Below are 225464 nucleotides of genomic sequence, written 5' to 3'. Positions count from 1 at the left end.
TCGTGGCTCTCGTGCGAACTTAAGCCGAAGATATCCTGCGCGAGGATGTCGCCGGTGTCGAAGCCGTCGGCAAGGACATGGGCGGTGACGCCCCAGCTCTCGTAGCGGTCGAGGACGGCGCGGAACAGCGGGTAGGGGCCGCGGCCCGTCGGAAGCGGGGAGGGGTGGATGTTGAGGCCGTAGGCGGCGCGGCCCTTCCAGCCCTTGATGAGCCAGGGATATCCCGCGACCACGAGCGCCCAATCCCGGCCGTGCTCGGCCTGAAGCGCCTCGATATCCCGTTCGCGGATCCGCGACAGCTGGATCGGCAGCCGCAGCGCCCGGGCGCGGGCGACGATGACTTCGTTGTGGTCGTAGATCCCGTCACAGGGGCGGGTGAACAGCTTCACCGGCGTCCAGCCGGCATCCAGCAGTCCCTCGAAGACTCCGCCGAGGAAGTCGATGCCGGCGAACGCGAACTTCATCCTTGCCGCCTGCGACCTTGTGCACGTGGAGGGCGCGGATCCGCCGTCTGCCCGGGAGCGTCCCTCGCCTTACCTTGATCGTGCCAATGCGGGTAGCAAGGGGTTCGGCGTGCGTCGGGTGATCATCTACGGCGGAACCGGAGGCATCGGTCTTGCCACGGCGCGTGCCCTCCGCGCCCGAGGCTACGCCCTGCATCTCGCGGCCCGCGACGCGGATCGCCTGTCTAAGGTCGCCGAGGATCTGGGGGAGACGCGCATCACCGCGGGCGACGTCACCGATCCGGACTTCGCGTCCGCCGTGACCGAGGCGGCGGGCCCGGACCTCGCGGGGCTGGTCTACGCGGTCGGCACCATCAATCTGCGGCCGCTGAATCGGTTGACGCGGGCCGATGTCGAGGGCGACTTCGCCATCAATGCGCTCGGCGCCTTCTCGGCGGTGCAGGCCGCCGCGGGCGCGCTGAAGGCCGGTGCCGGCGCGGCGGGGGCCGGGATCGTCCTGTTCTCGACGGTGGCGGTGGCGCAGGGTTTTGCCGCGCATGCCTCCGTCGCCATGGCGAAAGGCGCCATCGAGGGCATGGCACTGTCCCTGGCGGCCGAACTCGCGCCCCAGATCCGCATCAACGTCGTGGCGCCCTCGCTGACGCGCACGCCGCTCGCTGCGGGGATCACCGGCAACGAGACCCTCGCGCAGGGGATTGCGGCCATGCATGCCCTCCAACGGCTCGGGCGTCCGGAGGATGTCGGCGCCCTGGCCGCCTTCCTGGTCTCCGATGAGGCGGCCTGGATCACCGGCCAAGTCATCGGCGTGGATGGCGGCCGCTCCGCCCTCCGGACCAAGGGCTGAGACGATGGCCGGAAAACGCCGCGGCGCCGCCGCACCGCGCGGCACGCTGCGTTTCGTCCTCGGCGATCAGCTGACGCGCCGGGTCTCGAGCCTCGTCGACCTCGACCCCGAATGCGACGTGGTGCTGATGGTCGAGGTCCGGGACGAGGCGACCTATGTCCGCCACCACAAGCAGAAGATCGCCTTCCTGTTCGCCGCCATGCGCCACTTCGCGGCCGAATTGGAGGCGGAGGGGATCACCGTCGACTACGTGCGCCTCACCGAGGCGGGCAATACCGGTAGTTTCACCGGCGAACTGGAGCGCGCCGTCGCGCGGCACCGGCCGGAGCGGATCGTCGTCACCGAACCGGGCGAGTGGCGCGTCTGGGAAATGATGCAGGATTGGCGCGAGAGCCTGCCGATGCCGCTCGAGATCCGCGCCGACAACCGCTTCCTGTGTCCGCGTGAGGATTTCGCGAAATGGGCAGACGGCCGGCATCACCTGCGGATGGAGACCTTCTACCGGGGCATGCGGCGTCGGACCGGCCTTCTGATGGATGGCGGCGAGCCCGCCGGCGGCCGCTGGAATTACGATCCCGAGAACCGCAAGCGCCTGCCCAAGGGGCATCGTCCGCCGGACCGGATCGGCTTCCAGCCCGATTCCGTGACGCGCGAGGCCATCGCCCTCGTCGAGGCGGAATTCGGCGACCATTTCGGCGATCTCTCCGGCTTCTCCTGGCCGGTGACCCGGGCCGACGCCCTCGCGGCGCTCCGGCACTTCCTGGCCGAGGCCCTTCCGACCTTCGGCGACTATCAGGACGCAATGAAGACCGGCGCGCCGTTCCTGTACCACGCCCTCCTGTCGCCCGCCCTCAACGCCGGCCTGCTTACCGCCGAGGAGGTCTGCTGGGCGGCCGAGCGCGCCTACCGCGACGGTGCGGCGCCGCTCCACTGCGTCGAGGGCTTCATCCGGCAGATCCTCGGCTGGCGGGAATACGTGCGCGGCCTCTACTGGGCGCGGATGCCCGCCTACCGGGACACCAATGCCCTCGGCGCGCGCCGCGACCTGCCGTGGTTCTACTGGTCGGGGGAAACGGCGCTGAACTGCGTCGCGCAGGTGGTCGCCGAGACGCGCGCCCACGCCTACGCCCACCACATCCAGCGCCTGATGGTGACCGGCAACTTCGCCCTCATCGCCGGCCTCGACCCGGCGCAGGTGGAGGAATGGTACCTGATCGTCTTCGCCGACGCCTACGAATGGGTCGAGTTGCCCAACGTTCACGGCATGGTTCTGTGGGCCGATGGCGGCGTGATGGGCTCCAAGCCCTATGCGGCCTCGGGCGCCTATATCGACCGGATGTCCGATTACTGCGCGTCCTGCGCCTACGACGTGAAGGTCAAGTCCGGGCCCGAGGCCTGTCCGTTCAACTATCTCTACTGGAACTTCCTGATCGAGAACGAGGAGCGGCTGGCCGGCAATCAGCGCTTGGCGATGCCGTACCGGACCCTGCGCGGATTCGGCGACAAGCGCCGCGCCGAGATCCGCCGCGACGCGGCCGCCTTCCTCGATGCCCTCGAGGCCCGGCCGAGCGCCGATCAGAGGGGCGACCAGACCGACAGCGTCACGTAGGGACAAGCCCGGGCCCGGCGCGACTCGGTCTGAAGGCCCACCGATGCGCGGAGGCTGTACCGGCCGAGGGCGAAGTCTGTCCCGTGCAGGCCGAGGCTCCACTTCGCGTAGCCGGTCGCGTCGGTGTAGAGCGCCGCCTCTGGGCCGAGATAGGTCTCCCAGAGGCGATAGCCCCAGGCGAGGCGCGCCCAGAGGCTGTCCCGGGCCGATCCCGCGACGGCGGTCGCCTGAAGCAGCGTCGCAGCGGTCGGACGTGCCCAGACCTCGCCGTGCAGGCGCAGGCCGAAGCGGGTCGGCAGGGCGTCGCGCGTCGGCCCTGCGATCAGCATCTCGCTCGTGGTCTCGAGGCCGGCATAGGCCGCGACTACGCCCCAGTCGAAAAACCACTGATGCCCGGCGAGTGCGGCGGCGGCGACGGTGTACCGTGCGCGGGGACCGTCCGCGCCGCTTTCCGTGCGCCGTCCGCCGCCGACGGTCGCCAGCGCGACGAAACCCTCCTGCGCGAGAGAGGTAAGGCCGACCTTCGCGCCGAGGGTCAGGAACGTGTCGCCGCCCGCGTCGAGGCTGCCGAACAGCAGCGTGTCGATCTCGCTGGCGTGCGCCGTTGAAGAAAAACCCACGATGCCTGCCAGAAGAATCAGGGTCGTTCGCCTTCGCGCATGGATCTTTGAGGCTGTGCGCTGGCTTTGCACGGTCAATCCTCCAGACTCGAAGGATCGTTTTAAGATAAAATTAACCTTTTTGCATCGATTGGCGCGATGGCATCCCCGGATTTGTTGGCGCCATCATCCGGAAGCCCGGCAAAAGCGCGCCGCATGTCCGCCGGCATGCGCTGTGACTTTGGGAATGCTTGGCCGGGCTGCCGGGCGCGGCGCGGTGCGCGGCCACCTGCCGGCCGCCATCGCGCTGTCGCGAATCCGCCGTGCTTGGCGTGCCAGATGTTCTCGGCTAGAGCCCCCGCGGGTTAGCGAAGGTTGGCAGATCCTTGACCTCCGGTGCACGAACGTCGGACGTCCTCACCGTGCTGGCGAGCCAGGAGGGCGAGCGCCTCACCGTGGGCGACATCGTCGCGGTCCTACGGGATCGCGCCTTCGCGCTGCTCGTGGTCCTGCTGGGGCTGCCGAACTGCCTGCCGATGCCGCCGCCGATCCCACTGATCTGCGGCCTGCTCCTGCTGCTCGTGGCGATCCAGATCGCCGCCGGCATGTCGGCACCGTGGCTGCCGCGGATGCTGCTGGGCCGCTCCATCGCCTTGACGGATGTCCGGCGCGCTGTGACCCGCGCGGTGCCGATCCTGCGCCGCCTGGAGCGCTGGTCGCGCCCCCGCGTCAGCGTCTTCGAGACCGCGCTCGGCATGCGCGGCATGGGGATCGTCCTGCTGGCCCTGGCGCTGGCGCTGATCGTGGCCGCGCCCATCGTCGGGCAGATCCCGCTCGGTCTCGCCGTCTGCCTGGTCGGGCTCGGCCTCGTCGAGCGCGACGGTCTCGTCGTGCTGGGCGGCCTCGTCATCGGCGTGTTCGGCGTCGCCATCAATGCCGGCTTCGCCTATGCGGTGATCGCCGGGGTTGCCGGGCTCCTCAACCTCTGAGCCTCAGAGGCGGTAGCGGATCTGGTCGGTCCAGAAGCGCTCCAGGCGGCCGAGCGCCTGATTCAGGCGGGCGAAATCGTCCTCGGAGATCCCACCGATCGGCGTGATCGTCCGGGCATGCTTGTCGTACAGCCCCTGGATGATCTCGTGGACCTGACGGCCCTTGTCGGTCAGGCTGATCCGCACGGAGCGCCGGTCCGTCTTCGAGCGGGCATGGTGGAGGTAGCCCGCCTCGACCAGCTTCTTCACGTTGTAGGAGACGTTGGAGCCGAGATAGTACCCCTTGGTCCGCAGCTCGCTCGCGGTCAGTTCCTTGTCGCCGATGTTGTACAGCAGCAGCGCCTGGACGCTGTTGACGTCCTCGCGGCCGCGGCGCTCGAACTCGTCCTTGATCACGTCGAGCAGGCGGCGGTGCAGCCGTTCCACGAGGTGGAGCGCCTCCAGGTAGGAGCCCTTCGCGCCCAAGCCTTCCTCGGGAGCTTCGATCTGCGCGACTCGGGCGTTCTGGGTCTTCATCTCTGCCTCGCCATCCGATGATCCGGCACCCGTTCGATGCGGCGCCGTTGATGATGGCTAAGCTAGGGCTCGGGAATGAAAGGCGATTTAAGCGACAGGATGAATTCGCGATTTACTCTTCGCGGTAAAGACAAACTGAATGAAGATAAGAACGGTTCGTTCACCGTGCTTCCTGCGCCGCCAGCCAGGACAGCAGGAAGTACAACGTCACGACGCAGCCCCCGAATACGAGCAGCGGCACCGATAACGGCAAGAGTTGCGGTGTCAGAACCGCCAGCGTCATCGCCGACGTGACGGCGAGCAGCCAGATGACGCCGCCCCAGGCGCTCGTCAGCCACAGGCCGATCGCCGCGGCGGCATCGATCACCGCGAAGTAGACGATGGCGGATTGGCGGCCGAAGGGCTCGGCCTCGAAGGGGCGGACCCCCGGCACGATGTCGAGGATGGTCGCCCAGGCGAAGACGCTCTTGAGCAGCCAGACGAGGGCCGTGAGCCGCATGAACCAGATCAGCACCGTATCCCACGTGCCGGGTGCCGGCCCCTGGACGCGCTCGATCCGGTCGCTGGGGATCCCCCCGGGCCGGGGCGTCCTGCGCCGGATCGGAAAATAGCCGGGCACTATCGGTGACTCGCGGAGATGATGGGCCGGCTCATGGACAGGGAACAAGATCCTGGTCTTCGGGAACGCAACGCGCCGGGTTGAAGCCGTTCCGCCGTCCTGCGTCAACGGTCGGGTTTCGCCGCACAGGTCCGGTGTGGTAGTCGAACGCCTCCGGCGCAGGGGCGCCGCGCGATCCGCGGCGTGGTCCGCGCGAACGGTAGCGAAGCCGCATGTCAGACACCCTGCCAGAGCCGCGCCCTCTCGCCGTGGAGGCCGCCCGCGAGGGCGCCCGCGTGGAGGGTCTCAAGATCACCCAGCGCCCGCGCCGCAACCGAAAATCGGAATGGTCGCGCCGGCTGGTCCGCGAGCATACCCTGACGGTCGACGATCTGATCTGGCCGATGTTCGTGATCGAGGGCGAGGGCCGGCGCGAGCCGATCGCCTCCATGCCCGGCGTCGAGCGGCTCTCGGTGGACGAGGTCGTCCGCGACGCGGAGCGCGCGGCGCGCCTCGGCATTCCGGCCATCTCGTTCTTCCCCTACACGGATGTGGCGCTGCGCGACCCGACCGGCTCGGAGGCGCTCAACGCCAACAATCTCGTCTGCCGGGCGGTGCGGGCCGTGAAGCGGGCCGTGCCCGAGGTCGGGATCATGACCGACGTGGCGCTCGATCCCTACACCAGCCACGGCCATGACGGCCTGATGAAGGACGGCGCGGTCCTCAACGACGAGACCGTCGCGGTCCTCGTCGAGCAGAGCCTGATTCAGGCCGAGGCCGGCACCGACATCATCGCCCCCTCCGACATGATGGACGGGCGCGTGGGCGCGATCCGCGCCGGCCTCGACAAGGCGGGGTTCCTCGACGTGCAGATCATGGCCTACGCGGCCAAGTATGCCAGTGCGTTCTACGGGCCGTTCCGCGACGCGATCGGCACCAAGGCCGCCCTCGTGGGCGACAAGCGCACCTACCAGATGGATCCGGGCAACTCGTCCGAGGCCCTGCGCGAGGTCCGCCTCGACCTCGACGAGGGCGCCGATTCGGTGATGGTCAAGCCGGGCCTGCCCTATCTCGACATCATCCGCCGGGTCCGCGACGAGTTCCAGGTCCCGACCTTCGCCTACCAGGTGTCCGGCGAGTACGCGATGATCGAGGCGGCCGCCCGGAATGGCTGGCTCGACGGCGACCGCGCGATGGTCGAGGCGCTCCTCGCCTTCAAGCGGGCCGGAGCCGACGGCGTCCTCACCTATCATGCGCCGCGGGTCGCGGAGCGCCTGCGCAGCCATCCGTGACACGCGGGCACCGCTGGCTCCTCGGGGCCGCGGTCGTCGCCGGCTTTCTCGGCGGGCTCGCCGCCTGCCAGGATACCCTGCGCCGGGATCGCGTCGCCACCTGCCGACGGGCGTTGCCGGCCGTGGCGCCGCAACCTGGGATCCGGCTTCTGCGGGCGGCGCCGGGACCGGCGGCGAATTCGGTCCGGGTCGATTATTCCGACGGGACCCGGCCGCACTGGCTGACCTGCCGGTTCGATGCCGGGACGACCCTCGTGGCCCTCGCCACCGAGGGGACGACCCTGTCGGGGCCCGCGCTCTATATGCTGAGGCGATTCTATCTCGACACGCCGGACGCCGCGGCCGGCGACCCGGCCGGACGGTAAGGCAGTCCTGCAGCAGCGCGAAGCCGAGGCCGGGCAAACGCATCCTCTTGCGGCCTGAGCGGCGCGCACCCACCTTCTCGCCCGCAGCCTCGCTGGCAGGACGCGACATCATGCAGAACCCCCAACCCGGATACGCGCAGCGCTTCGACACGGCACCCGGCTATGCGGCGTCGCTGCCGGTTCCATTCGTGCGGGCGAGTCTCGGCGGCCGGACGGTCGCCTATCTCCTCGATATCCTGTTCATCTTCGGCTTCACGGCCCTGCTGACTTTGCTGATCACCGTGATCGGCGTGGTCACGTTCGGCCTCGGCTGGACCCTGTTCGCGGTGCTGCCGGCGAGCGGCATCATCTATAGCGCGATCACGGTGGGCGGGTCGAAGCAGAGCACGATCGGCCAGCGGTTGATGGGCCTGCGCACCATCGCACCCGAGAGCGGCGCGCGGGTCGACGTGATCACGGCCGCGGTCCACGCCCTGTTGTTTTACGTGGCGATCTCGACCTTCCTGCTCTGGTGCGTCGACATCGCGTTCGGCCTGATGCGGTCGGACCGGCGTCTCGGTCACGACCTGCTGCTCGGCCTCGCCGTCGTCCACGCCCGCTGAGCGTCGAACCCGGCGATGAAAATCTGACGGTGCGACCGGTCGGGCCATTGAGCCTCGGCCGGTCGCCTGTACATTGACATGCCGGCGCCGAGAGGACGAACCCGGCGCAGGGCCTGTGAGAAGCGTGACCAGCCATCCGCGCGACACACCGCAATTCTACCTCACGGCCCCCTCGCCGTGCCCGTACCTGCCGGGACAGGAGGAGCGGAAGGTCTTCACCCACTTGGTCGGGCGGCGCGCCCGCGACCTCAACGAGATCCTGACCCAGGGCGGCTTCCGTCGCTCGCAGACGATCGCCTACCGTCCCGCCTGCGAGACCTGCCGCGCGTGCATCTCGGTGCGTGTCGTGGTCGATGAATTCGTGCCGAGCGCCAGCCAGAGACGCATCCTGGCGCGGAGCGCCGACTGGATCGGCACGCCGGAGCCGAACCGGCCCGCCTCGGAGCAGTACGCCCTGTTCCGCCGCTACCTCGACGCCCGCCACGGCGACGGCGGCATGGTCGACATGACCGTGCTCGACTACGCCATGATGGTCGAGGACAGCCACGTCGACACGCATCTGGTGTCGTACCGGCGGCACGGGCCGGACACGGCGGTCACCGGCCGCGGCTCCGGGCCGCCGCTCGCTTTCTGCCTGACGGACGTCCTCTCCGACGGGCTGTCGATGGTGTACTCGTTCTACGATCCCGCCGAAGCCGCGCGCTCTCCCGGGACTTTCATGATCCTCGACCATATCCGCCGGGCCCAACGGCTCGGCCTGCCGTATCTCTATCTCGGCTATTGGGTCGAGGGGTCGCGGAAGATGGACTACAAGTCCCGTTTCCGCCCGCAGGAGCGCCTGATGGGCCAGGGCTGGGTGCGGATCGACTGATCCCGCTGCCGCCGACGGTCCACATCCGTTGCCGTCCCGTCATGGCCGATGCGCATTGAGCGGCCGGGCCGGCGCATGCTACCGGCCTCGCACGCAATACGGACCGTGCCGAGGCCCCCATGATCCCCCGCTACAGCCGCCCCGCGATGACGGCGATCTGGTCGCCCGAGAGCCGATTCCGGATCTGGTTCGAAATCGAGGCCCACGCCACCACGGCGCTCGCCGAGATCGGCGTCGTCCCGAAGGAGGCGGCCGAGACGATCTGGGCCAAGGGTAAGGACGCGGTCTTCGACGTCGCCCGCATCGACGCGATCGAGGCGGTGACGAAGCACGATGTCATCGCCTTCCTCACCCATCTCGCCGAGATCGTCGGTCCCGAGGCGCGCTTCGTCCACCAGGGCATGACCTCGTCGGACGTGCTCGACACCTGCCTCAACGTCCAGTTGGTGCGCGCCGCCGACATCCTGATCGCCGACGTCGATTCGCTCCTCGCCGCCCTCAAGGCCAGGGCCTTCGAGCACAAGCTGACCCCCACCATCGGCCGATCGCACGGCATCCATGCCGAGCCGGTCACCTTCGGGCTGAAGCTGGCCCAGGCCTATGCCGAGTTCGAGCGCAACCGCCGCCGCCTCGTCGCGGCCCGCGAGGAGGTCGCCACCTGCGCCATCTCCGGGGCGGTCGGCACCTTCGCCAATATCGACCCGCGGGTGGAGCAGTACGTTGCCGAGAAGATGGGCCTGACCGCCGAGCCGGTCTCCACCCAGGTGATCCCGCGCGACCGGCACGCGATGTTCTTTGCCACCCTCGGCGTCGTCGCCTCGTCCCTGGAGCGCCTGGCGATCGAGATCCGGCACCTGCAGCGCACCGAGGTTCTGGAGGCGGAAGAGTTCTTCTCCGAGGGGCAGAAGGGCTCCTCGGCCATGCCGCACAAGCGCAACCCGGTCCTCACCGAGAACATCACCGGCCTCGCCCGGATGGTGCGCGGCTACGTCACCCCGGCGCTGGAGAACGTCGCCCTCTGGCATGAGCGCGACATCTCGCACTCCTCCGTCGAGCGGATGATCGGCCCCGACGCCACCGTGACCCTCGACTTCGCTCTGGCCCGCATGACCGGGGTCATGGAGAAGCTGCTGGTCTACCCGGCCAACATGCAGAAGAACCTCGACCGGCTCGGCGGCCTGATCCACTCGCAGCGCGTGCTTCTCGCGCTCACCCAGGCCGGCGTGTCCCGCGAGGATTCCTACCGGCTGGTCCAGCGCAACGCGATGCCGGTCTGGCGCGGCGAGGGCGATTTCCTGGCCCTGCTCAAGGCGGACCCGGAGGTCGCCGCAGCGCTCGCGCCCGAACAGATCGAGGCGTGCTTCGATCTCGACTACCACTTCAAGCACGTGGACACGATTTTCGGGCGGGTGTTCGGCGACCGCTGAGCATCCCGCACGATTCCTGCTTGGGCCCGCGACGAACACAGGACAGCTCTCCGTGACCGCTCCCCGCATCGTCTACCTCAACGGCCAGTTCCTCCCCTTCGAGGAGGCGCGCGTGCCGATCATGGATCGCGGCTTCCTGTTCGCGGACGGCATCTACGAGGTCTCGGCGATCATCGACGGCAAGCTCGTCGACAACGCCGCGCATCTCGCCCGCCTCGACCGCTCCCTCGGTGAGATCGGCATCCGCAATCCGCACGATGCGGCAAGCTGGGAGCGCCTGCAGACCGAACTCGTCGCCCGCAACGGCGTCACCGAGGGGCTGGTCTACATGCAGGTGACCCGGGGCGTGGCCGAGCGCGACTTCGCCTTCCCGAAGGCCGGCACCGAGCCCACCGTGATGATGTTCACGCAGGCCAAGACCGTGCTCGCCAACCCGCTTGTCGAGAGCGGCGCCCGGGTGATCACCGTCGAGGATCTGCGCTGGAAGCGACGGGACATCAAATCGGTGGCCCTGCTGGCGCAGGTGCTCGCCAAGCAGCAGGCGGCCGAGGCCGGCGTCGCCGAGGCGTGGATGGTCGAGGATGGCGCGGTGACCGAAGGCTCGTCCTCGACCGCGTTCATCGTCAGCCGCGACCGCGTGCTCGTCACCCGGCCGCTCTCCACGGCGCTCCTGCCGGGCATCACCCGGGCGTCGGTCCTGCGCCTCGCCCAGGAGGCGGATCTGCGGATCGAGGAGCGGCTGATTCCGGTCGAGGAGGCCTACGCGGCACAGGAGGCCTTCTACACCAGCGCCTCGGCCTTCGTGATGCCGGTCATCGAGATCGACGGCCGCGCCATCGGCGAGGGGCGTCCGGGGCCGCTGACCCGGCGCCTGCGGGACCTGTACATCGAGGCCGCGCGTCGGGGCTGAAGCCCATCGGTTGCCCGGATACCGTCCACAGGTGGACCCTCCGGCCTTCCAGGCCCGCAGGAACGGATTCCGTCTCCGACTGTTCCTCCCCGAATTCGTATCCCGAACCGGGGAGGCTCTCATGCCGAAGAAGATCCTGATCGCCGCCTTCGCGGCGACCCTGGCGGCGGTGCCCGCCTTTGCTCAGACCCCCAGCCCGTCTCCGACGCCGCCCGAGCGCGTGCGCCCGAACGCGGATGCGCCGCCGCAGGATCAGTCGCTCAGCGACAAGCTCCAGAAGAACGACGGGGTCATCAAGCCACCGGATTCCGGGACGACCGGGACCGTGGTGAAGCCCGATCAGTCCGGTACCATGCCGGTCATCAAGCCGCACGAACTCCCGGGCCGGACGCCCGGAACCGAGGCCAAGTAGCCGCGCCGGGCCTATCGCCGGACCGCAGAACGGGTCGCCCGTGCGGTGTCTTGCTTGATTTCGCTGGCTGGATCGCGGAAACGGCACACGACGTGCGCCGCCTGCACCCGTGGGCGGCGCCGTCCCGGTTTCCGTCGCGGGTAAGCAGGCAGGCATGGCCAACGTCGTCGTTGTGGGCGCCCAGTGGGGCGACGAAGGCAAGGGCAAGATCGTCGACTGGCTCTCCGAGCAGGCCGACATCGTCGTCCGGTTTCAGGGCGGGCATAATGCCGGCCATACGCTCGTCATCGACGGCGTCACCTACAAGCTGGCGCTGCTGCCGTCGGGCGTGGTCCGCGGCGGCAAGCTCTCGGTCATCGGCAACGGCGTCGTGGTCGATCCCTGGCATCTCGTGGACGAGATCGACCGGATCAAGGCCCAGGGTGTGGAGGTCTCCCCCGCGTCCCTGCGGATCGCCGACAACGCCACGCTGATCCTGCCGCTCCACCGGGAGCTGGATCATTTCCGCGAGACCGCCAATGCCGGCCTGAAGATCGGCACCACCAAGCGCGGTATCGGGCCGGCCTACGAGGACAAGGTCGGGCGCCGGGCGATCCGGGTCGTCGATCTTGCCGATCCCGAAGCCTTGCCGGCCAAGATCGAGCGCGTGCTGACCCATCACAACGCCCTGCGGCGCGGCCTCGGGATCGACGAGGTCAATGCCGAGGCGCTGCTGTCGGAGCTGAAGGCCATTGCGCCGAAGATCCTGCCTTTCGCCGACACCGTCTGGGCGCTGCTCGACGAGGAGCGGCGGGCCGGTAAGCGCATCCTGTTCGAGGGCGCGCAGGGCGCGCTGCTCGACGTCGATCACGGCACCTATCCGTTCGTCACCTCCTCCAACATCGTGGCCGCGCAGGCGGCGACGGGCTCGGGCCTCGGCCCGGGTGCGATCGGCTACGTGCTGGGCATCGCCAAGGCCTACACGACCCGGGTCGGCGAGGGGCCGTTCCCAACCGAGCTGTTCGACGAGATCGGCGAGACCATCGGCAGCCGCGGCCGCGAGTTCGGCGTCAACACCGGGCGCAAGCGCCGCTGCGGCTGGTTCGACGCCGTGCTGGTGCGCCAGACGGTCCGGACCTCCGGCATTCACGGGATCGCGCTGACCAAGCTCGACATCCTCGACGGCTTCGAGGAGATCCACGTCTGCACGGGCTACATGCTGGACGGGCAGCCGATCGACCATCTGCCGGCGAGCCAAGCCGCTCAGGCGCGGGTCGAACCGGTCTATGAGGTGATCCCGGGCTGGTCGGAGACGACCGCAGGCGCTCGATCCTGGGCGGACCTGCCGGCGCAGGCGATCAAGTATGTTCGCCGGATCGAGGAGTTGATCGGGGCGCCGGTCGCCCTGCTGTCCACCTCCCCCGAGCGGGACGACACGATCCTCATGCACAACCCGTTCGAGGACTGACGCGTCGCGCGCTATCCCGTTGACGACGCGTGATTCCGGCTGCGCTGCCTGTATCCAGTCCGCGCAGGCTTGATCTAGAACGGGCTGGCGGTCGGGCCTTCATTCTCGCGAATGATCCGCCGTATGCGGCGCAACCGGCGTGCGGGCACCGATCCGTGCGGCGGAATACGACAAACCGGCCGACGGCCGCGACCGGACCTGTCCGGCGGGAGCGGCCATCGGTCCCCGGCCTTCGACCGGCGTTGCCGGACGGCGGCCGAAGGGGCGGACCAGGGTATTATGGCCGATTACTATCCGCTTCTGGCGCGCGCGCTCGATGCGCTACCGGATCGAACGCCCGCTCTGCGCAAGGCGGTCTACGACCGTGCGCGCAACGCGCTGATCAGCCAGTTGCGCTCCCTCGACCCGCCGCTCTCCGAGGCGGATATCGATCTCGAGCGGCGCGCCCTCGACGCCGCGATCGAACGGCTCGAGGTCGACCATGGCGGTCTGCCTGCGCCGGCCAACGATGCGGTTCAGGCCTCTCCGGTGCAGGCGCCTGCACCGGTCGTCTCCGAGCCCATCGCGGTCGCGCCGGCGGTGCAGCCGGAGCCGGAGATCCCCGAACCGTCTCCCCCTGAGCCGAGCGTCGCGTCGAAGCCCGATCCGGTGCTTCCTGCCGCCAAGGCGCCGTTCGCGATCCCGGGTCGGGATAGCGATTCCGCATCCGAGTCCGGACCGCGCGAGGCACCGATCCCGATCACCTCGAGGCGCCCGGGCGCCTCCGCCGCTGCTGCGCCCGAAGGGCTACCCCCTGAGGCGGCGGCTTCGGCTCGCCCCTCGGTCGAGGAGCAGGACGCCGGCGAGGCCGCCGCAGACGTCGGATCGGGCCGCCAGCGCCCGCGCATCGAGGTGGTGCCGCTCCGAGCCGGGCGCTCCCGCGTGCTGCGCAACGTCTTTGTCGGAAGCGTCCTTGCGGTCGTGATCGGCTTGATCGCCGTCGCGGCCTTCCTGCTGCGCGACCGCCCACAGAATCTGCCATCCAGCGGGGCGGAGACTGCGGATTCTCAGCAGTCCGAGGCCGAGTCCAAGTTCGGCGATCGGGTCGGTGGCGATGCGGCGCCGGTGTCGAAGGCGCCTGCGCGCGCGGACGGTGCTGTACCGTCTCGGACCAACGCGCCATCCGCCGAGGCGGGCGTCTCGGTCGCCCAGAGGGCTGAACTCGTCGAGGAAGGGGCCGGCGCAGAAAGCAGCCAGCCGACCGTCACGCAGGGGCGGGTGACGTGGCGCCTGGAGACGGTGAACGGGGAGCAGGGGCAGCCGGTTCAGAACGCGGTCGTCGCGACCGTGACCGTTCCGGAGGCCGGGCTGACGCTGGTGATGACCATCCAGCGCAACCTCGACACGACGTTGCCGGCCTCCCACACGGTGAGCCTTGCGTTCAGCCAGACCGGCAGCAGCGGCACCGCGCGGACGGTCCAGGATGTCGGATTGCTGCAAGCGAAGGATGAGCAGAGCGCCCGCGGTTCGCCAGTCTCGGGCCTGCCGGTCCGTGTCCGCGACAACCTCTTCCTGATCGGCCTGTCGTCGCTGCAGAACGACGTCGAGCGCAACACCGACCTGCTCCTGCATCGGAACTGGTTCGACATCGCGCTGCGCTACACCTCCGGTCGCCGGGCGGTGCTGACCTTCGAGAAAGGGACCGCCGGCGCCCAGGTCATGCAGAGCGCCTTCGACGCCTGGCAGTGATGAACGGGATCGTCCCCGGCGCTCAGTTACGCCGGGGACCTGCTGTCAGCGGGCTTCAATGCCGGTCCGCGGCAGCTCGCGACTGGCAATGTTGCGCTTGACCGCTTCCTGCACCTTTTCGAAGGCCCGCACCTCGATCTGACGAACGCGTTCGCGGGAGACGCCGAACTCGCCCGAAAGATCTTCCAGCGTGATCGGATCCTCGGCGAGACGTCGCGCCTCGAAGATGCGCCGCTCGCGGGCGTTGAGGACACCGAGGGCGTCCTTCAGCGCGGAAAGGCGGTTCTGGCCCTCCTGTTCGCGCGCGAGCACGGTCTCCTGGCTCGGGCTGTTGTCCACGAGCCAGTCCTGCCACTCACCTTCGCCCTCCTCGCGCAGGGGCGCATTGAGCGACGTGTCACCGGACAGACGCCGGTTCATGTCGATCACGTCCTGCTCGGGCACGCCGAGGCGCGTGGCGATCTGCGACACCTGGTCGGGTTTCAGATCGCCCTCATCGAGGGCGGAGATCCGTCCCTTCGCCTTGCGGAGGTTGAAGAACAGCTTCTTCTGGTTGGCCGTCGTGCCCATCTTCACCAGAGACCACGACCGCAGGATGTATTCCTGGATCGCTGCCTTGATCCACCACATGGCATAGGTGGCGAGACGGAACCCCTTGTCGGGATCGAAGCGCTTGACCGCCTGCATCAGGCCGACATTGCCTTCCGACACGACCTCGCCGATCGGCAGGCCGTAGCCGCGATAGCCCATGGCGATCTTGGCGACGAGGCGCAGGTGCGACGTCACCAGGCGATGCGCCGCTTCGCGGTCACCGGCGTCGCGCCAGGCCTTGGCGAGGGTGAATTCCTCCGACGGCTCCAGCATCGGAAACTTGCGAATCTCGTCGAGGTAGCGCGAAAGGCCACCTTCGTTGGCGAGCACGGGAAGCGTACCGGCCATGGCTTTCTCCTGAACCTGTGTCCCCCTGCCGGGCGGACGCGACGGACAACAGTGCCGTCTACTCGGGCCGCTCTTGAGCCGACCCTGCCGGCCACCCATCTCATGCAGGTCGCCGGGGAGCCGGTCACGGTCGATGACACCCACGTCGCCAACAACGCGCCACCGGCGATTTTGATCGTACCATGTCACGATGTGACGCGGTACGGGGTGTTCTTTCGCACGCCGCAAGGGGCGGTTACAGGCGCGCCGGGTCGCCTGCGTCGGCCCGGAGTGCCTGGATCAGGGCAGTCATGTCGGTCGGCAGCGCACTCTCGAAGCGCAGCGTCTCACCCGTGCGCGGGTGACTGAAGCCGAGCAGTTCCGCGTGGAGCGCCTGCCGTCCCAGGGCCGTTAGAGCGGCACGCGCCTCCAGACTCAGGCGGGCCGCCTTGGTGCGGAAGGCACCTCCGTAGACCGTGTCCCCGAGCAGGGGATGTCCGCGATGGGCGAGATGCACGCGGATCTGATGCGTGCGACCCGTCTCCAGGCGACACCGCACGAGGGTAGCCTCGCGATAGGACTCGGCGACGGCATAATGCGTGACCGCATGGCGGCCGCTGTCGTCGGAGACGACGGCGATCTTCTCCCGATGGAACCGGGACCGGGCAAGGCTGGCCCGGATCGTCCCCGCCCGCGGCTGGGGCAGGCCCCAGACCAATGCGGCGTAGGCGCGTTCCAGCGGCCCGGTCCGGCCGTGATCGGCGAATTGCGCGGTGAGGCCCTGATGCGCCGCGTCGTTCTTGGCGACGACGATCAGGCCGCTCGTGTCCTTGTCGAGGCGATGGACGATGCCGGGGCGGCGCACTCCGCCGATCCCGGACAGGCTGGCCCCGCAATGGGCGATGAGGGCGTTGACCAGCGTCCCGCTCTCGTGGCCCGGCGCCGGGTGGACCACCAGGCCGGCCGGCTTGTCGATGACGATCAGATCGTCATCCTCGTAGACGATCGGCAGGTCTGCGGCTTCGGCCACCGGCTCGGCCGGTGCCGGAGGCGGCACGGTGAGGATGATGGACGCGCCGGCGGCAACTTTGGCGGCCGGATCGCGCGCCGGGAGACCGTCCCGCTTCACATGGCCTGCGCGGATCAGGTCCTGCAATCGGGCCCGGGACAGATCCGGGAACAGCGTGACCAGCGCTCGATCGAGCCGCACGCCTCCCTCGGCCACGATCCCGGCCTTTTCGACGTCACCGTTGTCCACCACGATCCTTGTCCGCACCCGATCTGACCCGCCGAGGCGGATTTCCTGACGAAGGCTCTTGCTCCGCCGCCGGGTCGTGGCTATAGCACCCCCGCGCCGCCGGAAAGCTCCCATCGTCTAGCGGTCTAGGACGTCGCCCTCTCACGGCGAAAACAGGGGTTCGATTCCCCTTGGGAGCGCCACCGGCGCATTTTTTATAAATGTTGGCGGCATTTCACCCCTGGGGGGTGGATGCCCGAGCCCTTAACCCCATAGGGCCGCGCTGCGCCGAAGCCTTTCCAAGCGCTGTCAACAAGCCGTGCTCGCTGCGCCTCGCGCGTGTGGCCGCGCTCGGCGAGGGGGGGGCGGTCGCCTGTTCAAGGCCTAGCGGCCGTGCCGACCTTTCGCCGCTGAAAGACGCAGTTCGTCGTCAGGGATATGCCGGAAATCCGGCGAGTCGGGCGGCTGGTCGCCGACCTGACGCGCGATCGCTCCATGTTGCAGGACGTGCGCAAGCGGGAGGGGTGAAGGCCCGCCGCTCGCCGCGCGATCGCTGGCTCCCTGCAGGTGGCCTGCGGCATCAGCAAGCGCGTGGCCGCATTAGCCAGCGGCTTCGGCCATTCGTCCCAGTGCGAGCGTAAGCGTTCGGGTCCACAGGCGGCGCTGCGCATGCGGCTGGGCGGTGCAAACGCTTCCGGGTGAACACTCCCGTGCCAGACCACCGTGGACCCCGCGGTGAATGGCTGTGCAGGGCTTTCGCTCGGTCGCAGCTTGCGTTTGATCAGGACGTGCTCGTCCGACCCGTCATCCTCGAATGAAAGCTCGAAAACGGAACCGTGCCCTGTCTGCACGGCACAGACGGTTCCGTTCCTCGCGCGTGCTCCCCTGATCAGCGGCAGCGATGGCGCCGTCCATCCCGGCCGAGATAGGTCCCGGTCTGCGGATCGTAGGACCGGAAACGACGCGCGCAGTAGCGGTCATCACCGATGGTGCGATCCGAATCGACGTCGTCGTATCCATAGGTGACCGGAGCGTAGCCGCCGCCATATCCGACGTCATAGCCGTAGCCGTATCCCGGATAACCGTATCCGCCGTAGAGGCCTCCCACGGCCACTCCAAGACCGAGCCCGCCGAGCCCATATCCGCGTCGTCCGTAGCCGTAGCCGTATCCGTAGGGACGTCCGTAGAAGCCTCGGTTCACGCCGTAATGCCGATACAGGCCGTAACCGCGGTGGGCGCTGAGGTCATGGGCGAGCCCGCGATTGGGGAACCCGTGGCCGACGCCTGGCCTGCCGATATGAGGGTTGCCGAAGCCCCGGTGGGCAAACCCACCACCACCGGCCGCCGCGGCTCCGAAATTGTGATTGCCGAAGCCCTGGTTGACGAAGCCTCCGCCGCCCGCCGCAGCTCCGAAATTGTGGTTCCCAAAGCCCCGATTGGCGAAGCCGCCGCCACCCGCTGCAGCTCCGAAGTTGTGATTGCCGAAGCCCTGATTGCTGAAGCCGCCGCCACCGGCGGCTGCGGCCCCGAAGTTGTGGCTGCCGAAGCCTTGGTTGGCGAAACTGCCGCCGGCCTGTGCCCGGGCACCGGTGGGTGCCGCCAAGAGGGCGCCGGCGAGGATTGCCGATGCAATCGCTGTGACCGTCTGGTTCATGGTCGCCACGCTCGCTGTGTTGAGTCTATCTGGATCAACGTCGCGCCAGCGGCGGCCAATCCCGCTTCCTTTTGTCCTGCGACCAGATCGCTGGTCGATCCGACCGATGATCGGGGGCGTGCGATTGTCCCGGCCCGGATACCCTTCGCCACTTAAGCCCTGCAGGCCTGGCCGCGCCGGGCATTCTCTTGCGCTGTATCGTGATAGCTTTGATCGCGGATCCGCGTGTTCTCGACACCTGAGCTTCGGGTCTGGAAAGACCCACCCGGTTCACCGGCGCGGGCCTCTCACGCACGTCGGCAGTCTTTTCACCGAGACCCGTTCCCTCAGTACCGGACGGTGCGGATACCGCCGCCACCGCCACCCACGACGCTCCGGATCACCTCCTTGGTCGACGGGCTGATCCCACCATCGCCACGCAGACGACGCCCATCCGCTCGTTCGAGGCGCGCGACATCGTCGGAGCATCGATCTAACGCATCCCTCACCTTCGACGCGAGGGGACCGCCGCGGTGCGCGCCGGCGCCGCTCATCTCGAACCGCAGGCAGGATGCCAGGTAGCCTTTCAGGTCGTCGAAGGCGGCGGCTTGCGCGCCCGTCGTCATGACGATGAAGAGCAGTGCGGATCGGGCGAGCATGGGGCAATCCGGGATACGGCGGTTGTCCCGGACAACGCGTGAGCCGGCCATTGGTCGCTTCAAGGCTCACCCGGCGGAGGCTGGTGTGCGTGTGTGCTGCCGGTTCGGGACGCCCGTGCGTCCGAGTCCGGCGCCCCGGCGTAACCACCCCCTGCGATCCCATCCCGAGCCGCGTTGCTGTCGGCTCACCGCTTGTGGGTTCAAGTATCCTGACCCAAGCAAGCCATCAGACGCGCACTTAATTCATGTGCCGGCGCCGAGCCTGAACCTCCTGCTGAGCGAGCTTGCGTCCGACCTCCAACAGCAGCGCATCGGCGCGTGCTTTCAGATTCGGATCCTGCAACTGCACGAGAGACTGCTGCGCGGCCAAAAGGAGTTCGGCTGCTCGTTCTAAAGGTGGCATGCAGAGTGGGTGCAACTCACCGCCCGTCGCCGCTCTCGTGCCGGTGCGCGACCGCGTCAGATCGATGATGATGCCCCGTCCCCGGATCGGACGCCCCGATGCGTCGCGAACGGTGTAGCCACGGTCGAGAACCCATCGCGTAACACCGTCAGCCGAAAGCACCCTGTACTCGGCAACGAAAGGGGTGTCTTCGTCGATGCTGCGGCGGATCAAGGCGTGGACATGCTCCTGATCATCCGGATGCATGCCGTCCACAAACGCCGATAGCGGAACGCCTGTGGCTGCGGCGTCCGGATCGACGTTGAACATCAATGCCACGAACGTGTCTGCACGCACCGAGTCCGAGACGATGTCCCAGTCCCAGGTGCCGGCCACCTCGACGGCGTCCAATGCCTGCTGCAATGCAGTGGGGCGAGTCTGGATGTCAACGAGCTTGAGCTTCGGCACCGAGACGCTCACGATTGCTGCGGGACCAACCTTCAGTTGCGAATGTATAAAAGCACTCACTCCGGCTTCAAGAGATATCGAGAACAATATCAACCGGAGCGTGTAATTGGTGCCGGATACGGCACGGATTGTGGTAAGAAGCAGCCGAACTGGCGTTTTTCGCGCCAGCGCGGAGCGAGCGATGGGACAGAAGATGCCGCTTCAAGCGAAGGCCGGGTCGGATGGTTCCTGGGAAAATCGCAGCGACAGCCGCTCCGCAGCCTCGGCCGGCGATGACGCAAGGCGTCTCGTGACCCGCATCGCGGGGGCGCTTCAGGTTCAACCGGACGTCCTTTACGCTCCCGACGCAGCCAATGTGCGAACTCACAGCGCCACGGATGGCGCCGACCTTGATCAGCAGTGCGAGGCGCTGCTGCACGCCTACAGGCGTATCCGAGATCCCGAGGAACGCCTTCGGCTCCTGCTGCTCGTCCAGGATGCGGCTGAGGAGACCGAGGCTCTGATCGGACGCTCTTCCGCCTCGTGAGCAGTCTCGCGCGGGGCCGAGCGGCCGGTTTTCGCTCATGAATAGGTTGAACTGACGGCACGCGCCGAGAGATGCGAGGCGTGTCCCGGTCTCGAGACCGGACCACTCAGATACAAGCCTCGCGCAATGATCGCCCTAGTTGTCCGGTGTGGGGAAGGCGACAGGAAGGACGAGGACGAGAGGCCGCGTAACCTATCTCGACGCATCGCTAGAACGTATTGCGGACTGTCATGCGATTCGACTCCGCAGTATAGGGCCAATTAATCCCATCTTTGTGGTCGCAAAGCAGTTTTAGGCGTAAAATCAATGACTTTGTAGTCGTATGAATATCGATTGCCTGCGGTGATGGGTTTCGTGGCGACCATAATGTCTTGGCGGTCGTATTGGAGGATTCCAGGAGGTGCCGGATGCATGGCGGCGCTGTTTCAGAGAATACAGTGCCGCACCTCTGTCGCCCGGTCATTCGGGATTAGAGATCGGTTTTCAAAATTTTGCGTTAGGCTCATATCGATCATGTGGGCGCCACAGGTTTCAGCAACCTTTCGGATACTCCGAAGACCTGCATGACGGATCGATTCATCGGGTAACAGGAGGACGGTGGCAGCTTTGTTGGACTCGGCGTGTCCGTTGTTGGGCGTCGTGAGGAGCCAAGAGTTCCCTCCGACCCCCCTTCAGGCCAACGCCAGCCGCCCTACGATCCGTCGGCCGATGTCGCGCGCGCCAGCTTTGGTCGGAAGGCCTCGAACTCAGTCAGAGACGCCCGCATCAGCAATGGATCAACTGCCTCGGAAAAGCGATGATCGCGATCATCCGGATCGAGGAACCCGGGCTGACCCAGCAAGGGGCTCACCAGGCCGCCGTTCAAGGAAGGCGTCGTTCGAGGTATCCGATTGACTGGCCGATCCGAGCCAGCCGCGCCGCATCTTCAAACGGCATCACGGAATTTGCGGCGCTGGAGAAGGCGATCCGGTTATCGCTGCCCTGTTCCGAATGGGCGGGCGACCATGGACGTCCGGCTCCAAGGCGGCGCCGTTACCAAAACCAGATGACGCGGCCGGATACCGCGTAGATGACGAACCAGAGCCCGACAGCCAGAGCAATCGACGCGACGACGAGAGCCGGATGAGGCTTCTTGCGGGTGCGAGAGGACGCGACGGGAGCGATCTGGTCCATGGGTATGGCGTGTTCGGGCCTCGTACCGATCGCATGCATCGAGGTTCCTCGCGCGGAAGACGGAATGTCCGGTGGATGCGGTCAGCAACAAAGGCGCCTTACCAGCAAAACCAAACCCCCGCGTCCTCATCAAAAGATGGATTGACGCCGCGGTGGCCGGTGTCGGATTGCGCACGGCGCACGCATCCGCGATCACCGCCGGGTCTTCCGTCTGCGATTGGCGGGAATATCGGGGACGTTCCGGGACGACGGTGGCGGAGTTTGGCCCCGCATTCCCTGCGCAGGCTTAGCCTTAGGCCGCCGCGCCGGCCATTGCGCAGCGCGCCGCCCGGGCCAGTCGGTCCCCTGTCGGCGGATCGTCGGGCGGCCTCCTGTCGCTTGTTGCACTCCTCAAATGATCGCCACGCCTCGCGGACAGGCGTCCGCGCGACCGTCGAGCGACGTCATTGCATGCGGCACGGCTGTTCCGGAACGTTGGCCTTTCCCGCGGCCCAAGGTCCCGGCTTTGGAAGAATGAGCCAGGTCCGACACGTCGCTGGGCAAGGGCAGCGCGCCCCGATCACGCTTCTCCGAGATCCCGCAGGAGTCTGTCGCGCGCGCGGCTGACGCGGCTCTTCACCGTGCCAGCGGGGCACCCGATCACCGCGGCGGCGGCCTCGTAGGGGAGGCCGTCGATGGCGACGAGGAGGAGCGCTTCGCGATAGGCCGGCTCGAGGCGGTCGATGGCGGCCTGAACCTCCTTCAGTCCGAGGGCGTGATCCTGCGCGGCCGGTTCGGAAACGGTGGCAGCGTGGAGGCCGTCAGGATCCGCGATCTCGAGGCGCCTCTTGCGCCGCCCGTTGATGAAGCCGTTGCGCAGGATGGTGAATAACCAAGCGACCAATCGAGTGCCTGGCTCGTATCGCTCGCGATGCTCCCAGGCCTTGAGCAGCGTGAACTGTACGAGATCATCCGCTTCGGCTCCATCGAAGGTCAGCGACAGGGCGTACCGCCTGAGACGCGGCACCAGCGCGATCAGGTCGTCCTTGAATGCATCGGGAACCTGCCCGCCGGCTTCGGCTGCATCGAGGGCCGCGGACAATCGATCCAGCACGGCGGCGAGCCGCGAGCCGACATCAACCGCCACGACCTCTGAGTAGTATTGCCGCAGCCGATGACCGAGCTGCGCATGGACATACGAGATGACGGGATCGGACGCGTCGGCCAGATCCCGCTTTTCGTCGGCGGGCTGCACGGGAAGCTCTCGTGTCGATAGGATGGAAACATTGTCGCAGCGGACGACACGTCCGGCGGAAGGGCGCGGACTTATCTCTGGTCGATAACGACAGCGTCAATGATGCAGGTATACCAGTGTAAAACGCGAGCGCAGTGGAACCTGCTTGTGCGCAACCCGTTTGTGCCCGGCTGCCGGAGGGGCGGCGCGCGCGGCATGGGGTGCGAGAGCGGTGACGGCGGGCGTCGACAGGCATGAACTCCGGCAGATCATCGCCGGCCTGAGCGAGGGCGTGATCCTGGTCGAGCCCGACCAGACCATCGCGTACGCCAACGCCGCCGCCCTGGCGATGCACGGCGCCGAGAGCCTCGACGAGCTCGGGCCGACCGTGGACGCGTACCGGGACCGGTTCTGCCTGCGCTACCGCAACAACGTCGCGCCCAACCAGTATCCGATCGAGCGCGTCGTCGCCGGCGAGCGCTTCCACGATGTCGTGGTCGAGGTGCGCCGGGCCGACAAGCCGAGATGGATTTCGTCCACTCGCTGCGCAGCCTCGTGGCCACGGACCGCGACGGCAAGCCGAGCTGCCTCGCGCTGATCCTCAAGGACGTCTCCGACCAGTTCGAGGCCGAGGAGCGGTTCGAGCGGACCTTCAACGCCAACCCGGCCCCGGCGGTGATCACCCGGCTGTCCGACCTGCGCCACGTCAAGGTCAACACCGGCTTCCTGGAGATGACCGGCTTCACCCGCGACGCCGTGATCGGCCGCAGCGTCTACGAGGTCGACGTCCTGGCCGGCGCCCGCAACCGCGACCTCGCCGTCGCGCGCCTCGAGTCCGGCGGCACGATCCCCCAGATGGAGGCCTGCCTCGACCTGCCCGACGGCGGCAGCCGCTTCGTGATCGTCGCCGGCCAGCCGATCGCGATGGGCGACGAGCCGTGCATGCTGTTCACCTTCGCCGACCTCGAACTGCGCCGGAAGGCCGAGACGGCCCTGCGCCAGAGCGAGGAGCGCTTCGCCAAGGCGTTCCGGATGACGCCGGTGCCGACCGTGCTGGTGCGGGCGGACACGTTCCAGGTCACCGGCATCAACGAGGCGTTCAGCCGGGTCTTCGGCCACGGCGAGGACCGGATCGTCGGGCGCAGCCTCGACGAGGCCGGGCTGTGGGTCGCCGACAAGCAGCGCCTGCAGGTCGAGGCCGCCCTCGACCGGCACGGCTACGTCCTCGGGTCGAGGTGTGCCTGCGCCACGAGAGCGGGACGAATCTCGACTGCCTGGTCTCGGCCGAGCGCGTGACCATCAACGATGCCGAGTTCGCCCTGCTGGTCCTGCAGGACATCACCGAGCGCAAGCACACCGAGCGGGAGCTGTTCGACGCGATCGAGACCGTGATGGCCGACACGTCGTGGTTCAGCCGCGGGCTGATCGAGAAGCTCGCGACCCTGCGCCGCCCCGGCCGGGAGGCCGCCGAGGGGGCGGCGCCGAACCTGACGGTGCGCGAGCGCCAGATCCTCAACCTGATCTGCTCGGGCCTCGGCGACGACGCGATCGCGCGCAAGCTCGGCCTGTCGCGCAACACGGTGCGCAATCACGGCGCCGCCTTGTACCGCAAGATCGGCATCCACAAGCGCAGCGAGGCGGTGGTGTGGGGGCGCGAGAACGGCTTTCCGCTGAGCAGGCCTGACGGATGAATACCGCCGTACCGGTATGGACGGACCATTGATCGGGCGATGTCCGCCCTCATCTTCCGCGCGGCCAGGGCTCTTCCGCGCAGGATGAGGCGCCCGCGACTGAGCCCCCTCGCCGGCGCCGCCCCACCGCGACGCCCCCTGGCGACGCCCCCCGGCGACGCCCCGTCGCGATCCCCCCTCGCGACGAACCACGACGACCACCACCACCGGAGTGACAGCGTGACCACCATCCAGACCGTAGCAACGCCCCTCGCGCCGGACGCGCACGCCGACACGCGCGCCGTCCTGCTCAACCAAGTGTCCTGGGGGGCGATCTTCGCCGGCGCCGTCACCGCCCTGGTGACCCAGGTGATCGTCAACCTCGTCGGCGTCGGGGTGGGCCTGGCCTCGGTGGGCACGACGGCGGCCGACAATCCCTCCGCCTCGACCGCCTCGATGGGCGCCGGCATCTGGTTCGTGGCCTCGGGCATCGTCGCCTCGCTGGCCGGCGGCCTGATCGCCGGCCGGCTCTCGGGCAAGCCCCTGCCGGGCGCGGCCGCCCTGCACGGTCTCGTGTCCTGGGCGGTGACGACGCTGGTCGTGCTCTACCTGCTGACCTCGGCCGCCAGCGGCCTGGTCGGCGGCACGCTGAGCACGGTCTCGGGGGCGCTCGGCGGCGCCGGCACCCTCGTGGGCGGCACCGTGCAGACGGCGGCCCAGGCGGCGGCGCCGTCGCTGGCGAAGATCTCGAACCCGCTGGACGGCATCGAGCAGAAGGTCCGCCAGCAGACCGCCGGCCAGGACCCGCAGGCGGCCCGCGACGCGGCGGTGGCGGCGATCAAGGCGCTGTTCACGGGTGACGCGTCGCAGAAGCAGCAGGCCGAGGCCCGCGCGGCCGACGCCCTGGCCAAGGCGCAGAACATCCCGGTCGATCAGGCCCGCCAGCAGATCCAGGACTACGAGACGCAGTACGACCAGGCGGTGGCCACCGCCAAGCAGAAGGCCGAGGCCGCGGCCGTGACGGCCAAGTCGGCGGCCACGCAGGGCGCCTTCTACGCGGCGCTGGCGCTGATCCTCGGGCCCTGGCGGCCTTCCTCGGCGGCCGCCTGGGCGCGCCGAAGCCCGCGACCCTGCTCGGCGCCTACGAGACCCGGCGCGTCTGACCGCCCTCGGCGCCCGCGCCTCCATGCGGGCGCCGCCCATCCCCGACGGGCGGAACGCGCCCGGCCGGGATCCCCGACCCCCCTCCAACCGCACGGAGCACACGCGATGAGCAGCACCACCGACAAGATCAAGGGCCTGGCCAACGAGGCGATCGGCAACGTCAAGCAGGCGGCCGGCAAGGCCACGGGCAACGACAAGCTGGTGGCCGAGGGCAAGGCGCAGGAGCTGAAGGGCGAGGCCCAGAAGACCGTCGGCGACGTCAAGGACGGCGCCAAGACCCTCGCCGACAAGATCACCGGCAAGCACTGATCCTCATCCCGCGGCGCCGGGCCACCGGCGCCGCCCCTCGGCCCATGTCCGGTACGGTGCCGGGCCGAACCGCTCAACGCGCGGGAGCAGAGCCGATGCGGCACTTCGCCAGCCTCTTCCTGCGTCAGGAATTCGTCTTCCTGGTGCTCGCCATCCTGCTGAGCGTCGGCGCCGGCGTGGCCTACTGGGTGTCGCGCGCCACCGTCCTGACCATCGCGGTCGCTCCCAAGGACGGGACGGAGCCGGCGCTGATCCAGGCCTACGCGGATGCCCTGGCCAAGCGCCACAAGGAGATTCGACTCAAGATCATACCCTTCGACGACGTGCGCGACAGTGCCGAGGCGCTGCGTGACGGGCGGGTCGATCTGGCGATCGTACGCCCGGACGTCGAACTCCCCGACAACGGCCTGACGTTGGCGATCCTACGCGACCAAGCGATGATCATCGCCTCGCCGGAAGCCGCCGGGATCGACCGCTTCCCCGATCTCGATCGCAAGCGCCTCGCGATCCTGGCCCATCGGGACGCCGACGAGGCGCTCATCCGCGCCATGCTGGATCACTATGGTTTGACGCTGGTCACCACCGAGCCGGAAGGCGGTCTGCCGCCGCGCCACGTCGCCCTGGTCGAGATGGCCGAGAGCGACCTGGGAGCGGCCTTCGCCCGCAAGCGGGTCGACGCAGTGATCTCGGTCATCGCGCCGACCGCGCCGACGGCCCAGCGGATCGTCGGCCTCGTCCAGGCGGCCAGCCGCAACCGCAAGATCTCCTTCGTGGATGTCGAGAATGCCGAGGCGATCGTCGCGCGGCTGCCGCGTCTGCAGGTGGTCACCATGCCGGCCGAGACCTTCGGCGGCAGCCCCAAGGTGCCGGCCGACGACGTTCACACGGTCGGCGCTTCGTACCGGCTGATGGCGCGGTCGAGCCTCGCACGCTCCGTGGCGGCCGACGTCACGCAGCACCTGTTCGAGCTGCGCAGCGCGATGGCGAACGTCACGCCGGCCGCCGACTACGTTCAGGCCCCCGCCTATGACGGCACCGTCGGCGCGACCAGCGCGAGGCTGCCCATCCATCCCGGCGCCGTCGACTATTACGAGCGCGAGCAGCAGAGCTTCATCGAGCGCTATGAGACTTGGATCTACCTGCTCGCCTTCCTGGGCGGCGGCATCGGCTCGGCGCTCGCGTGGATCGGCCAGCGCCTGTCGCGCCTCCGCCGCGAGCGCGTCGAGGAGGCGACCGACCGCCTGCTGCAGATCCGTCAGGAGGCGCAGGAGACACCGGATTCCGGACGTCTCGAGATCCTGGCCCGGGAGATCGACGATCTCGCGGGCGACATCGCCAAGCATGCCCTGGAGCGCCCGACCGAGGCCCGGACGATGTCGGCGGCGACCATCGCCATCGACGCGGCCCGTTCGACGGTGAAGCGCGCCATCACGGCTGGCCGGAGCGCGGATGACGGCTTGGGCCTGGCCGGCAGAGCCGTCGCGGCAGACGCGGCCCAGACGCCGGCATGACCCGATGCGGCGGCCCACCGCCGTACCACCCGGGCTTCGGCCCGCACTAAGGAAGGACGACGCCATGAGTAAGGGATATCCCTCGATGACCGCCCTGCTGGGACTGCTGGCGGTGGCCGGCTACCAGAACCGCGACCGGATCGCCGAGTGGCTTGGCGGCCACGCCAAGGATCCGGCGCGGTCGCCGGCACCGCAGGTCCCGCCCGCGACGGGGTCGACGATCCCGGCGAACCTGGATCGCCTCCTCGGCGGCGCCAGCGCGGGGGGCGTCGGCGGCCTCATCGCCGGCGGCCTGACCGAGCTGGTCGATCATTTCACCAAGGGCGGCCATGCCGAGACGGCGCAATCCTGGATCAATCACGGCCCGAACCGCGACATCCCGGCCGCGGATCTGGAGCGCGCCATCGGGCCGGACACGTTGGCGGCCCTGGAGCAGCGCACGGGCCTGAGCAAGAGCGAGCTGTTGGAGCGCCTCTCGCGCGACCTGCCCTCGGCCATCGATCGCTACTCGCCCGAAGGACGACTGCCGGCCTTCAGCTGATCCGCTTCGCGGAGGTCGTCGCGGCGACGCCGCGACGACCTCCGCCGACGATTCCGGCAGCCGCTACTCGACCAACTCGTCCACCTTCGCCATCAGCGAGGCCGAGATGGTCAGACCCAGGGTGGCGGCCGTCTTCAGGTTGAGCAGGGTGATGAAGCGCTCGCTCGCCTGCACCGGCAGGTCGCCGACCACCGCGCCGCGCAGGATCCGGTCGAGGTAGCCCGCCGCCCGCTGCACATCCTGCTCGACGCTGGTCGTGTAGGCGGCGAGGCCACCGAGGCGGACCGGCGCCGCATAGGCGTAGACGGCCGGGAGACGGTAGGCGGCCGCCAGATCGACGATCCGCTGGCTGTACACGCCGGTCACCGCGTCCGGCAGCGCGATGAGGCCGCCCTTCGGCTGGGCGGCGAAGCCCGTGATCGCCGCCTCGATCTCGGCGGCGTCGTGCACGCCGGCGATCCGGGCGTCGATCCCGAGTTCGGGGCCAATCCGGGCCATCTCGGCCGTGTAGCCCGCGAGGCGCGCCCGGTAATCCGGGTTGATCAGGGCGAGGGCCCGCGTGACGCCGGGACTGAGTTCCTTCAGGAGTTGCAGCCACTTGCCGACGAGAATGAAGTCGAAGTTGGTGAAGCCGGTGAGATTGCCGCCGGGCCGCGACAGGTTGGATACGAAGCCGCCGCCGACCGGATCCTGCAGCATCATGAAGACGACCGGAACCGTCGTGGTCGCCCGCTGGAGCGCCGTCGCGCCGACGACGCCCTGCGCGAGCACCACGTCGGGCTTGCGCGCCAGAATCTCCTCGGCCTGACCGCGCATCCGCTCGGCTTCGCCGTTGCCGTACTGCAGGTCGACGGCGAGGTTCTGGCCCCAGATCCAGCCGGCCCGATTGAGGCTTTCCTTGAGCGTGTCGACGATGACGGGACTGTCGGGATGCGCTTCGCCGTAGACCAGCAGGATCCCCAGGCGACGCTGACCCTTCGCCGGCCCGGCGGCGAGGGCCGGCCACGCGGCCGCGCCGCCGAGGCCCGCGATGACGTCGCGCCGTCTCATGCGCCGGTCTCCCGCCTTCACCCGTTCCGAGCCGCGCCGATCGGGAGGGGGTCCGATCGCGCGCCCGGGGATGGTAATAGGCGCTGCCTTAAGGCGGGGCTATCGCGGGTACCGATGGGGATCCCGGCGGGGCGCGGAACTCAGCGGACCTCGACCCGGCTGCCGCTGCCGCCGTTCAGGAGGCGCTTCAGGTGGAAGGCCGCGACCCCGTCGTCGGGACGCAGCCCGACCAGGGCCGCGAAGGCCGCGAGGGCGCCGGCCTCCCCGGCATCGAGCTTCGCGTAGGCGTCCTGATACTGGGCGAGCGGCGCGTCGCCGTAGACCGCCTCCGTCAGGGGTTCGTAGGCGCGCAGAGCCGTCTGCTTGCCGCGCAGGAGGAGGTCGCCGAGGGGCCGGCCGCGGAACTGCCCGGCCCGGATCACCACCGCCTCGCTGACGCAGATCCGCGTTCCGAACGCCTTGTTGGCGTTCTCCAGGCGTGCCGCCGTGTTGATGGTGTCGCCGTAGGCCGTGTAGTCGAAGTATCGGCCGCCGCCGAAATTGCCCACGATCGCCGGCCCGGCATGGACGCCGATCCGCGTCACGCCGATCTCGATCCCCCGCTCCCGCCAGCGCGCGCGGAACCCCTCGGCCACCTGGTCGAGGGCCAGCGCGCAATCCACCGCCCGGGCCGCGTGGTCCGGTTGGTCCCCCGGCGCCCCGAACAGCACGTGCAGGGCGTCGCCGACGATCTTGGCCACCGTCCCCTCGTGGGCGAAGACCACGTCGGTCATCTCGGCGAAGTAGCCGTTGAGGATCTCGGCGAGCTGCGCCGGGTCGAGACTCTCCACCAGGCTGGTGAAGCCGGCGATGTCGGTGAACAGGGAGGCCACGTCGCGCCGGTGGCCGCCGAGTTCCAGGCCCGATGCATCCCCCGCGAGCCGCTCGGCGAGGTTGGGCGAGAAGTACCGGGCCAGAGAGGCATGCGCCCGCTCGGCCAGCGATTGCCGCCGCCGGCCCTCGCGCAGAGCCTCGACATGCCTCAGCGTCCGCTCGATCGTCGTCTCGAGATCCACGAAGTCGATCGGCTTCGTCAGGAAGTCGAAGGCACCCCGGTTCATCGCCGTGCGGATGTTTGCCATGTCGCCATAGGCCGAGACGATGATGGTCGAGGGGCGCTCGGCAAGGTCCTGCAGCTTGGCGAGCAGCGTCAGCCCGTCCATGCGCGGCATGTTGATGTCGGACACGACCAGATCGACGTCGCGGTTGTCCGAGAGGCGGTCCAGGGCCTCCTGTCCGTCATGGGCGAACAGGAACGTGACGAGGCCCTGGCGGATCTGGCGGCGGAACTTCTGGGTGATCAGCGCCTCGAGATCCGGCTCGTCATCGACGACGAGGATCTTGGCGCTCGGCATGCCGGGCGTCATTCGGCCCCCGAGAGCGCGGAGAGGCGGCGGTCGATCTCGGCCTTCAGGACGGGGAAATCGATCGGCTTGGTGATCAGGCCCACCGCGCCGGCGGCGATGACCTTCTCGCGCGTCTCGGCATCGCCGTAGGCCGTGATCATGATCACCGGCACGTCGGGCCGGGCGGCGCGCACCCGCGGCAGCAATTCGAGGCCGGTCATCCCGGGCATGTTGATGTCGGAGAGCATCAGAATCAGGCTCGGATCGTTGGACCCGTTGATCCGGTCCAGGGCCTCCGCCGCCGAATGCGCGAAGCCCATCGCGAACCGTCCGGCGCGCAGCTCGCGGCGGAACTGCTGCCGAAACAGGTCGGTCACGTCGGGTTCGTCATCGACGACGAGGATCAGGACGTTCATGGCTGGCTCTCGGTCTCGCTCGCCGGCTGTGGAGGCGCAGCGGGCGCGGTCGTCGTGACGCTCTGGCGCGGCAGGGTGATGGTGAACTCGGTGAAGGCGCCCGGCTCCGTGGCGACGTCCACCGTCCCGCCGTGTTGCTTGACGAGGATGTCGTGGCTCAACGAGAGCCCGAGCCCCGTTCCCTCGCCGGCCGGCTTCGTGGTGAAGAACGGATCGAACATCTTGGCCTTGACGCTGTCGGGGATACCGGTGCCGTTGTCGCGCACGCGGATCTCGATGCTGTCGCCCCGATCCCGGGTGGCGATCGACAGCGTCGGTTCGTAGCCCGGCTCCGCGCCGTTGGCCTTCTTCTCGGTGGCGTAGAATCCGTTCGACATCAGGTTGAGGAGGACCCGGGTGATCTCCTGGGGAAAGAGGTCGGCCGTGCCGGCGGCCGGATCGTAATCGCGCACGAGGGTCACGTTGAAGCTGGGTTTCGCCGCACGGGCTCCGTGATAGGCAAGATTCAGGCTCTCCTCGACCAGAGCGTTGACGTCCACCGGGCGATGCTCCCCGGACCCAGTGCGCGAGTGCAGCAGCATATTCTTGACGATCGAATCGGCACGCTTGCCGTGCTGGACGACCTTTTCGAGATTGCCCTTGAGAAGGCCGGTGATCTCCTCGACCTCCTCCCGCGTGCTCGGATCGAGCGAGGCGGGTTCGAGCGTGTCCCGCAACTCGTCCACCAGCTCGTTCGAGAGCGATGCGAAGTTGTTGACGAAGTTCAGCGGATTCTTGATCTCGTGGGCGATGCCGGCGGTGAGTTGGCCCAAAGACGCGAGCTTCTCCGATTGCACGAGACGGCTCTGGGCTCTCTGAAGGTCATCGAGTGATTGATTGAGGTCGCGGGTTCGCTCCTCGACCTTGGCTTCCAGGGTCTCGTAGGATTCCTGGACGCGGCCTGCCATCGTGTTGAACCGGTGCGCAAGGGTCTCGATCTCGTCGCCGGTGCGGATCACGATGCGTTCCGAGAGGTCTCCGGATCCGAAGCGTTCTGCGCCATCCTCCAGCTGTCGGATGGGAACGACCATGCGCCGCGCCAGAAAGGTCCCCGCCACGGCCGCCAGCAGCACGCCGAGGCCCATCAGGGAGGTGGTCTGGATGACGGATTCCAGAGCCGGCCCCATCGCGTCGCGCAGCGATTCCTGCACGAACACGATCCAGTCGACCCGCGGGATGGTGGCATGGGCCGCCAGCACCCAGCCGCCGTCGAGGCCGGTGGTGATCTCGTAATCCTGTCCCGCCATCCGGGATCCGGGCAGCGCCGCCGCGACCTCCGACAGACCGGACAGGTCGGTGTCACGCAGGACCAGACTCAGATCCGGGTGCGCGATCAGGCGTCCGGTCGCGGTCGTCACGAAGGCGTAGCCGTGCTCGCCGACGTTGATCGCGCTGACCACATCCCAGATCAGCTTCAGATTGACTTCCGCGACGGTCACGCCCGGGTCGCGGCCGGCATGGGCGACCGAGACCGTCATGTAAGGCTCGGAACCGCGCCGGAAATAGACCGGGCCGAACCAGGTCTTCTGGGCGAGGGCCTGGGTGAACCGCGGAGAGGTCGAGAAATCCTTGCCGCTGCCTACGGCGTCGGGTTCGAGCCGCGACACCCGCAGCTGTTCCTTTCCGGCCGGATCGAGATAGGCGACCTCCGTTATCGCCGGCGCCTGGCGCAGCAGGCGAATGAAGTCGTAACGCTGCTGCTCGGGGGGGATCCGCCGCCACTCGGCGCGGGTCGTCCAGCCGATCTGGCTCTCGATTCCGGACAGGAAGGCATCGACGCGTTCCGCGGCCGCCCGCGCCTTGGTGCGCTGCGTCTCGATCGCCGTCCGCTTGGCGTCCTGATAGTTTAGGGTCAGGTCGACGGCCCCGTTGATGAGCAGGACCAAGCTGACGAGGCCCACGAAGGCCACCGCGAACTTGACCGACAGCGGCACGCGGAGCCACCGCGGGACCGTATTTCCGGTCGGTGGGGGAAGCGCCGTCACTCGACGATCTCATCGGCTTGGGCGAGGAGCGCCGACGAGATGTCCACGCCCATGCCGCGCGCGGATTTGAGATTCACGATGAAGTCGAACTTCGTGGGCGCCTGGACCGGCAGGGTTGCCGGGTTCTCGCCGCGGAGAATGCGACCGACATAGGCCGCCGCCCGACGGACCGCCTCGGTCGGATCGGGACCGTACGACATCAGGCCGCCGCGATAGGCGAAGCGCCGGATGGCGAAGACCGTCGGGATCGTGTTGCGCGTCGTCAGCGCGACGATGCGATCGCCGTTGGCCTCGCTGAATGTCCCGGGCGCGACGATCAGCCCCCCGTGCCCCTGTCGCGCGAGATCTGCGATGACAGGATCGATGTCGGCAGTCTTCTCGACCTTCACGACCGTAGGTTCGATTCCCAGCGCGGCCGCGGTGCTGCGGAACGGCTCGGCGTAGAGGTTCTTGCCCCGGATCTCGGTGCTCGGATTCGACAGGAGCGTGACGCGTCGGATGCTCGGCACGGCTTCCTTGAGGGCCGCCACCCATTTTCCACCCAGGGGCGCCTCGTAGAGCGTGAAGCCCGTGATGTTGCCCCCCGGGCGTTGGAGGCTCTCCACGTACCCGAACCCGACCGGATCGGAGGCGCCGACGAACACGATCGGAATCGTTCGGGTCGCCGTCGCGACGGCCGAGAGTTGCGCATTCAGATAAGCGAAGATGACCGGCGGCCTTGCGGCGACGAGTTCGGTCGCCAGGATCCGCGTCCGCTCGGGGTCGGCACCGCCCCAGCGGTGATCGACGGGCTGATCCGGATGCCCCTGGTCGCGCAGGGCGGCATTGAACGCCTCCGCGAGCGCGCGACCTTCGTCATCGCTTTCCGTGAACGGCCAGAGCGCCGCCACGTGGGCCTGCGTCTGCGCTCCGGCGATGCGTGGCCATCCGGCCAGCGCCAATCCAGCGATTACGGTGCGCCGCCTCATCCGACCATCGCGCCAAGTCTCCGCCCACGGCCCGCGCCGCGCGGCCCGGACCGCGCGCATCGGCCCGGCCCCCGCGATCGATCGCCGGAGCATAGTGCAAGCTCGGCATTGACACCACGCGCCGGCCCGCCGGCAACGCTCAAAATGCCAGCCGCATCCCGCCGACGATGTTCCGTGGAGCCCCCGCGAAGATCGAGCCGGTCGTCGTCGCCAGCACCGCCGCCCCGTTCTGGAGGCCGGTCGTGGCGCTGATCCCATTGGCGAGATTCTGCGCGGAGGCCACGTAGGTCGTATCGAACAGGTTGCGCACTTCGAGATAGACGCTGAGCCGCTTGGCGTATCCGCCGGTCAGGTCTGTGGCGTAGTGCAGGTTGGCGTTGACGATCGCATAGCCCGGCGCCTTCAGCGAATTGGCATTGTCGAGGTAGAAGTCGCCCTGAACCACCGTTTCCACGAAGGCTCCGAGACCGGCGAGCGGCCCGCTCGGCACGTCGTAGCCCAGGCGGGCCAGCAGCTGGTGGGCCGGAACGCCGGGGATCCGGTTCCCCGCCCGGTCGAACCGACGGCTCAGGCTGCCCGCGCTGAGCTGCTCGGTGTAGCGGGTGTAGATCTGGTCGTCGAACGTGTAGGCTAGGGTTCCGCGCCAGCCGGGCGCGAAGGCCCAGTCGGCGCCGACCTCGATCCCCCGATGCTCCGAGGCGGGCGCGTTGAACGTGTAGGCGAGGAGGCCCGCCCCTGGCGATTGCGTGACCAGCTCGTTGCGGAAGAACTCGTAGAAGCCGGTGACGCTGAAGCGAAGATCCGTCACCGGACTCCACTCTGCGCCGAGATCGAAGCCCAGATTTTCCTGCGTCTGGAGCTGGGTGTTGTTGCCCGGAAGTCCGGCGGGGGTGATGAACAGGTTGCTCGCGGCCGGCGTCGTATAGCCGGTGGCGACCCGGCCGCGCAGCGCCCAGGCCGGATCCGGCCGGTAGACTAGCGCCAGTTCCGGGGCGACGTTGAGAAAGGAGCGGTTCGCGTCCGCCACTGTCCGCGTCGCGCCGCTCGCCGCGTAGCTGTAGGCCAGGTTGCGGCCGGTGATGGACGTGCTCTCGGCGCTGAGGCCGAGAACGCCGGTCCATTGGTCCGACAGGGCGAGTTCGAGCCGCGCCCGGCCGCCGAGATTCGACTGCACCGCCGTCTGATCGCCGATCAGCGCCCCCAGGCGCGGGCCATCATAGGGCGCCCGGTTGAACGTCGTGATGTGGTTGTCGATCGTGTTGTAGGCCAGCGCGACGTAGCCGGTCGCCGGCAGACCGAACAGATCCCCCCGCCGGGTCAGGTCCGTCAGGAAATTCCAGGACGGATACGAGCCACGCGACGATGTCTGGTAGAAGGGCTGATCGAAGTTGCGCTCGTCGAAGCCGAGCTGCGTGCGCCACGTGGTGAAGGCGTCGATGTCGTGCTCCCAGCGGGCCGCCACGATGGTCCGGCGGTCGTTGCGCCCGAAGCCGCCTTCATCCGCCGTCACCGGCACGGTCGCGCCGAAGGCTCCGTTCCGGAACAGGTTGAAGGTGGTGCAGCCGGCCGCCGCGCTTGCGGCGGCGGCGCAGCCGCGCTGGTACGGGTTGATCCGGTACTGGGCCAGGGACGAGCGGGCGGGAAGGTTTGCGTCGAGGGTGTTGTTGATCACCTTGAGGGTGAAGCGGTTGTCCGGGGTCGGGGTGTAGCTCGCGAGCAGATTGATGGTCTGCGTGTCATAGCTCGCATGGTCCTGATAGCCGTTGGCGCGGACGTCGCTCGCGAACAGGCTGATCTCGAACGGGCCGCTGACGCCTCCGACGGTAAAGTAATTGCTGAGGTAGCCGAAGCTGCCGGCATCCACCCCGATCTCGTAGCCGTCGATCTCCCGCCCGGTCCTCGTCCGGAACGCGAGCGCGCCCCCGGTGGCGTAATTGCCGAAGAGGGGCGATTGCGGCCCGCGGAACACGTCGATCCGGCTGTAGGCCCGCGGGTCCGTGAGGTCGAAGCGCGACGCCCCGTCCGGTTGGGTCAGGATGAAGCCGTCCTCCAGAACGACGGTGTTCTTGATCACGCCGGTGGAGCGGGCGTTGTTGCCGCGGATCGAGATCACCACGTCCCGGCCGCCATTGCCCTGCCGGACCGTGACGCCCGGGCTGTTCACCAGGACCGATCCGATGCTGGTCGCCGGCCGGTTCGCGATGGTGCCGTCCCGGCCGATGCCGGTGACGATCTCGCCCACCGGATGCTCGATGACCGAGGGGGCCGCGCCGGGGGGGGCGGCCACGCCGAAAGGCGGGGCCGTGGTCCGGCCCGCAGACGGCGCCGCTTCGCCCTCCACGGAGAGTTCGTCCAGCGTCACCGCGGTCTGGCCGAGGGCGGGGAGGGGGGTACCGGCAAGCAGAAGCGCGAGGGCGCGGCCGCGCAGGGCGGTCTGGTCGGGGGGCATCGGAGGACTCGTCTGATCGGTGGGGCAAGCGGCGGGGCCGCGGGCATGGGCAGGCGATCAGGCGGAACGGGGCGGCCCTCGCGGTTGGCCGGGGATGCGGTGGACCGAGACGATGGGCTTTGGGGGCGGGATCGGCCACGTCACCGCATGCCAGCGCAGGCGACGGGCGAGACCGACCACCGTCGGAAGAAGCGGCGGGACGGCGCCGGCCCGACACAGCCCGCAGAGGCCGCAGCCCGTCAGTGCCGGCGCGTGCGGACCGATGGCGACTTCCGTCGCCTGATCCGGCCCATGCCCGCACAGGATCTGGCCGGGCAGCGCCCACGGCGCCTGCGCCATCCGGAGAGCCACGGCCGGCGCCAGCGCCTGGATCCAGAGCGCGCACACGATCAGCCCCGCGCCCAGAAGGCCCGGGCGCCGGCGCGTCAGACGAGAATGAGTCCGCACGGGCATGGCGCCCGTCCGCTCCGGATCAGCTCATCCCGCGCCTTCGGAGCCGATCCACGCCGAAGTCGAGACCGAGCATCCCGGCGATCGCGAGGCCGGTCAGCGGGAAGAGGATCCCGAGCCCGAGAATCATCAAGGTCGCGGTGACCCGCACCCGCCGGTTGTGCGGCCACGGCGGCACCCCGAGGCTGCCGGCCGGGCGCCGCTTCCACCACATCGTTCCGGCCGTCACGGCGAGCAGGATGGTGGCGAGGCAGAAGGCCAGCATCGCGAACTGGTTCGCGCGGCCCCAATGCTCACCCTTGTGGATCCCGATGCCGTATTGGATCGCCCGGCCGACCGGGCCGAGATCGGCGAAGCGGACGTCGACCAGCGGCCGCCCGGAATACTGGTCGAGGGTGATCACCCGCTGCCGGGTGACGTCGCGCGGGTAGATGGCGGCGGCGTAGACCCCGTCGGCGCCGACGGGCAGCGCCAGCTCGAAGCCGTGGGGCATCCCCATGCGTCCGAGACTCGCGACGGCCTCGTCGATTCCAATGCCCGCGCCCGCTGCGGCAGGCGGTGCAGAGCGCGGTATGGGCGCGTCCTGCAGGGTCCAGCCCGCATCCTCGAGCCTGTCGCGCAGGGGTATCGTGGAGACCGGCCGGTTCGCCCAGAGCGCGGCCGGTTGGCCGAGGCCGGCGGCATTCGACCACGCGCGGAGCTGCTGCCCCCACCAGATCGACCAGGGCAACCCGGTGAGCGCGAGGAAGAGCAGACCGCCGCCGGCCACGAATCCGGTGACGGCGTGGAGATCGCGCCACCACACGCGCCGGCGGGGCGTGGCGCGAACGGTGACGACGCCGCCGCTCCGACCGCGGGGCCACCAGAGATACGTGCCCGTCACCACCAGGATGACCGCGAAGCCCGCGACGATCTCGATCACGGCATTCGCCAGCGGGCCGAGCAGGGCGAGGCTGTGCAGCCCCCGAACCACCGCCATGAACTCGCGATCGGAGTCGACGCGGTCGAGCACGTCACCGGTGTAGGGGTTCAGGTAGACTTGGATGCGGCGATCGCCCACCGCGACCGTTACGCGCGCGGCGGCGTCCGGGGCGGCGGGATCGACGTAGGTGACGGGCGCGCCGTCCGGCACCGTCTGCAGCGCATTGAAGATCAGGCGATCCGGGCCGAGCGGCGCCATCGCCTGGGGGGCGACCTTGGTCCGGTACGCGAACAGGCTGCCGTTGATCTCATCCTTGAACAGGTATAGCGCGCCGGTCGCCGACAGGCTGATCAGGAAGGGCAGGCACAGAAGGCCCGCGTAGAAGTGCCAGCGCCAGACGGCCCGGTAGAAGGCGTCGCTGGACAGTCGTCCAGTAGCAGTCGCCCCGTACGCGGGGGCGCTGCCGTGCAGAACAATCGACATGAGGAGAGGTCCGGGCCTGAGCGATCGGGATCGGGATCGTCAGGCCGCGGGCGGACCTCGCGCGGTTCCGTTATAGGCCGGAGGTCCCGTCGTCGGGATCTCGGCTTCCGGGCGCCACGCACACAGCGAGGTCGGCGCGGAGGGCCAGGCCGCCGCCTCCGGATCGATGGGGGGCAGCGTCAGCGTCCCGGCCTGCACGACCGTGCAGCACGCATGGACATGCACACTCTTGCTCGCCGGCTCGCCCGACGAATGCCCGGCGCAGAGCACCTCGCCCGGACCGTCCAGGGCGCGGCTCGGTGTGGCGAGCCCCAGAAAGGCTTGAAGCAGCAGCGCGTAGAGCGCGACCAAGCCAATGATCGCGCGCCCTCCACCCGTTCGAGGCTGCCGCCGGCGCATGGGGCGATCTATGCGGCCGGACTGCGGCGCGTCAATGCGCGGGTCCCATACGGCGCTGGACGCCCTGTGCATCGGCGACGACCGGGAGGGGCGCGCCCCGATGAGACCGCGCCGCATCCGCCCTGACGGCGTTGGGCTCGAGGCCCTGCGGACGCCGCAGAGCGCGCCGTGCCGGATGTCGGCGCACTACGAGTCCGGTCGCCCTTTAATCCGCTCGCCCGGTCGGCAGGGCTGGATTCTTCTCCTGTGTTGCTCATCCTGCGGAGAGATCGGTACAATCTTTATTATTCGTTCTGGATTCATCAGAGCATCAGCTTGACGGCCCGACCTGACTCAATGAGACGTCGTCGGCAGAGTGCCACGGTGAAGGGCATGCCGCGCGAGCGGGAGCTTGGAGAGGGAACGATGGTCTTCGCAGGTCGCGCAGCAGCTGCGGTGCTGTTCTTATCGATGTTGTCGGCCCCCGCATGGGCTGCGGATCCGATCAAGATCGGGCTGAGCGGTCCCTATACCGGGGGGTCGTCTTCGATGGGCGTCTCAATGCGCGACGGCGCCAAGCTCGCCGCTGCCGAGATCAACAAGGCCGGCGGTGTCCTCGGTCGGCCGATCCAGCTCGTCGAGCGCGACGACGAGGCCAAGAACGAGGTCGGTGCGCAAGTCGCGCAAGAGCTGATCAATAAGGAGAAGGTGGTCGCGACGGTCGGGTTCATCAACACCGGCGTCGCGCTCGCGGCCCAACGCTTCTACCAAGAAGCCGAGATCCCGGTGTTCAACAACGTTGCCACCGGGACGATCATCACCAATCAGTTCAAAGAGCCGGATTACGACGCGAACTACGTCTTCCGGAACTCGGCCTACGACGTGCTGCAGGCGGGCCTGATGGTCGACGAGGCCCTCGCGCAGGGCCATAAGAAGATCGCGATCCTTGCAGACTCGACCAATTACGGCCAGCTCGGCCGTGAGGATATCGAGAAGTATCTCGGCACGAAGGGCGTGAAGCCGGTCGCGGTCGAGAAGTTCAACATCAAGGACGTCGATATGACGGCCCAGCTGCTCAAGGCGCAGCAGGCCGGTGCCGAGGTGATCCTCGCCTACGGGATCGGGCCGGAGCTGGCCCAGATCGCCAACGGCATGGCCAAGCTCGGCTGGAAGGTGCCGATGATCACCAGCTGGCCGTCCTCGATGCAGAGCTTCATCGACATCGCCGGCGCGAACGGCAACGGCGTGGTCATGCCCCAGACGTTCATCGAGGACCAGACGCTGCCGAAGCGGAAGGCTTTCCTTGAGAATTACTACAAGACCTACGGCGTCACGAAGATCCCGACCCCCGTGGCCGGCGCCCAGGGCTACGATTCGATCTACCTCCTCGCCGCGGCGATCAAGCAGGCGGGCAGCACCGACGGCGCGAAGATCCGCACCGCCCTTGAGAACCTGAACGAGAAGGTCGAGGGCGTCGTCACCACTTACGACAAGCCCTTCACCGCCAAGGACCACAACGCCATCTCGCGCAACATGGTCGTGTTCGGGAAGGTGCAGGACGGCAAGATCGTCTACGCCAAGGATGAGGACGCCAAGAACGCCGGTGTCGTCCGCGTCAAGGAGAAGTCCTCGAACTGAGGTCCCGACGCCCGCGTCCACCCGGGCGCGGGTGCCCCAGAGTCCGGCGGCACTCCAGCCTGCCGGCACGTCGCATATCGGTCCCGCGGCGCGCGCCGCGCGGCCGGACGACCCTCCGGTGACAACGCATCCATGGCCATCCTGCTCCAGCTCATCGCCTCAGGCGTCGCGGTCGGCATGATCTACGCCGCCATCGCGTTCGGCTATCAGCTCACCTTCGCGACCTCGAAGACGCTCAATTTCGGCCAGGGCGAGGCGCTGGCGCTCGGGGCCCTGTTCGGCCTGACCCTGGTGCCCTTCGTCGGCTACTGGCTGATGATCCCCCTGGTCCTCGTCTTCGGCTTCGCCCTCGGGGCCGTGGTCGAGCGCCTGGGCGTACGCCCGGCCGTGAAGATCAAGTCCGAATACGGATGGATCATGGCGACCATCGCCCTCGGCATCATCTTCAAGAACGTCGCCGAGAATGTCTGGGGCCGCGACGACCTGAAATTTCCCTCGCCGCTCCCCGAGACTGCCCTCGAAGTGGGCGGCGTCCGCATCCTGCCGATGGAACTGCTGATCGTCGCGGGGGCGCTGCTGATGATGCTCGCGGTCGAGATCTTCAATCGCAAGTCGATCTGGGGGAAGGCGGTCGTCGCCACCTCCAACGACATCGACGCCGCCGGCCTGATGGGCATCAACACCCAGAAGGTGATCACCCTGTCCTATTCGATCAGCGCCATGACGGCGGCCTTCGCGGGCGTGCTCGTGGCGCCCGTCACGCTGACCGGGGCCACGATGGGCTCCGTGCTGGCGCTGAAGGCCTTCGCGGTGGCGATCATCGGCGGCCTCGAATCCGGGCTCGGCGTCATCGTCGGCGGCCTGATCCTCGGTGTCGCGGAGACGCTGACCGGCTTCTACATCTCGACCGGCTACAAGGATGTGCCGGGCCTGATCCTGCTCCTCGTCGTCCTCTCCATTCGCCCCGTCGGCCTGTTCGGCAAGGCGGTCATCAAGAAGGTCTGACCGTGACCGCCCGCGCATCTCTCCCGGCAGCCTGAGCCATGGCGCAGACCCTCGCCCCCGCCGACGCGCCCGTCCCGACCGCCGCGCCGAGCCTGTCCCGCCACGTGGGCGCCCTCGGCGCCGTGCTGCTGGTGGTCTGTCTCGCCGCCTTCCCGCACGTGGTGACGAGTTCGTATTACATCCACCTCGTGGTGGTGATCGCCATCTACGCGATCCTGATTCTCGGGCTCGACATCGTGGTCGGCTATACCGGACAAGTCAGTCTCGGGCATGCCGGCCTGTTCGGGGTCGGCGCCTACGCGGCCGCGGTGCTGTTCCTGCACTTCAAGCTCGGCGTGTGGTGGGGCATCCTCGCCGGGATCGGCGTGACCTCGGCCTTCGGCGTGCTGCTGGCCGTCCCGGCGCTGCGGGTCACCGGTCCCTACCTCGCCATGGTGACGCTGGCCTTCGGCACCATCATTCAGATCTTCATCAACGAGCTGACGCCCCTGACCAACGGCCCCCTCGGCATCACCCTGCCGCCGGCCCGCGTCCTCGACTTCTCGCTCCTCGGTCTCCAGGCCCCGTGGGGCGCAGCCGGGCGCAAGCTCGAATTCTACTACCTCGTCTGCGTCGCGCTGCTGGCCACAATCCTGGTCGTCAACCGGGTGGTGCGCTCTCCCTACGGCCGCGCCTTCGAGGCGCTGCGGGACTCGCCGATCGCCTGCGACTGCATGGGCGTCAGCGTCTACCGCTACAAGGTCTATGCCTTCGTGATCTCGGCAGCCCTTGCCGGTCTCGCCGGTGCGCTGTTCGCGTGGTCGGAGCGCTACGTGGCTCCGAACTCCTACGGCTTCGAGCTGACCGTGCTGTTCCTGCTTGCCGTCACGATGGGCGGGCGCAAATCCCGGGCGGGGCCGATCATCGGGGCCGCGATCGTCGTGATGATGCCCAACGTGCTGGCCGATATCGAGCTGGTGCGGATCATGGCGGGGCTCATCGCCCTTGCCGCCTTGATCGTGGGCGTCCTCGCTTTCCTCCGGCGCCGGGAGGACCGCTTCGCCCTGCTGGTGCCGGTCGGGCTCTGCCTCGCCTTCTTCCCGGCGACCCTGGCGCTCGAATCCGTGACCGACTTCCGCCTGACGGTCTTCGGTCTGATGATCCTGTTCGTGGTGTACTACCTGCCGGACGGGATCGTCGGCTTCGTCCGCGAGAAGATCCCGGCGCTCCGGCCGGCCCACACCGCCGAGGGCAAGAGCCTCCACGCCGAGGGGGCGGCGCTCAGCGTCCAGAGCGGCGGCCGGGGTGCCGACCCGCTGCTCACCGTCGAGCAGGCCCTGATGCAGTTCGGCGGCCTCAAGGCCCTCGCCGGCGTCGACCTCACGGTCCGGCCCGGCACGATCCACGGCCTGATCGGGCCGAACGGTTCCGGCAAGAGCACGATGATGAACGTGCTGACCGGTATCTACCGGCCGACCGGCGGCAGCGTGACCCTGGCCCGCGGCCAGGGCTCGAAGCGCCTCGACGGGCGCACGCCCTCCGAGATCGCGGCGGCCGGCGTGGCGCGCACCTTCCAGAACGTGCAGCTCTTCCGGGAGATGACGGCGCTGGAGAACGTGCTGGTCGGGCTCCACCACAGGTTCCGCGGCACCCTGTTCGACGCGATCCTCGGCACGCCGCGCCGTCGTCGGGAAGAGCGCGAGCAGCGCGCCCGCGCCATGGCGATCCTCGACTTCGTCGGCCTGGGCGCCCTGGCGCAGGTGGAGGCCCGCAACCTGCCCTACGGCAAGCAGCGCCTCCTCGAGATCGGCCGCGCGCTCGCCCTCGATCCTGTCCTGCTCCTCCTCGACGAGCCCGCCGCCGGCCTCACCGCCCCCGACATCGCCGAGCTGACGGCGATCATCCGCAAGATCCGAGACGCCGGCATCACGGTGATCCTCATCGAACACCACATGGACGTGGTCATGGGCCTGTGCGACCGCGTCAGCGTCCTCGATTTCGGCCACAAGATTGCCGAGGGCAGCGCCCGCGAGGTCCAGGCGGACCCGAAGGTGATCGAGGCCTATCTCGGCAGCCCGGTCGCCGACGAGGAGTTGACCCATGCTTGAGGTCACGGGTCTGTCGGCCGGCTACGGCCAGGTCGAGGTGCTGCACGGCCTCGATTTCGCGGTCCCGAAGGGGCAGGTCGTGGCGTTGATCGGCTCGAACGGCGCCGGCAAGACCACCACGATACGCGCCCTGTCGGGCATGATCCGCCCGCGGGCGGGTTCGATCCGCCTCAACGGGCGCGAGATCGGCGGCCTCGAAAGCCACGACGTCGCCCGGTTCGGCCTCGCGCACTCGCCGGAGGGGCGCCGCGTCTTCCCGACGCTCTCGGTGGAGGACAACCTGACCCTGGGCGCGTTTCCCCGGTTGACGGGGGCGCGGCCGAAGGGCGACGTCGCGGCCGACCGCGAACGCGCCTTCGAGATGTTCCCCCGTCTCAAGGAGCGGCGCACGCAGCTTGCCGGCACCCTCTCGGGCGGCGAGCAGCAGATGCTCGCGATGGGCCGGGCCCTGATGCTGCGGCCGGAGATCCTCCTGCTGGACGAGCCCTCGATGGGCCTCGCCCCGAAGCTCGTGGAGGAGGTGTTCCGGATCATCCGCCTGCTCAAGGCCGAGCAGGTCACCATGTTGCTCGTTGAGCAGTTCGCCATGGCGGCGCTCGGCGTCGCCGACCACGCCTATGTGCTCGAGAACGGTCGGATCCGCTACCAGGGCCCGGCGCAGCAGATGCGCAATGATCCGGCCGTCCGGGCGGCCTATCTCGGCGGCAGCCACTGAGGCCGCCGCGAGACCCCCGGTCGCGGAGACCGATCCGTTCCGGGGGCTGACGCTTCGGGCGGGGCGCGATGCCGTTAATCTGGACCGTCGCGTCCTGCGGGCGTCGCCCTCGTGAAGGCCGGCGTGTCCTGCACAGGGCTATGCGGAGCCTGCCCAACGACGACATCCGTGCTCCAGCAGCCCGGCCACGCCTCGCTGTGGGGAATCGGACGCATGTACCGCCGGAGGGCCCCGCCGCTCCGGCTCGCGCCGGCCGACGCGAGCACGAATCAAGCATTGCCGGCCAGGAGATGCATCATGGCTGCCCCTGCGCAGAGCCGGATGAAATGAATTGTCATTGATCATCCCTGCATTCGCGATGTCCGAACGCCGGTAACCTCCTCTGTCGCCCTGTCGTGGGGCTCCGGCAGCCTAGGGTGGCTGCCGATCGGGGAGGGCGGTCTGATGAGACGTCGCGTGTCGGCCCTCCTGATCCTTCCGGCATTCGCCTTTGCCGGCTCCGTGCAGCCAAGTGCGGGGTCGCCGGACGCGCCGGCCACCTTCGTCGAACCGAGGGATGGGCCGCACCGTCATTGCTCCGGCTCCTGTATGAAGACGGGGGCCTTGCAATGGATCTGCCGACGCGATCAGACCTGTTCCATCGATTGTGCGACGGCACCGCCGAAGATGCATTGTCACGACCCCGAGCTGCCGCGCCGGGCGCGCTGAGGCGAGACAGCGCGGCCTGGTACGACTCAGCCGATGAGGCCTCCGAGGCCGCCGGTGACCAGGCGGGCGTGGCCTGCAGGGATGAGAAGGGGGTCATCCCGATGCCGCCGGGAAACGCGTGGCGACCCGGCATCCGCGTCCTCGCGCAGAGGTCTGAAGCTCGGCTGATTCCCAGGATTGTGGAAGCGCCGGTCGGAGCGGCTTGGTCACGCAGGGCGGCGTTCCCCTGGCGCATCGGGAAGGACGATCTTCGCTGGCGCCCGCGACCTGGCGGGGGCGGCAGGATCGGGAGATGGAGCGGGCGCACCACGCCGAACGGCATCGCCAGATCTCCGGCGCGCGACGACTCTCAAAGGTTGGCGATTGCGCCGCCGGCCAGGCGTCCATGGCTTTGACAACCTCGGCTCGCCATGAGACCGCTCTAGGGTGTTGGATGCACGCGCCTGTCGCGTGCCACGGCCAACACGGTGAACGGGCCTGCCTTCTCTCAGGGCGGCAACTGAAGGGTCGTTCGGCGCGCCGTCATGGCGGCGCATACGCGCGATCGTTCGGGCTCAACCGCGGAAGCAGTCCGCTCGGTCAATCCCTGAGGCCCCGTGAAACAGCGCCACGCCGTGATGCACAGAAGTTCGAACGTGACGATGTGCATCCCAGCCTGCCTGATGGACGGTGGCGCGATGGGCGCGCTCATGCGCGCGCACGACTGGGACGCCTCACCGCTCGGCGATCCCGCGACCTGGCCGCCATCCTTGACGACGCTGACAGGCGTCATGCTCGGTTCGAGGCAGCCGACCTTCGTCATCTGGGGGCCCGAGCGCAGGCTCCTCTACAACGATTCCTTTGTCGGGCTTCTCGGCGCCGCGCATCCGTCCGCGCTCGGTCGCGACTATCTCCAGGTCTGGCACGACCTCGGCGCCGAGCTTGGATCCTTCGTGGACGAGGCCTGCTCCGGTCGCTCCGTTGACACGGCCGCGTTCGAACACGTCGTGAGGTCGCCCGACGGGGGCCGGTTCTCGTTGTCCTACGTGCCCATTCGCGATCCGGCCGGGCGCGTGGATGGCCTGTGGGGCACCTGCACTGAGATCGCGGACCAACGGTTCGTCGAGGGGGAGCGGCAGGAGGCGGATGCGACGCTCCGCGAGAACGAGGAGCGACAATCGTTCCTGCTGGATCTGAGCGACGCGCTTCGGCCGCTGAACACGCCCACCGACATCGTCGAAGTGGCCGCCCGGCGTCTGGGCGAGCGGGTCGGTGCGAGCCGCGTATTCTACGCCGAGATCGCCGGCAGCCTGATGACGGTCGAACGTGAGTACGTCCACGGCGTCGGCTCGATCATCGGCGAGCACTCGCTGGCGGCGTTCGGCCCGGACCTGCTGGCAGCCTACCGCGACGGCGTGGTCGTCGCGGTCGACGACGTGCCCTCGGATCCCCGGTTCACTGTCGAAGCCCGGGCGGGCTTACGGTCACGCCAGGTCGGCGCCTTCGTCGATGTCGTTCTGTTTCGGGGTGACGAATGGGTCGGCCTGCTCGCGGTGCAGAGCGCGACCCCGCGCGCCTGGACGCCAGCGGAAGGCAACCTGATCCGGGAGGTCGGCGAGCGCGTCAAGGCTGCCACCGAGCGGGCCCGTGCCGAAGTGGCGCTGCGCGAGAGCGAGGAGCGTCTGGCGGCGATCTTCTCGGCTGCGTCCGTCGGCCTGTCCGAAGTGGATGCGAGCGGCCGCTATCTTCGGGTCAACACGGAGATGTGCCGCATTCTCGGACGGTCCGCAGACGAGGTTCTCTCGATCGGCGTCGCTGATGTGACCGATCCAGCCTATATCCCGCAGAGCTTGGCGACGATCGCGCAGGCGTTCGAGACCGGGCACAGTTCTGCCCTCGACAAGCTCTATCGTCGTCCCGACGGCACGTCCATCTGGGCGAGCAGCAGCGTCAGACGTCTCGACGATGGGCAGGGCAGGTTCAAGGACCTGCTGGTCGTCACGGCGGATCTCAGCCATCGCCGGGAGGCAGAGCAACGGCTGGCCGAAAGCGAGCGCCGCCTACAGCTTCTCAACGAGACGCTCGAACTTCAGGTCTCGGAGCGCACGGCCGAGCGCAATCTATTGGCCACGATCGTCGAAAGAACCGACATCATGGTGATGGCGTCGGATCTCAACTACAACATCCTGGCCATCAATAAGGCGAATGCGGACGAGTTCGAGCGCATCTATGGCGTACGGCCGAAGGTCGGCGACAACATGCTCGACCTTCTGGCCGATCAGCCTGAACACCAGGCCCAGGTCAAAGCGGGTTGGGGACGCGGGCTGGCCGGCGAGGAGATCACCCTCGTCCAGGAGTTCGGCGATCCCGGACGCGTCCGCCCCGCCTATGAGATCAGTTTCCGCACCCTGCGCGGAGCGGATGGCGAGCGCACGGGCTGCTATCAGTTCGTCATGGACGTGACAAAGCGGTTGCGCGATCAGGCCGAGCTGGTCCTGGCCCAGGAAGCCCTCCGCCAATCCCAAAAGCTGGAGGCGGTCGGCCAGCTTACGGGCGGAGTGGCGCACGACTTCAACAACCTTCTGACCATCATTCGCTCATCCGTCGATTTTTTGCGTCGGCCCGATCTGCCGGAGGTCCGCAAGCGCCGCTACCTCGACGCGGTCTCCGAGACGGTCGACCGGGCCGCCAAGCTGACCGGCCAGCTCCTCGCCTTCGCGCGCCGTCAAGCGCTGAAGCCGGAGGTGTTCAGCGCCGGGCAGCGGGTGAGTGCGATCGCCGACATGCTCGACACGCTGACCGGCGCACGCGTGCAGGTTCTGATCGAGGTGCCGGACACCGCCTGTCATGTACGGGCGGATGTGAGCCAGTTCGAAACGGCCCTGGTCAACATGGCCGTCAACGCCCGCGATGCCATGGACGGTGAAGGCACGCTCATCCTCCGGGTCACCGGGGGGGCGGCGCTGCCGGCTGTTCGCGGCCATGCAGGGTGCGAGAAGCCGTTCGTGGCGGTCTCCCTGACCGACACGGGGACCGGCATTTTGCCGGACCGGATCGAGCGGATCTTCGAGCCCTTCTTCACCACGAAGGAGGTTGGTCGAGGCACGGGTCTCGGGTTGAGCCAAGTCTTCGGTTTCGCCAAGCAGTCGGGCGGCGACGTGGATGTCCGGAGCGTCGTCGGCCGGGGCACCACATTCACGCTCTATCTACCCGAGGTGGCTGCGTCCGATCTGTCGTCCGGTGAGCGCATCCAGGAAATGGGGCTGGCCCCGCTGGGCTCGGGTCAACGCATCCTGGTCGTCGAGGACAATATCGGAGTCGGCCAGTTCGCGACCCAGATCCTGGAGGATCTGGGCTACCGGACGGCATGGGCCGGCAATGCCGAGGAAGCGTTGGACCGGCTGGGTCGCGACGGTGACGGGTTCGATCTGATCTTCTCCGACGTGGTCATGCCGGGCATGGGCGGCGTCGCGCTGGCGCGTGAGCTGCAGCAGCGGTGGCCGGATCTGCCGGTGGTCCTCACGTCGGGGTACAGCCACGTGCTCGCCCAGGAAAGCGACCACGGATTCGCGTTGCTGCACAAACCCTATTCGGCCGAGCAACTCGGGCGCATCCTGCACCAAGTCCTCGGCGTGCGGTCCAAGCTCACGGCCCCGGCGGCCTGACGGCAAACGCGGTCAGGGAGTACGCGCGGTTTTGCGGGGGACCCTCGATGCGCTGCTGGTTGGTCGCTCGCAGGTGGGCCCCACTGAATCCGTAAAGCGGAGGCCAAGCGCCGACGATCATCTTCCCGGCCGGGGCCGCCGCTCAACGCAACGGGGTCACTCTGCGCCGAGAGGAGGAATGCGGGGTGGATGCAGGGCACCGTCCCAGGTCGGCATAGGTCTCACGGCCGCGCGGGCTGCGGCCGAGGGGCCCCGCGGTGTCAGGCCGAGCTTGGTCGGCATTGCTTGTTCTACCGGGCTTCCGCTCCTCAGAGCGCAGGGCTTTTGCGCGGCCGGGACCGGCGATCTGACCATTTGATGAGTGTGCCTGAGAGCGCCGTCACGGATACGGTGTCTATTGGCTGCTCAGAAGGGGCGTTTGCCGGGGAGACCCGACTGCGCCTGCGATTGGCCACGCTCGATTGGCGATGCGTGTTCCCGAGGCGAGAAACAGCTCAGCTTGAGACCATCACCGGGACGCGCAAACACGACTCCATGCGTCCGGTCGGTCCGGCCAACGGGCCAGTCCAATCTCAGTCAAAAGCGGAAACTACGGAGCGGTGACAGGTGGCTGGGGGACCTGGATTCGAACCAGGACTAGAGGAGTCAGAGTCCACCGTTCTACCGTTAAACTATCCCCCAAAGCCTGCAGCCGAGCGCATCCTACCGGATGGGGCTGGGTGAAACCCGTTCCGTATCGAGCGGCGCCGGGCGTGGGCGGTGAGATAGGCGGAATGCTTCGGAAGGTCAACCGGTTGTTCTCCTGTTGACGCAGCCTCCGCCGCGGCCGTAACCGTAACGCCGCAGACCCGTCCGGAAGGGTGGCCGAGTGGTTTAAGGCAGCGGTCTTGAAAACCGCCGTGGGGGCAACTCCACCGTGGGTTCGAATCCCACCCCTTCCGCCAGCGGGTTTCGGTTGTGGCGGCCAACGCATTCCCCGGGGAGGGGCGGTACCGTCATCGGATCGAGGCGCAGACCGGGATCGAGGGCGTACGAAAAAGCCGCTTCCGGTTGGAATGCGGTCGTCTCCGATCGAGGCGCTGGTTCCGGGGGGCGGCACCGCGCGCGTCGATCTGGCGACAGAGGGCGATGCGTCCGCGCAGGGTCGAGACTTCGACCACGTCCAGACGAGTCGCGCCGGCAAGCTGCAGAAAGGCGGGCGATGATCGGCCTCTTGGCCCCTGTGTGCTTGCCCAGATCGGATGGCTTGGTGCTGCTGCTTTGTGTCAGCAGCAAAATGATCTCGGGAAACGGATTTCGAGCACCGAGCCCGTTGAATTCAAAAATCTATGCGTCGGCCGATCATAGTCTGCGCTGAAACTCAGGCATTGAGACGTCTGTAGACCTCAATCGCGTCGTTGATGTCTTCGTAGACGATTGCCCGCCCGTTCAGCAGCACGATGCCTTGGGTGCACCACTCGCGGAGCTGCTCCATCGAGTGGGAAATCATGATGATGTCGGCATTCTTGCGACGGGCGGAGAAGACTTCGTCACACCGCTTGGAGAAGCGCGCGTCGCCGACCGAGGTGAGCTCGTCGATCAGGTAGGTCTCGAACGGAATTGCCATACTCATGCCGAAGGCGAGCCGTGCGCCCATGCCCGATGAGTAGGTGTAGATCGGCTGCTCCAGATAGCTCCCGAGTTCCGAGAAATCCTCCACGAAATCAAGCACTTTCCGCGGATCCTCGCCGTAGATCCGGGCTACGAACATGACGTTGTCGCGGCCGGTCATCTTGGGATGGAATCCGCCCGCGAAGCCGAGCGGCCACGACACACGCCGGCCTCTATAGACCTTGCCCTTGGTCGGTTCCTCGGTGCCCGCCAGGATCCGCATCGTCGTCGACTTGCCGGCACCGTTGATGCCGAGGATGCCGTAACAGATACCTTGCTTCAGGGTGAAGGATGCCCGGTCCAGGACGATTCGCGGCGCGCCGTTGGCGCGGTAGATTTTCGTGACGTTCTCGAATCGGATCACGGGACTGCTCGTACGGCACAGCGGCCTGATGGTCTTTGGGTCGGAGGTAGAGCACCTGAAGGTGGCCAAAACTGGGAATGACAGCGGTCGGGTCAAGCCGTTGGCGTTCCCCCTGGGGCCGCCCCGATCGACACCGGTCATTCGGATCTGCGCCCGGTGTCTGGGCCGCCCGCTTGGGGACCGCGTGCGGCAGCGTGGGCCGTTCGGATGCCTCCAGAGGACAAAAGGCCCTGGCTCGGCCGGCGCCGAGGCCAGTGCGCCGGAACCTAGCGCGCAGGCCGCCTCAGCCTGCTTCAGCGACTACCCTGCGACGCGGCCCATGGGGGTAGCCGGGGACAGGCGATCGTAATCGCCGCTGGGCCAGGTGGCGATGCGCCGGAATCCGTCTCGCGGCGGAGTCGCGTCCTCCCAGTCTGTCCCGGCAGCGTTCGGCCACGGGGAGAGGATGGCTTTCGCGGCCTGTGGCCCTTTACGCCCGCCGCAGCAGGCTGGGCATCCGCAACTCCGAGGCGCGGCTGCGCGGTGAAGGATGGCGTGATCCGGACAGGCGCGGCTCCACCTGACCGATCTGATCGAGCAGGAGCGGGCGAGCGAAGTAATAGCCCTGCGCGCAGCGGATCTGCGTCGCCCCGAGAAGGTAGGCGACCTCCTCGTAGGTCTCGACGCCTTCGGCCACCACCGACATGCCGAGCGCCGCGCCGAGCGACTCGATCGCCTTCAGGACGATCTGGCTGCGCGGTCGCTTGTCGATGTCGGTGATGAAGGAGCGATCGATTTTCAACTCGTCAGCGGTGATGTCCGCCAAGGCCGACAGGGACGAGTAGCCGACGCCGAAATCGTCGATCGAGACCCGCGCTCCGATCGCCCGGATCCGCGGGAGCACGTCTCGCTGAAAGCGGCCCGCCGTGAAGAAGGCCTCCTCGGTCAGCTCCAGGACGAAACGCTCCGCGAGCCCGGTCTCGCCGAGGGAGGCACAGAAGGCGGTCATGAAGGGCACATCGCAGGCTTGCTTCGCGGCGATGTTGAGGCTCACGGTGACGTCCGGGCCAAACACCTCATCGATATCGGGCATCGACCGAACGGTCTCGGCCAGGACCTGGAGCGTGATCTCGTTGATCAGGCCGAGCTCGATGGCGAGGGCGATGAAATCGCCCGGCGCCTGGATCATGCCGAGTTCGTCCCGCCAGCGCAGAAGCACCTCGACGCCGGTGACGGCATGGGTGCGCATGTCGACTTTCGGCTGAAAGGCGCAGCAGAAGCAGCGGTCGCGGATCGCCAGCCGGAGCCGCTGCTCCACAGCCATCCGGGCCGTCGCCGCCTGGCTCATCGCGTCGTCGAACAGGCTGACGCCGCCCTTCAACTCGCCCTTCACCCGGTACATGGCGTTGTCGGCCTGCCGGGCGAGGACCTCATAGGTGTCGCCGTGGTCCGGGAACAGGCTCACGCCGATGGAGGCGGAGGCGAAGATCTCGTGCCCGTCGATGAAGAACGGCTGCTTGAGCCGCTCCGAGATGGCGCGCACGGCTGCCAGCGCGTCGTCCCGATCGAGGACGGGATCGAGCAAGAGCACGAACTCGTCGCCGCCGATGCGGGCCAGCAGGTCGCTCGGGCGCAACGTCGCGCGGATCCGGTCGGACATCTTGCGCAGCAGGGCGTCGCCCGCGGCGTGACTGTAATAGTCGTTGATGTGCTTGAAGTTATCGAGGTCGATGAAGGCCAGGGCGAAACGGTCCCCGGGTCGTGATCCGGCCAGGACTTCGGCGATGCTTTGCTCGAACATCGTCCGGTTGGGAAGCCCGGTCAGGGCGTCGATGAAGGCCTTGGTGATCAGCTCCCGCTGAATCCTGTGATGACGCGTGACATCGGTGACCGTGGTGAGCGTGAAGCTGCCGTGATCCTCCGCGATCGGGTGGGTGCGCACCTCGACGACACGATCGCCGATGGCCTCGACATGCGCGGCCTCCCGAGACGAGCCCGCCGCGGCGGCGAGCGCGTGGACGGCCCTGTCGCCGAGAGCGCGCGCGGCGGCATTGGCCAGGGTGCACCCTCCCTGCTCGTCGAAGACCACGACGCCCACGGGGAGCGTCTGGATCACGGCTTCGAGCAGGGTCTGAGGCGTCGGGGAAGTCGGGGCGCTCATACTCCGCCCTGCTGCCAGAGCGGCGTGGCAGCGTGTGGTCCGGCCTGCGAGACGGTGTCGCCGGCCTCGAGGGGGCGGCGGAGCAGCCGACGATGCACGTGATCGAGCGCTGCGCCCTGAGCCCCCTCCGGACCCGTCTCGCGTCCGAGGCGCACGGCGCCGATCGGATCGTGGTCTTGGCCGCCGACCTTGTTCATGGTCGCGCCCCGCCACCGCTCCACGACGGCACCGATGAAGCCGGCGCCGGCGACCGCCGCGCCGTCCCCCGCCGCGGCGCCGCTCGTGTCGTTGCGCGGCTGGCGGATCGACGGGAGGCGCCGGAACGTCATCCGGACCGGGATCGGAACGCCTTCACCGAAGGCAATGACCTCGCCCGTCCCGAGCGACGGGATGAAGGTGAGCAGGTTGCTGGCGTCCGATACCGCTGCGGCCAGGAAGGCCTGATCGCGCGCGTTCGTCATCCGCATGGCGAACAGGGTGCTGCATTGCGACATGATGGTCGCGTCGAGTTCGGCCGGACGCTGCGTGACCAAGCCGAGATGGACGCCATGTTTCCGGCCCTCGCGGGCGATGCGCGACAGGGCGCGGCGGGTCGGCGTGAAGCCGACGGAGCGATCGGCCGAGGCGAAGCGATGCGCCTCCTCGCACACGAACAGCAGCGGGATCGCGCCCTCGCTCCAGATGCCGAACTCGAACGCCAGCCGGGACAGGACGCAGACGACGGCGTCCACCACCTCGCTCGGCAGGCCGGCGAGCTGCATGATCGTCATCGGCCGCCCATCCGGATCGAGGCGGAACAGGTGCGCCAGGATCTCGCCCATCATGTCGCCGCCGACATTGGCGTTGTCGAACATGAAGCCGTGCCGCGGATCGTTCCGGATCGCCTCGATCCGCGTGATCAGACGGTGATAGTGCATCCGGGAGACGCGATTCTCCAGCCGGCCCATCCGCTCGTCAATGAGGGCAATCAGGTCCTGGAGCACGTAGGGCACGGGCGTGTCGATCGTGTAGCCGCCGGCCTTGCCCAGTGTCCGCTTCACGATCTGCCGGTCGCTCGCCTCCTTGTACTGGGCGTACTTGCTCTTCGCGAGCGGGATGACTTCGGCGAGGATCTCGATCTCCTCGTCCACGGCTGGACGCCCGCCGTAGATCACGTCGGCGATCTCTTCGAGGTTGAACAGCCAGAACGGCAGCTTGAGCGTCCGCGGATTGATCACGCTCGCGCGGTCGCCGAAGCTGGCGGCGTATTCATTGTGTACGTCCAGCAGGAAGATGCGCACTGCCGGCTTGGCGCGCATCACCTCGTCCAAGATGATGGTCACGCCGCTCGACTTGCCGACCCCCGTGGCGCCGAGAACGGCGAAGTGCTTGGAGAGAAGGTCGTCGAGTTTGATGCAGGCGGGGGTTTCGGGGTCTTGGTAGAGCGCCCCGACGGCCGCCGTGTTGGCCACAGACACTTGGTGGACGATTCGCAGTTCGGAGGGGGACAGCAGCTCGACCGTGTCGCCGATCGCCGGGTAGCAGGTCACGCCCCGGCAGAATCCAGGCACCCCGTTCGTCTCGATGATCTGGCCGAGCAGGTCGAGGCTCGCAAAGGCCCCGGGTTCTCGCCCGCGCTCGTGGGCCGAGGCCAACGTCGTGACGATGCCCACGAGGATGGCCCCGCCCGCACGGATCCGGACCAGATTGCCGACCGTGACCCGCACGCTCGGTCGCCCGTTCCGGAGCCCGAGCTCAAGATGAACTTTCGACCCCTCGATGGAAGTCACAGACCCCATCTGCGACGCGGACTCGTCGTCCCGGAACGTCCCGTCGCCGCTCAGCATCATCCGCGCCCTGCTCTGAAACAGAATCGACACGATACTGCAGGGTGGTCATTAAAGTTCTGACAAAGGAATTCGCGCAAAAGCGTAATGCTTAACCGATGCTTTTTGTCTCAGTATTATCGCCCAGGTTGCGTGCGTCCTGTGCATCGGCTCGGGATACGGGCGGCCGCCACCCTTCGCGATCTCGGTGTCTCAGGGATTCCGGGTATTGGACGCAGCCTGAAAGCGGGCCACCTCACCGAGAGTACAGAATCGGACGGTGCGGTCGATCGCGGATGTCGGGCGCGCAGCTAGGCGGCCTGCCCGTCGCCGAAATGCTCACGCATCCAGCACTCGCCGGAAATGCGGGCTCCGTTCCGCGTTACGAAGGCGTAGGGCGACTTTTCGACGACCGTGCCGCCGTGGCTGCGGATGATCCATCGGAAGCACCGGGGATCGTCCCTGCACGGGACGATTTCGACCGTATGGGAGTGCATTGTTTCGATCGACATAGAGCAGTAACGCCGCAGCGCAGCAATCCGCTCCATGCGACGATCGCGGAGGGTTACTGAACCGTGCGGGCCCGCACGCGATTTGCGCCGTCTTGCCGCGTCAGACCATATCGCGCCGCGATCCGGGCCGAACCCGTCGACCGGATGCTACACCGGCACCGAGCAACAGGAAGTCTGCATGCCGATCAAGGCCATCAATGACCGCAAGAAGCTGTCCAGCGATTTCAACGAGGCCAATGACGCCTTCATCGACGAGGTGCTGAACGCGCTCCAGGGCGGACGCATTCCCCTCGATCTCGCCCGCGCCTATCTCGCGCATCCCGTGGCAATGATGCACACCGACGGGGCGCAGGCCGTCGCCAACTACTTCGAGCGCATGCTGGCCCAGCGACCGAATATCGACTGGACGCCGGGGAGTTGATGACGGTGTCGCTGAGTCGAGGAGAGGATGCGCGGATGACCATCGAAGAGATCGAGGAGCTGAACCGGGCCCGCGCCGCGCTGGCGCGTCAGCGGAATGCCATCGCCCGGCGCCTGGGCGGTCTCGACGTGGCGCCGATCTCTATGGCGGAGGATCTGACCCGGACGCTGCTGGCCATCGAAGCCGTGGATCGAGCCCTGGTCGATGCGGGCCAGCCCCATATGGACATCGGCCCCAGGCCGGAGGCCTAACCGACTCCGGCGCGTCAGCCCTCGCGGAGCCTTGCGCCGAACTCCCGGGCGGGCGTACAGGCTCGGGTGCTCTGAGGAGACCTGACGATGTCCGACCGCCTGCCCGGCTTCAACACGCTGGCGATCCATGCGGGCGCCGCCCCCGACGCCGCCACGGGCGCGCGCGCCACGCCGATCTACCAGACCACCAGCTTCGTGTTCGACGATGTCGATCACGCCGCGTCGCTGTTCGGGCTCCAGGCCTTCGGCAACATCTACACGCGGATCACCAACCCGACGAACGCGGTGCTGGAGGAGCGCATCGCGGCCCTGGAAGGCGGGACCGCCGCCCTGGCGGTCGCCTCCGGCCACGCGGCCGAGTTCCTGACCATGCACGCCCTGATGCAGCCGGGCGACGAGTTCGTGGCCTCGAACAAGCTCTACGGCGGGTCGATCAACCAGTTCAATCACTCGTACAAGAACTTCGGCTGGTCGGTGGCCTGGGCCGACAACGACGATCCCGCCTCCTTCGAGGCGGCGATCACGCCGCGCACCAAGGCGATCTTCTGCGAATCCATCGCCAATCCCGGCGGCGTCATCACCGACATCGCGGCGCTGTCGCAGATCGCCAAGAAGCACAACATCCCGCTCGTCGTCGACAACACCATGGCGACGCCGTACCTGATCCGGCCCTTCGAGCACGGCGCCGACATCGTCGTCCATTCGGCGACGAAGTTCCTCGGCGGCCACGGCAATTCGATCGGCGGCCTGATCGTCGACGGCGGCTCGTTCCAATGGGCGGGCGACGCGCGCTACCCGATGATGAGCCAGCCGCGGCCGGAATATTCCGGCATGGTGCTGGCCGAGACCTTCGGCAATTTCGGCTTCGCCATCGCCTGCCGGGTGCTGGGCCTGCGCGACCTCGGTCCGGCGCTCTCGCCGTTCAACGCCTTCCTGATCCTCAACGGCATCGAGACCCTGCCGCTGCGCATGCAGCGCCATTCCGACAACGCGCTGACGGTGGCCACCCATTTGTCCAAGCACGAGGCCGTGTCCTGGGTGAGCTACCCTGGGCTGGAGACCGATCGTTACCATGCGCTGGCCAAGCGCTACACGCCGAAGGGCGCCGGTGCCGTGTTCACCTTCGGTCTGAAGGGCGGCTACGAGGCGGGCGTGAAGCTGGTCTCGAACCTCCAGCTGTTCTCGCACCTCGCCAATATCGGCGACACCCGGTCGCTGATCATCCATCCGGCCTCGACCACGCACCGCCAGCTCACCGACGCGCAGAAGACCGCCGCCGGGGCGGGGCCGGAAGTGGTGCGCCTGTCGATCGGCTTGGAAGATCCGGCGGACCTGATCGACGATCTCGACGCCGCGCTCGAGGGCTGACACGGTCCCGCGCCACGAGCCGGCTCCGCCGTCGTCGCGCGCGCGGCGCGGCGACCGAGGGCAGCGGGCACTGGGTCAGCGTCGCACGGCTGGTTTGCTTCGCGACGCTCGCAAAGGCGGGGACGCCACGTTGCCGGCCGCCGCGCTCTGGCGCGACGGCCCGTGGGACGCTCAGAACGCGTCCGTCGCCAGCGCCATCGTGCTGTCCGCACCGGCCTTGATGCGGGCCAGGCGCAGGGCAGTCTCCGGCAGCATCCGCTCCATGTAGAACCGGCCGCTCGTCAGCTTCGACTCCCAGCGCGGGGAGGGCGCCTCGGCATGCTTGGCCTGGGCGGCCTTGGCGATCCGCGCCCACATGTAGCCCAGGGCCACGAGGCCGAAGAGGTGCATGAAGTCGGTTGCGCCGGCCCCGGCATTGTCGGGCTTGGCGAAGGCGTTCTGCATCAGCCACATCACCGCGCCCTGGAGATCGTTCAGCCCGGCCTGGAGCGGCTGGGTGAACGGCGCCATCGCGGGATCCTCGCCGTGGTCCTTCAGGAAGGTCTGGACCTCGCCCAGGAAGGTCATCATCGCCCGGCCGCCATCCTTCGGCAGCTTGCGGCCGATCAGGTCCATCGCCTGGATGCCGTTGGCGCCCTCGTAGATCATGGCGATGCGGGCATCGCGCACGAACTGCGACATGCCCCATTCCTCGATGTAGCCGTGGCCGCCGAGCAGCTGCTGCGCCTCGACCGCATTGGCGAAGCCGCGATCGGTGAACACGCCCTTCACCACCGGCGTCATGAGGCCGAGATAATCGTCGGCCGCCTGCCGCTCCCGGGCATCCTCGGAACGGTGCAGGATGTCGGCCTGGAGCGCCGTCCAGAGCATGAGGGCGCGGGCCGCTTCATTGAACGCGCGGATCTGCATCAGCGTGCGGCGCACGTCCGGATGGACGATGATCGGGTCGGCGGCTTTGTCGGGCGCCTTCGCGCCGGTCAGCGCCCGGCCCTGGAGGCGATCCTTCGCGTAGGCGGCGGCGTTCTGGTAGGCGACCTCGGACTGCCCGAGCCCCTGGACGCCCACGGCGAGCCGCGCCTCGTTCATCATCACGAACATGGCGTTGAGGCCGCGGTTCTCCTGGCCCACGAGCCAGCCGGTCGCGCCGTCGTAGTTCATCACGCAGGTGGCGTTGCCGTGGATGCCCATCTTGTGCTCGAGGGAGCCGCAGGACACGCCGTTGCGCGCGCCGAGGGAGCCGTCGGCGTTCACCAGAACCTTCGGCACCACGAAGAGCGAGATGCCCTTGGTGCCGGCGGGGGCCCCCTCGATCCGGGCGAGGACGAGGTGGACGATGTTCTCGGCGAGGTCGTGCTCGCCGGCCGAGATGAAGATCTTGGTGCCGGTGATGCTGTAGGCGCCGTCGCCGTTCGGCACGGCCTTGGTCTTGAGCAGCCCGAGATCCGTGCCGCAATGCGGCTCGGTCAGGTTCATGGTGCCGGTCCAGGCCCCTTCGACCATCCTCGGCAGGTACAGCGCCTTCTGCTCCTCCGTGCCGTGGACCAGCAGCGCCGCCATCGCGCCCTGCGTCAGACCGGGATACATGCCGAAGGCGAGGTTCGCGCCCGAGGCGAATTCCTGGATCGCGGTGTTCAGCGTGTGCGGCAGGCCCTGGCCGCCATAGGCTTCGGGCACCGAAAGTCCCATCCAGCCGCCGCTCGCGTAGGTGTCGTAAGCGGCCTTGAAGCCCGTCGGCGTGCGTACCGTGCCGTCGGCGTCCCGGCGACAGCCCTCCAGATCGCCTGTCCGGTTGATCGGGGCCAGGACCTCCTCCGCGAGCTTCGCGCCCTCGCGCAGGACGGCCTCGATCACATCGGGTGAGGCATCGGCGAAGCCGGCCAGGTTGTCCCGGGCATGAAAGCCGAGCACATCGGTGAGCAGGAACAGCGTGTCCTCAACCGGAGCGCGATACTGCGGCATCTCTGGCTTCCCCCGTCTGGTGCAGGCCCCTCGACATGGCCCGCTGCCTTGGCCGCATGTAACCGCCCCGCCGCCTCCGGAGCAACGGCTCGACCCCGTCGCCGCCGGACCGGCGCACCCGTCCCACGCCGCCGGTCGCTCGCGACGATTACCGGGGCCCGGTGAACCTTAACCTCGTGTTTACCAAGAAAGTTAATGGTCGCCTCGAACGATCCGACGCGTGTGTTCGTGGATACCGAATTCCGGTCCGCCCTGCGCAGAGGAAACGGACGCCGACCGCTGCCGACGACAGGCCACCGATGACCCGCAACGCGATGCCGCAGCTCGACAGTTTCGATCCCGAGGTGCTCGACGCGGCGCGCGACGTGGCGGCGCGGGCGGGCGTGCCGCTCGAGACCTGGATCGCCTCGGTGGTGCCGCAGCAGCAATCGGCCGCTCCGGGAAACCGGCGGCACCGGCGCCGCCACCGCGCCGAGCAGGTCGGTTCCGGTGCCGTCCGGCCCGATGCGGCGCCGGATCGATCCGCCCCGGCCGCTCCGGACGGCGAGAACCCGGAGCCCCGCGCCGACGCCTACGGCCAGGGCATCGCCGCCTTGATGGATCGCCTGGACGGGCTCGACCGGGCCCTCGACCATGAGCGGCGTGCCGCCCAGGAAGCAGAGGCGCGGCGCCTCGCGGAGATCGAAGCCCGCATCGAGCGGGCCCTCAAGGCGGCCCCCGTCCAGCAGGTGACCGAACGGCTCGGCGATATCGAGCGGCGCATGTCCCAGCTCGGCGAGCAGGTCGCCACCACGCGCCAGCCCGGCCGTCGCGCGCGCCCCGCCGCCGCGGACATCCGCAATGCGGTCCAGGACATCCGGCAACGGCAGCGCGAGCTCGCCGAGACCGCCGGGCCGGGGGCCGCGATGTCCGCGACCGATGGCGGCGTCGTCGCCAGCATGCGCATGGACCTCGCGCGCCGGCTGGAAGCCCGGATCGAGGAAGGTGTCGCCCCGTCGACCGCCCTGATCGAGCTTCAGGAGGAGACCACACGCCTGCGCGAGGCGATCAACCAGCTGGCGACGAGCCGGGATATCGGCGCCCTGGAGCAGGCTGTCATCACCCTGGCCAGCGGCATCGAGCGGGCCCAGGCCGGAACCGATCTCACCGCCATCGCGGTGCCGATCGAGCAGGTCCGGGCGCAGGTCGAGCGCCTCGCCGAAGAGGTGGCCGAGAACGTCCACAGCCGCGTCGCGGAGGATGTCCGCCGCCTGGCCGAGCGCCTCGATTCCGCGGCGGCGACCGGCGCGGCCGATCCGGATGGTCGCACCCTCGCCGGCCTGTTTGCCGAGCTTGAGGAGATTCGCCGGCAGATCGGTGCCCTGGCGGGTCCGGAGCGGATACAGGGTCTCGCGCAGAGCCTTCAGGCGCTGAGCGCGCAGATTGCGCAGTTGCAAAGCCTGAGCGCCGGTCCGGACCTGCGCCCGATCCTGGAGGAGATCCGCAGCGACGTGAAGATCGCCGCGCCGGCCGCGTTGGCGGAGCAAATCCAGGCGCTTGCGGAGAAGGTCGACCTCCTCTGCGCCCGGGACGATTGGTCCGAGCGGACCGGTGAAACCGCCGCCAGTCCGGACGGGATGGCGTCGATCCACGCCATGCTGCGCAGCCTCGCCGACAAGGTCGATCAGGTCGGCGCCCGGGCTGAGCACGAAGGGCTCGACGCCCTGGAGCGGCAGGTCGTCTCTCTGGCGGGGCGCCTCGACGCGCCGCTGAGCGTCGATCCGGCGCTGGCCGGCCTCGAGCGCACCATGGGCGACCTGCTCCGGCAGGTGACGGCACTCCGGGACTCCGCCCCGACCGAGGCCGTGGTGGAGCGCGCCGCGCGCAACGCCGTGGCCCAGACCCTCCAGGGTTCCGGTCTCGGCACGGCCGAGTCCGGGGAGATTGGCCTCCTCCGCGCCAGCTTGGCCGATATGCAGGCCCGACAGGTCGCGTCCGATCAGCGGCTCGGCGCCACCCTCGATGGCGTCCAATCGGCCCTTGAGCGCCTTCTCGTCCGGCTCGGCCCGGCCGAGTCCGTCCCGCCGCGGGTCCCGTCCCTCGACGAGCGCCTGATGTCGTCGACGAGCGCGGAGGCGACCCTCGCGCCCGTCGAGGCGCGCGCGAAGCCCCGGCGGGACGGCATCGAGGCTTCCCGCCTCGCCGACGACCTGCTCGAGCCCGGCAGCGGCCGTCCGCCGCGCGAGCCGCGCTCGCCCAGAGAGCCGTCGGCCCGCCGGCCGATGCAGGAGCGGATCGGCGACGCGGCCGCCGCGCGGATCGCGGCCGACGCCACCTCTGAGACCGACATCAAGACCAGCTTCATCGCCGCGGCGCGACGGGCCGCCCAGGCCGCGCAAGCGGAGCTGGTCGCGGAAGCGCCCGTGGAGCGCCGGGAGACCCGGGGCGAGCGGGCCGCGCTGCTGCCCAGCGCGACGACGGGGCGGCTTGCGCGGCTCCGCGCCGAGATCGATCGCCGCCGCCGCCCGCTCCTGCTCGGGCTCGCCGCCATCGTGCTGGCGCTGGGCGCGCTCCAGGCGATCACCATGCGCAGCGCGGATGAGCCGCAAACGCCCGCCCCGGCGAGCCAGATCGCGCCGTCACGCGGGGATGCCGCCGACATCCAGAAAAAGGCTCCGGACGCCGCCAAGGAGACGCCGGACGCGAAGCCGGCCGTGCCCGATCCGACCACGACCCAGTCGCTGCCGAATCCCGCTCCCGCGGAGACGCACTCCACCGCCAAGCCGGCGGTGCCGCAGGTCTCCGGCATGAACGCCCTGCAGGCCGATCTCGGGAACCTGCCGCCGGCGCTGGCCAAGGTGAAGCTCGCCGCCCTCGAGGGTGACGGCACGGCCATCTGGGACCTCGCCACCCGGGAGGCCGACGGCCGCGGCATGCCGCGCGATCTGTCGGTCGCGGCAAAGCTCTACGAGAAGTTGGCCTCGGCCGGCTACGCCCCCGCCCAGTACAAGCTCGCCGGCCATTACGAGAAGGGGTCCGGCGTCGTCCGCGATCTCGACAAGGCGAAGCTCTGGTACGGCCGTGCCGCCGAGCAGGGTCATGCCCGCTCCATGCACAATCTGGCGGTGCTCTATGCGGAGAACCCGGTCGCCAACGGGAAGCCGGACTTCGCATCCGCGGCCTCGTGGTTCCGCCAGGGAGCCGAATTCGGCGTCCGCGACAGCCAGTACAATCTCGGCGTTCTCTATGCCCGCGGCCTCGGCCTGACGCAGGATCTTATCCAATCCTACGCGTGGTTCTCGGCCGCGGCGAGCCAGGGCGACGACGATGCCGGCAAGAAGCGCGACGACGTGGCCAACAAGCTGAGTCCCTCCGATCTCGCCAGCGCGAAGAGCCTCGCGGCCAACTTCAAGCCGCGAAAGATTGACGCGGCGGTGAACGAGCCGCCGGCGTCGAAGGCCACCGCCAGCCCGCCGATGTCGCTGCTCGGGGCGCCTTTGCCCAGCGCGGTGCCGTCCACGGCCTCGCCCCGCCGGGGCTGACGGCTTTCCTGAAGCCGGCGCCGCAGCCGCGCCGACCTTGACCGCCGTGCCGCGATGCGGGAACGCTCCGGCGGGGCGGCATCGACCGCGGTCGGATCGCGCGGGTCGCCAACCCTTGCCGATGCCCGGAGGATGGATGGCGCACCGGAACTCTGTCCCGCTGAGCGCCATCGTCCTCGGCATTGCCGGCCTCATTCCCTTCCTGGGATTTGCGGCCCTCGCGGTCTCCGGTACCGATGGCGGCCTGAGCAGCATCGGCCTGTCGCCGCGCACCATCCTCTCCGCCTACGGTGCGGTGATCGCCTCGTTCCTGGGCGGGATCCGCTGGGGCGCGGCCGCGGCGCGCAATGCCGGCAACGGCGACTATCTCGTGGCCATCGTGCCGTCCCTGGTGGCCTGGGCGGCAATGGCGGCGCCTGCACCCTGGGATCTGCGCATCCTCGGCGCCCTGGTTCTCGCCTGGGGGCTGATCGATCAGGATCTGCCCCGCCGCGGCCTCGTTCCGCTCTGGCTCGGCCGGATGCGCCTCGTCCTCTCGGGGGTGGCCGGGGCCGCGCTCCTCGTGGCGGCATGAGGCCGGCGCGGAGACCGGGAGACGAGCGCCGCGCGCCGTCAGGTCTCGCGTGTCATCTCGCGCAGGAGCTTCAGGACCGCGTCGCGGCGTGCCGGTGACTTGATCGCCCGGAACAAGGCGGCGGCCTCGGCGGATTGCTCGTCAATCTGATCCTGCTCTGTCGCTGCGAGCCGATCGTTCTGCAGGAAATAGGTCGGGCAGACGTTCAGCGTGACTGCGATCCGTTCCAGAAGCCAGCGCGTCGTCGGCGGGGTCACGTCGTCTGTCATCCCGTTGAAACTCGCGTTCTGCGCGCTGGACCGATTCAAACGGCAGAGCTTTCCGCCGCCACCCTAGCCTTTCAGCGTCGGCGATGCCATCCTCAGGTTGCGCTCGATGTATCATTTGTCGCAATGCGTGCACCAACGTTGAGATCGGGCATGCCGCATTCGAAGCACCTGGACAGGACCTTCAGCGTGTTGCGCGATCTGGAGCGGGCTGCGGCGCCCGACGAGATCGCGCGATTGCTGGTCGACGCCTTCACCCGCTACGGGGTGTCGTACGTGATGGCCGGGATCGTTCCGACGCCCGGCCTGCCGACGCGGCGGCATGCCGGATTCGTCCTCACGAGCACCATGCCGGAGGGGTGGGCACGCCGGTACGTGACGCGGGGCTACGCGCTCCATGATCCCACGGTCCGGCGGCTCTGCACCAGCGCGACGCCCTTCGACTGGAGCACCGTGCCGCCGGACACGCCGATGGCGAGCCGCATCATGAACGAGGCCGGCGATTTCGGTATCCGCGCCGGCATCACGATCCCGTTCGTGACCCTCGATGGCGAGCCGGGCGGGATCAGCGTGTCCGGGGATCGGATCGAGATCGATCCGGCCGAGCGCGTCGCGGTCAATCTGGTGGCGACCTACGCGGTCGGCCAGCTCCTGCTGATGAACAGCCGCCCCTCCGCGCAGGCGCCGGCGCGCCTCTCGCCGCGGGAGCGCGAGACCCTCCAATGGGCGGCCGAGGGCAAGACCGATGTCGAGATCGGTATGGTCATGGGCATCACGGCAGCCGGGGTCGACTACCATCTGCGCTCGGCGCGGGCGAAGCTCGATACCGTCAACCGCGCCCACACCGTGGCGCAGGCGCTGCGTGCCGGCCTGATCACGTAGGGCCGGCACGGTCGGCTCCGGAGCGCGCGCGAGCGCGGCCCGCTCGGGCCCGGCAAGGTCTGGACCGGTGGGCCCTCACGCACGCAAACCCTACGGTTTCTCGTAGTACCCAGGTCTTCGCGAAACGAAGAAAACCCACGTCAATCCAACGTGAGGTTACTTCGTGATCCATATCGTCACCCCCGCCAACGCGCATCGCTACGCCGATGCGATGGAGCAGGCCTGGCGCCTGCGCCACGACATCTTCGTGGCAGAGAAAGGCTGGACCGAACTCGCCCGCCCGGATGGCCGGGAGATCGACCAGTTCGACACGCCGCATGCGGTCCACTTCCTCGCCATGGAGGGCGACGCCGTCATCGGCTACAGCCGGCTGCTGCCGACAACGCGCCCGCATCTTCTGTCCGATGTCCTGCCTCAGCTCTGCGAGGTCGAGCGGCCGGTCGGCCCGCAGATCTGGGAATGGACCCGCCAGGGCGTGGCGCGCTCGCACCGCGCGAAGGGCCGTGTGGTCAACCCGGTCTCGATCGCGCTGCTCACCGGCATCGTCGAATGGGGGCTCGCCCACGGGGTCAACAGCCTGCTGCTGCAGATGCCGACCCTCTACATGATCCACGTGATCCAGCTGCATTTCCGCCCGCAGCCCCTTGGCCTGCCGGTTCAGATCGCCGGCGAGGAGATCATGGCGGCCACAGCCCGGTTCGATGCCCGAACCCTCGCCAAGCTGCGCGCGGTCCGCGGCGACAGCAACTCGGTCCTGGTCTCCGAACCCGCTTACCTGGTGGCTTGAGGATGATGTTCGACAGCAAGGATGTGGCCCTGGACGCGCTCGCCGCACAGTGCCTGCGGGTGCGCGAACTCGTCGATACGGTCGGAGACCCGCTGATGCGGGCCGTCATCGACCTCCTGCTTCTCGAGGTCGCCCGGGCCCTGGCCGAGACCAGCCCGCAGGAGCGCGCAGGCGGGGCGTGAAGCGGTCGCCGGCGGACCGCCCACACGAAACGGCGGGCGTCCCTGAGGACGCCCGCCGCTCTTCGTCCGGAGTTTAGGCGCCCATCGCCGTCTTCAGGTTCTGGTCGACCTTGTCGAGGAAGCCCGTGGTCGAGAGCCACTTCTGATCGGGGCCGACCAGGAGCGCGAGGTCCTTGGTCATGTGACCCGCCTCGACCGTGTCGACGCAGACCTTCTCCAGGGTCGCGGAGAACTTAGCGAGATCGTCGTTGCCGTCGAGCTTGGCCCGGTGCGACAGGCCCCGGGTCCAGGCGAAGATCGACGCGATCGAGTTGGTCGAGGTCTCGCGGCCCTTCTGGTGCTCGCGATAGTGGCGGGTGACGGTGCCGTGGGCGGCCTCGGCCTCCACGGTCTGGCCGTCCGGCGTCATCAGCACCGAGGTCATCAGGCCGAGGGAGCCGAAGCCCTGCGCGGCCGTATCGGACTGCACGTCGCCGTCGTAGTTCTTGCAGGCCCAGACGTAGCCGCCCGACCACTTGAGGCAGGAGGCGACCATGTCGTCGATCAGGCGGTGCTCGTAGGTGAGGCCGAGCGCCTTGAACTTCGCCTCGAACTCCTCCTCGTAGACCTTCTGGAACAGGTCCTTGAACCGGCCGTCATAGACCTTGAGAATGGTGTTCTTGGTCGAGAGGTAGACCGGGTACTTGCGCGCCAGGCCGTAGTTCATCGAAGCGCGGGCGAAGTCGATGATCGACTGGTCGAGGTTGTACATCGACATGGCGACGCCGGCGTCGGGGAACTTGAACACCTCCTTCTCGATGACCGTGCCGTCATCGCCCTCGAACTTGATGGTCAGGCGGCCCTTGCCGGGCACCTTGAAGTCGGTGGCACGGTACTGGTCGCCGTAGGCGTGGCGGCCGATCACGAAGGGCTGGGTCCAGCCGGGGACGAGGCGCGGCACGTTCTTGCAGATGATCGGCTCGCGGAAGATCACGCCGCCGAGGATGTTGCGGATCGTGCCGTTGGGCGACCGCCACATCTCCTTGAGGTTGAACTCCTTCACGCGGGCCTCGTCCGGCGTGATGGTGGCGCATTTCACGCCGACGCCGTGGCGCTTGATCGCCTCGGCGGCGTCGACCGTGACCTTGTCGTTGGTGGCGTCGCGGTGCTCGACGCCGAGGTCGTAGTATTCGAGATCGACATCGAGATAGGGGTGGATCAGCTTGTTCTTGATCTCGGCCCAGATGATCCGGGTCATCTCGTCGCCGTCGAGCTCGACGACGGGGTTCGCTACCTTGATCTTCGCCATGGACCGATGCCTTCCCGCGTTGTCCCCGCGCACGGCATGCAAGGGCCGTGCGGTCGTCGACCCGAGTGCCCTGTGGGGCGCCCCAGGCCGGAATCGCCCCGCGACATAGCGCGGGCCACCCGGCGACGGAAGGCGCGCACTGTCATCCGGCCGGCTTCGTCACCCGACCCTCGACGGCGCGGGGCTGCCCGTGTCAGACGGCCCGCATGACGAGCCGAGACGTGCCGGGCGACGCCCCGAGGAAGGTCACCGAACTCCCGCCGGGGATCGCCCCGGCCGTGATCCTGGTGGAGCCGCAGCTCGCCGAGAATATCGGCATGACGGCGCGCGCCATGGCGAATTTCGGCCTGTCGGAGCTGCGCCTCGTCAATCCGAAGAACGGCTGGCCCAAGAAGGGGGTGCGCGAGGCGGCCTCCGGTGCGACGCACGTCCTGGACCGGGCGACGATCTTCGGCAGCGTCGCCGAAGCCATCGCCGATTGCCGGTACGTGCTGGCGACCACGGCGCGGGAGCGCGGGCAGATGAAGCGGGTCTTCGCCCCCGAGGAGGCCATGGGCGAACTCGTGGCGCGGGAAGGGCAGCGCACCGCGGTGATGTTCGGCCGCGAGCGGGTCGGGCTCACAAACGACGAGGTGTCGCTCGCCGACGCGATCATCACCTTCCCGGTCTCACCGGATTTTCCGTCGCTCAACCTCGCGCAGGCGGTGCTGCTGGTCGGCTACACGTGGCGGCAGGCGAGCGGCCGGGCCCGGCTGCCCTTCTCGGGCGAGCTTCTCTCGCCGCCGGCGACCCGCGAGGCGCTGGTCGCGCTGTTCGGAAGCCTCGAGGCCGCGCTCGACGCGGCGGGCTTCTATCCGCCGGAGAAGAAGGAGATCATCGCCCGCAACATGCGCGACATGCTCCACCGCATGAGCCTGACCGAGCAGGATGTGCGGACGTTTCGCGGTGCCCTGCGGGCCCTGACCCGCAAGGGAGTCTGATCAGCCGGAGGCCGACTTCATCTCTGGAGGCTTGCCGCCGCCGAAGCATCGGCCGACCGCCTCCCAGAACGCCGCCTGCTCCTCGGGGGTGCATTGCGCCATGCGCGCCTCGACCTTGGCGCGGCCGGCCACCGCATCGGGCGTCGCGGCCACCTCGGACTCGCTCGGGTTTCTCGCCTCGGCCATGGGCAATCCTCCGTTGCAGAACGAAAGCTCAGCTGGGCCGTGCGGTTCCGTTCCGCGGCGCAATCGGGCATGGAGTCGGCGGTTCGCGGAGCGGCTGCGCGGCAGCGGGACGAGGGCGGGGTATCGGGTGCGGCTCAGCGTGGACAATCTGGCCTGCCGCCGCTCCGGCCGCCGCATCTTCTCCAACCTGTCCTTCGCCCTCGGACCCGGCGATGCCCTGGCGATCACCGGGCGGAACGGTGCGGGCAAATCGAGCCTGCTCGCCATCCTGTCGGGCCGGTTGCGGGCCGATGCCGGGCGGATCGCCGTCGCCGAGGTCGGGGAAGCGAGCCTGCCCGAATGCCTGCATGCCGTCGGCCATCGCGACGGATTGAAGAGTGCCCTCACGGCGGGCGAGAACCTCCTGTTCGCGCAACGGCTCCTGGGTGCGCCGCGCCTGGATCCGCGCGACGCGCTGGAGCGGCTCGGCCTCGGTCACGCCCACGATCTGCCGGTGGCCTATCTCTCCGCGGGACAGCGGCGGCGTGTGGCCCTGGCGCGGCTCCTCGTCTGCGCCCGGCCGCTCTGGCTCCTGGACGAGCCCACCGCAGCCCTCGATACGGCCTCGCAGGCGGTGCTCGCCGAACTGATGGAAGGACATCGGGCCGGGGGTGGCCTCGTGATCGCCGCCACCCACCAATCCCTCGGCCTCGCCGGCGCGGCGGAACTGCGCATCGAGGCTTCCGCCGCGGCGCCCTTGGCCGACGTCCCCGAGGATTGGGCATGATCCGCGCGGTCCTCGCCCTCATCGCCCGCGACCTGCGCCTCGCCGGCCGGGTCGGCGGCTCCGGTGCCCTGTCGCTGGTCTTCTTCCTGATGATCGTCGCCCTGGTGCCCTTCGCGCTCGGGCCGGACCTGAACCTACTGTCGCGGATCGGTCCCGCGATCCTGTGGCTGGCCGCGGTGCTGTCGACCCTGATCGGCCTCGACCGCCTGTTCCAGGCCGACGAGGAGGACGGTTCCCTCGACCTGATGACCGCCGCGCCGGTGCCCCTCGAACTGGTGGTGCTCGCCAAGGTGACGGCCCATTGGCTGACCACCGGCCTGCCGCTCGCGCTCGCCGCGCCGCTGTTCGGTCTGCTGGTGGCCCTCGACGGTACCGCCATGAGCGCTTCCGCGCTGACGCTGCTCGCCGGCACGCCGGCTCTCAGCTTCATCGGCGCGGTGGGCGCCGCGCTTACGGCCTCGATCCGGCGGGGCGGACTGATCCTCGCCGTGCTGGTTCTGCCGCTGATGATCCCGACGCTGATCTTCGGCGTCTCGGCCGCGCAGGCGGCGAGCGGGGGGACGGTGCCGTTCCTCGTGCCGCTGGCCGTGCTCGGAGCACTGACGTTGATCGCTGCCGTGGTCGGAACGCTGGCGGCGGCGGCGGCGCTGCGTTGGCCGGAATAGCCGAAGCTCTCTTGCGCAACGCGGCCAGCACTCATCGTTGCGCAAGCAGTGCCGGCTTCTTCGTTCCGATGTCTTCGGTCGGGCCGGTCGAATGCTGTCCGGGTCCTCGGCTGTGGCCGAAGCCGGCGACCGGATTTGGCTCCGGGCGCGTTGACGCGCGGCGCCCCCCTCACTATAGAAGCCGCTTCGCCGAGAGGCCGCGCTTTCGCGCGCGCTGCGTCTCGGCCATCGCCAGACAACCTGACGCGACGACCGATTTCCGGCCAAGCCGGCCCGTCGGCATCGCCCGACGAGAAACACGAGGACTTACATGGCCAACACAGCTTCGGCCAAGAAGATGACCCGCAAGATCGCCAAGCGCACGGCGATCAACCGCTCGCGCCGCTCGCGCATGCGGACCTTCGTCCGCAAGGTCGAGGAGGCCATCGCCACCGGCAACCAGCAGGACGCGCTCGCCGCCCTCCGCGCTGCCGAGCCCGAGATGATGCGCGCCGCCCAGCACGGCATCGTTCACAAGAACAACGCCTCGCGGAAGGTCTCGCGCCTCGCCGCCCGCGTGAAGGCGCTGGCCGCCTAACACCCACGCACCACCGAGACGGTTTCAAGCCCGGCCTTCGTGCCGGGCTTTTTCGTGCGCGCTGTCCGGGCGCGATGGCTCGATGCCGGCTGCGTGCGCCCGCCGAAACCGTTAACCCTATCCAAGAATCAACGCGATTGCAGAGTCCGGAAACGGCGTGTAGCTTAACAGAAACTGACACCGGGCAAGCAAAACACGACGATTTCGGGACTCAAGCGAATCAATCTGATTCGCCAAGACTCTAGCGCCCGTGTTCAGCCGTGCCGGGAACACTTCCGAATGGGAATCCACGCCGTCCCCACAAGTCCCACTGTTAAAGGAACCGTAGGTAATTGTTGATAGGCTCTCCCAATCGGCAAAAGTTCCTCGCGGTGGGGTTGACTCCGTCCAGGGGACTCTGTCCCGCCGGTTCTTGCGGGACGCTGAGGGCGTAAATCGTGCGTACGCGCGGACTGCGGACTTCCGCGGGCCGCGTCGGGAGAGCCAGTGATGCGTGTCGACGGAACGGTGGCGAGTGACGACGACGGGGGCCGCAGCGGCGGCGGCACTGTGGATTACGGGTCTGCCTGGGCCCGGGTGAAGCGTCGGCTGCGGGCCGAACTCGGCGAGGATGTGTTCGCGAGCTGGTTCGCCCGCCTCGAGCTGGAGGCCGTCGCCGGCGGAACGGCCCGGCTGACCGTCCCGACCCGCTTCCTCAAGAGCTGGATCGAGTCGCATTACCTCGACCGCGTCCTGAACACGTTCAAGGCCGAGGTCGAGGAGATCGCGCGGATCGAGGTCGGCGTCCGCGGCACCGGGGCCCCGGCCCGTCCTGTCGCCGCCGGCGTCGCCAAGCCGGGCCCGGCCAGCGGTCCGCTCGCCCGCCTTCACGCCACGAGCGCGCCGATCCCGATCGCCGCCGTTGCGCCCGCAGCCGAGGCGCGCAATGCCGACGCCGGAGGCGACCTCAGCGGCACGCCCCTCGACGCGCGGCTGACCTTCGCGAGCTTCGTCATCGGGCGCTCCAATGCCCTGGCGCATGCCGCCGCCGAGCGGGTCGCCAACCACCAGGGGGAGGGCGCCCTCTACAATCCGCTCTATCTTCATGCCGGCGTCGGGCTGGGCAAGACCCACTTGCTGCACGGCATCGGCCACGCCGCCCGCGAGGCCGGCCGCCGGGTGATCTACCTGACCGCCGACCGGTTCATGTACGGCTTCGTCAATGCCCTGAAGACCCAGTCGGCGCTCGCCTACAAGGAGCGCCTGCGGGGCATCGACCTTCTGATCCTCGACGACGTCCAGTTCATCCAGGGCAAGTCGATCCAGGCCGAGTTCGGCCACACGATCAACGCGCTCATCGATGCCGGCCGCCAGGTCGTGGTCGCGTCCGACCGGCCGCCGACCGAGCTTGAGGCTCTGGACGAGCGCGTGCGCTCGCGCCTGGGCGGCGGCCTCGTCGTCGAGATCACCGCCCTCGACGAAGCCCTGCGGGTCTCGATCCTGTCGGCGCGGCTTTCCGCGGTCCGGGCCGCACATCCGGGCTTCGACGTCTCGCCCCAGGTGGCAACCTACGTGGCGCGGGCAATCACCGCCAACGGCCGCGACCTCGAAGGTGCGGTGAACCGCCTGCTGGCCCACGCGACGCTCACGGGCACCGCCGTGACGATGGAGACCGCCGAGAGCGCGATCCGCGACCTCGTGAAGAATCGCGAGCCGAAGCGCATCAAGATCGAGGACATCCAGAAGCTGGTCGCCTCGCGCTACAACGTCTCACGGTCCGACATCCTGTCGGAACGGCGCACCGCCGCGGTGGTGAAGCCGCGTCAAATCGCCATGTATCTGTCGAAGGTCCTGACCCTGCGCTCCCTGCCGGAGATCGGCCGCCGCTTCGGTGGCCGCGACCACACCACGGTGCTGCACGCCGTGCGCAAGATCGAGAAGCAGATCGGCGAAGACGCGGTGCTCGGCGATGAAGTCGAGCTCCTGAAGCGGATGCTTCAGGACTAGTCGAACCTGCATGACGTCCCGGACGAACCTGCTCTCGACCGAGCAGATTCGCTCCGGATCGGCCGCGGGACCGTCCCCCGTGGCCTGATCGGGAAGGCGTCCGGACCAGCAGCGCCCCATCAGACCCCGATGCCACGCGCCCTCTGCCGGTCCCTCCCTCCAGGACTGGCCGGGGGCGCGCGCCCCGTGGCAGACTGGCGCGAATGGAGACGGCCCTGTAAGGCCGCGTCGTCGACCGGCGACAATCAACGCCCCGGGGAGTGCTGATGACGGACGCCTTCATCTACGACCACGTTCGCACGCCGCGCGGTCGCGGCAAGGCGGACGGCGCCCTCCACGAAGTGACCGCGCTCCGGCTGGCCGAGACGGCGCTGCGCGCCCTCAAGGTCCGCAACGGGCTCGACATGGCCCTCGTCGACGACGTGATCCTGGGCTGCGTCGATCCGGTCGGGGAGGCGGGCGGCGACATCGCCCGGGCCGCGGCCCTGGTGGCCGATTACGGCGCGCATGTTCCGGGTGTGCAGATCAACCGTTTCTGCGCCTCGGGCCTCGACGCGGTGAACTTCGCCGCCGCACAGGTCATGAGCGGTCAGCACGAGATGGCGGTGGGCGGCGGCGTGGAATCGATGAGCCGCATCGGCATCGGCGCCTCGGGCGGCGCCTGGCCGGTGGATCCGGCGATCGCCATCAAGTCCTATTTCATGCCGCAGGGAATCTCGGCCGACCTGATCGCGACCAAGTACGGCTTCACCCGCGACGCGTGCGACGCCTACGCGGTCCGCTCGCAGGCGCGCGCGGCGAAGTCCTGGGAAGACGGCCTGTTCGACCGGTCCGTCGTTCCGGTCCGCGACGTGAACGGCATCACCCTGCTCGACCGCGACGAACACATGCGCCCGGGCACCGACATGCAGTCGCTGGCCGCCCTGAAGGCATCGTTCGTGCAGATGGGCCAGATGGGCGGCTTCGACGCCGTGGCGACGGACGCGCATCCGGACGTGGAGAGCGTGGATCACGTCCATCATGCCGGCAACTCCTCCGGCATCGTCGACGGTGCGGCCGCCGTGCTGATCGGCTCCCGGGCGGCCGGCGAGGCCGCGGGCCTGCGCCCGCGCGGCCGGATCCGGGCCTTCGCCAATATCGGCTCGGACCCGGCCCTGATGCTCACCGGGCCGGTGGACGTCACCCGCAAGATCCTGGCGAAGACTGGCCTGAGCCTGTCGGATATCGACCTGTTCGAGGTCAACGAGGCTTTCGCGGCGGTGGTCCTGCGCTTCTGCCAAGCCTTCGACCTCGATCCGGAGGCCGTCAACGTGAACGGCGGCGCCATCGCCCTCGGCCACCCTCTGGGCGCCACCGGAGCGATGATCCTCGGCACGGCCCTCGACGAGCTGGAGCGGACCGGCAAGGAGCGGGCGCTGATCACCCTGTGCATCGGCGCCGGCATGGGAACCGCCACCATCATCGAGCGGGTGTGAGCCATCGCGTGCACGGGAGCGGCGTGCCGCCGCTCCCCAAAGTCCGGTAACGCTGCTAGAGGCGCGGTCGACGCTCGGCCCGTCTCTGGGCCGGACGATAAAACAACGGGAGACAAGCCCTTGAACCGCCTGTTTGCGACGCTCTGTCTGGGCGTCACCCTGAGCCTGCCGGTCGCTGCGCGCGCCGATGATGCGGCGGACCGCGTGGCCGCGGCCACCACCCTCGTCAACAAGACCCTGATCAAGAACCTTCAGACCGGGTTCAACGTCGCCCTCGAGAAGACCGTGGCGGCAATGCCGGAGGCGCGCGCCGAGGCCGTGCGCAAGGAACTCCTGACCGAGTTCGACAAGCAGCGCGCCCTCATGGTCGAGGGGCTGTCGAAGGACTACGCCGAGAAATTCAGCCTCACCGAACTGAAGCATCTCGATGAGATCTACTCGGACCCGACATACCTCAAGTTCCAGACAATGAACGCCGATCCGAACTCCTCGGTGACCGCGATCTCGCAGAACTCCGTCACCAAGCTGCTGAATATGCTGGCGGTGGCCGCGGCGACCGACAACACACCCAAGCCCGGCGCGGCGCCGATGCCGCCCGTGCCGCCGGCCGCGGCGCCCGCTCCGGCTCCGAAATAGCCGATGGGAGGCCGCGCGCGTGAGGCCGATCTCAGGCGGCGCGCGCGGCTGTCACGGGCGCGAAGCCCGCGACCGGGGGGAGCGCTTTCAGAAGGGGCTTGGCGAAGTGGTAGCCTTGCACGAGCGTGATCCCGATACTGCGCAGGGCGGAGAGTTCGGCAGCGGTCTCGACGCCCTCGGCGAGCACCGTCACGCCGAGGGCGCGGGCGATGCCGACCACACCCGACACGATGGCGTACCGTCCGGCGTCGCCGTCGAGGCCGCGCAGAACGTCCATGTCGATCTTGATCAGATCGGGACGGAAGTTGGCGAGCAGGCTCAGCCCCGCGAAGCCGGCGCCGAAATCGTCGAGGGCCGTCAGAAATCCCTGCTTCCGATAGGCGGCGACGATGTCCTTCACGTGCCCGATGTCCCGGAAGCGTTCCTGCTCGGTGAACTCGAACATGATGCGTTGATGGGCGAAATCGATGCGTCGCGCGGCCTCCAGCGAGGCGCGGATGCAGGCATTCGGCTCATAGACCGCGTTCGGCATGAAGTTGATCGAGAGACGCGTGGTGCTGTCGCGGGGAAACAGCGCCCCGGCGAGCTCGATCGCCTTGACGCGGGCGGCCTGATCGAACTGGTATCGCGTTTCGTCGGTCACCTGGTCGAGGATCGTATAGGCGGATTCCCCGTTCGGGCCGCGCACCAGCGCCTCGTAGGCCCAGACGGAGTCGTCTGCGAGATCGAGGATCGGCTGGAACGCCATCGTGAAATCGAAGTCGAGCGTGGTGCCGGCGCGACAGGCGCGGCAGCCGGAGTCCTTCGTCATGTGCAGCTTTCGGTTCTTCTCGCCGACGCCGCCACCATGAGCGTCGGCGCTCAACACAACCTTAATGCAAGCTCGCCGGTGGATCATTGGCGCAACCCAGGGAGGACGGCACCGTGACGCTGACCGATTTCCGCTTCGAGACCGATGCCGACGGCATCGCCCTGGCGACCTGGGATATGCCCGGCCGCTCGATGAACGTGATCACCGAGGGGGTGATGGACCAGCTCGAGCAGATCATCGAGCGGGTTGCCTCCGATCCGGCCCTGAAGGGCTGCGTCATCGCCACCGGCAAGGACAATTTTTCCGGCGGTGCCGACCTCACCATGCTCCAGGGACTCGGTCGGGCCTACGAGCAGCTCAAGGCCGAGCAGGGCGAAGAGGTGGCGATGCGCCACTTCTTCGAGGCGTCCCGGCGCCTGTCGCTGCTGTTCCGGCGGCTGGAGACCTGCGGGAAGCCCTTCGCGGCGGCGATCCAGGGCCTGTGCCTGGGCGGCGCCTTCGAGCTGGCTTTGTCCTGCCACCACCGGATCGCCTCCGACGACGGGAAGACCCGGGTCGGCCTGCCGGAGATCAAGGTCGGCCTGTTCCCGGGCGGCGGCGGCACGCAGCGCGTCGCCCGCCTGATGCAGACCGGCGACGCCCTCCAGATGCTGTTCAAGGGCGAGCAGATCCGCGCGCCCATGGCCAAGGGCATGGGGCTGATCCACGCGGTGGCGCCCCAGGCCGAGATCGTCGAGCGCGCCAAGGCCTGGATCCGTGAGGGCGGCTCGGCGGTGGCGCCCTGGGATGTGCCGAAGTTCAAGGCCCCGTCCGGAAAGGTCTACTCCCCCGCCGGCATGATGATCTGGCCGCCGGCCAACGCCATCTACCGCCGCGAGACCCACGACAATTACCCGGCCGCCAAGGCGATCCTGACCTCCGTCTACGAGGGTCTGCAGCTGCCGATGGACCTCGCCCTGCGGGTCGAGAGCCGATACTTCGCCCACATCCTGCGCTCCACCGAGGCGGCGGCGATGATCCGCACGCTGTTCATCTCCATGGGCGAGCTGAACAAGGGCGCGCGGCGACCGAAGGACGTGCCGGCCGCCAACCTGCGCCGGGTCGGCGTGATCGGAGCCGGCTTCATGGGCGCGGGCGTGGCCTACGTCACCGCGCAGGCGGGCCTCGAGGTGGTGCTCGTCGACCAGTCGGTCGAGGCCGCCGAGAAGGGCAAGGCCTACGCCCACACCCTCATCACCGGCCAGATCAACAAGGGCCGCGCCAAGACCGCCGATCGCGACGCGCTTCTCGGCCGCATCCAGGCTACGGCCGATTACGGCGCGCTCGCCGATTGCGACCTCGTGATCGAGGCGGTGTTCGAGGATCCGCAGGTGAAGGCCGAGGTGATCCAGAAGGTCGAGGCGGTGATCCGCCCCGACGCGATCTTCGCCTCCAACACCTCGACCCTGCCGATCACCGGGCTGGCCAGGACCTCGCAGCGGCCGGCGCAATTCGTCGGCATCCACTTCTTCTCCCCCGTGGAGAAGATGATGCTCGTCGAGATCATCAAGGGCGAGGCGACCGGGGATGCGGCGCTCGCCGCGGCCCTCGATTACGTGCGCCTGATCAAGAAGACCCCGATCGTCGTGAACGATGCCCGCGGCTTCTTCGCCAACCGCTGCGTCGGCGCCTACATCCTCGAAGGGCACAAGATGCTCGCCGAGGGCGTTCCGCCGGCCATGATCGAGAGCGCCGGCCGGCAGGCGGGCATGCCGGTCGGGCCGCTGTCGCTCAACGACGAGGTCGCCCTCGACCTCGTGCTCAAGATCGCCAAGGCCACCGAGGCGCAGGTGGGGCAGGGCGCCGTGGACCCGGCGCAGAAGGCGATCCTGTCCGAGATGGTCGAGAAGCAGGGCCGGCTCGGTCGCAAGAACCGCAAGGGCTTCTACGACTACCCCGAAGGCGCGCCCAAGCGTCTCTGGCCCGGCCTGAAGGACCTGCAGCCGAACCGCCTCGACCCGGACGCCGTCGACTTCACCGAGCTGAAGCAGCGGCTTCTGGTGGTGCAGGCGCTGGAGGCCGCACGCACCGTCGGCGAGGGCGTGGTCACCGACCCGCGCGAGGCCGATGTCGGCTCGATCCTCGGGTTCGGCTTCGCGCCGTTCACCGGAGGGGCCTTGTCGTACATCGACTTCATGGGTGCGGCGGCCTTTGTCGACCTCGCGCGGACGCTCGAGGCCAAGCACGGCCCCCGGTTCCGGGCACCCGATAACCTGACAGCGATGGCCGCGCGCGGCGGCACCTTCTACGCGGGCGCCGAGAAGCGCGCCGCCTAAGACGGAGGTGCCGGACGCCCGATCGCGGCGTCCGGCAGCTGAGCGAGTTCCTCAAGCAGCACCGCCCGCGCGCAGGCGCCGAAAGCCCGCATCAGCCGTCCACGGGCATGGTCGGGCGGGAACAGCAGGGCGAAATGCACCGGGAGGGCGGGGGCGAAGGGACGGATCGCGATCGGCGAGATCTTCGCCTCCTCGTAGGCGGCCAGCGGGTTCATCACGCTGACCCCGAGCCCGGCCGAGACGAGGGTGCAGATCGATGCACCGAGGCCGGCCTCGGCGGTGATGGTCAGGGTAATCCCGGCCGCTGCGAAGATCGCCTCGGTCCGGTTGCGCAGGGCGCTCCCGAGCGAGGAGGCGACGAAGGGTACGCCGAAAAAATCCGCAGGGGTTAGAAGAGCCTGCGCGGCAAGGGGATGGTCCTGCGGCAGGACGGCGACGCAGGCACGCGTCTCGACATGTTCGCGATGCGCGTCCGGGCCGTCGCCGTACAGCATCGTCAGCGCGGCGTCGCAGAAGCCGGTGGCGAGCCAGTGGTTCACGGTCTCGTCGTCGCCGGAATGGATCGCCACGATCACGTCCGGATGCGCGGCGCGGAAGCGCACGACCGCCCGCGCCAGGAGCCCGCCCGCCAGCCGCGGCATCGCGGCCACCCGCAACCGCTCCGCCCCGAAGGCGCGGATCCGTGCGGCCGCGGATTCGAGGCTGGTCAGCCCCACGAAGGCGCGCTCGACCTCCGCGTGGAACCGCGTGCCGTCGAGGGACGGCACGACCCGGCTCCCGCTCCGATCGAACAGGGGCAGGCCGGTGATCGCCTCCAGCTGGGCGATCAGCCGGCTCACCTGCGGCTGCGAGGTGTGGAGCCGGCGGCTCGCCTCGGTCATGGACCCGGTGGCCACAACGGCCCGGAAGGCCTCGATGTGCCGGAAGGTCATGCGCCGCTCGGCCATATCAGATCCGTATGCTCGGCAGGTGAATCGGCATTGGACGCCCGCGCGCGGCCGCTCCTAGGATCGCACGGCAAAGCTTCGAGCCGACTCCCTGGCGGACGGCCCGGCGCTGAACCGGTTCAGACATAGCGAGGGGGTTCGGATCGTGTCGAGGACGCTGCCGCTTCTGTTGGCCACTCTGTGCTGGGCCGGGCTCGCCGCGCCGTCGGCCGCGGAGGGGCGCCTCGACAAGATCCGCACGACTGGACAGATCAGCCTCGGCTTCCCGGACGCGTCGCCGCCCTTCGGCTTCCTCGACCAGAACGCCAAGCCGGTGGGCTATTCGCTGGAGATATGCGAGCACGTCGCGCAGAAGCTCAAGGCCGCCCTCGGCCTGCCGAAGCTCGAGGTGCGCCACGTGCCGGTGATGTCGGCGACCCGGATCCCGCTCATCAACAACGGCACGATCGACCTGGAATGCGGCACCGCCAGCAACCTGCCCGAGCGGCACAAGCTGGTCTCCTTCGCGCCGACCACCTTCGTCGCGCAGGTGGTGCTGGTGGCCAAGAAGGATACGCCGGTGGATGTGGACGACATCGCCTCGTTCCGCGGCAAGGCCATCTCGGCGCAGGCCGGCGGCGAGACCCAGCGCGTCGCCACCCGGATCAACGTCCGCGACAAGCTCGACATCCAGGTGATGCCGGCCAAGGACACCGCGGAGGTGTTCCTGCTCCTCGAGACCGGCCGCGCGGCGGGCGCCATCAACGACGACGCCCTGGCCCACGCCACGGTGGCCGGCGCCAAGCGGCCGGCGGATTACAAGATCGGCACCAAGGGCCTGGAATTCGCGCCCTACGGGATCCTGGAGCCGAAGGACGACCCAGCCTTCAAGGCAGCGGTCGACAAGGCGGTGATCGAGCTGATTCAGGACGGCACCGTTGCCCGCCTCTACGGCAGGTATTTCGAGCAGCCGATCCCGCCGAAGGGTATAAACCTGGAGTTGCCGATGAGCGACGTGCTCAAGCGGGCCCTGGCTCACCCGACCGATTCCGGCGACGAGGCCGCGTACCGATAGGGTGGCCGGCGAGTCCGAGATGCGAGACGATCTGACCCATACGGCGGACGCACCGTCCGTCGTCGACCTGCGAAGCGACACCGTCACGCGGCCGACCGAGGCGATGTACGCGCGGATGCGGACGGCACCGCTGGGCGATGACGGGCTCGATGCCGACCCGACCGCCCGCGCGCTGGAGGAGACCGCCGCCGCCATGCTCGGCAAGGCGGCCGGCCTGTTCGTGCCGAGCTGCACGATGGGCAATCTGCTGGCGATCCTCGCCCAGGTCCAGCGCAGCGAGCAGATCCTGCTCGAAGCCCAGGCCCACATGCTCAACACCGAGCGCGGCGCCGCGACCCTGACCGGTGCCTTCCTGTACGGGGTCGCCGGCACGGACGGCGCCATGGACCTCGACCGGCTGGAGGACGCCCTCAGCCCGAATGCCAGCCCGCTCCGGACGGCCATGATCGCGCTGGAGACCTCCCACAACGCCGCCGGGGGCACCGTGCTGCCGCCGGCCCATATGGCGGCGGTGGCGGATCTCGCCCGGGCGCGCGGCATCCCGGTCCATCTCGATGGGGCGCGCCTGTTCAATGCGGCGACGCATCTCGGCGTCGCGCCGGCGGATCTCGCCGTGCATGTCGACACGGTGTCGCTGTGCCTGTCCAAGGGCCTGAGCGCCCCGGTGGGCGCCGTGCTGGCGGGCGACGGGCCGGTCATCGCGGCGGCGCGGCGCCTGCGGAAGATGATCGGCGGGACGCAGCGGCAGGTGGGGATCATGGCCGCGGCCGGCCTCGAGGCGATCACCGTCATGGGGGCGCGCCTCGCCGAGGATCACGACCGAGCCCGACAGCTGAGCGAGGGGCTGAACGCCCTGCGGCCGCGCCTCTCGGCGACCATGCCGCAGACCAACATCGTGCAGGTCGATCTCGGCCGGACCGGGCGGGATAGCGCGCGCTGGATCACGGATCTCGACGCGCTCGGGATTCGCACGCGTCCCCTCGGCGGGCAGCGGCTTCGGCTCGTCACGCACCGCCACATCGCGGCGGTCGATATCGACCGCGCCGTGGCGGCCTTCCGCACCTGCCTCGACGCGGCTTGAGCGGACTCAGGCCGCGCCCGCGACCCGCGTCTTCGCGCCGAGCATCCGGGCGAGGAGGACGACGTCGCCGGCATTGTCCGAGAGCAGGTCGGTGACGTCGCCGACCTCCAGCGCTTTCACGTGGCGGCAGCGCATGCCGTAGCGGCCGGCGGTGCAGGTGCAGCGCAGCTCCGGGCCGCCCGGCCGCTCCTCCAGGCTGACGTGGTAGCGGTTGCCGGTCGAGCCCCGCATGGCGAATCGCAAAGCCGCCGGCTCGTTGGGGAACGCCGCCAGGGCCCGGCCGCTGATCGTCCCCGGGCTGCGACGCGGTCCTGCCGGGCCGCCGACCGCCCGCGTGACCGGCAGGCCGAGCGCGGCCGCGAGGGCATGCACGTCCGCGACCGCCCGCTCGCGCATCGCGGCCAGGGCGATCTCCGCGCAGGCATAGGCGTCCTCGCCGGCATCGTGATGCTCGAAGCGGATACCGAGGCGCCGCGCCACCTTGCCGAGCCCGCATCCCTCCGGCGCCGGGAAGACCCGGCGCGCCACCTGGACCGTGCAGAGATACGCGAGATCGGGAACCGCCAGGCCCGCCCGCGTCAGGCCGGCCCGCAGGACGCCGATATCGAAGCTCGCATTGTGCGCCAGGATCAGCCCGCGCCCGAGATCGCCGAGATAGGGCGCCATCACGGTGGCGAAATCCGGCTTGTCGGCGACGTCGGCCGGCAGGATCCCGTGAACCCGGATGTTGCCCGGCGCGAAGCGCATCTCGGGGGGCCGGATCAGATGGCTCTCCCGGCGGACGACCCGACCCTGCGCGATCCAGGCGAGCCCCACCGCGCAGGCGCTGTCACGCCGCTCGTTGGCCGTCTCGAAGTCGAGGGCCAGGACCGTCATCCAGGGTCAACCATGCCGGGTGGGAGTTCTCGGGGTGTTCCGCGCGAGGTCTAGGCCGCCCGGATCCGGGCTTCAACCCTGCGCCACCATCGCCAGCCAATCGTCCTCCGACACGACCTGGACGCCGTGCTTCTGGGCGTCCTTCAGCTTCGAGCCGGCTCCCGGGCCGGCCACGACGAGGTCGGTCTTGGCCGAGACCGAGCCGGACACCTTGGCGCCGAGGCGCTCGGCCACCGCCTTGGCCTCGTTGCGGGTCATCTTCTCCAGGCTGCCGGTGAAGACCACGGTCTTCCCCGCGAAGGCGGAGGCCGAGGCGGGCCGCTCCATCGGCTCGACCGCGACCGCGTCGAGCAGAGCCGCGACGGCATCGGCGTTGTGCGGCTCGGAGAAGAACAGGAGCAGGGCATCGGTCGCTACCGGGCCGATCTCCCCGTCATCGGCGAAGACCCGGTAGGCATCCCCGGGACGCTGCGCCGCCGCGCGCGCGATCGCCGCACGCACCGCGTCGACGTCGCCGTAATGGGCAAGGAGGTTCTCGCGCTGGACCGCGCTCAGGCGCGCCCGCTCCTTGGCCGGCGCGGCGTCGTCCTCCGGGAAGCCAAGATCGAGCAGCCGGTCGCGGGTGGTGCCTCCGACGCGCGGGACGGCGGTGAGTTCGACCCAATCCGGTCCGGGCTGCGCCGCCGAGGCCTCCTGGATCGCCGCGATGAGCGTCGGCATGTCGGTGAAACGCTTGGCCAGCGCCTTGGCGGTCGCCTCGCCGATCTGCGGAATGCCGAGGGCGAAGAGCAGGCGATTCATCGGCACGGCCCGTCGTGCCTCGACGGCGGCGAGCAGGTTCTTGATCGCCTTGTCGTCGTCCTCGCCCTTCTTCTTGGCGGCTTTCTTGGGTGGCTCGGCCGTTGCCGAGTCCGCGCGCCGCTCGGCCGAGAGCGCCTCCCGTCGCGCCACGATGGCGGCCTTGAGTTCCTCGAAATCGAGGCGGAACAGGTCGGCGGGCTGGCGCACGAGCCCGGCCTCGAACAGGACCTCGATATAGGTCTCGCCGAACCCCTCGATGTCGAAGCCGTTGCGCGACACGAAGTGCTTCATGCGCTCGACGCCCTGCGCCGGGCAGATCAGGCCGCCGGTGCAGCGGCGCACCGCGTCGGGGCGGCCGGTGCGCGGATTGATGGCGCGGACGGCGCGGCTGCCGCAGGCCGGACAGGTCTCGGGAAACGCATAGGGCTGCGACCCGGCCGGACGCTTGGTGAGGTCGACATCCATGACCTTGGGGATCACGTCCCCGGCCCGCACCACCGTCACGGTGTCGCCGACGCGGATGTCGCGGGGCACGAGGATCGGCTGACCGTCGGCGCCGATTCCCTCCGCGATAGGCTCACGGATAAATTCGCCGTCCGCCCCGACGCCCCTCACATAGCCCTCGTTGTGGAGGGTGGCGTTGGAGACGACGACGCCGCCGACCGTCACGGGGCGCAGCTTCGCCAGCGGGTTCAGGGAGCCGGTGCGGCCGACATTGATGACGATGTCCTCCATTACCGTCGTGGCTTCCTGCGCGGCGAATTTGTGGGCGAGGGCCCAGCGCGGCGAGCGCGAGACGAAGCCGAGACGCTTCTGCAAGCCGAGGTCGTCGACCTTGTAGACGACGCCGTCGATGTCGTAGCCGAGCCCGGCCCGGTCCGCCTCGATGCGGCGGTAATGGGCGAGCATCGCCTCCGTGTCCGTGAAGGTCTCGGTGCGGGGATTCACCGGCAAGCCCCAGTCCGCGAAGCGCTGGAGGCTGCCGGATTGCGTCTCCGCGATGGGCGCCGACAGCTCGCCCCAGGCATAGGCGAAGAACCGGAGCGGACGGGACGCGGTGATCGCGGGATCGAGCTGGCGCAGGCTCCCGGCCGCGGCGTTGCGCGGATTGGCGAAGAGCGGCTTGCCGGCCGCTTCCTGCCGGGCGTTGATGGCGGCGAAATCGGCGTGGGACAGGTAGACCTCCCCGCGCACCTCGCAGATCTCCGGCCAGCCGGACCCCGCGAGCACCGCCGGGATGTCCTGCACCGTGCGGGCATTGGCCGTGACATTCTCCCCGACCTCGCCGTCGCCGCGGGTGGCCGCGGTGTCGAGCCGCCCGTTCACGTAGCGCAGCGACAGGGACAGGCCGTCGATCTTGGGCTCGGCCGTGAAGGCGAGGGGTGTCTCGTCGGGCCAGCCCAGGAAGCGGCGCACGCGCGCGACGAACTCGGCCACCTCCCCATCGTCGAAGGCATTTCCCAGCGAGAGCATGGGTACGGCGTGCCGCACCTTGGCGAACTTTTCCGAGGGCTTTGCGCCGACCGACGTGCTGGCCGCGCCGGTGCCGGCGAGATCCGGAAAGCGCGCCTCGATCTCCTCGAGGCGGCGGCGCAGCCGGTCGTACTCGGCGTCCGAGATCTCGGGCGCGTCCTCCTGGTAGTACAGCCGGTCGGCCTCCAGGAGCGCGTCCGACAGCCGCGCGTACTCGGCGCGCGCATCCTCGGCGGTGAGGTCGAGATCGAGCGGATCGGATTTCGTAACGGCCATGGCGGGGTTCTAACGCATCGGCGGCCAACGGGGAGTCGGCTGTGGCGCGCAGTCCCCTGTTCCCTCAAGCATGGGACTTGAGCAGGCCGCCGTCTCCCGCCATCCGGAACGCCGCCAGGAATGTTGCGGCGACGAGGACGGCGACCCCGTGCAGCGGCAGCAGGGGCGCCAGCCAGCCCGCGACGGCGGTGCCGGCGACCGAGCCCAGATTCATGGCGGCCATGTAGACTTCGAACTGCGTGGCCGCGCCCGGTCGGCCCCGGCTCGACTCGAGCAGGGCCGGCATCAGGGCGACGATCAGCAGGCCGGGCAGCACGCTGGTGAGCGCCAGGATCACCGGTCCCGCCGCCCCGATGAGGCCGGCGCCGATCAGGCTGCCGGCGAGCGCGAAGGTGACGGCGCTTCCCAGGAGCAGCACGCGCAAGGGCGCTGCTGCCCCCGCCCGATCCGACCAGAGACCCACCGCGACGGCGCCGGCCGTGCCGCTCGCCAGGGTCAGGATCGCCTGAAGGCGCGACAGGCCGGCGGCATCCCAGCCCTGACGCTGGAGCAGATCGATCGAGAAGGGCAGCTCGAACAGACCCAGGGCGGCGTCCAGGCCGAAGCACAAGGCGAGCAGACGCAGGGCACGCGGCCGCTGGAGCGCGACGACGGTCCGGCGCAGGAAGCGCCGGATCGGGACGCGGCGCGGTGCCGGTCCGCGGCGCTCGAGGGACAGGAACGCGTCGGTCGGCGCCTCGCGGATCAGCAGCATCGGCAGGCTCGCGAGGATCGCGGCGACGAGCAGCCAGCGGCTGCTCGCGGCGAATCCCCAGGTCGCCAGCATCCAGCCGAAGAGCCCGGCGCTGAGGCTGGTTCCCGCCACGAAGCCCGCGCGCGTGCAGGCGCTGACCCGGCCGAGCTCGTGCGCCGGGACATGGTCCATGATCATCCGGTCGCAGGCGGTGTCGAGCAGCGACGCGAACACGCTGTGAACGAGGAAGACCAGTCCCAAGGCACCGATGGCGTTGCTTCCGACGACGAGGAGGAGCGCGAGACTCGCGAGGCATCCGACGAGCGCTGCGACCGCGAAGGGCCGACGCCGGCCCATCCGCGTGTCGCCGGCCCGGTCCACCCAGGGTCCCCAGAGCAGGGGTTGCAACGTCCAGGGCAGTCCCGCCAGGGCGAAGTGAACGCCGACCTCGGCCGACGAAACGCCCTGCGCCGCCAGATGGTTGGCGAGGGCGGTGAGCGAGAAGCCCGCGATGAGGCCCTGGTAGAGATAGGTGGCGAAGAACACCCCGTAGCGGACCCTTCGCCGGTGCAGGCTCGGCTTATCCGAGGGGGCGCTGCCGAAACCCGCGGCAATCGGGGTCATCGCGCACGCCGCTCCTTGCGGGAGGCGGGCTTGTTTCCGATGCTGCTCATACCGCCCTCACCGGATCCCCGCCCGTGCCGTTTCGCCCTGCCGACGCTAGCGCCAGCTCTCCGCCCCTGCGAGGCGTCGCGTGAGCGCGGCTCGGGTCTGGATCGTCGATCTCGGGCTTTCTCCGGACCGGCTCCATCGCTGCGACGCCGTACTCGACGGCGCGGAGCGCCTGCGCGCGGACCGGTTCCTGCGGCCGGCGGATCGGGCGCGCTTCGTCGCCAGCCATGCGGCGCTCCGAACGGTGCTCGCCGACGTGCTCGGTCTCCCGCCGGCCGAAGTGGAGATCACGGCCGGCCCCGGCGGCAAGCCGGAGCTCGCGAGTGCGGCGCGAGGCGCCTGGCAGTTCAACCTGTCGCATTCCGGAGCGCGGGCGGTGATCGGCATCGCGCGCGACATGCCCATCGGTGTCGATGTCGAGGCCGTCCGGCCGATCGTGGACGCGCTGCGGATCGCGCGGGCGCATTTCGCCGCCGACGAGGTGTCAGCCCTGTCCCGAGCATCCCGGAGCACGGTCGAGCGTGCCTTCTTCGGTCTGTGGACCCGCAAGGAAGCCGTGGTGAAGGCGCTCGGCAGCGGCCTGTCGCTGCCCCTCGACCGGTTCAGCGTCACCGTTCCGCCTGAAGCCCCGCGTCTCCTCCGGGCGGTCGGCGACGGATCCTGGACACTGGACGGCCCGTGGAGTCTCGCGGATCTCGATTGCGGCGCGGACCATCTCGCCACGGTTGCGGTGCGCTCGGCCGCGGTGGCGATCACGAGCCACCGGCTCTCCGACGATTGGCCCGAACATCTCGGCTGAAAAGGCGCAACACCGCGCTTGCGGTGGGGGAAAGGCGCGGCTATACACCCGCTCGCCGGCCTTGGCGGAGACGCGGGACGGCCTTCGGAGTGTAGCGCAGTCTGGTAGCGCACCACGTTCGGGACGTGGGGGTCGCAGGTTCAAATCCTGCCACTCCGACCAAAACTTAGCAGAGACCGGAATGGCTGCCCCGACAGCTATCCCGACAGAAACCCTCTCTGCGGATGCCCTTAGAACCCTCCGCACCTCTCCGCGTCCGACAGCTCGCCGCGGTCCGTGCTTGCCTGCTCTACCCGCAAGGGCTGCGGCACGAGGCTTACCCGTCGGCGATGCCGGTCCTGCTCAAGCTGGGGCTGGTGGTGTCACAATCCGCCCAGGGCCAGGGCCGTGAAATCTCAGCATGGTTCATCACTGAGGCTGGGCGTGCGCACCCCGCGGAGATCGACGGCGCGCTGACAGGGCGCCGTAGGTTGTAGCGATACTGCCACAGACGCTTACCGTAGGTTGTGGTACCTCCGTTTTCGGAGGAAGCCATGACAAACGGCGCAGAAGCAATAATCAGCGCGGTCGCGGCTCTAAAAGAGCTGTTAAAGATAAATGGGCTTAGCGACAAATTCTATATAGAGTTCGATGACAATCTGTCCGGCCGCTCGCTGCATTCGTTCATCGTCAATGGCCTCGGCATAGCCAGCGATCCCAGCGTTTGGCCGCAGGGCGCCCCAGAGTACAAATTCCTGTGCCGCGATCAGATTGATGTCCTGGGTGCGCGGATTCGATGGCCGATTCAAAGCACGCCGGGCGGGTAGCAGCAGAGGAACCCGGACGGAGCGCGTATCACTCCTGCCTATCGCACGGGACCTCAAACGGCGTTAGGGCGTCGCGCGCGTGCTGCCGCCAGATATGGCGCTGGACCCAGTTACAGGCCGCCAACGGCTTGATCGTCATGGCTCGTTTTGATCTCGGCCCGCACCGGGGTCGAGACCCGCCTCGTCGGGCTCGGGCCCGTGACGTGGAAACGGCGCCATGGGCACGCTCGCCACCAAGAGCGCGATCATCTCGGAATACGAGCTCAAGAGAATCGCGGGCGGCTCACCCGTGATTTGCTGCCACCGCGTAACGAAGACATTCGTCGGAAGATCGGCGACCGCTTCCGCCGCCGTCGCGAGGGGGTCTTTCTCAGGCGGCGCGGAGGAGACCATGCGCCTCCAACGGCCTCGATCAGGATTTGGCCTTCGCCTCCGTCCAGGATGGTGAATCGAAGGTTTTTCGATCTGAGACGGGTCTGGGTGCCGCGACGAAGCGGTCAGTCGCGGTGGAGGCGGCGTGATGGCTCCGCGCATGCCCGTGTCCCTGGTCGAGCAAACCCACGGGGATGCGCCGTCGCCCGGTGTCGCCGGCTGCGACGCGGGCGGCGGAATGGCGTATGGAGCCCGCCGATGGACGCGCCGTCTCACCGCCCGATCGACCACTCTTCAGCATGGAGCGGCTTCGCCGGCACCTTCGTCGTGGCCGCCGCAATCATGGGCCTGACGGCGATCGGCCTCGTGGCCGCAATCGACCCCTACGGATTGCGGGCCGCGCCCGGTCGTCCGCCGGGACCGATCATGGACACCAATCAGCGGCTCTCCTACCCGCAGATCGCCCGCGGCGGTCCGTTCGACGCGGCGGTCTTCGGGACCTCGACCGCACGTCTGCTCGACCCGGTCGCGCTGGACGCGGCCTTCGGCGTGCGGTTCGCCAATCTGGCTATGAATGCCGCCACCCCCGATGAGCAGACCCGCCTCGCCGGATTGTTCCTGGCACGCAGGCCGATCCGCGCGGTCCTGTTCGGCCTCGACGCCACGTGGTGCGCCGCCGATCCGCCGGCCCGAACCGCGAACGCCTTTCCGGACTGGCTCTACGCGGACGGAGCGCCGGGGGACGTGTTGCGGCAGATGAGCTTGCGCTCGGTCACGACGGCCGTCGGAGCCGGGTTCGCAGATCTCGGGCTGGCACGGGCGAGGATCCGCGGCGACGGCTATGCGGTGTTCACGCCATCGGATGTGCGCTACGACCTCGACCGCGCGCGGGCGCATATCCGAGCGGGGGCCGTCGAGTCATCCGCCGCCGACGCACCGGGCGCCCCGATGCCGGCCCTCGCCCATCTCGACGATCTGCTCGGCCGCGTACCGGGGGAGGCGCTGAAGATCGTGGCGTTCATGCCGGTCCATGCGGCAGCGCAGGGAGCGCCGGATTCGGCAGCGGGCCGGCGCGAGGCGGCTTGCAAGGCGCGCACCGCGATGATCGGGAAACGCCGCGGCGCCGTCGTGGTGGATTTCCGCCGGATCTCGCCGCTCACGACCGAGGACGCGAATTACTGGGACGCGCTCCATTACCGTTTGCCCGTGGCGGCGCGCCTCGTCTCGGATCTGAAGGCCGCCGTCGCGACGGGCCAAGACGATCCGGACGGAGTCTACCGCGTGCTGGCACATCCCTGAGATATGCGGTCAGGCGGCGGCGCGCTCGGACCGAGCCCAACCCGCGCGGGTGCTGGTGCAGTAATCCGCGTAGCGGCCGTCCCGGATCGCCGCGCGGGCGCCGGCCATCAGGTCCTGGTAATAGGCGAGGTTGTTCCAGGTCAGGAGCATCATCCCGAGGATCTCGTTCGACCGAACGAGGTGATGCAGATAGGCGCGGGAGTAATCCCGGGCCGCCGGACAGGTCGAAGCCTCGTCGAGCGGCGCGGTGTCCTCGGCGTGGCGGGCATTGCGCAGGTTGACCCGTCCGTGGCGCGTATAGGCGAGGCCGTGCCGGCCGGCGCGGGTCGGCATCACGCAGTCGAACATGTCGATGCCGCGGGCGACCGCGCCCAGGATGTCGTCCGGCGTACCGACGCCCATCAGGTACCGGGGCTTCGCCGCCGGCAGATGCGGCTCCACGGTCTCGATCATGGCGAACATGACCTCCTGGGGCTCGCCCACGGCGAGGCCGCCCACCGCGTAGCCCTTGAGATCGAGATCCGTCAGCGCGCGCGCGCTCTCGACGCGCAGGGCCGGCACGTCGCCGCCCTGGACGATGCCGAACATGGCCCGCCCGGGCTGCTCGCCGAACGCGACGCGGCAGCGCTCGGCCCAGCGCAGGGACAGACGCATGGCCTTCTCGATGGCCGCATGGTCGGCCGGCAGGCGCACGCATTCATCGAGCTGCATCTGGATGTCCGAGCCGAGCAGACCCTGGATCTCGATGGAGCGCTCCGGGCTCATGTGGTGGGCGGTGCCGTCGATATGCGAGCGGAAGGTCACGCCCTGCTCGTCGATCTTCCGCAGGGCGGAGAGGGACATCACCTGGAAGCCGCCGGAATCCGTCAGGATCGGCCGATCCCAGTTCATGAAGCGGTGCAGGCCGCCGAGCCGGGCCATGCGCTCCGGGCCGGGCCGCAGCATCAGGTGATAGGTGTTGCCCAGCACCACGTCGGCGCCGAGGTCGCGGACCTGATCGGGATACATCGCCTTGACGGTCGCTGCGGTGCCCACCGGCATGAAGGCCGGTGTGCGGATCGTGCCGCGCGGCGTCGTGATGACGCCGGTTCGGGCGGTGTCGTCCTGCGCCAGCAGGTTGAATCCGAAGGGAACGCTGTCGGTCATGGGATGTCCGCGCGCGGGCCCGGGAAGAGCAGGCTGGCGTCGCCGTAGGAGTAGAACCGGTATCCCGCCTCGATCGCGTGCGCGTAGGCCGCGCGCATCGTCTCCAGTCCGGAGAAGGCCGAGACCAGCATGAACAGCGTCGAGCGCGGCAAGTGGAAGTTGGTCACGAGCGCGTCGACCGCGCGGAACCGATAGCCCGGCGTGATGAAGATCTCGGTCGGCCCCGAGAAGGGCGCGAGCGTTCCGTCCGGGCCGGCGGCGCTCTCCAGAAGGCGCAGCGCCGTGGTGCCCACCGCGACGATCCGGCCCCCCGCGGCCCGCGCCGCGTTCAGGGCGTCGGCCGTGGCTGCGTCGAGGATGCCGATCTCCGCATGCATGCGGTGTGCGTCGGTATCCTCGGCCTTGACCGGCAGGAAGGTCCCGGCGCCAACATGCAGCGTGACGTGGTGGCGCCGTAGACCGGCGGCATCGAGATCGGACAGCAGCGCCTCGGAGAAGTGCAGGCCCGCCGTCGGCGCCGCGACCGCTCCCGGATGCCGGGCGTAGACCGTCTGGTAGTCGGTGGTGTCCCGGGTATCCGTGGCGCGCTTGCCCGCGATGTAGGGCGGCAGCGGCAGGGCGCCCTCGGCGGCGATGGCGGCGTCGAGCTCGGGCCCGGACCGGTCGAAGGCCAGGACGATCTCGCCGGCCTCGGCCTTCTCGATGACGTTGGCGCCCAGTGCGCCGAAGCGCAGTGCATCGCCCGGAGCGAGTCGTTTCGCCGGCCGGGCGAAGGCGCGCCAGCGATCCGGGGCTTCGCGCAGGTGAAGCAACACCTCCGTGCGCTGGCCCGGGGCGCCGGGACGCGTGCGGACACCGTTCAGCCGCGCGGGGATCACCTTCGTGTCGTTGAAGACCAGGGCATCGCCCGCCCTGAGGGCGCCGGGAAGGTCGCGCACGGTCCGGTCGGCCGGCGGCAGGCCGGGATGCACCACGAGCAATCGCCCGGCATCGCGCGGCTCGGCCGGGCGCAGGGCGATGCTGGTTTCCGGCAGGTCGAAATCGAAGAGGTCTACGCGCATCGCCGGCTGCCTGCACCGAACGGCACGCGGTTTCAACCGCGGAACCGCCGGGGAGTGCGCCCGTTTCCGCGTCACCGAGACGCGAGGTCCTCGATCCATGCCCTGGTACGCCGTTCGCCCCCGTGATGACGCCGACCCCCGCTGGCCGCTGCCCGGCACAGCCGAGATCGTGCTGAAGGCCGAGGATCCCGAAGCCGCGCGCGCGAAGTTCGAATCGGCCTATCCGAGCCAGCCCTTCGGCAGCCCCGGCGTCCCCGTTCCGGATACCGGTGCCGGCAGCTTCCGCGGCGATCCGGACGCGCTGGTCGTCGCCGAGACGGGCGAGCCGTCGGCGTCGCGGGATCGCCCCGCGTGACGACCCGCGTGCCCCCCCGGTCCATCACCCTGGACGGCCAGCTCCTCGGCTATTGGGAGCGTGAGGCCGCCCGGCTGGAGACCCTGGCCGCCGCGACGCGCTTCGCTTGGCAGCGTCGGCGCTATCTCCGCAAGGCCGAGGTCGCCCACGCCAAGGCGGAGCTGAGCCGACGGCGCGAGGTTGCCCGGGGCCGCGAGACCCCGTCGGAGACATAGCCGCGGCTAACACGTTTTCGACGGTCTCGAACCTTTGCCGTGGCCTTGGCCGCGGCGGGTGCCGTATGGGCGCGGCGTCACCCCAACGGCGCAATCCATGGACCGCACCCAGAAAGCCGCCCTCTTCAGCGCGGGCATCGGCCTCGCCGTTACGGCGCTGAAATTCTACGCCGCGTGGCTCACGGGCAGCCTTGCCCTGTACTCCGACGCGCTGGAGAGCATCATCAACGTGGTCGCGGCCGTGGGCGCCTTCGTGGCCCTGCGGGTCGCCGCGCGTCCGGCCGACGAGGACCATCCCTACGGACACCACAAGGCCGAGTTCTTTTCCGCGGTGATCGAGGGCGCGCTGATCGTGGTGGCTGCGCTGCTGATCCTGCGCGAATCCTATTCCGGGCTGCTCGCTCCGGAGCCCCTCGACGCGCCCCTGATCGGCCTCGCGATCAACTTCGGGGCCGGAATCATCAACGCCGCCTGGGCGGTGGCACTCATGCGGTGGGGCAAGCGCTGGCGTTCGCCAGCTCTGATCGCCGATGCGCGTCACGTCTTCGCCGACGTGGTCACGTCCTGCGGCGTCCTTGCCGGTGTCGGCGCCGTCATCCTGACCGGGTACCCGGTCCTCGACCCCGTCGTGGCCGGGCTCGTGGCGCTCAACATCCTCTGGTCCGGCTTCCGCATGGTCCGGGAATCGGTGGACGGCCTGATGGATCGGGCCGCCCCGGCCGAGATGGTGAGCCAGATCCGGTCGCTCATCTCGCAGCACGGTGAAGGCGCGCTGGAGGCGCACGACGTGCGCACCCGCTCCGCCGGTCAGGCCACCTTCATCGATTTCCACCTCGTCGTCCCCGGGGCCATGACCGTCGAGGATTCCCACGCCATCTGCGACCGGCTGGAGTCCGCCTTGGAGACGACGATTCCCGGCGCCGTGGTGACCATCCATGTCGAGCCCGGCGAGGAGGCCAAGGCCCGGGGATTGCCCGTGCTGTAGGACCGTCAGCTCCAGGCGTGGAGCGGCGGATTCACGCCGTTCAGGGCGTGGTTGCCCACGATCGCGTATTTCCAGCGGACCGGATCGTGCAGCGTGTGCGTGCGGGCGTTCCGCCAGTGCCGGTCGAGGTTCTCCGCCGCCAGGGTCGAGCGGGTGCCCGACAGCTCGAAGAGCTTGTTTGACGCCGCCAAGGCCACCTCGGTGGTGAGCACCTTTGCCTCGGCCACGGCGATCTGTGCCGCGGCGACCGCCTCGGCATCGGGTCGCGCTACGGCCGCGTCGAGGACGAGCCCGGCCCGGTCGAGCAGCGCTTCGGCGGCGTGCTGCCGGATGGTCAGATCGCCGATCGCGTGGATCGTGTAGGGATCGTCCGAGGCCCGTTCCAGCCCGCTATCGATCCAGGGGCGGGCCTTGTCGCGAACGAAGCGAATCGTGTCGTCCAGGGCCTCGCGGCCGATCCCGGCATCGACGGCCGCCTGGATAATCTGGAACACCGCGCCGTCGGCGGTGGGCGCCTCGTAGCCCTTCCAGGCGGGGACGAGATGGCTCTTGGGAACCCGCACGTCCTCGATCAGCACGGTTCCGCTGGCCGTACCGCGCTGGCCGAAGCTCGACCAGTCGTCGATTACCGTCAGGCCGGGCGCGTCCCGCTCGGCGATGGCGTACCAAGCACGCCCGTCTCCATCGAGCGCCACGATCGGCACGAGATGCGCGAGAAGGGCGCCCGTGGCGTAGGATTTCTGGCCCCGCACGACGACGTGGTCGCCGTCATCGGTGAAGCGTGTGTCGAAATCGGCCGCCCGCTTGGTGCCGCGCTCCGAGAAGGCGTTGCCGAACCGCGTTCCGCGCAACACCTCCGAGAAGAGCAGGTGCTTCTGCGCTTCGTCCGACACAGTCCGGATGGCAGCCAGGATGCCGAGATGGTTCTGGGCGATCTGCGCGATCGATGGATCGGCAGCCGCAAGGATGGCGATCACCTGGGCCAGGGTCCGGTACGAGACCTCCGGGCCGCCATACGCCCGCGGCACGTTGATCGACCAGAGGCCGCTCTGAGAGAAGGCGTCGAGTTCCGCCAGCGGTCGTGCGGCGTGGCGGTCCCGCTCCGAGGCGCCGCCCCGGAACGCGGCAGCCAGCCGCTGGGCGACGGCCAGCGCCTCGGCATCGTCACGGATCACATGGGCGGGGGAGGGCGGTCGCGCGGGGCCGGGAGCGCCCTGACGGCGCTCCGGCGCGAGCGTGCGCGCATCGACGGCGATGTTCATGGCTCACTCCAGTCAGGCAGGATACGGATCGGCGTGCGACGCTCAGGCTGCCTCGGCATGCCGGTTCCGGGCGGCCTCAAGGGCGCGGACCCGGGGGATCACGTGCGCGCCGAAATACGCGACGTCTTCCTGGAAGTGCAGGAAGGCCAGCAGCGCGAGGTCCGCACCGGCATCCTTCAGCGCCAGGATCCGCTCGGCGATCTGGTCGGGCGTGCCGATCAGGTTGGTCTTGAAGCCGTCGTTGTACTGAACAAGATCCTCGAAGCTCGACTTCGCCCAGTTGCCTTCGCCTTCGGGCGAGGCCTTGCCGGCATTCTTCACCTCGTGGCCGAAAGCCCTCACGGCCTCGGGATCGGCATTGTCGATGATCTCCTGAAGGACGGCGCGGGCTTCCTCCTCCGTGTCGCGGGCGATCACGAAGGCGTTCACGCCGATCCGGGGATAATTGCCGGTCTCGGCCGACTTGGCGCGGATGTCGTCCACCTGGGCCCGGATCGTCTCCGGCGTGCCGCCATTGGTGAAGTACCAGTCGGAGACGCGGGTCGCCATGTCGCGCGCCGCCCGGGACGAACCGCCCTGGAAGATCTCAGGCAGCGGCTGGGCGGGCTTCGGCTTCAACGTGTAGTCGCTGTAGCGATAGAAATCGCCGCGGAAGGTGAAGTTGTCCTGCGTCCAGATCCCGCGCAGGCTCCGGATGAATTCCTCGGACCGGCGGTAACGCTCGTCATGATCGAGCCAGGGCTCGCCGATGGCCCGGAACTCTCCCGAGAACCAGCCGGACACGATGTTCACCGCGATGCGCCCCTCGGTGAGCTGCGAGATCGTGGCGATCTGCTTGGCGGCGAGGGTCGGATGCCACGGTCCGGGCAGAAGGGCGGCGATGACCTTGAGCTTGCTCGTCGCGGCAAGCAGGGCGTGGCTGAAGGCCACCGATTCGTGCTGGTACTCAGCCCCGTAGCCGGCGGTGAACCGGATCTGCGTCAGCCCGTACTCGAACCCCGCCGCCTCGGCGATCTGGGCCAGCTTTCGATTGTACTCCGCATCCCAGCTCGTCCGCTGCGGGATCTTGCTGATCACGAGCCCACCGGAAACGTTGGGCACCCAGTAGGCGAAGCGGATCGGCTCGCGCCGCGGGTCATCGGCGAAATGGCTTGTCATCCGGCGCTACCTCAGTTGCACGGCGGCCACGCGCCGTGTCGTCTTTGGAAGATCGCCGCGAACTGAATACACTATGCACTGCGCGGCCGATCGATCCAGAACACAGAAAGTATTCTGGAGCGACGGCGCGCGGTCAAAGGAACGGGTTGCTGTTTTTCAGCCGGACCCCGCGAGACTTTTCCTCGCCGGGAGCCAAAGAGTTCGATTTTGTCCTAGGCCGCCCGGGGCTCGGCCGAATCGCGCAGGCGCCGCCACGCGAAGACCGAGAAGACGCCGATCAGACAGGCGGCGAGGCCGAACCACGTGAACGCGTATTGCAGATGGTTGTTGGGGAGGTCGACGCGCAGCTGACCGCCCCGCGGCCAGGTCGTCTGTCCCGGGACGGCATCGGCCTCGATCAGGTAGGGCGCCACCGTGCCGAGGCCGCGGGCCGCGGCGATGCCGGCGATATCCCGATTGAACCACTCGCCACGGGCCGGGTCGGGCGCCGGCACGAACATCCCCCGGGCCTCGCTGGACCGGAGGATTCCAGTGACCGTCGTCGGCCCCTCGATCAGGCCATCCCGGCGATCACCCTGCGCCTTCAGTTCCGTGGGCACGAAGCCCCGGTTGATCAACACGATGCTGTCGTCGTCGCGGCGCAGGGGCGTGAGAACATAGAAGCCTTGCAGGGCGCGTCCCGGCGTCTCGCCGGCTGCCAGGCCGTGGACGAGGGTCTCCCGGTCGTTGAGGAAGCGCCCGGAGACCCGGACATGCCGAAACTCGTCACGCTCCGGAGTCCAGGCCTCCGGCGCCGGGGGCGCCACGGGCTCGGCCCGGCTTTGCCGAACGATCCGCGCGATCAGGTCTTCCTTCCAGGCCTTGCGTTCGAGCTGCCATGTCCCGAGGCCGAGCAGGATGGCCAGAGCGATCAAGGACGCGATTCCCGGCGCGACGAGATCGCGCCAGGCGGCCCGCTTCGTTTCGGCAGCGGTCACGGCTCGAAGCGCCCTTCCTCGGCCCGATTGCTGAACTGAAGGGCGACCAGAAGGCCCTTGAGCGGTCGAACCAGGATCAAGCTGAGACCGACGGAGAGTGTCAGTGCCACCGTGGCGTGAACCCAGATCGGCGGCTCGTAGGTGATCTCCAGCCACAGGGCGAGGCCCACGACGATGAGGCCGACGATCGACATCACGAAGAAGGCCGGCCCATCCGCCGAGTCGAAATGCGTGTAGTCGAGGCCGCAGGCCTCGCAGGAGGGACGCAGGGTGAGAAACCCCTTGAACAGATGTCCCTCGCCGCAACGCGGGCACCGGCCGCGCAGGCCGGTGGGGATCGGGGGCGGCGGCGAATAGGTTCGGTTGTCCACGGGCATACTCCAGAACAGCTCCGCGCGGACCCCGGTCGTCCCGCGCCCGGGCCGTCCTATCCGATATGGGGATCACGAAGCGTCGGAAATGCAAAAGGGCGGCCTGAGCCGCCCTTCGCAGGTCCGCCATGCATCGGCGGGATGCTTCGCTCTCAGTGAGCGCCGCCGCCGTGGAAGACGCCCGAGCCCCACACGTAGATGGCGGCGAACAGGAACAGCCATACGACGTCGACGAAGTGCCAGTACCATGCGGCGAACTCGAAGCCGAGATGCTGGCGCGGGGTGAACTGGCCCGCATAGACGCGGAACAGGCAGACCGCGAGGAAGATCGTGCCGATGATGACGTGGGCGCCATGGAAGCCCGTCGCCATGAAGAATGTCGACGCGTAGATGCTTCCTGAGAAGCCGAATTCGGCGTGGCTGTACTCGTAGGCCTGGCAGGCTGTGAACAGAACGCCGAGGATGATCGTCAGCCACAGGCCGTATTTCAGGCCCTTGCGGTCGCCCTCGATCAGCGCGTGGTGGGCCCAGGTCACCGTGGTGCCGGATGTCAGCAGGATCAGCGTGTTGAGGAGCGGCAGATGCCAGGGATCGAAGGCCTCGATACCCTTCGGCGGCCAGACGCCGCCGGTAAATTCCACACGCGAGACCTGGATGGGATCGGCGGTGTAGAGCGCGGCCTCGAAGTAGGCCCAGAACCACGCGACGAAGAACATCACCTCGGAGGCGATGAACATCATCATGCCGTAGCGGTGGTGCAGCTGGACGACGCGGGTGTGATCGCCGGAATTGGCCTCGTGGGCGACGTCCCGCCACCACGAGAACATCGTGTAGAGGACGCCGATCGTGCCGGCCCCGAAGATGTAGGGGCCTGGGCTCAGGGTGCCGATCTGGAGGCTCTTCATCCAGAACACGGCGCCGAACGCCATCAGGAAGCCTGAAAAGGCCCCGATCAACGGCCACGGGCTCGGACTCAGGATGTGATAGTCGTGATTCTTGGCGTGCGCCTCGGCCATCGTCCCGTCGCTCCTCACCCTCATGCCCCGCGCCGTTCCCGGCATCCGGCCTTACGCTGTTCGTTGCTTGCTCTTGGCCGGGCGCGGCCGACACCACACCCAAGCTTGCCCGAACGTTTAGTCGGTGCAGCCCCGTCTTGTCACGGGTCCGCGATCAGAAATCGCCCTTCGTCTCCGAAGAACCGGATTTCGCCACCGTCGCCTTGACCGGCTGGCCGTTCTTGGAGGCGAAGTACGTGTAGGACAGCGTCATCTCCGAGAGATGCGCGGTGTTCGAATCGTCCCGGACGGCCGGATCGACATAGAACACCACGGGCACGTCCAGTGTCTCGCCGGGCTGAAGCGTCTGCTCGTTGAAGCAGAAACAGGCGATCTTGACGAAATAGCCGCCCATCAGGCCGGGCTGGACGTTGAAGGTGGCCACACCCGCCGACGGTGCGCTGCCGACATTCTGCACCCGGAAGAAGACGGTCTTCGTCTCGCCGAGCTTCGCTTCGACGCGGCTCACTTCCGGGACGAACTTCCAGGACAGCCCCGGCGCGACGTTGGTGTCGAAATGCACGACCATGCTGTCGTCGGTGCGTGCCGCGGAGGCGGCGAGCGCCGGTCCCTGGCGGGGCGTTCCGTCGTAGCCGGTCGCCTTGCAGAACGCGTTGTAGAGAGGGACCGACGCGAAGGCGAGGCCGACCATACCGACGGCGAGACCGGCGCAGGCGATGGCGGTACGCTTGGCGCCGCGACCCGGTCCGGAAGGGGCAGCTGTCATCGCGAACTCCTCAGAGCGGCCGGCTCAGGATCTGCGGTCCGAGCTTGACGATCGTCAGCACGAAGAACAGCAAAACCCAGGCGCCGAGGGCCAGCGCGATGGCCACGGAGCGCTTCCGGCGGCGCGCCTCCTCCTCGGGGGTGAGTGGCCGGTACTGGATCTCGGGATCCGCCATGGCGCTCAGCCCAGGACCGGGCGGAACAGGCCGAAGCTCTGCTCGGCCAGGAGCGCCGAGAACAGCGCGAACAGGTAGAGGATCGAGAAGCCGAACATGCCCATGGCGGCACGCTTTTCGGCATCGCCCTCGCGGTTCCGGAGAACCCGGATGCTGAAGGCCACCATACCGAGGCCGCCCACAAGGCCGACCACCGCGTAGACGAGGCCGCCGAAGCCGAGCGCGACCGGCACGAGGCCGAGGGGCGCGAGAAGCAGCGAGTACCACACGATCTGGCGGCGGGTGGAGGCCGGGCCGGCGACGTTTGGCATCATCGGGATGCCGGCGCGGGCGTACTCGTCGGCCTTGATTAGGGCGAGCGCCCAGAAGTGGGGCGGGGTCCAGATGAAGATGATGGCGAACAGGATCAGGGACTCGATGCCCACCGAGCCGGTCACCACCGCCTGACCGATGACCGGCGGCAGGGCGCCCGCGGCGCCGCCGATGACGATGTTCTGCGCCGTCGCCCGCTTCAGCCACATGGAATAGACCACCGCGTAGAACACGATGGTGAAGGCCAGGAGCGCCGCGGCCAGCCAGTTGGCGGTGAGGCCCAGCACCAGCACGGACGCCACCGAGAGGAACAGGCCGAAGCCGAGGGCCTCCTCCGACGTGATCTTGCCCGCAGGGATCGGCCGCGTCGCCGTGCGGCTCATCACGGCGTCGATATCCGCGTCCCACCACATGTTGAGGCAGCCGGAGGCACCGGCGCCGACCGCGATGGCGAGCAGCGAGATCGCGCCGATCGCCGGCTGCACGTGCCCGTGGGAGACCACCATGCCGACCAGGGCGGTGAAGATGACGAGGACCATCACCCGCGGCTTCAGCAGGGCGAAATAGTCCGGAACGTCGCCGCCGGCGCTCGTGAGGGCCGGGGCGGGGACCTCCGGTCCGATCGTGTTCGTCAGGCTCGTCATCGCGTCTGCCGCTGCTGTGTCGGCGCCCGGCCGCGCGCGTCACGGCCGAGTCGGTTCTCGAATTCGACGTGTTCCAAGAGTCGGCGTGAGCGGGGCCCAGGACGTCGTCCTCGGCCCGTGCGGATCGCCCTCAACGCTCGCCCTTGCCGGGAGGTCGGCCGACCGGCCTCCGGGGAAGGGCGAGGGCCGCAGATGCGGCCCTCGCGAGATCTCTATCAGTGCGCGCCCGGCTCGTCGACGATGCGGGGCAGCGTCTCGAACTGGTGGAAGGGCGGCGGGGAGGAAAGCGTCCACTCGAGGGTGGTGGCGCCTTCGCCCCACGGGTTGTCCGCGGCCCGCTCCTTGGAGCGGAAGGCCAGGACCACGCCGATCACGAACACGAACATGCCGAGGCCGAAGATGTGGCCGCCGTAGGTCGACACCTTGTGCCACTGGGCGAAGGCATCCGGATAGTCGGCGTAGCGACGCGGCATGCCGGCGAGGCCGAGGAAGTGCATCGGGAAGAACAGGACGTTCGCGCCGATGAAGGCCAGCCAGAAGTGCAGCTTGCCGGCCCACTCGGGGATGATGTGGCCGGTCATCTTCGGGAACCAGTAGTAGACACCGGCGAAGATGATGAACACGGCACCCAGGGACAGCACGTAGTGGAAGTGCGCGACCACGTAGTAGGTGTCGTGCAGGTACTTATCGACCGCCGAGTTGGCGAGCACGACGCCGGTGACGCCGCCGACGGTGAAGAGGAAGATGAAGCCCACCGCCCAGTGCATCGCGGCGGTGAAGCGGATGGAGCCGCCCCACATGGTGGCGATCCACGAGAAGATCTTCACGCCGGTCGGGACCGCGATCACCATGGTGGCGAACACGAAGTAGGACTGCGTCTGCAGCGACAGGCCGACCGTGTACATGTGGTGGGCCCACACGACGAAGCCGACGACGCCGATCGCCACCATGGCGTAGGCCATCGCGAGGTAGCCGAACACGGGCTTGCGCGAGAACGTGGCGATGATGTGCGACACGATGCCGAAGGCCGGCAGGATCATGATGTACACTTCGGGGTGACCGAAGAACCAGAACAGGTGCTGGTACAGGATCGGGTCACCGCCGCCGGCCGGATCGAAGAAGGTCGTGCCGAAGTTGCGGTCCGTCAGCAGCATCGTGATGGCGCCCGCCAGCACCGGCAGCGAGAGCAGCAGCAGGAAGGCGGTGACCAGCTCGGCCCAGGCGAAGAGCGGCATCTTGTGCAGCGTCATGCCCGGGGCGCGCATGTTCAGGATGGTGGTGATGAAGTTGATCGCGCCGAGGATCGAGCCCGCGCCCGAGAGGTGCAGGGCGAAGATCGCGAAGTCGACGGCCGGGCCGGGATGGCCGGCGGTCGAGAGCGGCGGGTAGACGGTCCAGCCGGTGCCGGCGCCGGACGCGCCGGGCGCGCCCTCGACGAACAGCGAGCAGAGCAGGGAGCAGAAGCCCGCCACCGTCAGCCAGAACGAGATGTTATTCATGCGCGGGAACGCCATGTCGGGCGCGCCGATCATGAGGGGCACGAACCAGTTGCCGAAGCCACCGATCAGCGCCGGCATCACCATGAAGAACACCATGATGAGGCCGTGTCCCGTGACGAACACGTTGTAGGTCGCGGGGTTCGAGAAATACTGCAGGCCGGGCGCCTCCATCTCCATCCGGATGCCGAAGGAGAGGAACGCGCCGATCATGCCGGCGCAGAAGGCGAACAGCAGGTAGAGGGTGCCGATGTCCTTGTGGTTCGTCGACAGGAACCAGCGGGCGAAGAACGATGGCTTATGGTCGTGGACCTCGTGGGCCCCGGCATGGGCTGCGGCTGTAGCCATGGATTCGAATGCCTTGTGAATCTGATGGGTTCGGTTCGGTCAGCCGGGGCTCAGCGGGCCTCGGCGAAGCTCGTGCCGTTGTCGATGCGGGCGTACTTGGTCTTCGCCTCCTTCAGCCATTCGGCATAGGCCTGCTCGCTGACCACGCGGACCACGATCGGCATGTAGGCATGGCGCTGGCCGCACAGCTCGGAGCACTGACCGTGGAAGGTGCCTTCCTTGTCGGCCTTGAACCACATCTGGTTCAGGCGGCCGGGAACGGCGTCGATCTTGAAGCCGAAGGCCGGCATGGCCCAGGAATGCAGCACATCGGCAGCGGTGACCTGGATCTTCACGATCTTGTTGACCGGAACGACCATCTCGTTGTCGGTCTGGAGCAGGCGCGGCTGCTTGTCCTCGTCGATGTTGGCGTCGAAGGTGAAGCCGCCGCCGGCCTCGGTCTGCGGGTACTCGTAGGACCAGTACCACGCGTGGCCGATGACCTTGACGATCATGTCGGCCTTCGGATCCGAGAGCTGCGTGCGCAGCAGGCGGAAGGACGGGATCGCGACGGCGACCAGGATCAGCACCGGCACGATCGTCCAGGCGATCTCGATGGCGGTGTTGTGCGTGGTGCGCGACGGCGTCGGGTTCCGCTTCTCGCTGAAGCGGTAGATGCACCAGAGGATCAGCCCCAGGACGAAGACGGAAATCCCGAGGGACAGCCAGTGCAGGCCGATTTCGAAGTTCAGGATGTCGCGCGCGTTGTCGGTGACCGGAATCTGCCGGTCCATCTCCCACGGCACGGGCTGACCGAAGCCCGCAGCCTGCGCGCCTGATATCGGGAAGAGCAGGGCGCCGAGAGCGGCGAGGCTCCAGAGTGACCGGTTGATCGTCCGCACCGTCCGCATCTGCCTCTCGTGGCTCCCTTGAACTATCTGGCTGCCGCCGAACCGTCCCGTCTTGACTGCGTGCGGGATTGTACCGACGTGACGGAGTACCGGTTGTGTCACCCGGCATTATCCGACCGGGGCTTCAGACCACAAGGGCCGGCGAGGTGCAACCGCACAAGCGTCGCATCGCGCGCTTTCCAGCCAGTTGGCGGTGTCTCGTGGCGTCGGCGCACTAGGGAACGGCGAAATCATTCACGGTCGCATGGCGCGGGGGATGAGCCATCGCCGGCCGTTCGTATCACCCCATCGGAGTTCGAGATGTCGACGGAAACCGGAAGCCGAACGTCCGGTCTGCCGCCCTGCGCGGTGCCGGTGTCCATGCAGGTGATGGCCTATCACGGTTCGGCGCCGAAGCCGGACACGCGGGCGCTCGCAGCGGAGGCGCCGGTCAACCTCGTCTACGGCAGCGTGCCGCACGCGGTGATGATGGCGACGCCCGCCGATCTGGAGGATTTCGCCTACGGGTTCAGCCTCACGGAAGGGATCGTGGACAGCGTGGACGAGATCCGCGCGACCCGGGTCGAGATGGCCGAGGACGGCCTGCGCCTTCACGTCGATCTGGCGCCCGGTCGGCTTCGCGAGCACTTGGCGCGCAAGCGCGCCATCAGCGGCCGGACCGGTTGCGGCGTCTGTGGCATCGAGGATCTGGCGCAACTGCCGCGGGCCGGGGGGCGGGCCGCGTCCGAAGTCCGGATCGCTCTACCGGCCATCGCCCGCGCGCTCTCCGAGCTGGATCGGGCGCAGGTGCTCGGCGCGCAGACGCGCGCCGTTCACGCGGCGGCCTGGGCTCGCCGCGACGGCAGCCTCGCGGCGGTCCGTGAGGATGTCGGCCGCCACAACGCCCTCGACAAGCTGATCGGCGCCCTGATGCGGGCGGGCACGCCCGCGGACGAGGGTTTTCTCGTCATCACCAGCCGCTGCTCGTTCGAGATGGTTGAAAAGGCCGCACGGCTCGGCGCGGCTGTGATCGTCGCCATCTCGGCACCGACGTCGCTGGCCCTCGAACGTGCCCGATCCTATGGCCTGACGCTCTGCGCCATCGCGCGGGCCGATACCGTCACGGTCTTCACGGGCGCAGAGAGGCTGACCGCCGGCGGCTGACCACCGGCGGGTGACGCCGAGGCCAGAGCCGGCGCGCCTATTCGGACGGGCCCGGGACGATGGTGGCACCGCCGATCACCCGCACCGGCTTCTTGTCCGACGGCGGGTCCTTCCAGTCCTTCGCGGCCGGCTTGGCCGCGTCCGCGACGGGGGCTCCGGCCGGCTTCGAGGGTCCTGCAGCAGGCGTCGTCGGGGCCGGCGAGGGGGATTTCTCGATCGATGCCGCCTTGGTCTCGGGCGCTGAGGGCGGATTCGGATCGCTCTTGGCCGTGTCGGCGGGAGCGATCTTGGGGGCCGGCGCCTCGGGTGAGGTGCGGTGGGGCGTCTTCAGCTCCGGCGTGCGCGCGGGCGTCGCCCGTGCGACCTTTCTGGACGGAGCGCTGCGGACGACGCCGTCGGGGTTGAGCCCGTCGGGATTGACGTCCGGTCGGAAGGCTTCGCCACCCGGTCGGCGCTGCGGTCGCGCCATCGGGTCCTCGGCGGGCGGGGCCGGGCGGATCGCGCGACGGGGGAGGGCCTCGTCCTCGGTCCAACCGAATCCGGGTGTGGGCCGCTCAAGCCGCGCGTAGGTTTCCGGCGCGCCCGTCCGCTGGCGGCCCACGATCGCCCCTGTCATCGGATCGACGAAGAGCCGCACCGGCACGCCGGCGGGGCCGACGGCCTCGACGACGTAGACCCGCCCGTCGAAGCGCGGGCGGCTGAGGCCGCTGAAGCCGCGGTCTGCGAGGCGCCAAGCCACGACGCGCGGGGGGAGGACCTCATCCTCGAAAGCGAATTGCGCGTGGGCGCCGCTGGATGCACCCAGGCAGGTCGCGGCCGATAGGACGACCGCGCCCAGCGTCAGGATCGTCGGTCGTCGGAGGCGTGCAACTCTGCTCTTCATCGTCACTCTTGTGCGTTCTCGGTTTGGAGACCCGGCAGAGTGTCCGGTTCCGGCATGGTCCGGGCCGGTGGACCCGGACCTCGACCATGCCGGCGAGGTCGTTGCCCCGCATGCCGCTTGTGCTCGGCCTGCCCGGTAGAACCCGCGATTCGGGCGAGATTGCGGAGGCCGGGAGCCGGGTCCGCCCCCTCATCCAGAGCGGCGACGCCGCAGCCGCCAGCAGTCTCTTGCTGAAAACATTTCAATCTGGCAGTTTTGCGACTTAGGACAGCACAACTGTCCCATCGGCCGTGCACCCCGGCCGTCGCCGTCTCGCGCGCGGGCGAGTTCTTCGGCTGACGGATACGGGCGCGCCAGCGCACCGCTCCCTGAGCGGTCTGGGTCCTCGATGAACGCAAGCCGACGGACGTGTCCACCCGGACCGGCCGGATGGCCTGCGGCAAGAGGCCGAAGCGCCGGGCGCCGACGGCTTGCGGGCATGAAACATGCTCGCGGGTTCTTGGCTGCGGACGGGTTCGAGGGAAGGACGAGACGAAGCATGTCACAACGCAGGGCTGCCGAAGAGTTTGCTGCGTCCACGGCCCAGGCTGCCGCCCCGCGCGGCGGCGCGATGCCGCTCATCGTGCGCGATCCCGCCCTTCCGAAAGCCCAGGGTTCCTACGATCCCGCGAACGAGCGCGATGCCTGCGGCGTCGGCTTCATCGCCGACATGCACGACCGCCGGACCCACGCGATCGTCGCGCAGGGTCTGAAGATCCTGGAGAACCTCGACCATCGCGGTGCGGTGGGCGCCGATCCCAAGATGGGCGACGGCTGCGGCATCCTCACGCAGATTCCGCACGGCTTCTTCGCCGAGGAATGCTCGCGGCTCGGATTCGAGCTGCCGCCGGCGGGTTCGTACGCGATCGGCCAGTTCTTCATGCCGAAGGCGGACGAGCCGCGGGCGATCATTCAGGAGATCGTCGAATCGGCGCTCGCCGCCGAGGGCCTGCCGCTGCTCGGCTGGCGCGACGTGCCGGTCGATCCGGAGGATCTCGGAGAGGCCGTGAAGGCGACCGAGCCGCATCACCGTCAGGTCTTCATCGGCCGGCCGGCCTCGGTCACCGACCAGGACGCGTTCGAGCGCCGGGTCTATGTCGCCCGCAAGGTGATCTCCAACAAGGTCTACGCCCTCGAAGACCCGCGGGTGAAGGAGTTCTACCCGGTCTCGGTGTCGTCCCGGACCATCGTCTACAAGGGCATGGTGCTGGTCACGCAGCTCGGCGGCTACTTCCTCGACCTGAAGGACAAGCGCTTCGTCTCGGCGATCGCCCTCGTCCACCAGCGTTTCGCCACCAATACGTTCCCGACCTGGCGGCTGTCGCACCCGTACCGGATGGTCGCCCATAACGGCGAGATCAACACGCTGCGGGGCAACGTCAACTGGATGGCCGCCCGTCAGGCGAGCGTCGATTCCGACCTGTTCGGCAACGACATCTCGAAGCTGTGGCCGATCTCGTACGAAGGGCAGTCGGATACCGCCTGCTTCGACAACGCCCTCGAGTTCCTCGTGCAGGGCGGATACCCGCTCGCCCACGCGATGATGATGCTCATCCCGGAGGCCTGGGCCGGCAACCCGCTGATGACCGAGGAGCGGCGCGCCTTCTACGAGTATCACGCCGCGCTGATGGAGCCGTGGGACGGCCCCGCCGCCGTGGCCTTCACGGACGGCCGCCAGATCGGCGCGACCCTCGACCGGAATGGTCTGCGCCCGGCCCGCTACATCGTCACCGATGACGGCCTCGTGGTGCTCGCCTCCGAGATGGGTACCCTGCCGATCCCGGACGAGAAGATCGTGCAATCCTGGCGCCTCCAGCCGGGCCGGATGCTGCTGATCGACCTGCAGAAGGGTCGCATCGTCTCGGACGAGGAGATCAAGGGCGAGCTCGCCGCCGCGCACCCCTATGCCGATTGGGTCAAGAACACCCAGATCGTCCTGGAGGATCTGCGCCCGGTGCAGCCGCGCGAGTCGCGCGGCGACGTCAGCCTGCTCGATCGTCAGCAGGCCTTCGGCTACACCCAGGAAGACCTCAAGCTGCTGATGCAGCCCATGGCCGTCACCGGCCAGGAGGCGGTCGGCTCGATGGGCACGGATACGCCCCTCTCGGCGCTCTCCGAGAAGTCGAAGCTGCTCTACACCTACTTCAAGCAGAACTTCGCGCAGGTCACGAACCCGCCGATCGACCCGATCCGCGAGGAGGCCGTGATGAGCCTCGTGTCGTTCATCGGGCCGCGGCCGAACCTGCTCGACATGGAAGGCGCCTCCCGGCGCAAGCGCCTGGAGGTCCGCCAGCCGATCCTGACGAACGGTGACCTGGAGAAGATCCGCTCGATCGGCCATTTCGAGGACCGGTTCGACACCAAGACGCTCGACATGACCTACCCGGCCGAGTCGGGCGCGCAGGCCATGGACGGGGCGCTGGACCGCCTCTGCGACCGGGCCGAGGCTGCGGTGCGCGGCGGCTACAACATCATCGTTCTCACCGACCGGGCGGTCGGGCCGGACCGGATCCCGATTCCGGCGCTTCTCGCCACGGCCTCCGTCCACAATTACCTGATCCGCAAGGGGCTGCGGACCTCGGTCGGCCTCGTGGTCGAATCGGGCGAGCCGCGCGAAGTGCATCACTTCGCCTGCCTGGCGGGCTACGGCGCCGAGGCGATCAACCCGTATCTCGCCTTCGAGACGCTGCTCGAGATGAAGGATGAGTTCCCCCCGGATCTCACCGACGACGAGATCATCTACCGTTACATCAAGGCGATCGATAAGGGCCTGCTGAAGGTGATGTCCAAGATGGGCATCTCGACCTACCAGTCCTATTGCGGCGCCCAGATCTTCGACGCGGTCGGGCTGAACTCGACCTTCGTGGGCCGCGACTTCTTCGGCACTGCGACGACCATCGAGGGCGTCGGCATGGCCGAGATCGCCGAGGAGACGGTGCGCCGTCACCGCGACGCCTTCGGGGACGCGCCGGTCTACCGGAACGCCCTCGATGTCGGCGGCGAATACGCCTACCGCCTGCGCGGCGAGACCCACACCTGGACGCCGGACACGGTGGCCACGCTGCAGCACGCGGTGCGCCTCAACGTGCCCGAGCGCTACCGGGAATATGCCGATCTCGTGAACCGCCAGGAGCACCAGCTCAAGACGCTGCGCGGCCTGTTCCGGATCAAGTCGGCCCCGGAGATCGGCCGTCAGCCGGTCCCTCTGGAGTCGGTCGAGCCGGCCTCCGAGATCGTCAAGCGCTTCGCCACCGGCGCCATGTCGTACGGCTCCATCTCCAAGGAGGCGCACGAGACGCTCGCCATCGCGCTGAACTCCTTCGGCGGCCGCTCGAACTCCGGCGAGGGCGGCGAGGAGGTCGAGCGGTTCAAGCCGCTGCCGGACGGGCGCTCGCGCCGGTCCTCGATCAAGCAGGTTGCGTCCGGCCGTTTCGGCGTCACGACGGAATACCTCGTCAATTCCGACATGATGCAGATCAAAGTCGCGCAGGGTGCCAAGCCCGGCGAGGGCGGCCAGCTGCCCGGCCACAAGGTCGACGCCAAGATCGCCAAGGTCCGCTACGCCACGCCGGGCGTCGGCCTGATCTCGCCGCCACCCCACCACGACATCTACTCGATCGAGGATCTGGCCCAGCTGATCTTCGACCTGAAGAACGTGAATCCGTCGGCGGACGTGTCGGTGAAGCTCGTTTCCGAGGTCGGTGTCGGCACGGTCGCGGCCGGCGTCGCCAAGGCGCGGGCCGACCACATCACGATCTCGGGCTTCGACGGCGGCACCGGTGCCGCGCCGCTGACCTCGCTCAAGCATGCGGGCGGGCCGTGGGAGACCGGGCTGGCCGAGACCCAGCAGACGCTGGTGCTCAACGGCCTGCGCGGGCGCGTCGCCCTCCAGGCCGACGGCGGTATCCGCACCGGGCGCGACGTGATCATCGCGGCCCTGCTCGGTGCCGACCAGATGGGCTTCTCGACGGCGCCGCTGATCGCCGCCGGCTGCATCATGATGCGCAAGTGCCATCTGAACACCTGTCCGGTGGGCGTTGCCACGCAGGATCCGGTGCTGCGCAAGCGCTTCAAGGGCACGCCCGAGCACGTGGTGAACTACTTCTTCTTCGTGGCCGAGGAGGTGCGCGAGATCCTGGCGTCGCTGGGCTTCACCAAGCTGGAGGAAGCGGTCGGACGCTCGGACCTGCTCGACAAGGTCGACGCCATCGCCCACTGGAAGGCGCGCGGGCTCGACTTCACCAAGCTGTTCCACCGGCCGAAGGTGGCCGAGGGCACGGCGATCCGCCACGTGGAGGTGCAGCATCACCCGATCGACACGGTCCTCGACCGTCGCCTGATCGCGGGTGCCCAGCGCGCCATCGAGACCGGCGAGCCCGTCGTCCTGACCGACACGATCCGAAATTCGGATCGGGCGACCGGAGCGATGCTGTCCGGCATGGTCGCCAAGGCGCATGGGCACGAGGGCCTGCCCGACGACACCATCGTGGTGAAGCTCGCCGGCACCGCCGGCCAGAGCTTCGGCGCCTGGGTGGCGGCCGGCGTGACCCTCGAGTTGACGGGCCACGGCAACGACTATGTCGGCAAGGGCCTGTCGGGCGGCAAGCTGATCATCCGGCCGAGCGACGCGCTGAAGTCGCCGCAGGACCGGACCATCATGGTCGGCAACACCGTGCTGTACGGGGCGATCGCGGGCGAGTGCTACATTCGCGGCTCTGCCGGCGAGCGCTTCGCCGTGCGGAACTCGGGCGCCATCACGGTGGTCGAGGGCATGGGCGACCATGGCTGCGAGTACATGACCGGCGGCGTGGTCGTGTCGATCGGCGAGACCGGGCGCAACTTCGCGGCCGGCATGTCGGGCGGTATCGCCTACGTGCTCGACGAGGACGGCTCGTTCTCGGCGCGCTGCAACCTGTCGATGGTCGATCTGGAGCCGGTCGAGGAGGAGGACGACCTGATGCGTCGCTTCCACCAGGACGGCGATCTGGAGACCAAGGGGCGGGTCGACATCCTGGCCGACATGTCCGGGCACGACGAGGAGCGGCTGACGCAGCTCATCACCAACCATCTCAAGTACACGGGCAGCCCCCGCGCCAAGGCGATCCTCGACGATTGGAGCGGCTACCGCACCAAGTTCGTGAAGGTCATGCCGGTGGAGTACCGCCGGGCGCTGCGCGAGATGGAGATGGCGCGGATGCCGGTGGCCGCGGAATAGGCGGACACCCGAACCGGGCGGTTCGCCGCCCGGTCACGCACGCATGATGTGAGACGACGCGGGCAGCGCAGTCACGGACTGGCCGGCCCAGGGGCGGACCAATGGGCAAGATCACAGGTTTCCTCGAGTTCGACCGGCAGGAGCAGAAGTACCAGCTCGCCGCCGACCGGGTCCGGCATTTCCGCGAGTTCACGCTGCCGCTCGACGAGCACGACCTGACCAAACAGGCGGCCCGCTGCATGGATTGCGGCATCCCGTTCTGCCACGGCCCGACGGGCTGCCCGGTCCACAACCAGATCCCGGACTGGAACGACCTCGTCTTCCAGTCGGATTGGGAGGAGGCTGCGCGCAACCTCCATTCCACCAACAACTTCCCCGAGTTCACCGGCCGCATCTGCCCCGCGCCGTGCGAGGAAGCCTGCACGCTGAATCTCGAGAACCAGCCCGTCGCTATCAAGACGATCGAGCAGGCGATCGCCGACCGGGCCTGGAACATGGGCTGGGTCAAGCCCGAGCCCGCAGAGACCCGCACCGGCAAGCGCGTCGCCATCGTCGGCTCCGGTCCCGCGGGCATGGCGGCGGCGCAGCAGCTCGCCCGGGTCGGTCACGACGTCCATGTCTTCGAGCGCGAGCCGAAGGCCGGCGGCCTGCTGCGCTACGGCATCCCCGACTTCAAGATGGAGAAGCGGCACATCGACCGGCGCGTGCGCCAGATGGAGGCCGAGGGCGTCGTCTTCCACTACAACCAGAACATCGGCGTGACGAAGTCGGTGGACGAGCTCAAGGCCGAGTTCGACGCCGTGATGTTCTGCGGCGGCGCCGAGGATCCCCGCAACCCGCAGCTCCCGGGACAGGAGCTGGAGGGCGTTCACTACGCGATGCCCTATCTCGTCCAGTCGAACCGCCGGGTCAGCAGCGAGCCGATGCGCGGCAACGGCGAGCTGCCGATCCTGGCGGGCGGCAAGAACGTGGTCGTCATCGGCGGCGGCGACACCGCCTCCGATTGCGTCGGTACCGCGTTCCGCCAGGGTGCCCTGTCGGTGACGCAGCTCGACATCCGCCCCCGTCCCCCCGAGCGGGAGGACAAGCTGACCGTGTGGCCGTACTGGCCGACGAAGATGCGGACCTCGTCCAGCCAGGCCGAGGGGGCGGAGCGCGAGTTCCAGGCCGCGACGCTCCGGCTCCAGGGCAACAAGAAGGGCCAGCTCACCGGGGTGGTCTGCGCCCGGGTCGACGCCAAGCGTCAGCCGATTCCCGGCACCGAGTTCGTCCTGCCCGCCGACCTCGTCTTCATGGCGATCGGCTTCGCCGGCTCGGTCCAGAAGGGTCTCCTGGAGCAATCCGGAATCGGCGTGAGCAAGCGCGGCAACGTCGAGGCCAACGAGGACGACTACCAGACCTCGGATCCGAAGATCTGGGCGGCGGGCGACATGCGCCGCGGCCAGTCCCTGGTAGTCTGGGCTATTCGTGAGGGACGTCAGGCGGCGCGCGCCATCGACGAGACCCTGATGGGCGCGAGCGTCCTGCCGCGCTGAAGCCGACCGAGAGAGAGGCGCGCCCGGCTCAGCCGGGCGGCCAGCGGAAATCGTCGGCGCGGCCGGGCTGCGGCATGGGGGCGTTTCCGCGCAGAAGCGTCCGCTCCACGGTGCCGAGGTTGTCCGGCTCGCGCGGCCGCCCGTTCAGGAGGGCGCCGCCGGGCGAGACCTCCATGCGGCTCAGCGGGACCACAGGTCCGGCCGCGGGCTTGACCGGAAGCGCCGGCACACCGGGGGGTTCCGGCAGGCTCGGCAGCATGGCGGTGATCTGGCGATCGATCGCCGCGGTGTCGGTTGCCGGCGCGGGCCCGTCGAGGCTGGGCCCCGAGGTCGAGGACGGCGCCGTCGGCGCAACGGTTGCGGTGGGCGAAGGCTCGGCCGATCCCGGCACGGTGCCCATGAGGCGCTTCAGCTCGACATCGGCGAAATGCGCGAGCTTGCGGTCACCCGCTTTGGTGAAGTGGACACCATCCGCGGTGCGCAGCTTGGCGATCTGTCCTTCCGGATCCGGTCCCGACGCCGCGTACCGGTCCCGATCGTCGACGAAGCCCGGCCAGATATCGACATAGGTGCCGCCGGCCTTGGTCACGCTGTCGCGCACGATCTCGTTCAGCGACGCGAGATCGCGGCTCAGCGATTCGCTCTGCATCGGCGGCAATCCGACCCAGATCAGCGGGATCTTGCGATCGACGAACACCTTCACCAGCGCTTCGACCCGTGCGCGATAGAGGGCACGCCAGCGATCCGTCAGCGGATCGACCGTCTCGTCCCCGTCGCGGATCGGCTGCCGATCGTTGGCGCCCATCATCACGAAGGCGTAGCGCACTTTCGCGTTGCTCTGGAGATAGTCCTGGGCAACCTTCGGCCAGTCGACCACGTCCTTGCGTACGAGGCCGCTGTCGCCTTTGGCACGGTCGATCACGGCGACGTCGGCATTGTCCTCGAAGACGTCGTCGAGGCCCTTCGCGAGGTGGTCGGCCAGGGAATCGCCGAACACGGCGATCTGGACGTTCGGCTCGGTCTTGGCGACGGCCGGCTTCGGCGGCGTCGGCGCCCGCGCCGGGCGGACCCGCCGCTTCACCGCGGGAGCCGGTCGTTGTGCCTCCCCGGTCGCGTAGGGGGGACGTGAGCGTGGCGCCCGGTAGGTGCGCTCCGGCTGTGGCGCCACCGGCTGCGGCCTGTCCTCCCAGGGCCAGTAGAACTGGCGCGGCGCCTCCTGCTGCGGCGCGTATCGGGGTTGGCGCCCGTATGTGCCGTCGTCACGGTAATACGCATCCCGTGGCCGACGCCGCGGCGGAGCCTCATAATAGGTGCCTCCGCCGGGCTGCTGATAGCTGTCGCCCCATTGCGCGCGGGCCGGTCCCCCGCCGAGGACGGACAGACCGGCGAGCCCCAGCAGGGCCGCGAGGCCGAGGAGCAACGGGCGTTCCGAGTGACGCCGACGAGCGACTACCATGCGCATCCCGTACGCTGTACGCCGAACCCAACCCGTTCGGAACGCGCACAGTATAGGTGGAAGCTGACGGCGGGTCTAAACCTCTCGCGGGGATCAGCGTCGCGGCGACGCCGGCTGTCCCGTGACCCGGCTGAGCAGGGCCGGCGTGGCATAGCCGTCAGCCGGCAATCCGACGCTGATCTGATAGCGGCGCACCGCCTCACGCAGCTTCGGGCCGGCGCGGCCATCCGTCGGACCGTCGTAGAAGCCGGCAGCCGCCAGACCGGTCTGCAGGGCCCGAAGGCCCGGCCCGTCGAGGCGCGCCCCTGCGGCCGGCCAGGGAGCCGCCAGCGGCGGTCCGCCGCCGAGACGGTCCGCGAGGTGGCCCACGGCCAGAGCGTAGGAATCCGAGGTGTTATAGCCTCGGATCACCTCGAAATTGTCGGTGATCAGGAAGACCGGGGCGCCGAGGCCCCCGGGCAGGAATAGGCTGGCCCGGCCGCGGCCGGGCAGAGGTTTCCCGTCCGTGCGGGTAACGCCGCGTTCGGCGAACGAGCCGAGCTCGCCGCTGTATCGGCTCAGGTCGAAATCCTTCGGCAGGCGCACCTCGTAGCCCCAGGACAGGGTCGGATCCCAGCCGAGATCCTTGAGGTAGGCCGCGATCGAGGCGAGCGAATCCGCCGCGCTTGCCCAGATGTCGCGCCGCCCGTCCCCGTCGAAATCGACCGCATGTGCCAGATAGGTGGAGGGCAGGAACTGGACCTGGCCCATGGCCCCGGCCCAGCTGCCGCTCATCCGGTCGGGCGTGATGTCGCCACGCTGCAGGATCGTGAGAGCGGCGAGGAGTTCGTCGCGAAACAGCGTGCCGCGGTGGCGCGCCGCGGCCAGAGTCGCCAGCGCCCGGATGGTGGGAACGCTGCCCGCGCTGGCCCCGAAATCCGATTCCACGCCCCAGAACGCCGTGACCATCGGCCCCGGTACGCCGAAGCGGGTTTCGATGTTCTGGAGGGTCGTTGCGACGGCCACGGCACGGGCGCGTCCGCGCGCGATGCGTCCGGGGGAGACGGCGCCGACGAGGTAGTCCCAGACGGGCCGGACGAATTCGCTCTGGCGGCGCGTATGCGCCAGGATGCCGGGGTCCGGGCCGGTGATTCCGCGGAATGCCGCTTCGAAGGTCTGCGCGGAGACGCCCCGCGCCGCCGCGTCCGGTCGGAGCGCTGCCACGAAGGCCTGGAAGGTATCTTCGGCGCGGACCTCTCCCGCGGCGAGACAGGCCACCGCGGCGAGCAGCCCTCTGCGAGACATCATTCGGTCAGATCCGGTTGCGCGTTTCCAGGCGCTCCTCCCAGGCCAGGGCCTGAGCGACGATGGCGTCCAGATCGTCATGCCGGGGCTGCCAGCCCAAACGCTCGCGGATCAGCGCGCCCTCGGCCACGATCCGGGCCGGATCTCCCGCACGACGCGGGCAGAGCCTGACTTCAAAGTCGCGGCCCGATAGACGCTTCACGACCTCGATGACCTCGAGCACGGAGTAACCGCGGCCATAGCCGCAATTCAGCGTCAGGCTGTCGCCGCCCGACCGGAGGTGGTCGAGGGCCAGACGATGCGCTTCGGCGAGGTCCGAGACTTGGATGTAGTCGCGCAGGCAGGACCCGTCGGGGGTCGGGTAATCGGTCCCGAAGACGTCGAGCCGCGCGCGCTGTCCCCGCGCCGCCTGCGTGGCGACCTTGATGAGGTGGGTGGCATTCGGCGTCGACTGGCCGGACCGACCCTCAGAATCCGCGCCGGCCACGTTGAAATAGCGCAGAATGACGTACGAGAAGCCGTGCGCGGCCGCGGCATCGGCGATCATCCATTCGCTCATCAGCTTCGAGCGGCCGTAGGGATTGATCGGCTTCAGTGGCAGGTCCTCGGGAACCGGCACGACCTCGGGCTCCCCGTAGACGGCTGCGGTCGAGGAGAAGATGACGTGCCGGACGCCGGCCCGCACGGAGGCCTCGACCAGCGATCGGGTCTTGACCGTGTTGGACAGGTAGTAACCCAGCGGATCGGCCACCGAGTCGGGCACGACGATCTTGGCGGCGAAGTGGGCGAGGGCATCGATCCGATGCTGAAGGATCGTCTGCGTGACAAGGGCTTGGTCGGCCACGTCTCCGACCACGAGCTTGACGCCCTCCGGAACCGCCCAGTCGAAGCCGGTGGACAGATCGTCCAGGACGATCACCTCCTCGTGGCCCGCATCGAGCAGCGCCAGCACCATGTGGCTGCCGATGTAGCCGGCACCGCCCGTAACCAGAACCGCCATGACCCCCCACCCTGACGCCGTCCCGCCGAGCCTGATTACGCGATTGCAGACGGGAAATTTACGCTCCGCTGCTTCATACTATCGACGTAGAACCCTTGCGACGGCTCGCGTTAAGCTATCTCACTGACGGCACCGCCGACCACGTCGCTCCATCCTGTTCCGGGGTTACCGTTTGATGAAACCGATCCGCAAGGCCGTCCTGCCCGTCGCGGGCCTTGGCACGCGCTTCCTGCCAGCCACGAAGGCGGTCCCGAAGGAAATGCTCACGGTCGTGGACCGGCCGGTCGTGCAGCATGTCGTCGACGAGGCCCGTGAGGCGGGGATCGAACACTTCATCTTCGTGACCGGTCGCGGCAAGGCCGTGATCGAGGATCATTTCGACATGGCGTTCGAACTCGACCACACGCTCCAGGAGCGGGGGAAGACGGCCGCCTATGAGGAACTCAAGAAGGACCTGCCGAAGGCGGGCCAGACGAGTTTCACCCGGCAGCAGGCCCCGCTGGGCCTGGGCCATGCGGTGTGGTGCGCCCGGGAGATCGTCGGCGACGAGCCCTTCGCGGTCCTGCTCCCCGACATGCTCAGCCGCGGCTGCATGAAGCAGATGCTGTCCGCCTATGAGCGCCACGGTGGCAACATCATCGCCGTCGAGGAGGTGAAGCCTGAGGAAACGCATCAGTACGGGATCGTGAGCGTCGGCGAGACCTACGGTCAGTCGTTCCAGATCACCGGCATGGTCGAGAAGCCCAAGCAGGGCACGGCGCCCTCGAACTTCATCATTTCCGGCCGATACATCCTGCAGCCCGAGATCTTCGGTATTCTCGAGCATGGCAAGAAGGGCGCTGGCGGCGAGATCCAGCTTACCGATGCCATGATCGACCTGATGGAGACGCAGGCGTTCTACGGCATGCGCTACGAGGGCCGGACCTACGACACCGGCTCGAAGCTCGGCTTCCTCACGGCCAATCTCGCCTACGCCCTCGATCGGGACGACCTCGCGGGGCCGCTGAAGGCTGAAATCGAGAAGCTCCTGAAGCGTCAGGGCTAAGGCGCTCCGTCTCCGGGGCTGCAGAACCGCCCAGATCCAGGCCCCGACCGGCGAACGCGGTGATCGGGGCCGATCGCTCACCCGGAGACCGCGTGGGCCTCTTTAGTCCGTCGCACGCGGCTCAGGTATGCACGCAGAGCAGCGGGATCCGACGATTTGCCCTTGCTTCTTGTGCGGCGCACTTTAATTTGTGCGTTGCGGGATCGCGATGGCGTCGCGGTTCCGCTGCCCTTCTTGGGCGTTTCCTCCCTAGACTTCGGGCCGCTCCTTCGGGAGTGGCCTTTTTTCTGTCTTGTCCTCTCGCACCCGTCTCCGCCGAACGTCCCGGCGCGATCGCTATTCCGCGGCGATTTGGCGCGGAACGACATCTGCGAGATCTTGGGCGACCTCGACGATCACGGCGCGCAAGGCTCCGACCAGGGCCGGAAAGCCCGGCGTCGTCGCGAGGCTGACCTCGTTCATGTAGAGGCCGCGGTTGACCTCGATCTGGAGCGCGTGGCGATCCAGGTTCGGCTCGCCATAATGCTCCGTGATGAACCCGCCCGCGTAGGGCTTGTTGCGCACCACGCGAAAACCCCGAGCCCGGAACGCGGCCTCGAACCCGTCGATCAGCGCGGGCGCGCAAGCCGTCCCATACCGGTCACCCAGCACCACGTCGGCCTTCATCTCCGGGTCGCGGCCCAGGCTCGATGAGGGCATCGAGTGGCAGTCGATGAGCATGCAGCAACCATGCGCGCGCGCCGTGCGCTGGATGAGGCTGCGCAACGCGCGGTGATAGGGCTTGTACAGGCCCTCGATCCGGGCGGTCGCCTCGGCCACGGGCAGTCGCCGGGCGTAGATTTCCTGACCGTCTGCGACGACGCGCGGGACCGTCCCGAGGCCGCCGGCCACGCGCATCGACCGGGTGTTGGCGAAGGGCGGCAGGCGCCCGTCGAACATGCGGGGGTCGAGCTCGTACGGCTCGCGGTTCACGTCGAGGAAGGCGCGGGGGAAGTTGGCCCGCAGCAGCGGCGCGCCCAGTTCGACGACGGGCGCGAACAGGCGCTCGACATAGGCGTCCTCGGAACGACGCAGCGCCAGGGCGTCGAGCCGCGAGGCTGCGATGAAGTCTGGGGGGTAGACGGCTCCAGAATGACCGGTATTGAAGACGAAGGGCAGGGTGTGCGCCGCGGGCTCGTCGACCGCAAAGGCCGGGGCAAATCCGAAGGCGTCTGGCTGTACCGGTTCGGATGCAGTCATCGGTTGGTGGACACCCCGGCGGTTGAACGAGGACGGCAGGTGCTCACTGTGGTGCGCGATCGACCGCCTGTCCACTCCGTGCCGGCGACTGGGGCAGTCGCCCGTGAGACACGCGGCTCCCGCTGCGCGCTCCATCCTAACACCTTGTTTACCATCGCCTCCCTTTATGGGATCAACTTCTCGACTCGAAGGCTCGGATCCGGCCGATGAAAATCCTGCTGGCGGAAGACGACAACGACATGCGCCGGTTTCTGGCCAAGGCGCTGCAGAATGCGGGCTATGATGTCCTGTCCTTCGACAACGGCCTCTCGGCCTACAACCGGCTGCGCGAGGAGCCGTTCGAGCTGCTGCTGACCGATATCGTGATGCCCGAGATGGACGGTATCGAACTGGCCCGCCGGGCCACCGAGCTCGATCCCGATATCAAGGTGATGTTCATCACCGGCTTCGCAGCCGTGGCCCTGAACCCGGATTCCAAGGCTCCGAAGGACGCGAAGGTCCTGTCGAAGCCCTTCCACCTGCGCGATCTCGTGAACGAGGTCGAAAAACTGCTGGCTGCCTGAGCCGGCCGCGGAGCCCCCGGCATGGCGCGACCGAGTTTGCCTGTGGCGACACGGGCATAGGCAAGTCGCGTCCCGCACTCCTATATGGCGGGAGTTCACGGTCGGGACGACGTTCGCGATGCAGCCGGTCACAATCTACACCACGGGCTGGTGTCCCTACTGCTCGGCGGCCAAAAGCCTGCTGAAGGAAAAGGGCGTGGCCTTCCAGGAGATCGACGTCGAGCGCGCGCAGGGGGCTCGAACCGCGATGGTCGAGCGCGCGGGCGGCCGTACGAGCGTGCCTCAGATCTTCATCGGTGCCACGCATGTCGGCGGCTGCGACGACCTGTACGCCCTCGACCGGGCTGGCAAGCTCGACCCGCTGCTCAAGGACACGGCCGATGCCTGAGGCCCGCTTCACGGCCGCCTGCGTGCAGATGCGGTCGGGGCGCGATCCCGCGGCCAACCGCGACGCGGCCGTGGCGGGTGTGCGCGAAGCGGCGTCCCGGGGCGCGGCCTACGTGCAGACTCCCGAGATGACATCCCTGGTGGAGCGGAGCCGCGAGCGCCTGTTCGCCCACGTCACCGCCGAGGAGCAGGACCAGACCCTGGCGGCCCTCCGCGAGACCGCGCGCCAGACCGGCACGGTCGTCCAGATCGGCTCGATCGCAGTCCGGTCCGGCGACAAGATCGCCAACCGGGCCTACCTGATCGGCGCCGATGGCGCGATCCTGGCGTCCTACGACAAGCTGCACCTCTTCGATGTCGACCTGCCGAGCGGCGAGCGGTGGCGGGAATCCGCCACGTATTCCGGAGGTGCCTGCGCGGTCCTCGCCGAGACGCCGTGGGCCACCCTCGGCCTGACGATCTGCTACGACATCCGATTTCCCGCCCTGTACCGCGCCCTCGCCGAAGCGGGCGCGGACGTGCTGACGGCACCCGCCTGCTTCACCCGTCAGACCGGGGAGGCCCATTGGCACGTCCTGCAGCGGGCCCGCGCCATCGAGACCGGCGCCTTCGTGATCTCGGCGGCGCAGGGCGGCCTGCACGAGGACGGGCGGGAAACCTACGGCCATTCGCTGATCGTCGATCCCTGGGGCCGGGTGCTGGCCGATGCCGGCGGGGCCGAGCCCGGGATCATTCTGGCGGAGATCGACCTCGCGCGAGTCGCCGAGGCCCGGGCCCGCATCCCCTCGCTGCAGCACGGTCGGCCCTTCACCATCGAGCGCGTCTCTTCCCAGGCTCAAGCGGCGCATCAGGCAGCACAGCAAGCGACAGAATGATCCGCTACAGTCTCGTCTGCGAGGCCGGACACGGCTTCGAGAGCTGGTTCCCGTCCTCCGACTCCTACGACACGCAGGTCGAACGCGGGCTCGTGACGTGCCCGGTCTGCGACAGCGCCAAGGTCAGCAAGGCCCTGATGGTGCCGAGCGTCGCCCGCACGGATCGGGCGCGTGCATCTGCGCCGCCCGCGAAGGCGGAGGCGGAAGCGCCGGTGACCATGGTCGCCGAGCCGGAGCGTCAGTTGCGGGCGATGCTGCGCGCGCTCCGTGAGCACGTGGTGGCGAATGCCGAGCACGTCGGCGCGCGCTTTCCCGAAGAGGCGCGCAGGATCCATTACGGGGAGACCGAGGGCCGTTCGATCTATGGCGAGGCGACCCCTGCGGAGGCGCGCGCGCTGATCGACGAGGGCATCGAGGTGGCGGCGATCCCGGTCCTGCCGGACGACCGGAACTGAGCGGATACCAGACCCGCCCCGAGCCTCAGGGCCGCAGGGCGGCAGTCCCGGCGAACGACGCCAGCACGGCCGAGACAAGGGCACTCCAGCCGGCGAGCGAGATCCCGGCCACCCGCAGCGCCGCCACCGAGCAATCGACGACCTTCGTGATCTGGAGCGCGTTGAGGAAGTCGCCAACCTGGCCCGGATTGGTCCCGGTGCCGCCCCCGCAATCGGCCGGCCCCGGCCAGAAGCCCCATTCCGCGCCGGCGTGGTAGACCCCGATGCCGGCGCCGTAGAGGAGGCCGAGGGCGGCGAGCCCGAGGGCGATCCGTGCCAGGCGCTCCGGCAGGAACAGGGCCAGAAGGCCCAGGGGGATCGCGGCGTAATAGGGCAGCCGCTCTGTCAGGCAGAGCTTGCACGGCGCGTAGCCGTATCCGTACTGCAGAACGAGCGCAGCTCCGACGGTGAGGGCGGAAGCGATTGCCAGCCAGAGGCCAGCGGTCTTGAGGCGCAGGGCGGCCGCCGTATTCATCGCTACAGGATCACCTTGAAGAGCAGGAAGCCGAGGACGATGACGGCGACGGAGATCGCCGCAACCGCGTTGAGGTGCCGGTCGAGCACGGCCCGAATCTGGACGCCGTAGCGTCCAAGCAATCCGGCCAGGATGAAGAAGCGGGCGCCGCGGGTCACGATCGACAGAACCGTGAACCAGAACAGGCTGTAATGGGCGAAGCCCGAGGTGATCGTGACGAGCTTGTAGGGGATCGGCGTGAGTCCCTTCAGCAGGATCACCCAGTGGCCGTAGCGCGCGTAGGAATCCTGGAAGGTCGCGGCCGAGTTCTGCAATCCGTAGAGACGGATGAGCCATTCCCCGAGGGAATCGAACAGGAGGGCCCCGATCGCGTAGCCCACGAGTCCGCCGATGACCGAGGCGACGGTGGTGATCGTGGCGTAGAGCCAGACCCGGTCCGGTCGGGCGACCGCCATGGGCACCAGCATCGCGTCCGGCGGAACCGGGAAGAAGGAGCTTTCGGCGAAGGCCACAGCGCCGAGCGCATAGGGCGCGGACGGCCTGTCGCTGAGGGCCAGGATCCACGCGTACAGCCGGCGGAGCATGCAAGGTCCCGAAGTGAGCGATCGGTCGCCCTTTGAGCATAGGCGTCCCGCCTTGGCCAGATCGGGGCCCACCGCAAAAACAACACTTGGCCGGACCCGCCGACCTATGCGAAGAGCCCTCCGTACGCGGGTATGGCGGAACTGGTAGACGCGGGCGACTCAAAATCGCCAGCCGCAAGGCGTGGGGGTTCGATTCCCTCTACCCGCACCATGGCCGTTCGGCGATCGCGCAACCTATCCCGTCCGGCAGCTCCAAGAGGGGCGACCCATTGTCCGCGCCAATCCCATCGACGCGCGAAGTTCGGTCGCCCTGATCTCCTGATCGCTGACCCCTATCTGTGCTGCAACGCGGCCGGCTTGGCCGTCCTGCGGAGCGGAGTAGGGACTTGAACGAGCGTGGGATCGTCGCGGTTCTCGGCGCGGGCATGGCCGGCGCAGCTGCGGCACGCCACCTTGCCGAGGCGGGCCTGCGGGTGCGGGTGTTCGACAAGGGACGCGGCGTCGGCGGTCGGATGGCAACCCGGCGCGTCGGTGATCTCCAGTTCGACCATGGCGCTCAATTCATGCGCGCGCGCGGTACCGCCTTCGGGGGTCAGATCGATCGATGGGCGCGAAGCGGCATCGTTGCGCCCTGGGCCGGTTCCGAACGGCATGTTGGCGTGCCGAGCATGGTCGAGCCCGTGCGCGACCTGCTGTCGGGTCTTCCGGTCCAGAGCGCCACGACCATCCTGCGTCTTCACCGAGATGGGGCACACTGGCGGCTGGAGGACGCGTCCGGCGCCGTTCACGGGCCGTTCGACGCGGTGGCGATCACGGTCCCGGCGCCGCAGGTCATGACGCTGCTCGCGGCATCCGGCGTCACCCTCCCGGACATCGCCCGCGCTTCATACGCACCCTGCTGGTCCTTGATGATCGCGGCGCACACGTCCCCGCCGGAGGTCCTGATCGAACCGGGGGCCGGTCCGATCGGCCTGATCGCGTGCGATTCGTCGAAGCCCGGGCGGCCCCCCGGGATCCGGCTCACGGTCCACGCGACCCCGGATTGGTCGCGCCGGCATCTCGAAGCGCCCCGTGAGACGATCGTCGCCGAACTTGTCCGCGCCACCCGGGACTGCCTCGGCTCCGAACTTCGACCGTCCCACATGGAAGCCCATCGCTGGCGCTACGCGCAGGTCGAGAACGCCCTGCAGGTGCCCTGCCTCTACGATCCGGCATGCCGACTCGGGGCAGCCGGGGATTGGTGCCTGGGGGCCCGGATCGAGGCGGCATACGACAGCGGGCTGGCGCTCGCCGACGCTATCCTGAACGATCTCGGGCACCCTGCGTGACTCCCCCGATCGCCGTCCACCCGGCCTATGAGGCGTCCCTCCCGGTCGGCCATCGGTTTCCGATGCGCAAGTACGGCCTGCTCGCGGAGACGCTGATCGCGAAGGGGCTGGCTCCGCTCGGTTTCGTCACGCCGGAGCCGGCCGGGGCGGACATCCTGATCCGCGCTCACGATGCCGCCTATGTGGATGCGGTGCTGGCCTGCGATGTCGGTCCTGAAATCGAGCGGGCCATCGGGCTACCGGTCGATGCGGCCCTCGTCCGGCGCTCGCGCGCATCGGTGGGCGGCACCCTTCTGGCCGCGCGCCTCGCCCTGGCGGAAGGTCTGGCGGGCAGCGCCGCTGGCGGCAGCCATCACGCGCGGCGCCAGCAGGGTGCTGGCTTCTGCGTGCTGAACGACGTCGCCGTAGCGGCGCGGACGCTCCAGGCCGAGGGGCTGGTCCGGCGCGTCCTCGTGGTCGATCTCGACGTGCATCAGGGCGACGGCACCGCCGATTGTCTCGCCCGAAGCCCGGAGCTCTTCACCTTCTCGATCCATTGCGAAAACAATTATCCAGCGCAGAAGATCGCCGGCGACCTCGATATCGGCCTGCCGGACAGGCTCGACGACGCCGGCTACCTCGCTGTTCTGCGTGCCCGTCTGCCGCCGCTGCTCGACGCATTCGCGCCGGACCTCGTCTTCTATAATGCCGGCGTCGATCCGCATCGCGACGACCGCCTCGGCCGACTCTGCCTCACCGATGATGGCCTTCTCGCCCGCGACCGCTTCGTCGTGGCCGAGGCTCGCGCGCGCGGGATCGCGCTCGCTGCGGTGATCGGCGGCGGATACACCCGCGATGTCGAGGCCCTCGCGCGGCGCCACGCGCTGGTCTTCGAAGCCCTGGCCGCCGAGGCGGCCGCTCGGCCGATGTCGAAGTGAGACCTGATTGCATCACGGTACCGTCGATCTGCAGGTCTCGGTCGAGCAGGAAAGGTTTTGGGAACGGCCACCGTCGAGGATCCGGAGTGCGCGGATGATCGACGCGGATCCGCCGCTTGCATTCGGTGACATCGGAAGGGTTCGGCCATGCTCGCGCGGGTCTGGGACGTGGTGAAGGCGACGCTGGCGGTGTCGGCCCTGATCGCCGCCGCCCTCGTCTCGGCGGACAAGGTCGACCGGCGGAAAACGCAACCGGTCGTCGGCGCCGCACTGATCGAGCCGGCCACCACCGGAACGATTACGCGGCAGGAGCGTCCTTGAGCCTGCGCTCTGCGTAGTCTTGAGCGGCGCCCCTGCGTCAGATTGAAACAAGCGTGACGGGATATCTCGGTCGGCGTCGACGTTCTCGCCCGATGCCGAGGCTTGGCCGCACGCCGACCCGACCCGTTCAGGAGAACCCACCGCGATGAAGTCCGCCCCCCTCGCACTGTTCGTCGTCCTCATCGGCACGGCTTCGGCGTTCGCGGAAACGGGGGCCGAGCGGGCCGCCTGCACGCCGGACGTGATGCGCCTCTGCGCCTCTCAGATTCCCAATGCGGGCGCTATCACCCTCTGCCTGCGGGAGAATCGGGTGGCGTTGAGTTCCGCCTGCCGGACGGTCGTCGACCGTTCCGACCGGTCGAAAGGGAACATCGCAAATCGCCGCTAGGCGCGGCGCCGCGCCTCACCAGCCGTTGATGCGCGGCCAGATCTCTCCGGAGAGGCGGCCATCGGCGACGACGTGATAGCGGTCGTGCTGAGCACCCGTGGCGCAGGCATGGTTCGGGAGAAGCCGCAGGCGCGCGCCGACCGGAAGGTCGGGAAGCCCGGCGGCAGCGCCCTTCCGCACCGCGACGATCCCGTGCTCCTGGTTGGCGTCCCGCACGATCAGGTCCGGATAGGGGCGCCCGGCGATGTCGCAGGCCAAGCCGTAACCCTGATCGACCGCCTGCCGCGCGGTGCCACGATCACGCGAGAGTGCCATCCATCCCGCGTCGGTGATGATCCAGCCCTTGTCCCGCTGATGCCCGATCACCGTCGCGAGAACGGTGAGGGCGATGTCGTCGATCGTGCAGGAGCCGACGCCCGCCTGGAACAAGTCGCCGATCATGAACACGCCGGCGCGCACCTCCGTGACGCCCGCGAGGGTCTCCGCATACCGGGCGGTGGGCGTCGATCCGACGCTCACGACAGGGCAGGGGAGGCCGGCGCCGCGCAGGATCTCGGCCGCCGCGACGGCGGCCACGCGCTCGGCCTCGGCCGCCCGACGAAGGGCGGCGGGATCGCTCAGCCCATAGCTGTCGCCGGCATGGAGCAGCACGCCGCGCAGGCTCGCGCCGTCCGCGACCGCGCGGCCGATGGCGACGAGCGCTTCGGCATCCCGCGGCCCGACCCCGGAGCGATGTCCATCGGCATCCACCTCGATCAGCACCGGCAGGGCATCGCCGCTGCGCCGGCTCCAGGCCGCCACAGCCTCGGCCTGGGCTGCCGAATCCAGGACGATCGCCAGATCCGCCCCCCAGCGCTGTCGGATGGCTCCGACCCGATCGAGCTTCTGCGGTGCGACGCCGACAGCGTAGATCATGTCGCGCACGCCGCCCTCGGCGAAATACTCGGCCTCCCGGAGCGTCGAGACCGTCGCGGGTCCAGCGGGACCGGCCATCGCCCGGCGCGCGACCGCGAGGGATTTGGCCGTCTTGAGATGCGGGCGCAGGGTGACGCCCAACCCGTCGATATGCCTGCGCATCCTGTCGACATTCGCCTGCAGGATGTCGGCGTCCAGGAGGAGGCACGGTGTCTCCAGCCCGTCGAAACCGCCGCCACCGGGCGATACCGCAGTGTCACCGATCATCTACCGCTCCCGACCTATCCGACGCGAGAGGCTGATAGGCGAGCCTCGGCGCCGGTCCAAGCCGTCGGGACCCCGTACGTGTCTTCAGGCAGATCGCTGCAATGCCGCCACGTAGGCCGCAGCGTCGCGCGCCACGTCGTCCGCCGCCTTGCCGGGGCGGTAGAGATTGGAGCCGAGGCCGAAACCATCGGCTCCGGCCTGTCGCCAGCCCGCGATCGTCTCGGGCAGGATCCCGCCGACGGCTAGGACTCGGGTGCCCGGCGGCAGAACCGCGCGATGCGCCTTGAGCGCCAGCGCCGTCGCGACGTCCGCCGGGAACAGCTTGAGCGCGGTCGCGCCGGCCGCCAGGGCCGCAAAGGCCTCCGTGGGTGTCTGATAGCCCGGGAGGGAAACGAGACCGGCCGCGACGGTCGCGCCGATGACCGTCGGATCGGCGTTCGGCGACACCACGAGGCCTCCGCCGGCGGCCGCGACGTCGGCGACTTGCGATCGGCTGAGAACGGTGCCGGCGCCGACGAGCGCCCGTCCGGCGAGGCGCTCAGCGAGCACCGCGATGCTCCGCAGCGGGTCCGGCGAGTTGAGCGGCACCTCGATGAGGGTGAACCCGGCCCCGACCAGGGCCTCCCCGATCGCCGGCGCCTCGTCCGGCGTGAGTCCCCGCAAGATCGCCACGAGCGGGCAGCCCGCGAAGGCCGCCTCGAACCGGTCGTGGATGGTCATGTCCGCAGACTCCAGATGGCGTGGATACCGGACGTGGTGGAACCGTCCGGCACGATCACCGCAGTCCCGCCCGCTTGCGCGATGGCGGCGGCGTAGAGCGCGGCCAGGGGGCCGCCGCCGAGCAGATGGACCGGACGGCCCTGGAGGTCGTCCCGGGTGCCGACATCGGCGCCGATCAGGATGCCGCTGGCGTAGGAGGCCGCGTCATCGGGGGCGAGGCGGTCGAGCAGCAGTCCCGAGCGGACCTCGAACAGGGTCGCGGCGAGGTTTCGGGAGGCGAGGCCCCGCCCGACGCCCGCGCGGAAGGCGGCTCCGTTCCCGACCTCACCGTCGAGCATCCCCGCCAGGATGCCCTGTGCGCGAAGCAGGGCGAAGATCTCTCCGGTCATCACGGTGGTGAAATCCGTGATCGCACCATCGACGGTCTCGATCCACTTGTTGTGTGTGCCCGGCTGACAGAACAAGGCCGTCGGCGGCGCTGAACCCGCTTCGATCGCACCGAAGACCTGGACCTCTTCCCCCCGCATCACATCGGGACGCTGTCCGTCCCGCAGGGCGACGCCGGGGACGATCCGCACGTCGGGCGCGGGTTCCACGCAGGCTTTCGCCAGGGCCGCGAGGGTTGCCGGCGCGGCGATGTAGGGCGCCGACAGCCAGCCCCGGTTGGATCCGACCATGCCGACCGCGATGACCGGGTGAGGCCCCAGCCGCGCGCGCAGATCCGCGATCTCCGCGGGGTAGTCGCCGGGCGCCAGGGAGAGGATCCCGCGTCCGTCCTGCAGGCTGTCGAGCACCGCTCCCGAGCCCGACACGGCGAAGGCCCGGCGGTTCGTGGTGCCCCAGTCGACGGCGATGTAGGCCGCGCGACCGTCCATGCCTTGTCTCCCCAGAATAGCGCCACCGTAATTTGTCTGAGTTAATCGGAGGGCGGCGCGTGGTCAAGTTCGGTCGAGCGACCGTCGCGACACGGTCGGCGACAGATATCACTGACGGGGGATTGTCGCGTGGTCCCCGGCGATTGCGATGGACTGTACCGTCACGGATCGGCGATATGGCGGCAAGAAATCAAACCCGGGAGGGACACGCTTGGCACGGGATGTAATCCTGGCGACCGATGGCCTGACGATGGAATTCCGTGGATTCCGGGCCGTCAACGGCGTGGCGTTGCAGGTGGAGCGCGGCACGATTCACGCACTCATCGGGCCGAACGGCGCCGGCAAGACCACCTGCTTCAATCTGCTCACCAAGTTCCTGATCCCGACCTCGGGGACGATCCGCTACAAGGATCGCGACATCACCGGCCTCAAGGCGGCGGATGTCGCCCGGCTGGGGCTCGTCCGCTCGTTCCAGATTTCGGCGGTCTTCCCGCATCTCACCGTGATGGAGAATGTCCGCATCGCCCTGCAGCGGCGGCGGCGCGGCGATTCCTTCGATTTCTGGCGGCCCGAGCGGGTCCTGCGTGCGCTGAACGGCGAGGCGCTCGAACTGGTCGACGCGGTCGGACTCTCGGAGTTCGCCGACGTGCTGGCGGTCGAGCTGTCCTATGGCCGCAAGCGCGCGCTGGAGATCGCAACCACGCTCGCTCTCGATCCCGAGATGCTGCTCCTCGACGAGCCGATGGCCGGCATGGGCCACGAGGATGTGGACCGGACCGCCGCGCTCATTCGGCGCGTCTCGAAGGACCGGACGATCCTGATGGTCGAGCACAACCTGTCGGTGGTCGCTTCCCTTTCGGACCGGATCACCGTGCTGGCCCGCGGCCAGGTGCTGGCCGAGGGGGACTACGCCACGGTCTCGAAGGATCCGCGTGTGGTCGAAGCGTATATCGGGGCGGGACATGCGTGAGGCGGCTCTCAAGACACCTCCGGCGGCCGCGACCGGCGCGCTCCTCACCGTCCGCGGATTGGAAGGCTGGTACGGCGAGAGCCACGTGCTCCACGGGATCGACATCGACGTCCGGACCGGTGAAGTCATCACGCTGCTCGGGCGCAACGGCGCCGGAAAGACCACGACGCTGAGGGCCATCATCGGCATCCTCGGCAAGCGCGCCGGCTCGATCGTCTACGACGGTGTCGAGACCATCCGCATGGCGTCCCGGAACATCGCCCGCCTCGGAATCGGCTACGTCCCGGAGGAGCGGGGCATCTTCGCGAGCCTCACGGTCCACGAGAACCTGATGCTGCCGCCGCGGGTGAAGCCGGGGGGCATGTCGGTGGACGAGATCCATCAGCTCTTCCCGAACCTGAAGGAGCGCGCCGGCAGCCAGGGCACCAAGCTCTCCGGCGGCGAGCAGCAGATGCTGGCGATCGGACGCATCCTGCGCACCGGTGCCAAGCTGATCCTCCTCGACGAACCGACGGAGGGACTGGCGCCGGTCATCGTCCAGCAGATCGGCCGGACCATCCAGCAATTGAAGGCGAAAGGCTACACCATCGTTCTGGTGGAGCAGAACTTCCGCTTCGCCCAGACCCTGGCGGACCGGCATTTCGTGATCGAGCAGGGGCGGGTGGTCGATATGATCCCCAATGCCGAGCTTGACGCCAATATCGACAAGCTCCACGCCTATCTCGGCGTCTGAAGCCCGTTCGCAAAAACCGTAGAAGCGCCAACAATCGGCGCCCCGATACTCGGCTGGCGGAGATCCGCCGTGCCGTTACAAGGATGGAAACGAAAATGTTCGGACGTATCGCCCGGCCCGCGACCCTCGCCGCCCTTGCCGGCGCCCTGATGATGGGCACCGCTGCTGCGCAGACGAACGTGAAGATCGGCATCCTGGGCGATCGATCGGGCGCCTATTCCGACATCAGCGGCGAGGGCTCGGTCGTGGCCGCGAAGCTCGCCGTCGAAGACTTCAAGCCGGACGCTCACGGCCTGAAGGTCGAGATCGTCTCGGCCGATCACCAGAACAAGCCGGATGTCGGGGCGGCCATCGCCCGGCAATGGTATGACCGCGACAACGTCGACATGATCACCGACGGGGTGACCTCCTCGGTGGCGCTGGCCATCAGCCAGGTCACCAAGGAAAAGAACAAGGTCTTCATCGATACCGGCGCCGGCACGGCCGACCTGACCGGCCCGCAATGCACGCCCAACACCATCCATTGGGTCTACGACACTGTGGCGCTGGCCAACGGCACCGGCGGCGCGATGGTGAAGCGCGGCGGCAATACGTGGTTCTTCCTGACCGCCGATTACGTTTTCGGACAGACGCTTCAGCGCGACACCAGCGCGGTCGTCACCAAGAACGGCGGCAAGGTGGTGGGCTCGGTGAAGACCCCGTTCCCGACCTCGGACTTCTCGTCCTTCCTGCTTCAGGCGCAGGGCTCGGGCGCCAAGGTCATCGGCCTGGCCAATGCCGGAACCGACACGATCAACGCGATCAAGCAGGCGGGCGAGTTCGGCATCACCGAGGGCGGGCAGGCGCTGGCCGGCCTTCTGGTCTTCTCCTCCGACGTGCATTCGCTGGGCACCAAGGTCGCCCAGGGTCTCGTGCTCACCGAGCCGTTCTACTGGGACCTGAACGATCAAACCCGCGCCTTCTCGGACCGCTTCGCCAAGCAGATGAAGGGTGGCTCGAAGCCCACCGCCAACCATGCCGGCGTCTACTCGGACGTGCTCCATTACCTGAAGGCGGTGGCCGAGCTGAAATCCACCACCGACGGCGCCGCCACGGTCGCCAAGATGAAGGCGATGCCGACCGACGATCCTCTGTTCGGCAAGGGCGTGATCCGCGCGGACGGCCGCAAGATCCACGACATGTACCTGTTCGAGGTCAAGAAGCCCGCCGAGTCGAAGGGCGAGTGGGATCTTTACAAGAAGCTCGAGACGATCCCGGGCGATCAGGTCTTCCGGCCGCTCAACGAGGGCAATTGCCCCCTCGTGAAGGGTTGACGGTGGGATCGGGGCGCGGAGAACGGCCATGACCACGATCTTCGGAGTGCCGACGCAGGCCCTGTTCGGGCAATTGCTGCTCGGCCTGATCAACGGCTCGTTCTACGCGATCCTGTCGCTGGGGCTCGCCATCATTTTCGGGCTCCTGAACATCATCAACTTCGCCCACGGCGCGCTCTACATGATGGGCGCGTTCGTGGCCTGGATGCTGCTCACCTATGTGGGCCTGGGCTACTGGTGGGCGCTGGGTCTCGCGCCCCTCGTGGTGGGCGCCTTCGGCATCGTGCTGGAGCGGGTGCTCATCGCCCGGCTCTACAAGCTCGACCACCTCTACGGACTTCTGCTGACCTTCGGGCTGGCGCTGATCATCCAGGGCCTGTTCCGCAACCAGTACGGCGTCTCGGGGCTGCCCTACGCGATCCCGGCGGAGCTCTCCGGCGGCCAGCGGCTGCCCTTCATGTTCCTGCCGAACTACCGGGCCTGGGTGGTGGTCGCGTCGCTGACCGTCTGCATCGCCACCTGGCTCGTCATCGAGAAGACCAAGCTCGGCGCGTATCTCCGGGCCGCCACCGAGAATCCGACGCTCGTCCAGGCCTTCGGGGTGAACGTGCCGCTGTTCCTGACGCTGACCTACGGGTTCGGCGTCGCGCTCGCAGGCTTCGCCGGGGTGCTCGCCGCGCCGATCTACTCGGTGAACCCCAACATGGGCGCCGACATCATCATCGTGGTCTTCGCCGTGGTGGTGATCGGCGGCATGGGCTCGATCATCGGGTCGGTGATCACGGGCTTCGCCCTGGGCCTCGTCGAGGGGCTGACCAAGGTGTTCTATCCGGAGGCGTCGGCCACCGTGATCTTCGTGATCATGGTGCTGGTGCTGCTCGTCAAACCCGCCGGCCTGTTCGGGCGCACGGCCTGACCGCGAACTGAGGCTCGACACCCATGGCCGACACCGCCGCCCTCGAGGCCGCCCCGATCGCCGCCGCGCTCCCGACGAGCCGGGACGACAAGGCGCTCCATCGCCTGATCTTCATCGGCATCGCGCTGCTGCTGATCGTAGCGCCGCTCGTCCTGTACCCCGTCTATCTGATGAAGGTGCTGTGCTTCGCGCTGTTCGCGCTCGCCTTCAACCTGCTGCTCGGCTACGGCGGCCTGCTGTCCTTCGGTCATGCCGCCTATTTCGGCATGGCGAGCTACCTCTGCGCCTACACGGCCAAGCAGCTCGGCTTCACGCCGGAACTGGCGATCCTCAGCGGCACGGTGACGGCGGCCCTGCTGGGTCTGGTCTTCGGCGCCCTGGCGATCCGCCGGCAGGGCATCTACTTCTCGATGATCACCCTGGCGCTCGCCCAGATGGTGTTCTTCTTCTCCCTGCAGGCGAAGTTCACCGGCGGCGAGGACGGCATCCAGGCGGTGCCCCGCGGCAACCTGTTCGGCGCGATCAGCCTCGCGGACGACCGGGCGATGTACGCCGTCGTCGCCGTAATCTTCATGGCGGGGATGCTGCTGATCTACCGGATCATCCACTCGCCCTTCGGGCAGGTGCTGAAGGCGATCCGCGACAACGAACCCCGGGCGATCTCCCTCGGCTACAGAGCGAGCCAGTACAAGCTCGCGGTCTTCGTCCTCTCCGCGACCCTCGCGGGACTCGCGGGCTCCACCAAGGCGATCGTCTTCCAGCTCGCCTCGCTCACCGACGTGCACTGGTCGATGTCCGGCGAGGTCGTACTGATGACGCTCGTGGGCGGCATGGGCACGGTCTTCGGACCGATCGTGGGGGCCTTGGTGATCGTCACCATGGAGACCTACCTCGCGCAGTTCGGGGCCTGGGTGACGATCATCCAGGGCTGTGTGTTCGTGCTCTGCGTGCTGCTGTTCCGGGAGGGCATCATCGGGCTGATCGCCCGGGTTGTCTGCCGGCCGTTGTAGCGCCCGCACCGTCACCGGAGACGGACTGACTAGGGTTCCGAAGATGTGGGCGCATGGCGTCGGGCTGCATCACGGCGAGCCGAAGATGAGCGGCTTCGCAGGCGGACTGCGTTTCCGACGTCGCGCGGTGAGCATTCGTTAACCAAGACCGCCCACGCTGACGGCTTGACGCTGCCAGGGGGCGCTATGACTCAGGACCGGACGCTCAGCATCGACGATCCCGCCCTCGAGTGCCCGGTGGCACCGGACGTCGTCGGTCGCCTGATCAAGGCCGATCCTGAGGGCGCGGTCTTTCTCCTTGAGGGCATCCCGGAGGCGACCCGGGCGCGGCTCGCGGTCTGGCTCTACGGCCGCAGTCACACCCATGCGATCGGCGTTCGCGTTGCGTCGACCTGCGACGGTGCCACCCTGCGGCGGACGGCAGGCGTCGTCGGCAACGCATTGTTCGACCTGTCGCGCCGGCCCCAGGTGGCGACAAGCCAGGGGACGCGCAGCGGCGGCGGCCGGATTTCTCTGGGCGGATCGCTGCGCCGCGCCTGATTCCCAGTCCGCACTGCGCAGCGTGATTGGATCACCGCGGCGCAGGGACTATTCTCCGTGGCGATGTCCACCGCCCTGACCGCGCCGTCCGTCCGTCGCCTCGACCCCGTGCTCGTCGATCGCATCGCGGCCGGCGAAGTCGTTGAGCGTCCCGCCTCGGCCGTGAAGGAGCTGGTCGAGAATGCCATCGATGCCGGGGCCGGTGCCATCGAGGTCACCATCGAGGCCGGGGGACGGCGGCTGATCCGGGTCGTCGATGACGGCCGTGGCATGACGCCGGACGATCTTGACCTCGCGGTGGAGCGGCACGCCACCTCAAAGCTTCCAGGCGGCGACCTCACGGCGATCGCCACCCTCGGGTTCCGCGGCGAAGCGCTGCCGTCGATCGGCGCGGTGTCGCGGCTCGCCATCGTCACCCGGACCCCGGATGCCGAGGCCGGGGCCAGCCTGACGGTCGAGGCGGGGCTGAAGGGTCAGGTCCGTCCGGCACCGGCGCAGCGTGGGACCCGGATCGAAGTGACCGAGTTGTTCGCCGCGACACCGGCACGGCTCAAGTTTCTGAAATCGGACCGGGCGGAGAACACCGCCGTCGCCGAAACGCTGCGCCGGCTCGCCGCGACGCAGCCCGGGATCCGCTTCACCCTTCGCGCCGATGCCGGGCAGCCCCTGGTCCTGCCCGCGGAGACCGGACCCGAGGCGGAGCTGCGCCGGCTCGCCGCTGTTCTGGGGCCGGATTTTTTCGCCAATGCGCTGCCGGTCTCCCTGGCCCGGGAGGGCTTTGCCGTGACCGGCCATGTCGGCCTGCCGACCTATCATCGCGGCGCGGCGACCCATATCCATCTTGCCGTCAACGGGCGCCCCGTGCGCGACCGGCTCCTGCTGGGCGCGATCCGCGGCGCCTACGCCGACACCCTGGCCTCCGACCGCCATCCGGTGCTCGGCCTTTCCATCGCGTGCGACCCGGACCGCGTCGACGTCAACGTCCACCCGGCCAAGACCGAGGTGCGCTTCCGCGAGCCGGGCCTCGTGCGGGCGCTGATCGTGAGCGCGATCCACGACGCCCTGCGGCGCGGCGGCGCCCGTTCGGCCACCACCGGCGCCGCGCGGACTCTCGACGCCCTGCGCCCCGCCGGTCCGCCGCTCGCGACCCATAGCGGCGCTGCCGCCCCGAGCCTGTTCCGACCGACGCGACCGGGCCTGTTTCCGGTGGGCACGCCGTCGGTCGCGGCACCGTCAGGCTACCGTCCGCAGACCGCGTGGCGGGCGCCGCAGCCTGTGCCGGCCGCGCCGGCGGGCTTCGGCGAGGCTGCGCAGGCCGTGTTCGCGGGCCCGGATCCGGCCCCGGTGTCGGCACCGCCCCAGGCCGATATCCGCGTCGCCGACGATGCGACGGAGACGCTGGATCATCCCCTCGGCGCGGCCCGGGCGCAGATTCACGAAACCTACATCCTCGCCCAGACCCGCGACGGCCTCGTCATCGTCGATCAGCACGCCGCGCACGAGCGGCTCGTCTACGAGCGGATGAAGGCCGAGCGGGAAACGGGCGGCATCGCCCGCCAGGGCTTGCTGATCCCCGACGTGGTCGAGATGAGCCCCGAGGAGGCGGACCGGCTGGTCGCCGCGGCGCCGGACCTCGAGCGGCTGGGTCTCGCCATCGAGGCCTTCGGACCGGGGGCGGTGCTCGTGCGCGAGGTGCCGGCCGTGCTGCTCGGCGCTTCGACTCGCGACCTCGTCACCGACATCCTCGACGCCCTGGAGGCCAGCGGCGACGAGGAGGGCGGCGTCCCGGCTGCGGAGGGCGGCCCGCTCGGCCGGCGCCTCGACGCGGTCCTGTCGCGCATGAGCTGTCACGGCTCGATCCGCGCCGGGCGGCGGCTGCGACCGGAGGAGATGAACGCCCTCCTGCGCGAGATGGAAGCCACGCCCAATTCCGGGCAGTGCAACCATGGACGTCCCACCTCGATCGAACTGAAGCTCGCCGATATCGAGCGGCTGTTTGGCCGCCGATGAGGTGACGGCTTCGCCGGTCCGGCTGGCCTACCGGGCAGGGGCGGTCCAAAAGAACGGTCGATGCCTCGGCGCGAAGACCGGGGAGCCGGCGGCCGCGGATCGCCGGTGCATGCAGGGGAGGCGCAGAGCCATGACCGATATCCTCATCACCGGCCCGTGCCGCGACGCCGAACGCAAGCGGAGCGCGGCTCTGGCCGTCGCGTCGGTGCGCTGAGATGACGGGCCCATTCGATCTCGCCGGACGTCACGTCCTCATCACCGGTGCCTCAAGCGGCCTCGGCCGTCACTTCGCCGGAACTCTCGCCCGCGCCGGGGCCCGCCTGTCGCTGGGGGCCCGCCGGGCCGATGCCCTCGCCGAAACCGTCACCCGCGTCGCGTCCGAAGGCGGAGAGGCCCATGCCGTCGTCATGGACGTCACCGACGCCGCGAGCGTCGAGCGGGCGCTCGATGCCGCTGAATCGCGGTTCGGACCCGTGGCGGTCCTGGTGAACAATGCCGGTGTGACGGCGACGAAACCGGCCCTCGATCTCGACGAGGCCGACTGGGACGCCGTGCTCGACACGAACCTCAAGGGGGTTTGGCTCGTGGCTCAGGCAACCGGGCGGCGCATGGTCCGACACGGCGCGGGCGGCAGCATCGTCAACATCGCCTCGATCCTCGGGCTGCGGGTGACCGGTGGACTGGCGCCCTACGCCGCCTCCAAGGCGGCCGTGATGCAGCTCACCAAGAGTCTGGCACTCGAATGGGCGCGCCACGGGATTCGGGTGAACGCGCTCGCTCCGGGCTACATCAAGACCGAGCTGAATGACGCCTTCTTCGAATCCGACGCCGGCAAGGCGCTGATCAAGCGCGTGCCGCAGCGTCGGTTGGGCGAAGCGGCGGAACTCGATGGGCCGCTGCTGCTGCTCGCCTCGGATGCCGGCGCCTACATGACCGGCAGCGTCGTGGCGGTCGACGGGGGCCACCTCGTCTCCGGCCTCTAGGGGCTGCATGGTGACGTAATCCGTTCCGACGCGCCGGACGGGCGTGGCTCAGAGAGCCCGCGCCTGCTCGCGCAGGACGAACTTCTGGATCTTGCCCGTCGACGTCTTCGGCAACGGTCCGAACACGACGGATTTCGGCACCTTGAAGCGCGCCATCCGCTCGCGACAGAAGGCGATCAACTCCTGGTCGGCGGGTTCCGTCGCGCCGGGCTTCAGCTCCAGGAAGGCGCAGGGGCTCTCGCCCCAGGTCGGGTCCGGCTTGGCCACGACGGCCGCGAGCATCACCGCGGGGTGGCGCATCAGCACCTCCTCCACTTCCAGGCTGGAGATGTTCTCGCCGCCCGAAATGATGATGTCCTTCGCCCGGTCCTTGATCTCCACCGACCCGTCCGGGTGCCAGACCGCGAGGTCGCCGGTCCGGTACCAGCCGCCCGCGAGCGCCTGCTCCGTCGCGTCCGGGTTGCCGAGATAGCCTTTCATCACCGTGTTGCCACGCAGCCGGATCTCGCCGACCGATACGCCGTCGCGCGGCACCGGCGCGTCGGTCGCCGGGTCGGCGACGCTTACGGCCTCCAGGGTCGCCAGCGGCACGCCTTGACGGGCCATGCGGGCGTATCGTTCGGTTTCGGGAAGGTCGGCCCAATCCGGCTGTGCCAGGCAGACCGTCGCGGGCCCGTAGCTCTCGGTGGCCCCGTAGAGATGCGTCACCTGGAAGCCCAGATCCTCCATGGTGCGGATGATCGTCGAGGAGGGCGCCGCGCCGCCGACCGCGCAGCGCACCGTTTGCGGGAACGGCACGCGGTCGTGGGCCGGCGCGTGGGCGATCATGGACAGGACGATCGGTGCACCGCACAGATGCGTCACCCGGTGCTCGGCGATCAGCCGGAAGATGGCCGCCGGCTCGACCTTCCGGAGGCAGACCTGCGTGGCGCAGGCGGCAACGCTGGCCCAGGGATACGACCAGCCGCTGCAATGGAACATCGGCAGCGTCCAGAGATACACGCTCGCGTCGGTGAGCCCGAAAGTCACGGCGTTGCCGAGAGCCTGGAGATAGCCGCCGCGATGGCTGTAGACGGCGCCTTTCGGATCTCCGGTCGTTCCCGACGTGTAGAGCAGGCAGAGCGACTGCCATTCGTCCACTGGACCGACCCAGGCATAGTCCGGATCGCCTTCGGCGAGCAGGGAATCGTAGGGCACAGCCCCGTCGATGCCGGTCTCGCCGATCGCCACCACCAGGACGGGCTCGGCGAAATCGCCGAGCGCCCGCGCGGCTAGCGCGGCGTACTCGGCCTCGACGATGAGCGCCCGGGCTCCACCGTGCCGGAGCGAGAACGCGATCGTCGCCGGGTCCAGACGGGTGTTCAGCGGATTGAGGACCGCGCCGAGCATCGGGACGGCGAAATGCGCCTCGATCATCTCGGACACGTTCGGTGCCAGGATCGCGACGGTGTCGAGCGATCCGATGCCCCGACCGGCGAGGCCCGCTGCGAGGCGGCGGCAGCGCCCGTACAGGTCCGCATAGGTGAAGCGGCGGCTTCCGTCGATGACCGCAATCCGTGCCCCGCATGCGGCGGCGGCGCGCGCCAGCAGGCTCACCGGGGTCAGCGCGACGTAGTTGGCTGGCCGGCGGCCGAGCCCGACCTCGAACGGATGGAGGCCGGCCTCGCGAGCCTCGGCGGGGATCGGTCCGGTCTCCATCATCGACACTTGCTGCCTTCTGATCGGGCGGTGAGCGTGGCGTGCGCTCCGTGCGACGATGATTTCGCGGCCGTCACACCTGTCAATTGCGATTGCCGTGACAGCGTGGGCCGCGCGCGGATTCTGTTACCGGGCGCGATTGACGGGAAGACAACCCTGTCGGATGCCCTATCCTTGGCCGTGCGCGGCCGAGGCCGGATGCGATCGTCCGATCTGCGGGAGACGACAGTGGGGAACGACAACCTGCCGGTGGTCTCCAAAGAGACCGGCCGTGCCATGGCCGAGAGCAGTGTCGCCCGGGCGCGCGAGGCGTATGAGCGCTTCGCCGAGGCCGGCGAGATGGCGCTGAACGCCTTCGAGGCGTCGGCGGCACAGAGTTTCGAGGGCTGGCGCGCGGTCATGGGCTCGAGCCGCGAGACCGCGCACAATCTCGCCGATCGTCATGCGGCCGGTGCCCGCACGTTGCGCGAGCAATGGGACGATGCCGGCGCGCGGCTCTACAATGCCGTTGAGGACAACGCCGTCCATACCATGGCGGCGATGCGGGAGATCAGCCACCGGATGCTCGTGGCTTCGGACACGAATGTCCGTGCGGGCCTCGATTTCGCGGACCGCCTTGCCGCGGCAGCCGATGCCCGCGAGGTCGTGGCGCTGAACATCGCGTTCCTGCAGGAGCAGGCGCGTCGGCTCACCGACCAGATGGTCGACCTCCATCAGACGGCCAGCCGCCTCGCCCGCGAGGTCGCCGCGCGCACGGAGACTCCGTGACCGCCGCCGGCGCGGCGCCGGTTTCCGGACCCGAGACGAAGCTGCGGCTCGACGATCTGAGTCGCGCCGATGTGCCGTTCCGGACAGGCCATTTCCAAGCCTATGCGCCGCACGACTTCCATCGCATCGCTTACGTGGAATGGGGCGAAGCGGACAGCCCGCACGTGGTGATCTGCGTGCACGGCCTGAGCCGCCAGGGTCGCGACTTCGACGCGCTCGGCTATCGGCTGGCGAAGCTGGGCTACCGGGTCGTCTGTCCCGACCTGCCCGGGCGCGGTCTCAGCGGCTGGTTGAAGGATCCGGAACTCTACGGCCTGCCGCAATACGCCGCCGACATGGCGGCGCTCATCGCGCATCTCCGGGTTCCAGGGAAGATCGACTGGGTCGGCACCTCCCTCGGCGGCCTCACCGGAATGGTCCTGGCCGCCGCCGCACGCTCTCCGATCCGCCGGATGGTGATCAACGATATCGGCCCGTTTCTACCCTGGGCGCCCATCCGCGAGATCGGCTCGCGCCTGCGCGACGCGCCCCGGCTTCACCATAACCTGGCCTCGGGCGAGTCGCGCCTGCGCACGGTGCTGGGCGCATTCGGACCGCTCACCGACGAGCAATGGCGCCACATCGCCAAGTACAGCTTCCACCAGGAGCCGAACGGCGGCTGGCGGCCCCACTACGATCCCGGGATCGGCGACGCGTTCCGGCCCGGCCGGGTTTACAGCGTCAGCATGTGGCGCGACTGGGACGTCATAACCTGTCCCGTCCTGCTCCTGCGCGGAGAGCATTCGGACTTGCTCCTCGCTTCGACCGCCGACGAGATGACCCGCAGGGGACCTCCGACACGGCGCGTCGAGATCCCCCAGTGCGGCCACGCGCCTGCATTGCTGGACGACGAGCAGTTGCGAATCGTCACCGACTGGCTCGGTCCTGCGGCGTGAACACATCGCGACCGAACGGCTGCGATTTCCGGGTCGAACCTCTGTGTGTCACGCCGTGTCCCCGTGGATCGGCATTCCCGGGCCAACGTGGAGCAGGCAACCCAATAGCGCGCTGCAGTTTTCGAATGCGGGGCTCTAGTCGATTTCGATCACTTTTGTATGATCGCGGATGATCGTTTAGTTGTTCATGTCGTGGTCACTGAGAGGCCCGCCCGGGAGTCTTCCGGGCTCAAGATTTTGAAAGCGTAACCATTCGTTGCACGCGCGGCTGACCTGTGGCACTAACAGATGTCACGTCTGGATCTTCGCGGCGCAATGTTGCACCTGTCAGTTGTGATTGGCGCCCCGGATCCGGGCGAGCAAGCCTGCCAACATTTAAGAACATCCGGACTACCAACGATGGCGAACCCAACCCCCAAGCCGAAGCAGACGACAGCCATTGATCACGGGGTCGGCAGCCGCATCGCGTTCCTTCGGGCCGCTAACGGATTGAGCCAATCGGCCCTGGCCAGTGCATTGGGTGTCAGCTTCCAGCAGGTCCAGAAGTACGAGACTGGCAAGAACCGGGTCGGAGCCGGCCGTCTGCAGGCAATCGCCGAGCGACTCGGCGTCCCGGTCTCAAGCTTCTTCGAGCCCGAGCCCGAGGCTTCGACGGAGAATGGCCCGGCGCTGCTTCGTGTGGCCGGCGCCGTCGAGATCCTGCGGGCCTACAATCAGATCGCCGACGATCAGATGCGCCGCGACGTGCTCTCGCTGGTGAAATCCGCCGCGCGGATCTCCCAGCTGCGATCGGCGGACGAAGCGGCGCCTCAGTCTCCCACCGCAACGCGCAACGCGTGAGATCGGGCCGGCGCGGCGCTCCAGCCCAGCGCCGCGTGAGATCTGCCGGGGATGGATCATGGCCGAACGACCGACGACCGTGACCAATCTGCTGGCCGATCTGCCGCTCGGCGCAGCCGATGAGGTCGTGTCGGTCTTGGTGGCCAGCCCGGGTCTCCGGGTGGAGCGCATCGTCTCGACCGGGCAAGCGAGTCCGCCGGGCTTCTACTACGATCAGCCGCACGCCGAGTGGGTCGCCGTCCTGACGGGCGCGGCCGACCTCCTGTTCGCCGACGAGACGGCCCCGCGTCGCCTCGTCGCTGGCGATGCCGTGATGATCGCTCCGCACCGTCGGCACCGGGTCCACTGGACCGCGTCTCCCACCGTCTGGCTGGCTATCCATTTCGGCCCTGAGCTGGCGGTTTCCGCAGGGGAAATGGTCGAGGTTCCCTAGAGGGGCTCAGGCGTTAAATCGTGCGATCGCCACCGCCGTGTCGCCGTAGACGCGTCGTTCCACCGATTCGAAGCCCGCGGGCCAGACCAGCTGGACGGCTGCGGCCTCCTCGACCACGACAAGAGCCCCAGGGGCGAGCCATCCGCCCGCGGCAGCGCTCTCGAGGGCGCGCGGCGCCAGATCTTTGCCGTAGGGTGGATCGCAGAAGACGAGCGAGAAAGGGCCCGCCGAGGCGGCAGGCCCAAGCCGGGTCGCATCCCGACGGAACAGGCGCGTCACGCCTTCGGCCCCGAGCGCCTCGATATTGGTGCGGATCACCGCGCGGGCTTCGGCGCCCTCATCGACGAGCAACGCGTAGGCGGCACCCCGCGACAGGGCCTCGAATCCGAGAGCGCCCGTCCCGGCAAACAGGTCGAGAACCTGAGCGCCCTCGACAGCGTGCTCGTAGGCATGGGTCAGCACGTTGAACAGCGATTCCCGGAGTCGATCCGAAGTCGGCCGGATCGCTTCGGTGCGCGGCGTGGCGAGCCTGCGGCCCCGCCAAGCGCCACCGACGATCCTCATCGCGTCCCGCGTGGCGGTCGGCCACCGCCGGGCTTGGCTCCGCCGCGCGGGGCACCGGGACGACCACCCGGTCGCCCGCCGCCCTTGCCGGGCGCGCCGCCAGAGAATCCGCCCGGCTTGCCGCCGGGACGGGATCCACCGGGACGGGATCCACCGGGACGTGGGCCTCCCGGCTTCGGGCCTCCGAAGGCCGGCTTGCCGCCACCGGCGGCGGGTTTCCGGGGCGGGAACGAACCGGCCTTTCGGGCCGCTCCGTCGGCCGGCTTGGCGTCGAATGCGCGTTCGCGCCGATCGCCAGCCTTGCCGTCGCGGCGATCCTCGAAGCGCGTATCCCCGCGCGGCCGGTCGTCTCGCCCTGTCTCCCGGCGCTTCCACTCGCCGGTGCCGCGTTCGCCGCGTGGGCCGGCATTGCGCTCCGGCCGTTCCTGTCCGGCCTTGTCGGCAAAGCGGCGCCGCGGCTTCTCGACGGGCGCTGGCTCCGCAGGCGTCGCCGTCAGGCGCTCGACGACGACGCGGCGCTCGCCGGTGCGGATCGAGCCGACCCGTTCGCGACCCCGCTCGGCCGCGGCGGCCTGCGCCGCACGAGGGTCCGCACCGCGGCGGGGGACGCGCGTCCCCCGCGGCTTCGTCGCGTCCTCGTCGCGCCACGCGGAGTTGCGGGGTCCGGGTCCGGTACCGCCCGTCGAGACCCGAGGCGTCGGTGCCGGACGCGCAGCATTGCGCCGGGATGGAGCTTGTTGTGCAGCCCGAGCTTCCCGGTCGGCCGGTCGCGATTCGCCGAAGGGCGCGATCGGTTCCCGGACCGGGCTGTCGAAATCCACGCCCGCCTGTTCGGCGAGGCTCTTGCCGAGCTGGTCCTTCAGCACGCGCGTGCGCACCTCTTCCACCAGCCCGACCTCCAGATCGCCCAGCTGGAACGGGCCGAAGGACAGCCGGATCAGCCGGTTCACCGAGAGGCCGAGATGCTCAAGGATACGCTTGACCTCGCGGTTCTTGCCTTCGCGAAGGCCGAGCGTCAGCCAGACGTTGTCGCCCTGGACGCGGTCGAGGGTGGCCTCCACCGGTCCGTATTCCATGCCATCGATGGTCACGCCCTTGGCCAGCCTGTCGAGCTGCGCCTGATCGGTGTCGCCGTGCGCACGGACCCGGTACCGGCGCAGCCAGCCCGTGTCGGGATGCGCGATCACCTTGGCCAAGCCGCCGTCGTTGGTCAGGAGCAGGAGACCCTCAGTGTTGATGTCGAGGCGTCCCACCGCGACGACCCGCGGCAGTTCTTCGGGCAGCGCCTCGAAGACGGTCTGGCGACCCTCGGGATCGCGGGCCGTGGTCACCACCCCCCGAGGCTTGTGGAAGATCCACAGTCGGCTCCGCTCGCGCGACGGCATCGGTTCGCCGTCGATCAGGATGCGGTCGTTCTCGGTGACGTTGCGGGCGGGGGAGGTCAGCGTCTCGCCGTTGACGCTGACGCGACCGGCGAGAATCATCGCTTCAGCATCCCGCCGTGAGGCGATGCCGGCCCGTGCCATAGCCTTGGCAATACGCTCGCCGGGCGGCGTCTCGATAGCGCCTTCGTCCTCGATCGGGGTCGCCGGCAGCGGCTGCGCAGTCTTGGCACCCGTCTTCGCCTTGGCTGTCGGCTTCCTCGGAGCGTCAGGGGCGTCCGCGGCACTGCCCGCATCGGTCGGCGGGGTCCAGCCCTGGCCCTGGGTTGACTCGGGGGCCGGGCGGGGAGCGCCCGCCTCGGGCTTATCGTCGTTCGGCAGATCGGTCATGCCTGCCGCTTATCAGAGCCACACTCTACAGGCGAGACGGCACGTGCGGTTGAGCCGAGGCTGAAACGACGAAGGCGGCCCATGGGGACCGCCTCGAAGATCGATGCGCGAGTGTGCCGTCAGATCCGGGGTGAGCGACCGCGCATCACGCCGAACACGGCGGAGATCAGGAACAGGGCGATCGCCACGAAGAAGACGATCTTGGCAGCTTCCATGGCCGTTCCGGCGATGCCGCCGAAGCCGAGGAGCGCCGCCACGAGAGCGACGACGAGAAATGTGACAGCCCAGCCGATCATGGCATCCTCGCTTAGTCCGGTTCAGTTCAAGACTGGAACCCGCGCGAGGCGGGTTCCGTTCCGGTTGTGCTTGACGTTCAGAGTTTGTCGGTGGCCGACTTCACCGCGCTCTTCGCGTCGCCAACCGTACCCTGCGCCTTGCCCTTGAGTTCCTGAGCCGCACCCTCAGCCTTGAGCTTGTCGTTGTTGGTCACGTCGCCGATGCCCTGCTTGGCCTTCCCAAGAGCCTCGTTGGCGACGCCCTTGATCTTGTCGGTGGTGCTGCTCATGGCGTTGTCCTCTTGTTCGACCTGCGGCGATGCCGCACTGGTTCAAGAAACGGTCACGGTCGGTCGAATGTTCCAGCCCTTAACATTGACGGGGATCAGGCCGGGACGCCGCCGCGCCTCCGTGCAGACCCGGGCTTGAGTGCATGGTCGCTTCCGATCCGATCCATCGCCCGGACCGCCCATCGTCCGGAGCGCTGACCGCACTGGATCACGCTTTCGCCGCCGCCCGCACCGCCGCCGAGGCCGGGGAAGTCCCCGTCGGCGCCGCGGTGGTCCGGGACGGGATCGTCCTCGCGGTCGCGCACAACCAACCGCGGCGGCTCAACGACCCGACCGCGCACGCGGAAATCCTGGCGATCCGGGCAGCCTGTGCGGTCCTCGGTGAGGAGCGCCTCACCGGCTGCGATCTCTATGTTACGCTGGAACCGTGCCCGATGTGTGCGGGGGCCATATCCATCGCGCGGATACGGCGGCTCTATTACGGCGCGTCGGACCCGAAGGGCGGGGGGGTCGAGCACGGCCCGCGCGTCTTCGATCAGCCCACCTGCCATCACGCGCCGGAGGTCTATGGCGGCTTCCGCGAGCGTGAAGCCGCGGCCTTGCTCCGGGATTTTTTCGCCCAGCGCCGCGGTTGAACCGCGGATCAGCGGCGCTAGACTCGACGGCCTCGGATGACGCGGCGAGACGAGGCGATGACGCCGGCCCTAACGATCGCGATGCGAGCGGCGCCTCATGGGTTCACCCGCAATCCGAGCAGGAACGTGTTCTCCTGGAAGCTCGATCCGGCGACGGTGCTGTCGAATTTCTGGTAGAGATAAGTGCCTCGCAGTGTCAGCCAGCGCGTGAAGTGGTAGTCGACGCGCGCGGTCGCCGAGAAGCCGTTCTCGCGGATGGTGCTGTTCTGATAATCGTTGCGGAGGTAGGATCCGCCCAGGACGATCGACAGGTTGCGCAGGAGATCGTGCTGCACTTCCAGCGTTGCGACCTCGGTCAGCACGCCGCTGGAGCCCGGGATCGTCGTCTCGGTGACGCCCGTCGCGGCGGTGAGCCGGACGGTGGTGAGCGGGCTTGCGGCCCAGACCAGGGCCGCGTTGAGCAACGGCGCATTGATGTCGCGGAGGGTCGGGTCGACGTAGGTCCGATGCTGGATGCCGGCCGAGATCTCACCCGTCACGGAGCGCGCGAGCCCGATGCTCGTGCCGAAGGCGAGCGCGATGCCGTCCGAATCCCGGCGCACACCCGTCAGGTCGAACCGCCGATCGTAGACGCGGGTGTCGCCGAGGAGGTCGATGAATGGGCTGAAATCGGGGTTGACCTCGTAGGCCGTGCGCAATTGGAGACTGTACTGATTCAAGTTCCGGTCGGACTGATTGATGGTCGTCCCATTGGCCAAGCGGGCATTGTCGAACTCCGACCGGTCGATCGACCCGCGCAGAGTCACCGACAGACGGTTGAACGTCTCCGTGGCGCCCAGCGACCCGCCGTAAACAGCCAGAAGCGGCCGGCTCGTCGCCGCGGGGGCCTGCAGGTTGGCGCTCGACGTGCGCTGCGTGTCCACCAGGAAGCGCCCCTCCGCGTCGATGCGCAGATCCCGGTTGGCGTCGATCCGCAGGCGCACGGTGCCGTCCGCTGCGGGGCGGCTCGCGGCCTCGTTCTGCGGCGTTTCGAGGTAAGAACCCCTGAGCGAACCCTGTAGGGAACTTGAGGACCAGTTGCTGCGGAAGTCGACCGTGGCGTCTGTGCGCAGGGCGACCGAGCCCTTTGCGATCTGCCGGCTGGTCTGGTCCGGATTCGAGTCGTAGCCGATGCTCTGTGCGAAGGTCGGGAGCACCGTGAAGGTGCCGACCTGATAGCCGATGGGCGCGAAGGCTGGATCGGTGGGGATCGCGCGCGCCAAGTCGGTGCCGAGGATGAAGCCCGGCGTCAGGAGGCCGAGTGTCGGTCCGATGGCCTGCAGAGGGAACAGGGGCCGGATCGGCGTCACCGTCGACGGATTCGGTACGCCGACCACCGGTTGCTGAACCACCGGCGACAACCGCAGCGCCGGGGGCGGAACCTGCGTCACGCTCTGGGTGACTCGCCGGGTCGCGGACCCGATCCGCCGGGGGGGAGCGGCTCGGGTGCGCAGGAGTGTCGAAGGGGCGAGGTTGGCCGGAGCCGTCGAGCTTCCGCCGGTCCGCCGGCCGCCCGTCGTGATCCGAGTGTCGAGCTGAGACTGGCCGGGCTGGACCAGCGTCTGTCGCGGTATCGGAGGCGACAGCGGGGACCGAAGGCTGTCGCCTCCGGTTTGCTCGCCGCCCGTCGTGTCCCCGCCGAGCGAGCTGCGTCCTGAATCGCGGGTCAGGCCGTCAGGGATGCTCCGCTTGAGGGCTGGCAGGCCGTTCGGCGCCGCCTCCTGCCCGATGCCGGGATTGTCGGGCTGACCCGTGACGGGACTCGTCGCGTCGAAGCGTTGGGCCAGCGCCGGCGTCGCGAGCGTTAAGCTCAGCGCCGCGACGGCCAGCCGCGAGTTCTGCCGTTTCCGCCGGTCAGCCGCCGTCCGCACCTGATCCCGGTCTCCGCCCACATCTCCGGCACCGAAGTCCGAAGGTCATCGATCATGCCGCCCAGAAACGGGTCGCCGGCATGGTTAACGAACCCTAGCGACGGCATGGTTAATGCCCGGTCAACGACGGCATCGCCCTGACATCCCCTGGCATCCCCCTGGCATCGACGCCGCGCGGTTTCGATCTCTCCGCGCCTCCGCAATTATGATTGAGATTCTTTGTATACTCTGCTATCGTTATGATGAATTCGATCGCATCCGACCTGGATTGATCGACTTGGTGATTTGTACTCATGGAGTTTATCGTGAGTGACAGCGCAGCTAACGAGCACAGCCCGTCGGTCGATCTCACGGTAGATATCGTGGCGGCTTATGTGTCGAACAATTCCGTGCCGGCTTCGGAGCTTCCCGGGTTGATTGGCGGCATCCATGCGGCATTGAGTGGTTTGACAACTCAAAGTCGTGCCGCGAATTCGCCCGTTGAAAAGATGAGCCCGTCCCAGATCCGCAAGTCGGTCACGGCGGATCATATCATCAGCTTCGAGGACGGGAAGCCGTACAAGACGCTTCGCCGTCACCTTACGTTGCGAGGCCTGACGCCCGAGGCCTACCGCGAGAAGTGGGGCTTGCCGCGTGACTATCCCATGACCGCTGCAAGCTACTCCGCCCAACGCTCCGAGCTGGCTCGGGCTCTGGGCCTCGGGCAGCAGCGCCGCAAGAACGTCGGGGCGCCAGCGCCGGCGCCGACACCGGAAGCCGTGGTCGCGCCTGCTTCCAAGCCGCGCGGGCGGAAAAAGGTCGTGGCGGAGTAGTCGGCCGAATCGATGGAAGCGATCCATTGCGATCAATGTGTCGGGCGATGACACAAGACTACTGAGCGGCTTGCCGCACAGATGGCCTCGCGCGATTGGCTGGGTGGAGTCTTGCCTTCTGCGCTGGCGTGGCTCCGCTGGGCCGGCGACTTCGACGCTCGATGTCCGCCGGTGCCACTTGGGCTCAGGCACGATGGACCTCGTGGCCCGGATCGCTCAGTCACGTCGGACGCGTCCCGCAGCTCGGGCGGCCCCCGCGGCCAGGACCCGTCTACCTACCTGACTTGCGATGCTGACGTCTGCGAAGACAGTGTTGTAATGACCTCGGCTCAACGAGGCGGTGTCGTGGCTTCGACACTGCCTCGGTTCAGGCCTACTTGGCCTCCATCGTCTTTAAGCCGATCCCACCGATCGATTGCCGCGGCCGCACTCGGGGGTGGTCGCCGGTCACGCCGCGACTTCTGGCCTCGCAAGACAGGCGCCGGGGCGCCGGACGAGGCGATCTCCACTTCACGTTCCGACGGACGCCTAGGCCAAGCGCGGCGCCGGGCTGGCGCTATCTCGACCTGATCGAAGGCGGCTCCGGCCATCCGGAAGCTCGCGGCGCGGGTGAGCCGCAGGTGCGGCATCCCAGCCGCAGCGACCCGTGTTCGCGCGCCCCCGTCCACCGGGAACTCCCTGCTCCTCCGCTCCGGCCAGGCCGATCTGCACCGGCGGGCTCTCTGCGCGTCGCGCAAGTGTGCGCCGCGTCAACGGCGCTATCCAATCGCTGACGCGCTGCGATGCTGCTCTGCACCATCGGATCTTGCCCGTGCCGAAGGACTTTGCCGTGCTGCCTCTGCCGATCCTCGCCCTTGCCGTCGCCTCGTTTGGGATCGGCACCACCGAGTTCGTCATCATGGGCCTGCTCCCGGAGGTGGCGCAGAGCTTCGGTGTCACCATCCCGCAGGCCGGCTATCTGGTGTCGGGCTATGCCATGGGCGTGGTCGTGGGGGCGCCGATCGTGGCGATCGCCACCGCGGGCCTGCCGCGCAAGACCGCGCTTCTCGCGCTGATGGCCGTGTTCCTGGCAGGGAATCTCGGCTGCGCGTTGGCACCGAGCTACGCCTTGCTGATGACGGCGCGCGTCCTGACCGCCTTCGCCCACGGCGCGTTCTTCGGAATCGGCGCGGTGGTGGCGCGGGACCTCGTGCCGCGAGAGAGGCGCACGCAGGCGGTCTCGCTAATGTTCGCCGGCCTGACGCTTGCCAACGTTCTGGGTGTGCCCCTTGGGACCGCCCTCGGCCAGGTCGCGGGATGGCGGTCGACCTTCTGGGCGGTGGTGGCGATCGGCCTCGCGGCGGGCCTCGCGATCCAGCTCTGTGTGCCCACCGGCCTTCCGGGAACGCATGGCCGTCTCGCCAGCGAGTTCAGGGCGCTCGGCCGCTGGCCGGTCTTGCGGCCGATGTTGATCTCGACCCTGTCATCGGTGAGCTTCTTCACCGTATTCACCTACATCACACCGTTCCTGACCGGGGTGTCCGGCTTCTCTCCGCGTGGCGTGACGGGTGTGCTGTTTTCGGCCGGACTGGGCCTGACCATCGGCAACCTCGCCGGCGGTCATCTTGCCGATCGGAGTCCGATGGCGACGATCATCGGCAGCTTCCTCGGCATCGTGGCCGCCTTGCTGGCCCTGGCGGCCGTCGCGCACGATCCCGTTCTGACCGTTCCCGTGATGGTCCTCTGGTCAGGACTCGTCTTCGCGCTGGTTTCGCCGCTGCAGATCTGGGTTGTCGAAGCCGCGACCGATGCGCCGAACCTCGCCTCCACGCTCAACCAGGGCGCATTCAACCTCGGCAATGCCGTTGGCGCCTGGATCGGTGGTACCGCTCTGACCCTCGGCGCGAGCTACCGCGAGCTTCCGTTGATCGCCGCGGCGATGTCCCTCGCCGGGCTCGGCCTGGTCCTCACCGCGGTCAGCCGCCGTCGCCACGAAGTTGCGTCGGCTTCCGTGCCCGGGGCCTGAACAATCAGTCGGCCCGAACGAGGTCGCCCAGCAGGCTGGCGGCCACGGTCGCCTTGGAGACGGTGAGGCCGGACGCACCGATTGCGTCCACCGCGTCGCGGATCCGGGCCAGCGGAGCGCCGCGCGCCTTCACCCAAGCCTCCACCGCGTCGGGGCCCGCGCCCAGATCCGCCACCACCTCGGCGGTGAGTTTGCGATGGGCGGCGGCGATGCCGGCGACCGCGCGCTCCAGCGCGACGCGGTCGAACGTGTCGGCCACCGGCACAGTCCGCGCCGCGGCCGCCAGATCGTCGAGCCGGAAGGCATGCTCCAGGGCGAAATGGGTCGCGGCCACCTCCGCGACCGGTCGGCCACTCGCCTCTGCGACGCGGACGACATCGGGTGCGGATCCGAGCGCGGTGAGTGAGGCCAGCCGCCGGGCCTGGGCCGGGGCCATGCCGTGCCCCGTTAGTTCCGCCTCGCGGGCGTCGATGGCTGCGCGGGCCTCATCCCCGAGCACCTCGGGCAGCGCCGCCTCGACGGCGGCAATGCCGTCCCGGTAGCGGGCGACCATGGGGGCGAGCCCTCCGCTCAGATCGAGGTTGCGGATGAACCAGACGATCCGGTTCAGCAGCAGATCCTGCACCTCCGCATAGAGATCGAGCTGCTCCCGCCCCGAAACGCGGCCCGCCAGACCGTCGATGGCAAGGTTCAGCTCCATCAGCCCGAAGGCGTCCCGGGTCATCGCGTAGGCCTTGGCGATGATCGCGGCGTCGGCGCCGGTGCCGTCCACGAGCCGTGTCACCAGCGAGGGCCCGCCGCGGTTGACGATGATGTTGGCGAGCGCCGTGGCGATGATCTCGCGGCGCAAGCGGTGTGCCTTCACGGCGTCCGGGAAGCGCTCGCGCAGGGCCTTCGGGAAGTAGCGCTGCAGCTCCCGGTCGAAATAGGGATCGTTCGGCACGGTGCTGTCGAGGATGGCGTCGTGCAGAGACAGCTTCGCGTAGGCGAGCAGCACCGCGTATTCCGGCCGGGTCAGGCCCTCGTTCCGGCGCATGCGTTCGGCGAGCGTCGCGTCGTCGGGAAGAAACTCCACCGTCCGGTCGAGGCGGCCTTCCGCCTCCAGCGCCTGCATGGTCCGCACGGCGAAGCCGGTCTCGCCGAGTCCGCCGCGCTGGGCGAGCGACAGGGCGAGCGTCTGCAACTCGTTGTTGCGGAGGACCAGACGTCCGACCTCGTCAGTCATGTCGGCGAGCAGGGCGTTGCGCGCCTCGTAGCTCAGCCGGCCGTCCCGCTCCGGCGTCATGAGGGCGATCTTGATGTTCACCTCGACATCCGAGGTGTTCACGCCGGCGGAGTTGTCGATGGCGTCGGTGTTCAGCCGGACGCCCGCGCGCGCCGCCTCGATTCGTCCGCGCTGCGTCAGGCCGAGATTGGCACCTTCGCCGACGACCTTCGCGCGCAGCTCCGCCCCGGTGATCCGGACGGCGTCGTTGGCGCGATCGCCGGCATCCTCGTCGGTCTCGGTGGTCGCGCGAACATAGGTTCCGATACCGCCGAACCACAGGAGGTCGGCCGGCGCCCGCAGGATCGCCTGCATCAGTTCGGTTGGCGTCGCCTCGGCGCGGTCGAAACCGAGGGCGGCCCGGACCGCCGCGGAGAGCGGGACCGTCTTCAGGCTGCGCGAGAACACGCCGCCGCCCTCCGAGATCAGGCTCTTGTCGTAATCCGCCCAGGAGGACCGCCCCAGATCGAACAGCCGCCGCCGCTCGACGAAGCTCGTGGCCGCATCCGGGGCCGGATCGAGAAAGATGTCGCGGTGATCGAAGGCGGCGATGAGGCGGATGCTCTTCGAGAGCAGCATGCCGTTGCCGAACACGTCCCCCGACATGTCGCCGACGCCGACCGTGGCGATCGGATCGGTCTGCACGTCCACGTCGATCTCGCGGAAATGCCGGCGCACGGCCTCCCAGGCGCCGCGGGCAGTGATGCCCATGCCCTTGTGGTCGTAGCCCTGGCTGCCGCCGGACGCGAAGGCGTCACCCAGCCAGTGACCCTTCTCGAGGGAAAGCGCGTTGGCGATGTCCGAAAACGTGGCGGTGCCCTTGTCGGCGGCGACCACGAGATAGGCGTCATCGGGATCGTGCCGCACCGTGTCCGGCGGCGGCACGATGGCGTTGTCGACGATGTTGTCGGTGAGTTCCAGGAGGGTCCGGATGAAGATCCGGTAGCTCTCGGTGCCCTCCTGCATCCAGGCGGCGCGGTCTGACGCCGGAGGCAGGCGCTTGGGGAAGAAGCCGCCCTTGGCGCCCACCGGCACGATCACGGCGTTCTTCACCTGCTGAGCCTTCACCAGCCCGAGGATTTCGGTGCGGAAATCCTCCGGCCGGTCAGACCAGCGCAGGCCGCCGCGGGCGACATAGCCGAAGCGCAGGTGCACGCCCTCGACGCGGGGGGCGTAGACGAAAATCTCGAAGAGGGGCCTCGGCAGCGGCATCGCCGTCACCCGGGCGCAGGCGAACTTGAAGCTGATCGTCTCGCGGGGATGGCCGTCGGCACCCCTCTGGAAGAAGTTGGTCCGCACCGCGGCCTCGACGAGGTTCACAAACCGGCGCAGGATCCGGTCGTCGTCGAGGCTGGTGACCTCGGCGAGCGCGGTCTCGATGCCGGCGCGTATCTCGGCCTCTCGGGCGGCCCTGTCGCCGACGAGTGCCGGATCGAACCGGGCGCGGAACAAGGCGACGATGTCCCGCGTGATCCCGGCATGCCGGCTCAGCGTACCGGCGAGATAGTCCTGTCCGTACCGGATGCGCAGCTGACGCAGGTAGCGACCGAGCGCCCGGAGGAGGGCGGCCTCCCGCCAGGGGAGGGCGGCTTCGAGGACGAGGCGGTTGTAGCCATCGGATTCCGCGGTTCCGTCGGCGATGGCGAGCATCGCAGTCTCGAGAGGCCGTTCCAGGGCGTCGAGATCGATCGCTACACCGGTGGCGCGCTCGATCAGCATGTCGTGCAGCCAGATTCGGGCGCCGTCTTCGACCCCTGTCGGCACGACCCGATAGGTGCGCTCGTTGATGACGCGGAAGCCGAGATTCTCCAGGCCGGGCACCCGGTCGGACAACGCGATGGCGGCGCCCCGCGAGAAGACCTTCAGCCGGACCTGCGCGGCCGAGTCGCTCTGTCGGCGGCCGAGCTGCACGGCCCGCGGCTGGCTGTCGCCGAGGCGCTCGAGGATCGCCACGTCGGCGACTGCGACCTCCGGCTGGAAATTGTCCCGGTAGGCGGCCGAGAACGCGTCGCCGTAGCGGGCGGCCAGCATGCGCGCCTGGTCGCCGCCGTGAGCCTCCGCGAGCGCCTCGCGCAATGCGTCGCCCCAGGTCCGGACCAGGGCGGTGATGCCGGCTTCGAGGGCCGCTGGGTCCTGCTCCGGGCTGCCCGTGTCGGACAGGCCGATGATGTAGTGGATCCGGGCGAGGGAGCCCTCCGGATAGTCCGGGTGGGCGGCACTCAGCCGGCCGCCATAGGCCTCGGCGAGGTAGGTGCCGATCCGGCCTCGTACCGCAGAATCGTAGCGGTCCTTCGGAACGTAGACGAGGAGCGACACGAAGCGGCCGAACCGGTCCGGGCGCGAGAGCACGCGCACCCGCGGCCTGTCGGCCAGGGCTGCGATGGCCAGGGTGAACCGGTAGAGCCGCTCGATGTCGATCTGGAACAGATCGTCGCGCGGATAGCTCTCCAGTACCGCGAGGAGGCTTCGCCCGGCATGGCTCGTCGGGTCGAGACCGGCGCGCTGGACCACCGCCTCCACCTTCCGGCGCAGGACCGGAACCTCGCGGGCGGGGCTGGTATAGGCCGACGCTGTGAACAGGCCGACGATCCGCACCTCACCGGACAGCTTCCCGAGCCCGGAGAAGAGCTTGACGCCCACATAGTCCAGGAAGGCCGAGCGGTGGACGCGGGATTTCACACTCGCCTTCGTGATGATGAGGGGCTGCGGCTCCTCCAGGAAGGCGAGAATCTCGGGGGTGTAGTCCACGGGGGTCCGGCCCCGGCGCAGGGGCGTGGCGCCGGGATCGCGCAGCACGCCGAGGCTCGACCCCTCGACCAGGGGATGCCCCTCACCGTCGATACCGTGCTGCTGCATGCCGAGGAGCAGGAACTGGCCCTCTGTCAGCCACTCCAGAAAAGCGCGTGCTTCCTCGGTCTCGCTTTCGGGCATCGGCGTCGGGGCGCGGCCGAGATCGGTCGCGAGTTCCGCCACGCGCGCCAGCATGGCGTCGTGATCGTCGGTCGCCAGAGCGACGTCCCGGTAGACCGCCGCGAGGGCGTCCAGCAGCCGCTCGCCGGCCTCGGCCGCCAGCCGGTCGAGGTGGATGTGGATGAAGCTCTCGCGCGCCAGGCTGCCCTGGGCATCGGCCGTCGTTTCGCCGACGACCCGTATCAGACCGCCGCCGCCATCCCGCTCGATGCCGAGAATCGGGTGCGCGACGAGGTGCGGGGACAGGCCCTGCTCGGTCAGTTCGGCGAGGGTCGAGTCGAGGAGGAAGGGCCGGTTGTCGTTGACGACTTCGAGGATCGTCATCTCGCGCGCCCGGCCACCGCGGACGAGGGCCCCTTCGCTGAGGCGCAACCGCGCCGGTTCACCGGGCCGGCGCGGCTCAGCCAGGAAGGCACGGGCGCGCGCGGCGAGATCGGCGAGAGTCCCCGCGTCGTAGGAGGCCAGATCCTCCGGTGTCACGCGGCCGAACAGGTCGCGCACGAAGCCGCCCGGTCCGCCCTGCTCGGTCACGATGTCGGCGGCCGCCTCGATCAGTCCCGTTCGGGCCGTCTTCTGCTCCGAGGAAGACAAGGCCGTGGCGGTTTCGAGTGTCATCGCGCGTCTCCCGAACCGGGTCACTCATCCAAGCGATAGCAGCGTCTTCCGCCGTGTCGATGACACCCCCGCCGGTTTGCCGGCCCGCCAGTATCGATCGGCGCAAACCGTCAGGCTCACCGCAGATGCGCCTTGCCGCCGACGAGAAGGGTGTATATGCACATATTATGGCCGACATTCATTCCGGCGATGGTCCTCAAGAGCTCTGCACCTGCTCAGCCCTGCGGCGGGCGACACGGGCGGTGACCACGACCTACGACGCCGCGTTGCGGCCGGTGGGCTTGCGCGTGACGCAGTTCGCGATCCTGCGCCTGCTGCAGCGGCTCGGACCGACGCCGGTGACGCGACTTGCCGCGGAGGCGGCCCTGGAGCGGACCACGATGGGCCGCAACCTCGATCCGCTGGAGCGTCGCGGCCTCGTGCGAATCGCGCCCGGCGCGGCCGACGCCCGCGAACGCGTGGTCGTGCTGACCGAGGCCGGCGGCGAGGCGATCGCGGCGGCGACGCCGTACTGGCGCGACGCCCAGGCGCGCATCAACGCGCGGGTCGAGCCAGCGGCCGTGGCTGCCCTCGCCGACGCCCTGACCTCCGTCTCCTGACCGATCCGCCGCAATCCGCCCTTTCCAGAGGCCGTTCATGTCCGTCATCGCCGACACGCACGCCAAGCCGCCGCTGCATTATGCCTGGATCATCGCCGCGGTGACCTTCCTGGTGCTGCTTGTCGGCGCCGGCGTCCGAGCCACCCCGAGCGTGTTGATCGTGCCGTGGGAGCGGGAATTCGGCTGGACCGCGGCGACGATCGGCGTCGGTATCGCGCTCAACATCTTCCTCTACGGGATGATCGGGCCCTTCGCGGTCGCCATCATCGAGCGGTTCGGGCTGCGGCGCTGCATCTGTGGCGCGCTCCTCATCCTGGCGCTCGGCACCGCCGCAACGAGCCTCATGACCGCGCCCTGGCAGATGGTGCTGCTGTGGGGCATCGTCGTCGGGTCGGGCTCCGGCATGGTCGCCAACGTCCTCGGCGCCACCGTGGCGGGACGCTGGTTCGCCAAGCGGCGCGGTCTCGTGCTCGGCATGCTGACGGCGAGCAGCGCCACCGGGCAGCTCGTCTTCCTGCCGATGCTCGCCTCCCTCGCGGTCGGCCAGGGCTGGCGCTCGGTCTCCCTGGTGGTCGCGGCCGCGACCCTGGCCCTGATCCCGTTGGTGGCCCTGCTGATGCGGGATCGCCCGGCCGATCTCGGCCTGCCCCGCTACGGCGAGACCGTGGTGACGCCGACGCCGGTCCTCACCGAGAATCCGGCCCTGCGGGCGCTGCGCGGCCTGCGGATCGGACTGCGCTCCCGGGATTTCTGGCTGCTCGCCGGCACGTTCTTCATCTGCGGCGCCTCTACCAACGGCCTGGTCGGCACGCATCTGATCCCGGCCTGTATCGATCACGGCATCGCCGAAGTGACGGCTGCCGGCCTGTTGGCCCTCATGGGGATCTGCGACCTGATCGGCACCACGGCTTCGGGCTGGCTCACCGACCGGTTCGACTCGCGCAAGCTGCTCGCGTGGTATTACGGCCTGCGCGGCCTCTCGCTGATCTTTCTGCCCTATTCCTTCGACTTCAGCTTCTACGGCCTGTCCCTCTTCGCGGTGTTCTACGGGCTCGACTGGATCGCCACCGTGCCACCCACCGTGCTGCTGGCCGGCAAGTCGTTCGGCGAAGAGAACGCGGCCCTGATGTTCGGCTGGATCGCGGCAGCTCACCAGATCGGTGCGGCTTCCGCAGCCTGGCTCGGCGGGATGATCCGCACCGAGAGCGGCACCTATTTCGGCGCCTTCATCTCGGCCGGCCTGCTCTGCCTCGTCGCCGCTCTCATGGCGACCTTCGTGGGCCGCAAGCCGGCCGCGCCGGCCCTGCATCCGCTGCCGGCCTGAACTGCGCGGGGTGAGCGCGGTCGTCATAAGTGTGCCGCGAAGGAGGAGCCCTGATCGGCTCCTCCCAGCGCATCCCGAGAGCCCGTTTTGACAGTCGCGATCCGGCCCCTGCCGCCGGTCCAGGAGGTCCGGACCCCGCGCCCCTGGTCCGGACCGGGATTTGCCGAGTTCGTCGCCATCATCGCGCTGATGATGGCGGTGACGGCCATCTCGATCGACAATCTGTTGCCGGCCTTCCCGGCCATCGAGGCGCGGTTCGGAGTGCCGGATCCGAACCGGCTGCAACTCCTCGTCTACGTCTACATGATCGGCTTCGGCTTCGCGCAGATCGTCTACGGACCGGTCTCCGATGCCCTCGGGCGGCGCCCGGTGCTGCTCGCGAGCCTCGCCGTCTACGTGGTCGGCTGCGGGCTCGCGATGATGGCGCCGAGCTTCGGCTGGCTGCTGGCCGCGCGGATCATCCAGGGCATCGGTGCAGCCGGCGGGCGCGTTCTCTCGGTGGCGATCGTGCGCGACCGCTTCGCCGGCCGGGAGATGGCGAGCGTGATGTCGTTCACCATGATGGTGTTCCTGATCGTCCCGATGATCGCACCGGCGATCGGCGGCATGATGCTGGCGCTGGGCTCCTGGGTCTATGTCTTCGTCTCGATGCTGATCCTGGCCTTCTGGCTGACCGTCTGGTTCTCCCTGCGCATGCCCGAGACGCTGCACCCGGAATACCGCCGGCCGCTCTCGCCCGCCGCCACCTGGGAGGCGATCCGCCTGACCCTGAAGACCCGCGTCGCCGTCGGTTATGCCACCGCGCTCGGCCTGATGACCGGGTGCATCATGGGCTACGTCGGCTCGGCCCAGCAGCTGTTCGACACCGGCCTGTATCACCTCGGCCCGCTCTTTCCCCTGGCCTTCGGGCTCGTGGCCGGCGCCATGGGCGTCGCGACGCTGATCAACGCCCGCGTCGTCCGGCGGCTCGGGATGCGGGCGATGTCGCACAGTGGCGTCATCGCCTTCACGTTGGTGGGGCTCGTGCAGATCGCCGCCGGGCTCGCCTATCACGGGCATCCGCCGCTCGCGCTGTTCCTGTCGATCCTGGCGGTCAACCAGTTCCTGATCAGCTTCGCGATGCCGAACTTCAACGCGCTCGCGCTCGAGCCGCTCGGGGCCATCGCCGGCACGGCCTCGTCGTTCCTCGGCTTCTACACGACGATCCTGGGCGCCTTCTGCGGCTTCCTGATCGGACAGGCCTTCGACGGCAGCGTCATGCCGGTGGCTGTCGGCTATGCGAGCCTCGGTGCATTGTCGTTGCTCGTGGTGGCCTGGACGGAGCGCGGCCGGCTGTTCCGCGGCGGTGTCGGCGGCTGATCCGGACGCCTTAACGCGGTCTTCAGCGGGAAGGCGTCAAGCTCCACGCCTGATCCCAGCCGACCGGACCCGCCCATGCTTGCCCGCGCCCAGGACGGAACCCTCCTCGCTGCGCGTCTGCTGCTCGCCGCCGCGCTCCTGCCGACCGGCATCGCGCGGGCGCTCAACGTCTCGGGCTTCGCGCTGACGCTTGCCGGCGCCGGCATGCCCTTCCCGAACGGTGTCGCCACGGCCGCCGTCGTGGTGCAGGTCTTCGGCCCGCTGGCGCTCATCCTCGGCGTGCTGCCGCGGCTGACCGGTCTGGCGCTCGCCGTCTTCGCCGCCGTGACGGCCTTCGTGCTCCACCCGTTCTGGCACTACGTCGGACCCGCCGCGATCGCCGAGCGCACGCTGATGCTCGCCGATCTCGGTCTCGCGGGCGGATTCCTCATGTACGCCCTGAGCGGCCCGGGCGCCCTGAGCTGGCAGGGCTGGCGTGCCGGAAACCGCGCCCCGCCGCCGAGCCCGAAGCCCGCGTCCGCGAAGGCGTCCGGCAAGGCCGCCGCGTCGCGGGGCGGAGGCAAGCGGGCGGCCGGGCGCCCGCCCGCCCGGGCTGCCGCCTGATCAGCCGTGGCGGGGCCTCATCTCGGCGGTCGCGGACGGCGACGGCGCGACCGTCTTGCGCCCGGAGATCTCCGCGCCGGCATCGTGCGACAAATTGCGGAACGCCAGCACGGAGGCTGCCGAGATCACCGCCACGGCGAAGAAAGCCGGCCCGAAATCCGCGGCCGTGATCTGCGTTCGGCCATGCCAATGGGCCGTTCCTTCCAGGGCCAGCGCGCCGAGCGTCACGCCGAGGCTCAGCGACAATTGCTGGCAGACGCTGGCGAAGCTCGTGGCCGCGCTCATCTCGCGCGATTCGAGGTCGGCATATGCGATGGCGTTGATGCAGGTGAACTGGATCGAGCGCGCGCAGCCGCCGATGAACAGCAGGCCCACCATGATCCAGTGCGGCGTCTGCGCCGTGTAGAACCCGTTCACCGCCAGAAAGGCCGACGCCAGCACGGCGTTCCAGACCATCAGCGCGCGGAATCCGGTGCGGCGCAGGATCCGCGGACCCAGGGTCTTCACGAACATCGCGCCGGCTGCCGCCGCGAAGGTGATCAGGCCGGACTGCAGGGCATCGAGGCCGAAGCCGACCTGCAGCATCAGCGGCAGCAGGAACGGGATCGCGCCGGTGCCGATCCGGAACAGGCTGCCGCCGAGCACGGCGACGCGGAAGGTCGGCCGCTGCATCAGGTCGAGGCGCACGATCGGGTGGGCGATGCGCCTGGCATGCGCCCAGTAGAGCGGCAGCAGGATCGCGCCCGCTGCGAGGCAGCCCCAGGAGATCGTGGCCGGCAGCAGATGTCGGCCCAGCGAGGCCAGCCCGAGCATCAGCGCCGCCAGCCCGGTGCCGAGCAGGGCGAAGCCGAGCAGGTCGAGGGGCGGCCGTTCCGCCTCGCGGATGTCCTCGAAGTACAGGCTCGCCAGCACGATCCCGGCACAGCCGATCGGCAGGTTGATGAAGAAGATCCACCGCCAGTCGAACCATGTCGTGATCAGGCCGCCGACCGGCGGACCCAGTACCGGGCCGACGAGAGCCGGAAAGGTGAGATAGGCGAGGGCGGTGACGAGCTGCGATTTCGGCACGCTGCGCAGGACCACGAGCCGCCCGACCGGCACCATCATGGCGCCGCCCATTCCCTGGAGGAACCGCGCGGCGACGAACCACGCGAGCCCGTTCGCGGCCGCACAGGCCAGCGAGCCCGCCATGAACACCACGAGGGCCGCGCGGAACACGGTCCGCGACCCGTAGCGGTCGGCCATCCAGCCGCTCACCGGGATGAAGATCGCGAGGCTGACCAGATAGGAGGTCAGCGCGAGCTTGAGGGCGATCGGGTCCTCTTGAAGACTCGCCGCGATGCTCGGGAGCGCCGTGGCGATCACCGTGGAATCGGTGTTCTCCATGAACAGGGCGGTGGCGACCGTCAGCGGGACGATCCAGAGCGGTCTTTGAGCGGTCGCAGGCATCACACAGCAGACGCGTGTCGCACCGCCGCGGTTGCACGGCAGCGCGGCCACCTCGCACCCTCGTGTTTCGCGAATGTATCCATCGTGCAACAGAGGTTGAGCCGCGGCGCGGAGCCACCTTTTTTGCGGGTGCGCCAATGGCTAAGTTTCCATCACGCGTCCGTGAGGCCGCTCCAGCCGGCCCGGGGCCGGCGCGCGAGGATTTCGATGCAGCCCAGCCCCAGCAAGGTCCGCTCCGTGGCGCGGATCGCCGCCGGCGTCGCCCTTCTCTCGATGGTCGCCGCCTGCGGCACCGTCCTGCTCAACGATCGCGGCTCGCTGACGCGCTACGACCGGCTGAAGTCCAGCGATCAGGTCGCGTCGGCCTCGCGGATCTACGTCGACCGGCCCGCGCTGGCGAAGGCGCGCACGGTCCGCATCATCCCGACGGCGTTCCACGCCGACGTCTCCGGTGCGGCGCCCCTGACCGCGGCCGAGCGCCGGCTCATCGCGAACGCCGCCGACCGGGCGCTCTGCTATGACCTGTCGCTGAAGTACGACATCGTCACCAGCCGCGACGCGGATCTGACCGTGCGCGCGCAGGTGACCCGCGTCGATCCGACGGATCTCCTCGGCGCCGGCGCGACCATCGCGGGCTCGGCGGGCGTGACCGTGGCCTCGCAGCTGGGTCTCAGCTTCGCGGAAGGGGTCGGGCGCGTGCCGATCCCGCGGGTGCCGATCGGGCTCGGGAGCCTGACCGTCGAGGCCGAGGCTCTGGACCGGCGTCGCGAGCAGCGGGCCGCCATGGTCTGGGGCGGAGCGGCGAATTCCTTCACCAGCCAGCCGCGCTTCTCCCGCGCCAGCGACGCCTACGACCTCGCCGGCGAGTTCGGCCAGGATTTCGGCTACATGCTGGCGACCGGCGAGGACCCGTTCACGGCCCCCAACACGCTGCCGACCTGGGACCGGATCCGCGTCACGACGCTCGGTGAGGCGCCGCTGGACCCCGATTGCGAGGCCTTCGGCCGCGCGCCCGGCATCGACGGCATGCTCGGCGATTATATCGGCCTGCCGCCCGAATATACCGACAAGGGGCCGGCCACGCCGGCCATGCGCTAGGGCGCACGTCGCCAACCCGGTCTTCGCGGGCGAAGCAATCCACGACGGCGCCACACGCGAAGGCGCCGCACTGCGTTGCTTGGCTTCATCCGAGACGAAGGGCGGCTAACGGTTGCGATCAACCGTCGCGGGGACTGCGCGCACCGCCCCGCGACCCGACCGGACGTGGATAAGCCGCGAGCCCTGCGTGTTTTCGGGTTGCGACGCGTCGCGCGCGCATTGGCGCAGTCGCGGAGCCCGTGATACTGGCACTTGCCAACCCGATCCCGCAGCGCGATCCCTGCGCGCCCCCGTCCGAGGAAAGTTGGCACATGGCCCGAGTAGAAACCGCATCGATCATCGAGGGCCTCACCTTCGACGATGTGCTCCTGCGGCCCGCCGCCTCCTCGGTGATGCCCACAGAAGTGAACGTGGCCTCCCGGCTCACCCGCACGATCCCCCTGAACCTGCCGATCCTGGCCTCGGCCATGGACACGGTGACGGAAGCCCCGATGGCCATCGCCATGGCGGCCAATGGCGGCATGGGTGTCATCCACCGCAACCTGGAGCCGCCGGAGCAGGCCGAGCAGGTCCGCCTCGTCAAGAAGTACGAGTCCGGCATGGTGATGAATCCCATCACCATCCATCCCGACGAGACGCTGGCCGACGCCTTCGAGGTGATGAAGCTCAATCGGATCTCCGGAATTCCGGTGGTCGAGCGCGGCCCGAACGGTTCGCGGGGCAAGCTCGTCGGCATCCTCACCAATCGCGACGTCCGCTTCGCGACGAATTCGGCCCAGCCGGTTGCCGAGCTCATGACCCGCGACCGCCTGATCACGGTCCGCGAGGGCGTGACCCAGGACGAGGCCAAGCGCCTGCTCCACCAGTTCCGGATCGAGAAGCTGCTGGTCGTCGACGACCATTACCGGTGCATCGGCCTGATCACCGTCAAGGATATCGAGAAGCGGGTCGCCTACCCGCACGCCGTCAAGGACGAGCAGGGTCGCCTGCGGGTCGCCGCCGCCACGACGACCGGTGACAGCGGCTTCGAGCGGGCCGAGCGCCTGATTTACGCCGGCTGCGACGTCATCGTGGTCGACACCGCCCACGGCCACTCGATCAAGGTGCTCGACGCCGTCGCCCGGGTGAAGCAGCTCTCGAACGCCGTGCAGGTCATCGCCGGCAACGTGGCGACGCGGGACGGCGCCAAGGCGTTGATCGATGCCGGCGCGGACGCCATCAAGGTCGGCATCGGGCCGGGCTCGATCTGCACCACCCGCATCGTCGCGGGCGTCGGCGTGCCGCAGCTCACCGCCCTGATGGAGGCCGTCGAGGCCGCCAGCGAGGCCGGCATTCCGGTCATCGCCGACGGCGGCATCAAGTACTCGGGCGACCTCGCCAAGGCGATCGCGGCCGGTGCCTCTGTGGCGATGCTCGGCTCGCTGCTCGCCGGCACCGACGAGGCGCCGGGCGAGGTGTTCCTCTACCAGGGCCGCTCGTACAAGTCGTACCGGGGCATGGGCTCGGTGGGCGCCATGGCCCGCGGCTCGGCCGATCGCTACTTCCAGGCCGAGGTGAACGACACCCACAAGCTCGTGCCGGAGGGCATCGAGGGGCAGGTCCCCTACAAGGGCCCCGTGGGCAACGTCCTGCACCAGCTCGCCGGCGGCCTGCGCGCCGCCATGGGCTATGTCGGCGGCGCCACGATCCCCGAGTTCCAGGAGCGGGCGCAGTTCATCCGCATCACCAATGCCGGACTGCGCGAGAGCCACGTCCACGACGTGACGATCACCCGCGAGAGCCCGAACTATCCGTCGCGGACCTGAGGGACCGATGCGCACGCTGATCGTCGGGGCCGGCGCGACCGGCGGCTATTACGGGGCGCGCCTCGCCGAGGCGGGGGCCGACGTGACCTTCCTGGTCCGGCCGGCCCGGGCGGCGAAGCTCGCCGCGGACGGCCTGAACGTCCGCTCCCCGCTCGGCGACCTGCACCTGCCCGATCCGCCCACCGTGACGGCCGACCGTCTGGTCGAGGCCGGGCGGTTCGACCTGATCCTGTTGTCCTGCAAGGCCTACGACCTCGACAGCGCCATCTCGGATCTGGCGCCGGCGGTGGGGGCGGACACGGCGATCCTGCCTGTGCTGAACGGCATGTCGCATCTCGACGCGCTCGACGCCCGGTTCGGCGCCGAGCGCGTGCTTGGCGGCTCCTGCGCCATCGCGGCGACGGTCGCGCCGGACGGTGCGATCCGCCACATGAGCGAATTGTGCAGCATCACCTACGGCGAGCGGGACGGGTCGCGCTCGGCGCGGATCGAGGCCGTCGACGCCATGATGCGCGGCCTGAAGTTCCAGCCGCGCCTGAGCGACGTGATCCTGCAGGAGATGTGGGAGAAATGGGTGTTCCTGGCGACGCTCGCCGGAGCGACCACGCTTATGCGCGCCGCGGTCGGCGACATCGTGGCGGCGCCCGAGGGGACCGCCCTGATCGAAGCGCTCCATGCCGAATGCACGATCGTGGCCGCATCGAGCGGCTTCGAGCCGCGCGCCATCGTGGCCGAGCGGGCGCGGGCGCAGCTGACGGCGGCCGGATCCACCTTCACGGCCTCGATGCTGCGCGACATCGAGAGCAAGGGTCGGATCGAGGCGGATCACGTGATCGGCGATCTGATCGCCCGCGGCCAGCGGCTTGCGCCGGAGGTTTCGTTCCCGGTCCTGACCGCGGTCTATACCGGCCTCAAGGCTTACGAGGCTCGGCGGGTGCGGGAAACGGCCTGAGCCGCGCCCCGCGCTGACGTCTCAGTAGCGGCCGGGGGGCGGCGCGGGCGGCGTGCCGTATTCCAGCTGCGTCTTGGCATCGACCCGTGGACGCGGCGGCGGCGTCAGGTCCGGCTGTGCGGCGGGGGCGCTCGCGCAGGCGGCGAGGGAGGCGGTCACCAGGGCCGCGAGGGCGACGCGTACAATGGACGTCATGGGCTGAGGTACTCCCGGTATGCGCCCGGCGGCGGACCACACTGGTCCGGGACGGGCGGATGCCATACGACACGTGGCGGCCCGCACGGCGGCCCAACCGCGGCACGATCTGCGCCCTGAAGGTGCAGGAAGCTCGGCCGTATCGTGGCGGCATCGTGGGCCAAGCGTGGCCGTTTCGCGTCGTCGCCGACTCATTCCGGAGGATCCGACCCCTGACTCCCGCCGCTCGCTGCTCCGCCGCCATCGAAGTCCTGACCGATATCGCCGAGCGTCGCCGGCCGGCCGCCGACGCCCTCAAGGACTGGGGCCTCGCCCATCGTTTCGCCGGTTCGGGTGACCGTGCGGGCATCGCCAGCCTCGTCTACGATGCTCTGCGGCGCCGGGCTTCGGCGGCCTGGATCATGGGCGCGGAGACGCCGCGCGCCATCCTGATCGGCACGCTGCGACTCCAGCAGGGCCTCGCCGCCGCTTCGGTGGCGGCGTTGTTCACCGGGGAGCGTTTCGCGCCCGCACCCCTCAGCGACGACGAGCGCGCGCGCCTCGACGGTGGGACGCTGCACGACGCTCCTCCCGAAGTCGCGGGCGACGCCCCGGCCTTCGTGCTTCCGGATCTTGCGGCCACGCTCGGCGACGACCTCGTCCCGGAGCTGAAGGCACTGGCGCGGCGGGCCCCCCTCGATATCCGGGTGAACGCCCTGCGCGGCGACCGCGACGCGGTGTTGCCGGCGCTGGCGGCCTTCGATGCCGCGCCGACACCCCACGCGCCGGCGGGTCTGCGCATTCCGATCGGTGCCGATGGGCGCGGTCCGGCGCTGCACGTGGAGGCGGAGTTCCTGGACGGCTGGTACGAGATCCAGGACGAAGGATCGCAGCTCGCCGCACTCCTGGCCGCCCCCCGGGCCGGCGAGATCATCGTCGACCTATGCGCCGGCGGTGGCGGCAAGACCCTGGCCCTGGCGGCCGAGACCCGGAACGAGGCCCGACTGATCGCCACCGATGGCGATCCACGCCGGCTCGCGCCGATCCACGAACGCCTGCGCCGGTCCGGCGCGGTGGCCGAGGTGCGGACCCCGCGGAGCGGCAAGGCACGGGCCGACATGCTGGAGGATCTCGACGGTAAAGTCGATCGGGTCGTGGTCGATGCGCCCTGCACCGGATCCGGGACGTGGCGCCGGAATCCGGACGCCAAATGGCGCCTGCGGCCGGGAAGCCTCGCGCTGCGCACCGCCGAACAGGCGCAGGTCCTGGACCGGGCGGCGCGGCTCGTCAGGCCCGGCGGCCGGATCGTCTACATCACCTGCTCGCTGCTGTCGGCGGAGAACGACGCAGCCGTGTCCGGTTTGCTCTCGCGCTGGCGCGGTCGCTTCGACGTCGTCCCGGCGGAGGAGGTGCTGGCGGCAGGACCGGATTCGCTCCGGGCGGCGGTGCGGAGAACCGCTCACGGGATCCAGATGAGCCCGCTTCGGACCGGGACCGACGGTTTCTATGTCGCGATCATCGCGCGCAAGGCCTGACGCGCGCGGACATGACGGAACCGACGGCGGTTGCCGGGGCGTTTGACCCGCGCTCCTTAGGGAGTCGGGACCGCCGACGAGCGGCCCCGTGCGCGGCTTGATCAGAGGGGATGCCCTTGCGGCTCGACCGCCGTTTCCTGCTCGCGGGCCTCGGAAGCGTCCTGGGCCTTCGCACCGCCCGCGCGGAGGTCCCCGGGGAGACGGCGCCCCAGCCGGCGCCGCACGAGGCGGTCCGGGCGCTTCCGCGCTCCCTGCCCGGCGCGGATCTGCAGGTGATCGATCTGTGGCCCGGCGAAGCGCCCGGCGGCGGCGACGGGCCGAAGGCGGACGGTTACCGCTACGTCGAGGGCCGATTCGGGGACATCACCCGGGTGTCGCGGCCCTGTTTGCTGGTCATGCGACCGGCCAATCCGAACGGCGCCGCCATGATCGTCGCCGCGGGTGGCGGATACGAGTTCATCTCGCTCGGCAACGAGGGCGTGCCGGTCGGACGGGTCCTGAACGCCGCCGGGATCACGGTCTTCCTCCTCGTCTACCGACTGCCGGCGGAGGGCTGGGGTTCGGGACCGGACGCGCCGCGGCAGGACGCCCAACGCGCCCTGCGGCTCGTCCGGGCGCGCGGCGCGGAGTTCGGCATCGATCCCGGCAGGGTCGGCGTCCTCGGGTTCTCGGCGGGCGGCCACCTGATGGGCGAAACCGCGGTGGGCAGCGCCCGGGACCTGTACGCGGGCGTCGACACCGCCGATGCCCTGCCGATCCGGCCGGCGCTGGCCGGGCTGATCTACCCGGTCATCACCATGCGCAAGCCGTTCGACCGGACCGCGACCCGCCGCATCCTGGTCGGCGACGACGTCACCCCCGACGAGATGAAGACCTACTCGGTGGACCTGCAGGTCGGGCCCGAGACGCCGCCGACCTTCCTGGTTCAGGCCATCGACGATCCCATCGCCGTGGCCGACCATCCGCTGCTGATGTTCTCGGCCCTGCGGAAGGCGCGGGTTCCGGCCGAGTTGCACCTGTTCGAGCGCGGCGGCCACGGGTTCGGCCTCGGTGCGCCCGGTACCCCCGTGGCGGCGTGGCCCGGCCTGTTCCTGGCCTGGATCCGCCTGCACGGCTTCCTGCGCGCCTGACCGCTTACTCCTCGCGGGCCTGGATCCTGGGCAGCTTGGCCACCTTCGGCCGGCTGGTTCGGAACTGACCTCGCTCCACAGCGACGAAGACCACGATGGCGATGGCGACGGTCGTCAGCCACCACACCGCCGTCAGCCCCACGCTCAGGCAGGCCACCGTGAAGGCGGCCGCGAAGCAGCCCATCGCCCCCGGCACCAGGGCCGGCCCGTCCCGCCCAGCCCGCCGAATCGATGCATACAGGGCGAAGGCGGCGGCCAGCGCACCGACGATCCCGAGCTCGTACCAGAACTCGAACAACGCCGTGGTCGGAGCATTGGCCGGCAGGAGGCCGACCAGGCGGCCGCGCAGGGCCGTCTCGAAGCCGTGCCCGGTGATCAGCCGCACCGGATCGGCGGCCACCACCTTCTGCCAGCTCTTCAGCGACAGCACGGCGGGCGCGAGCGGCCCCATGAGGGCGGCGCCCACCGGCCGCGCCAGGAAGGGCAGAAGCGGCGCAGCCGCGAGGAGAGCCGCCGAGAGGACGGCGGTGAGCATCACGCCCAACCGCGGCCGGTAGCTCGTCACCGCGAAGGCGACGGCGCCGACCGACAGTGCGGCGATCTGGGTCCCGTCCGGCTGGACCGTCAGGGCGAGGGCGACCAGCAGCGCGAGGCCGAGCGCCTCCCGGTCTCGGCGCCGGGATCGCAGCCATGCGAGCGCGGGCCAGAGCAGAAGGATCAGCAGGACGAGGCCGCGATCCAGCGCGCCGTCATCCTCGACACCGGACGGCGCCATGTGGGCGCCGAACAACCCGAGCATGATCGCCACGATCCCGCCTGCCACGACGCCGAGGGGCAGGAGGTAGAGATTCGCCGAACGCATCCGGTCTGGGAGCGCGAGATAGCCGAGGAGGGCGAGGCCGATCGTGGCGCCCAGATTGGCCAGCCGCTCCAGGGCCGGCCCGAGGAACGGGGTCCACGTCAGCGAAAGAGCCGACCACAGGACCACCAGCATCCCGGCCAGGAAGGCCGGAGCGGTCAGGAGGCGGTAGGTCGCCGGGCGCACCGGACGCTGGCGCCGGTCGATGACGCTCGCGATGATCAGCAGGATCACGGCGATCGGTGCGAGGATCACCGAGGCGCGGCGGGCGACCTGCGCCAGGACCGGGAGAACCACGAACAGACCGAAGAAGCCGATGCGCCGCAGCAAGGCTGCGGCGTCGAGCGCCGGATCGATGGTGGTGGAGGTCGACGCGCGCGGCATCATGCGCCTTCTTCCGGACCGGGACGGCCGGATCCCTGCTCGATACGCAAGGCTCGCGCAAGCTGCTGTAGACGTGGCGCCACACTCTCGGGCGCGTGAACCGCGCTCAGGCGACGGTTGCAGTCTCCCGCGGGCGCCGACGCACCGCCCTCCGGCCCACATCCGAGGCGACGCGCCAGCCGCCCCACGCGACGAAGAACCCGATCAGGCCCGCGGCGAGGCCGTCGGCGCTGGTGGGGATGGCCGGGCTGAAGTCCCGATAGGCCGCCTCGGCCACGGGCAGGTCGGGATCGCGCAGCATCGCCACGACGCGCCCGAGGGGGCTCGTCGCCGAGGCCAGGGCCTGCTGCTGGGCGCTCAGGCGGGCGAGACGCGCGATGTCCGCCTGGGCAGCGTCGCCGCGGCGGGCGACCAGCTGATCCGGATTGGCGCGCAGCCGATCGACGGCGCCGTCGCGGGTCGTGCCGGATGCCTGCGCGTCAGATTCGAGCACGGCCACCTGGCGACGCAGCTCGTCGGCGGCGCCGCCGAGCCGCTGGGCGTATTGCTGAGCGAATTCCGGCGCCTGCGCGGCGACGACGCCGCCCAACAGGCCGAGCGCGAGGCCGAAGGTGCGGAACACGCGAAACATGTCTGGCCTCTGGTGGGGGAATCGACCCCGGACAAAGAACATGCCGATGGTCGCGGTTCCAGCCGGAGCCGCGACAGGCTTCAGCCCGGCAGCGTCAGCCGGGCAGCGTCAGCAAGCCCGCCTTGCCGTCGGCACAGCCGAACAGCAATCGGCCGCCGCGGCCATCCCAGGCGAGCGCGGTCACGCCGCTGCCCGATACGGCCGGACGGACCAGGAGTTCGGCCGCGTCGGTGAAGCGGACCAGCAGGATGCAGCCATCCTCGTAGCCCATGGCCAGAACCGGCGCCTTCGGGTGGAACGCCACCCGGGACACGCGGGCCGGACGGACGCCGCATTCCCGCGGAGCCTTGCCGGTCGGTCCCTCCTTGGAGTCGAACGGCCAAATGATCGCCGCCTCGGCGCCGCTCGTGGCGAGCCAATGACCATCGAACGACCAGGACATCGAGCGGACCTTGCCGGGATAGCCCGACATCCGCATGTGGCCGCGATCCGGCTGGAGCCGCCAGCCGTGCAGGCTGTTCTCCTGCATGGTGGAGACCACGAACCGCCCATCCGGCGACCACGTCACGTCGATATGCGAACCCTTCCAGCCGATCACCTCGGCGGGCGTCTCCAGGTTCGGGTACCAGAGGCTCACGCCGTTGTAGTGGGCGACCCCGAGGCGATACCCCTTGGGCGCGAAGACGAGGCCGCGGGCGGAGGAAGGCGCTTCGAAGGTCTTCTCGCGCCCCTTCGCGTCCCGGGCCACGACCGTGCGGCCCGCCGACCATGCCACGGCGCCGTCGGGATGGACGGCGAGCGCATCGATCCACGCCCCACCCTTGGAGAGGCCGACCGGCTCCATCGTCCCATCCGCGCGGATCGCCACCACGCGGCCGTCGTCGCCGCCCGTGAGCAGGCGGTCGCCGCCACCGGCAGCCACGAGGATGCCGCCGTCGGGATGGGCCGCGAGGCGGGTCAGGCCGTCGTCCTTCGCCAGGACGACGTTGCCGTCGCTCAGCGCCAGAGCCGGCACATCCTTGAGGAAATGCGTCGCGAGCACGTGTTCGCCGGGCTCCAGCGCGGCGACGTGACTGGTGAGGGAGGGATTGCTGATGGCGCTGCTCATGTCGGGGGGACATTTGCGGCCGGCGGCGCGGCGCGCAAGACCATGAAGGCGGTAATCAACGCCAGGCCGCCCGAGACGGCCGCCGGGGCGACCAACGCGTACAGGCCGAATTGCTGATAGGCGTGGGCACCGAGAAAGGCGCCGAACAGCAGCGACATCCAGACCAGAGCATCGCCGATCCACCCCAGCGGATCGCCGGTGCGGGTCAGGGCCTGCGCGATCTTCTGGCCGAGGCTGAACAGCGCCCCGGTCACGAAGGTGGTCCCGGCTCGGAAGCCCGTGACCTGCGCCAGGACGGCGTTCTGCGACCCCATCGCCAAGGCGACGAAGAAGGCCGCGAGGCCCAGCTCGGGCGACTCGAGACCGAGCCCCAGACCGGCGAGGATCAGCAGGGTTTCGTAGGCCAGCACCGCGGGCGTCGTCCACCGGGCCGGGACCAGGATGGCCAGCCCGCTGCCGAGAACCGACCCCGCCAGGAAGGCGACGATCAGGGTCGCGGGCAGGATCATGCGATGCAGCTCGGCCCCGGCGCCTAGGACCGCGAGCTGCGTGGTGTTGCCGCTCATGAACGACATGTACAGGCCGCCGAGACGCACGAAGCCGAGGGCATCGACATAACCGGCGAGGCCCGTGAGGAGCAGGCCGGAGCCGAGCTGCCAGGGACGCCTCACGACCAAGCCTCCCCGTCACGGCGCGGTAACGAACCATTAACCATTCGGACGGCTTCGTTGAGGGACGCCGGGCCGCGGTTAACGCGCCGCTCACCAAACCCGAGCAATTCGATGCAAACACGGTGAACGCCGCGTCGGAAGGGGCCGTTGCCCTTACGATCCGGCCCGGGGCCATCGAGCCCCCGCCGGGTGAGTGGGAGTTGCGTCATGGTTCCGTTCGCCGCCGCATTCGTCTGCCCGTCCATGCCCGTCCCGGACCGGGCCGCCACGATCCTGATCGTCGAGGATGAGCCGACCGTGTGCGAACTGGCCGCCGAGGCGCTGCTCGAGGAAGGGTATCGGGTGCTCACCGCTGCGGATGCCTGGGAAGCCGAGTCCATCCTGGCTCGCGAGAGCGTCGACCTGCTCTTCACGGATATCGACCTCGCCCGCAATACGAACGGCCTGTCGCTGGCGCGTTGTGCCCGCGAGCTGTCTCCCGACCTCCCGGTCGTCTACACCTCCGGCGGCCGGGCTTGCCTTCCGCCGTGCGAGGCCGTTCCAGGCTCGGTGTTCGTGCCGAAGCCCTATCGTCCGAGCCAACTCGTGGCGCTGACGCAGGACGTCCTGCGCGCCGCGCTCCTTCATGCCGTCTGAACTGGACCTTCGAGGACATCCGCCATGTGGCGCTCCCTTCCCGCAATCGGCTTCGCCTTCGCCGCCGCGATCGCTGCATCGCCGGCCCGAGCCGCCTGCGACGTGAAAGGCGCGCAGATCGAGGAGGCGATCGCCAAGAAGAGCGAGCTGCGCGAGGATGCCAATGCTCAGCTGGTGCGCGACCTGCGGACCCTGCGCGATGCCGCGATCGTCCTCGAGAGCTACAAGTTTCCCGGCGAGTGCGAAGTGCTTCTCGGCATCGTCCGGTCGCTCCTCGCCAACCCGAGCAAGACCATCGAGCAGAGCGGCGACACCGATGAGGAGAAGGCCGAGGATCTGAACGAGGCGCGCCAGCCCAAGGCTGCCGGCGGCACCCCGACGGCGAAGTAGCCATGCCCCGCTCCGTACGGCACGGGTCAGGCGCAATTCCGCGTCGACCCGAATAGGCGGGCGCGGAAGTCGGCCGGACGCGTCGAGGGCCCGCCGTCTAACGCTCCTCGCCGGCGCTGGCGCCGATCTTGGCGCGGGCCAGAGCCCGGCTCAACTTGGCGGCGATCTGCTCGCGCAGAACATCGGCCATCTCGATATCCACGAGGCGCCAGCTCAACCCGCGCAGCCGCAGCCGGATGCGCGTGCGCTCGGCGCGCGATCCCTCGGGCGGGATCGGGATCACGACGGCGCGAAAGCCCCGCATCTCCAACGCCGTATAGTATGACACGAGCCGCCCCAAACCGCGGATCGCCAAGCCCTCGGGATGAGCGCCGGCCGGCCGCTCGACATCGAGCTTGTCGGGCCAGCCATTGGCCAGAAGGTCCATCACCGTTTCCGGCGTCACCATCGTTTCGGAGAGTGCAAGCGCCAGGCCGTAGGCGGCGTCGTTGAGGCGCTGGCGGTCGCGGGGCTCGAGGTCAGGATCGGTCTCGGATGCCGTGCGCATTGCCGCGGTGATCTGCCGGACCAGCGAAAGTCGCAGGGTCCTGAAGTTCACATGGCCCTCGACATAGGCGGCATCGTGCCGGCGGACCGCCTGCGCGAGGTCGTAGAGCGACCACAGCGGGCTCATGGTGAAGGCAAGCCACGCGACGGCCAGGGCGAGCGGGATCGCGAGCCAGCGCATGGCCTCAGCGCCCCGTCCGCGCGGTCAACGCTGCGCCGACCATCGATCGAGACCGGAGAAGGCCGCGACGACCCCCTCGTAGACCGGCCGCTTGAAGGGGACGATCAGATCGGGAAGTTCGGCGAACTGCGCCCAGCGCCAGGCATCGAATTCCGGCTTGTCGGCGCCGCCCCCGGGATTGAGCACGTCGATCACGTCCTCGCTGCCCACAAAGCCGTAGGCGAACCATTTCTGCGTCTGGCCACGATACCGACCCTTCCAGGCCTGCTTCATCACGGCCGGGGGCAGGTCATAGGCGAGCCATTCGGGGATCTCGGCGAGGAGCTTCACGGCCTCCGGCGGTACGTTCGTCTCCTCGTAAAGTTCGCGGCGCGCGGCGGCCTCGGGATCCTCGCCGGGATCGATGCCGCCCTGAGGCATCTGCCACATGTGCGGGCCGGCCACATGCTCAGAACCCGCACCCTTCTTGCGCCGTCCGACGAACACGCCGCCCGATGGCGCAATCAGCGCGATGCCCACGCAGGGGCGGTAGGGCAGGGCGGTGCCCAGGTCCGAATCCGTTACCATCGAGACGACCATAGGTCAGGGGTGGCCGTTGCGGCAACGCCGCGCAAGTCTTTCCCGATCCCGGTGGGGGTGGATCTACTTGCGCTGACTATAATCACGCGCGTCCTCAATCTGCCGTCGAGACCCGCTTGTCGCGGACGCCGCGCAGCGCAACGCTCGCCGGGACCAAGCGCAGACCGCGGGCGTCGATGTCCTTGGCCCAGCGGGCGATCCGGTCGACGCTCAGTGCCGTTCCGGTCGCCGAGACGAGGACGAAGCCATTGGCACGCGCCCGGGCTTCCGCCTGCGCCAGGGCCGCATCGATGGCGTCGGCGCGCGGCGTGGTGTCGAGGACGATCTCGGCGCGGGCGATCGGTGTCTTGCCCTTGTTGGCGGGCATCGTCGCGGCCTTGGGCGCCGTTCCGTCGTCGAGGAACCCCAGGCCACGGGCGCCGATCTCGCGCAGCACCGGCTCGAAGGCCGCATCGGCCATCATCTTGGCGCCCATGAAATTCACGAGGCCCACATAGCCCGAGAAGCGCGTCATCGCCCAGGCAAGACGATCGGCATTCTCCGGTCCCCTCAGGGCCGTCAGCAGAGTCTGGGGCCCCGGATCGCTGTCGGGGTAATCGAACGGCTCCATCGGCAGCTGCAGGAAGATCTCGTGGCCGGCATCCCGCGCACGTGCGGCCGCGTGCTCGGCCTCGCCGCCATAGGGGAGGAAGGCAAGGCTGACGGCGGCGGGCAAGCGAGCGGTGGCCACGGCCGTCGTGGCTTGGCCGATGCCCAGCCCGGTCACCACGATGGCGATGCGCGGACCGGTGCCGGGTTCCTCGGAGCGGGCATAGACGTCGAGCGGGCGGATGCGCCCCTCGCCGAGCTTCGGCATCAGCCCGTGGCGTCCGGCCTCGCTGATCCGCGGATCAGGCGCCGGGACGAGCCGCGGTGCATTCGGCGGCGGTACGCGGATCACCACCGCATCGCTCGGACCGCTGCCGGGCGGCCGCACCACCGTCACGCCGGACGCGGTCTCAACCTCCTCGGCGCTGCGCTGAAGCGGGGCCGTGCTGGGGGCAGTCGCAAGGACCTGGGGCTGCAGGGTGGGAGGCGCCTGTGTGGCCGGACGCATCGTGGGCTCGCGCATCGCGATCGCGACCTGCACGCGCGGTTCGCCGCCGTCGGGATCCCCGAGGGCGAGGACAAGGCCGGCTGCCACTGCAAAGCCGGCCGCGATCGCGGCAGCAGCGATACGGGGCCGCCGGGCAGCCGCGATCAGCTGCCCGAGCCGGCTCGTGGGCTGCGCCGGCACCGCCTCAGGCACCCCGAGGGGGCGCGTGAGGATATCGTCCGTGGACTCGGTCAAGCGGCTCTCGATGCGGGATCACGATTGCTGCGCCGATCGGCAATGCGCCAATCCTTCCGTCCATTGCCGGCGGTTATGGTTAACGTTCCGCTAATGCCCGGTCCCGGAACGGAAAATCCCGCCCGGCGCGGCGCCGGGCGGGATCGGGTCGTCAGGGCATTCCGAACGCCGTCAGTTCGGCAGGCTGGGCTTCTGCTGCTGCGCCGAAGGCGTGCCGTTGGCGGCGCCCTTCTGGATGCCGTGCAGGAAGTCGACCGCCGAGATCAGCTGCTTGTCCTTGGCCGGATCCGGCGGAACGTAGGCGGAGGATCCACCGCGCTCGTCGGTATCCTTCTGCTTCAGGTGACCCTTCAGCCCTGCCTCACCCTTGGTCTCGTCCTTGCCCTTCAGCTCGTCCGGGACCTCCTGCAGGACCTCGACATCCGGCTCGATGCCCTTGGCCTGGATCGAGCGACCCGACGGCGTGTAGTAGCGCGCCGTGGTCAGACGCAGGGCGCCCGAACCGCCGAGGGGGATGATCGACTGCACCGATCCCTTGCCGAAGGAGCGCGTACCCATGATGGTCGCGCGCTTGTGATCCTGCAGGGCGCCGGCCACGATCTCGGAGGCCGAGGCCGAGCCGCCGTTGACGAGCACCACGATCGGCTTGCCCTTGGTCAGGTCGCCCGCCTTGGCGGAGAAGCGCTGGGTCTCGTCCGGATTGCGGCCGCGGGTGGAGACGATCTCGCCGCGATCCAGGAAGGCGTCGGACACCATCACGGCCTGATCGAGCAGGCCGCCCGGGTTGTTGCGCAGGTCGACGATGTAGCCCTTGATCTTGTCGGCCCCGATCTCGCTCGACAGCTTGTCGATCGCAGCCCGCATGCCGTCGAAGGTCTGCTCGTTGAACTGGGTCAGGCGGATATAGGCGACGTCGCCGCCTTCGACCTTCGAGCGTACCGGCTTGATCTTGATGACGTCGCGGGTGAGCGTAACGTCGATCGGATCCTTCGACTCCTTGCGGGTGATCTTGAGCTTGACGCTCGAATTCACCGGGCCGCGCATCTTGTCGACCGCCTGATTCAGGGTGAGGCCCTGAACCTGATCGTCATCGATCTGCGTGATGATGTCGTTGGCGAGCAGCCCCGCCTTGGCAGCCGGCGTATCGTCGATCGGCGTGACGACCTTGATCAGGCCGTCCTCCATCGTGACCTCGATGCCGAGACCGCCGAACTCGCCGCGCGTCGTGGTCTGCATGTCACGGAACGCCTTGGCGTCCATGTAGCTCGAATGCGGGTCGAGCGACGTCAGCATGCCGTTGACGGCCGCCTCGATCATCTTCGATTCGTCGGGCTTCTCGACGTAGTCCGTGCGGACCTTCTCGAAAACGTCGCCGAACAGGCTGAGCTGGCGATAGGTCTCGGCCGAGGCAGCCACCGCCCGCGGGCCCGACAGGAAGTCGGTCTGGGTGGCCACCATGGAGGTGCCGGCACCGAGGAAGGCGCCGAGCATGATCAGGGAAGTCTTGCGCATCAGCCGCGAACCTTCTCGCCAAGTACCGTATTGTTCGGGCTCTTCGCCCACCACGGCTCCGGATCGATGGAGCCGCCGTCCTTCTTGAACTCGACGTACAGGGTGGGATCACCCTCGGACCCGCCGGGACCTGCGCTCTTCTCGCCCATGGTGCCGACCGGCTCGCCCGCGAGCACGAACTGACCGACCTCGACGCTGATCTGATCCATCCCCGCTAGCAAAAGATAGTAGCCGTCGCCAGCGTTGATGATCAAGAGTTGCCCGTAGGACCGAAACGGCCCGGCGAACTGCACCCACCCGTCGGCCGGGGACGAGACGGACGCCTTGGGACGGGTCGTAAACGACACGCCGCGGGTGGTGCCACCATTGCCATCGGGCTGGTTGAAGCCGCGTGCGACGCGTCCGCTCACCGGCCGCGGCACTTCGCCCCGCGCCTCGGCGAAGTGGACTTTGGGTGCCAATCGGGCGGGGTCGCGGAAGCCGGCCGCGGCGAAGCGCTCCTGGGTGATGCGCGCCTCCCGCTCGGCCGCTGCCTTGGCCTCCTCGGCGGAGCGCTTCGCCGCTGCGACCTCTGCCTCCGTGCGATCGAGAAGGTCCTTCAGGTTCTTGGCCTGGGCACCGAGTTCGGCGGCCCTGCGGCGCTCTGCCGTGAGGCCGCTCTCGATCTCGGCCTGACGGGCGCGGCGGGCGGCGACCAGCGCCTGCAGGCGCTGCTGTTCGCGCGCCCATCCGGCAAGGTCATTGGACAGCCCTTCCTTGTCCTGCGCGATCAATCCGCGCAGCCTGATCATTTCCGCGAGATCGGCCGCCAGGGTGTCGACCTCGCCGCGCAGTTCCGGCACCACCGCGCCAAGCAGCATCGAGGTCCGGATTGCCGCGAGCACGTCTTCAGGGCTCACCAGAACGGCCGGCGGCGGCCTGCGCCCCATGCGCTGGAGCGCCGCCAGGATCTCGGCGACGATGCCGCGTCGGCCCTGCAGCGAGTGGCGGATCGCTGCCTCGCTCTCGCTCATCGCCTTCAGGCGCTCCTCCAGGCGGCTCAGGCGGTCTTCCGTCGCCTGCGCCTGTCGGCCCGCATCGAGAAGGGCGGCGTCGAGCTTCGCCCGGTCGGAGCCAATGGCTGCGATCTCCGACTCGAACTGCGAACGCTGGCCGGCACTGGCCGCGATCGCATCCTGGACGCGCTTCAGATTCTCGGCCCGGCGCTCACGTTCCTCATTGGCACGCTGAATGGCTTCGGGGTCGGTGGCCGGAGGCGTCTCGGACCGCGCGGCCGAGCCGATCGAGACGAGGGCGACCAGGGTCAGCGTCTGCAGCGCGCGTCTCGACGCGGACTTCGACCCGGCCGTCATCTCAGGGATGGCCATAGGGGGTCAGCCCGCCTCACCGCGATGGTAGGGGTGCCCCGACAGGATGGTGAGGCTGCGGTAGAGCTGTTCGAGAGCGAGCACGCGCACGAGTCCATGGGGCAGGGTGGCGGCCCCGAAAGACAGGATCAACTCCGCCTTCGTCCGAATTGAGGCGTCCAGACCGTCCGGCCCCCCGATCGCCACCACGAGTGCCGGCCGCGCGGCATCGCGCCAAGCGGCGACGCGTTCGGCCAGCGCCTCGCTTCCGATATCGGCACGACCCCGTTCGTCATAGGCGACCAGTACACCGCCAGGCGGCATGTGGCCCGTCAGGGCCGCCGCCTCCTCGGCACATCGGTCGAGGGCGCGACGGGCACGGGATTCCGCGATCTCGATGCTGTCGCAAGTGGCGAAGCCGAGCCCGCGACCGAGTTGCGCGGCGCGGTCGCGATATCGTGAGGCCAGCTCGCGCTCAGGACCGGCCTTCAGACGTCCGACTGCGGCCAGAATCAGGCGCATCGGCCGCGGTCCGGATCAGCCGGCCGCGATCCCGACCGGGCGGTCGGCGCCCCACATCTTCTCGAGGTTGTAGAAGCCGCGGACCTCGGGACGGAAAATGTGCACCAGCACGTCGCCGGCATCGATCAACACCCAGTCGCAGGCCGGGAGGCCCTCGACCCGGGCGTTGCCGAAGCCGCGGTTCTTCATTTCCTGAACGATCTTGTCGGCGATCGAGCCGACATGCCTCTGCGAGCGCCCAGAGGTGATGATCATCGTGTCGGCGAGCGACGTCTTGCCGGCCAGATCGATTGCGATCGTCTCCTCGGCTTTCATGTCATCGAGGCATTCGAGCGCAAGGGCCTTAAGGTCGTCCGAGCGCGCCTGACCGGCTTCCACCGGGGCTTGGACGGGGGTGCGGATCATCTCCGTGCGGCTGGTCTCGGGCAGAGTCCTGGTTCCTCGTTCTGCCACACGGCGGCGTCATGCCGTGCGGGATGACATGAAATTGGCGGTATCGGTCGTCGATTGCAACCGCGCTTGCGGCCGTCGTGACGTCGTTGGCCCCGTACTTGCGCGAATCTGCGTGGACGACAGGCTCGAACGGGGCCCGTGCAGAAACACCCAGGCCGGCGGCGGCCGCAGCGCGAGCGTCGATGCCGCCTCCTCGGGAATCCGGGCGTCGGCCAAGCGCCGCGCAGCCCGGGCGCTGAGCGGTGTCATGGTGAAACCCGGCCGGTCGATGACGACGATCGGCAGGAGCCGGGCGATCTCGGCGAAACCCTTCCAGCGATGAAAGGTGCCGAGAGAATCCGCCCCCATGATCCAGACGAAGTGCACGCCGGGGCAGCGGCGCTTCAGGAAGCGCAGGGTCTGGACCGTGAAGCGGACGCCCAGAGCCGCTTCGATGCCGGTCACGGCGATCCGCGGATGACGGGCGATGCGGTGGGCCTGGGCACACCGCACCTCCACCGAGGGGAGGGCGTTCCGGCTCTTGAGCGGGTTCCCCGGGCTCACCAGCCACCAGACCCGATCCAGGCCTAGCCGACGCAGTGCCGCGAGGGTCACGTGCCGGTGGCCCAGATGGGCGGGGTTGAAGGACCCGCCGTAAAGGCCGATCCGCATGCCGGGGGCGCTCGGCGGCAGGGTCAGCCGCACGCCGGACCTTCAGCGCAGGTCACGGGCGCGTCTGGCCGTTGCCGTGGACGCGATACTTGAATGTGGTCAGCTGCTCGACACCCACCGGCCCACGCGCGTGCATCCGCCCCGTGGCGATGCCGATCTCGGCCCCGAAGCCGAACTCGCCTCCATCGGCAAATTGGGTGGAGGCGTTGTGGGTGACGATGGCCGAATCGACCTCGGCGAGGAAACGGGTCGCCGCCGTGTCGTCCTCGGTGATGATCGCGTCGGTGTGATGCGAGCCGTAGGTCTCGATGTGCTCGATGGCCGCTTCGATCCCGTCGACCACCCGCACCGCGATGATCGCGTCGAGATACTCGGTATGCCAATCCTCCTCGGAGGCGGCGGTCACCCGCGGATCGACGGCGCGCGTCTCGGCATCGCCGCGGACCGCGCAGCCGCTCTCGAGCAGCGCGTGGACGAGCGGCGCAAGATGGGTCGCGGCACAGGCGCGGTCGACCAGGAGGGTCTCGGCGGCGCCGCAGACGCTCGTGCGGCGCATCTTGCTGTTGAGCAGCACGGTGCGGGCCATGTCGAGGTCGGCCGCTGCGGCGACGTAGACATGGTTGATGCCGTCGAGATGGGCGAAGACCGGAACGCGCGCCTCGGCCTGGACGCGCTCCACGAGGCCACGTCCGCCCCGCGGGACGATGACGTCGACGCAACCGTCGAGGCCCGCGAGCATCAGCCCGACGGCGGCGCGGTCGCGGGTCGGCACCAGCTGGATGGCGTCCTCCGGCAAGCCGGCATCGGCGAGCCCGCGGCTCATGGCCCGCGCGATCGCCATAGCCGTGCGATGGCTGTCCGAGCCGGCGCGGAGGATCGCGGCGTTGCCGGCCTTGAGGCAGAGCGCACCCGCGTCCGCAGTGACATTCGGGCGCGCCTCGAAGATCACCCCGACGACGCCGAGCGGCACCGCGATGCGCTCAATCAGCAGGCCGTTCGGCCGCTCGATGGCGGCCAGCTGACGTCCGACCGGATCGGCCAGGGAGCCGACCTTCTCGACGGCATCCGCCATGGCGGCGAGCCGCCCGGGATCCAGGGTGAGACGGTCGATCAGGGCGGCGCTCTGGCCCGCGCTCCGGGCGGCGGCCACGTCCCGCGCGTTCTCGCTCAGGATTTCGTCACGGCTCGCCCGGATCCGCTCGGCGATCGATTTGAGCGCCCCGTCCTTGGTTCGCGCCGAGGCCAGCGCCATACGCCGGGCCGCCGCGCGGGCCCGACGGCCGATGGCCGCCATCTGCTCCGGCAGGGAATCGGCCTCGGCGAAGTCCGATCTCAGGTTCAGGACGGGCACGCTGGCGTCCTCGATGTGCGACGGCCGCAGGAACGGCCAGACGATGGAAAGCGCCGTATTTGCACACCCGACACCGGTCCGACAAGAGTGCCGGCTCGTGATTGGGCGCAATGATCGGAGCGGAAAATTGTAAATAGATTAGTTTAGATCGGCATTTTCTAGAACAGTGCCAAGTCATCGCGATGCACCATCCAGGCGCGGCCCGGATAATTGAGCAAGTCCGGGATATGCGCGCTCGGGTGACCGATGATGAGCGCAGCCTCGGCGCTGTCATACGCCACCAAGCCACGGCCGAGGATCCGTCCCGCCGGATCACGGATCAACACGGAGTCGCCGCGGGAGAAGCTGCCCTCGATCGATCGGACGCCGACGGGCAGGAGGCTGGCGCCGCTCCGCAGCGCCTGCTCGGCACCGGAATCGATCGTCAGGGTGCCGCGCGGCTCCAGGGATCCCGCGATCCAGGTCTTGCGGGCGGCCGTCGGGGTGGAGCCTGAGAGGAACCATGTGCAGCGCGCGCCCTCCATCATCGCCTTGAGCGGGTTCTTCCCGCGCCCGTCGGCGATGACCAAGTGGGTGCCGCCCGAGGCCGCGATCTTGGCGGCCTCGACCTTGGTGCGCATGCCGCCCCGCGACAGCTCGGAGGCCGGCCCGCCGGCCATGGCTTCGATCTCCGGGGTGATGCGCTCGACGACGGCGAGGTGGCGGGCCTCCGGATCGTTCTTGGGCGGCGCGGTGTAGAGACCGTCGATATCCGAGAACAGGACCAGGACGTCGGCATCGATCATGGTGGCGACCCGGGCCGCCAGCCGGTCGTTGTCGCCGTAGCGGATCTCGGACGTCGCCACCGTGTCGTTCTCGTTCACGACCGGGACGGCGCGCATCTCCAGGAGTTTCAGGACGGTGGCGCGGGCGTTGAGGTAGCGGCGGCGCTCCTCGGTATCCTGGGGCGTCACGAGAATCTGGCCGGCGACGATGCCGTGATGGCCCAGAGCCTCGGCCCAGTGGCGGGCCAGCGTGATCTGCCCCACGGAGGCCGCGCCCTGGCTCTCCTCCAGGCGCAGGGCGCCGGGTGGAAGGCCCAGCACTGTCCGGCCGAGGGCGATGCTGCCGGAGGACACCACCAGCACGTCGACGCCGCGCCCGTGCAGCTCCGCGATGTCCTCGGCCAGCGCCGCGAGCCAGGCGTGGCGCAGGCGGCCGGCACTGCGATCGACCAGCAGGGCCGAGCCGACCTTGATGACCACACGGCGGAATTCTTCGAGGGCAGGGATCATGATTCTTGCGAAAACGCGCGTTTGCGCCGGGTGTGAAGCAAGACCCGCCTCTTGAACAGCCGTCCGACGACATGGCTCGCGGCGCCCGGGCGGTTCGGGCCGCCGGCGCGTCCAGATCGTTGGCCGGCACGACCGTGGCACACGTTCCTGCGAGCGGCCTCATCCCTCACGTGGTCGTGAGTATGTGGCATGCCAAAGATCGATATTGCGGCGCGGGAGCGCGGCGGCCGGTTCGACGCTGCACCGCACCGAGCCCCGGCGCGCTCGACCTCAGCACACAGGACACAGACAAGATGGACGCGAATCGACGCGCGTTTCTCGGGACCGCAGCCCTCGGGGCCGGCGGTCTCGTCGCCCTGACCCAGGGGGCCGCCGCCGCGGCGACCGATCACGGGGCGCCCGGGGCCGGCGGCTTCGGGCGGGACGTTCAGCAGCTGCCCCCCGGCGCTCCGGTCGCCTACCACGACCCGAAGGATGTCGGCGCCATGCCGGACTTCCACTTCTCGCTCGACGGCAACGTCCCCAAGATCACGTCGGGCGGCTGGGCCAAGGAGGCGACCGTCCACCAGTTCCCCATCAGCAAGGGGATCGCGGGCGTACACATGTTCCTCGATCCCGGCGCGTCGCGGGAGCTGCACTGGCACGCCATCGCGGCCGAGTGGGCTTACGTCATCGACGGCCGATGCCAGACCGTGGTCCTCGATCCCTCGGGGGCGAGCGAGATCAACAACTACGAGCCGGGCGACCTGTGGTTCTTCCCCAAGGGGCACGGCCACTCGATCCAGACGATCGGCGACAAGCCGTGCCACTTCATCCTGTCGTTCGACAACGGCGCCTTCTCGGAGCACGGCACGTTCTCGATCACCGATTGGGTCGACGTGTCGCCGAAGGACATGCTGGCCCTCGATTTCGGCCTGCCGACAGCCGCGCTGAACGCGTTCCCGAAGGGCGAGGCCTACATCCAGGCCGGGCCGGTGATCCCGCTCGCCCAGGCGCTCGACGCGCCCTGGCCGAAGGAATCGACCCACAAGTTCCGGCTCCTGAAGGATCCGCGCGCGGTCCGCGACTTCGACGGTGGGACGTTCCGCCTCGCCACAGTCGACGAGTGGCCGGTGTCCAAGTCGATGTCGGGCGGCGTGATGACGATCCGGCCGGGCCAGATGCGCAAGTTCCACTGGAACGTGAACGCCAACGAGTGGCACTATTACCTGAAGGGCAAGGGTCAGGTGGCCCTGTTCGGCTCGGGCGGCCGCGGCAAGGTCGCGGAGTTCAAGCCCGGCGACGTCGCCTACATCCCCATGGGGTTCGGCCACGCGATCAAGAACGTCGGCGACGACGATCTCGAGATCGTCCAGACCTGGGACAACGGCAAGTTCGAGGAAATCGACCTCGATGCCTGGATCAAGGCGAGCCCGAACTATCTCCTCGCCAACAACTTCACCGGCGTCCCCGCCGACACGCTCGCGAAGCTGAAGCAGGGCTGAGACGACGCTCGATCCGGACCGACAGGGCTCAGACCCGGTCCTGTCGGTCCCGGCCGCCGCGTCCTCGGGACAACCGGTCGACGGCTATGGCTGCCAGGCGTCCACCGGCTTCCGTTCGGCCTCGGCGCTGGCATCGATCTCGGACTGGAGCGCCCGCAGCGCCTCGGGGACGCCCTTTCGGCTCGCCGAGGACAGGACCAGCGGCGCGCGGCCGGCGGCGCGCTTCAGCTTGGCCACCTGGCTCTTGAGCGTGTCGGCGTCGAGGGCGTCGGCCTTCGAGAGCGCCACGATCTCGGGCTTCTCCGCGAGGCCGTTGCCGTAGGCCTCGATCTCGCCGCGCACCAGCTTGTAGGTCTTGCCGGCATGCTCGCTCGTGCCGTCGACGAGGTGCAGCAGCACCCGGCAGCGCTCGACATGGGCGAGGAACTTGTCGCCGAGGCCGACGCCCTCATGCGCGCCCTCGATCAGGCCCGGGATGTCGGCGAGCACGAATTCGCGCCCGTCCGAGCGCACCACGCCGAGGCCGGGATGCAGGGTGGTGAACGGGTAGTCGGCGATCTTCGGCTTCGCGGCGGTGACGCTCGCCAGGAAGGTCGACTTGCCGGCATTCGGCAGGCCGACGAGGCCGGCATCGGCGATCAGCTTGAGCCGGAGCCAGATCCACATCTCCTGGCCTTCCAGGCCGGGATTGGCGTGCTTCGGGGCGCGGTTGGTGGACGTCGTGAAATAGGCGTTGCCGAAGCCGCCATTGCCGCCCTTCGCGAGGCGGATCCTCTGGCCGACCTCGGTCAGGTCGGCGAGCAGCGTCTCGCCGTCCTCGGCGAAGATCTGTGTGCCGGCCGGGACCTTCAGGACCGTGTCGGCGCCGTTGGCGCCGTGGCAGTTCGAGCCCATGCCGTGCTCGCCCTTCTTGGCCTTGAAGTGCTGCTGGTAGCGGTAGTCGATGAGGGTGTTGAGCCCCTCGACGCACTCCACCCAGACATCGCCGCCCCGGCCGCCGTCGCCGCCGTTCGGCCCGCCGAACTCGATGAACTTCTCCCGCCGGAACGAGACGCAGCCGGGACCGCCGTCACCGGAGCGGACATAGACCTTGGCTTCGTCGAGGAATTTCACGACCTGAATCCTTTGTCGGGTGCGGATTCGCGACCCGCACCATCACCCTGTCGACGGCGGCCGGCCAGCCCCGGCGCCGAAAGGCCGCCTCAGGCGGCCCGCGTCATCGCCGGCTCCGACGGCGGGTTCTGCCAGCGCCGCCGGTCGAGGCTGAAGAGATCGACCGGCAGATCCGCGCCGCGCGCCGGGAAGGGCCGGGTCGCGCTGCCGGCCTGCACGAAGCCACAGGTCTCCAGAACGTGCCGGGACGCCGGGTTGACCGTGCGGGCCGACGCAGCCAGTTCCGTCCCGCCGGTATAGGCGAAGAAGGCGTGGCACAGAGCCGTCACGGCCTCGGCCATCAGGCCGCTGCCCCAATAGGGCTGCCCGAGCCAGTAGCCGAGTTCCGGCGGCCCCTCGGTCCGCCCCTCGATGCTGATCACACCGATGAGGCTGCCGGGCGCCGCCCGCGGCGCGAGGGCGAGCGTGAGGGCCGACCCGGCGGTGTTCTGCGCGCGCGCCTGCAGCAGGAACGCATCCACCACCGGGGCCGGAAGCGGGTGCGGCACCCGCGCCAGCATCGCGGCGACAGACGGATCACCGGCCAGCTTCAGGATCGCGTCCCTGTCCTTGGCGGTCGGCCAGCGCAGCCACAGCCGCCGCGTCTCGATCCGGAAAACGTCATCACGGGTCAGATCGGGGAACATCGTGCCCTCGCAGGGCGGCGTTCCCGGCTCCGGGACACCGCCTCAAGACGACGAAGGGGAGGATGGCGTCCCATCCTCCCCGGGTGTTCCGTCCGAACCGGCCCGTCAGGGGCTCGGCAACGACGTCTCCGGTCCGGTGTGGGACACCGGGCGGGACGCCAGCTTCGCCTCTAAAGGCGCCCGCCTCTTATTCCGCGGCCTCGGCCAGCGGGGTTACGGCCACGAAGGCGCGCCCGCGGCGCGTCTCGAAGCGGACATGGCCCGGTACCAGCGCGAAGAGCGTATGGTCCTTGCCCATGCCGACATTGGCGCCGGGATGCCATTTGGTGCCGCGCTGACGCACGATGATGTTGCCTGGAATCACGGCTTCCGCGCCGAACTTCTTGACGCCGAGGCGCCGGCCTTCCGAGTCGCGACCGTTGCGGGACGAGCCGCCTGCCTTCTTGTGTGCCATGGGATGAACTCCGAAATCTGATGGGCTTGGATGCGGTCGCGGATCGGACCCTCAGGGATCCTCACGCGCCCAGCGTCTGGCGTGCGTCAGGCCGAAATGCCGGTGATGCGCACGACCGTGTGGTCCTGCCGGTGACCGCGCTTGCGGCGCGAGTTCTGCCGGCGGCGCTTCTTGAAGGCGATGACCTTCTTGTCGCGGCCGTGGCGCACGATCTCGCCGGTGACGCTGATGCCCGACAGGGTCGGGGCGCCGACCTGGGTCGCGCCCGCGCCGTCGGCGAACAGGAGGACCTCGCCGAAGGTCACGGCCTCGCCGGCCTCGCCCGCCAGGGAGGCGATGGTGATGGTGTCGTTGGCGGCGACGCGGTACTGCTTACCGCCCGTCTTGATGACTGCGAACATCGTTCTCTCGTGTTCTCGAACGGCCTCCGGGGCGGCTGCCCCTGGACCGGCTTCTTGTTTGAAGTCATTGTGCGGGCTTTCCGCCCGGACAACGCGAAACGCGCGGACCTCAAACAGAGGCCGCGCGCCATGCGGGGTCACTACGAGCCTGATGCCGCCGTGTCAATCCGCGCCGGACTCCCGGGGCTCCGTCAGCGGATCGGGGCGCCGGTCGCCAGGACGCCCTTCGCGACACTGCCCTCGGGGCCGAAGGCGGCCAAAGCCTCGGAGCACCAAGCCTCGCGGCCGTCGGCGGCGAGCTGCTGGCGCACCTGCAGGGCGCGCTGCTTCAGCTTCTCCTCCAGCATCGCTTCCTGTCCGGCATTGACTCGGGCCGCGAGACGGAGCGTCGTGAGCTGTCCGGCCCTGACCTGCACGCCCGGGCAGGCCTGTTCGGCGATGATGGTCGTCGCCGCCGCCGTCGCATAGTTGTCGAGGGGCGAAGCCGCCGCGGCGGGCGCAGGGGCGCGGGCGGCCGGCGCGGGGACCTGCGCCGCGGCGGCTCCCGCGAAGCACAGGGCCAGGGCAAGACTGAAGACACCGGAACGCCGCACGGCTCAGACCTCCAGGGTGGCGCCGACCTGCGCGGTGATACGCCCGTCATGCGCGGGACGAGGCCGGGTGCCACTGAGGAGAAGCGTCGTCATCTGGGGGCATCCCTTCGCTGCGGCGCCGCGACGGCGGTTGACTACACCCCCGGCGGCGAGGCGTCACCCGCCCGGTCAGACCGCGCGGCTCGACCCGGTCTTATGCGCGGCCGCGGGGCGCCGCACATGAGCGAGCTCCTCGGCGTGTGGGTCCGCCCGCCCATTCATCCGCAGGGTCGTTTCGGAGCGCCGCAGGCGAGCCCGGATCCGGAAACACCGTCGGTTCCCGGCGTCGGCGCGTCGGGCTCCGGGCCCCGCCGTGCGGGACCCTTGCCGGTTGCGAAGCCGCGCTGTCGGCTCCGCGGACCGAGTCGGCCGATCGTCAGGGCGCGGCCTTGAACTCGCCCTCGATGCGCAGGCTCACCTCGTCGCCGAGCTGCGGCAGATAGGCGTTGATGCCGAAATCCGAGCGCTTGATGACCGCCCGGCCGTCGAAGCCCACGGTGTAGCGCTGATCCACCGGATGGATGCCGGCCTGATTGAACGTGGCGTCGATCGCAAAGGGCCGGACCGTGCCGCGCAGGTTCAGGTCGCCGGTGATCCGCGCCGTGGTCGGGCTGGTGGGCTCGACCTTCGTGGCGGTGAAGGTGGCGTTCGGGAACTTGGCCGTGTCGAAGAAGTCCGGGGCTGCGAGGTGCTCGTTCAGGCGCGCGCTCCCGGTCATCACGCCGCCCAGGGGCACGGTGACCTCGAGGCGGCTCTTCTCCGGCGCCTTCGGATCGAGCTGGAGCGTGCCGCTGAGACCCGCGAACTGGCCGTAATAGGTCGAGTAGCCGAGATGCGAGACGGACCACGTGATCTTGCCGTGATCCGGATCGAGCACGTAGCTCCCGGGCCGGACCTGCGTCGGATCCGCGCTCGGCGCGACCGGGACGGGGGCCGTTGACGGATCGTCCGCCCCCCGGGCCGGGCCGAAGCACAGCAGGCCCAGCAGGGCAAGAAGTGGCGCGCGCATGGTCATCCCCCCGTGACCGGCCAAGCGCGGCCGGCGCGGCGCCCGTGATTTCATGATCTCCCTGCGCGCTCAAGCACGTCTGGCGGAGGGCGCCGCGGTTCTGTAGGCATCCCGCGACAGCGACAGGCGTGGCATGATCGGCAAGCTCAAGGGCGTCGTGGACTCGTTCGGCGAGGATTTCGTGATCCTCGACGTGTCGGGCGTCGGCTATATCGTGCATTGTTCGGCGCGCACCCTGCAGCGCATGCCCAAGGTCGGCGAGCCCGCTTCGCTGTCGATCGAAACCCATGTCCGCGAGGACATGATCCGCCTTTACGGCTTCCGCTCGGATGCCGAGCGGGAATGGTTCCGCCTGCTTCAGACCGTGCAGGGCGTCGGCGCGCGGGTGGCGCTGGGCGTGCTCTCGGTGATGGAGCCCGAGGCGCTGGCCAGCGCCATCGCCACCGGCGACAAGGGCGCGATCAGCCGGGCTCCAGGGGTCGGGCCGCGTCTGGCGGCACGGCTCGCCGCCGAGCTCAAGGACAAGGCCCCGGCCTTCGCGCCGATCGACCCCGCCCTCGTTGCCCTCACGGGAGCCGTCGAGGACGGCGCCGCCCCCCAGCCGGTGGCGGATGCCGTCTCCGCCCTGGTCAATCTCGGCTACCCGCAGGTCCAGGCCGCCGCCGCCATCGCTGCGGCTCTCAAGGGTGCGGGCGAGGGCGCCGAGGCCAAGGTGCTCATCCGGCTCGGCCTGCGCGAACTCGCGCGCTGACGCGCCCCGGAACCGTTGGGGCGCACTTAGATCGCACGCCCTTGACCCGCGCGGGCCGCGGTGCCATGTCGACCGCAGCCAATAAGGCATTGAAAAGCCAGCTACTTTTCAATTCTTCTAAACTGGCGCAGGTGCCCGGGACGGTCGTCGACGACCGCTGCGGGCGCGGGGATGACGGGATTTGCGGCGCGCATGATCGTCTGTTCTTGTAACGTCATATCGGACGGCGCGGTCCGCGGCTGCCTCGCACCCGGCCCGGGCTGCCCGCGCACGCCCGCGCAGGTCTATGCCTGTCTCGGCTGCAGCCCGAAATGCGGGCGCTGCGCCCGCACGATCCGGGCGATCATGCAGAGTGCCCTGGGCCAAGCCGCGCCGGCGGAGAGCAGCCATGCCTGCACGACGACTTGCGCAAGCGCGTGTAGTTTGGTGAAGTTCCAAACTGCGGATGAGGGAGTCGCGGCCTGATGCTTCTACCCCCCGCCTGAAAGCACGGTAAGGAGTACGGGGGCATGAAGGGCGACACCAAGGTCATCGAGTATCTGAATCGCGGCCTGCGCAGCGAGCTGACGGCCGTCAGCCAGTACTGGCTGCATTTCCGCATGCTCAATGACTGGGGCTACGTCGAGCTGGCGAAATTCTGGCGCAAGGAATCGATCGAGGAGATGAACCACGCGGACCGGTTCATCGACCGGATTTTGTTCCTCGACGGATTCCCGAACCTGCAGGAGCTCGACCCGCTGCGGATCGGCCAGAACGTCCAAGAGATCCTGGATTCCGATCTCGCCGCCGAGAACGAGGCCCGCAGCCTCTATCTCGAGGCCGCGAAGTACTGCGATTCGATCAACGACCGGGTCTCCAAGCGCCTGTTCGAGGATCTGGCCGAGGACGAGGAGGGGCACATCGACTTCCTCGAGACGCAGCTGGAGCTGATCAAGCAGATCGGCCTGCCGCTCTACGCGCAGAAGCATATCGGCGGCCTCGAGCAGATCGCCCCCGAGAAGGAGTGAGGTTGCCCGGGCTCCCGCCGCCCCTGCGGCAGACGGGGAGCCCGGACACCGACGCAGGACGGGCCGGCGCGGTGCGGATCCTGCGCGCAGCAAGGTGGGTTGGGGAACGGAATGCGGCTCGTGGTGGTCGGCGCCGACGGGCGCATGGGGCGGATGCTGATCCGCGCGGTGGCGCAGTCTGAGGGCTGTACGCTCTCGGCGGCGATCGAGCGCGAAGGCTCCCCGGCCCTGGGGCAGGATGCGGGTCTGCTCGCCGGTCTCCAGCCCCTCGACGTGCCGGTCACCGATGACGCGCTCGCGGCCTTCGCGGCCGCCGACGGCGTCCTCGATTTCACCGCGCCCGCCGCCACGGTGGCCTTCGCCGAACTGGCGGCCCAGGCCCGCATCGTCCACGTCGTCGGCACGACCGGCCTGTCCGAGGACGATTTCGCCAAGCTGAAGGCGGCCTCGTACCATGCCCGGATCGTCCAATCGGGCAACATGTCGCTCGGCATCAACCTGATGGCCGAGCTGGTCCGCCGGGTCGCGAAGGCGCTGGGCGACGAGTTCGACATCGAGATTGCCGAGATGCATCACCGCATGAAGGTGGATGCGCCGTCCGGCACGGCGCTGATGCTGGGCGAGGCCGCCGCCGAGGGCCGCGGCGTCGACCTGAAGACGGTCCGCGTCTCCACCCGGGACGGGCATACCGGCGCCCGCCGGCCCGGCGATATCGGCTTCGCCACCCTGCGGGGCGGCAGCGTCGTCGGCGACCACAGCGTAATCTTCGCCGGCACCGGCGAGAGCCTGACGATCAGCCACCACGCCGCCGACCGCGGCCTGTTCGCCACGGGCGCCGTCAAGGCCGCGCTCTGGGCGCATCCCAAGCCGCCGGGGCTCTACACGATGGCCGACGTCCTCGGCCTGTGACCGGGAGCGGTGCATCCATGGAACGGCTCCTCGTCCTCGTCCGGCACGGCCAGAGCGAGTGGAACCTCCAGAACCTGTTCACGGGCTGGCGCGACCCGGACCTGACCGAGCGCGGCATCGCCGAGGCCCGGGCGGCCGGCCGCGGGTTGAAGCGGGACGGCTACGGCTTCGATGTCGCCTTCACCTCCGAATTGTTGCGGGCCCAGCGCACCTGCTCGCTGATCCTGGAGGAGATGGCTCTCCCGGATGTTCCGATCATTCGGCAGAGGGCCCTCAACGAGCGGGATTACGGCGATCTCTCCGGCCTCAACAAGGACGCGGCCCGCGCCCGATGGGGTGACGCGCAGGTCCATACCTGGCGCCGGTCCTACGACGTGCGGCCGCCCGGCGGCGAGAGCCTGAAGGACACTGCCGCGCGGGTGCTGCCCTATTACATCGCGGCGATCCTGCCGCGGGTGATGGCCGGCCAGCGGGTCCTGGTGGCGGCCCATGGCAATTCGCTGCGCGCCCTGGCGATGGTCCTCGATGGGCTGAACGAGGAGCAGGTGCCGGATCTCCAGATTCGGACCGGGGTCCCGCTGGTCTACCGCCTCAACGGCGACACCACGGTCGCCTCGAAGATCGTGCTGGAGCAGGATGTCGACGCGGGCCGCTGAGTGGCGACGGAACTCGCCCCCGGCCTGATCCACCATCCCGGCTTCCTCGATGCGACGGCCCGCGCCCGGCTCGCCGCCGAGATCGCCGCCATCCTCGAAACGGCGCCGCCCGTGACGCCGCGGATGCCGCGCACCGGCAAGCCGTTCTCCGTACGGATGTCGAATGCCGGTCCCCTCGGCTGGGTCTCGGACGTCGCGGGCTACCGCTATCAGCCGGACCATCCGGAGACCGGGCGGCCATGGCCGGCGATGCCGCCGACCGCCCTCGCGGCCTGGGCGGTGTTGGCGAACTGTCCGGTGCCGCCGGAAGCCTGTCTCATCAACCTCTACGCGCCGGGATCCCGCATGGGTCTCCACCAGGATCGCGACGAGGCGGATCTCTCGGCGCCCGTCCTCTCGCTCTCCCTCGGTGCGGCGGCACTGTTCCGCTACGGCGGCCTGAGCCGCGCGGATCCGACGCGCTCGATCCGCCTGCAGGCCGGCGACGCGCTGGTGATCGGCGGCCCCTCGCGCCTGATCTACCACGGCATCGACCGGCTCTACCCGGCCGGCGACCTTCTCGCGGAGACGGCCGATCTCGGTTTTCTCCCGCCGGGCGGCCGCTGCAACCTCACTCTGCGGCGCGTCACGGAGCCGGCACCGCCGTGGCGCTAGAGCGATCGCCGGAATGCGGGCCGGCCGCGATGCCGGCGCCCGCGCGGATGGATCTGCCGCTGGCCCGGGCAGCCCATCTCGGCCTCGCGGCCGCCGTGATCGGGCTGGGGCTGCTGCTGCGCGTGCCGGCGTGGAACCTGCCGCTCGCGGTTCACCACTACGGCGGCGGCATCCTCTGGGGAGCGATGCTGTTCCTGCTGGTGGCCGCCCTGTGACCGGCCGGCTGGGATCTGCGCACCTGCATGATCGCCGCCTTCTTCGGCGCCGGGCTCATCGAAGCGAGCCGTCTCGTTCATACCCCGGCGCTCGACGCCTTCCGGGCAACCCTGCCGGGCCAGCTCCTCCTCGGCACACTCGTCTCCCCGTGGAATCTCTGCGCCTACGCCGTCGGGATCGCCGTCACGGCGGCGTTGGCGGTTTCCTTTCATCGTGATCGCAGGCGCGCGGCATTGCCGGCTTGACAGATCAGGTCGCCGGGCAGACCCATCGCGAGCGGACTAACCCCAAGTTGGGTCCACGAGGAGAACCGGTTTTCGATGCGGATGCGCAACCTGACGCTGCGTCTCGGACGGGTTCTCGGCGCTGCCGCGCTTGCGGTGAGCCTTGGCTCCGCGGCCTGGGCCGGAGATCCTGTCTACCCGCCGGGCTCGCGCTTCGGCTTCGATCCGCCGGCCGACATGTCGCTGTCGCGGCGCTTCTCGGGCTTCGAGCGGAAGGAGGGGGGCGCGACCGTGTCGGTCGTCGAGCTGCCCGCGAACGCCTTCGCGGAACTCGTCAGCGGCTTCACCGACGCCAACCTGTTGAGCCAGGGCTTCGCGGTCGAGAAGCGCGAGGAGGTCAAGATCGGCGACAACGAGGGCATGCTCTACACCGGTGAGCAGCCCGCCGATCCGGCCTCGTCCGCTCCGGCGATCCGGAAGTGGATTCTCGTGGTCGGTACGCCGAGCGTGACCGGACTGATCATCGCCCAGGCGCTGCCCGACGCCGAGACCGAGGTCTCGATGCGCAAGATGGTGACCGGCGTCACCCTCCGGCCTGCGCTGACGCTGACCCAGCAGGTCGACGCGCTGCCCTTCCGCATCGCCGACATGGCGGGCTTCCGGCCGGTGCGAGTGATGGCCGGCAATTCGATCCTCCTGACCAGCGGCCCCAAGGACCAGATGCAGAATCTGGAGCAGCCGATCCTCGTCCTTGCCCAGGCCGTGCAGCAGCCGCCCTCGGCCGAGCAGCGGGACGGCTTCGCCCGCGCCGCCCTGGCCTCGAACCAGACCATGAAGGACTTCGTCATCGAGCGGGCCCAGAGCTACCGCTCGAACGGCGTCGACTGGCACGAGATCGTGGCCCGCGCCCTCGACCAGCCGACCAACCTGCCGGTGGTCGTCATGCAGACCATCCGGTTCGCGCCGGATGGCTATCTCCGCGCCCTCGGTGTCGTGCGGCAGGATCAGCGCGACGGCGTCCTCGCCAAGTTCCGCCAGGTCGTGGACAGCGTGCAGGTGAAGTAGCGCCTCACCACACGGCGGCCTGCCCGTCGCGGCGCGGGTCGCTCGCCGCCACGTAGCCTTCGACCGCCGGATCGCCCATCCGCCAGATGAACTGGCCGGCGCCGAAATCCTGGTAGCTGTCCTCGATCACCTCGAGCCGGTGGCCGAGGGCCTTCAGGCGGTCCAGGGTCGCCCGCGGCATCGCCGCCTCGACGTTGATGTCGAGACCCTCGTTCACCCGCCACCGCGGCGCGTCGCAGGCCGCCTGCGGGTTCTGGCCGTGGTCGATCATCCGCACCAGCGTCTGGACATGGCCCTGCGGCTGCATGTTGCCGCCCATCACGCCGAAGCTCATCACCGGCGCGCCGTCCCGGGTGAGAAAACCCGGGATAATGGTGTGGAACGGGCGCTTGCCCGGCGCCACCACGTTCGGGCTCGCAGGATCGAGCACGAAGCCGTAGCCGCGGTTCTGCAGGGAGATCCCCCAGCCCGGAACGACCACGCCCGAGCCGAAGCCCATGAAGTTCGACTGGATGAAGCTCACCATCATCCCGGATTCATCCGCGGCGGTGAGGTAGATCGTGCCGCCCGCGGGCGGCTTGCCGGGGCCGAAGACCTGGGCGCGGTTCCGGTCGATCAGCTTGGCGCGCTCCGCCAGATAGGCGCGGTCCAGCATGGCTTCGGGCGTCACCTCCATCCCGCGCGGGTCGGCGACGTACCGGTAGGTGTCGCTGAAGGCGAGCTTCATCGCCTCGATCTGGAGGTGCTGCGCCTCCGGTCCGTCCACCGGCAGGCTGCCGAGGTCGAACTGCTCCAGGATGCCGAGCGCGATCTGTGCCGCGATGCCCTGGCCGTTCGGCGGGATCTCGTGCAGCGTGTAGCCGTGGTAATCCTTGGCGGTCGGCGTCACCCATTCGGGGCGGTACGCCGCGAGGTCGGCGGCCGTCATGGCGCCGCCATGGGCCCGCGCGTGCGCGGCGATCGCCTCGGCGATCTCGCCCCGGTAGAAGGCCTCGCCCTTGGTCTCGCCGATCAGCCGCAGGGTCCGCTCGGCGCCGGGAAAGGTCACCAGCTCGCCGACATCCGGCGCTCGGCCGCGCGGCAGAAAGAACTCCGCGAAGCCCGGCTGGCGGGTGATCGCCTCGATCCCGGCGGCGGCCGCCCATTTCTGCTGCACGACGACCGGCGCGAGATAGCCGTGCTCGGCGATGCGGATCGCCGGCTGCATCAGATCGGCGAAGGGGAGGCGGCCGAAGCGCTCGCTGAGCGCGACCCAGGCGCCCACCGCCCCCGGTACGGTGACCGAATCCCAGCCGCGCATCGGCGTCCGTTCCGCCGGACCGTATTTCCGCAGGAAGTAGTCCGGGCTCCAAGCGGCCGGAGCCCCGCCAGAGGCGTTGAGGCCGTGCAGCGCCTTCCCGTCCCACAGGATGCAGAAGGCGTCGGAGCCGAGGCCGTTGCTGCACGGTTCGGTCACGGTCTTGGCGGCCGCCGTGGCGATCGCGGCATCGACCGCGTTCCCGCCGGCCTGGAGCATCTGGATGCCGGCCTGTGCCGCCAGCGCGTGCGAGGTGGCGACACAGTTGCGCCCGAACATCGGCATGCGCAGGGACGGATACCCGGTCACCCAGTCGAACGGCTTCATGGCACTGTTCCCGGCCTCGGCAGCGGATCTGCTCCCGCGGCACTTGGCATACAGGATATCCGGCGCCGGTGAAGGCGTGCCCGGGATGGATGCCAAACGAAAAACGCGGGCCCAAGGACCCGCGCTTCGCGACGTTCACGCTGTTTGTGGGAGCCGCTCAGTAGGGGCGGCCGTAGAGCGGCGAGGTCGGATCCAGGCGATCGACGAAGGAGAGGTCGACGTTGCGGATCGCGCTCGAACGGGCGCCGATGAACGGTCCGTTGGTGATCGGGTCCGGCAGGATCCCGCGGCCGAAGCGGTCGGTCGGGCCGTAGGGCGGGGTCAGCTGATTGGACGCTGCGATCAGGTAGGGGTTCAAAGCCGGATTCCGCGAACCGCCGGCACCCGGGACGTTCGAGGTGAGCGGCACATTGCCGGCATCCAACCAGCTGCGCGGGCGCACCCGGATCGGGAGCGGGCGGCTGACCCGGTAGATTGGGCCGGAAACGAAACCATCCTGCGCCTCAGCCGGCGCGGAGGCCAGAACGCCGAGGCCGGTGGCGGCGACAACGCCGAGAAGGGCGATCTTGAGCGAGCGCATGGCCAACCTTGTGTATGAGTGCCATCAGTATGGCGACCGAAGCTTAACAGTTCGCCGCCTTTGACAAGAAGACGCTTGGGCGAGGCTGTTGTTCCGCCCTTATGGCTGAGCTTGTGCGATTTGCCACACTGTGGCCTCATTTTTTATTTTGCGGCCGTCGGATTAACGATCCGGTCCGGCTCGAAGGTTCCGCGCCGGCTGTCGCCGGGCAGGCGCTCGCGGGGTCGGGCACGGCAGCGAAGGCCGCCGTCGTGTCGGGATCGGCAAGATCGACGAGGCTCAGCGCATCCAGCAGGCAGGCCACGGCCTGCGGTTCCGGAGGATGGCCGAGGGGGGCGCAAAGCCATCCATCGAGCTGAAATCCCGTCTCCCGGGTGACGAAACCCGTGCAGGTCCGCTGCGTCGGTCCGGCGAAGGTCATCTCCAGGGTCTCGACCGCGCCGAACCGGGTCCGGATCTGGCCGCGGGCTCCGGTCCGCGCGACCGCTAGGGCAGGGCGGTCGAGGGCTGGGCCGTTGGCGGCCCGCCGGGCCATCAGGACGAACAGCGACGGCGGCGGTCCGGTGAGCGTTCCGCGAGTGAGGACGATCCGCAGGGCAGGCGCCTCGATCGCAGCCACATCGCCGCGCATCAGCGTGTCCTCGCGCAGGCCCGTCCGTGGATCGACCCGGGCGGCGACCCGCACCGGATCGGGCCCAGGCTCGGCGAGGCCGAACCGGGCGGGCGCGATCGCCGGCTGCGCCGGCGAAGCCCGGACGGACGGCACGAAGGCGGTCTCGAGATCCGGAGCGCGCTGGATGCCGGGGAGGGGGGCGGGCAACCGGGCGAACACGCACACCAGGGCGATCGCGGCCGATGCCAGCGCGAGACGCAGGCCGAGGGATCCCGGTGACCAGCCTGCGCGTGCCGCGGGCGGGCGGAGTCCGACTCGATCGACGAGGGGCGCTGTTCCGATCAGCATCGTGCTCCGTACCGAAGGCGGGACGCGGGATTGGGCGGTCAGCCTCGCACGGCAGGACTGCATGCCCGTTCCCGGACCGGGTCCGTCACCGGATTCCTCCGCGCAGGGTGAATCAGGCGTTGCGCGGTCGTCGGCCTTGACAGCATGGGCACATGCGCGCCTTGCTCGGCGCGGCCGTCGCCCCCACCTCCGCTGAGGACGGGGTCTGCGGCCGCGCCCGTTTTGCGGGCGCGTCCGGCACGAACGATCCTTCGGCCGATTTTGCTGGCAGGAGCGCGGCACCCGGATCGATCGGGGTTTTCCGCGCGGAGACAAGAGATGGGTTACAAGGTCGCCGTCGTCGGCGCCACGGGCAACGTGGGCCGCGAGATGCTCGATATCCTGGCCGAGCGGGCCTTTCCCGCCGACGAGGTCGTGGCGCTGGCCTCGCGCCGCAGCCAGGGGCAGGAAGTTTCCTACGGCGACAAGACGCTCAAGGTCAAAACGCTCGACACCTACGACTTCACCGACACCGATATCTGCCTGATGTCGGCCGGCGGCGAGGCGTCGAAGGAATGGTCGCCCCGCATCGGCCAGCAGGGTTGCGTGGTCATCGATAACTCGTCGGCCTTCCGCTACGACGCCGACGTGCCGCTGATCGTGCCCGAGGTGAATGCCGACGCGGTGGTGGGCTTCACCAAGCGCAACATCATCGCCAACCCGAACTGCTCGACCGCGCAGCTGGTCGTCGCGCTCAAGCCCCTCCACGAGGCGGCGACGATCAAGCGCGTCGTGGTCTCGACCTACCAGTCGGTCTCCGGCGCCGGCAAGGAGGCGATGGACGAGCTGTTCAACCAGACCCGCGCCGTCTTCACCGCCGGCGAGATCAAGCAGGGCGGCAAGTTCACGAAGCGCATCGCCTTCAACGTCATCCCCCACATCGACGTGTTCATGGAGGATGGCTACACGAAGGAAGAGTGGAAGATGGTCGCCGAGACCAAGAAGATGCTCGACCCGAAGATCAAGCTGACGGCGACCGCCGTCCGCGTTCCGGTCTTCATCGGGCACGCGGAAGCGGTCAACATCGAGTTCGAGCGGCCGCTCTCGGCCGAGAAGGCCACCGAGATCCTGCGCGCCGCCCCCGGCGTCCTGGTGATCGATAAGCGCGAGAACGGCGGCTACATGACGCCCCACGAGGCGGCCGGCGAGGATGCGACCTACATCTCGCGCATCCGCGAGGACGCGACCGTGGAGAACGGCCTGAACCTCTGGTGTGTCTCGGACAACCTGCGCAAGGGCGCGGCCCTCAACGCGGTGCAGATCGCCGAGATCCTGGTGAACCGCAAGCTCCTGAACCGGGCCAAGCGCGCGGCCTGAGGCCGGTCCTCCTCCCGGCGGGAGGAGGAGCCAGAACCGAGATCCTTGGGACAACGTCCCTAGGATTTGTCACGCGCCCGTCATCGTTCAGGCTCACGCCGCAGACCGGATCACGTGGAGATTCGGTATGCGGCGTTTCTTTGTGTCCTGTCTCGTCGGTCTGTCGATCGTCGGCGCGGCTCAGGCTCAGCCGCAGCCTCGGAATGTCGTCCTGTTCATCGCGGACGGGCTCCGCGACGGCATGGTGAACGCCGTGAACGCGCCGGCGATGGACAGCCTGATGAAGGCCGGGGTGCGGTTCACCAACACGCACTCCCTGTTCCCGACTTTCACGATGCCGAACGCCACCGCGATGGCGACCGGCCACATGCTCGGCGACACCGGCCAATTCGGGAACACAATCTACACGGCCTTCCCGGTCCCCGGGGCCGGAGAGAGCCTCACGCCGTTCCTGGAGAGCGACCCCGTCCTCGGCGACGTCGACGCGCATTTCGCCGGCAACTACCTCAACGAGGAGACGATCCTGCGGGCGGCTCACGCCCAGGGGCTCTCCACGGCCAGCATCGGCAAGCTCGGCCCCTCCCTGATCTTCGACCACACGGCGCGCTCCGGACAGGACAGCATCCTGGTCGACGACAGCACGGGCCGGCCGAGCGGCATCCCGCTGAGCGACGACCTGTGCACGCGCCTGGATGCGGCCGGGCTTCCGCTGCAGGCGCCGACGCGGGGCGCCAACGGCCTGGCCGGAACCGCCGATTCGCCCGGGACGCTCGCCGCCAATATCGAGCAGCAGGGCTACTTCACCGATGTGGCGACGAAGGCGGTCCTACCGCTGTTCAAAGCCCGCGGAAAACCCTTCGTGCTCGTCTACTGGTCGCGCGATCCCGACGGGACGCAGCACAATCAGGGCGACAGTCTCGGCCGGCTCGTCCCGGGGATCAACGGACCGACGAGCCTCGCGGCGATCCGCAACGCGGATGCCAACTTGGCCGCGCTGCTCGGCGCACTGAAGGCGCTCGGTCTGGCGGAGACCACGGATGTGATCGTCACCTCCGATCACGGCTTCTCCACCATCTCCAAGGAGAGCGGGACCAGCTTCGCCGCGTCGCAGGCCTATAAAGGGGTGCCGAAGGGCCAGCTTCCGCCGGGCTTCCTCGCCATCGATCTCGCGCATGATCTCGGGCTCGGCCTGTTCGATCCGGATGCCAGGGGCATCAGGCTCGCCGCCGACGCCTTTCCGAGCCGGGCCAACGGCCTGATCGGCGCGGATCCGGCCAAGCCCGAGGTGGTGGTCGCGGCCAATGGCGGCTCGGATCTCGTTTACCTGCCGAACGGCGACCGGGCGCTGGCGCGCCGCGTGGTCGACGCCCTGGCGCGTCAGGACTACGTGAGCGGCCTGTTCGTCAGCGCGACCCTCGGCCCGATCCCGGGAACGCTGCCCCTCTCAGCGATCGCCCTCGACGGGTCGGCGCTGACGCCGATGCCGGCCATCGTGGTCAATTTCCGGAGCTTCTCGACCGGCTGCGCCGATCCGACCACCTGCGGGGTCGAGGTCTCCGATACCGGGCTGCAGCAGGGGCAGGGCATGCACGGCAGCTTCTCCCGCGCCGATACCCGGAACGTCATGGGCGCGGCAGGGCCGAGCTTCCGGGCGGGCCTCGCGAGCGCGGTGCCGGCGAGCAATGCCGACCTCGGCAAGACCATCGCCCAGCTCCTGGGCCTCACGATTCCCGGCAAGGGCCGGCTGGTCGGCCGCGTCCTGACCGAGGCGTTGGCCAATGGCAGCACGCCGACCTTCGCCCGGGCGGAGCTGCGCTCGGAGCCGGACGCCGCCGGCCACGTGACGGCGCTCGCCTACCAGACGGTGGGCGAGATCCGCTACTTCGATGCCGCCGGGTATCCCGGCCGCACCCTCGGCCTCGACAACAGTCCTGCCGTGTCGGCCGCCGCGGAGGCGCACTGAGCGTCGCACCGTCCGGCCCGCGGGGCGGAGCGCAGGGAACGCTGTCCAACCCATACCCCTCGTCCCGAGAGACCCGCGTCCGCGGGCTTCGAAGGCGATCTCCAGAGAGCACGGCGCTCCCTGGTCTGCTCCGTCGAGACCCCCGCTGGGCTGCAGGCCCTCAGGCCAAGGATGGCGCGGACGGGTGGGCGTGCGTTGCCGCCTGGTCCGACTACGCCATGCCGAGGGCCTGCATGTAGAGCTCGAGGATCGCCTCCTGCTCCTGGCGCTCGCTGTGATCCTGCTTGCGGATGCGGAGGATCGTGCGGACGGCCTTCGCGTCGAAGCCCCGGCCCTTCAGCTCGGCGAACACCTCTTTGATGTCGCCCATGATGCCGGCCTTTTCCTCCTCGAGGCGCTCCAGGCGCTCGATGAACTGCTTCAGCTCGTCGGCGGCTACGCCCTCGGCCGACGAGACGTCGCCGCCGGGCCGCTGCGCGGCGGTGGGCATCGAATGGGCGTTCATGGGGCTCTCCCGAATGCACGGCGCGGTTGCGCCCTGGACCCGTGGTTAATGGGCCGGCCTTACTGGAAGCTTAGCCGATTCGCTGCCTGCCGGCCGCCGCCTCAATGCTCCTTGGCCTGCGACGCCGCGAAGCCCGCCTGCTGCTGCGGGGTTGCCTCGGTCTGGAAGCGCGCCTTCCACTCGGCGTAAGGCATCCCGTAGACGGCCTCGCGGCTCTCGTCCTTGGTCAGCGGCACGCCTGTCTCATCGGCGGCGTCCTTGAGCCAGTTCGACAGGCAGTTCCGGCAGAAGCCCGCCAGATTCATCAGGTCGATGTTCTGCACATCCGTCCGATTGCGCAGATGCGCGACGAGGCGGCGGAACACCGCGGCTTCGAGTTCCGTCTGGGTCCGGGGATCGATCGCGCTCATCGGTGGCAACTCTCTTCAGGTCGGGCGGCCCGCTCCCGATTTCGGGAGCGGCCGGACGGAGATCAAGCCGCGAGGAGCGGGCGAAGGATGCGGGCGAAGCGCGCGGCCCACTCGGCCTGTCCGTCCGCGCCGGCAATCAGATCCTGGCGGATCTCCACGAGGGCGTTGGCGAGGCCCCGCGCGGTGGCGTGACGGTCGATCGTGTCGCCCGGCAGGCCGCCGCCATACGGCTGGTTGTCGCCGACGGTCAGCCCGGCGGGATCCGCCTCCAGCGCGCGGATGAGGGGGCGGGCAAAGCGCTCGTCCCCGTCGTACAGGATGCCGACCTGCCAGGGCCGCGCGATGCCGCGCCAGTAGGGCGTGAAGCTGTGCAGGGTCAGGAGCACGGGCGGACGGCCGGCCGCCGCGGCGGCGGCGATCGCGTCGTCGATGGCCGCGTCGAACGGGGCGTAGAACCGGGCGATCCGCGCCTGCTTGCCGGCCTCGTCGATCCGGGCATTGCCCGGAACCACGGCGCCGTCTGACAGGCGCATCACCAGCGTCGGGTCGGCGCGCCCGCGATTCGGGTCGATGATCAGCCGCGAGAAGTTCGTGAGGATCGCCGGGGCCCCGAGCTGCGCCGCGAGGCTCCGCGTCACTGCCGCCGCGCCGATATCGTAAGCGATGTGCCGGGCGTATTCCGACTCCGGCAAACCGAGCTCGATATCCGGCGGCACGAAATTTGAGGCGTGATCGCAGGCGATGACGAGGCCGCAGGCGGGGTCGCCGGGGATGATCTCGCAGGGATGCGCGGGCGGGAGGGCCGTTTCTGTCTCCGGACGGGTCACGGGGCTCCGAGGTCTTCAGATCTGTGCGAGGGCGCGGATGGCGCTTGCCGTCGCGCGGCCGCTCGGGCAGATCACCTATCAAGGATCGTGCGCTCACGGCAAGAAACGGGCCCGCCGCCCAGGGAAGAAACGGGCGGGGAGTGTGCGACACAAACAAGAGAGGAGCCCGTTCGACGCCATGACCGAGACCGTTCCGCCCGTCGCCGATGCGGCCATCCGGGATCAGCGCGCGCTCCTCGACGCGATTCTCACGGCCGCGATCCGCGCCGCCCATCCGGATCTCTGCCTGCCGCCCCACCTGCCGGAGCCGAGCCCCGGACGTCTGATCATCCTGGCGGCCGGCAAGGCCGCCGGCAGCATGAGCGCCGTGGCGAGCCGGTTCTACCGCCGGCAGCATGGACTCGGCGACGACCGGATCGTCGGCCTCGCAGTGGCCCGCCACGGCTACGGCCAGGACGCGCCGGGCATCCACATGGTCGAGGCGGGCCACCCGGTGCCCGACGAGGCCGGCATCTCGGCGACCCGGGAGGCCCTGCGGCTCGCCACCGAGGCGGGGCCGGACGACGAGGTCCTGGTCCTGCTGTCGGGCGGTGGCTCGGCCAACTGGATCGCCCCGGCCGGCGACCTGACGCTCGTCGAGAAGCAGGCGATCACCCGGGCGATGCTCCGCTCCGGCGCGCCGATCGGCGAGATCAACACGGTGCGCAAGCACATCTCGCGGATCAAGGGCGGACGCCTCGCCCTCGCGGCCCGCAACGCCCGGCGCATCCTGACGCTGGCGATCTCCGACGTGCCGTTCGACGATCCGGCGGTGATCGCGTCGGGCCCGACGGTGCCCGATCCGTCCACGCTCGCCGATGCCCGCGCCATCTGCGAGAAGCGCGGCATCCCGCTGCCCGAGGAGGCTTCGCGGCTCCTCAACGACCCGAACAACGAGACGCCGAAGGCCGGCGACCCCGCCTTCGCCCGCGCCGAGTACCGGATCATCGCCCGGCCGATCGACGCCCTGAATGCCGCCGCCGAGGCCGCCCGCGCGGCCGGCTACGAGCCGATCCTGCTCGGCGCCGATCTCGAAGGCGAGGCCCGCGAGGTCGCTGCCGAGCACGCGGCCGAGGCCAAGCGCCTCAAGGCCGAGGGCCGGCGCGTGGCGCTGATCTCCGGCGGCGAGCTCACCGTCACGATCCGCGGTGAGGGCCATGGCGGCCCGAACCAGGAATACGCCCTGGCGCTGGCGGTGGCCTTGGACGGCGAGCCCGGCATCTTCGGCATCAGTGCCGATACCGACGGGACCGACGGCGGCCGGGGCCTCGCCACCGACCCGGCGGGCGGCCTCATCGATCCGACGACCCTGGAGCGGGCCCGGGCCGCCGGCCTCGACCCGGCCGCGATGCTGGAGCAGAACGACTCCACCGCGTTCTTCGCGGCCCTCGGCGACCTCGTGAACCCCGGTCCGACCTGTACCAATGTCAACGACTGCCGCATCATCCTCGTCAACTAGGTCGCGCGTCTCGGCGGCTCAGCTCCTCCCGGCAGTCACGGTCCTCGGCCTCGCGCTCCTCGGCGCGAGCCCCGCCCGGGCGGATCTGCGCCTGTGCAACCAGACCGCCAGCAAGGTCGGGATCTCGCTGGGCTATCGCGACCCGCAGGGCTGGGTGACGGAGGGCTGGTGGGATCTGGCGCCGAAGGCCTGCGAGACGCTTCTCAAAGGCGCGCTGGCGGCGCGGTTCTACTACGTGTTCGCAGTCGATTACACGCGCGGCGGCGAGTGGAGCGGCCGCTCGCTGATGTGCACCCGTGATTCGGAATTCACGATCCGCGGGATCGAGGATTGTCTCGCCCGCGGCTACGACCGGAACGGCTTCTTCGAAGTCGATACCGGCGAGCAGAAGAGCTGGACCATCCAGCTCACCGATCCCAACCGGGCCGAGGCGCCGGCAAAACCGTAACGTGAAGGCGGCGGCCTTGACGCTGTCCGGCGCGGGATGCTCACACCCGTGGCCAAACCCTTGAACCGGCGGCGCTTCATGCTGCACGGCAACGAACAACCGGAGGAATACGCTTGAAACGGTCACGCCGCACGAAGATCGTCGCCACCCTGGGCCCGGCCTCCGATTCGCCGGAGATGATCGAGCGGCTGTTCCGCGCGGGCGTCGACGTGTTCCGGCTCAACATGAGCCACCTGCCGCGCGAGAAGCTGCCCGAGAAGGTGGAGGCGATCCGCACCATCGAGCGGGAGGCCAAGCGGCCGATCGGCATCCTGGTCGACCTGCAGGGGCCGAAGCTGCGGCTCGGCACCTTCGCGGAGGGGGCCGCGATGATCGAGGCCGGCGCCACCTTCGTGCTCGACGGCGATCCGACGCCGGGCGATGCCGCCCGCTGCCACCTGCCGCATCCCGAGATCCTCGAGGCGCTGGAGCCGGGCCACGCCATCCTGCTCGATGATGGCAAGCTCCGGCTGACGGTGGTCGAGACCTCGCACAACCGCGCCGTGACCCGCGTCGAGGTCGGCGGCCGGATCTCGAACCGGAAGGGCGTATCCCTGCCGCATACGGTGATCCCGGTCCCGGCGATGACCGACAAGGACCGGGCTGATCTCGATGCCGGCCTGAACGCGGGCGCCGACTGGATCGCCGTCTCGTTCGTCCAGCGGCCCGAGGACGTGGCCGAGGTGAAGAAGGTCTGCGCCGGCCGCGCCCTGGTGATGGCCAAGATCGAGAAGCCGCAGGCGCTGGCGCGCCTCGACGAGATCATCGAGATCTCCGACGGCCTGATGGTCGCCCGCGGCGATCTCGGCGTGGAGATGCCCCTGGAGCAGGTCCCGGGGGTGCAGAAGCGCATCACCCGCGGCGCCCGGCGCTACGGCAAGCCGGTGGTCGTGGCCACCCAGATGCTCGAATCGATGATAACGGCTCCGGTCCCGACACGCGCCGAGGTCTCGGACGTCGCCACGGCGGTCTACGAGGGGGCGGATGCCGTGATGCTCTCTGCGGAGAGCGCCTCGGGGGCCCACCCGATCGGGGCCGTGGAGACCATGAACCGCATCGCCGAGCAGGTGGAGCGGGACGCGATCTACTGGTCGATCATCCGGGCGCAGAGCGCGACCCCCGACGAGACGGCCGCCGATGCCATCGCGGCGGCCGCCCACCAGATGGTCGATGCCCTGAACCTCGACGCGATCATGGCCTGGACCAATTCCGGCTCCACGGCGCTCCGCCTGTCGCGCGAGCGCCCGAACGCCACCGTGATCGCGCTGACACCCCGGCGCGAGACGGCGCGGCGCCTCGCCCTGGCCTGGGGCACGCATCCGATCGTCACCAAGGATGCCAGCGACGTGGACGACATGTCCTTCCGCGCCGCCAAGTTCGCCGTCCGCGAGAAGTTTGCCGCGGTGGGCGACCGGGTGATCGTCGTCGCCGGCCTGCCGTTCGGCACGCCGGGCGCCACCAACCTCGTGCGGCTGACCTTCATCACCCGCGAGCACGCCGAGAAGGCGTGAGGCGGCAGGCCTCCAGCACTGCCGGCATCCCGATTGCGATCGGGATGCCGGCAGCCGACGCGGCGGGATCTTGCGCGGACAGCAATTCTCAAAACCGGGCTTGCCACCGTTGCCCCGGGACGAGGCGGACGTACGTGTCCTGACCGGCCCGCGGTTCAATGCGCGACGGCCGGTTCCGAACCGGCCGCATTGGTCGCCGCGGCCAGCCGGATAATCTCCTCCGTGACCCGCTCGGCGGCGACATACTGGAGCATGTGGCCGATGCCCGGCAGCAGCACGAGCCGCGCCCCCGGGATCGCCCGCGCGAGCGGCACCGCCTGCGCGTCGGCGCGGACGATCGGGTCGGCCTCGCCGGAGATCACCAGGGTCGGGATGTGGATCCTGCCGTAGCGCGGGCTCTGCGCCGCGAGGGCTCGCGACAGGCCGAGCAGATCCTGGACGTTGGCGAGCAGCGTCTCCGGTCGCAGAACCAGGTCGGATCTGGCCAAGTCCGGATAATCCGCCTGCGCGGGCTGCGGCTTGAAGACCCGGCGCGCCGCCTCGGGCAGGAACCGACGCGCGATCGGCGGTCCGATCGTCCGGCTGAGCACCCACGCCACCGGGGGCTTTATGGCGAACCGCCAGTACCACGGCAGATCCGGCATCCGGTCCGGCATGGGCATCGCCACAGGCGCGGCGAGGGCGAGAGCGGAAACCCGCTCCGGATGATCCAGGGCGAGGGCCAAAGCGAGGGCGCCGGCCCAGGAATGACCGAACACCACCGCCGGCCCGACGCCCATGCGGTTCAGCGCTTCCGCGATCATCCCGGCCTGCACGGAGGGTGCCGCGGCGTCGCCGCCGGCAATCCGGTCGCTCCATCCGAATCCCGGCCGGTCAAAGGCGATCACCCGGAAGCCCTGCGCGGCGAGGCGGCGGCCGATCCCCTCCATAGGATCCGACGCGTTGGCCGAGGCCCCGTGCAGGAGGACGACGGGCGGCCCGTTCGCCGGGCCGTCCTGCAGGGTCGCGAGCCGCCCGCCGGTGATCGTCACGAACGGACCCGCGGGCGGGTTGGCCGCGCCGACCCGGAGCGTGATCACCAGCGCCGCCAGGGCCCCGATCGCCAGAACGAGGCCGGCGAGGGCGAAGGGCAGGGCAAGGAGGGTCAGGAGGACGGCGATCACCCGGGTCACAGGTCGCGGCCGTCGACCTCCGGGGTGAGGCGGTTGATCGCCTCGCCGACCTTCTCCATCTGCGGGTAGAGCGCCTTCGCCCGCCGGAACGCTGCCAGCGCACGCGCCTTGTCGTCGAGGGATTCGTAGATCCGGCCCATGGCGGCCCAGGCCTCGAAGTGGCGCGGCTCCAGGACCAGGGCCCGCCGCAGATCGGCCAGCGCATCGTCCTTGTCGGTAAGCAGCCAGAACACCGTCGCGCGGCGGTTCCAGCCCTCCGACCAATTCGGTTCGAGGGCGGTGACGCGGTCCATCAGCTCGGCCGCCAGGGGGAAGTCGTGGGCGGTGACGGCCTGGCGGGCGCGGTCGGTCAGCAGGTCGACGGTCGGGCTGCCGGATCCGGCCATGTGCCGCTCGATCAGTCGCGCGATGCCCTTGGCCTCCGCTGGATCCTCGCTGGCGCGCAGGCGCGCGAACAGGTCATCGAGGCTCGGCGGCTTCGGTGCCGGCTTCGCTTCGGCGGTCGGCCGGCCGGGCCGGGTCGATTGCGGCGCTGCCTCGGCCGCCGGCAGTGTCGCCGCGAGGGCCGGCAGGCAGACCAGGGCGGCTATGAGACGGGTCGGCATCATGCAGCCAGACTGTGCGCCGTCGCCACGTCCGTCAACGTGCCGCGGTGCCGCGCGCACGCGGAAACGGCCGCACCCGGTGGACACGGCCGTTTCCTCGATCGGTGCCGTTCTCCGTCCGGCCTCGGCCGGTCGGAACGGTCTCAGCCCTGGCGGGCCTTGAAGCGCTTCTGGGTCTTGTTGATCACGTAGACCCGCCCCTTGCGGCGCACGAGCTGGTTGTCGCGGTGGCGGCCACGCAGGGACTTGAGGGAGTTGCGGATCTTCATCGGTCTTTCGAGCCCGGAGGGCCGTCCATCAGTAAGGGATCGGGAACGTAGCCTTGAGGCAGGACGCGCAGTCGCGTCCGGCGATCACGGCTCACGCATCGCGGGATGGCGCGGCCATATCAGGAGTCGCCCCCACAAGGCAAGGCGCAGCGGGCATCGTGCTGCCGGTCCTGCTCAATGGACGCTGTCGAGATCCGGCACCGCCGGTGCGATCACGAGCTGCCGGCCGATCTGGTGCAGCAGCATGTCGAGGAGCGGTTTCAGACGGTCGAAACCCGGCCGGGAGAGGCCATTCTCCGCAGCCGTGTACAGGGCCAGCGCCATCTCGGCGACCTGATCGATGCCGCCGGCGGCGGCATCCGTCGCGTAGAACGCCGATTCGTCGAGAAAGCCCTCACGGCTGCACGCGGTCACATCGATGACGATCCCGTGGGCCTCGTCCACGACGCCCTCGGCGTTCCGGATATACCGGCCGCGCACGAGCACCCAGCGGACTTCGCCGGGTACCGGTACGGTCCGGTACTGCGCGATATACAGGCCGCCCTCGCGGCGAAGGTCAGCGATGATGCACCCGATCCGTCGCCGGTCCTCGGGATGGATGTGCTCCAGGAACGCCGCGAAGGGCGTCCCCCGGCCGCCTTTCGGCCGCGGCAGGCCCAGGACCGTCGCGGCGGCGGCGTCGCATTCGAGGACGTCGTCGGCGATGTGCCAAGTCCAGGTCCCGACATCCGATTCGGCCAGGGCACGCATCCCCATGCGGCCGCTCCGCCGCTTCGTGTGCACACCGACGCCCACAGACTCGATCTCCAGGTCCGTCCGGACGCTTTGCCCGGCCGACTTATTTGGTCGACACAATACTGGGACTGCCGAAACGGCACAACGCATGGGAGTGACAGATCAGGATGGTGTTCGAGGGTAGCGACGCCATCAGGAACGATAGTAAACGCCGGTCAGCGTGCCCTTTGCGAGGACGTGCCCGCGCATCGCATCGATCAGTGCGCCCCGGCCCGGCGCCTCGGCCAGGGCGAGAGACTGCCGCAGCGCGAAGATCTGGAAGACGTAGTCGTGCGGCCCGTGGCCCGTCGGAGGATCCGGCGGCAACCATTCCGCGCGCAGGAAGCTGTTTTGGCCCAACGCGTGGCCTGAGCCCGGGTGCCCGGGGCTCGCCAAGGCACCTTCGGGCAATTCGGCCGGCTCGGGCGGGATCGCCCAGGCAATCAGGTGGACCAGCGGACGCGGCGTCGGGCTCCCGGCGTCCTCGACGAGGATCACCAGGGCAGCGGTGCCCGCGGGCAGGCCGCTCCAGGCGAGCGGCGGGGACACGCCCGCACCGTCCGCGGTGAAGCGGGCCGGCATGTCCGCCCCGTCCGCGAAGGCCGGACTGGTCAGCGTCACGGTGTCGGCAATGTCGGAGAAGTCCGAATGGACCGCCGTCTTGTCCCGGCCGGCCTTCAGGCCCGACAGGGCTTCGCCGACCGCCCCGGGGATTTTCTCAAGCATCGCCGCGCCCTCCGTCCCGTCTCCAACGGCGGGGGACGCAACCCGTTCACGCAGAGCGTTCGGCCGCGACCATATAGTTCACGGCCGTGTCGCGGCTCGTGCGCCAACCATCCGTGAGCGGGTTGTAGACGACCCCCACCGTGTCGGTGACGGCGAGCCCTCCCGCCCGGATGGCGCGGGCGAGTTCGTCGGGCGTCACGAATTTCTGCCAGTCATGCGTGCCCCGCGGCAGCCAGCCGAGCACGTATTCGGCGCCGACGATGGCCAGCGCGAAGGAGCGCAGAGTCCGGTTCAGGGTGGCCCCGAACAGCAGTCCGCCGGGCTTCACCCCCGCGCAGGCGGTCCGCACGAAGGCCGGCATGTCGGAGACGTGCTCCACCACCTCCATGATCAGCACGGCGTCGAAACGCTCGCCGCCGGCGACCACCGCTTCGATGGTCGCGCCGCGATAATCGACCGGCACGCCCGCCGCCTCGGCATGGGCCCGGGCCACCGCGATGTTCTGCTCGGCCGGATCGAGCCCGGTCACGCGTGCGCCGAGCCGGGCGAGGGGTTCCGAGAGGACGCCGCCGCCGCAGCCGACGTCGCAGATCGAAAGCCCGTCCAGCGGAAAGGGCGCGCGCGGATCGCGTCCGAACCGCCGGCACAGGGCGTCGCGGATATAGGCGAGCCGCACCGGATTGAACCGGTGGAGGACGCGCATCGGGCCGGTCTCGTCCCACCACGTGGCGGCGAGCGCATCGAAGCGCGCAACCTCACCGCGGTCGACGAACCCGTCCGTGGCCCGATCCGTGGCCCGATCCGTGGCTGCCCTGTCCATGCGCGTTCCGTCCTCATGCCGGCGCCGCCCCGATCCGGTCCGCCCCTCTATCCGGGCTGGCCGGGTAGGCCGGATCCGCCGCGATGCGTCGTGTCCGCGCTCTAGCATGGAGATCGCTCGGAAGTCGCCGCGGCGCGCGGGCGCCATGCTTGGCCGGTTGTTGACACTCTACCGAGCCGCTTGTACCCGCCGGGCACCATCCGGACCGGGCTGCAGCGGTCCGTCCAATCGCCACCGGGAACCCGCGACCGAGAGACCATGCCCCGTCTGGTGATGAAATTCGGCGGCACCTCCGTCGCCAACGTCGACCGCATCCGCAATGTGGCGCGCCACGTCGCCCGCGAGGTGGCGGCCGGCTACGACGTTGCCGTGATCGTCTCGGCCATGTCAGGCAAGACCAACGAGCTGGTCGACTGGGTCAAGGACGCGAACGCGCTCTACGACCCGCGGGAATACGACGCCGTCGTGGCCTCGGGCGAACTCGTCACCGCGGGCCTCCTGGCGATCGCCCTCCAGAAGGACGGGGTCAAGGCCCGCTCCTGGCAGGGCTGGCAGATTCCGCTCGTGACCTCGGACGCCCATGGCTCGGCGCGGATTGCCGAGATCGATCCCAAGAACCTCGAGGCGGGTTTCGCAAAGGGCGAGGTCGCGGTGATCGCCGGCTTCCAGGGCGTCCATGCCGAGACCGGCCGCGTGACGACGCTGGGCCGTGGCGGCTCCGACACCTCGGCGGTGGCGGTCGCGGCCGCGATCGGGGCCGAGCGCTGCGACATCTACACGGACGTGGACGGCGTCTACACCACCGATCCGCGCATCGTGCCGAAGGCCCGCCGCATGGAGCGGGTGACCTTCGAAGAAATGCTGGAGATGGCCTCGCTGGGCGCCAAGGTGCTGCAGGTCCGCTCGGTGGAGCTTGCCATGGTCCACCGGGTGCCGACCACGGTCCGCTCCTCCTTCGATCCGCCGGACGCCGCGCGCCCGGGCACCCTCATCTGCGACGAGGACGACATCGTGGAACAGCAGATCATCACCGGGATCGCCTTCTCCCGGGACGAGGCGCAGATCACCCTGCGCCGTGTCAAGGACAGCCCCGGCGTGGCCGCCGCGATCTTCGGGCCGCTGGCCGACGCCAACATCAACGTCGACATGATCATCCAGACCGTGTCGGGCGACCAGTCGACCACCGACATGACCTTCACGGTGCCGGCTTCCGAGTACCAGCGCTCGCGCGCCATCCTCGACGAGGCCCGCACGCAGATCGGCTACGCCCAGATCGAGGGGGCCACCGATGTCGTGAAGGTATCGGCGATCGGCGTCGGCATGCGCAGCCATGCGGGTGTGGCCGCCAAGGCGTTCAGGGCGCTTGCCGAGAAGGGGATCAACATCCGCGCGATCACCACCTCGGAGATCAAGTTCTCCGTGCTGATCGACGCCGCCTATACGGAGCTTGCCGTGCGCACGCTTCACTCGCTATACGGCCTGGACCAGGCCTGAGCCTGGGACGACGCGGGTTCGAGCGGGTCGCGTGGTGTGAACTAGACAGTCACGGGCCGATCCGCCGATCTCAGAGCGTCTCTGGGACCAGCGGTCCGGTCCATCCGGTGCCAGCCGTCCCGGGTTTGGCGCCAAGGTTGCAGGGTGGTCGACGCCAAGGCCACTCACCGACGCTGGAACGACGAACCGATGCCCGCTGCGCCCGGAGGCCCGCGCCTGCTGCTGCGCCGCCTCCGCGAAGCGATGGCGGAGCCGGTCAGCCCCCAGGCGCGCCTGGATCGCATCGTCGTCCTGATCGCCGCCAATGTCGTGGCCGAGGTCTGCTCGGTCTATGTGCTGCGCGATGACAACACCCTCGAACTGTTCGCCACCGAGGGCCTCAACCGCGAAGCGGTCCACCAGACTCGCATGCGGACCGATGAGGGCCTGGTCGGCCTGATCGCCCGCACGGCGGAGCCGCTTTCCCTTTCGGATGCGCAGAACCACCCGGCCTTTTCGTACCGTCCGGAGACCGGCGAGGAGGCCTATCACGCCTTCCTGGGCGTGCCGCTGCTGCGGGCGGGCAACACGCTCGGCGTCCTGACGGTCCAGAACAAGACCTATCGCGTCTACTCCGAGGAGGAGATCGAGGCGCTCCAGACCACCGCCATGGTGCTCTCGGAGATGATCGCCTCGGGCGAGCTCGAGGGGCTGGCCCCCGATGCCGGCACCGCGGCCCGCCGCCCGGTCCTGGCGCGGGGCATCGCGCTGGCCGACGGCATCGGCCTCGGCTACGTGGTGCTGCACGAGCCCCGCGTCGTGGTGAAGACGCTGATCGCCGAGAACGTCGACCGCGAGGTCGCGCGCCTCGACGCGGCCATCGAGGAGGTCCGCTCGGCGATCGACGCGCTGGTGGAGCGCGGCGACCGGATCGGTACCGCGGAGAGCCGCGAGGTTCTCGAGACCGTCCGAATGTTCGCCCACGACAAGGGCTGGCTCCGGCGCATGCGGGAGGCCGTGGCGTCGGGCCTGACCGCAGAAGCCGCGGTCGAGCGGGTCCAGTCGGACAACCGCGCGCGGATGATGCGCCAGTCGGATCCGTATCTGCGGGAGCGGCTGCACGATCTCGACGATCTCGCCAACCGCGTCCTGCGCACCCTGATCGGCTCCGAAGCGGCCGGAACCATGGTGCTGCCGGAGAACGCCATCCTGGTGGCGCGCACCATGGGTCCGGCGGCCCTCCTCGACTACGAGGCCTCGACCCTGCGCGGCATCGTCCTGGAGGAGGGTGGTCCGACCAGCCACGTGGCGATCGTCGCCCGGGCGCTGGGCATCCCGGCCGTGGGCGAGGTGGAGAATGCCACCGCCCTGTGCGACGCGGGCGATGCCATCATCGTCGACGGCGTGGCCGGCGAGATCCATGTCCGGCCCGGTCCCGAGGTCGAGGCCGCCTATGCCGAGATGGTGCGCCTGCGCGCCCGGCGGCAGGAGCAGTATCGGGCGCTGCGGGACGTGCCCGCCCAGACCCGCGACGGCGTGCGCGTCGGCCTGCACCTCAATGCCGGCCTGCTGGTCGATTTCAGCCACCTGCAGGAGACGGGCGCCGAGGGCGTGGGCCTGTTCCGCACCGAGCTGCAGTTCATGGTGGCGCAGCGCATGCCGTCGGCGGCCGAGCAGGAGGAGCTGTACCGCAAGGTCTTCGCCGCTTCCGCAGGCAAGTCCGTCACCGTCCGCACCCTCGACATCGGCGGCGACAAGATCCTGCCCTACATGGCCAAGCTCGAGGAGGAGAACCCCGCCCTCGGCTGGCGGGCGATCCGCATCGGCCTCGACCGGCCGGCTTTGCTGCGCATGCAGCTGCGCGCCCTGCTGAAGGCCGCCGACGGCGACCCGCTCAAGATCATGTTCCCGATGGTCGCCACGGTGGACGAGTTCGTGCGCGCCCGCGGCATCGTCGAGCGGGAGAAGGCCTACCTGAAGCGCCACGGCTACCGGCTTCCCACCGATTGCCGCCTCGGCGCGATGATCGAGGTGCCCTCGCTCCTGTTCCAGATCGACGAGATCGCCCGGGAGGCCGATTTCCTGTCGGTCGGCTCGAACGACCTGATGCAATTTCTGTTCGCTGTGGACCGGGAGAATCGCCGGGTCGCCGACCGCTTCGATCCGTTGAGCGTGGCGGCCCTCCGCGCCTTCCGGCTGATCGCCGAGCGGGCCAACGCGGCCTCCTGCCCGGTGACGGTCTGCGGCGAGATCGGCGGCCGCCCCCTCGACGCCATGGCGCTGATCGGCCTCGGCTACCGGCAGCTGTCGATGTCGCCGGCCGCGATCGGGCCGGTCAAGGCCATGGTGCTGAGCCTCGATGCGGGTGCCATCGCCGAACTCATCGACGCCGAGATGGCGCGGATGCATGACGGCGACTCCCTGCGCCCGGCGCTCACGGCCTTCGCGCACGCCCACGGCATCCCTATTTAACCGCGACCCTTGCCGAACATTCGGCCGGGGTTGTACGGCAACGCCACGACGCTTTCGGCCGACGCGCCGCGGCTTCCGCTCTCGAACGGAAGGGGCGTGGATTTGGGGGAAGTCCTGCCGGGTCACGGTCCCTCCAAGCCACGCGTCTCTTCCCCCCGAGACGAGACCCGCGCCCAGCCCGGAACGGCACGCGCAGACCTGCAGAAACACGGGCGATGATCCCCTTTCCCACCGAGCGCCTCGACGCCATCCTGGCGCGGCACGACATCGTCACCGCGCAGCTCGGCTCCGGCGAGATCGACCCGGAGACCGTGGTCCAGCTCTCCCGCGAGCTGTCCGACCTCGACCCCGTCGTGGCGGCGATCCGCGGCTACCGCGCGGCCCTGGACAACCTCGCGGGCGTCGAGGCCCTCATCGACGAGCCGGGCACGGATCCGGAGATGCGGGCCCTCGCCGCCGATGAGAAGCCGGAGGCGCAGGAGGCGCTCGAAGCCGCGCACCGGGCCCTGCAGGTGCTGCTCCTTCCGAAAGACGCCGCCGACGAGAAGAGCGCGATCCTGGAAGTCCGCGCCGGGACCGGTGGCGACGAGGCGGCCCTCTTCGCTGGCGACCTGTTCCGGATGTACGCCAAATACGCCGAATCGAAGGGCTGGCGGGTCGAGGTGATCTCCGAGAGCGAGGGCACGGTCGGCGGCTTCCGCGAGGTCGTGGCCGAGGTGAAGGGCCGGGGCGTCTTCGCCCGCCTCAAGTACGAGAGCGGCGCTCACCGGGTGCAGCGCGTGCCCGACACCGAGACGCAGGGGCGGATCCACACCTCCGCCGCCACCGTGGCGGTACTCCCGGAGGCCGAGGAGGTCGACATCCACGTCAACGATGCGGACCTGAAGATCGACACGATGCGGGCCCAGGGCGCGGGCGGCCAGCACGTCAACAAGACCGAATCGGCGATCCGCATCACCCACCTGCCGACCGGCATCGTGGTGTTCGTTCAGGAGGAACGGTCGCAGCACAAGAACCGCGCCCGTGCGATGGCACTGCTGCGCGCACGGCTCTACGACGCCGAGCGCAGCGTGAAGGATTCGGCCCGGGCGGCCGATCGGAAGGCCCAGGTCGGCTCCGGCGATCGCAGCGAGCGGATCCGGACCTACAATTTCCCGCAAGGAAGGGTGACCGATCACCGGATCAACCTGACCCTCTACAAGCTCGAGGAGGTTATGGCCGGGACGGCCCTCGACGAGGTGGTCGACGCCCTGATCACCGAGCATCAGGCGGAGCTGCTCGCCGCCGAGGGTATGGCCTGAGCCATGTCGTGATGCCGGCCGCGATGCAGAACAGATCGCGCCGCGAGGCGCTGCGTGCCTGCACGGCGCGGCTGCAGGCCGCGGGCGTCGTCGAGGCGGCGGGCGATGCCCGGTTCCTCCTGCTCGGAATCCTCGGCCTGGAGACGCGCGACCTTCTGATCGAGGGCGAGCGCCGCGTCAGCGCGGACGAAGCCGCGGCCCTCGACGCGGCGCTCGCCCGGCGCCTCGCCGGCGAGCCGGTGGCCCGCATCCTGGGCGCCTGGGAGTTCTGGGGCCTGCCCTTCCGGCTCGGTCCCGACACCCTGGTGCCGCGCCCGGACACCGAAATCCTGGTCGAGGTCGCGCTGGCGGCGGTGCCCGACCGGACCGCGCCGGTGCGCTGCCTGGACCTCGGCACCGGAACGGGCTGCATCCTGACGGCCCTTCTCTCGGAACTGCCCCGGGCCAGCGGGGTCGGGCTCGAACGCTCGGACGGGGCCCTGCGCGTCGCCCGGGACAATGCCGTCGCCAACGGCGTCGGCGACCGGGCCCGCTTCGTCGTCGGCGATTGGTGCGAGGCCCTGAGCGGGACCTTCGACCTCGTCGTCTCGAATCCGCCCTACATCGCCCAGGACGTGATCGCGACCCTCGACCGCGAAGTCCGCATGCACGATCCGGCGGCGGCCCTGGATGGCGGCGTGGACGGTCTCGACGCCTACCGGAGAATCCTCGACGGTGCGGCTGGGCTGCTCGCCCCGGGCGGCAGGCTCGTCCTGGAGATCGGCTACGATCAGGCCTCGGCGGTGCGGGCCCTTGCATGCGCGGCGGGCTTCCCGGATCGGGGATTGACCCGCGACCTCGCCGGCCGCGACCGCGTCGTGAGTTTCGACCGGCCACAGGGTCTTTTATCCGGCCACAGGGATGCCTAAGTCAGGGTCGAGCATCGCGTCACCGAAAAATTGCTTGTTGCATCAACCGGGGAACGCTAGAGTCGGCTTGAAGATCGCGAACCGTCCGTTAAGACGGACGGCTGTAAGGTCGGTGGTGACCATGGGTCGCCGATTGGTTCGCTGATCCCCCTTAACCGTCGAACCAGAACGCGCCGGTGCCAGCGCGGCGGTGCGACACAATCGAACCTGACAATCAACTGAGGATCGGCGGCTTTAACCGGGCGCCCGCTTCGAGGGATGGTCAGGCAGACGCGCGGACCGAAGAGCGGTCGCACGCGCGGCGCCGCCGGATGCGCTTGGCCGGACTGCGCCAGGAGATCCGCCCGGGCGCCTCCGTAGACAGTCGTTTGCGTGAACGAGGGTCATTACAGACCGATGAGACCAAACCAGAATCGACGGATGCGCGGCCGGAACCGGCCGAAGGGTCCGAATCCGCTGACGCGCTCGTACGAATCCAACGGTCCCGACGTCAAAATCCGCGGCACGGCGCAGCACATCGCCGACAAGTACGCGCAGCTTGCGCGGGATGCTCTGGCGGCCGGCGATCCAGTTGCTGCTGAAAACTACTTCCAGCACGGGGAGCACTATTTCCGCATCGTTTCCGGTGCCCAGGAACAGAATCGCCCGGCTAATACCGCCGGTTACGCCAGTCGTCCCTATGATGACGACATGGAAGAGGGCGACGACGAGGCCCAGGGCAACGGCGGATCGCAGAACGGTCACGGCTATAGCGGCTATGATGACGCCGATCCCGGCCAGCAGCCGCAGCCCTACGAGGGTCGTCAGGACGGAAACCAGGACGGTCGGCAGGGCCGTGACCGGTTCCAGAACCGCGATCAACGGCGGTTCGACAACGGCGGGCGCCAGGATTACCGGCGTCAGGACCAGCCGCGTCAGGACTATCAGCGCCAGGATTATCAACGGCCGGACTATCGGCAGGAGAACCGGCAGGACCGTCAGGATTACGGGCGTCCGGATTATCGCCAGGAGCGTCACGACGGCCGGCAGGACCGCCAGGACGTCCGGCAGGACCGCCAGGACGTCCGGCAGGATCCTCGCCAAGATACGCGCCAGGATGCTCGGCAGAATGATCGGCAAGACGCCCGCCAGGACACGCGCGGCGATCAGGGGCGTTACGAGAGCGGCCGCAGCGAGGCTCCGCGGTCCGAAGCCCGGCAGGAAACGCGTCTTGAGGGGCGGCCCGAGCGGGCTCCCCGCGGCGAGGCCGGACGTCAGGGCGAGACGGCGCCCCGCCGTGAGCGCCGCCGCGAGCCTGCGCCTGTCGTGGAGGCCGAGGAGCCGACCGGCCTGCCGGCATTCCTGATGGCCCCTGCGCGTCCCGCCCCGCCGGCTGAACCGTCGCCTGCTTCCGAGCCGGAGGCTGCGGCCGAGGAAACTCCGGCCGCCAAGCCCCGCCGCCGCCGCCGCCCGCGTTTCGAGAGCGCCGCGGACGAGGGCAGCGCCAACACGTCGCCGGCAGACGTGCCGACCGAGTGAGCGAAAGCTGCAGGAAGCACTGAAGAGAGGCCGTTCCGGGCAACCGGAGCGGCCTCTGTCGTTACGGGCTCAGCGTGGTACGGCTTTCCAGTCCGGGCAGGCCTGGACCCGGTGGATCAGACGGTGCCGCCGGCCGCTCGCGCCGAACGGCCCGAGCTCCCAGTCCCAAGCCGCTTCCGTAGGCGGGAGCTCGGACCCTAACAGCATATCGAGGCTGTCGGTGAAGCGGCCCGACCGATCCTCCGCGCGCTGCACCGCGTCGGTGATCAGGCAGACGCGCTCGACCCGGCCTGCCAGGGTGTCCAGGACTCTGAGGTGGGTCTCAACCAGATGTGCCCCAAGAAGGGGCGGGGCCGCGCGGCCCCGGGCCTCGTGGGCCTCGATCGGGACGATCGGAAGCTGCGACAGCAGGTCTGCCGAAACGATCAGGTCGGCGCCCGTGCAGAGATCCGCCCAGGCTCCGGCGAGGCCTGCACTGATCTCGGCGGTCACCAGCGCCACGTTCGGGTATCGGCGTGCGGCGAGCCGGGCCGGCCAGGGATGCACGGCATCCACGAGGCCGATCCGATCGAACAGGCGGGCGAGATCGTCCAGCGGCACGTCGTCGAGCAGGCCGGAGCCGAGCACGACCGCATGTCGGCAATGCCCCGTTCCCTCGGCCGCCGCCGCGATCCTGCCCTGCGCCTGCGCGAGATGCGGCGCCCAGACCGCCCGGCAGCGGCGCTACCGGGCGTGAAGCAGGCCGCTCTGCCGAACATAGCCAAGCCTGCGCAGGGGCCACGGCGCTGGATTGACGACCGACAGGGCCCAGGCGACCAGCATCGCCGGCCGGCTCACTCCGCGTCGGAGGGCGCGGTGTGCGCCGAGGTGCCGCGATAGCCGGTCGCGAGGACGTAGAGCTCGCTGGAATCGGCCCGGCTGGCCGCGGGCTTGACGTGGCGGACCGTGGCGAAGTCGCGCTTCAGGTCGGTGAGCAGGGCTCCCTCGGTCCCGCCCTGAAGCACCTTGGCCAAGTAGGCGCCGCCCGGCCCAAGGATCTCCCGGGCGAATTCCGCCGCCGTCTCGGCGAGGCCGATGATGCGCAGATGGTCGGTCTTCTTGTGGCCGGTGGCGTTGGCGGCCATGTCGGACATCACGAGGTCGGCCGGGCCGCCGAGCATGCCGGTCAGCCGCGCCGGCGCCTCGGGATCGAGGAAATCCAGGGTGATGAACTCGACCCCGGCCATAGGCTCGATCTCCAGGAGATCGATGCCCACGACCCGGCCCGACGGTCCGACCACCCGGGCGGCCACCTGCGACCAGCCGCCGGGAGCCGCGCCGAGGTCGACGATCTTCTGGCCGGGCCGGAGCAGCTTGTAGCGCTCGTCGATCTCCAGCAGCTTGTAGGCCGCCCGCGAGCGATAGCCCTCGCGCTTGGCCCGCGCCACATAGGGATCGTTGAGCTGGCGCTCCAGCCAGCGCTTCTGCGACAGGGTCCGTCCACGCCCGGTCTTCACCCGCTGCTTCAGGTCGCCCCGGACCCCACCGCCGGAGCTCGCGCCGCCGCGCCGGTCGCTCATCGTGGGGCCCTCATCGGACAGCCTTCCGGTTCCAGACCCCGTCCTCCCGCATCATGTTCATCAGCAATCCTTCGCGCAGGCCGCGATCGGCGATGCGCAGGCGCTCCGAGGGGAACGCCCGGCGGATCGCCTCGAGGATCGCGCAGCCCGCGAGCACGAGATCGGCGCGGTCGCGGCCGATGCAGGGGTTGTCGGCGCGCTGTTCCAGCCGCGTGTCGAGCAGGTCGTCGATGGCGGTGGAGACTGCGGCGTCGCTCATCCACAATCCATCGACCCGCCGGCGCTCGTAGCGCGCGAGCCGCAGATGCATCGCCGCGATGGTCGTGACGGTGCCAGACGTGCCGAGAAGGTGGAAATGGGGCGCGGTCGCGGCGGCAGCGGCCCGAAGGGCGAAGGCGGACAGCTTCTCGGCCACTTCCTCGACCATGCCCTCGAACATGCGGCGGGTGACCTCGGCGCCGCCGTGGCGCTCGGCCAGGGTCACCACGCCCACGGGCAGCGAATCCCAGGCGCGGATCCTGAGCGTCGGATCGGTCGACGGATTGGCCGCCGCGCCGTCCAGCCACGCGATCTCGGTCGAGCCGCCGCCGATGTCGAAGATGATCACCGATTCGGCCAGCGGATCCGCCAGCGCCGCGCAGCCGGTGACCGCGAGATAGGCCTCGGTCTGCCGATCGACGATCTCGAGGTCGAGGCCGACGCCGCGGCGGACGCGCTCCACGAAGGCGGCCCCGTTCACCGCGAGGCGGCAGGCCTCCGTGGCGATGATCTTGGCCCGCTGCACGCCGCGCGCCTGCATCTTGGACCTGCAGATCCGCAGGGCCTCCACGGTCCGCTCGATCGCCGCCTCGCTCAGGCGGTCCGACGTGCCGAGGCCTTCGCCGAGACGGACGATCCGTGAGAACGCATCGATCACCCGGAAGCCGCTGAAGGTCGGCTCCGCGACCAGCAGGCGGCAATTGTTGGTGCCGAGGTCGAGCGCCGCGTAGGCGGCGCGCCGACGCTCACGGCCCGGCAATGGGGCTGGCGTCTGAAGCGGCACCGCGCCGGTCTGGATTCGGGACGGCGCGGCCGCGGCGGTCTCGTCCCTCATCGGCGCGGCCGTCGATCCTTCGGGTCGGCCGTGAGCGTCGCGCTCGGCCTTTGTTGATCTGTGACCCTACAGGCTCAGCGGGGAACTGCAACGCCCCATCGCGGTCGCGATCAGGCGACGGCCTTCATGGCGCTGGCCCGGCGCGGGATCGGGCGCAGGAGACTCTTCACCTGGGAATAGGGGCGGGGCCGGTTGATCACCTCGTCCAGGCGAGACCACAGGGTCTTCGGCGAGAACGGCTTGGCGATGATCTCGTTGACGCCGAGCGCCACCGCACGGTCGACCACGTTCCGGCGCGGCTGGGCCAGCATCAGGATGATCGGGATCGTGGGGCAGGGAGAGGTGGTCGGCGTCCGCGCGAGCCGGATGAACTCCTCGCCCGACAGGATCGACAGATCCCAGTCGATGATGCTGATATCGGGTTTGCTCTCGGCCAGCACGCCCAGCGCCTCCGCCCCGTCCGGCGCCTCCAGGACCCGCTTGATACCGACGCGCATCAGCATGTCGCGCACGATTCGGCGGATGTAGAGACTCTCGTCGACGACGAGGGCCGAGAGATCGGGGAAGGTCGGGGTTGCGATCATGGCCGGCGGGCTCTGCGGGGCGCGGCGCCGAGTCTAGGCGGGACAGCCTTTGCGTTTCGCTAACGCCTTCCCTCGAATGAGTAAGGACCGACCCGGGATCGGGGGCGGACTCCGTTGTTTGCCGCAAGAAAGTAACGAAACGGGCGCGTCTGAGCCAAGAAGGTCCTTGCGGTCAAGGCCCGATTGCGTCAGGACTGGGGCGTTATTCTTGGTTACCGCGACCTGGGGTAATGATAGTGCGGGGCGTGGGCTGTCTGGGATGGCGCGCACGCGGTATTCGAGACAAGGGCGGCGGACGGTTTTTGCGAGCTTTCGATGGGACGTGGTCGTGATTTCAGGGGGCCGCAGAAGCGCGGCTTCGACGAGGGTGGCGAGCCGAGATGGCCTGATCAGGCACCCCCGAGCGGCGGATACGGCGGCGGCGGTTTCGGCGGTGGCGGCGGCGGTTTCGGCGGCGGCGGTTTCGACCGTGGTCCGGCGCGCGGCGCGGCACCGGTCGCGTCCGGACCGGAGCGCGATGCGACGGTCAAGTGGTTCAACAAGGAGAAGGGCTTCGGCTTCGTCGAACTCGGCGACGGTTCGGGCGATGCCTTCCTCCACATCCGCGCCGTCGAGGCGGCAGGCCACGATGACCTGATGCCGGGCACCCGGCTGACGGTCACGACGGCCCAGGGTCAGAAGGGCCCGCAGGTGACCAGCGTCACCAGCGTCGACACGTCCACGGCCGAGGCGCCTGCGCCCCGGCGCGAGTTCCGTCCGCGCACCGGCGGCTTCGGTGGTGGCGCTGGCGGCGGCTACGGTGACCGCGACCGCGGCGGCGGTGGTGGTTACGGCGGCGGCGGCGGTTTCGGTGGTGGTGGCGGTGGTGGCCGCTTCGCCAGCGGCCCGTCCGTCGAGATGAGCGGCACCGTGAAGTGGTACGATCCCGCCAAGGGCTTCGGCTTCGTGTCGGTGAACGACGGCGGTAAGGACGTCTTCGTGCACCGCTCCGCTCTGTCCCGCGCCGGGCTCGATTCGCTCGCCGAAGGCCAGCAGGTCACGCTCGGCGTGGTCGAGGGTCAGAAGGGCCGCGAGGCTCAGAGCATCAACGTCGAGGATTGAGGGCGCGCGGCGGTCGCTTTGCCGCCGCGATCCTGAGAAGACTACGAGGCGGCGGTCCTGTCTGGGACCGTCGCCTTTCTCGTTCCTGGACGATCGATGCGCTGCTTGATGCTGCCGACGGCTCTGCTCCTGCTTTCGGGCAGCGCCCGGGCTGAGGATTTCACGGGCTTTTATGCCGGGATCAACGCGGGCTACGGCTGGGGCACCGGGCACCGCGGCCCTGAGGGAGGCCGCCCCGTGACCGCCGGATCGTCGGCCCTCTCCAAACCGGAGGCCGGCCCCGATCTGCCGCCGAGTGCCCGGAATGCCGCCATCGCGATCCGCGGATCCGACCGATCCGCAACGCCCGGAACGACCGGTCGTTGAGACGGGCTGCCGCGCAAGCCGGGACTTTCATCTCTCGGCCCGACCCGGGCCATCCTAACCGCCTCAATTCACACTGGAATCGTTCTGGAACATACGCGTTGCCTGCCGGGCGCAGCCGCTGCTAGGTCGCGATATGACTTCACGGAAGCGAGAGGGCGCGCGATGAGTGCCCATGCCGTGCCCACGCTGGCCGATCGCTTGGCGGTCGCCGGCCGGGTGCTTCTGGCGGCGTTCGGCGGTTATGCCGTTGCCGCACTCGCGTGCGCCTGGCTCGCGCTGATTCTCCCCGGCCCGAGGGCCGAAGCGGTATCCGCCGCGACCCTCGCGAGCTTCAGCATCATGGCGGCGGCCGTGATCTGGGTGTTCGCCGCCCGGACGATCGCGCGTGCCACCCTGGTCCTGGGGGCTGCGGCGCTTCTCCTGACCGTGGCCTTATTGCTGGCCGGCGGCTTCAGGCACGGGGTCGCCCTGTGAGCCGCGCGCGGAGCTTCCGCCAGTCCATGGCGTGGCTGCACACGTGGTCCGGCCTCGTGGTCGGCTGGGTGCTGTTCGCCATCTTCGTCACCGGGACGGCCAGCTATTACCGCAGCGACATCTCGCGATGGATGCGGCCCGAGCTGTCCGAGGAGGCGCCGGATCCGGTGGTGGCGGCAACGCGCGCCGGTGTGTTCCTGCGCAAAACCATGCCGGACGCCGCCGGCTGGTCGGTCAAGCTGCCGAACGCCGAGGCTTCGGTCGTCGAGGTCTACTGGTGGCAGAACCTGGATGGGCCCTACCATCAGGCGCTGCTCGATCCGGTGACGGGCGAACCCGCACGCGTCCGCGACACGCGGGGCGGCGACTTCCTCTACCGCTTTCACTTCGAGTTGAGCCTGCCGCCGATCTGGGGGCGCTGGATCGTCTCGGGCTGCGCGATGATCCTGCTGATCGCGCTGATCTCCGGGATCGTGACACACCGGCGCATTTTCGCCGACTTCTTCACCTTCCGCCGGGACAAGTCCGTCCAGCGCGGCTGGCTCGACGCCCACAACGTGATGGGCGTTCTGGCGCTGCCCTTCCACCTGATGATCGTCTACACGGGCCTCGTCACCCTGTCGTCGATGCTCATGCCCTGGGGCGTGAAGGCCGTCTACGGCGACGACCTGCTCCGGTACTATGCGGAGGCGGGATTGGCGGCGCCGGGAGCCGGCCCCGCCGGGCGTCCGGGCGTGCCGCTCCCCTTGGGCGAGATCGTGGCGCGCGCCAGCGCGGCGGGCGGCGAGACGCCCGAGATGCTGATGGTGACGCTTCCCGGGGACGCCAATGCGACCGCGACGGCGTATTTCGAGGAGCCGCATGGGCTCGCGCATCTCCATCCGCAGATCGTCTATGCGGCCGGAACCGGCGCGGAACTCGCGCGGGTCAGCGAAGCCGGCGCCGCGACCCGGACGGCCGCCGTGATGGCGGGGCTGCACGAGGCGCATTTCGCGGCCGCTCCGTTGCGTCTCGTGTTCTTCCTCTGCGGCGTGATGGGCGCGGCCACGGTTGCGAGCGGGCTGGTCCTCTGGACCGTGGCGCGGGCGCCCAAGGGCGCGGATCCCGACCGATTCGGTCTACGGCTCGTGCGGCTCCTCAACCTCGGCACCATCGCGGGGCTGCCGGTGGGACTCGCGGCCTATTTTCTGGCCAACCGTCTGATGCCCTTTGGGCTCGAGGCCCGGGCCGATTGGGAGGTCCGCGTATTCTTCGCCGCCTGGGTCGCCGCGGCGCTCGCCGCAGCCCTGTATCCGCGACAGCGAGCGTGGCCGATCGCCCTCGGGGTGGCGGCCTGCGCCTTCCTGGCGATTCCGTTGGTCGATGCGGTCCTCGTGGGCCAGAACCGGTTCCTCGGTTTCGATGCGGCGATGGCGGCTGTGGGTCTGGCCCTTGTCGCGGGCTCCCGGCTGGCGGCACGGCGACGGCCGGCGGAATCGCGGCACGGCCAGCCCAGCCTGTCCCGGGCGGCGGAAGCATGACTGCGGCGGCACTGATCCTCAGCCTTCTCCTGAGCTTCTCGGGCTTCGCCGCCCTGGCCCTCAGCCTCGACCGGCATCACCGGGCAGCCTACCGGATCAGCGTCCCGGACCGGCGCGTCGCCAGCTTGCGGATGGCTGGCTGGTGCGGGCTCGCCCTCTCGTTCGCGGCGGCCATCGCGGCGGCCGGCTGGAATTTCGGCCCGGTGCAATGGATCGGATCGCTGACCGGGTCCGCCTTAATCGTGGTGGCGTTCATCGCCTATCGGCCGACCTGGCTGCGCAACGCGGCACTGGCGGCGCTGCCGCTCGCGGCGGCGGCCGCTCCGCTCGCCTTGCTCAGGTAAGCAGGCGCATCGGAGTCTTCCTCGATCGGCGGTGATTCGAACGGTCATCGGGAAGCGGAAATTGTCCCTCAGGTCCGCTCGGAACACTCCGACGCCGAGGATATCTGTCCGCTCGCGGTGAGGTCCGGAAGAGCGTAGGATCGGCCCACTCGCGCACTGGCCAAAAGTCCACCTTGATTCGGCAGGCCAAAAGCCATTGGCTGCGAACAGAGCGGAAGCGGATGCGGCCCCGACGATCGGTCGCCCGAGCGCCAGCTTAAGCCCAAGAGCCGCGGTTCGCGAGGCCGGGGCCTATGGAGGGAACACAGCGATGAACAAGCCGGAATTCCTCGGCGACGCCAAGGTCAAGTCGCCGTTCTCGGCCCGCTACGAGAACTTCATCGGCGGCCAGTGGGTCGCCCCCGCGGCCGGCCGCTACTTCGAGAACACCTCCCCGATCACCGGAAAGGTGGTGTGCGAGGTGGCCCGCTCCGACGCACAGGACGTCGAGAAGGCGCTCGACGCCGCCCACGCCGCCAAGGAGGCCTGGGGCCGCACGGCGCCGGCCGAGCGCGCCCGCATCCTCCTCAAGATGGCCGACCGGATGGAGGAGAACCTCGATCTGCTCGCCCTCGCCGAGACCTGGGACAACGGCAAGCCGATCCGCGAGACGACCCACGCCGACATCCCGCTGGCCATCGACCACTTCCGCTATTTCGCCGGCTGCGTGCGGGCGCAGGAAGGCTCGATCTCCGAGATCGACCACGACACGGTCGCCTACCATTTCCACGAGCCGCTGGGCGTCGTCGGCCAGATCATCCCGTGGAACTTCCCGATCCTGATGGCGGTGTGGAAGCTCGCCCCGGCGCTCGCCGCCGGCAATTGCGTGGTCTTGAAGCCCGCCGAGCAGACCCCGGCCTCTGTGCTGGTGCTGGCCGAGATCATCGGCGACCTGCTGCCGCCGGGCGTGCTCAACATCGTCAACGGCTTCGGCCTGGAGGCCGGCAAGCCGCTCGCCTCCTCGCCGCGGATCGCCAAGATCGCCTTCACGGGTGAGACGACCACCGGCCGCCTCATCATGCAGTATGCGTCGCAGAACCTGATCCCGGTGACGCTGGAACTCGGTGGCAAGTCGCCGAACATCTTCTTCGCCGACGTGGCGAACGAGGACGACGACTTCTTCGACAAGGCGCTCGAAGGCTTCACGATGTTCGCCCTCAACCAGGGTGAGGTCTGCACCTGCCCGAGCCGCGCGCTCGTGCATGAGTCGATCTACGACCGCTTCATGGAGCGGGCGGTGAAGCGCGTCGAGGCGATCACGCAGGGCTCGCCCCTCGATCCGGCCACGATGATCGGCGCCCAGGCGTCGGGCGAGCAGATGGAGAAGATCCTCAGCTACATCGACATCGGCAAGCAGGAGGGCGCCCAGCTGCTCACCGGCGGCGAGCGCAACGTCAAGGAGGGCGAGTTCGCCGAGGGCTTCTACGTGAAGCCGACGGTGTTCCGCGGCCACAACAAGATGCGGATCTTCCAGGAGGAGATCTTCGGCCCGGTCCTGTCGGTCACGACCTTCAAGGACGATGCCGAGGCGCTCGCGATCGCCAACGACACGCTCTACGGCCTCGGCGCCGGCGTCTGGACCCGCGACGGCACCCGCGCCTATCGCTTCGGCCGGGCGATCCAGGCCGGCCGCGTCTGGACGAACTGCTACCACGCCTACCCGGCTCACGCGGCCTTCGGCGGCTACAAGCAGTCCGGCATCGGCCGTGAGACCCACAAGATGATGCTCGATCACTACCAGCAGACCAAGAACATGCTGGTCAGCTACTCGGCCAAGAAGCTCGGATTCTTCTGAGCTTCTTCCCGGGTTAACCCCCCGAGACAACTTCAGCCCCGGCCTCACGGCCGGGGCTTTTTCGATCCCGCAACACCGCGCTCAGTAGAGGCCGTAGCCGTAGCCCTCGAAGGGGGCGTTGACGATCGAGCCCGGCGCCATCGGGCCGGCATCGCCGCTGACGCTGGGCACGTCGTCCGGCGGACCGTCCCAGCCGACGACACCCATGGGATTGTCGGGCGTGACGTTGGGATTCCCCGCGACGCGCCACGCATGCTGGACGAACAGTGGCTGTTCGCGGGGCTGGACGCGGAGCGACAGCGGTTCGGCGGCGGCGGGACCGGCGAGACCGGTCAGGGCAAGGACGACGCAGGCGGCTTTTCTGAGAACTGACATGACGGGCGCTCCCGAGGCGTCGGGCGGCAACCGCCGCCCTCCGTCGTCACAACGCGCATCGCGACGTTTCGGGACCTGCATTCGCTCGCGTTGCGGTGGAAACCCGCCGGCAACCGCGCATATTTCAACATCGACTGGGGAGGATGGCATGAATTCGGATCAGACCTTGGACGCCAACGTCGCCAAGCAGGCCGGCGCCGACGGGACACCCCTGCGGGTGACCGCCACCCCGGCGGCTCTCGCTCTCATCGACGAGCTGCGGAGCGAGTACGGCCCGGTCATGTTCCATCAGTCCGGCGGCTGCTGCGACGGCTCCTCGCCCATGTGCTACCCCGTCGGTGATTTCCTGGTGAGCGACGGGGACGTCCGACTCGGCACCGTCGGCGGCGCCGAGTTCTTCATCAGCCGGTCGCAATTCGAGGTCTGGAAGCACACCCACCTGCTCCTCGATGTCGTGCCGGGGCGCGGCGGCATGTTCTCGCTGGAGAATGGACGCGAGAAGCGCTTCCATATTCGCTCGCGCCTGTTCTCCGACGCGGAGAACCGGGCCCTCGAAGGGGCCTGCAAACTCTGAGGACGAGCTTCGCGGGGAGGGGGCACGATGGCCACCGTCAAACTCTGGTCCGATGCCGAGGCCGAAACCGACCCGCGCATCGGCGCTGTGTTCGCCGACATCCAGGCGACTCGCGGCTCCGACTTCATCAACAATTTCTGGCGGGGCCTCGCCAACGATCCGGCACTGCTCGAACGGACCTGATCCGTCCTGAAGACCGTCATGGGACCGGGAACACTCGATCCCCTGACCAAAGAGCTGGTCTACATCGCGGTTTCGATCGCCAATGGATGCCCGTACTGCATCCATTCCCACACCGCCGCTGCGCGGGCCAAGGGCTTGACGGACGCGCAGCACGGCGAGTTCCTGGCGGTGGTCGGCATGGCCCACCAGACCAACGCGCTGGTGAACGGCATGCAGATCCCGGTCGATCCCGCCTTCAGAGTGGAGGAAGGTCCATGAGTTCCGTGTCCGGTCAAGGGGAGCAGGGTTTCCTGGTGGTGCGCGAGAGTGCGCCCTTCCGCGGCAAGCAGGGGCACATTTACCGGCCGGCGGTCTCCGCCGAAGCCGTGGGCTCGAAGGCGCTGCACATGCAGCTTCTGGAGATACCGCCCGGGGAGCGTGCCCATGCGCACAAGCACGAATCGCACGAGACGGCGATCTACGTGCTGTCGGGCGTGTCAGGCTGTTTCTGGGGCGAACGGCTGGAGCATCACGCGATCGCGGGGGCCGGCGAGTTCGTCTATATCGCCGCCGACGTGCCGCACCTGCCTTACAACCGCAGCCAGACGGAGCCCGTCACAGCCGTGATCGCCCGGACGGATCCCAACGAGCAGGAGAGCGTCGTCCTGCTGCCGCACCTCGAGGCCGGCGTCGACTGGTCCAAGGCCGAGGGGTAGCGCTCAGCGCTGTTCGATCCGTTCATTGGCGAGGCGCTCGGCGCGCGAGCGCTCGTCGGCGGAAAGGCCGGACAGCGTCTGATCCAGCCACGCGTCGGACAGGCCCTGTCCGGCAGCGGCAAGGTTCCAGGCCGCAGCCTCGACGGGATTCTTGGCGACGCCACGGCCGACCGCGTAGAGGCGCGCGACGCGGTTCTGCGCGATGGCGTTGCCGCGCGAGGCCGCGTGCAGGAAATAGCGGGCAGCCGCCCGCTCGTCCTTGGTGACGCCGGTGCCGTTGAACAGAAGGATCGCGTACTCGACCTCACTGGCGAGATCGCCATTGTCGGCGCCGCGCCGGAACAACTCCGCCGCCTTGGTCGGATCCTTCGGCACCCCGCGACCCTGGAGGTAGAGAACGCCCAGATCGTGCTGCGCGGGGCCGATCTCCGCATCGGCCGCCTTGCGGAACTGCGCGGCGGCCGCCGCCTCGTCGGCCGTGGCCCCGGTGCCGATCAGGATCAGGCCGAGATTGTAGGCGGCAGTCGGCGAGCCTTGGGACGTGGCCTGTTCCAGCCATCGGCGCCCGGCCTTCGGATCCTTCGGCATACCGCGTCCGTCGAGCGCCATGAGCCCGAGGGATGCCATGGCGGACGGGTCGTTCTGTGCGGCGGCCAGACGATACCAGTCGGCGGCCTTCACCGGGTCCTGCTTCACGCCGAGGCCCTGGTTGTACAGCTCCCCGAGAAGCGTCATGGCAGCGGCGTCCTTCGGATTCGCCTCGATGCGCTTCGTCGCCTCGCGGAAGGCCGTGACGTACTGGCCCTTCTGATAGGCGCCGTAGGCGAGATCCGGCGGCTGACCGCCCTGCGGCGGCACGGCGCCCCGGGTGTAGTTCGGCGTATAGGGACTCGGCAGTTCCGGCATCGGCTTCTTGCCGGTCTGCGCGGTGGACCCGATCGATCCGGGCGCCGCGGTCGCGGGCGGGTCGGCCGGAGCGGAGACGGCCCAGGTCGGCAGAGCGAGCACTGCCGCTCCGACGAAAGCCAACAGATGAGGGGCGTTGCGGCGCCTCACGCGGCAGCCTCCCGAAGGACGCGCTGGGCCCGCTCGACGGCCGCCGGATCCGACCGCCAGAGGCCGCTCTCCAATCCCACGAACTCCGCGCCTGTCGCGCCGAGCGGCCCGATCTCGTCGGCGGCGACGGCGACCGCGATGCACGGCGTCTCGAAGATTTCGGCCCACCAGGTGGCGCGGGCCCGGACGGTCTCCGCCTCCGGCGCGACACCGTCCGGATACAGCCCGCCGAACATCAGATAGTCGATACCCGCCTCGCCGGCTTCCATGGCGCCATGCTTGGTCTCGATGCCTCCAGCACCGAGGATGCGCCCGTCGCGCAGCCGGCCGCGCAGATCCTTCAGGTCGCGCGGCTTGTCGACATGGATGCCATCGGCGCCGCCGCGGATCGCCACCGTGGCGAGATCACCCGTGAAACCCGGACAGGCCACGACCAGGGCCGCGCCCCGCTCCTGCGCCACCGGAGCGACCGCCTTCACGCGGGCCGTCAGCCCGCGCTCGTCGGTGGCGGCGAGCCGCAGGATCACGGCGGCGACATCGCCCGCTTCGCAGGCGGCCTTCAGGGCCGCCACGAAGCCTTCGAGTCCCTCGGCGTCGAGACCGTGCGGTCCGAGAAGGGCGAGGCGGGCATTGGTGCTCATCGGGGGCGACAACCGGCGCCTTACCGCGCGCCGATCTTCGGATCCAGGGCGCCGCTGGCGTAGCGCTTGGCCATCTCGGCGACCGAGATCGGCCGGATCTTCGAGCCCTTGCCGGCGGTGTTGAACTCCTCGAAGCGCTGCTTGCAGAGCTTGGTCATCGCCTCCATGGCGGGCTTCAGGTACTTGCGCGGGTCGAACTCGGAGGGGTTCTCGGTGAGGACCTTCCGGATCTGACCGGTCATCGCCATGCG

The 225464-nt window shown here is 69.2% G+C and carries 213 protein-coding genes, 5 tRNA genes and 5 pseudogenes (2 of these 223 cut by a window edge); 120 read left to right on the top strand and 103 right to left on the bottom strand.

Going from position 1 to position 225464, the window contains the following annotated elements; all coding sequences use genetic code 11:
• A protein-coding gene (locus A3862_RS02605) for a formyltransferase family protein (protein ID WP_043760517.1) crosses the window boundary here: on the bottom strand, nucleotides 1-464 show its 5' portion. It extends 400 nt beyond the left edge of the window; only the first 464 of its 864 coding nucleotides appear in the window; it begins with the start codon at nucleotides 462-464; its stop codon lies off the left edge, out of view.
• Nucleotides 465-573: 109 nt separating this feature from the next.
• On the opposite strand from A3862_RS02605, the gene A3862_RS02600 reads away from it, so the two are divergent.
• Both A3862_RS02600 and A3862_RS02595 read left to right on the top strand, forming a co-directional pair.
• On the top strand, nucleotides 574-1308 hold the full coding sequence (locus A3862_RS02600; RefSeq protein ID WP_043350267.1) for an SDR family NAD(P)-dependent oxidoreductase: 735 nt from the start codon (nucleotides 574-576) through the stop codon (nucleotides 1306-1308).
• Nucleotides 1309-1312: 4 nt separating this feature from the next.
• Nucleotides 1313-2917: a cryptochrome/photolyase family protein gene (locus A3862_RS02595; protein WP_052083782.1), complete on the top strand. Its 1605-nt coding sequence runs from the start codon at nucleotides 1313-1315 to the stop codon at nucleotides 2915-2917.
• Here the strand turns inward: A3862_RS02595 and bcsS are convergent.
• Nucleotides 2884-3537, bottom strand: a complete 654-nt coding sequence (gene bcsS, locus A3862_RS02590) for a cellulose biosynthesis protein BcsS (RefSeq protein WP_236961701.1) — start codon at nucleotides 3535-3537, stop codon at nucleotides 2884-2886. The two genes, A3862_RS02595 and bcsS, sit on opposite strands and share 34 nt — an antisense overlap.
• Before the next feature lie 401 nt (nucleotides 3538-3938).
• On the opposite strand from bcsS, the gene A3862_RS02585 reads away from it, so the two are divergent.
• The gene (locus A3862_RS02585; RefSeq protein ID WP_043350261.1) at nucleotides 3939-4505 is read left to right on the top strand and encodes an exopolysaccharide biosynthesis protein; all 567 of its coding nucleotides are present in this window, start codon (nucleotides 3939-3941) and stop codon (nucleotides 4503-4505) included.
• A gap of 3 nt (nucleotides 4506-4508) precedes the next feature.
• On the opposite strand, the gene ldtR is transcribed toward A3862_RS02585, so the two are convergent.
• Together ldtR and A3862_RS02575 are read right to left on the bottom strand one after the other, a co-directional pair.
• Entirely contained in the window at nucleotides 4509-5021 is a 513-nt protein-coding gene (ldtR, locus tag A3862_RS02580) for a transcriptional regulator LdtR (RefSeq protein ID WP_043350258.1), read from the bottom strand.
• A gap of 160 nt (nucleotides 5022-5181) precedes the next feature.
• Nucleotides 5182-5640: a DUF6163 family protein gene (locus A3862_RS02575; RefSeq protein WP_043350256.1), complete on the bottom strand. Its 459-nt coding sequence runs from the start codon at nucleotides 5638-5640 to the stop codon at nucleotides 5182-5184.
• A gap of 212 nt (nucleotides 5641-5852) precedes the next feature.
• Here A3862_RS02575 and hemB point away from each other — a divergent pair, with 212 nt between their 5' ends.
• The 9 genes from hemB (at nucleotide 5853) to A3862_RS02530 (ending at nucleotide 14673) form a co-directional block, all read left to right on the top strand.
• The gene (hemB, locus tag A3862_RS02570; protein ID WP_043350254.1) at nucleotides 5853-6911 is read left to right on the top strand and encodes a porphobilinogen synthase; all 1059 of its coding nucleotides are present in this window, start codon (nucleotides 5853-5855) and stop codon (nucleotides 6909-6911) included.
• Nucleotides 6908-7276, top strand: coding sequence for a hypothetical protein (locus A3862_RS02565; protein ID WP_043350251.1), 369 nt, complete (start codon nucleotides 6908-6910; stop codon nucleotides 7274-7276). Before hemB ends, A3862_RS02565 begins: the two co-directional genes overlap by 4 nt.
• Nucleotides 7277-7386: 110 nt before the next feature.
• Nucleotides 7387-7878 (top strand): RDD family protein, encoded by a 492-nt coding sequence (locus A3862_RS02560; RefSeq protein WP_043350249.1) that lies wholly within the window; start codon nucleotides 7387-7389, stop codon nucleotides 7876-7878.
• Nucleotides 7879-8002: 124 nt separating this feature from the next.
• Nucleotides 8003-8749: an arginyltransferase gene (locus tag A3862_RS02555; protein ID WP_043350247.1), complete on the top strand. Its 747-nt coding sequence runs from the start codon at nucleotides 8003-8005 to the stop codon at nucleotides 8747-8749.
• A 119-nt stretch (nucleotides 8750-8868) separates the two neighbouring features.
• Nucleotides 8869-10176 carry an adenylosuccinate lyase gene (gene purB, locus A3862_RS02550; protein WP_043760520.1) on the top strand — a complete coding sequence of 436 codons (1308 nt, stop codon included), beginning with the start codon at nucleotides 8869-8871 and terminating at the stop codon, nucleotides 10174-10176.
• 52 nt (nucleotides 10177-10228) lie between these two features.
• The gene (locus A3862_RS02545; protein WP_043350243.1) at nucleotides 10229-11086 is read left to right on the top strand and encodes a D-amino-acid transaminase; all 858 of its coding nucleotides are present in this window, start codon (nucleotides 10229-10231) and stop codon (nucleotides 11084-11086) included.
• 121 nt (nucleotides 11087-11207) lie between these two features.
• On the top strand, nucleotides 11208-11498 hold the full coding sequence (locus tag A3862_RS02540) for a hypothetical protein (RefSeq protein ID WP_043381798.1): 291 nt from the start codon (nucleotides 11208-11210) through the stop codon (nucleotides 11496-11498).
• Nucleotides 11499-11652: 154 nt separating this feature from the next.
• Complete coding sequence (locus A3862_RS02535; protein WP_111474292.1) at nucleotides 11653-12945, top strand: adenylosuccinate synthase; 1293 nt, start codon at nucleotides 11653-11655, stop codon at nucleotides 12943-12945.
• 279 nt (nucleotides 12946-13224) lie between these two features.
• Nucleotides 13225-14673, top strand: coding sequence for a hypothetical protein (locus A3862_RS02530; RefSeq protein ID WP_043760523.1), 1449 nt, complete (start codon nucleotides 13225-13227; stop codon nucleotides 14671-14673).
• Between the two features lie 45 nt (nucleotides 14674-14718).
• Here A3862_RS02530 and rpoH read toward each other — a convergent pair whose 3' ends face one another.
• Both rpoH and A3862_RS02520 read right to left on the bottom strand, forming a co-directional pair.
• On the bottom strand, nucleotides 14719-15612 hold the full coding sequence (gene rpoH, locus A3862_RS02525) for an RNA polymerase sigma factor RpoH (protein ID WP_043350239.1): 894 nt from the start codon (nucleotides 15610-15612) through the stop codon (nucleotides 14719-14721).
• Nucleotides 15613-15847: 235 nt separating this feature from the next.
• Nucleotides 15848-16852, bottom strand: coding sequence for an RluA family pseudouridine synthase (locus A3862_RS02520; RefSeq protein WP_179697808.1), 1005 nt, complete (start codon nucleotides 16850-16852; stop codon nucleotides 15848-15850).
• A 103-nt stretch (nucleotides 16853-16955) separates the two neighbouring features.
• Between A3862_RS02520 and A3862_RS02515 the strand changes: the two genes are divergently transcribed.
• A tRNA-Glu gene (locus A3862_RS02515) sits at nucleotides 16956-17031 on the top strand.
• Nucleotides 17032-17242: 211 nt separating this feature from the next.
• Nucleotides 17243-17506 (top strand): annotated as a pseudogene (locus A3862_RS31920) (IS3 family transposase); the annotation flags it as partial.
• A 211-nt stretch (nucleotides 17507-17717) separates the two neighbouring features.
• Here A3862_RS31920 and A3862_RS02510 read toward each other — a convergent pair.
• From A3862_RS02510 to A3862_RS02500, 3 genes are all read right to left on the bottom strand, one after another.
• Nucleotides 17718-18482: a BA14K family protein gene (locus tag A3862_RS02510; protein WP_043760524.1), complete on the bottom strand. Its 765-nt coding sequence runs from the start codon at nucleotides 18480-18482 to the stop codon at nucleotides 17718-17720.
• A gap of 326 nt (nucleotides 18483-18808) precedes the next feature.
• Nucleotides 18809-19120, bottom strand: a complete 312-nt coding sequence (locus A3862_RS02505) for a hypothetical protein (RefSeq protein ID WP_043350233.1) — start codon at nucleotides 19118-19120, stop codon at nucleotides 18809-18811.
• 238 nt (nucleotides 19121-19358) lie between these two features.
• Entirely contained in the window at nucleotides 19359-19970 is a 612-nt protein-coding gene (locus tag A3862_RS02500) for a PAS domain-containing protein (protein ID WP_043761764.1), read from the bottom strand.
• A 181-nt stretch (nucleotides 19971-20151) separates the two neighbouring features.
• Here A3862_RS02500 and A3862_RS02495 point away from each other — a divergent pair, with 181 nt between their 5' ends.
• Nucleotides 20152-20496, top strand: a complete 345-nt coding sequence (locus A3862_RS02495; RefSeq protein WP_052083783.1) for a hypothetical protein — start codon at nucleotides 20152-20154, stop codon at nucleotides 20494-20496.
• A gap of 796 nt (nucleotides 20497-21292) precedes the next feature.
• Nucleotides 21293-21565 (top strand): hypothetical protein, encoded by a 273-nt coding sequence (locus tag A3862_RS31360; RefSeq protein WP_158498483.1) that lies wholly within the window; start codon nucleotides 21293-21295, stop codon nucleotides 21563-21565.
• A gap of 663 nt (nucleotides 21566-22228) precedes the next feature.
• Here A3862_RS31360 and A3862_RS02485 read toward each other — a convergent pair.
• Complete coding sequence (locus tag A3862_RS02485; RefSeq protein WP_111473182.1) at nucleotides 22229-22903, bottom strand: sigma-70 family RNA polymerase sigma factor; 675 nt, start codon at nucleotides 22901-22903, stop codon at nucleotides 22229-22231.
• 211 nt (nucleotides 22904-23114) lie between these two features.
• On the opposite strand from A3862_RS02485, the pseudogene A3862_RS02480 reads away from it, so the two are divergent.
• From A3862_RS02480 to A3862_RS02460, 5 genes and pseudogenes are all read left to right on the top strand, one after another.
• Nucleotides 23115-24573: pseudogene (locus tag A3862_RS02480) on the top strand (helix-turn-helix transcriptional regulator).
• A 219-nt stretch (nucleotides 24574-24792) separates the two neighbouring features.
• Nucleotides 24793-25715: pseudogene (locus A3862_RS02475) on the top strand (PhnA-like protein).
• Nucleotides 25716-25821: 106 nt separating this feature from the next.
• Nucleotides 25822-26025, top strand: a complete 204-nt coding sequence (locus A3862_RS02470) for a CsbD family protein (RefSeq protein ID WP_111473181.1) — start codon at nucleotides 25822-25824, stop codon at nucleotides 26023-26025.
• 95 nt (nucleotides 26026-26120) lie between these two features.
• Entirely contained in the window at nucleotides 26121-27536 is a 1416-nt protein-coding gene (locus A3862_RS02465; protein ID WP_043345428.1) for a TAXI family TRAP transporter solute-binding subunit, read from the top strand.
• Between the two features lie 64 nt (nucleotides 27537-27600).
• On the top strand, nucleotides 27601-28077 hold the full coding sequence (locus A3862_RS02460) for a YidB family protein (RefSeq protein WP_043760530.1): 477 nt from the start codon (nucleotides 27601-27603) through the stop codon (nucleotides 28075-28077).
• A gap of 63 nt (nucleotides 28078-28140) precedes the next feature.
• Here A3862_RS02460 and A3862_RS02455 read toward each other — a convergent pair whose 3' ends face one another.
• The 9 genes from A3862_RS02455 to A3862_RS02415 form a co-directional block, all read right to left on the bottom strand.
• A complete protein-coding gene (locus A3862_RS02455) occupies nucleotides 28141-29127 on the bottom strand; it encodes an ABC transporter substrate-binding protein (RefSeq protein ID WP_043760533.1) in 987 nt (328 codons plus the stop codon).
• Between the two features lie 140 nt (nucleotides 29128-29267).
• Entirely contained in the window at nucleotides 29268-30533 is a 1266-nt protein-coding gene (locus tag A3862_RS02450; protein ID WP_043760534.1) for an adenylate/guanylate cyclase domain-containing protein, read from the bottom strand.
• Nucleotides 30530-30928, bottom strand: a complete 399-nt coding sequence (locus tag A3862_RS02445) for a response regulator (RefSeq protein ID WP_043760537.1) — start codon at nucleotides 30926-30928, stop codon at nucleotides 30530-30532. The genes A3862_RS02450 and A3862_RS02445 overlap by 4 nt, the downstream gene beginning before the upstream one ends.
• Nucleotides 30925-32901, bottom strand: coding sequence for a sensor histidine kinase (locus tag A3862_RS02440; RefSeq protein ID WP_236961696.1), 1977 nt, complete (start codon nucleotides 32899-32901; stop codon nucleotides 30925-30927). Before A3862_RS02440 ends, A3862_RS02445 begins: the two co-directional genes overlap by 4 nt.
• Nucleotides 32902-32948: 47 nt before the next feature.
• Complete coding sequence (locus A3862_RS02435; protein ID WP_043761769.1) at nucleotides 32949-33920, bottom strand: ABC transporter substrate-binding protein; 972 nt, start codon at nucleotides 33918-33920, stop codon at nucleotides 32949-32951.
• A 139-nt stretch (nucleotides 33921-34059) separates the two neighbouring features.
• Nucleotides 34060-36369, bottom strand: a complete 2310-nt coding sequence (locus A3862_RS02430; RefSeq protein WP_043760539.1) for a TonB-dependent receptor family protein — start codon at nucleotides 36367-36369, stop codon at nucleotides 34060-34062.
• 57 nt (nucleotides 36370-36426) lie between these two features.
• Nucleotides 36427-36822 (bottom strand): hypothetical protein, encoded by a 396-nt coding sequence (locus tag A3862_RS02425; RefSeq protein WP_043760541.1) that lies wholly within the window; start codon nucleotides 36820-36822, stop codon nucleotides 36427-36429.
• A 19-nt stretch (nucleotides 36823-36841) separates the two neighbouring features.
• Nucleotides 36842-38224: a PepSY-associated TM helix domain-containing protein gene (locus A3862_RS02420; RefSeq protein WP_111473180.1), complete on the bottom strand. Its 1383-nt coding sequence runs from the start codon at nucleotides 38222-38224 to the stop codon at nucleotides 36842-36844.
• A gap of 39 nt (nucleotides 38225-38263) precedes the next feature.
• Entirely contained in the window at nucleotides 38264-38575 is a 312-nt protein-coding gene (locus tag A3862_RS02415; RefSeq protein ID WP_236952805.1) for a hypothetical protein, read from the bottom strand.
• A 453-nt stretch (nucleotides 38576-39028) separates the two neighbouring features.
• Here A3862_RS02415 and A3862_RS02410 point away from each other — a divergent pair, with 453 nt between their 5' ends.
• The 5 genes from A3862_RS02410 (at nucleotide 39029) to A3862_RS02385 (ending at nucleotide 48399) form a co-directional block, all read left to right on the top strand.
• Nucleotides 39029-40240 (top strand): ABC transporter substrate-binding protein, encoded by a 1212-nt coding sequence (locus tag A3862_RS02410; protein ID WP_043760547.1) that lies wholly within the window; start codon nucleotides 39029-39031, stop codon nucleotides 40238-40240.
• Between the two features lie 132 nt (nucleotides 40241-40372).
• Complete coding sequence (locus A3862_RS02405) at nucleotides 40373-41245, top strand: branched-chain amino acid ABC transporter permease (protein ID WP_043345455.1); 873 nt, start codon at nucleotides 40373-40375, stop codon at nucleotides 41243-41245.
• Nucleotides 41246-41283: 38 nt separating this feature from the next.
• Nucleotides 41284-43332, top strand: coding sequence for a branched-chain amino acid ABC transporter ATP-binding protein/permease (locus tag A3862_RS02400; RefSeq protein ID WP_051044590.1), 2049 nt, complete (start codon nucleotides 41284-41286; stop codon nucleotides 43330-43332).
• Nucleotides 43325-44047, top strand: a complete 723-nt coding sequence (locus A3862_RS02395; protein WP_111473179.1) for an ABC transporter ATP-binding protein — start codon at nucleotides 43325-43327, stop codon at nucleotides 44045-44047. The genes A3862_RS02400 and A3862_RS02395 overlap by 8 nt, the downstream gene beginning before the upstream one ends.
• A 1304-nt stretch (nucleotides 44048-45351) precedes the next feature.
• A complete protein-coding gene (locus A3862_RS02385) occupies nucleotides 45352-48399 on the top strand; it encodes a PAS domain S-box protein (protein WP_236961687.1) in 3048 nt (1015 codons plus the stop codon).
• 607 nt (nucleotides 48400-49006) lie between these two features.
• Here the strand turns inward: A3862_RS02385 and A3862_RS02380 are convergent.
• Nucleotides 49007-49080 (bottom strand) — tRNA-Gln (locus tag A3862_RS02380).
• Between the two features lie 173 nt (nucleotides 49081-49253).
• Between A3862_RS02380 and A3862_RS02375 the strand changes: the two genes are divergently transcribed.
• Nucleotides 49254-49343 (top strand) — tRNA-Ser (locus tag A3862_RS02375).
• A gap of 416 nt (nucleotides 49344-49759) precedes the next feature.
• Here the strand turns inward: A3862_RS02375 and A3862_RS02370 are convergent.
• From A3862_RS02370 to A3862_RS02360, 3 genes are all read right to left on the bottom strand, one after another.
• A complete protein-coding gene (locus A3862_RS02370) occupies nucleotides 49760-50413 on the bottom strand; it encodes an ABC transporter ATP-binding protein (protein ID WP_043346135.1) in 654 nt (217 codons plus the stop codon).
• A 469-nt stretch (nucleotides 50414-50882) separates the two neighbouring features.
• Entirely contained in the window at nucleotides 50883-52553 is a 1671-nt protein-coding gene (locus A3862_RS02365) for an EAL domain-containing protein (RefSeq protein WP_043760550.1), read from the bottom strand.
• Complete coding sequence (locus tag A3862_RS02360; protein ID WP_043346187.1) at nucleotides 52550-54379, bottom strand: ATP-binding protein; 1830 nt, start codon at nucleotides 54377-54379, stop codon at nucleotides 52550-52552. Before A3862_RS02360 ends, A3862_RS02365 begins: the two co-directional genes overlap by 4 nt.
• Before the next feature lie 669 nt (nucleotides 54380-55048).
• Between A3862_RS02360 and A3862_RS02350 the strand changes: the two genes are divergently transcribed.
• From A3862_RS02350 to A3862_RS02340, 3 genes are all read left to right on the top strand, one after another.
• Entirely contained in the window at nucleotides 55049-55291 is a 243-nt protein-coding gene (locus A3862_RS02350) for a hypothetical protein (RefSeq protein WP_043346132.1), read from the top strand.
• Between the two features lie 35 nt (nucleotides 55292-55326).
• On the top strand, nucleotides 55327-55542 hold the full coding sequence (locus A3862_RS02345; protein ID WP_043380487.1) for a hypothetical protein: 216 nt from the start codon (nucleotides 55327-55329) through the stop codon (nucleotides 55540-55542).
• Nucleotides 55543-55629: 87 nt separating this feature from the next.
• Nucleotides 55630-56910: an O-acetylhomoserine aminocarboxypropyltransferase gene (locus A3862_RS02340; protein ID WP_053608749.1), complete on the top strand. Its 1281-nt coding sequence runs from the start codon at nucleotides 55630-55632 to the stop codon at nucleotides 56908-56910.
• 171 nt (nucleotides 56911-57081) lie between these two features.
• Here the strand turns inward: A3862_RS02340 and A3862_RS02335 are convergent, their stop codons facing one another.
• On the bottom strand, nucleotides 57082-58869 hold the full coding sequence (locus A3862_RS02335; protein ID WP_111473178.1) for an acyl-CoA dehydrogenase C-terminal domain-containing protein: 1788 nt from the start codon (nucleotides 58867-58869) through the stop codon (nucleotides 57082-57084).
• Between the two features lie 299 nt (nucleotides 58870-59168).
• Here A3862_RS02335 and A3862_RS02330 point away from each other — a divergent pair, with 299 nt between their 5' ends.
• Both A3862_RS02330 and A3862_RS02325 read left to right on the top strand, forming a co-directional pair.
• Entirely contained in the window at nucleotides 59169-62390 is a 3222-nt protein-coding gene (locus tag A3862_RS02330) for an SEL1-like repeat protein (RefSeq protein ID WP_043760555.1), read from the top strand.
• A 136-nt stretch (nucleotides 62391-62526) separates the two neighbouring features.
• Nucleotides 62527-62964: a DUF3429 domain-containing protein gene (locus A3862_RS02325; protein ID WP_043346119.1), complete on the top strand. Its 438-nt coding sequence runs from the start codon at nucleotides 62527-62529 to the stop codon at nucleotides 62962-62964.
• 38 nt (nucleotides 62965-63002) lie between these two features.
• Here A3862_RS02325 and A3862_RS02320 read toward each other — a convergent pair whose 3' ends face one another.
• Nucleotides 63003-63233 (bottom strand): hypothetical protein, encoded by a 231-nt coding sequence (locus A3862_RS02320; RefSeq protein ID WP_043346122.1) that lies wholly within the window; start codon nucleotides 63231-63233, stop codon nucleotides 63003-63005.
• A 150-nt stretch (nucleotides 63234-63383) separates the two neighbouring features.
• Between A3862_RS02320 and A3862_RS02315 the strand changes: the two genes are divergently transcribed.
• The 3 genes from A3862_RS02315 to A3862_RS02305 all read left to right on the top strand — a co-directional run bounded on the left by A3862_RS02315 (nucleotide 63384) and on the right by A3862_RS02305 (nucleotide 65081).
• Entirely contained in the window at nucleotides 63384-64112 is a 729-nt protein-coding gene (locus A3862_RS02315; RefSeq protein ID WP_043760557.1) for an autoinducer binding domain-containing protein, read from the top strand.
• A 163-nt stretch (nucleotides 64113-64275) separates the two neighbouring features.
• The gene (locus A3862_RS02310) at nucleotides 64276-64899 is read left to right on the top strand and encodes an acyl-homoserine-lactone synthase (RefSeq protein ID WP_043346116.1); all 624 of its coding nucleotides are present in this window, start codon (nucleotides 64276-64278) and stop codon (nucleotides 64897-64899) included.
• Nucleotides 64900-64901: 2 nt separating this feature from the next.
• A complete protein-coding gene (locus tag A3862_RS02305) occupies nucleotides 64902-65081 on the top strand; it encodes a hypothetical protein (RefSeq protein ID WP_043380476.1) in 180 nt (59 codons plus the stop codon).
• Between the two features lie 73 nt (nucleotides 65082-65154).
• Here A3862_RS02305 and A3862_RS02300 read toward each other — a convergent pair whose 3' ends face one another.
• The gene (locus tag A3862_RS02300; RefSeq protein ID WP_043380473.1) at nucleotides 65155-66369 is read right to left on the bottom strand and encodes an NADP-dependent isocitrate dehydrogenase; all 1215 of its coding nucleotides are present in this window, start codon (nucleotides 66367-66369) and stop codon (nucleotides 65155-65157) included.
• 206 nt (nucleotides 66370-66575) lie between these two features.
• On the opposite strand from A3862_RS02300, the gene A3862_RS02295 reads away from it, so the two are divergent.
• Nucleotides 66576-67349: an RNA methyltransferase gene (locus tag A3862_RS02295; RefSeq protein ID WP_052083785.1), complete on the top strand. Its 774-nt coding sequence runs from the start codon at nucleotides 66576-66578 to the stop codon at nucleotides 67347-67349.
• Here A3862_RS02295 and A3862_RS02290 read toward each other — a convergent pair whose 3' ends face one another.
• Complete coding sequence (locus A3862_RS02290) at nucleotides 67350-67535, bottom strand: hypothetical protein (protein WP_043346103.1); 186 nt, start codon at nucleotides 67533-67535, stop codon at nucleotides 67350-67352. It lies immediately after the preceding gene.
• 127 nt (nucleotides 67536-67662) lie between these two features.
• On the opposite strand from A3862_RS02290, the gene ccmA reads away from it, so the two are divergent.
• The 6 genes from ccmA to A3862_RS02260 all read left to right on the top strand — a co-directional run bounded on the left by ccmA (nucleotide 67663) and on the right by A3862_RS02260 (nucleotide 73640).
• Nucleotides 67663-68301 carry a heme ABC exporter ATP-binding protein CcmA gene (gene ccmA, locus A3862_RS02285; protein WP_043760561.1) on the top strand — a complete coding sequence of 213 codons (639 nt, stop codon included), beginning with the start codon at nucleotides 67663-67665 and terminating at the stop codon, nucleotides 68299-68301.
• Nucleotides 68298-68966, top strand: a complete 669-nt coding sequence (gene ccmB, locus A3862_RS02280; RefSeq protein ID WP_043760563.1) for a heme exporter protein CcmB — start codon at nucleotides 68298-68300, stop codon at nucleotides 68964-68966. The genes ccmA and ccmB overlap by 4 nt, the downstream gene beginning before the upstream one ends.
• 310 nt (nucleotides 68967-69276) lie before the next feature.
• On the top strand, nucleotides 69277-69543 hold the full coding sequence (rpsT, locus tag A3862_RS02275; RefSeq protein WP_007561677.1) for a 30S ribosomal protein S20: 267 nt from the start codon (nucleotides 69277-69279) through the stop codon (nucleotides 69541-69543).
• Nucleotides 69544-70032: 489 nt separating this feature from the next.
• A complete protein-coding gene (gene dnaA, locus A3862_RS02270) occupies nucleotides 70033-71529 on the top strand; it encodes a chromosomal replication initiator protein DnaA (RefSeq protein WP_043346098.1) in 1497 nt (498 codons plus the stop codon).
• 266 nt (nucleotides 71530-71795) lie between these two features.
• On the top strand, nucleotides 71796-73004 hold the full coding sequence (locus A3862_RS02265; protein WP_043754837.1) for an acetyl-CoA C-acetyltransferase: 1209 nt from the start codon (nucleotides 71796-71798) through the stop codon (nucleotides 73002-73004).
• 120 nt (nucleotides 73005-73124) lie between these two features.
• A complete protein-coding gene (locus A3862_RS02260) occupies nucleotides 73125-73640 on the top strand; it encodes a hypothetical protein (protein ID WP_043346096.1) in 516 nt (171 codons plus the stop codon).
• A 31-nt stretch (nucleotides 73641-73671) separates the two neighbouring features.
• On the opposite strand, the gene A3862_RS02255 is transcribed toward A3862_RS02260, so the two are convergent.
• Nucleotides 73672-74451 carry an EAL domain-containing protein gene (locus A3862_RS02255; protein WP_043346107.1) on the bottom strand — a complete coding sequence of 260 codons (780 nt, stop codon included), beginning with the start codon at nucleotides 74449-74451 and terminating at the stop codon, nucleotides 73672-73674.
• 113 nt (nucleotides 74452-74564) lie between these two features.
• On the opposite strand from A3862_RS02255, the gene A3862_RS02250 reads away from it, so the two are divergent.
• On the top strand, nucleotides 74565-76766 hold the full coding sequence (locus A3862_RS02250; RefSeq protein WP_111473177.1) for a 3-hydroxyacyl-CoA dehydrogenase NAD-binding domain-containing protein: 2202 nt from the start codon (nucleotides 74565-74567) through the stop codon (nucleotides 76764-76766).
• On the opposite strand, the gene A3862_RS02245 is transcribed toward A3862_RS02250, so the two are convergent.
• On the bottom strand, nucleotides 76763-77698 hold the full coding sequence (locus tag A3862_RS02245) for a LysR substrate-binding domain-containing protein (RefSeq protein ID WP_236961665.1): 936 nt from the start codon (nucleotides 77696-77698) through the stop codon (nucleotides 76763-76765). The two genes, A3862_RS02250 and A3862_RS02245, sit on opposite strands and share 4 nt — an antisense overlap.
• A 160-nt stretch (nucleotides 77699-77858) precedes the next feature.
• Here A3862_RS02245 and A3862_RS02240 point away from each other — a divergent pair, with 160 nt between their 5' ends.
• Nucleotides 77859-78767, top strand: a complete 909-nt coding sequence (locus A3862_RS02240) for an amino acid ABC transporter substrate-binding protein (protein WP_085987610.1) — start codon at nucleotides 77859-77861, stop codon at nucleotides 78765-78767.
• A 19-nt stretch (nucleotides 78768-78786) separates the two neighbouring features.
• Nucleotides 78787-79848, top strand: a complete 1062-nt coding sequence (locus A3862_RS02235) for a threonine aldolase family protein (RefSeq protein ID WP_043760565.1) — start codon at nucleotides 78787-78789, stop codon at nucleotides 79846-79848.
• A 6-nt stretch (nucleotides 79849-79854) separates the two neighbouring features.
• Here A3862_RS02235 and A3862_RS02230 read toward each other — a convergent pair whose 3' ends face one another.
• The 3 genes from A3862_RS02230 to A3862_RS02220 all read right to left on the bottom strand — a co-directional run bounded on the left by A3862_RS02230 (nucleotide 79855) and on the right by A3862_RS02220 (nucleotide 84631).
• The gene (locus A3862_RS02230; RefSeq protein ID WP_043754845.1) at nucleotides 79855-80724 is read right to left on the bottom strand and encodes a 3'-5' exonuclease; all 870 of its coding nucleotides are present in this window, start codon (nucleotides 80722-80724) and stop codon (nucleotides 79855-79857) included.
• A 72-nt stretch (nucleotides 80725-80796) separates the two neighbouring features.
• Nucleotides 80797-83274 (bottom strand): NAD-dependent DNA ligase LigA, encoded by a 2478-nt coding sequence (gene ligA / locus A3862_RS02225; protein WP_043754848.1) that lies wholly within the window; start codon nucleotides 83272-83274, stop codon nucleotides 80797-80799.
• Between the two features lie 64 nt (nucleotides 83275-83338).
• Nucleotides 83339-84631, bottom strand: coding sequence for an MFS transporter (locus tag A3862_RS02220; RefSeq protein ID WP_043348536.1), 1293 nt, complete (start codon nucleotides 84629-84631; stop codon nucleotides 83339-83341).
• 130 nt (nucleotides 84632-84761) lie between these two features.
• Here A3862_RS02220 and A3862_RS02215 point away from each other — a divergent pair, with 130 nt between their 5' ends.
• The 4 genes from A3862_RS02215 (at nucleotide 84762) to A3862_RS02195 (ending at nucleotide 87955) form a co-directional block, all read left to right on the top strand.
• Complete coding sequence (locus A3862_RS02215) at nucleotides 84762-85478, top strand: 4'-phosphopantetheinyl transferase family protein (RefSeq protein ID WP_043348533.1); 717 nt, start codon at nucleotides 84762-84764, stop codon at nucleotides 85476-85478.
• Between the two features lie 85 nt (nucleotides 85479-85563).
• Nucleotides 85564-85640: transfer RNA gene (locus A3862_RS02210), tRNA-Pro, on the top strand.
• 371 nt (nucleotides 85641-86011) lie between these two features.
• A complete protein-coding gene (locus tag A3862_RS30965; protein ID WP_124262915.1) occupies nucleotides 86012-86284 on the top strand; it encodes a hypothetical protein in 273 nt (90 codons plus the stop codon).
• A gap of 630 nt (nucleotides 86285-86914) precedes the next feature.
• Nucleotides 86915-87955: a hypothetical protein gene (locus A3862_RS02195; protein ID WP_043754854.1), complete on the top strand. Its 1041-nt coding sequence runs from the start codon at nucleotides 86915-86917 to the stop codon at nucleotides 87953-87955.
• A 9-nt stretch (nucleotides 87956-87964) separates the two neighbouring features.
• Here the strand turns inward: A3862_RS02195 and tgt are convergent, their stop codons facing one another.
• Both tgt and queA read right to left on the bottom strand, forming a co-directional pair.
• Nucleotides 87965-89101 (bottom strand): tRNA guanosine(34) transglycosylase Tgt, encoded by a 1137-nt coding sequence (gene tgt / locus A3862_RS02190; protein ID WP_043754857.1) that lies wholly within the window; start codon nucleotides 89099-89101, stop codon nucleotides 87965-87967.
• Complete coding sequence (gene queA, locus A3862_RS02185) at nucleotides 89098-90162, bottom strand: tRNA preQ1(34) S-adenosylmethionine ribosyltransferase-isomerase QueA (RefSeq protein ID WP_043754860.1); 1065 nt, start codon at nucleotides 90160-90162, stop codon at nucleotides 89098-89100. The genes tgt and queA overlap by 4 nt, the downstream gene beginning before the upstream one ends.
• Nucleotides 90163-90259: 97 nt before the next feature.
• Between queA and A3862_RS02180 the strand changes: the two genes are divergently transcribed.
• The 3 genes from A3862_RS02180 (at nucleotide 90260) to A3862_RS02170 (ending at nucleotide 91717) form a co-directional block, all read left to right on the top strand.
• The gene (locus A3862_RS02180) at nucleotides 90260-90517 is read left to right on the top strand and encodes a hypothetical protein (RefSeq protein ID WP_043754863.1); all 258 of its coding nucleotides are present in this window, start codon (nucleotides 90260-90262) and stop codon (nucleotides 90515-90517) included.
• Nucleotides 90514-90732, top strand: a complete 219-nt coding sequence (locus A3862_RS02175) for a hypothetical protein (protein WP_043754866.1) — start codon at nucleotides 90514-90516, stop codon at nucleotides 90730-90732. The genes A3862_RS02180 and A3862_RS02175 overlap by 4 nt, the downstream gene beginning before the upstream one ends.
• 97 nt (nucleotides 90733-90829) lie before the next feature.
• Nucleotides 90830-91717, top strand: a complete 888-nt coding sequence (locus A3862_RS02170; protein ID WP_043348505.1) for a cation diffusion facilitator family transporter — start codon at nucleotides 90830-90832, stop codon at nucleotides 91715-91717.
• Between the two features lie 5 nt (nucleotides 91718-91722).
• Here A3862_RS02170 and A3862_RS02165 read toward each other — a convergent pair whose 3' ends face one another.
• From A3862_RS02165 to coxB, 10 genes are all read right to left on the bottom strand, one after another.
• On the bottom strand, nucleotides 91723-92979 hold the full coding sequence (locus tag A3862_RS02165) for an SfnB family sulfur acquisition oxidoreductase (RefSeq protein ID WP_111473176.1): 1257 nt from the start codon (nucleotides 92977-92979) through the stop codon (nucleotides 91723-91725).
• 42 nt (nucleotides 92980-93021) lie between these two features.
• Entirely contained in the window at nucleotides 93022-94137 is a 1116-nt protein-coding gene (gene sfnG / locus A3862_RS02160; protein ID WP_111473175.1) for a dimethylsulfone monooxygenase SfnG, read from the bottom strand.
• A 212-nt stretch (nucleotides 94138-94349) separates the two neighbouring features.
• A complete protein-coding gene (locus A3862_RS02155) occupies nucleotides 94350-95114 on the bottom strand; it encodes an SURF1 family protein (protein ID WP_111473174.1) in 765 nt (254 codons plus the stop codon).
• Nucleotides 95111-95491 carry a DUF983 domain-containing protein gene (locus tag A3862_RS02150; RefSeq protein ID WP_075381481.1) on the bottom strand — a complete coding sequence of 127 codons (381 nt, stop codon included), beginning with the start codon at nucleotides 95489-95491 and terminating at the stop codon, nucleotides 95111-95113. Before A3862_RS02150 ends, A3862_RS02155 begins: the two co-directional genes overlap by 4 nt.
• 146 nt (nucleotides 95492-95637) lie before the next feature.
• A complete protein-coding gene (locus A3862_RS02145; protein ID WP_043348496.1) occupies nucleotides 95638-96501 on the bottom strand; it encodes a cytochrome c oxidase subunit 3 in 864 nt (287 codons plus the stop codon).
• A 154-nt stretch (nucleotides 96502-96655) separates the two neighbouring features.
• Nucleotides 96656-97267: a cytochrome c oxidase assembly protein gene (locus A3862_RS02140; RefSeq protein ID WP_043348494.1), complete on the bottom strand. Its 612-nt coding sequence runs from the start codon at nucleotides 97265-97267 to the stop codon at nucleotides 96656-96658.
• Nucleotides 97268-97277: 10 nt separating this feature from the next.
• A complete protein-coding gene (locus tag A3862_RS31355) occupies nucleotides 97278-97442 on the bottom strand; it encodes a hypothetical protein (RefSeq protein WP_043348492.1) in 165 nt (54 codons plus the stop codon).
• 5 nt (nucleotides 97443-97447) lie between these two features.
• Nucleotides 97448-98398, bottom strand: a complete 951-nt coding sequence (locus tag A3862_RS02135; RefSeq protein ID WP_043380432.1) for a heme o synthase — start codon at nucleotides 98396-98398, stop codon at nucleotides 97448-97450.
• Nucleotides 98399-98613: 215 nt separating this feature from the next.
• Entirely contained in the window at nucleotides 98614-100242 is a 1629-nt protein-coding gene (gene ctaD / locus A3862_RS02130) for a cytochrome c oxidase subunit I (RefSeq protein ID WP_043348481.1), read from the bottom strand.
• A gap of 50 nt (nucleotides 100243-100292) precedes the next feature.
• Entirely contained in the window at nucleotides 100293-101132 is an 840-nt protein-coding gene (gene coxB / locus A3862_RS02125) for a cytochrome c oxidase subunit II (protein WP_043348479.1), read from the bottom strand.
• Nucleotides 101133-101432: 300 nt separating this feature from the next.
• Between coxB and fdhD the strand changes: the two genes are divergently transcribed.
• Entirely contained in the window at nucleotides 101433-102275 is an 843-nt protein-coding gene (gene fdhD / locus A3862_RS02120; protein WP_043348477.1) for a formate dehydrogenase accessory sulfurtransferase FdhD, read from the top strand.
• Between the two features lie 37 nt (nucleotides 102276-102312).
• On the opposite strand, the gene A3862_RS02115 is transcribed toward fdhD, so the two are convergent.
• Complete coding sequence (locus A3862_RS02115) at nucleotides 102313-103158, bottom strand: hypothetical protein (RefSeq protein WP_111473173.1); 846 nt, start codon at nucleotides 103156-103158, stop codon at nucleotides 102313-102315.
• 538 nt (nucleotides 103159-103696) lie between these two features.
• Between A3862_RS02115 and gltB the strand changes: the two genes are divergently transcribed.
• Together gltB and A3862_RS02105 are read left to right on the top strand one after the other, a co-directional pair.
• Nucleotides 103697-108412: a glutamate synthase large subunit gene (gene gltB / locus A3862_RS02110; protein ID WP_043754887.1), complete on the top strand. Its 4716-nt coding sequence runs from the start codon at nucleotides 103697-103699 to the stop codon at nucleotides 108410-108412.
• A 101-nt stretch (nucleotides 108413-108513) separates the two neighbouring features.
• Entirely contained in the window at nucleotides 108514-109947 is a 1434-nt protein-coding gene (locus tag A3862_RS02105) for a glutamate synthase subunit beta (protein ID WP_043353802.1), read from the top strand.
• A 28-nt stretch (nucleotides 109948-109975) separates the two neighbouring features.
• Here the strand turns inward: A3862_RS02105 and A3862_RS02100 are convergent, their stop codons facing one another.
• From A3862_RS02100 to galE, 3 genes are all read right to left on the bottom strand, one after another.
• Nucleotides 109976-111403: an SGNH/GDSL hydrolase family protein gene (locus A3862_RS02100; RefSeq protein ID WP_111474290.1), complete on the bottom strand. Its 1428-nt coding sequence runs from the start codon at nucleotides 111401-111403 to the stop codon at nucleotides 109976-109978.
• Between the two features lie 93 nt (nucleotides 111404-111496).
• Complete coding sequence (locus A3862_RS02095) at nucleotides 111497-112690, bottom strand: lytic murein transglycosylase (RefSeq protein WP_111473172.1); 1194 nt, start codon at nucleotides 112688-112690, stop codon at nucleotides 111497-111499.
• A 4-nt stretch (nucleotides 112691-112694) separates the two neighbouring features.
• A complete protein-coding gene (galE, locus tag A3862_RS02090) occupies nucleotides 112695-113687 on the bottom strand; it encodes a UDP-glucose 4-epimerase GalE (protein WP_043754897.1) in 993 nt (330 codons plus the stop codon).
• A gap of 175 nt (nucleotides 113688-113862) precedes the next feature.
• On the opposite strand from galE, the gene galU reads away from it, so the two are divergent.
• The gene (gene galU, locus A3862_RS02085) at nucleotides 113863-114732 is read left to right on the top strand and encodes a UTP--glucose-1-phosphate uridylyltransferase GalU (RefSeq protein ID WP_043380421.1); all 870 of its coding nucleotides are present in this window, start codon (nucleotides 113863-113865) and stop codon (nucleotides 114730-114732) included.
• Nucleotides 114733-115068: 336 nt separating this feature from the next.
• Here the strand turns inward: galU and A3862_RS02080 are convergent, their stop codons facing one another.
• Nucleotides 115069-115971: an N-formylglutamate amidohydrolase gene (locus tag A3862_RS02080; RefSeq protein ID WP_043754900.1), complete on the bottom strand. Its 903-nt coding sequence runs from the start codon at nucleotides 115969-115971 to the stop codon at nucleotides 115069-115071.
• 206 nt (nucleotides 115972-116177) lie between these two features.
• On the opposite strand from A3862_RS02080, the gene cpdR reads away from it, so the two are divergent.
• The 4 genes from cpdR (at nucleotide 116178) to A3862_RS02060 (ending at nucleotide 118251) form a co-directional block, all read left to right on the top strand.
• Entirely contained in the window at nucleotides 116178-116534 is a 357-nt protein-coding gene (cpdR, locus tag A3862_RS02075) for a cell cycle two-component system response regulator CpdR (protein ID WP_003603128.1), read from the top strand.
• A gap of 118 nt (nucleotides 116535-116652) precedes the next feature.
• Nucleotides 116653-116922 carry a glutaredoxin 3 gene (gene grxC, locus A3862_RS02070; RefSeq protein WP_043353813.1) on the top strand — a complete coding sequence of 90 codons (270 nt, stop codon included), beginning with the start codon at nucleotides 116653-116655 and terminating at the stop codon, nucleotides 116920-116922.
• On the top strand, nucleotides 116915-117796 hold the full coding sequence (locus A3862_RS02065; protein WP_043754904.1) for a carbon-nitrogen hydrolase family protein: 882 nt from the start codon (nucleotides 116915-116917) through the stop codon (nucleotides 117794-117796). The genes grxC and A3862_RS02065 overlap by 8 nt, the downstream gene beginning before the upstream one ends.
• Nucleotides 117793-118251 carry a DUF1178 family protein gene (locus A3862_RS02060; RefSeq protein ID WP_043754906.1) on the top strand — a complete coding sequence of 153 codons (459 nt, stop codon included), beginning with the start codon at nucleotides 117793-117795 and terminating at the stop codon, nucleotides 118249-118251. Before A3862_RS02065 ends, A3862_RS02060 begins: the two co-directional genes overlap by 4 nt.
• Before the next feature lie 25 nt (nucleotides 118252-118276).
• Here A3862_RS02060 and A3862_RS02055 read toward each other — a convergent pair whose 3' ends face one another.
• Entirely contained in the window at nucleotides 118277-118765 is a 489-nt protein-coding gene (locus A3862_RS02055; protein ID WP_043754907.1) for a disulfide bond formation protein B, read from the bottom strand.
• Nucleotides 118766-118767: 2 nt separating this feature from the next.
• Nucleotides 118768-119349, bottom strand: coding sequence for a YqaA family protein (locus A3862_RS02050; RefSeq protein WP_043353820.1), 582 nt, complete (start codon nucleotides 119347-119349; stop codon nucleotides 118768-118770).
• Between the two features lie 126 nt (nucleotides 119350-119475).
• Here A3862_RS02050 and A3862_RS02045 point away from each other — a divergent pair.
• The 6 genes and pseudogenes from A3862_RS02045 (at nucleotide 119476) to A3862_RS02030 (ending at nucleotide 122303) form a co-directional block, all read left to right on the top strand.
• Nucleotides 119476-119560, top strand: a tRNA-Leu gene (locus A3862_RS02045).
• A gap of 214 nt (nucleotides 119561-119774) precedes the next feature.
• Nucleotides 119775-119861 (top strand): annotated as a pseudogene (locus tag A3862_RS31910) (NAD(P)-binding protein); the annotation flags it as partial.
• A gap of 156 nt (nucleotides 119862-120017) precedes the next feature.
• Nucleotides 120018-120677: an NAD(P)/FAD-dependent oxidoreductase gene (locus A3862_RS02040; RefSeq protein WP_236962034.1), complete on the top strand. Its 660-nt coding sequence runs from the start codon at nucleotides 120018-120020 to the stop codon at nucleotides 120675-120677.
• On the top strand, nucleotides 120674-121594 hold the full coding sequence (locus A3862_RS02035) for a histone deacetylase family protein (protein WP_111473171.1): 921 nt from the start codon (nucleotides 120674-120676) through the stop codon (nucleotides 121592-121594). Before A3862_RS02040 ends, A3862_RS02035 begins: the two co-directional genes overlap by 4 nt.
• A gap of 147 nt (nucleotides 121595-121741) precedes the next feature.
• Nucleotides 121742-121915 (top strand): hypothetical protein, encoded by a 174-nt coding sequence (locus A3862_RS31350; protein ID WP_164706330.1) that lies wholly within the window; start codon nucleotides 121742-121744, stop codon nucleotides 121913-121915.
• Nucleotides 121916-122060: 145 nt separating this feature from the next.
• Nucleotides 122061-122303, top strand: a complete 243-nt coding sequence (locus A3862_RS02030; protein ID WP_043353734.1) for a hypothetical protein — start codon at nucleotides 122061-122063, stop codon at nucleotides 122301-122303.
• Nucleotides 122304-122318: 15 nt separating this feature from the next.
• On the opposite strand, the gene A3862_RS02025 is transcribed toward A3862_RS02030, so the two are convergent.
• The 3 genes from A3862_RS02025 to A3862_RS02015 form a co-directional block, all read right to left on the bottom strand.
• Nucleotides 122319-123485 carry an alanine racemase gene (locus A3862_RS02025; RefSeq protein ID WP_043754912.1) on the bottom strand — a complete coding sequence of 389 codons (1167 nt, stop codon included), beginning with the start codon at nucleotides 123483-123485 and terminating at the stop codon, nucleotides 122319-122321.
• A gap of 84 nt (nucleotides 123486-123569) precedes the next feature.
• Complete coding sequence (locus tag A3862_RS02020) at nucleotides 123570-124205, bottom strand: 2-dehydro-3-deoxy-6-phosphogalactonate aldolase (protein WP_043754915.1); 636 nt, start codon at nucleotides 124203-124205, stop codon at nucleotides 123570-123572.
• The gene (locus A3862_RS02015) at nucleotides 124202-125080 is read right to left on the bottom strand and encodes a 2-dehydro-3-deoxygalactonokinase (protein WP_043754918.1); all 879 of its coding nucleotides are present in this window, start codon (nucleotides 125078-125080) and stop codon (nucleotides 124202-124204) included. The genes A3862_RS02020 and A3862_RS02015 overlap by 4 nt, the downstream gene beginning before the upstream one ends.
• A 211-nt stretch (nucleotides 125081-125291) precedes the next feature.
• Between A3862_RS02015 and A3862_RS02010 the strand changes: the two genes are divergently transcribed.
• The 8 genes from A3862_RS02010 (at nucleotide 125292) to A3862_RS01970 (ending at nucleotide 133555) form a co-directional block, all read left to right on the top strand.
• Entirely contained in the window at nucleotides 125292-126050 is a 759-nt protein-coding gene (locus A3862_RS02010; RefSeq protein WP_043348639.1) for an ABC transporter ATP-binding protein, read from the top strand.
• A complete protein-coding gene (locus A3862_RS02005; protein WP_043380399.1) occupies nucleotides 126043-126783 on the top strand; it encodes an ABC transporter ATP-binding protein in 741 nt (246 codons plus the stop codon). The genes A3862_RS02010 and A3862_RS02005 overlap by 8 nt, the downstream gene beginning before the upstream one ends.
• Before the next feature lie 95 nt (nucleotides 126784-126878).
• On the top strand, nucleotides 126879-128096 hold the full coding sequence (locus A3862_RS02000; RefSeq protein ID WP_043754922.1) for an ABC transporter substrate-binding protein: 1218 nt from the start codon (nucleotides 126879-126881) through the stop codon (nucleotides 128094-128096).
• A 28-nt stretch (nucleotides 128097-128124) separates the two neighbouring features.
• Complete coding sequence (locus A3862_RS01995; RefSeq protein ID WP_043380394.1) at nucleotides 128125-129012, top strand: branched-chain amino acid ABC transporter permease; 888 nt, start codon at nucleotides 128125-128127, stop codon at nucleotides 129010-129012.
• A gap of 23 nt (nucleotides 129013-129035) precedes the next feature.
• Nucleotides 129036-130022, top strand: a complete 987-nt coding sequence (locus tag A3862_RS01990; RefSeq protein WP_043754925.1) for a branched-chain amino acid ABC transporter permease — start codon at nucleotides 129036-129038, stop codon at nucleotides 130020-130022.
• A 186-nt stretch (nucleotides 130023-130208) separates the two neighbouring features.
• Nucleotides 130209-130562 (top strand): hypothetical protein, encoded by a 354-nt coding sequence (locus tag A3862_RS01985; protein WP_043348654.1) that lies wholly within the window; start codon nucleotides 130209-130211, stop codon nucleotides 130560-130562.
• Nucleotides 130563-130625: 63 nt separating this feature from the next.
• Nucleotides 130626-132572 (top strand): DNA mismatch repair endonuclease MutL, encoded by a 1947-nt coding sequence (mutL, locus tag A3862_RS01980; protein ID WP_043754927.1) that lies wholly within the window; start codon nucleotides 130626-130628, stop codon nucleotides 132570-132572.
• A 215-nt stretch (nucleotides 132573-132787) separates the two neighbouring features.
• On the top strand, nucleotides 132788-133555 hold the full coding sequence (locus A3862_RS01970; RefSeq protein ID WP_111473170.1) for an SDR family NAD(P)-dependent oxidoreductase: 768 nt from the start codon (nucleotides 132788-132790) through the stop codon (nucleotides 133553-133555).
• A gap of 48 nt (nucleotides 133556-133603) precedes the next feature.
• On the opposite strand, the gene A3862_RS01965 is transcribed toward A3862_RS01970, so the two are convergent.
• Nucleotides 133604-135256 (bottom strand): AMP-binding protein, encoded by a 1653-nt coding sequence (locus A3862_RS01965; RefSeq protein ID WP_043754932.1) that lies wholly within the window; start codon nucleotides 135254-135256, stop codon nucleotides 133604-133606.
• 225 nt (nucleotides 135257-135481) lie between these two features.
• On the opposite strand from A3862_RS01965, the gene A3862_RS01960 reads away from it, so the two are divergent.
• The 4 genes from A3862_RS01960 (at nucleotide 135482) to A3862_RS01945 (ending at nucleotide 138229) form a co-directional block, all read left to right on the top strand.
• On the top strand, nucleotides 135482-136021 hold the full coding sequence (locus A3862_RS01960) for a phasin family protein (RefSeq protein WP_043760568.1): 540 nt from the start codon (nucleotides 135482-135484) through the stop codon (nucleotides 136019-136021).
• Complete coding sequence (locus A3862_RS01955; RefSeq protein WP_043754934.1) at nucleotides 136018-136956, top strand: alpha/beta fold hydrolase; 939 nt, start codon at nucleotides 136018-136020, stop codon at nucleotides 136954-136956. Before A3862_RS01960 ends, A3862_RS01955 begins: the two co-directional genes overlap by 4 nt.
• A gap of 399 nt (nucleotides 136957-137355) precedes the next feature.
• The gene (locus tag A3862_RS01950) at nucleotides 137356-137796 is read left to right on the top strand and encodes a helix-turn-helix domain-containing protein (protein ID WP_043348675.1); all 441 of its coding nucleotides are present in this window, start codon (nucleotides 137356-137358) and stop codon (nucleotides 137794-137796) included.
• 58 nt (nucleotides 137797-137854) lie between these two features.
• Nucleotides 137855-138229: a cupin gene (locus A3862_RS01945; RefSeq protein WP_111473169.1), complete on the top strand. Its 375-nt coding sequence runs from the start codon at nucleotides 137855-137857 to the stop codon at nucleotides 138227-138229.
• A 6-nt stretch (nucleotides 138230-138235) separates the two neighbouring features.
• Here A3862_RS01945 and rsmD read toward each other — a convergent pair whose 3' ends face one another.
• The 4 genes from rsmD to A3862_RS01925 all read right to left on the bottom strand — a co-directional run bounded on the left by rsmD (nucleotide 138236) and on the right by A3862_RS01925 (nucleotide 141130).
• Complete coding sequence (gene rsmD, locus A3862_RS01940; protein ID WP_111473168.1) at nucleotides 138236-138793, bottom strand: 16S rRNA (guanine(966)-N(2))-methyltransferase RsmD; 558 nt, start codon at nucleotides 138791-138793, stop codon at nucleotides 138236-138238.
• Nucleotides 138790-140565, bottom strand: a complete 1776-nt coding sequence (locus tag A3862_RS01935; protein ID WP_111473167.1) for a pseudouridine synthase — start codon at nucleotides 140563-140565, stop codon at nucleotides 138790-138792. Before A3862_RS01935 ends, rsmD begins: the two co-directional genes overlap by 4 nt.
• Nucleotides 140566-140684: 119 nt before the next feature.
• On the bottom strand, nucleotides 140685-140861 hold the full coding sequence (locus A3862_RS01930; protein WP_043348682.1) for a DUF1328 domain-containing protein: 177 nt from the start codon (nucleotides 140859-140861) through the stop codon (nucleotides 140685-140687).
• Nucleotides 140862-140938: 77 nt separating this feature from the next.
• Entirely contained in the window at nucleotides 140939-141130 is a 192-nt protein-coding gene (locus A3862_RS01925; protein WP_043754943.1) for a CsbD family protein, read from the bottom strand.
• 143 nt (nucleotides 141131-141273) lie between these two features.
• Between A3862_RS01925 and A3862_RS01920 the strand changes: the two genes are divergently transcribed.
• Entirely contained in the window at nucleotides 141274-141765 is a 492-nt protein-coding gene (locus A3862_RS01920; RefSeq protein WP_111473166.1) for a nucleoside deaminase, read from the top strand.
• 95 nt (nucleotides 141766-141860) lie between these two features.
• Here the strand turns inward: A3862_RS01920 and A3862_RS01915 are convergent, their stop codons facing one another.
• Nucleotides 141861-143675 (bottom strand): outer membrane beta-barrel protein, encoded by a 1815-nt coding sequence (locus A3862_RS01915; protein ID WP_442919050.1) that lies wholly within the window; start codon nucleotides 143673-143675, stop codon nucleotides 141861-141863.
• Between the two features lie 293 nt (nucleotides 143676-143968).
• On the opposite strand from A3862_RS01915, the gene A3862_RS01910 reads away from it, so the two are divergent.
• Nucleotides 143969-144487 carry a MucR family transcriptional regulator gene (locus tag A3862_RS01910; protein ID WP_193376710.1) on the top strand — a complete coding sequence of 173 codons (519 nt, stop codon included), beginning with the start codon at nucleotides 143969-143971 and terminating at the stop codon, nucleotides 144485-144487.
• Nucleotides 144488-145316: 829 nt separating this feature from the next.
• Complete coding sequence (locus A3862_RS01905; RefSeq protein WP_043760578.1) at nucleotides 145317-146492, top strand: MFS transporter; 1176 nt, start codon at nucleotides 145317-145319, stop codon at nucleotides 146490-146492.
• A 4-nt stretch (nucleotides 146493-146496) separates the two neighbouring features.
• Here A3862_RS01905 and A3862_RS01900 read toward each other — a convergent pair whose 3' ends face one another.
• Nucleotides 146497-151341 carry an NAD-glutamate dehydrogenase gene (locus tag A3862_RS01900; protein WP_111473165.1) on the bottom strand — a complete coding sequence of 1615 codons (4845 nt, stop codon included), beginning with the start codon at nucleotides 151339-151341 and terminating at the stop codon, nucleotides 146497-146499.
• Nucleotides 151342-151583: 242 nt separating this feature from the next.
• Here A3862_RS01900 and A3862_RS01895 point away from each other — a divergent pair, with 242 nt between their 5' ends.
• The 4 genes from A3862_RS01895 (at nucleotide 151584) to A3862_RS01880 (ending at nucleotide 155226) form a co-directional block, all read left to right on the top strand.
• Nucleotides 151584-151940, top strand: a complete 357-nt coding sequence (locus A3862_RS01895; protein ID WP_236952810.1) for a MarR family winged helix-turn-helix transcriptional regulator — start codon at nucleotides 151584-151586, stop codon at nucleotides 151938-151940.
• Between the two features lie 37 nt (nucleotides 151941-151977).
• On the top strand, nucleotides 151978-153264 hold the full coding sequence (locus A3862_RS01890; RefSeq protein WP_111473164.1) for an MFS transporter: 1287 nt from the start codon (nucleotides 151978-151980) through the stop codon (nucleotides 153262-153264).
• A gap of 87 nt (nucleotides 153265-153351) precedes the next feature.
• Nucleotides 153352-154623 (top strand): multidrug effflux MFS transporter, encoded by a 1272-nt coding sequence (locus A3862_RS01885; RefSeq protein ID WP_052083506.1) that lies wholly within the window; start codon nucleotides 153352-153354, stop codon nucleotides 154621-154623.
• 75 nt (nucleotides 154624-154698) lie between these two features.
• On the top strand, nucleotides 154699-155226 hold the full coding sequence (locus A3862_RS01880) for a DoxX family protein (protein ID WP_043754957.1): 528 nt from the start codon (nucleotides 154699-154701) through the stop codon (nucleotides 155224-155226).
• Here A3862_RS01880 and A3862_RS01875 read toward each other — a convergent pair whose 3' ends face one another.
• Complete coding sequence (locus A3862_RS01875) at nucleotides 155227-156675, bottom strand: MFS transporter (RefSeq protein ID WP_043760581.1); 1449 nt, start codon at nucleotides 156673-156675, stop codon at nucleotides 155227-155229. It abuts the gene before it with no gap.
• A gap of 207 nt (nucleotides 156676-156882) precedes the next feature.
• Between A3862_RS01875 and A3862_RS01870 the strand changes: the two genes are divergently transcribed.
• The 3 genes from A3862_RS01870 (at nucleotide 156883) to panE (ending at nucleotide 160530) form a co-directional block, all read left to right on the top strand.
• Nucleotides 156883-157773: a DUF3313 domain-containing protein gene (locus A3862_RS01870; protein ID WP_043351034.1), complete on the top strand. Its 891-nt coding sequence runs from the start codon at nucleotides 156883-156885 to the stop codon at nucleotides 157771-157773.
• 311 nt (nucleotides 157774-158084) lie between these two features.
• On the top strand, nucleotides 158085-159578 hold the full coding sequence (guaB, locus tag A3862_RS01865) for an IMP dehydrogenase (RefSeq protein ID WP_111473163.1): 1494 nt from the start codon (nucleotides 158085-158087) through the stop codon (nucleotides 159576-159578).
• 7 nt (nucleotides 159579-159585) lie between these two features.
• A complete protein-coding gene (gene panE / locus A3862_RS01860) occupies nucleotides 159586-160530 on the top strand; it encodes a 2-dehydropantoate 2-reductase (RefSeq protein WP_043754961.1) in 945 nt (314 codons plus the stop codon).
• A 21-nt stretch (nucleotides 160531-160551) separates the two neighbouring features.
• On the opposite strand, the gene A3862_RS31345 is transcribed toward panE, so the two are convergent.
• Nucleotides 160552-160725: a hypothetical protein gene (locus A3862_RS31345; protein WP_164706329.1), complete on the bottom strand. Its 174-nt coding sequence runs from the start codon at nucleotides 160723-160725 to the stop codon at nucleotides 160552-160554.
• 212 nt (nucleotides 160726-160937) lie between these two features.
• Between A3862_RS31345 and A3862_RS01855 the strand changes: the two genes are divergently transcribed.
• The gene (locus A3862_RS01855; protein ID WP_043760582.1) at nucleotides 160938-162239 is read left to right on the top strand and encodes an RsmB/NOP family class I SAM-dependent RNA methyltransferase; all 1302 of its coding nucleotides are present in this window, start codon (nucleotides 160938-160940) and stop codon (nucleotides 162237-162239) included.
• 116 nt (nucleotides 162240-162355) lie between these two features.
• A complete protein-coding gene (locus tag A3862_RS01850; protein ID WP_043760583.1) occupies nucleotides 162356-163369 on the top strand; it encodes an alpha/beta hydrolase in 1014 nt (337 codons plus the stop codon).
• A gap of 4 nt (nucleotides 163370-163373) precedes the next feature.
• Here A3862_RS01850 and A3862_RS01845 read toward each other — a convergent pair whose 3' ends face one another.
• From A3862_RS01845 to A3862_RS01830, 4 genes are all read right to left on the bottom strand, one after another.
• On the bottom strand, nucleotides 163374-164612 hold the full coding sequence (locus A3862_RS01845; RefSeq protein ID WP_043760584.1) for a hypothetical protein: 1239 nt from the start codon (nucleotides 164610-164612) through the stop codon (nucleotides 163374-163376).
• 106 nt (nucleotides 164613-164718) lie between these two features.
• Nucleotides 164719-165243: a DUF2937 family protein gene (locus A3862_RS01840; RefSeq protein WP_043754964.1), complete on the bottom strand. Its 525-nt coding sequence runs from the start codon at nucleotides 165241-165243 to the stop codon at nucleotides 164719-164721.
• 94 nt (nucleotides 165244-165337) lie between these two features.
• Nucleotides 165338-166351 carry a WD40 repeat domain-containing protein gene (locus A3862_RS01835; protein ID WP_043754966.1) on the bottom strand — a complete coding sequence of 338 codons (1014 nt, stop codon included), beginning with the start codon at nucleotides 166349-166351 and terminating at the stop codon, nucleotides 165338-165340.
• The gene (locus A3862_RS01830; RefSeq protein WP_043760585.1) at nucleotides 166348-167022 is read right to left on the bottom strand and encodes a YoaK family protein; all 675 of its coding nucleotides are present in this window, start codon (nucleotides 167020-167022) and stop codon (nucleotides 166348-166350) included. Before A3862_RS01830 ends, A3862_RS01835 begins: the two co-directional genes overlap by 4 nt.
• Nucleotides 167023-167229: 207 nt before the next feature.
• Between A3862_RS01830 and A3862_RS01825 the strand changes: the two genes are divergently transcribed.
• Together A3862_RS01825 and A3862_RS01820 are read left to right on the top strand one after the other, a co-directional pair.
• Nucleotides 167230-167658, top strand: a complete 429-nt coding sequence (locus A3862_RS01825) for a response regulator (RefSeq protein ID WP_043754970.1) — start codon at nucleotides 167230-167232, stop codon at nucleotides 167656-167658.
• A gap of 24 nt (nucleotides 167659-167682) precedes the next feature.
• On the top strand, nucleotides 167683-168048 hold the full coding sequence (locus A3862_RS01820; RefSeq protein ID WP_052083507.1) for a hypothetical protein: 366 nt from the start codon (nucleotides 167683-167685) through the stop codon (nucleotides 168046-168048).
• A 97-nt stretch (nucleotides 168049-168145) separates the two neighbouring features.
• On the opposite strand, the gene A3862_RS01815 is transcribed toward A3862_RS01820, so the two are convergent.
• From A3862_RS01815 to proB, 10 genes are all read right to left on the bottom strand, one after another.
• On the bottom strand, nucleotides 168146-168775 hold the full coding sequence (locus tag A3862_RS01815) for a DUF2939 domain-containing protein (RefSeq protein ID WP_043754973.1): 630 nt from the start codon (nucleotides 168773-168775) through the stop codon (nucleotides 168146-168148).
• A 24-nt stretch (nucleotides 168776-168799) separates the two neighbouring features.
• Nucleotides 168800-169354, bottom strand: a complete 555-nt coding sequence (locus A3862_RS01810; protein ID WP_043754976.1) for an RNA pyrophosphohydrolase — start codon at nucleotides 169352-169354, stop codon at nucleotides 168800-168802.
• A 94-nt stretch (nucleotides 169355-169448) separates the two neighbouring features.
• Entirely contained in the window at nucleotides 169449-170684 is a 1236-nt protein-coding gene (locus tag A3862_RS01805) for a divergent polysaccharide deacetylase family protein (RefSeq protein WP_043754979.1), read from the bottom strand.
• A gap of 171 nt (nucleotides 170685-170855) precedes the next feature.
• Complete coding sequence (locus A3862_RS01800) at nucleotides 170856-172196, bottom strand: S41 family peptidase (RefSeq protein WP_043358098.1); 1341 nt, start codon at nucleotides 172194-172196, stop codon at nucleotides 170856-170858.
• The gene (locus tag A3862_RS01795; RefSeq protein ID WP_091994723.1) at nucleotides 172196-173563 is read right to left on the bottom strand and encodes a murein hydrolase activator EnvC family protein; all 1368 of its coding nucleotides are present in this window, start codon (nucleotides 173561-173563) and stop codon (nucleotides 172196-172198) included. The genes A3862_RS01800 and A3862_RS01795 overlap by 1 nt, the downstream gene beginning before the upstream one ends.
• A gap of 6 nt (nucleotides 173564-173569) precedes the next feature.
• Nucleotides 173570-174064: a 23S rRNA (pseudouridine(1915)-N(3))-methyltransferase RlmH gene (rlmH, locus tag A3862_RS01790; protein WP_043754982.1), complete on the bottom strand. Its 495-nt coding sequence runs from the start codon at nucleotides 174062-174064 to the stop codon at nucleotides 173570-173572.
• Nucleotides 174065-174079: 15 nt separating this feature from the next.
• The gene (rsfS, locus tag A3862_RS01785; protein WP_075381505.1) at nucleotides 174080-174469 is read right to left on the bottom strand and encodes a ribosome silencing factor; all 390 of its coding nucleotides are present in this window, start codon (nucleotides 174467-174469) and stop codon (nucleotides 174080-174082) included.
• 57 nt (nucleotides 174470-174526) lie between these two features.
• Entirely contained in the window at nucleotides 174527-175168 is a 642-nt protein-coding gene (locus A3862_RS01780; RefSeq protein WP_043760589.1) for a nicotinate-nucleotide adenylyltransferase, read from the bottom strand.
• A 52-nt stretch (nucleotides 175169-175220) separates the two neighbouring features.
• Nucleotides 175221-176519 carry a glutamate-5-semialdehyde dehydrogenase gene (locus A3862_RS01775; RefSeq protein WP_043754983.1) on the bottom strand — a complete coding sequence of 433 codons (1299 nt, stop codon included), beginning with the start codon at nucleotides 176517-176519 and terminating at the stop codon, nucleotides 175221-175223.
• A 158-nt stretch (nucleotides 176520-176677) separates the two neighbouring features.
• The gene (proB, locus tag A3862_RS01770) at nucleotides 176678-177793 is read right to left on the bottom strand and encodes a glutamate 5-kinase (RefSeq protein WP_111473162.1); all 1116 of its coding nucleotides are present in this window, start codon (nucleotides 177791-177793) and stop codon (nucleotides 176678-176680) included.
• Between the two features lie 293 nt (nucleotides 177794-178086).
• Between proB and A3862_RS01765 the strand changes: the two genes are divergently transcribed.
• Nucleotides 178087-179277: a cupin domain-containing protein gene (locus A3862_RS01765; protein WP_043754985.1), complete on the top strand. Its 1191-nt coding sequence runs from the start codon at nucleotides 178087-178089 to the stop codon at nucleotides 179275-179277.
• A gap of 84 nt (nucleotides 179278-179361) precedes the next feature.
• Here A3862_RS01765 and obgE read toward each other — a convergent pair whose 3' ends face one another.
• From obgE to A3862_RS01735, 6 genes are all read right to left on the bottom strand, one after another.
• A complete protein-coding gene (gene obgE / locus A3862_RS01760) occupies nucleotides 179362-180390 on the bottom strand; it encodes a GTPase ObgE (protein WP_043754988.1) in 1029 nt (342 codons plus the stop codon).
• Between the two features lie 89 nt (nucleotides 180391-180479).
• The gene (locus A3862_RS01755) at nucleotides 180480-181076 is read right to left on the bottom strand and encodes a GNAT family N-acetyltransferase (protein ID WP_043754990.1); all 597 of its coding nucleotides are present in this window, start codon (nucleotides 181074-181076) and stop codon (nucleotides 180480-180482) included.
• Between the two features lie 187 nt (nucleotides 181077-181263).
• Complete coding sequence (gene rpmA / locus A3862_RS01750) at nucleotides 181264-181530, bottom strand: 50S ribosomal protein L27 (protein ID WP_043352185.1); 267 nt, start codon at nucleotides 181528-181530, stop codon at nucleotides 181264-181266.
• Nucleotides 181531-181616: 86 nt separating this feature from the next.
• Nucleotides 181617-181931: a 50S ribosomal protein L21 gene (rplU, locus tag A3862_RS01745; protein WP_010683509.1), complete on the bottom strand. Its 315-nt coding sequence runs from the start codon at nucleotides 181929-181931 to the stop codon at nucleotides 181617-181619.
• A gap of 191 nt (nucleotides 181932-182122) precedes the next feature.
• Nucleotides 182123-182524 carry a hypothetical protein gene (locus tag A3862_RS01740; protein WP_043754991.1) on the bottom strand — a complete coding sequence of 134 codons (402 nt, stop codon included), beginning with the start codon at nucleotides 182522-182524 and terminating at the stop codon, nucleotides 182123-182125.
• Between the two features lie 415 nt (nucleotides 182525-182939).
• Nucleotides 182940-183572 carry a YceI family protein gene (locus A3862_RS01735; protein ID WP_043352189.1) on the bottom strand — a complete coding sequence of 211 codons (633 nt, stop codon included), beginning with the start codon at nucleotides 183570-183572 and terminating at the stop codon, nucleotides 182940-182942.
• Between the two features lie 133 nt (nucleotides 183573-183705).
• Between A3862_RS01735 and ruvA the strand changes: the two genes are divergently transcribed.
• The 9 genes from ruvA to A3862_RS01695 all read left to right on the top strand — a co-directional run bounded on the left by ruvA (nucleotide 183706) and on the right by A3862_RS01695 (nucleotide 189054).
• Nucleotides 183706-184323 carry a Holliday junction branch migration protein RuvA gene (gene ruvA / locus A3862_RS01730; RefSeq protein WP_043352190.1) on the top strand — a complete coding sequence of 206 codons (618 nt, stop codon included), beginning with the start codon at nucleotides 183706-183708 and terminating at the stop codon, nucleotides 184321-184323.
• 192 nt (nucleotides 184324-184515) lie between these two features.
• Nucleotides 184516-184788, top strand: coding sequence for a (2Fe-2S)-binding protein (locus A3862_RS31905; protein WP_078947121.1), 273 nt, complete (start codon nucleotides 184516-184518; stop codon nucleotides 184786-184788).
• 44 nt (nucleotides 184789-184832) lie between these two features.
• Nucleotides 184833-185330 (top strand): bacterioferritin, encoded by a 498-nt coding sequence (gene bfr, locus A3862_RS01720; RefSeq protein WP_043380322.1) that lies wholly within the window; start codon nucleotides 184833-184835, stop codon nucleotides 185328-185330.
• Nucleotides 185331-185441: 111 nt separating this feature from the next.
• Entirely contained in the window at nucleotides 185442-186239 is a 798-nt protein-coding gene (gene dapB, locus A3862_RS01715; RefSeq protein ID WP_043754993.1) for a 4-hydroxy-tetrahydrodipicolinate reductase, read from the top strand.
• A gap of 17 nt (nucleotides 186240-186256) precedes the next feature.
• The gene (locus A3862_RS01710) at nucleotides 186257-186895 is read left to right on the top strand and encodes a 2,3-bisphosphoglycerate-dependent phosphoglycerate mutase (protein ID WP_043380315.1); all 639 of its coding nucleotides are present in this window, start codon (nucleotides 186257-186259) and stop codon (nucleotides 186893-186895) included.
• Nucleotides 186896-187549, top strand: a complete 654-nt coding sequence (locus tag A3862_RS01705) for an alpha-ketoglutarate-dependent dioxygenase AlkB (protein WP_043355683.1) — start codon at nucleotides 186896-186898, stop codon at nucleotides 187547-187549.
• 29 nt (nucleotides 187550-187578) lie between these two features.
• Nucleotides 187579-187764: a hypothetical protein gene (locus A3862_RS32490; protein ID WP_335645390.1), complete on the top strand. Its 186-nt coding sequence runs from the start codon at nucleotides 187579-187581 to the stop codon at nucleotides 187762-187764.
• A 27-nt stretch (nucleotides 187765-187791) separates the two neighbouring features.
• Complete coding sequence (locus tag A3862_RS32485; RefSeq protein WP_335645389.1) at nucleotides 187792-188010, top strand: DUF2809 domain-containing protein; 219 nt, start codon at nucleotides 187792-187794, stop codon at nucleotides 188008-188010.
• A gap of 75 nt (nucleotides 188011-188085) precedes the next feature.
• Nucleotides 188086-189054, top strand: coding sequence for a hypothetical protein (locus A3862_RS01695; protein ID WP_043754995.1), 969 nt, complete (start codon nucleotides 188086-188088; stop codon nucleotides 189052-189054).
• A gap of 4 nt (nucleotides 189055-189058) precedes the next feature.
• Here A3862_RS01695 and A3862_RS01690 read toward each other — a convergent pair whose 3' ends face one another.
• The 3 genes from A3862_RS01690 to A3862_RS01680 all read right to left on the bottom strand — a co-directional run bounded on the left by A3862_RS01690 (nucleotide 189059) and on the right by A3862_RS01680 (nucleotide 192219).
• Entirely contained in the window at nucleotides 189059-190678 is a 1620-nt protein-coding gene (locus tag A3862_RS01690) for a gamma-glutamyltransferase family protein (RefSeq protein WP_043754998.1), read from the bottom strand.
• Nucleotides 190679-190835: 157 nt separating this feature from the next.
• The gene (locus A3862_RS01685; protein ID WP_043350497.1) at nucleotides 190836-191258 is read right to left on the bottom strand and encodes a hypothetical protein; all 423 of its coding nucleotides are present in this window, start codon (nucleotides 191256-191258) and stop codon (nucleotides 190836-190838) included.
• Between the two features lie 136 nt (nucleotides 191259-191394).
• Entirely contained in the window at nucleotides 191395-192219 is an 825-nt protein-coding gene (locus A3862_RS01680; RefSeq protein WP_236961661.1) for a hypothetical protein, read from the bottom strand.
• 318 nt (nucleotides 192220-192537) lie between these two features.
• On the opposite strand from A3862_RS01680, the gene A3862_RS01675 reads away from it, so the two are divergent.
• The gene (locus A3862_RS01675) at nucleotides 192538-193575 is read left to right on the top strand and encodes an aspartate-semialdehyde dehydrogenase (protein ID WP_043380306.1); all 1038 of its coding nucleotides are present in this window, start codon (nucleotides 192538-192540) and stop codon (nucleotides 193573-193575) included.
• A gap of 127 nt (nucleotides 193576-193702) precedes the next feature.
• On the top strand, nucleotides 193703-195538 hold the full coding sequence (locus tag A3862_RS01670) for an alkaline phosphatase family protein (protein WP_043755002.1): 1836 nt from the start codon (nucleotides 193703-193705) through the stop codon (nucleotides 195536-195538).
• A gap of 211 nt (nucleotides 195539-195749) precedes the next feature.
• On the opposite strand, the gene A3862_RS01665 is transcribed toward A3862_RS01670, so the two are convergent.
• The 3 genes from A3862_RS01665 to A3862_RS01655 all read right to left on the bottom strand — a co-directional run bounded on the left by A3862_RS01665 (nucleotide 195750) and on the right by A3862_RS01655 (nucleotide 197280).
• On the bottom strand, nucleotides 195750-196028 hold the full coding sequence (locus A3862_RS01665) for a DUF2312 domain-containing protein (RefSeq protein ID WP_026604676.1): 279 nt from the start codon (nucleotides 196026-196028) through the stop codon (nucleotides 195750-195752).
• A 116-nt stretch (nucleotides 196029-196144) separates the two neighbouring features.
• Complete coding sequence (locus tag A3862_RS01660; protein WP_043755005.1) at nucleotides 196145-196453, bottom strand: DUF1244 domain-containing protein; 309 nt, start codon at nucleotides 196451-196453, stop codon at nucleotides 196145-196147.
• A gap of 62 nt (nucleotides 196454-196515) precedes the next feature.
• Nucleotides 196516-197280, bottom strand: a complete 765-nt coding sequence (locus tag A3862_RS01655) for an N-formylglutamate amidohydrolase (RefSeq protein ID WP_043755009.1) — start codon at nucleotides 197278-197280, stop codon at nucleotides 196516-196518.
• 178 nt (nucleotides 197281-197458) lie between these two features.
• Here A3862_RS01655 and A3862_RS01650 point away from each other — a divergent pair, with 178 nt between their 5' ends.
• The 3 genes from A3862_RS01650 (at nucleotide 197459) to pyk (ending at nucleotide 200776) form a co-directional block, all read left to right on the top strand.
• Nucleotides 197459-198778, top strand: a complete 1320-nt coding sequence (locus A3862_RS01650; RefSeq protein ID WP_043755012.1) for a glycerate kinase type-2 family protein — start codon at nucleotides 197459-197461, stop codon at nucleotides 198776-198778.
• Nucleotides 198744-199226, top strand: a complete 483-nt coding sequence (locus A3862_RS01645) for a DUF1036 domain-containing protein (protein WP_075381519.1) — start codon at nucleotides 198744-198746, stop codon at nucleotides 199224-199226. The genes A3862_RS01650 and A3862_RS01645 overlap by 35 nt, the downstream gene beginning before the upstream one ends.
• 113 nt (nucleotides 199227-199339) lie before the next feature.
• Nucleotides 199340-200776: a pyruvate kinase gene (pyk, locus tag A3862_RS01640; protein ID WP_043380293.1), complete on the top strand. Its 1437-nt coding sequence runs from the start codon at nucleotides 199340-199342 to the stop codon at nucleotides 200774-200776.
• 155 nt (nucleotides 200777-200931) lie between these two features.
• Here the strand turns inward: pyk and A3862_RS01635 are convergent, their stop codons facing one another.
• From A3862_RS01635 to ubiG, 6 genes are all read right to left on the bottom strand, one after another.
• Nucleotides 200932-201948 carry an alpha/beta fold hydrolase gene (locus A3862_RS01635; protein ID WP_043380290.1) on the bottom strand — a complete coding sequence of 339 codons (1017 nt, stop codon included), beginning with the start codon at nucleotides 201946-201948 and terminating at the stop codon, nucleotides 200932-200934.
• Complete coding sequence (locus tag A3862_RS01630; RefSeq protein ID WP_100793875.1) at nucleotides 201945-202556, bottom strand: tetratricopeptide repeat protein; 612 nt, start codon at nucleotides 202554-202556, stop codon at nucleotides 201945-201947. The genes A3862_RS01635 and A3862_RS01630 overlap by 4 nt, the downstream gene beginning before the upstream one ends.
• Before the next feature lie 140 nt (nucleotides 202557-202696).
• Nucleotides 202697-202822 (bottom strand): type B 50S ribosomal protein L36, encoded by a 126-nt coding sequence (ykgO, locus tag A3862_RS01625; protein WP_003601867.1) that lies wholly within the window; start codon nucleotides 202820-202822, stop codon nucleotides 202697-202699.
• Between the two features lie 174 nt (nucleotides 202823-202996).
• A complete protein-coding gene (locus A3862_RS01620; RefSeq protein WP_210281323.1) occupies nucleotides 202997-203578 on the bottom strand; it encodes a PAS domain-containing protein in 582 nt (193 codons plus the stop codon).
• 171 nt (nucleotides 203579-203749) lie between these two features.
• The gene (locus A3862_RS01615) at nucleotides 203750-204322 is read right to left on the bottom strand and encodes a YbhB/YbcL family Raf kinase inhibitor-like protein (protein ID WP_043755018.1); all 573 of its coding nucleotides are present in this window, start codon (nucleotides 204320-204322) and stop codon (nucleotides 203750-203752) included.
• Nucleotides 204323-204368: 46 nt separating this feature from the next.
• Nucleotides 204369-205142, bottom strand: coding sequence for a bifunctional 2-polyprenyl-6-hydroxyphenol methylase/3-demethylubiquinol 3-O-methyltransferase UbiG (ubiG, locus tag A3862_RS01610; protein WP_043755022.1), 774 nt, complete (start codon nucleotides 205140-205142; stop codon nucleotides 204369-204371).
• Between the two features lie 258 nt (nucleotides 205143-205400).
• On the opposite strand from ubiG, the gene A3862_RS01605 reads away from it, so the two are divergent.
• From A3862_RS01605 to A3862_RS01585, 5 genes are all read left to right on the top strand, one after another.
• The gene (locus A3862_RS01605; RefSeq protein ID WP_043755028.1) at nucleotides 205401-206636 is read left to right on the top strand and encodes an aspartate kinase; all 1236 of its coding nucleotides are present in this window, start codon (nucleotides 205401-205403) and stop codon (nucleotides 206634-206636) included.
• A gap of 189 nt (nucleotides 206637-206825) precedes the next feature.
• Entirely contained in the window at nucleotides 206826-209087 is a 2262-nt protein-coding gene (ptsP, locus tag A3862_RS01600) for a phosphoenolpyruvate--protein phosphotransferase (RefSeq protein ID WP_043380280.1), read from the top strand.
• A 215-nt stretch (nucleotides 209088-209302) separates the two neighbouring features.
• Nucleotides 209303-210388 carry a peptide chain release factor 1 gene (gene prfA / locus A3862_RS01595; RefSeq protein ID WP_111473161.1) on the top strand — a complete coding sequence of 362 codons (1086 nt, stop codon included), beginning with the start codon at nucleotides 209303-209305 and terminating at the stop codon, nucleotides 210386-210388.
• 23 nt (nucleotides 210389-210411) lie between these two features.
• Entirely contained in the window at nucleotides 210412-211296 is an 885-nt protein-coding gene (gene prmC, locus A3862_RS01590) for a peptide chain release factor N(5)-glutamine methyltransferase (RefSeq protein WP_236961659.1), read from the top strand.
• Between the two features lie 420 nt (nucleotides 211297-211716).
• A complete protein-coding gene (locus tag A3862_RS01585) occupies nucleotides 211717-212814 on the top strand; it encodes a DUF4167 domain-containing protein (RefSeq protein WP_111473159.1) in 1098 nt (365 codons plus the stop codon).
• A 69-nt stretch (nucleotides 212815-212883) separates the two neighbouring features.
• Here A3862_RS01585 and A3862_RS01580 read toward each other — a convergent pair whose 3' ends face one another.
• From A3862_RS01580 to A3862_RS01565, 4 genes are all read right to left on the bottom strand, one after another.
• A complete protein-coding gene (locus A3862_RS01580) occupies nucleotides 212884-213441 on the bottom strand; it encodes a hypothetical protein (protein ID WP_335645388.1) in 558 nt (185 codons plus the stop codon).
• A 206-nt stretch (nucleotides 213442-213647) separates the two neighbouring features.
• Nucleotides 213648-214373: an RlmE family RNA methyltransferase gene (locus tag A3862_RS01575; RefSeq protein WP_043345260.1), complete on the bottom strand. Its 726-nt coding sequence runs from the start codon at nucleotides 214371-214373 to the stop codon at nucleotides 213648-213650.
• 10 nt (nucleotides 214374-214383) lie between these two features.
• Nucleotides 214384-215466: a Ppx/GppA phosphatase family protein gene (locus tag A3862_RS01570; RefSeq protein WP_111473158.1), complete on the bottom strand. Its 1083-nt coding sequence runs from the start codon at nucleotides 215464-215466 to the stop codon at nucleotides 214384-214386.
• Between the two features lie 110 nt (nucleotides 215467-215576).
• Nucleotides 215577-216050 carry a response regulator gene (locus A3862_RS01565; protein WP_012317168.1) on the bottom strand — a complete coding sequence of 158 codons (474 nt, stop codon included), beginning with the start codon at nucleotides 216048-216050 and terminating at the stop codon, nucleotides 215577-215579.
• 315 nt (nucleotides 216051-216365) lie between these two features.
• On the opposite strand from A3862_RS01565, the gene A3862_RS32460 reads away from it, so the two are divergent.
• The 5 genes from A3862_RS32460 (at nucleotide 216366) to adh (ending at nucleotide 221689) form a co-directional block, all read left to right on the top strand.
• Entirely contained in the window at nucleotides 216366-217151 is a 786-nt protein-coding gene (locus A3862_RS32460; RefSeq protein ID WP_043755040.1) for a cold-shock protein, read from the top strand.
• 528 nt (nucleotides 217152-217679) lie between these two features.
• On the top strand, nucleotides 217680-217991 hold the full coding sequence (locus tag A3862_RS01550) for a hypothetical protein (RefSeq protein WP_043755044.1): 312 nt from the start codon (nucleotides 217680-217682) through the stop codon (nucleotides 217989-217991).
• 26 nt (nucleotides 217992-218017) lie between these two features.
• The gene (locus tag A3862_RS01545; RefSeq protein WP_043755045.1) at nucleotides 218018-219511 is read left to right on the top strand and encodes a PepSY-associated TM helix domain-containing protein; all 1494 of its coding nucleotides are present in this window, start codon (nucleotides 218018-218020) and stop codon (nucleotides 219509-219511) included.
• Nucleotides 219508-219855 (top strand): DUF3325 domain-containing protein, encoded by a 348-nt coding sequence (locus A3862_RS01540; protein ID WP_043345237.1) that lies wholly within the window; start codon nucleotides 219508-219510, stop codon nucleotides 219853-219855. Before A3862_RS01545 ends, A3862_RS01540 begins: the two co-directional genes overlap by 4 nt.
• Before the next feature lie 310 nt (nucleotides 219856-220165).
• The gene (gene adh / locus A3862_RS01535) at nucleotides 220166-221689 is read left to right on the top strand and encodes an aldehyde dehydrogenase (protein ID WP_043345235.1); all 1524 of its coding nucleotides are present in this window, start codon (nucleotides 220166-220168) and stop codon (nucleotides 221687-221689) included.
• A gap of 81 nt (nucleotides 221690-221770) precedes the next feature.
• Here adh and A3862_RS01530 read toward each other — a convergent pair whose 3' ends face one another.
• Nucleotides 221771-222064 carry a hypothetical protein gene (locus A3862_RS01530; protein ID WP_043380252.1) on the bottom strand — a complete coding sequence of 98 codons (294 nt, stop codon included), beginning with the start codon at nucleotides 222062-222064 and terminating at the stop codon, nucleotides 221771-221773.
• A gap of 148 nt (nucleotides 222065-222212) precedes the next feature.
• Between A3862_RS01530 and A3862_RS01525 the strand changes: the two genes are divergently transcribed.
• From A3862_RS01525 to A3862_RS01515, 3 genes and pseudogenes are all read left to right on the top strand, one after another.
• Complete coding sequence (locus A3862_RS01525; RefSeq protein WP_111473157.1) at nucleotides 222213-222638, top strand: DUF779 domain-containing protein; 426 nt, start codon at nucleotides 222213-222215, stop codon at nucleotides 222636-222638.
• Between the two features lie 27 nt (nucleotides 222639-222665).
• Nucleotides 222666-223079: pseudogene (locus A3862_RS01520) on the top strand (carboxymuconolactone decarboxylase family protein).
• The gene (locus A3862_RS01515; protein ID WP_052083508.1) at nucleotides 223076-223516 is read left to right on the top strand and encodes a cupin domain-containing protein; all 441 of its coding nucleotides are present in this window, start codon (nucleotides 223076-223078) and stop codon (nucleotides 223514-223516) included. The pseudogene A3862_RS01520 and the gene A3862_RS01515 overlap by 4 nt, the downstream one beginning before the upstream one ends.
• 3 nt (nucleotides 223517-223519) lie before the next feature.
• Here A3862_RS01515 and A3862_RS01510 read toward each other — a convergent pair whose 3' ends face one another.
• The 3 genes in view from A3862_RS01510 to fba are tightly spaced (at most 44 nt apart) and all read right to left on the bottom strand, a layout consistent with a single transcriptional unit that may run on beyond the window.
• Complete coding sequence (locus A3862_RS01510) at nucleotides 223520-224524, bottom strand: tetratricopeptide repeat protein (RefSeq protein ID WP_236961657.1); 1005 nt, start codon at nucleotides 224522-224524, stop codon at nucleotides 223520-223522.
• A gap of 44 nt (nucleotides 224525-224568) precedes the next feature.
• Entirely contained in the window at nucleotides 224569-225213 is a 645-nt protein-coding gene (locus tag A3862_RS01505; RefSeq protein WP_111473156.1) for a thiamine phosphate synthase, read from the bottom strand.
• 20 nt (nucleotides 225214-225233) lie between these two features.
• Nucleotides 225234-225464 carry the 3' end of a class II fructose-bisphosphate aldolase gene (fba, locus tag A3862_RS01500; RefSeq protein WP_043345222.1) on the bottom strand. Its footprint extends 840 nt past the window's final position, so only the last 231 of its 1071 coding nucleotides appear in the window; the start codon falls outside the window, past its right edge; the stop codon is at nucleotides 225234-225236.

This window comes from Methylobacterium sp. XJLW (genome assembly GCF_003254375.1).
In the GTDB taxonomy this organism is placed as follows: Bacteria; Pseudomonadota; Alphaproteobacteria; order Rhizobiales; family Beijerinckiaceae; genus Methylobacterium; species Methylobacterium fujisawaense.
This window is presented reverse-complemented; position numbering and strand designations above follow the sequence as displayed.

Coding starts and splice junctions, on each gene's coding strand:
- A3862_RS02595 (WP_052083782.1), top strand. CDS start 1,313: ATGGCCGGAAAACGCCGCGGCGCCGCCGCACCGCGCGGCACGCTGCGT.
- ldtR (WP_043350258.1), bottom strand. CDS start 5,021: ATGAAGACCCAGAACGCCCGAGTCGCGCAGATCGAAGCTCCCGAGGAA.
- hemB (WP_043350254.1), top strand. CDS start 5,853: ATGTCAGACACCCTGCCAGAGCCGCGCCCTCTCGCCGTGGAGGCCGCC.
- A3862_RS02560 (WP_043350249.1), top strand. CDS start 7,387: ATGCAGAACCCCCAACCCGGATACGCGCAGCGCTTCGACACGGCACCC.
- purB (WP_043760520.1), top strand. CDS start 8,869: ATGATCCCCCGCTACAGCCGCCCCGCGATGACGGCGATCTGGTCGCCC.
- A3862_RS02540 (WP_043381798.1), top strand. CDS start 11,208: ATGCCGAAGAAGATCCTGATCGCCGCCTTCGCGGCGACCCTGGCGGCG.
- A3862_RS02535 (WP_111474292.1), top strand. CDS start 11,653: ATGGCCAACGTCGTCGTTGTGGGCGCCCAGTGGGGCGACGAAGGCAAG.
- A3862_RS02530 (WP_043760523.1), top strand. CDS start 13,225: ATGGCCGATTACTATCCGCTTCTGGCGCGCGCGCTCGATGCGCTACCG.
- rpoH (WP_043350239.1), bottom strand. CDS start 15,612: ATGGCCGGTACGCTTCCCGTGCTCGCCAACGAAGGTGGCCTTTCGCGC.
- A3862_RS02510 (WP_043760524.1), bottom strand. CDS start 18,482: ATGAACCAGACGGTCACAGCGATTGCATCGGCAATCCTCGCCGGCGCC.
- A3862_RS02505 (WP_043350233.1), bottom strand. CDS start 19,120: ATGCTCGCCCGATCCGCACTGCTCTTCATCGTCATGACGACGGGCGCG.
- A3862_RS02495 (WP_052083783.1), top strand. CDS start 20,152: ATGGGACAGAAGATGCCGCTTCAAGCGAAGGCCGGGTCGGATGGTTCC.
- A3862_RS31360 (WP_158498483.1), top strand. CDS start 21,293: ATGATCGCGATCATCCGGATCGAGGAACCCGGGCTGACCCAGCAAGGG.
- A3862_RS02470 (WP_111473181.1), top strand. CDS start 25,822: ATGAGCAGCACCACCGACAAGATCAAGGGCCTGGCCAACGAGGCGATC.
- A3862_RS02465 (WP_043345428.1), top strand. CDS start 26,121: ATGCGGCACTTCGCCAGCCTCTTCCTGCGTCAGGAATTCGTCTTCCTG.
- A3862_RS02460 (WP_043760530.1), top strand. CDS start 27,601: ATGAGTAAGGGATATCCCTCGATGACCGCCCTGCTGGGACTGCTGGCG.
- A3862_RS02455 (WP_043760533.1), bottom strand. CDS start 29,127: ATGAGACGGCGCGACGTCATCGCGGGCCTCGGCGGCGCGGCCGCGTGG.
- A3862_RS02450 (WP_043760534.1), bottom strand. CDS start 30,533: ATGACGCCCGGCATGCCGAGCGCCAAGATCCTCGTCGTCGATGACGAG.
- A3862_RS02445 (WP_043760537.1), bottom strand. CDS start 30,928: ATGAACGTCCTGATCCTCGTCGTCGATGACGAACCCGACGTGACCGAC.
- A3862_RS02435 (WP_043761769.1), bottom strand. CDS start 33,920: ATGAGGCGGCGCACCGTAATCGCTGGATTGGCGCTGGCCGGATGGCCA.
- A3862_RS02430 (WP_043760539.1), bottom strand. CDS start 36,369: ATGCCCCCCGACCAGACCGCCCTGCGCGGCCGCGCCCTCGCGCTTCTG.
- A3862_RS02425 (WP_043760541.1), bottom strand. CDS start 36,822: ATGCCCGTGCGGACTCATTCTCGTCTGACGCGCCGGCGCCCGGGCCTT.
- A3862_RS02420 (WP_111473180.1), bottom strand. CDS start 38,224: ATGTCGATTGTTCTGCACGGCAGCGCCCCCGCGTACGGGGCGACTGCT.
- A3862_RS02410 (WP_043760547.1), top strand. CDS start 39,029: ATGGTCTTCGCAGGTCGCGCAGCAGCTGCGGTGCTGTTCTTATCGATG.
- A3862_RS02405 (WP_043345455.1), top strand. CDS start 40,373: ATGGCCATCCTGCTCCAGCTCATCGCCTCAGGCGTCGCGGTCGGCATG.
- A3862_RS02400 (WP_051044590.1), top strand. CDS start 41,284: ATGGCGCAGACCCTCGCCCCCGCCGACGCGCCCGTCCCGACCGCCGCG.
- A3862_RS02395 (WP_111473179.1), top strand. CDS start 43,325: ATGCTTGAGGTCACGGGTCTGTCGGCCGGCTACGGCCAGGTCGAGGTG.
- A3862_RS02365 (WP_043760550.1), bottom strand. CDS start 52,553: ATGAGCGCCCCGACTTCCCCGACGCCTCAGACCCTGCTCGAAGCCGTG.
- A3862_RS02360 (WP_043346187.1), bottom strand. CDS start 54,379: ATGCTGAGCGGCGACGGGACGTTCCGGGACGACGAGTCCGCGTCGCAG.
- A3862_RS02350 (WP_043346132.1), top strand. CDS start 55,049: ATGCCGATCAAGGCCATCAATGACCGCAAGAAGCTGTCCAGCGATTTC.
- A3862_RS02345 (WP_043380487.1), top strand. CDS start 55,327: ATGACCATCGAAGAGATCGAGGAGCTGAACCGGGCCCGCGCCGCGCTG.
- A3862_RS02340 (WP_053608749.1), top strand. CDS start 55,630: ATGTCCGACCGCCTGCCCGGCTTCAACACGCTGGCGATCCATGCGGGC.
- A3862_RS02335 (WP_111473178.1), bottom strand. CDS start 58,869: ATGCCGCAGTATCGCGCTCCGGTTGAGGACACGCTGTTCCTGCTCACC.
- A3862_RS02330 (WP_043760555.1), top strand. CDS start 59,169: ATGACCCGCAACGCGATGCCGCAGCTCGACAGTTTCGATCCCGAGGTG.
- A3862_RS02325 (WP_043346119.1), top strand. CDS start 62,527: ATGGCGCACCGGAACTCTGTCCCGCTGAGCGCCATCGTCCTCGGCATT.
- A3862_RS02320 (WP_043346122.1), bottom strand. CDS start 63,233: ATGACAGACGACGTGACCCCGCCGACGACGCGCTGGCTTCTGGAACGG.
- A3862_RS02315 (WP_043760557.1), top strand. CDS start 63,384: ATGCCGCATTCGAAGCACCTGGACAGGACCTTCAGCGTGTTGCGCGAT.
- A3862_RS02305 (WP_043380476.1), top strand. CDS start 64,902: ATGATGTTCGACAGCAAGGATGTGGCCCTGGACGCGCTCGCCGCACAG.
- A3862_RS02300 (WP_043380473.1), bottom strand. CDS start 66,369: ATGGCGAAGATCAAGGTAGCGAACCCCGTCGTCGAGCTCGACGGCGAC.
- A3862_RS02295 (WP_052083785.1), top strand. CDS start 66,576: ATGACGAGCCGAGACGTGCCGGGCGACGCCCCGAGGAAGGTCACCGAA.
- A3862_RS02290 (WP_043346103.1), bottom strand. CDS start 67,535: ATGGCCGAGGCGAGAAACCCGAGCGAGTCCGAGGTGGCCGCGACGCCC.
- ccmB (WP_043760563.1), top strand. CDS start 68,298: ATGATCCGCGCGGTCCTCGCCCTCATCGCCCGCGACCTGCGCCTCGCC.
- rpsT (WP_007561677.1), top strand. CDS start 69,277: ATGGCCAACACAGCTTCGGCCAAGAAGATGACCCGCAAGATCGCCAAG.
- dnaA (WP_043346098.1), top strand. CDS start 70,033: ATGCGTGTCGACGGAACGGTGGCGAGTGACGACGACGGGGGCCGCAGC.
- A3862_RS02265 (WP_043754837.1), top strand. CDS start 71,796: ATGACGGACGCCTTCATCTACGACCACGTTCGCACGCCGCGCGGTCGC.
- A3862_RS02255 (WP_043346107.1), bottom strand. CDS start 74,451: ATGACGAAGGACTCCGGCTGCCGCGCCTGTCGCGCCGGCACCACGCTC.
- A3862_RS02245 (WP_236961665.1), bottom strand. CDS start 77,698: ATGACCTTCCGGCACATCGAGGCCTTCCGGGCCGTTGTGGCCACCGGG.
- A3862_RS02235 (WP_043760565.1), top strand. CDS start 78,787: ATGCGAGACGATCTGACCCATACGGCGGACGCACCGTCCGTCGTCGAC.
- A3862_RS02230 (WP_043754845.1), bottom strand. CDS start 80,724: ATGACGGTCCTGGCCCTCGACTTCGAGACGGCCAACGAGCGGCGTGAC.
- ligA (WP_043754848.1), bottom strand. CDS start 83,274: ATGGCCGTTACGAAATCCGATCCGCTCGATCTCGACCTCACCGCCGAG.
- A3862_RS02220 (WP_043348536.1), bottom strand. CDS start 84,631: ATGACCCCGATTGCCGCGGGTTTCGGCAGCGCCCCCTCGGATAAGCCG.
- A3862_RS30965 (WP_124262915.1), top strand. CDS start 86,012: ATGACAAACGGCGCAGAAGCAATAATCAGCGCGGTCGCGGCTCTAAAA.
- A3862_RS02195 (WP_043754854.1), top strand. CDS start 86,915: ATGGACGCGCCGTCTCACCGCCCGATCGACCACTCTTCAGCATGGAGC.
- tgt (WP_043754857.1), bottom strand. CDS start 89,101: ATGACCGACAGCGTTCCCTTCGGATTCAACCTGCTGGCGCAGGACGAC.
- queA (WP_043754860.1), bottom strand. CDS start 90,162: ATGCGCGTAGACCTCTTCGATTTCGACCTGCCGGAAACCAGCATCGCC.
- A3862_RS02180 (WP_043754863.1), top strand. CDS start 90,260: ATGCCCTGGTACGCCGTTCGCCCCCGTGATGACGCCGACCCCCGCTGG.
- A3862_RS02170 (WP_043348505.1), top strand. CDS start 90,830: ATGGACCGCACCCAGAAAGCCGCCCTCTTCAGCGCGGGCATCGGCCTC.
- A3862_RS02165 (WP_111473176.1), bottom strand. CDS start 92,979: ATGAACATCGCCGTCGATGCGCGCACGCTCGCGCCGGAGCGCCGTCAG.
- sfnG (WP_111473175.1), bottom strand. CDS start 94,137: ATGACAAGCCATTTCGCCGATGACCCGCGGCGCGAGCCGATCCGCTTC.
- A3862_RS02150 (WP_075381481.1), bottom strand. CDS start 95,491: ATGCCCGTGGACAACCGAACCTATTCGCCGCCGCCCCCGATCCCCACC.
- A3862_RS02145 (WP_043348496.1), bottom strand. CDS start 96,501: ATGGCCGAGGCGCACGCCAAGAATCACGACTATCACATCCTGAGTCCG.
- A3862_RS02140 (WP_043348494.1), bottom strand. CDS start 97,267: ATGACAGCTGCCCCTTCCGGACCGGGTCGCGGCGCCAAGCGTACCGCC.
- A3862_RS31355 (WP_043348492.1), bottom strand. CDS start 97,442: ATGGCGGATCCCGAGATCCAGTACCGGCCACTCACCCCCGAGGAGGAG.
- A3862_RS02135 (WP_043380432.1), bottom strand. CDS start 98,398: ATGACGAGCCTGACGAACACGATCGGACCGGAGGTCCCCGCCCCGGCC.
- ctaD (WP_043348481.1), bottom strand. CDS start 100,242: ATGGCTACAGCCGCAGCCCATGCCGGGGCCCACGAGGTCCACGACCAT.
- coxB (WP_043348479.1), bottom strand. CDS start 101,132: ATGCGGACGGTGCGGACGATCAACCGGTCACTCTGGAGCCTCGCCGCT.
- fdhD (WP_043348477.1), top strand. CDS start 101,433: ATGTCGACGGAAACCGGAAGCCGAACGTCCGGTCTGCCGCCCTGCGCG.
- A3862_RS02115 (WP_111473173.1), bottom strand. CDS start 103,158: ATGAAGAGCAGAGTTGCACGCCTCCGACGACCGACGATCCTGACGCTG.
- gltB (WP_043754887.1), top strand. CDS start 103,697: ATGTCACAACGCAGGGCTGCCGAAGAGTTTGCTGCGTCCACGGCCCAG.
- A3862_RS02105 (WP_043353802.1), top strand. CDS start 108,514: ATGGGCAAGATCACAGGTTTCCTCGAGTTCGACCGGCAGGAGCAGAAG.
- A3862_RS02100 (WP_111474290.1), bottom strand. CDS start 111,403: ATGGTAGTCGCTCGTCGGCGTCACTCGGAACGCCCGTTGCTCCTCGGC.
- A3862_RS02095 (WP_111473172.1), bottom strand. CDS start 112,690: ATGATGTCTCGCAGAGGGCTGCTCGCCGCGGTGGCCTGTCTCGCCGCG.
- galE (WP_043754897.1), bottom strand. CDS start 113,687: ATGGCGGTTCTGGTTACGGGCGGTGCCGGCTACATCGGCAGCCACATG.
- galU (WP_043380421.1), top strand. CDS start 113,863: ATGAAACCGATCCGCAAGGCCGTCCTGCCCGTCGCGGGCCTTGGCACG.
- A3862_RS02080 (WP_043754900.1), bottom strand. CDS start 115,971: ATGACTGCATCCGAACCGGTACAGCCAGACGCCTTCGGATTTGCCCCG.
- cpdR (WP_003603128.1), top strand. CDS start 116,178: ATGAAAATCCTGCTGGCGGAAGACGACAACGACATGCGCCGGTTTCTG.
- grxC (WP_043353813.1), top strand. CDS start 116,653: ATGCAGCCGGTCACAATCTACACCACGGGCTGGTGTCCCTACTGCTCG.
- A3862_RS02065 (WP_043754904.1), top strand. CDS start 116,915: ATGCCTGAGGCCCGCTTCACGGCCGCCTGCGTGCAGATGCGGTCGGGG.
- A3862_RS02060 (WP_043754906.1), top strand. CDS start 117,793: ATGATCCGCTACAGTCTCGTCTGCGAGGCCGGACACGGCTTCGAGAGC.
- A3862_RS02055 (WP_043754907.1), bottom strand. CDS start 118,765: ATGAATACGGCGGCCGCCCTGCGCCTCAAGACCGCTGGCCTCTGGCTG.
- A3862_RS02050 (WP_043353820.1), bottom strand. CDS start 119,349: ATGCTCCGCCGGCTGTACGCGTGGATCCTGGCCCTCAGCGACAGGCCG.
- A3862_RS02040 (WP_236962034.1), top strand. CDS start 120,018: ATGGTCGAGCCCGTGCGCGACCTGCTGTCGGGTCTTCCGGTCCAGAGC.
- A3862_RS31350 (WP_164706330.1), top strand. CDS start 121,742: ATGCTCGCGCGGGTCTGGGACGTGGTGAAGGCGACGCTGGCGGTGTCG.
- A3862_RS02030 (WP_043353734.1), top strand. CDS start 122,061: ATGAAGTCCGCCCCCCTCGCACTGTTCGTCGTCCTCATCGGCACGGCT.
- A3862_RS02025 (WP_043754912.1), bottom strand. CDS start 123,485: ATGATCGGTGACACTGCGGTATCGCCCGGTGGCGGCGGTTTCGACGGG.
- A3862_RS02020 (WP_043754915.1), bottom strand. CDS start 124,205: ATGACCATCCACGACCGGTTCGAGGCGGCCTTCGCGGGCTGCCCGCTC.
- A3862_RS02015 (WP_043754918.1), bottom strand. CDS start 125,080: ATGGACGGTCGCGCGGCCTACATCGCCGTCGACTGGGGCACCACGAAC.
- A3862_RS02005 (WP_043380399.1), top strand. CDS start 126,043: ATGCGTGAGGCGGCTCTCAAGACACCTCCGGCGGCCGCGACCGGCGCG.
- A3862_RS02000 (WP_043754922.1), top strand. CDS start 126,879: ATGTTCGGACGTATCGCCCGGCCCGCGACCCTCGCCGCCCTTGCCGGC.
- A3862_RS01995 (WP_043380394.1), top strand. CDS start 128,125: ATGACCACGATCTTCGGAGTGCCGACGCAGGCCCTGTTCGGGCAATTG.
- A3862_RS01990 (WP_043754925.1), top strand. CDS start 129,036: ATGGCCGACACCGCCGCCCTCGAGGCCGCCCCGATCGCCGCCGCGCTC.
- A3862_RS01985 (WP_043348654.1), top strand. CDS start 130,209: ATGACTCAGGACCGGACGCTCAGCATCGACGATCCCGCCCTCGAGTGC.
- mutL (WP_043754927.1), top strand. CDS start 130,626: ATGTCCACCGCCCTGACCGCGCCGTCCGTCCGTCGCCTCGACCCCGTG.
- A3862_RS01970 (WP_111473170.1), top strand. CDS start 132,788: ATGACGGGCCCATTCGATCTCGCCGGACGTCACGTCCTCATCACCGGT.
- A3862_RS01965 (WP_043754932.1), bottom strand. CDS start 135,256: ATGATGGAGACCGGACCGATCCCCGCCGAGGCTCGCGAGGCCGGCCTC.
- A3862_RS01950 (WP_043348675.1), top strand. CDS start 137,356: ATGGCGAACCCAACCCCCAAGCCGAAGCAGACGACAGCCATTGATCAC.
- A3862_RS01945 (WP_111473169.1), top strand. CDS start 137,855: ATGGCCGAACGACCGACGACCGTGACCAATCTGCTGGCCGATCTGCCG.
- rsmD (WP_111473168.1), bottom strand. CDS start 138,793: ATGAGGATCGTCGGTGGCGCTTGGCGGGGCCGCAGGCTCGCCACGCCG.
- A3862_RS01935 (WP_111473167.1), bottom strand. CDS start 140,565: ATGACCGATCTGCCGAACGACGATAAGCCCGAGGCGGGCGCTCCCCGC.
- A3862_RS01930 (WP_043348682.1), bottom strand. CDS start 140,861: ATGATCGGCTGGGCTGTCACATTTCTCGTCGTCGCTCTCGTGGCGGCG.
- A3862_RS01925 (WP_043754943.1), bottom strand. CDS start 141,130: ATGAGCAGCACCACCGACAAGATCAAGGGCGTCGCCAACGAGGCTCTT.
- A3862_RS01920 (WP_111473166.1), top strand. CDS start 141,274: ATGGTCGCTTCCGATCCGATCCATCGCCCGGACCGCCCATCGTCCGGA.
- A3862_RS01910 (WP_193376710.1), top strand. CDS start 143,969: ATGGAGTTTATCGTGAGTGACAGCGCAGCTAACGAGCACAGCCCGTCG.
- A3862_RS01900 (WP_111473165.1), bottom strand. CDS start 151,341: ATGACACTCGAAACCGCCACGGCCTTGTCTTCCTCGGAGCAGAAGACG.
- A3862_RS01890 (WP_111473164.1), top strand. CDS start 151,978: ATGTCCGTCATCGCCGACACGCACGCCAAGCCGCCGCTGCATTATGCC.
- A3862_RS01880 (WP_043754957.1), top strand. CDS start 154,699: ATGCTTGCCCGCGCCCAGGACGGAACCCTCCTCGCTGCGCGTCTGCTG.
- A3862_RS01875 (WP_043760581.1), bottom strand. CDS start 156,675: ATGCCTGCGACCGCTCAAAGACCGCTCTGGATCGTCCCGCTGACGGTC.
- A3862_RS01870 (WP_043351034.1), top strand. CDS start 156,883: ATGCAGCCCAGCCCCAGCAAGGTCCGCTCCGTGGCGCGGATCGCCGCC.
- guaB (WP_111473163.1), top strand. CDS start 158,085: ATGGCCCGAGTAGAAACCGCATCGATCATCGAGGGCCTCACCTTCGAC.
- panE (WP_043754961.1), top strand. CDS start 159,586: ATGCGCACGCTGATCGTCGGGGCCGGCGCGACCGGCGGCTATTACGGG.
- A3862_RS31345 (WP_164706329.1), bottom strand. CDS start 160,725: ATGACGTCCATTGTACGCGTCGCCCTCGCGGCCCTGGTGACCGCCTCC.
- A3862_RS01845 (WP_043760584.1), bottom strand. CDS start 164,612: ATGCCGCGCGCGTCGACCTCCACCACCATCGATCCGGCGCTCGACGCC.
- A3862_RS01840 (WP_043754964.1), bottom strand. CDS start 165,243: ATGTTTCGCGTGTTCCGCACCTTCGGCCTCGCGCTCGGCCTGTTGGGC.
- A3862_RS01835 (WP_043754966.1), bottom strand. CDS start 166,351: ATGAGCAGCGCCATCAGCAATCCCTCCCTCACCAGTCACGTCGCCGCG.
- A3862_RS01825 (WP_043754970.1), top strand. CDS start 167,230: ATGGTTCCGTTCGCCGCCGCATTCGTCTGCCCGTCCATGCCCGTCCCG.
- A3862_RS01820 (WP_052083507.1), top strand. CDS start 167,683: ATGTGGCGCTCCCTTCCCGCAATCGGCTTCGCCTTCGCCGCCGCGATC.
- A3862_RS01815 (WP_043754973.1), bottom strand. CDS start 168,775: ATGCGCTGGCTCGCGATCCCGCTCGCCCTGGCCGTCGCGTGGCTTGCC.
- A3862_RS01810 (WP_043754976.1), bottom strand. CDS start 169,354: ATGGTCGTCTCGATGGTAACGGATTCGGACCTGGGCACCGCCCTGCCC.
- A3862_RS01800 (WP_043358098.1), bottom strand. CDS start 172,196: ATGCGCAAGACTTCCCTGATCATGCTCGGCGCCTTCCTCGGTGCCGGC.
- A3862_RS01795 (WP_091994723.1), bottom strand. CDS start 173,563: ATGGCCATCCCTGAGATGACGGCCGGGTCGAAGTCCGCGTCGAGACGC.
- rlmH (WP_043754982.1), bottom strand. CDS start 174,064: ATGCGCCTGATTCTGGCCGCAGTCGGACGTCTGAAGGCCGGTCCTGAG.
- rsfS (WP_075381505.1), bottom strand. CDS start 174,469: ATGATCCGCACCCCCGTCCAAGCCCCGGTGGAAGCCGGTCAGGCGCGC.
- A3862_RS01780 (WP_043760589.1), bottom strand. CDS start 175,168: ATGCGGATCGGCCTTTACGGCGGGTCCTTCAACCCCGCCCATCTGGGC.
- proB (WP_111473162.1), bottom strand. CDS start 177,793: ATGATCCCTGCCCTCGAAGAATTCCGCCGTGTGGTCATCAAGGTCGGC.
- A3862_RS01765 (WP_043754985.1), top strand. CDS start 178,087: ATGGACGCGAATCGACGCGCGTTTCTCGGGACCGCAGCCCTCGGGGCC.
- A3862_RS01755 (WP_043754990.1), bottom strand. CDS start 181,076: ATGTTCCCCGATCTGACCCGTGATGACGTTTTCCGGATCGAGACGCGG.
- rpmA (WP_043352185.1), bottom strand. CDS start 181,530: ATGGCACACAAGAAGGCAGGCGGCTCGTCCCGCAACGGTCGCGACTCG.
- rplU (WP_010683509.1), bottom strand. CDS start 181,931: ATGTTCGCAGTCATCAAGACGGGCGGTAAGCAGTACCGCGTCGCCGCC.
- A3862_RS01735 (WP_043352189.1), bottom strand. CDS start 183,572: ATGCGCGCGCCACTTCTTGCCCTGCTGGGCCTGCTGTGCTTCGGCCCG.
- ruvA (WP_043352190.1), top strand. CDS start 183,706: ATGATCGGCAAGCTCAAGGGCGTCGTGGACTCGTTCGGCGAGGATTTC.
- A3862_RS31905 (WP_078947121.1), top strand. CDS start 184,516: ATGATCGTCTGTTCTTGTAACGTCATATCGGACGGCGCGGTCCGCGGC.
- bfr (WP_043380322.1), top strand. CDS start 184,833: ATGAAGGGCGACACCAAGGTCATCGAGTATCTGAATCGCGGCCTGCGC.
- dapB (WP_043754993.1), top strand. CDS start 185,442: ATGCGGCTCGTGGTGGTCGGCGCCGACGGGCGCATGGGGCGGATGCTG.
- A3862_RS01710 (WP_043380315.1), top strand. CDS start 186,257: ATGGAACGGCTCCTCGTCCTCGTCCGGCACGGCCAGAGCGAGTGGAAC.
- A3862_RS32490 (WP_335645390.1), top strand. CDS start 187,579: ATGCCGGCGCCCGCGCGGATGGATCTGCCGCTGGCCCGGGCAGCCCAT.
- A3862_RS32485 (WP_335645389.1), top strand. CDS start 187,792: ATGATCGCCGCCTTCTTCGGCGCCGGGCTCATCGAAGCGAGCCGTCTC.
- A3862_RS01695 (WP_043754995.1), top strand. CDS start 188,086: ATGCGGATGCGCAACCTGACGCTGCGTCTCGGACGGGTTCTCGGCGCT.
- A3862_RS01690 (WP_043754998.1), bottom strand. CDS start 190,678: ATGAAGCCGTTCGACTGGGTGACCGGGTATCCGTCCCTGCGCATGCCG.
- A3862_RS01685 (WP_043350497.1), bottom strand. CDS start 191,258: ATGCGCTCGCTCAAGATCGCCCTTCTCGGCGTTGTCGCCGCCACCGGC.
- A3862_RS01680 (WP_236961661.1), bottom strand. CDS start 192,219: ATGCTGATCGGAACAGCGCCCCTCGTCGATCGAGTCGGACTCCGCCCG.
- A3862_RS01675 (WP_043380306.1), top strand. CDS start 192,538: ATGGGTTACAAGGTCGCCGTCGTCGGCGCCACGGGCAACGTGGGCCGC.
- A3862_RS01670 (WP_043755002.1), top strand. CDS start 193,703: ATGCGGCGTTTCTTTGTGTCCTGTCTCGTCGGTCTGTCGATCGTCGGC.
- A3862_RS01665 (WP_026604676.1), bottom strand. CDS start 196,028: ATGCCCACCGCCGCGCAGCGGCCCGGCGGCGACGTCTCGTCGGCCGAG.
- A3862_RS01660 (WP_043755005.1), bottom strand. CDS start 196,453: ATGAGCGCGATCGATCCCCGGACCCAGACGGAACTCGAAGCCGCGGTG.
- A3862_RS01650 (WP_043755012.1), top strand. CDS start 197,459: ATGACCGAGACCGTTCCGCCCGTCGCCGATGCGGCCATCCGGGATCAG.
- A3862_RS01645 (WP_075381519.1), top strand. CDS start 198,744: ATGTCAACGACTGCCGCATCATCCTCGTCAACTAGGTCGCGCGTCTCG.
- A3862_RS01630 (WP_100793875.1), bottom strand. CDS start 202,556: ATGATGCCGACCCGTCTCATAGCCGCCCTGGTCTGCCTGCCGGCCCTC.
- ykgO (WP_003601867.1), bottom strand. CDS start 202,822: ATGAAGATCCGCAACTCCCTCAAGTCCCTGCGTGGCCGCCACCGCGAC.
- A3862_RS01620 (WP_210281323.1), bottom strand. CDS start 203,578: ATGGGGATGCGTGCCCTGGCCGAATCGGATGTCGGGACCTGGACTTGG.
- A3862_RS01615 (WP_043755018.1), bottom strand. CDS start 204,322: ATGCTTGAGAAAATCCCCGGGGCGGTCGGCGAAGCCCTGTCGGGCCTG.
- ubiG (WP_043755022.1), bottom strand. CDS start 205,142: ATGGACAGGGCAGCCACGGATCGGGCCACGGATCGGGCCACGGACGGG.
- A3862_RS01605 (WP_043755028.1), top strand. CDS start 205,401: ATGCCCCGTCTGGTGATGAAATTCGGCGGCACCTCCGTCGCCAACGTC.
- ptsP (WP_043380280.1), top strand. CDS start 206,826: ATGCCCGCTGCGCCCGGAGGCCCGCGCCTGCTGCTGCGCCGCCTCCGC.
- prfA (WP_111473161.1), top strand. CDS start 209,303: ATGATCCCCTTTCCCACCGAGCGCCTCGACGCCATCCTGGCGCGGCAC.
- prmC (WP_236961659.1), top strand. CDS start 210,412: ATGCAGAACAGATCGCGCCGCGAGGCGCTGCGTGCCTGCACGGCGCGG.
- A3862_RS01585 (WP_111473159.1), top strand. CDS start 211,717: ATGCGCGGCCGGAACCGGCCGAAGGGTCCGAATCCGCTGACGCGCTCG.
- A3862_RS01575 (WP_043345260.1), bottom strand. CDS start 214,373: ATGAGCGACCGGCGCGGCGGCGCGAGCTCCGGCGGTGGGGTCCGGGGC.
- A3862_RS01570 (WP_111473158.1), bottom strand. CDS start 215,466: ATGAGGGACGAGACCGCCGCGGCCGCGCCGTCCCGAATCCAGACCGGC.
- A3862_RS01565 (WP_012317168.1), bottom strand. CDS start 216,050: ATGATCGCAACCCCGACCTTCCCCGATCTCTCGGCCCTCGTCGTCGAC.
- A3862_RS32460 (WP_043755040.1), top strand. CDS start 216,366: ATGGGACGTGGTCGTGATTTCAGGGGGCCGCAGAAGCGCGGCTTCGAC.
- A3862_RS01550 (WP_043755044.1), top strand. CDS start 217,680: ATGAGTGCCCATGCCGTGCCCACGCTGGCCGATCGCTTGGCGGTCGCC.
- A3862_RS01545 (WP_043755045.1), top strand. CDS start 218,018: ATGGCGTGGCTGCACACGTGGTCCGGCCTCGTGGTCGGCTGGGTGCTG.
- A3862_RS01540 (WP_043345237.1), top strand. CDS start 219,508: ATGACTGCGGCGGCACTGATCCTCAGCCTTCTCCTGAGCTTCTCGGGC.
- adh (WP_043345235.1), top strand. CDS start 220,166: ATGAACAAGCCGGAATTCCTCGGCGACGCCAAGGTCAAGTCGCCGTTC.
- A3862_RS01530 (WP_043380252.1), bottom strand. CDS start 222,064: ATGTCAGTTCTCAGAAAAGCCGCCTGCGTCGTCCTTGCCCTGACCGGT.
- A3862_RS01525 (WP_111473157.1), top strand. CDS start 222,213: ATGAATTCGGATCAGACCTTGGACGCCAACGTCGCCAAGCAGGCCGGC.
- A3862_RS01515 (WP_052083508.1), top strand. CDS start 223,076: ATGAGTTCCGTGTCCGGTCAAGGGGAGCAGGGTTTCCTGGTGGTGCGC.
- A3862_RS01505 (WP_111473156.1), bottom strand. CDS start 225,213: ATGAGCACCAATGCCCGCCTCGCCCTTCTCGGACCGCACGGTCTCGAC.